This window comes from Burkholderia stagnalis (assembly GCF_039848545.1).
GTDB lineage: Bacteria > Pseudomonadota > Gammaproteobacteria > Burkholderiales > Burkholderiaceae > Burkholderia > Burkholderia stagnalis.
Genome location: NZ_CP156685.1, coordinates 789427 through 1012527, shown reverse-complemented (window position 1 = coordinate 1012527; position 223101 = coordinate 789427). Strand labels below are relative to the sequence as shown.

The following is a 223101-nucleotide window of genomic DNA, read 5'->3' as shown; positions in this document are numbered from 1 at the left end:
CGGGCGCGCTGATGAAGTTCCTGTCGTCGATGGCGCCGGACTGGAACATCAGCCTGTTCCATTACCGCAACCAGGGCGCGGACTACAGCTCGATCCTCGTCGGCCTGCAGGTGCCGCAAGCCGACCGCGCGGAGTTCGAACGCTTCCTCGCGGCGCTCGGCTATCCGTATGTCGAGGAGAGCGGCAATCCGGCCTACCGTCTGTTCCTGTCGTAACCGTCACGCACCATGAATCCCGAACATTCCCCGCTCGGCAAGGCGACCGTCTACAACAACCCGTACGACGCGTCGCTGCTGTTCCCGATCCCGCGCGCCGGCGCGCGCGAGCAGATCGGCATCACGTCGTCGCTGCCGTTCTTCGGCACCGACATCTGGAACGCCTACGAGCTGTCGTGGCTGAACGCGCGCGGCAAGCCGCAGGTCGCGGTCGCGACGTTCTTCGTGCCGGCCGAATCGCCGAACATCGTCGAATCGAAATCGTTCAAGCTGTATCTCGGCTCGTTCGCGCAGACCGTGTTCGAATCCGTGGAGGCCGTGCGCGACACGCTGAAGCGCGACGTGTCGGCCGCGTGCGGCGCGAGCGTCGCCGTGCAGCTCGTGTCGCCGCACGACTTCCGCAAGCTCGAGATGGACGAGCTCGACGGGCTGTCGCTCGACCGGCTCGACCTCGACACCGACATCTACGAGCCCGATCCGTCACTGCTCACCGCCGCGCACGACGAAGCGCCGGTGGAAGAGACGCTCGTGTCCGACCTGCTGAAATCGAACTGCCCCGTGACCGGCCAGCCGGACTGGGGCAGCGTGCAGATCCACTACGTCGGGCCGCAGATCGACCACGCGGGCCTGCTGCGCTACATCATCTCGTTCCGCAATCACACGGGCTTTCACGAGCAGTGCGTCGAGCGCATCTTCCTCGACATCCTGCATGCGTGCAAACCGGTGAAGCTTGCGGTGTATGCGCGTTATACGCGCCGCGGCGGGCTCGACATCAACCCGTTCCGCACGAACTACAACCAGCCGATGCCGGATAACGCGCGGACGGCGCGGCAGTAAGCGGGCGCCCCGCGCAATCGGGCGGCAGATGATAAAACGGGCCCGGCGCACCTGAATGCGCCGGGCCCGTTGCGTATCGGCTCGCCGTGGCGGGCGTTACTTCACCGGCGCCTTGTAAGCGATGCAATCGACCTCGACCTTGCAGTCGATCACCATGCTCGACTGCACGCACGCGCGCGCCGGCGGGTGCTCGCCGAAGTACGACACGAACACCTTGTTGAACGACGCGAAATCGCGCGCGTCGTCGAGCCACACGCCGCAGCGCACGACGTGCTCGAGGCCGTAGCCGGCTTCCTTCAGGATCGCGATCACGTTCTCGATCGTCTGCTTCGACTGCGTGACGATCCCGCCTTCGACCACCTCGCCGTTCACCATCGGCGTCTGGCCCGACACGTACAGCCAGCCGTCGGCTTCGACCGCACGCGCAAACGGCATCACCTGGCCGCCCGTGCCCTTCGCTTCGCCTACGCCATATCGCTTCATCGTTTCACTCCTGTGTCGACCAGAGTTGGCGCTTCAACGCTTACTCTGGCCCCATGCAACGCTGGGTTGCGGATGCGCGCGCCGTGCGCGGCACGCGCGGAAGTTGTGCCGGGCGCCGCGCGTCAGAACGCCGCGCCGGCGCTCGCCGGCGCACGCGCGCCGCGCGCGACGAAGCCGCCCGCGCGTTCGCCGGTCGGCTGGCCGTCGCGGTAGGTCAGCACGCCGTTGACCCACACCGCGTCGATGCCGTGCGCGGGCTGCTGCGGCCGGTCGAAGGTCGCCGCGTCGATCACGCTGTCCGGATCGAACAGCACGAGATCCGCGTGGAAGCCGACATGCACCTCGCCGCGCCCGACGAGCCCGAAGCGGCGCGCGGACAGCGACGTCATCTTGCGGATCGCCTCCTCGAGCGGCAGCAGGCCCGTCTCGCGCGCGTAATGGCCGAGCACGCGCGGAAATGCGCCCCACAGCCGCGGATGCGGCAGCGGATCGTTCGGCAGGCCGTCGGAGCCGACCATCGTCGCCGGATGCGACAGGATCCGCCGCACGTCGTCCTCGGACATGTTGTGGTACACGGCGCCCGCCGGCCGGATCCGCTGCGCGGCCTCCTGCTCGGTCACGCCCCACTCGGCCGCGATCGTCTTCAGCAGCTTGCCCGCGACTTCCGGATGCGGCTCGGACCAGGTGATCGTGATGTCGATGTCGCCCGTCACCTGCTTCAGGTCGAGCGTCGACGAGCTGCGGCTGTACGGATAGCAGTCGCAGCCGACCGGCTGATAGCGGCGCGCGCTTTCGAGCGATGCGAGCACCTCGGTGCTGCGGCCCCAGTTCGACGGGCCCGCGCATTTCAGGTGGGAGATCACGACCGGCACCTGCGCGTGGCGGCCGACGCGATACGCCTCGTCCATCGCATCGAGGATCGCGTCGAATTCGGTACGCATGTGCGTGGTGTACAGCGCGCCCGCGTTCGCGAGCGGCTCGGCGAGCGCCATCACCTCCTCGGGCGGCGCCGCGAACGCGGAACCGTACGCGAGGCCCGACGACAGCCCGAGCGCGCCATGCGCGAGCGCTTCCTCGAGCTGTGCGCGCATGCCGGCGATCTCGCGCTCGGTGGCCGCGCGATCGAGGCGGTCCATCTGGTTGTTGCGCAGCGCGGTATGGCCGACCAGCGCCGCGACGTTGACGGCCGGCCGCGCCTCGTTCACCGCCGCGACGTAGTCGGCGAAGGTCGGATACAGGAACGCGGCGCGCTCGCCGAGCAGGTTCATCGGGTCGGGCGGGTCGCCCGCGAGCGTCACCGGCGACGCGCTGATCCCGCAGTTGCCGACGATCACCGTCGTCACGCCCTGCGTGATCTTCGGCAGCATCTGCGGCGAGCGGATCACGTGCGTGTCGTCGTGCGTGTGCACGTCGACGAAGCCCGGCGCGAGCGCGCGGCCGTTCGCCTCGACGACCGTCTCGGCCAGCCAGTTCGACAGGTTGCCGATCGCCGCGATCATGCCGTTGCGGATCGCGACGTCGCGCGGGACGGGCGGCGCGCCGGTGCCGTCGTACAGCTGCGCGCCGACGATCAGCGTATCGGCGGCTTCGGGATGCGAATGCATGGTCAGTCTCCTAGCGGTTGACGGTCGCCGCCGCCACGGTGCGCGTCGAGCGCGTGCTTGACGCGGCGCAGCGATTCTCGGCACGCGTCGCCGAGCCGCAGCGCGACCCCGGTGACGAGCACGTCGATGGCCATCATCATCGCGTAGCGCGATGTCGACGGTTTGAAAATGAAATCGGTCTCGAACGCGACGACCGGAATCAGGTGGTCGGCGAGCTGCGCGAGCGGCGATGCGGGCGCGGTGACCGCGATCAGCGTCGCGCCGTAGCGCTTGGCGAGCGCGCAGCTCTCGAGCAGCTCCGGCACGCGCCCGCTCACCGACAGCGCGACCATGACCGAGTCGCGTGTCGCGGTGGCCGCGACCATCCGCTGCAGCACGCTGTCCTGGTAGCTCGCGACCGGCCGGCCGAAACGCACGAGCCGGAAGCGCAGCTCGTCGGCGAGCGCGGTGGAGCCGCCGCCCTGCCCGTACACGTAGATCATCTTCGCGCCGGCGAGCCGGTCGGCCGCCGCGTCGAACGACGTGTGGCGCAGCAGCTGGTGGTTGTGCGCGAGTGCGACCTGGATCTCGTCGTAGACGACCGACGCCGGGTTCGCGTCGCCGGCGCCCGCGCCGTCCGACGGCGCGAGAAAGCGCTGGCCGACGGCCGCCGCCTGCGCGACGAGCAGCTTCAGCTCGCGCACGTCGCGGCAGCCGACCGCCTTCGCGAAGCGCGTGACCGTCGCGACGCTCACTTCCGCGTCGCGCGCGAGCGTGCTGATGCTCGCATGCGCGGCGCGCCCGAGATCCGCGAGGATGAACGCCGCGACCTTGCGCTCGGCATCGCGCAGCTCCGGCGCGCACTCGGCGATCCGCGCAATGATGTCGACGGCCGGCTGGACGGCCGGTTGCGCGGCGGGCGGAACGGAGGACGAAGTGGCGGACGAATTCATCTGCTGAAAAAGTTGCGGCGCATCATGTTACTAAATAACATCACCGCGCCGATGCTACTTTCTGTACCATCGGCATGTCAACTTCAGTGCAATGCATATCAATGATGGAGCGGGATGACATGAAAGTTACAAACTATCAGGAAGCGACGATCGATCCGTTCGGCAAGGGCCTCGGCAATCTGCCGAGCGCGAGCGTGCCGCTCGCCGACGCGGGCCGCCTCGAGTGGAACCTGCTCGCGGAAGACGTCAGCCTGCCGGCCGCGGTGCTGTACGAGGATCGCATCGAGCACAACCTGAAGTGGATGCAGGCGTTCGTCCAGGAGTACGGCGTCAAGTTCGCGCCGCACGGCAAGACGACGATGGCGCCGCAGCTGTTCCGCCGCCAGCTCGACGCCGGCGCATGGGGCATCACGCTCGCCACGGCGCACCAGACCCAGGCCGCGTATCACGGCGGCGTGCGGCGCGTGCTGCTCGCGAACCAGCTGGTCGGCCGCCGCAACATGACGATCATCGCGGGGCTGCTGTCGGATCCCGATTTCGAGTTCTTCTGCCTCGTCGATTCGGCCGACGGCGTCGACCAGCTCGGCCGCTTCTTCGGCGAAGCGAAGAAGTCGATCAACGTGCTGCTCGAGCTCGGCGTGCCGGGCGGCCGCACCGGCGCGCGCGACGCCGCGCAGCGCGACGCGGTGCTCGCCGCGCTGGCCCGCTACCCGGACACGCTGAAGCTGGCCGGGATCGAACTCTACGAAGGCGTGCTGAAGGAGGAGGACGAGATCCGCACGTTCCTGCAGGGCGCGGTCGCGCTGACGCGCGAGCTCGCCGCGGCCGGCCGCTTTGCGCGCACGCCGGCGATCCTGTCGGGCGCGGGCTCGGCATGGTACGACGTGGTCGCGGAGGAATTCGCGAAGGCGTCCGACGCAGGCTTCGCGGAAGTGGTGCTGCGCCCGGGCTGCTACCTGACGCACGACGTCGGCATCTACAAGAAGGCGCAGACCGACGTGTTCAAGCGCAACCCGACCGCGCGCAAGATGGGCGAGGGCCTGCTGCCCGCGCTGCAGTTGTGGGCGTACGTGCAGTCGGTGCCGGAGCCGGACCGCGCGATCATCGCGCTCGGCAAGCGCGACTCGGCGTTCGACGCGGGCCTGCCCGAGCCGGCGCGCCATTTCCGGCCGGGCCGCGACACCGCGCCGCGCGACGTGGCCGCGGGCGAAGGCTGGGCGATCACCGGCCTGATGGACCAGCACGCGTACCTGCAGTTCCCGCCCGGCGCGGACGTGAAGGTCGGCGACATGGTCGCGTTCGACATCTCGCACCCGTGCCTGACGTTCGACAAGTGGCGCCAGCTGCTCGTGCTCGATCCGCAATTCCGCGTGAAGGAAGTGATCGAGACGTTCTTCTGAGATCCGCCGCGCGGCGGCCGCCCGGCCGCCCGAGCGGGCCGCCCCGCAACGGGGCGGCCGTCATGCCGGATTCGACCTGCCGGAGTACACTGCGCTTTCGTTCCGACCGTCCCCTCTTTCGCAGGAGAAAGCCATGGCAGCGAAGAAGATCCTGTTCCTGACCGGCGATTTCGCCGAAGACTACGAAACGATGGTGCCGTTCCAGGCGCTGCAGGCCGTCGGCCATCGCGTCGACGCGGTCTGCCCCGGCAAGCGGGCAGGCGACAAGATCAAGACCGCGATCCACGACTTCGAGGGCGACCAGACCTACACCGAGAAGCCCGGCCACCAGTTCACGCTGAACGCGACGTTCGACGATGTCGATGCGGCCCGCTACGACGCGCTCGCGATCGCGGGCGGCCGCGCGCCGGAATACCTGCGGCTCGATCCGAAAGTGATCGCGATCGTGCGCGCGTTCGCCGATGCGGGCAAGCCGATCGCCGCGATCTGCCATGCGGCGCAGCTGCTCGCCGCCGCGGACGTGATCCGCGGCAAGCGCATCTCGGCCTATCCGGCCTGCGCGCCCGAAGTGAAGCTCGCCGGCGGCGAGTATGCGGACATTCCGGTCGACGCGGCCGTCACCGATGCGCCGTTCGTCACCGCGCCCGCGTGGCCCGCGCACCCGGCGTGGCTCGCGCAGTTCCTCGCATTGCTCGGCACGCGCATCGAGCTGTAACGCCGTTCCCGCGGCGGCGGCGCGCTCAGCGCCCCGCCGGCGGCGGGCCGGCTTCCGCGATCCGCGCCTCCAGCATCGCGAGCGCGCCCGACAGCCCGTTCAGCACGTCGTCCGGGAGCTGCGCCACTGTCTTGTCGAGGAATGCCTTGCGGCGCGGCAGGCTCGCGTCGAATGCCGCGCGCCCGTCGTCGGTCAGCTTCACGTTCGTCACGCGGTTGTCGCGCGCGTCGGATTCGCGCTCGATCCAGCCGAGCGCCTCGAGCGCCTTCAGTTGGCGCGTGAGCGCGCCCGGGTCGATCCGCAGCACTTCGACGAGCCGCTTCTGCGACGCGTGGCCGTCCATCGTATTGAGCGCGACCATGATGCGCCAGCGCGGCATCGGCTGGCCGACGTGCGCCTCGAACGCGCTCATGAACGCGCGATAGGTTCGTCCGAACTGCTGCAAGATCGCGACGCGGTCCTGTTCTTCCATGCGCTGAATCTGTTCCTTCAATCGGCCAACGGGCCGGGTTCGATCTTGCGCCGCAGCGTAATCGGCGGCACGCGTCTGCATTGCCACACCGAAAACACCGCGACCGCCGCCGCCACCGCGACGCCCAGGTGAATCGCGCCGACCAGCGATTCGCGGGCCGCCTCGAGCAGCAGCGCGCCATTATGCCCGGCACGCGTCAGTTCGCTCACGAGACCGCCCTGCGCCGCGCGGTCGATCAGGATCTGCGGATCGGCGAGCCGCGCGTGCCACTGCAGCGCATGATCGGCCGCGAGCGCGTCGCGCACGCCGCCCGCGTACATCTGGTTGACGAGCGTGCCCGTCAGCGCGGTGCCGACCATCCCGCCCACCATCCGCAGCGACTGCAGCAGCGCGGTCGCGATGCCGAGGTGCTCGCGCCCGGCCGTCTGCTGCGCGAACACGGTGAGGTTCGGCAGCACGAAGCCGAGGCCGACGCCGCCCGCGACCATCAGCGCCATCAGCACCCAGCGCGGCGTGGCGTGCGTCGCCGCGACGACGCCGACGCAGGTGATCGCGAACAGCGCGAAGCCGACGTGCAGCATCGCGTTCGGATGGCGGATGCGGGTGACGACGCGGCCGTTCATGATGCTGCCGATCGTGATGAACACGACGAGCGGCGTGATCACGAGCCCGGCTTCCTTCGGCGACATGCCGAAGCCGCCCTGGAACAGCAGCGGCGCGTAGAACAGCAGCGAGAACATCGAGAAGCCGGCGAGGATCGCGAGCACGAACAGCGCGGACAGTGCGCGGTTGCCGAACATGTCGAACGGCAAAATCGGCTGCGCGCAGCGCTTCTCCCAGCGCCACAAACCGACGCCCGCGACGAGCGCGACGCCGAGCAGCAGCGTCGGCCAGCCGGCGATCCCGTATTTCGGCAGCCATTCGACGAACAATTGCAGCGCGCCGAGCGACAGCGCGATCAGGATCGCGCCCGGCCAGTCGAGCCGCATCTTCTCGTCGTGCTCGATATGGCGCAGGTGCGGCAGGTAGCGCCACACGAACAGCAGCGACAGGATCCCGACCGGCAGGTTCACGTAGAACACCGAGCGCCAGCCGAACGACTGGGTCAGCACGCCGCCGAGCGACGGCCCGATCGCGTTCGCGATGCCGAACGCGGAGCTCATCATCACCTGCCAGCGCAGCCGCACGACCGAATCGGGGAACAGGTCGGGAATGCACGCGAACGCGGTGCCGACCAGCATCCCGCCGCCGATGCCCTGCAGCCCGCGCGCGAGCACGAGCGACAGCATGTCGTTGGCCATCCCGCACAGCACCGACGCGGTGGTGAACAGCACGATCGACGCGATCACGAACGGCTTGCGCCCGTAATAGTCGCCGAGCCGGCCGAAGATCGGCACGGTGATCACCGAACTGAGCAGGTATGACGTCGCGACCCATGCATACAGGTCGAACCCTTTCAGCTCGGCGACGATCGTCGGCAGCGCGGTGCCGACCACGGTCTGGTCGAGTGCGACGAGCATCGTCACGAACGAGATCCCGATCATCGCCAGCAGCGACTCGCGGAACGGCAGGACTTGCCCGCTCGAATGGTGGGCGGCGGTATGGACGGCCATTTTTTGCTGAAACAACTTTTGACGAGTCAACAATTTGAAAATTCTAGCACGGCTGGAGTAACCTAGCTGACGGCCGACGGCTCGGCCCTGGCTGCAAGGGAGGAAGATGGAACCGATTTCAACCGGCGTCGCGACGACGCTGTCGGACGACGACCGCGACGTGCTGCGGCGCGCGAAGCAGGTGCTGGAAAGCCCGTCGCTGACGATGAAGCTGACGGGCCTGATCGGCGCGCCGGTGGAGAAGATGATCGGCCGGCTGCCGGATTTCGCGACCGGCAAGATCAACAACGCGACCCAGCTCGCGCTGCGCAAGTGCCTGAACCTCGCGCTGCGCACGCTCGGCAAGCCGCCGGCGCCGGACGTGGACACGCCCGACAAGCCGAGCAACCTGCTGCACAAGCTCGCGGTCGCGACGACGGGCGCGGCGGGCGGCGCGTTCGGCTTCCTCGCGCTGCCGGTCGAGCTGCCGGTGACGACGACGCTGATCTTCCGCTCGGTGTGCGACATCGCGCGCAGCGAGGGCGAGGACCTGTCGTCGGTGGATACGCAGCTGCAGTGCCTCGCCGTGCTCGGCATGGGCGGCAACCCGGACCGCAGCGAAGAGGATGCCGATCTCGGCTACTTCGTGCTGCGCGGCGCGCTCGCGCAGGCGATCTCGAAGGCATCGTCGGACATCACGTCGAAAGGCATCGCCGCGCACGGCTCGGCCGCCGTGTTCAAGCTCGTGCAGACCGTCGCGTCGCGCTTCTCGGTGCAGGTGACCGAACAGATGGCGGCCAAGTCGATTCCGGCGATCGGCGCGGTGCTCGGCGCGACCGTCAACACGCTGTTCATCGACCACTTCCAGCAGATGGCGCACGGCCACTTCGCCGTGCGCCGGCTCGAGCGCAAGTACGGCACGGCCGCCGTGAAGGCCGCCTATCAGGCGATCGACACCTCGCCCGCGCGCTGAACCGCGCGCTCGACCGCGACCCGGCGCAGGAACGCGGCCGCCCGATCGAGCGCCTGCCGCGATTCCGGCACCATCGGCGCATACAACTGCCAGACGTGCGGCATCTGCGGCCAGATCTCGATCTCGACCTGCACGCCGGCGGCCCTCGCCTTGTCGGCGACGCGGCGCGAATCGTCGAGCAGCACCTCGGTGCTGCCGACCTGGATGAACAGCGGCGGCAGCCCCGTGAAATCCGCATAGAGCGGCGACGCGTACGGGTGGGCGGCCGGCGTGTCGCCGAGATACAGCTTCGCCGCCTTGCCGAGCGCCGGGCCGGCGAACATCGGATCGATGCCGTCGTGCGTGCGCAGCGTCTCGCCGGTCGCCGCGAGATCGGTCCACGGCGAGAACAGGATCGCGCCGGCCGGCAGCGGCTCGCCGCGATCGCGCAGCGCGACGAGCGTCGCGAGCGCGAGGCCCCCGCCCGCCGAATCGCCGCCGAGCACGATCGACTCGGGCGGCGTGCCCGTCGCGAGCAGCCGGCGGTAGGCGGCGAGCGCATCGTCGAGCGCGGCCGGGAAGCGGTGCTCCGGCGCGAGGCGGTAGTCGAGCGAGAACGCGCGCACGCCCGCGCGTTTGGTCAGGCCGAACACGAGCGGGCGATGGGTCTTGGTCGAGCAGAAGTAGTAGCCGCCGCCGTGGAAGTACAGCAGCATGCGCCCCTGCGCGGTCCCCTGCCCGGACCCCTGCCCGGTCCGCCCGTCGACACGCTCGAGCCATTCGCCGCGCAGCGGCGCGTCGTCCGGGCCGTAGCATTCGCGCAGCCGATAGCCGGACGGCGCGCGGCGCGGCACGATCATCCGCCGGTCGGTAAAGCGCCGCGCGCGCGCCGGGTCGAGCACGGGACGCGTGGTCTCGGGGCGGAACTGCCAACGCAGCAGCCAGCAGGCGAGCTTGCTTTGCCAACTCATCGGACGCACTCCGTATCGGAAATGTGTCGATGGTACGTGCGGTCGCGCCCCGGACGCTCGACAGGTGCCTCTATATCAAACGCCGGCGCTCAGCCGGCCGGCAGCACCTGCCCGCGGATCTCGCCGGACGGATGCTCCTTCGTGTGCACGTTGAAATACCACTTGCCGGCCATCAGCTCGGTCACCTGGGTGTCGGTCAGTTCCTTCGAGCCCTTGATCGGGCTGGCGAGGCCGTCCTTCGGAATCGGCACCTGCACGCCCGCGTTCTGCCCGACCGGCGCCGGCCCGTGGAAATGCGCGGCGGTGGCCGGGCCGGTCAGGTTCTCGTAGGTCGCCGTCCATTGCAGCGTATGGGTGAGCGTGTCGTAAGTGGCGTCGACCGCGCCCGAACCCTTGCTCGTGGTCGGCGGCACCTCGCTCGACGGCTGCAGGTTGGCGGACAGGCGAACCGTTTCGGCCGCCGCGCTGCCGGCGGCCAGCACGCCCGCGAGTAACGCGACCTGAAGGATGCGCAGCTTCGTCATGGAATCTCCTTGTACGACCGTGTGCGCCATCCGGCGGATGGCGTCTCGCCCATGTTAGTCGATCGCCGCCCGCCGGTGCGACGTGCGGCCAGCCTGACGCGGCCAGGAACAGACCTTTGCAGGCGGACGCCTGAATCCGCGCGCGCCGTTTCGCTACACTTCTTCTCACAGTTGCTTGTTTCCTTCGTCCGAAGGAGTCTGCGAGTATTTACGCGGCCGCCCGGCCGCGTTTTTTTTGCCTGCCGGCCGACCGCCGCATCGTCACATCGCGCAATACGATCCTGTGGAAATCCGCATCGACACGCCGCCATTCGCGCGCGAAGATGGGGCCTTGTCGTCCCCCAGAGATGCATCGTGCCGACCCCTCGCTTGCCATCGAGAACGCGTCCCGTTCGCTTCCGCCCGGTGCTCGCGAGCGTCTGCACGCTCGCGGCACTTCATGCCGGGCCCGCGGCCGCCCAGGAATTCGGGCTGTTCGCCGGTTCGCTATGGGGCGGCGGCGGCCGCTCGTATGCGTGGGCCTTCGATTACCAGGAAGGATTGAGCCCGCACACCGCGATCGGCTTCACCTGGTACAACGAAGGGCATATCCCCAATCACCATCGCGACGGCCAGGCGATTCAATTCTGGGGGCGCTGGCCGCTCGAAAACCGCCGCTTCGTGCTGTCGGCGGGCGCAGGGCCATACCGCTACTTCGACACGGCCCCCGCCGGCGATGGCCGTGACTACTCGAATTCGCACGGCTGGGGCGTGCTGATGAGCGTACGCGCCGCGTACTACACGTCGGACCGCTGGGTCGCGCAGTTGCAGCTCAATCGCACGCAGGTGTTCCGCGGGCCGAACACCACGTCGGTGATGTTCGGCATCGGCTACCAGCTCGACGCGCCGGGCACGCCCGGCCCGCGCGACACGCCGCTGCCGCGCGCCGGCAAGGTCACGAACAACGAGGTGACCGCGATGCTCGGCGAAACGATCCTCAACAGCCGCTCGTCGCCGTCGACGCTCGGCGGCAGCATCGAATACCGGCGCGGCCTCACCCGCACGGTCGACTGGACCGCGACGTGGATGTATGAAGGCGCGAAGCAGGCCGTGCGCCGCAACGGCGTCGCATCGCAGCTCTGGCTCACGCGCGCGTTCCTGAACGACGCGCTCACGCTGTCGGCCGGCGCGGGCGCCTACTTCACGGTGAACCAGCGCAACTTCAGCGGCCAGCCGGGCCCCGGCGACGGCACCGTGTCGGGGATCGTGTCGATCTCGGCCAGCTACCGGCTCTCCGAGCGCTGGCTCACGCGCGTCACGTGGAACCGGGTCGTCACGCGCTACAACCGCGACACCGACGTGATCCAGGCCGGCCTCGGCTACCGCTTCTGAACGCGCACGGCGCGTCAGCTCCGGTATCCCGGATCGATGCGATCGACGATGCGCTGCAGTGCGTCGAACGCATCCTGCCCCGCGCCGTGCTTCGGGTCGAAGTTCAGCGAATCGCGCACGCAGGCTTCGAGCACCGGCGGCGCGATCGGCAGCGCGTCGTCGATCGCGTGCGTCGCGACCTGCACCTCGCACGCGCGATTGAGCAGCCACATCAGCGAGAACGTCTGCGCGAGCGTGTGCCCGATCGTCACCGGCCCGTGGTTCCTCAGCAGCAGCACCGGCCGCCCGCCCGCGCTCGCGACGATGCGCCGGCCCTCGTCGAGATGCACGGTGATCCCCTCGAAGTCGTGGTACGCGACCTTGCCGTACAGCTGCGCCGCGTAGAAATTCGAGAACGACAGGCCGCCGCGCGAACAGCACACGGCCATCGCGGGCGTCGTGTGCACGTGCATCACGCAATGCGCGTCCGGCAGCGCCGCGTGGATCGCACTGTGGAACGTGAAGCCCGCCGGGTTGATCGGCCAGTCGGAATGGCCGATCACGTTGCCGTCGAGATCGACCTTGACCAGGTTCGACGCGCAAACCTCGCGGTAGTGCAGCCCGAACGGATTGACCAGGAAGTGCCCGTCGGCGTCCGGCACGCGCAGCGAGATGTGGTTGTAGATCAGCTCGGTCCAGCCGAGATGGTCGAAGATGCGGTAGGCAGCCGCCAGCTGCACGCGCGCCTGCCATTCGGCGTCGGAGAAGCGGGCGGGACGGGAAAACGGCTGGTTCGGTACGCGTTGCATGCGGGGGCTCCGGTTGAGCAGGCGCGCGCAGCCGGGCGAACGCGGCGTCACACGTCGTCTCCTGGCGCCGGACGCGGCGAGCGCCGGCGCATGTTCGTCTCGCCGCCCGGCCGCCGCGCGCATCGCGCGCGCGGCATCCGGCGGCACCGCCACGATCGCCAGATCGTTGCGCGCACAACCATATCACCTTTCCGGGCGCGCCGGAACCGGCCCTATAACTGATCGTCGACCGGCAGCAGCATGAACATGCCGGTCAGCACGTTGCGCAGCAGCCCCGCGTCCGGATCGACGTGATAGGTGTGCGGCGCGCCGTTGTCGGTCGCGGTCCAGACCAGCTCGGAAGCGCCGGGCCCCGACGGCGCGGCGAGCTGCACGCGATAGCTCTCGTCCGGCTGCGTCACCCGCGCGAAAATCGTCGCGACCTGCTGCGCGAGCGCCGGGCTGCGGATCACCAGCGCAAGCTCGGTGTTCAGATGCGCGGAACGCGGATCGAGGTTCAGCGAGCCGATCACGAGGGTGCGCCGGTCGATCACGTACGCCTTCGCGTGCAGGCTCGCCCGCGAGCGCGAACCGAACAGGCGCGCGGGCTGCTGGCGCGGCTGCGACTTGAATTCGTACAGCTCGACGCCGCGCTGCAGCAACGGCACGCGGTACGGGGCGTAGCCGGCCTGCACGGCCACCGCGTCGGTCGCGGCGAGCGAGTTGGTGAGGATCGCGACCCGCACGCCGCGCGCGGCCGTATCGCCGAGGATCTTCACACCCGCGTCGTGCGGCACGAAATACGGCGAGAACGCGAGCACCTCCTGCTGCGCGTCGCGCATCAGCTCGACGAGGCGCCGCATCGGCGGGCTCACGTAGCTGTCGGTGGGCCGCGCGACCTTGTCCGGCGCATCGGCCTTGAATTCGGCCGGCGCCCATACGAGCCCGAGCTCGTCGCGCGCGATCTGCCGCGCGAGCGGCGTCGCGTTCAGCGGCTTCGCGTTGTACGGCTCGGCGTAGGTGCGCCAGTGCGCTCGCAGCTCGTCGCGCATCGCGTCGACGTCCTTCGGATCGAAGGACTGATGATTCAGCACCCGCAGCGGATAGCTGCTCGCGCTCGCCCAGTACGCGTCGAAGCTCGCGGAGATGTCCCGCGTCACCGGGCCGGCCGCGAGCACGTCGAGGTCGCGGAACTGCAGCGTCGGGCTCGCGCTGAAATATTCGTCGCCGAGATTGCGGCCGCCGACGATCGCGAGCCGGTTGTCCGCGATCATCGCCTTGTTGTGCATCCGGCGCGTGAAGCTGTCGATCCGCGTGAAGAAATTCGCGGTGCGCCGCATCACGCCCTGCTGCGCGGCGCCGAACGGATTGAACACGCGGATCTCGATGTTCGCGTGCGTGTTCAGCGCGGCCATCACGCGGTCGATGTCGCGGAAGTTCAGGTCGTCGATCAGCATCCGCACCCGCACGCCGCGATCGGCCGCGTACAGCGCGGCGGCGAGCAGCAGCTTGCCGGTCGTGTCCTCGGTCGCGATGTAGTACTGCATGTCGAGCGTCTTCGTCGCCGCGCGCGCAAGCGCGATGCGCATCTGCAGCGCCTCGGCGCCGCCCGCCAGCAGGCGGAACCCCGACTGGCCCGGATGCGCGGCCTCGGCCGCGGCGAGCGCGTCGCGCAACGGCGTCGCGACGTCGGCGGACAGCGCGGACGAAACGGGCCGGTCGAGCGTGGTGGCGGGGGGATGGGTCGCGCAGGCGGACACGAGCGGCAGCAGTGCGGAGACGGCCAGCGCGCGGGCCGCCTGTCGGCATGCGGCGTGCCATGACCGGACGAACGGCTCGCGCCGGATGAGGGACGTAGACACAGGGCTTCCTGGGCAGGGCGGATCAACGCAGCCGCGCCTGCCGCGGCGCGCGGCCGACGGGCGCTTCCAGTCGATTCTAAGTGGCGCCGGACAGCACGGTCAATCGCGCCGGCCGGCGTGGTCCGACCAATTTCAGCCGGCGTGGCCGCGCCGCTCGAAATGGCTGCGCACGTAGTCGATATGGGTCTGCATCGCCGTGCGCGCCTCCTCGGGCCGATGCGCGCAGATCGCGTCGCAGACGGTCCGGTGCTGCCGCAACAATTGGTCCGACGCGCCCGCATCCTCCTGCGTCATGCCGGCCGCGTTGACCGTGATGTGCTCGCGCAGCATGCCGATCACGCTGGTATGCAGGTGCAGGAACATCGTGTTGTGCGACGCGCGCGCGATCGCCTCGTGCAGCTTCGAGTCGGTCGCCACTTCCACGGCCCGGTCGTCGTTCGCGTGGGCGGTTTCCAGCTCGCGCAGCAGCGCGCGGATCCGCCGGCGGTCGCTCGCGTCGGCGCGCAGCGCGGCGAAATACGCGGTCGCGCCCTCCAGCACGCGGCGGAACTCGAGGATGTCGTCGCGCAGCGCCGGATGGTCGGCCACGAGCTGCCCCCACGGCGACGCGATGCCCGCGCGCAGCTGATCCGTCACGTACACGCCCGCGCCGCGCCGGCTCTGCAGCAGCCCCCGCGCGGCGAGCCGCTGGATCGCCTCGCGGATCGTGTTGCGCGCAACACCGTACTGCTCGGCGAGCACCCGCTCGGCCGGCAGGCGCGTGCCGGCCGGCCACGTGCCGTCGAGCAGCGCCGTCTCGAGCTTGCGCATCACCACTTCGGTGCGGCCGCGCGCCGTCATGCCTGCTGCCATCGTCGGGTCTCCGGAATGCCTCGGCGCACGATTGGCCCAACCAATTTGAGCTGCGGCGCCGTCGCGGGAATTATGCAGCGAAACCGCCGTCCCGCGTGCCGGGCCGCCGTCCACCTGGAGCGAGACATGCACCCGAGGCAATACCCCACGGCCGCGCCCGCGGACGCCTATCTGTTCGCGACCTGCCTGGTCGACCTGTTCGTGCCTGACGCGGGCCTTGACGCGGTGCGGCTGCTCGAGCGCGAGGGCCTGACCGTCCATTATCCGCGCGGCCAGAGCTGCTGCGGGCAGCCCGCGTACAGCAGCGGCAATCCCGATGAAGCCCGCCGCGTCGCCGCCGCGCAGCTCGACCTGTTCGCGCAGCCGTGGCCGGTGATCGTGCCGTCCGGTTCGTGCGCCGGCATGATGCGGCACCACTGGCCGGCGCTGTTCGCCGACGATCCCGTGAACGGCCCGAAGGCCCGCGCGATCGCCGAACGCGTGTACGAACTCGCCGAATTCCTCGTGCACGTACTCGGCGTGCGGCTCGATGGCGCCACCGCTGCCGATGCAGCCGCCGCGCAGCCGGACGAGCGCGTGGTGCTGCACACGTCGTGCGCGGCGCGCCGCGAAATGGGCACGCGCACACACGGCGTCGCGCTCGTCGACGCGCTGCCCGGCGTGACCCGCATCGAGCACGAACGCGAATCCGAATGCTGCGGCTTCGGCGGCACGTTCTCCCTCAAGCATCCCGACATCTCCGGCGCGATGGTGCGCGACAAGGTCGCGTCGGCCTGCGCGACCGGCTGCGACCGGCTCGTGTCCGCCGACTGCGGCTGCCTGCTGAACATCGGCCATGCGGCCGCGAAGGCCGGCGCGCCGCTGCCGGTCGAGCACCTCGCGAGCTTCCTGTGGCGCCGCACGGCCGGCGCCGCGTCGCTGCGCGGAGACGACCGATGAGCGCCCGCGACGCGATCCTCGCGCGGCTGCGCGCCGCCGCGCCGGGCGCCGATGCCTCCGCCGCAGCCAGCCTCGACACGCGCATCGACACCCATTACGCGGCGCGGCGCACGGCGGCCGCCGCCGATCCGCACACGCTCGCGCACGCGATGCAAACCGCGCTCGCCGCGTCGCACGCGGACGTCTGGTGCGCGGATGCCGCAGCGTGGCCCGCGCAGCTCGCCGGGCGCCTCGCCGCGGCCGGCGTGCGCCGGCTGCTGCTCGACCCGGCGCGCGCCGAATCGGCCGCCCTCGCCCGCGCGCTGCCCGATGCGGTCGCGGCCGTGCCGTTCGACCGGCCGATCGACGCGTGGAAGGCCGAGCTGTTCGACACGATCGACGCCGGCTTCACGGTCGCGCGCTCGGGCATCGCGGCAACCGGCACCGTCGTGCTCGCGCCCGACGCCGGCACGCCGCGCACCGTGTCGCTGGTGCCGCCGCTGCACGTCGCGCTCGTCCATGCGCACACGCTGCATGCGGACCTGCACGCGGCCGCGCACGCGGAGCGATGGCACGAAGGCATGCCGACGAACCTGGTGCTGGTGTCCGGCCCGTCGAAGACCTCCGACATCCAGCAGACGCTCGCCTATGGTGCGCACGGCCCGCGCCGGCTGTGGGTCGTGATCGTCGCCGGGCCCGACACCGCCGACCGGCCCGCTTCGCAAGGAACCGCGCGATGAGCGACCAGCCCCTGCATTTCGTCGCCCCCGGCGACTTCAAGGCGCGTGCGCGCGCCGCGCTCGACGATCCGAAGCTGCGCGCCAGCTTCCGCGGCGCGATGGATTTCCTGCAAGGCAAGCGCGCGGCCCAGTTCCCCGACGACACCGAGCTGCAGCCGTTGCGCGATCTCGGCGAAGCGGTGCGGCAGCACGCGCTCGCGCGGCTGCCGGCGCTGCTCGAGCAGCTCGAGGCGAAGCTGACCGCAGCCGGCGTGCATGTGCACTGGGCCGCGAACGCCGACGACGCGAACGCGATCATCCTCGGCATCGCGCAGGCGAAGAAGGCGCGCCGCGTGATCAAGGGCAAGTCGATGGCGAGCGAGGAGATCGAGCTGAACCATTACCTTGCCGGGCACGGCGTCGACTGCATCGAATCCGACATGGGCGAATACATCGTCCAGCTCGCCGGCGAGAAGCCGTCGCACATCGTGATGCCCGCGATCCACAAGACGCGCGGCGACATCGCCGAACTGTTCGAGCAGCACATCCCGGGCGCGCAGTACACGGAAGACGTCGACACCCTGATCCAGACCGGCCGCCGCGCGCTGCGCCAGGCGTTCGTCGACGCGGACATCGGCCTGTCCGGCGTGAACTTCGCGGCCGCCGACACCGGCACGCTGTGGCTCGTGGAGAACGAAGGCAACGGCCGCCTGTCGACGACGGTGCCCGACACGCACATCGCGATCATGGGCATCGAGAAGGTCGTCGCGAAGCTCGAGCACATCGTGCCGCTGTCGAGCCTGCTCACGCGCTCGGCCACCGGCCAGGCGATCACGACCTACTTCAACCTGATTTCCGGCCCGCGCCGCGACGGCGAACGCGACGGCCCGCGCGAGCTGCACGTCGTGCTGCTCGACAACGGCCGCACGCAGGCGTACGCGGACGAGCAGCTGCGCGCGACGCTGCAATGCATCCGCTGCGGCGCGTGCATGAACCACTGCCCCGTCTACACGCGGATCGGCGGCCATGCGTACGGCACGACCTACCCGGGCCCGATCGGCAAGATCATCTCGCCGCACCTGCTCGGCCTCGACGCCACCGCCGACCTGCCGAGCGCGTCGACGCTGTGCGGCGCGTGCGGCGAGGTCTGCCCCGTGCGGATTCCGATCCCGCAGCTGCTGGTGCGGCTGCGCACCGAGGCGAACCGCAAGCCGGACGAGCCGGTCGCGCACCCGCTGCGCGGCCAGGGCGCGAACTACAGCCGCGCGGAAGACCTCGTTTGGCGCTTCTGGTCCGGCGCGTTCGCGCATCCGCGCGCGTACCGCGCGTTCCGCTGGGCGGCGACGCGGCTGCGCGCGCTCGCGCCCGCGAAGCAGCTGGGCTGGACGCAGCACCGCACGCCGCTCGAACCCGCGCCGCGCAGCCTCGCCGACCTGCTGCGCGCGCGCGGCCAGCCCGAGTAGCCCCGTTTTCGACCCGACCCATACCACTAGAGATACATGGAGGAGACAACCATGCAGGCCTGGCACCAGATCTACACGCCGCTCGGCAGCCTCGGGCTGTCGGCGTTCGCCGCCGCGATCCCGATCATCTTCTTTTTCATCGCGCTCGCCGCGTTGCGCCTGAAAGGGCACGTCGCCGCCGCGATCACGCTGCTGCTGTCGCTCGGCGTCGCGATCGTCGCGTACCGGATGCCGGTGCCGCAGGCGCTCGCGGCGGCCGGCTTCGGTTTCGCGTACGGCCTCTGGCCGATCGCGTGGATCATCGTCGCGGCGGTGTTCCTGTACAAGATCGTCGTGAAGACCGGCCAGTTCGACATCATCCGCGCGTCGGTGCTGTCGATCACCGACGACCAGCGGCTGCAGATGCTGCTGATCGGCTTCTCGTTCGGCGCGTTCCTCGAGGGCGCGGCCGGCTTCGGCGCGCCCGTCGCGATCACGGCCGCGCTGCTCGTCGGCCTCGGCTTCCGCCCGCTGCACGCGGCCGGGCTGTGCCTGATCGCGAACACCGCGCCGGTCGCGTTCGGCGCGATGGGCATTCCGATCATCGTCGCCGGGCAGGTCACCGGCATCGACGCGTTCCACATCGGCGCGATGGCCGGCCGGCAACTGCCGCTGCTGTCGCTCGCGGTGCCGTTCTGGCTGGTGTTCATGATGGACGGGCTGCGCGGCGTGCGGCAGACCTGGCCGGCCGCGCTGGTCGCGGGCGGCAGCTTCGCGATCACGCAGTACTTCACGTCGAACCACATCGGGCCCGAGCTGCCGGACATCACGTCGTCGCTGGTCAGCCTCGTCGCGCTCGCCGCGTTCCTGAAGGTCTGGCAGCCGAGCAGCGCGAAGCAGGCGGCATGCGGCGCGGCCGCAGCGGGCGGAGCGGTCGCGCTCGCGGGCTTTGGCGGCGGCGTCGGCGGCAACCTCGGCAACAACTTCAGCAGCAACTTCGGCGCGCCGCAAAGCCGCCAGGCGTCGCCGTACACGCTCGCGCAGACGGTGCGCGCGTGGTCGCCGTTCCTGATCCTGACGGGTGTGGTCACCGTGTGGAGCCTCGCGCCGTTCAAGGCGCTGTTCGGCCCGCACGGCGCGCTCGCCGCGACGGTGCTGAAGTTCAAGGTGCCGGCGCTCGACCAGCTCGTGATCAAGGCCGCGCCGATCGTCGCGACGCCGAAGGCGCTCGACGCGGTGCTGAAGATCGACCTCGTGTCGGCCGTCGGCAGCGCAATCCTCGTGACCGCGCTGATCTCGATGGTGCTGCTGCGGATGAAGCCGCGCGACGCGCTCGTCACGTTCGGCGAGACGCTGCAGGAACTCACGCGCCCGATCCTGTCGATCGGCCTCGTGCTCGCCTTCGCGTTCGTCGCGAACTACTCGGGGATGTCATCGACGCTCGCGCTGATGCTCGCGGGCACCGGTGCCGCGTTCCCGTTCTTCTCGCCGTTCCTCGGCTGGCTCGGCGTGTTCCTGACCGGCTCGGACACCTCGTCGAACGCGCTGTTCTGCTCGCTGCAGCAGGCCACCGCGCACCAGCTCGGCCTGCCGGAGACGCTCGTGGTCGCCGCGAACACGACGGGCGGCGTGACCGCGAAGATGATCTCGCCGCAGTCGATCGCGGTCGCGTGCGCGGCGACGGGCCTCGTCGGCAAGGAGTCGGAGCTGTTCCGCTTCACGGTGCGGCACAGCCTGCTGTTCGCGGTGATCGTCGGGCTGATCACGCTCGCGCAGGCGTACGTGCTGCCGGGGATGGTGCCGTGATCGCCAAGGCCCGCGCCTGAAAAGACAAAACCCCACGCTCCGGAGAACGTGGGGTTTTGTCTTGCGGACGGATGCGCCGGCGTGGCCGGCGCATCGATCAGCCGCCCGATCAGTTGCCCTTCGCGATGCGGCTCTGGATGTGCTCCGCGCGGCTCGTCGACGACGGGTGCGAGCTCAGCATCGAGCTCTTGCCGCCGTCCAGCTTCGCAAGCTTCTGGAACGACGTGACGAGGCCCTTCTGGTTCATGCCCTTCTGCTTGAGCAGGTCGAACGAGTAGTCGTCCGCCGCGCTTTCCTGCGACTGCGAGAACTGCGCGTTGATGAACTTCTCGGTGATGTCGCCGAGCTGCGAGCTGCTCAGCGCCGCGACGCCGGGCGACGCCGCGCCGGCCGCGCTGCGCGCCGCGCTCACCGCGTACGCGGTCTGCATCGCCTTCTTCGAGTGGCCGAGCGCGACGTGGCCCATTTCATGGCCGATCACGCCGCGCAGCTCGTCGTCGTTCATCATGTCCATCAGGCCGCTGTAGACGCGCACGCAGCCGTTGCCCATCGCCCACGCGTTGACGTCCTTGGTCAGGTAGACCTTGTAGTTGATCTGCTGGCCGTTCAGCGTCATGTCGCCGAAGCCCTTCATCACCTTCGTCAGGCGCTTCGCGTAGGCGCTGTTCGCCGGCGCGATCTTCGATTCGGCGTCGCTCGACTTGCACGAGTCGTTCGACAGCGCGGCGATGTCCGCATCCGACAGCGTCGCCGCCTTCAACAGGTCCGAACCCGCCGACGTCAGGCTGTTCGCATCGAGGCCCTGCACACCGCCGCACGCGCTCAGCAGGAACGCCACGCCACACGCCGCAACCGCTTTCTTCAACTGCATCTGTCTACCCTCGGTGGTTGTAATTAGGAAGCGGCGATTTTGCATAAGTCGGCAGAAAATTACCAGCTGTTTACATCGGATGACAGGTCGATTACTTGCGCGGAACGCGTCAATCGACGCGTTCCGGCAGCCATTGCGTTGCAGAAATGATGAAAAGCGCGAAGCGGCGCCGCCTACTCCGCCGCCTGCAGGTCGGCGATCGCCGCCGCGAGAAAGCGCGCCGCCTCGCCGCCGGTCACGACGCGATGGTCGAAGGTCAGGCTGAGCGGCAGGATCCGGTGCACGGCGGCCGCGCCGGCGACCGGCACGACGCCGTCGTGGATGCGCCCCGCGCCGAGGATCGCGACCGTCGGCGGCACGACCACGGGCGCCGCGTACTTGCCGGCGATCATCCCGAAGTTCGACAGCGTGATCGTGTTGCCGCGCAGCTCCTCCGGCGGAATCTTGCGCGCGCGGATGTCGTCGCGCATCCGGTCGAGGCCGGCCCGCAGGTCGGCGGCGTCGCGATGCGCGACGTCGCGCAGCACCGGCACGAACAGGCCCTCGGGCAGGTCGACCGCGATGCCGACGTCGATCTTCGCGAGCACGTGCCGCCGCCCCGTATGCCCCTCGTACCACGCGTTGAGCACCGGCTCCGCGCGGCAGCCGGCCACCAGCGCGCGGATCAGCCGGATCGTCACGTCGGTGCGCGGCGCCCACGCGTGGATGTCGGCGTCGTCGATCACCGTGGCCGCCGCGACCTCGCTCTGCGCGCGCGCCATGTTCTGCGCCATCGCGCGCCGCACGCCGCGCAGCACCTCCGCCGGCCCGACCTCGGCGAGCACCTTCGCGACCCGCTGCACGTCGGCCGCGGTGATCACGCCGTCCGCGCCCGACGGCGTGACCATCGCGAGATCGACGTCGAGCTTGCGCGCGAGCGCGCGCACCGCGGGCATCGCCTTGATCGCCCCCGCGCCGCCGGGGCCCGCGCCGAGCGCCGCCGGCGCGTCGTGCACGACCTGCGCGCCCACCTCGACCTTGCCGACCACGGTGCCGGCATCCGCGTCGTCGCCGTCGCCCTCGAATGCGACGAGCGGCGCGCCGAGATGCACGATGTCGCCGGCCAGCCCGAACAGCTTCGCGATGCGGCCCGCCTGCGGCGACGGGATGTCGACGATCGCCTTCGCGGTCTCGACCGACAGCAGCGGCTGGTCGGTGTCGATCGTGTCGCCCGCCTTCACGTGCCATTCGACGATTTCCGCTTCCTGCAGCCCTTCGCCGAGGTCCGGCAGCTTGAAGATCTTCATGGTCAGGAAGCCTCCAGCGTCTTGCGCGCGGCGTCGAGAATCCGCTCGACGCTCGGCAGGTATTGGTTTTCGAGGCGGAACAGCGGCACGACCACGTCGTAGCCCGTCACGCGCTGCACCGGCGCGAGCAGCGAATACAGCCCGCGCTCGGCGATCAGCGCGGCGATCTCCGCGCCGAGGCCCGCGGTGCGCGGCGCCTCGTGCACGATCACGCAGCGGCCCGTTTTCGCGACCGACGCGAGGATCGTGTCGGCATCGAGCGGCTTGAGCGTCGCGACGTCGATCACCTCGGCCATCACGCCGTCCTGCGCGAGCCGGTCGGCGGCCGCCTGCACTTCCTGCAGCGCCGCGCCCCAGCTCACCAGCGTGAGATCGGCGCCGTCGCGCAGCGTGAAGCAGGTGTCGAGCGGCAGCGCCTCGCCGTCGTCCTCCACCGGCTGCCGGAACAGCCGGTACAGGCGCGTCGGCTCGAGGAAGATCACCGGGTCCGGATCGCGGATCGCGGCGAGCAGCAGCCCGTATGCGCGCGCGGGCGACGACGGCATCACGACGCGCAGCCCCGGGATGTGCGCGAACAGCGCCTCGGGGCTTTCGGAGTGATGCTCGGGCGCATGGATGCCGCCGCCGCACGGCGAGCGGATCACGAGCGGGCACGACAGCCGGCCGCGCGTGCGGTGCCGCAGCCGCGCCGCGTGGTTGAGCACCTGGTCGACGACGGGGTAGATGAACCCCGTGAACTGGATCTCGGCGACCGGCCGCAGCCCCATCGCGGCCATCCCCACCGCGGTGCCCGCGATCGCCGTTTCCGCGAGCGGCGTGTCGATCACGCGCTCGGCGCCGAAGCGCAACTGCAGGTCGACGGTCGCGCGGAACACGCCGCCGTTCACGCCGATGTCCTCGCCGAGCAGCACCACCGACGGATCGTTCGCGAGCTCGAACGCGAGCGCGCGATTGACCGCTTCGACCAGGTTCAGGTCAGCCATGATGGTTCCCCGTGGCCGGCGCGAACGCGAGCGCCGTGTCGAGTTGTTCGCGCAGCGCGCGCGGCAGCGTCGCGTACAGGTGATCGAACATCGCCGACGCGCCGGGCGGCGCGACGGCCAGGTATTCCTGCACGGCCGCCTCGACCTGCGCGTAGCAGGCCTTGCCGAGCTCGGTGTCCTGCGCCTTGTCCCACACGTTCATCCGCGTCAGGTACGTGCGCAGCCGCACGAGCGGTTCGCGCTCCCATTGCCGCGCGACCGTGTCGGCGTCGCGATAGCGCGTCGCGTCGTCGGCGGTCGTGTGATCGCCGAGCCGGTAGCTGAGCGCCTCGACGAGCGTCGGGCCGCCGCCGCGGCGCGCCTTGTCGATGGCCTCGGCCACGACCTGCCGCACCGCGATCACGTCGTTGCCGTCGACCTGCCGGCCGTCGATGCCGGCCGCGATCGCCTTCTGCGCGAGCGTCTGCGCGGCGGTCTGCCGCGTGCGCGGCACCGAGATCGCCCACTGGTTGTCGTTGACGACGAGCACGAGCGGCGCCTGCCACACGCCCGCCATGTTCATCGCTTCGTAGAAATCGCCCTTGGAGGTGCCGCCGTCGCCGCAGATCGACACCGCGACGCGTGGCTCGCGGCGCAGCATGAACGCATACGCGGCGCCGGCCGCGTGGCACACCTGGGTGCCGATCGGCACGCAGTTCGGGAAATCGTGGCGCGCCGCGCGAAAATCGCTGCCGCGTTCGTCGCCGCCCCAGTACAGCAGGCTCTCGGCCATCGTGACGCCGCGCAGCAATTGCGCGGCATGGTCGCGGTACGACGGGAACAGCACGTCGTCGGTCTGCATCGCGCTCGCGAGGCCCACGCCGACCGCCTCCTGCCCGACCGACGACGCGAACGTGCCGAGCTTGCCGGTGCGCTGCAGCGCGATCGCCTTTGCGTCGAACGCGCGGGTCAGCACCATCGCGCGATAGAGCGGCAGCAGCGCCGCGGGATCCTGCGCGAACGCGGGAAACGGCTGCACCGGCTCGCCGTCGGGCCCCAGATACTGCGTGTAGTCGACATGAAAACGCGCGACCGTGCTCATGACTCGCCTCCGTGCGGGTGCGAAGCCTGACGGCGCGTCCGTCGATGCGGCGCGGCTCGGTGAAGTGCTGCCGCCGAGGCGCGCGCGCGACGCGGGCTGGCTCCCCTTCCGGCCCTTTGACCGTCCTTCAACCTTAGTCACTAATCGGGTGAAAGCAAGTCGGGACTGTACGCACGGCGGGGTGTGACGCGGTGCGGCATGCGTGGCCGTCCGGCATGCCAAAGAAAGCGCACACGCCGCGAATCCGCCTGCCGCGTCGATCGACGCGTGCCCCGGTCAGCGGAACCGGCATGCGCGCACGAGTGCTGCCTGCGTGTGCTACATCTTCGCGAGGATGTCGCCGACCTCGGCGCTCGTGAACGCGCGCAGCGTCTGCGTGCGGACGTTGCCCGCCGAGCCGAGCGCGAAGCCGAATGCGGTGAGGCTCTGCTCGTCCGGCGCTTCGATGATCGTGACGATGTCGAACGCGCCCAGCGTCCAGAACACTTCCTTCATTTCGCAGCCGAAACTCCGGGCCATCTCCGCCACCTGTCCGGCGCGCTGGCGCGTGTTCTTGATGGTGCGGATGCCCTGATCCGTGAAGTTTGCGAGAACTACATAAGTCGCCATGACGATTCCCCCTACGATTGAACCGAGTCGGAACTGCCTGCGCGCGAGCGGTAACGCACACGCCCTGGCGACGGCGTCAGCGGCGCCGCGTCGCGCGTATCTGGATTCTAGGCACCGGGATCGCCGGTGAAAGACGATCTGGATCAATCGCCGAGAAAGTTCGGGGGGTGAGGTCTGTTCACGCTAATGACGGGCTTGCGCTGGCCGCCGGAAGGGCCGGGCGCAACGAACGTGACGCAGCGAATACCGGGCGTATTCGCAACGAGCATCACGCGGCGCTCGGCCCTTCCGGCGGCCAGCCCCACGAATGAATTTAAAGTCAGGGGGACGTGCGTTGCCGGCCGCATTGCGGCGTCGCGCGTCGCTTGTTTGGCTCGGCCAGACGGCGCTCCTTGCGCCTTGCATGCGCCCCGAAGGAAGTCCCCTGGTGGGACAGCCGGCAAGGCACGTTCGCAAGCCCGTTCTTAGCGTGAACAGACCCTAGGCCGTTTGCCGGCCGCGCCGCATCAGGCGCCGCGCGATCAGCAGCGGCAGCCGCGGCACGAAGCCCGCGAGGAGCCGCAGGTGCATCCACGTGAGCAGCAGGTTGTCGCGCCCGTAATGGAAATGCGACACCCCGCCCTCGTGCGCGCGGAAGTAGCGCACCGGCGCATCGATGCGGATCGGCCGCACGCCGGCCCAGCACATCCGCACCGCGGCTTCCGGGTCGAAATCGAAGCCGCGCATCCACGGCTGGCGATGCATGATCGCCGCGAGCGGCGCGACCGGATACACGCGAAACCCGTACAGCGAATCGCCGATGCCGGCCCACAGCGTCTCGACGTCCGCCCATACGTTCGACAGCCGCCGCCCCTGCACGCGCAGCTGCGGCGCGCTCGCGTCGAAGCGCGGCATGCCGAGCACCATCGCGTCGGGCGCGGCCTGCGACGCGGCCATGAAGCGCGGGATCAGGTCGGCCGGATGCTGGCCGTCGGAATCCATCGTCAGCACGTGCGTGAAACCGCTCGCGGCAGCCGCGTCGAGCCCCGCGAGCACCGCCGCGCCCTTGCCGCGGTTCTGCGGCAGCACGATCACGCGCAGCCCCGGATCGCGCGCCGCCATCGCCTGCAGGCGCTCGGCGCTGCCGTCCGTGCTGCCGTCGACGACGACCCATACCGGATTCCACTGCGCACGCGCGCTGCGCACGGTCGCGTCGACCTTGACGCCCGGGTTGAAGCTCGGGATCAGCACGAGATGGGTGGATGAAGCGCACGGCGTGGACATGGCAGCGGCCGAAGGCGAAGGCAAAGGCAAAGGCGAAGACACGGATCCTGTCGAAATTCTATGACCTGCCGATGGCCGGCGGCAGGTGTCGTCGATGCTCGCCGTCATGCGAGACCGCCATTGACGGACAGCACCTGCCCCGTCACGTAGGCCGCCGCATCGGACACGAGATACGCGACCATGCCCGCGACTTCGTCGGGCCGCCCGGCGCGCTGCGCGGGCACGAGCTGCTTGATGCGTTCGGCCGGAAACGCGTGCTCGGCCATCGGCGATTCGATGATGCCGGGCGCGACCGCGTTCACGGTGATGCCGCGCGACGCGAGCTCCATCGACAGCGATTTCGTCGCACCGATCAGCCCGGCCTTCGCGGCCGCGTAGTTCGCCTGCCCGCGGTTGCCGGTCACGCCCGCGACCGACGCGATGTTGACGATCCGCCCGCGGCGCGTGCGGATCATCGGCAGCAGCAGCGGCTGCGTGACGTTGAAGAAGCCGTTGAGCGACACGTCGATCACGCTGCGCCATTGCTGCCGCGTCATGCCGGCCAGCGGCGCGTCGGCATGGATGCCCGCGTTGTTGACGAGGATCTGCACCGGCGCGTCGGCGAGCACGCGCGCGAGCGCGGCGTCGGTCGCGTCGGGGTCGGTCACGTCGAACGCGATCGCATGCGCGGCGCCGCCCGCCGCGACGATCCGCTGCGCGACCGCTTCGGCCTGCGCGAGATGGCGGTTCGCGTGCACCCACACTTCATGGCCGGCCGCGGCGAGCGCTTCGCTGATCGCCTGGCCGAGTGCGCCGCTGCCGCCCGTCACGAGCGCCCGCATCGACTGCCTCCTCCCATTCGGATTCCACCTTGATCGACGCGGCGGCGCAGCGAACGCTGCGCACGCCGCCGCGTGCCGTTGTCATCGATTGCGCGCAGCGCCGGCGTCACTTCGCGCGGTGCGCCGCGACGTACGCGGCGAGCGCGCCGAGCGTCGCGAAGATCCGTTCGTTATCCGGATTGTCCGAGCGCAGCTCGAAGCCGTACTTCTTCGAGATCAGCAGCGCGATTTCCAGGATGTCGATGGAGTCGAGCCCGAATCCTTCCCCATACAGCGGGGTATCGGCGTTCACCGTATCGAGCGGCACGTCTTCGAGATTCAGTTCGCCGACGATCAGCGTGGCGAGCTCTTGTTCCAGTGCGTTCATCATGCTTGCAAGACAGGCAGCACCCGGCAGCGGAAGGCGCATGGAAACGGCGACGCGCGTGCATGCGGCGCGCGCCCGTGGCCGTCCCGTCGGCGTCTGCCGGCTACCCCGCCCGCGTAATTTGGGGATCGTTAGGTAAAAGTACGGCGGATTCTAGTCGATGGGTATAGGGACGTATACGGCGAAAGGGTTACAGACGTGCGGGGCGCGCCGCACGGCATTTCGGGACGCGAACGCAGCGAATGCCTGAGCCGCTTTGGGCGCACCTGCATCGGGCGCGCGGCGTGGCGCGCGCGACGCCATACATTCGGTTACAAAACCTGCCTGCGCAGGGCAGGAAGACACCGTGCCGGGGCCCTAGAATGTGCATGCCACGATAGCCGGCCGGACCCGCGTTCCGGCCGCCATTCATATGACGATTAACGGCCCGACGACCGCCCTTCGCCCCCGCTCCGCCTCGACGCATTCCGCCCTGCCGCGCCTGCCCGCCCGCCGCGTTCCCGCCGCTGTCGCGGCGCGCGGCCGTGCCGTGGCCGCGCGCCGTTCGCCCGGAGCCGTGCGATGAGCGCGGCGCGGCGCATCGCGCACGGCGTCCTGGCGGTGGGCGCGGTGATCGCCTACCAGGCCGGCGCGCACTACGCGGCCGCGACGCCCGGCGCGCACGCGCTGGGGCTCGCGATGGCGCTCGTGCCGCCGCTGCTGCTCGCGCTCGGCGCCGCGTGGCGCTCGCCCCGGCGCGCGTGGCTCGTGCCGGCCTGGACGCTCGCCGCCGCGGCGCTGTGGGCCGCGCGCGAGCCGCTCGCACGGCATTTCGGCTGGGGGCTCTATCTGGAGCACCTGAGCTTCAACGTCGCGATGGCGCTGCTGTTCGGCCGTACGCTGGCGGCCGGGCACGTGCCGCTGTGCACGCAGTTCGCGACGCTGATCCACGGCACGGCGACGCCGGCCGTCGCGCGCTATACGCGGCAGATCACGGTGGCGTGGACGCTGTTCTTCGTCGCGACCGCCGCCGTGTCGACGCTGCTGTTCGCGACCGCGTCGATCGTCGCGTGGTCGACGTTCGCGAACTACCTGTCGCTGCCGCTCGTCGCCGTGATGTTCGCGGCCGAGCATGCGTGCCGGCGCTTCGCGCTGCCGCACGAGCCGCGGCCGCGCATGCTCGACGCGGTGCGCGCGTACCGGCAGGCGACGCAGGCCGGCGCGGGCCCCGCACGATGAATTCACGGCCCGCGCGGCGTTGTGCGCCGCGTGGGCCCCGCTTGTGTTTCCGAACCTGTTATGCCGAGTTACCCGCTGGTATTTCATTCGTCCCCGGACCAGACGATCGCCTGGCGCGACGGCACGCCCGTCACCGTGCGCGCGTTCGTCGCCGACGTCGCCCGCGTGGCCGCCGCGCTGCCCGCGGGCGGCCACGTGCTCAACGTGTGCCGCGACCGCTACCGCTTCACGGTCGGCCTGTGCGCGGCGCTCGTCGCGCGCAAGGTCAGCCTGCTGCCGCCGTCGCTCGCGCCGGATGCGGTTCGCCAGCTCGCGGCGTTCGCGCCCGACGCATTCTGCCTGCACGACGCGCCCGACTGCGGGATCGACCTGCCGCGCTTCGCGTATCCGGATGCTGCGGCGGCCGATGCCGCGCTGGCCGATTCCGTGCCGCCCGACGCCGTGCCGGTCGATACCGTGCCGCCCGATGCCGCTCCGGCCGACGCCGCGCCGGTCGATACCGTGCCGCCCGATGCCGCGCTGGCCGATTCCGTGGCCGCCGACGACGCACCGCTCGACATCCCCCGGATCGATGCCACGCAGGTCGTCGCCTGCCTGTTCACCTCCGGCTCGACCGGCGCGCCGGTGCCGCACCGCAAGACCTGGGGCACGATGGTCGGCTGCGCGCGCGCGGCGGCCGAGCGTCTCGGGCTGCTCGACGGCCGCGCGTACACGCTGGTCGGCACGGTGCCCGCGCAGCACATGTACGGCTTCGAATCGACGGTGCTGCTCGCGCTGGCCGGCGGGCTCGCATTCAGCAACCGCCTGCCGTTCTACCCGGTCGACATCCGCCACGCGCTCGACGCGGTGCCGCAGCCGCGCGTGCTCGTCACGTCGCCGATCCACCTGCGCGCGCTGCTGGCGTCCGGGCGCGCGCTGCCGCACGCCGCGCGCGTGCTGTCGGCCACCGCGCCGCTCGCGCAAGCGCTCGCGCGCGACGCCGAGGCCGCGCTCGGCGCGCCGCTCGTCGAGATCTACGGCAGCACCGAGACCGGCCAGATCGCGACGCGCCGTACCGCGCAGGGCGCGGCATGGGAGCCGATGCCCGGCATCCGGCTTGAGGCGCGCACCGCCGAGGGCGACGACAACGGCCCGACCGTCTGGGTATCCGGCGCCCACGTCGAACCGCCGGTGCCGATGGGCGACACGCTCGCGCTGCTCGACGACGGCCGCTTCCTGCTGCAAGGCCGCAAGGCGGACCTGATCAACATCGCCGGCAAACGCACGTCGCTCGCCTGCCTGAATCACCAGTTGAACGCGATCCCGGGCGTCGTCGACGGCGTGTTCTTCATGCCGGACGACGCGCCATCCGCTGCACCCACCGCAGGCGCGGCGGGCGCCGAGCCCGTCACGCGCGTCGTCGCACTGGTGGTCGCGCCGACGCTCTCGGCCGCCGGCCTGCAGCGCGCGCTGCGCGAGCGGATCGACCCTGCGTTCATGCCGCGCCCGCTGGTGTTCGTCGACGCGCTGCCGCGCAACGAGACGGGCAAGCTGCCGCGCGACGTGCTCGCGGCGCTCGTCGCGCGGCACGCGCGCGCCGCCGCGACTGCTGCGCCCGCCGCCGCACCCGCTTGCTCCACCACGGATGCCCGCGCCGCCACCTTCACGATCCCCGCCGACCATCCGGCGCTGCCCGGCCACTTCCCCGGCCACCCGATCGTGCCGGGCGTCGTGCTGCTCGATCATGCGATCACCGCGATCCGCGCGGCGCTGAACCGGCCGCTGCACGCGTGGCGGCTCGGCTCGGCGAAATTCCCGAGCCCGGCCGCGCCCGGCGAGCCGCTCGATCTCGCGTTCGACGCGGCCGCGAGCGGCGCGATCCGCTTCACGGTGCGCGCCGGGCGCCGCGACGTCGCGACGGGCGTGCTGTCCGCGCCGCCGGCCGCGCGCGAGGAGGCACCCGCATGAAGCGCACCGTGAAGCGCACCGCATGGGCCGAGCGCCAGGAACGCAGCAACACGCTGCTGCTGCGCGCGATGACGTGGATCTCGCTGCGCTTCGGCCGGCGCGCCGCACGCGTCGTGCTGCATCTGGTCGCCGCGTATTTCGTGCTGTTCTCGCCGGCCGCGTCCGCGGCGTCGCGCGACTACCTGCGCCGCGTGCTCGGCCGGCCCGCGCGCTGGCTCGACGTGTACCGGCACGTGTTCACGTTCGCGGCGACGATCCACGACCGCATCTACCTGATGAACGCGCGCTTCGACCTGTTCGACGTCCGGCTGCACGGCGAGGCGCTCGTCGAAGCCGCGCTCGCGGACGGGCGCGGCGCGTTCCTGATCGGCGCGCACCTCGGCAGCTTCGAGGTCGTGCGTGCGCTCGGCCGCACGCGGCCGGGCCTGCGCGTCGCCGTCACGATGTACGAGGAAAACGCGCGCAAGATCAACGCGACGCTAGCCGCGGTGAATCCCGCCGCGAAGCCGGACGTGATCAGCCTCGGGCAGGTCGACTCGATGCTGAAGGTGCGCGAGCGCCTCGACGCGAACTGCCTGGTCGGCATGCTCGCCGACCGCACGCTGCACGACGACGCCGCGGCATCGGTGCGGCGGCTGGACCTGCTCGGCGCGCCGGCCGCGTTCCCGCTCGGCCCGCTGTACATGGCCGCGATGCTCGGGCGCCCGGTGATCTTCATGACCGGCCTCTATCGCGACGGCAACCGCTACGACGTGCACTTCGAGCGGCTCGCCGATTTCTCCGACGTGCGCCGCGACACGCGCGCGGCCGCCGTCGACGCCGCGCTCGCGCGCTATGTCGCGCTGCTCGAGCGCTACTGCCGCGCGGCGCCGTACAACTGGTTCAACTACTTCGACTTCTGGCAGGACGGCGGCGGCGCCGCGCGTCGCGACGACGCGCCCGCGCGAACCGGCCTGCCCGCCGTGAGGAATCGCTGACGCATGACCGCCCTTCTGCCCACCCCGCGCGCGCTGCGCCGCGCCGCCCGAGCGCTTGCCGTCGCCGCCGCCGCGCTGGCCATCGTCGTCCCGGCCCATGCGGCCGACGCCGACGTGCCGTGGACGCTCGACCGGCTGATGTCGACGCTCGCGCAGCGCAAGGCCGGGCGTGCGACGTTCACCGAGACCAAGTACCTGTCGATCGCCGCGCAGCCGGTCGAATCGTCCGGCGAGCTGGTGTTCGTCGCGCCCGACCATCTCGAGAAGCACACGCTGAGCCCGAAGCCCGAACACCTCGTCGTCGACGGCGACATGCTGAGCGTCGAGCGCAACAACCGCAAATACACGCTCGCGCTCGCGCGCTATCCGGAGCTCGGCGCGTTCATCGACAGCATCCGCGCGACGCTCGCCGGCAACCGCTTCGCGCTCGAGCAGGTGTACAAGGTCGCGCTGTCGGGGCGCGGCGACGACTGGACGCTCACGCTCACGCCGCTCGATGCGCGGATGCTGAAGGTCGTGAGCACGATCACGCTCGACGGCACACGCGACGCATTGCGCCGCGTCGCGATCCGCCAGGCCGACGGCGATCGTTCGCTGATGCGGCTGCAACCGCTGCCGGCGACGCCGAACTGATGAACCCACGCACCCGGCCCGCCCCCGTCGCCCGAGGCTTGCGCGCGCTGCGGCAGCGCGCGGTGCTCGCGTGGCTGCTGGGCCTGCTCGCGTGCGGGTTCGCGATCGGCCGCGCGAGCTTCACGGCCGACCTGTCCGCGTTCCTGCCGCGCGCGCCGAGCGCCGGGCAGCGCGTGCTCGTCGACCAGTTGCGCGACGGCGTCGTGTCGCGGCTGATCCTCGTCGCGATCGACGGCGGCAACGCGGCGACGCGCGCCGCGCTGTCGCGCCGCATGGCCGCGCAGCTGCGCGTCGACCCGCAGTTCGCGACGGTCAACAACGGCGAGGCGGCCGACGACACGCGCGACCAGCAGTTCGTGCTTGACCACCGCTACCTGCTGAGCCCGGCCGTGACGCCGCAGCGCTTCTCGGCCGACGGCCTGCACCGGGCGCTCGGCGACAGCCTCGATCTGCTGGGCTCGTCCGCGGGCCTCGTGACGAAGGCGCTGCTGCCGCGCGATCCGACCGGCGAAGTCGCCGCGCTCGTCGGCCAGCTCGACAGCGGCGCGCAGCCCGCGCTGCGCGACGGCGTCTGGGCGTCGCGCGACGGCACGCGCGCGGTGCTCATCGCGCAGACGGCCGCCGCCGGCGCCGACACCGACGCGCAGGCGCGCGCGATCGATGCGGTGCGGCGCGCGTTCGCCGCCGCGCGGCCGGCGACGCCGGACGCGGCCGCCTATACGCTCGCGATGACGGGCCCGGGCGTGTTCTCGGTCGACGCGCGCGACACGATCCGGCGCGACGTCGAGCGCCTGTCGACGCTGAGCGCGCTGCTGATCGTCGCGCTGCTGCTGACGCTGTACCGCTCGCTGCGCACGCTCGCGCTCGGGCTGCTGCCGGTGCTGTCGGGCATCGCGGCCGGCATCGCGGCGGTCAGCGTCGCGTTCGGCACCGTCCACGGGCTGACGCTCGGCTTCGGCAGCACGCTGATCGGCGAAGCGGTCGACTACTCGATCTACCTGTTCGTGCAATCCGCGCAGGCGGCCCCGCGCGGTTCGGCACACCCGGCGGCACGCCCGGCCGATGCGACGCGCGCGTGGCTCGCCGCGTACTGGCCGACGATCCGGCTCGGCGTGCTGACGTCCGTATGCGGCTTCGCGTCGATGCTGTTCTCGGGGTTCCCGGGGCTCGTGCAGATCGGTCTGTTTTCGATCGCCGGCCTGACGGCCGCCGCGCTCGTCACGCGCTTCGTGCTGCCGCATCTGTACGACGGGGATGTCGCGATGCGCGACGTGTCGCGCGCCGGCGCGCGGCTCGCGCGCGCGGCGGCGGCGGCCCCGCGCCTGCGCTGGCCGCTCGCGGCGCTGGTGCTGGCCGCGTGCGCCGTGCTCGCACTGCATCGCGACGGGCTGTGGAGCCGCGAACTCGCCGCGCTGAGCCCGGTGCCCGCGCGCGCGCAGGCGCTCGACGCTCGGCTGCGCGCCGATGTCGGCGCGCCCGACGTGCGCTACCTCGTCGTGATCCCGGCCGCGACCGAGCAGGCCGCGCTCGAAGGCGCGGAGAAGGTGGCCGCGCAGTTGCAGCCGCTCGTCGACGGCGGCACGCTCGCGGGCTTCGACACCCCCGCGCGCTTCCTGCCGAGCGACGCCGCGCAGCGCGCGCGGCAGGCGAGCCTGCCGCAGCCCGACGTGCTCGCCGCGCGCATGCACGACGCGGTCGCGAACCAGCCGATCGCGGTGAAGCCGGACCTGTTCGCGCCGTTCGTCGCCGATGTCGCCGCCGCGCGCCACGCGCCGCTGCTCACGCGCGCGGACCTGCAGGGCACGTCGATGGCGCTGGCCGTCGACGCGCTGCTGACCGAACGCGCCGGCCGCTGGAGCGCGATGCTGCCGCTGCGGGCACCCGACGTCGCACATGCGGCGCCCGCCGCGCCGAGCCTCGACGCCGCGCCGATCCGCGCCGCCGTCATGCGCGCAGGCGTTCCCGGCGCGCTGTTCGTCGACCTGAAGGCGGAAGCCGACAGCCTGTACGTGAACTACGTGCGCGAGGATCTGCGGCTGTCGCTCGCGGGCTTCGCCGCGATCGCCGTGCTGCTGCTGGCCGCGCTGCGCTCGCCGCGGCGCGCCGCGCGCGCGCTCGCGCCGCTCGTCGCGGCGGTGCTGGTGGTGACCGCGGGCTTCGCGCTCGCCGGCGTGCCGCTGACGATCCTGCACCTGGTCGGGATGCTGCTGATCGTCGCGGTCGGCTCGAACTACGCGCTGTTCTTCTGCAAGCGCGGCGACGCGCAGCCGGTCACGCCCCACACGCTGGTGTCGCTGCTGGTCGCCAATCTCGCGACGGTCGCCGGCTTCGGCCTGCTCGCGCTGTCGCACGTGCCGATGCTCGAAACCTTCGGCCTCACCGTCGGCCCCGGCGCGATGCTCGCGCTGGCGTTTGCCGCGATCCTCGCGCCGCGGCCGGCCGCCTCGCCTCCATCGGAACGCAACACATGAACGTACCCGCCTCCGTATCGCCGCCGCCCGGCGCCGCACGCCGCTGGAAGCCGACGCCGCTGATCGCGGGCGCCGCCGCGCTGCATGCGGGCGCGGCGGCGGCCGTCGTCGCGCAGCCGGCCGCGTGGCCGTGGGCGGCCGGCGGCGTCGTTGCGTCGCACCTCGCGCTGACGGCCGCCGGCCTGTGGCCGCGCAGCACGCTGCTCGGCCCGAACTGGACGCGTCTGCCGGAGCATGCCGGCCGCACGATCGCATTGACGATCGACGACGGCCCCGATCCCGACGTCACGCCGCGCGTGCTCGACCTGCTCGACCAGTACGGTGCGCGCGCGACGTTCTTCTGCATCGGCGATCGAGCGCGCCGCTACCCGCGATGGATCGAGGCGATCGTCGCGCGCGGCCATGCGCTGGAGAACCACAGCCAGCGGCACCGGCACACGTTCTCGCTGTCGGGGCCGGCCGCGCTGCGGCGCGAGATCGACGCCGCGCAGCGCACGCTGACCGAGCTGGGCGGCACGCGCCCGCTGTTCTTCCGCGCGCCCGCGGGCCTGCGCAATCCGTTTCTCGAACCGGTGCTGTGCGAACTCGGCCTGCAGCTCGCGAGCTGGACCCGGCGCGGCTTCGACACGCGCGCGCACGACGCGGGCACGATCACGCGCCGCCTGCTGCACGGGCTCGCGCCGCGCGACATCCTGCTGGTGCACGACGGCCACGCGGCGCGCGACGCGCGCGGCGAACCGGTCGTGCTCGACGTGCTGCCGGCCGTGCTGCGCGCGGCGGCCGACGCGCAGTTACGCTGGACCACGCTGCGCGCCGCGCTTGCGCCGCAGCCGCCGTCGGCGCCCGGCCCGACACCCCCCGTTTGATAAAATTGAAGCGCACTCGGCGCGCCGCCCGGCCTCACCACGGCGCCCCGACCGGCCATCGGATTCGACCCTCGTGAAACCTCTCCTGCTCTCGCATTTCACCGCCACCAGCTGCATCGGCCGCGGCCTCGACGCGACCGTCGCCGCGCTGCGCAGCGCCCGCGGCGGCCTCACGCGATGCGACTTCGAGCACGCGGACCTCGACACCTGGATCGGCGCGGTGGAAGGCGTCGACACGCAGCCGGTGCGCGCCGACCTCGCCGCCTTCGACTGCCGCAACCACCGCCTCGCGCAGCTCGGCCTCGTGCAGGACGGCTTCGCCGAGCGCGTCGCGGCGGCCGTCGCGCGCTACGGCGCCGAACGCGTCGGCGTGTTCGTCGGCACGAGCACGGCCGGCATCCTCGAGACGGAGCACGCGTACCGGCACCGCGACCCGCAAAGCGGCGCGCTGCCGGCCGACTTCCGCTACGCGCAGACCCACAGCCCGTATTCGCCCGCCGCGTTCGTGCGCGCGTATTTCGCGCTGCGCGGCCCGGCGGCGGCGATCTCGTCCGCGTGCTCGTCCGGCGCGAAGGTGTTCGGCTCCGCGCGCCGCATGCTCGACGCGGGGCTGATCGATGCGGCGATCGTCGGCGGCGTCGATTCGCTGTGCCTGACGACGCTGTACGGCTTCAACTCGCTCGAACTGCTGTCGCGCCGCCCGTGCCGGCCGTTCGACGTCGCGCGCGACGGGATCTCGATCGGCGAGGCGGCCGCGTTCGCGCTCGTCGAGCGTGCGCCCGACGCGCCCGACCGGCTTGCTGACGACGCGGTCCTGCTGCTCGGCATCGGCGAATCGAGCGACGCGCATCACATGTCGTCGCCGCACCCGGAAGGGCTCGGCGCGCGCGCCGCGATCGAGCAGGCGCTCGCGTCGGCGGGCTGCCGCGCGGACGACGTCGACTACCTCAACCTGCACGGCACCGCGACGCCGAGCAACGACGCGGCCGAAAGCCGTGCGGTCGGCGCGCTGTTCGCGCGCACGCCGTGCAGCTCGACGAAGGGTGCGACCGGCCATACGCTCGGCGCGGCCGGCGCGCTCGAGGCGGTCGTCGCGGCGCTCGCGCTACGCGACCAGTTCGTGCCGGCCGGCGTCAACACGACGCACCCCGACCCCGCGCTCGCGCCCGGCTACCTGCTCGCGAGCCGCGACGCGCGCGTGCGTGCCGTCCTCAGCAATTCGTTCGGCTTCGGCGGCACGAACTGCAGCCTGCTGCTCGGCCGCGCGGACCGCGCACGCCGCTGACCACCGTCATGACACTGAGCGCCTTCATCGACAGCATCGGCCTGATCGGGCCGGGATTGACCGACTGGCCGCACGCAGCCGACGTGCTCGCCGGACGCGCCGCCTACACGCACGCGCGCACCGTGCTGCCGCCGCCGGCCGGCCTGCCGCCGGCCGAGCGGCGGCGCACCGGGCCGGCCGTGCGGGTCGCGCTCGCGGCCGGCCACGCGGCGGTCGCGGCGAGCGGCCGCGACGCGGCGACACTCGCGACCGTGTTCAGCGCATCGGGCGGCGACGGCCAGAACTGCCACGCGATCTGCGAGACGCTCGCGAGCGACGACCGCCACCTGTCGCCGACGCGCTTCCACAATTCCGTGCACAACGCGCCGGCCGGCTACTGGAGCATCGCGACCGGCGCGATGGCCACGTCGAACGTGCTGTGCGCGTACGACGGCAGCTTCGCCGCGGGGCTGCTCGAAAGCGTCTGCCAGGTGACGGTCGACCACGTGCCGAGCCTGCTGATCGCGTACGACACCGACTATCCGGAACCGCTGCGCGCGGTGCGGCCGATCGTCGACGCGTTCGGCGTCGCGCTCGTGCTCGCGCCGCAGGCGAGCGCCGGGACCCTCGCGCGCATCGACCTGCGGCTCACCGACGCGCCCGCGACGACGCTCGCGTCGCCCGGCCTCGAAGCGCTGCGCACCGGCAATCCGGCCGCGCGCGCGCTGCCGCTGCTCGACGCGCTGGCCGCGCGGCGCACGACGCGCGTCGTGCTCGACTATCTCGACGACACGCGCGTGCAGGTCGACATCGCGATGCCCGATGCGTTCGCGGAGGGCGCGCGATGACGCTCGCTGCCGGCACGACGCTCGACCACGCGTGGATCGCCGCGCACATTCCGCACGACGGCGCGATGTGCGTGCTCGACACGGTCGATGCATGGGACGACACGCGAATCCGCTGCAGCGCGACGAGCCACCGCGACCCGCGCAATCCGCTGCGCGCGCACGGCCGCCTCGCGTCGGTGTGCGGGATCGAGTACGCGGCGCAGGCGATGGCCGTGCACGGCGCGCTCGTCGGCGCGCCGCACGCGCGCCCGCGCGCCGGCTTTCTCGCGAGCGTGCGCGGCGTCGACGCGTTCGTCGAGCGCCTCGACACCTGCGACGCGCCGCTGACCGTCGAGGCCGAGCGGATCGGCGGCGACGCCGTCACCGTGCTCTACGGCTTCACGCTTCGCTGCGGCGAACGCGTGCTGCTGACCGGCCGCGCCACGGTGATGCTCGATGCATCGGCGGCCGCCACGCTGCGCCCGCCGGCTGCCGGCGGCGCGGACATTCGATGACAACGTTGATGGGAACCCGATCGTGAAAGGTCGTCAATTCATTTGCACCGCGCTCGTTCTGGCGCTGATCAGCCCGATCGCGCACGCGGATCTGTCCGAGGTGAAACAGGACATCAAGCGGGATTCGAAAGAAGCCGCGCACAAGACCGGCGAGGCCGCGCGCAGCTTCGGGCACGCGACGGCGAGCGCCGCGAAGGCCGTCGGCCACGGCGTCGCGCATGCGTCGCGCGAAGGCTGGGATGCGACGAAGCATGCGTCGCGCGAAGGCTGGGACGCCACCAAGCGCACGACGAAGCGGGTCTTCCACAAGGACGGCAGCGACTGAGCCGTGCGTCGCGACGCAGCGCCAGGCTGCGCCGCGACGCTGCCGTTCAGGCCGCCCTGCCGCCGGTCCGGCGCGCGCGCCGGGCCGGGCCGCACGCGGGACGCCCGCCATACGCCGCGCGCCAGCAATCGCGATGATCGAGCTCGCGCAGCAGGCGCGCGCGGCGCCGCTCGAGCCAGTAGAGCACGACCATCATCGTCAGCGCGACGGCGAGCGCCGCACCGCCGATCACGAACCCCATCCAGGTGTCACCCATGCGTACTCCGGAACGTGAAGCCGTGGCTGCGCACGCGCCTGCGATCGCAGACGGCCGCGGCGGACGCGCCTCGTCGGCGCGTCCGTCATCGTCATCGCGTACACGTGCGCTGCCCCGGCGCTGGATCCAGCGGGAGCACGGCCCGGGCGCGCAAGTGCGCGCCCCGGGCCGCCGCGCGTCAATGCATGTGCTGGCCGCCGTTGATCGCGATGTTGGAGCCGGTCACGAAGGCCGCCTCCTCGGAGCACAGATACGCGACCAGCCCCGCGACTTCCTCGGGCTTGCCGAGCCGGCCGGCAGGAATCTGCGGCAGGATCTTCGTGTCGAGGACATCCTGCGGAATCGCCGTCACCATCTTCGTCGCGAGATAACCGGGCGACACCGTGTTCACCGTCACGCCCTTGCGCGCGACCTCGAGCGCGAGCGACTTGGTGAACCCGTGCATGCCGGCCTTCGCGGCCGCGTAGTTGGTCTGGCCGACCGAGCCCTTCGAGCCGTTGACCGACGAGATGTTGACGATCCGGCCCCAGCCGCGCTCGACCATCCCTTCGCACACCGGCTTGGTCATGTTGAACACGGAATCGAGGTTGGTGCGGATCACCGCGTCCCAGTTGACCTTGTCGAGCTTGCGGAACGTCATGTCGCGCGTGATGCCCGCGTTGTTCACCAGCACGTCGATCGGGCCGAGCTCCTGCACGATCTTCGCCACGCATTGCTGGCACGAGTCGTGATCGGCCACGTCCACCGGATACGCGTGGAACTCGCGGCCGGCCGCATGCATCTCGGTCAACCAGCGGTCGGCGCCACTGTTGTTCGGCGAATACGTGACGACCACCCGGTAGCCCGCGTCGTGCAATCGGATGCTGATCGATTCGCCAAGGCCGCCCATTCCACCTGTCACAACTGCAATTCGCTTAGTCATCCTATAGTTTACCGACAAGAAAAGTGATCGATGATGTGGCGCGGCAACGTGGCACTCGCCGCCGCACACACCGCTTCGATGCGCCTGCACCACCCAGCGCATCGCAAAATCGCGCCGCTTGTTGTGAACTGCTCGTCCGGCGCGAATGCCGTATGGCACGCTCGCGGCGCGCGCATGCACCGCGAACGTGCCGTGTCTTCAGGCGATGCTCAGTCGCGCTCGACCGCGAGCGCGACGCCCATCCCGCCGCCGATGCACAGCGACGCCAGCCCGCGCTTCGCATCGCGCTTGACCATCTCGTGCAACAGCGTCACCAGGATCCGGCAGCCCGACGCCCCGATCGGATGACCGATCGCGATCGCTCCGCCGTTCACGTTCACCTTCGACGTGTCCCAGCCCATCTGCTTGTGCACCGCCAGCGCCTGCGCCGCGAACGCCTCGTTGATCTCCATCAGGTCCAGGTCGCCCGGCGTCCAGCCCGCGCGCTCCAGGCACCGCCGCGACGCCGGCACCGGGCCCATCCCCATCACGCTCGGATCCACGCCCGCGTTCGCGTACGCCTTGATCCGCGCGAGCGGCTTCAGGCCCAGCGCTTCCGCCTTCTTCGCCGACATCACCAGCACCGCCGCCGCGCCGTCGTTGATCCCCGACGCGCTCGCCGCCGTCACCGTGCCGTCCTTCGCGAACGCCGGCTTCAGCCCCGCCAGCGACTCCGCCGTCACGCCGTGGCGCACGAACTCGTCCGTCGCGAACTGCAGCGGCTCGCCCTTGCGCTGCGGAATCGCCACCGGCACGATCTCGTCGTCGAAGCGCCCGGCCTTCTGCGCCGCTTCCGCCTTGTTCTGCGACAGCGCCGCGAACGCATCCTGCTCTTCGCGCGTGATCCCGTATTCCTTCGCGACGTTCTCCGCCGTGATGCCCATGTGGTACTGGTTGTAGACGTCCCACAAGCCGTCGACGATCATCGTGTCGACCAGCTTCGCGTCGCCCATCCGGAACCCGTCGCGCGAGCCCGGCAGCACGTGCGGCGCCGCGCTCATGTTCTCCTGGCCGCCCGCGATCACGATGTCCGCGTCGCCGGCAATGATCGCGTTCGCCGCCAGCATCACCGCCTTCAGGCCCGAGCCGCACACCTTGTTGATCGTCATCCCCGGCACCGCGCTCGGCAGCCCCGCCTTGATCAGCGACTGGCGCGCCGGGTTCTGGCCCGAGCCCGCCGCCAGCACCTGGCCCAGGATCACTTCGCTGATCTGTTCCGGCTTCACGCCGCCGCGCTCCAGCACCGCGCGGATCACCGTTGCGCCCAGCTCCGGCGCCGCGATCTTCGCGAGAGCGCCGCCGAATTTGCCGACCGCGGTCCGCGCGGCCGATACGATCACTACGTCCGTCATGTTCGATTCCTGCATCAGAGTCACATTGCTGTTGCGCCGCCGGCTCGCGCCGGTCGGGCCTTGCTCGCCGCCGCAACGGCGTCCGGTGCCGGACGCGGTTGCGCGCGTGTCCGCCGTGGAGAACGGCGGCCGGCGAAGATCGCCGCCGGACCCCGCGCGGCACACGCGGCATCCGGCTGCGGATCGCGCCGGTCGGTGCGTTGCGCCGAAGCGCGACGCGGGGTTACGCCGCCGCTTCGCGCGGGGCTGCGTCCTTGCGGGCGGCGGCTGCCGGCTTGCCGGTGCGCGCCGCTGCGCCGACCGCGTCGAAGCCGCTCTGCGCGGCCTCGATCACCTGGCCCGTCGCCGCGCGCACCGTTTCTGCCGCGACGCTCGCCGCCGACAGCGCCGAATTCAGCGCGGCAACGACCGGCGCCGAACCGGCCGGCGCATGCTTCGTCAGCTCGCCGAGCAGGTCCTTCAGGCGCTTGTCGTTCTGCTCGTACTGCACCTGCGCGATCTTCGCGAATTCGGCCTGGGTAGTCGTCGCGATGTCGAACAGGTGGCGGCCATACGATGCGACCTTGGTGACCGCCTGCTGCGACGCGCCGAGCTGGCGCGTGAAGAATTCCGCCGGGTTCTGCCCGGTGAAGGCGTCCTTCAGGGTGTCTTCGTACTCCGTGAGCGCGGCCTTGGTCGCCTGCAGGTTGAGGTCGACCACCGCCTCGAAACCGCGGAGCGCCGGGTGCACGGCAGCGAACCAGGCAGCAACGCCGGCCTGGTAATCGGCAATGAGTTTTTCTTGGGCGAAAACGGACATCTGCACGCTCCTGGTAACAATGCGAGAGTTAATGGAGGAAAAAAGAAAATCGGACCATTCGCCCGATCCTTAATTTATCGCACATCCATCATTGAATGCGCTAAGTTTAGAGCGCCCATTCTAGAACGATAAATTGTCAATCCAATGGCATTAATGCCTAGGATAAACCCTAACACGCCAGATCCCACGCCAACCGGGTCGGGCGGTAATTTTTTTAGGGGACACGTGACAATCGCTTGCATTGAAACGATTTTTGACTTTCTTACCGCACGCCATGCCTACTGAAAGGGAACATTTACGTGTCGCTTATATTGATTATTCGCAATTGGTGCACGCTCATGCACAACATGTTTATGGGTGAAATCACACGAATGAAATCGATTTTCCAAATTGTTATTCGGAATCGTTTTCACATTCATTTTCAAAATTCGGGAAAAGACGAAATGCATCGACCCCGCAATGCGGGGTCATATCAAGCTCTGGGGGCGGGTCGCGATGCGCGGCCGCGAACGCGGCGTCAGCCGGCCAGTTCCTGGTGCAGCGCGCGGAATTCCTGCGCGAGCTTGTGGCCCGGCTCGAGATGAATGACGGGGGTCGCCTGCTGATGCGATTCGCGGATCTTCACCGACGACGACAGCCGCGACGCCAGCACCGGCAGCCCTTCGCCGACCAGCTCGTCGACGAGCCGCTGCGGCAGGCTCGCGCGCGGCTGGAACTGGTTGATCACGATCCCTTCCACTTCGAGCGCCGCGTTGTGGTCCTGCTGGATCTCCTTCACGTTCTCGAGCAGCGTATACAGCGCGCGGCGCGAGAAGTCGTCGCAGTCGAACGGGATCAGGCAGCGCTCGACCGCGATCAGCGCGGAGCGCGTATAGAAGTTCAGCGCGGGCGGCGTGTCGATGTACACCGCGTCGTACGCGTCGAGCTCGTTCAGCGCGTCGCGCAGCTTGTAGATCTTGTAGCGCGATTCGAGCTTGCCGTGCAGCGCGTCGAGATCGGGATGCGCGGGCATCACGTCGAGGTTCTCGAACGGGGTCGAATGGATGAACGATGCGACGTCGACCGGCCGGAAGTTGAACGTCAGCGCGGTCTCGAAGAAGTCGGCGACGGTCGGGGCCGTATCCGCGGCGCGCTCGCCGAGCAGGTACTGGGTCGAGTTCGCCTGCGCGTCGAGGTCGATGACGAGCGTGCGCAGCCCTTCGCTCGCGCTGATCGCGGCGAGGTTGCAGACGATCGTCGACTTGCCTACGCCACCCTTCTGGTTGAACACGACACGCCGCATGGTCCCCCCCTTGGTCGAAGCGCCAAAACATCAAGCATAGTCGAACAATAATGGCGGCCGCATGACGTCGCGCGACTTTTGCGCCGTTCACTGCCGCACGTCAATGCACCGGGAAAAAGTGCGCGATGCGCGCGGCCGGCCGGGGCCGCCGCGCGTCCCGCCCGGCTACACGTCGGTCCACGCGCCGCTGCCCTGCTGGTACTGGATCACGCCGCTGTTGAACCGCACCCGCAGGTTGCCGTCCGGCAACTGCACCCAGGTCGTCATGTCGAGGCTCCGCATCAGCCCGGCGAAGAAGTCCCGCAATGCGTGCGACTGGCTGGCCTGCCAGACGTCGATGCGCCCGAGGCACGCGCGCAGGTTGCCGCTCTGCTGCATGATCGTGTCGACCTGTCCGGCCACGTTCGACGCCGGATCGTAGACCGGCGTGCCGTCGCCGCTGACGATCGACAGGTGGATTCCGCGCACCGACATCGACTGGCCCGGCGTCTGCTCGACGAGCGCGATGCAGCTCGTCATCGCGCCGAAGTTGATTTCCGTCGCGTCTCCCCAGATACGCTCGCCAACCGCCAGCGGCGCAGGACCTTGCACGTTCTGAATAATGTAGGCCATGGGTTCTCGCATGACTCGATGGGACTGCCGATGCATGGCGGGGCGCGACGTGTCCGCGAAACGCGGACGGGCGCGGATCCCGCCGCTCGCATCCCGAACCCGGCCTGTCGGCCCGCTCGGGAACCCTCGACGCCGCCACGGGCCGCCCACGCGCGCACCGGTTCGCAACCTGCCGGCCGGCGCACGCGTGGCATTCGTCGATCACTTCTTCTTTGTGTCATCCCGATACAGCGAACTCGTATCGAGATCGACCACCGGGCCGCCGCCGATCGCGAATACCGCGTGATCCGCCGCGCCCGCGACGTCGGGCGTGGGGATCGTGCGATCGACGACGGTCCCGTATTGCAGCGGCGGCTCGTTCCCGTCCAGCGCGCGCCCGGCTCCGCTCAGCGCGAATGCATGGTGCGGCGGCGAATACAGGCCGGTGTCGCCGATCGGCTGCGCGGCCGAGATCTCGAATACGACGACGAGGATCCGCGGATCGTTGTTGCTGGCGTGATATCGCATCAGCGTTACGTTCGGAGCGGCGCCTGCCGCCGTATGGTGATACAGATCCCCGCTTGCGGAGATACATTTCTGCCAATACTCGTAGATGCGCGTCCCGCTTATCGCGCAGTTTCCCGGAAACTGGACTGCGGCCAGCAATTCGGTACGGCTGTCGGATTCGAATACGAGGTTCTTTTGCCTTGCGACCTGGGCCCAACGGTCGATCGGGCCGAATATCTGCTCCGCCAGCCAGCGGTGATCGGCCACATGCTGATATTCATGATTCTCGATGTGATCGAAGAACGACTTGACCGATGGAGCGGGCAGCAGATAGACGATGCCGCTGCTGTACTGCGTCGCATCGGGCAGGGGGTCGCTGAAACGGGCGGGGAACTGGCGCTTGAATTCGCGGCACAGCGTGAGCACCCGGTCGATCGGATAGGCTTTCGATTTCCAGCCGAGACGGACGTTGCCGTTGACGATGTACTGGTCGCCAGGTTTCGGCGGCAGCTCGATCCGCCATGAGAAATCGTGGTTGTGCACCGCGCCGACCGACGCGCGGTAGCCGCCATGGGCCCCGCCGATCGGCGTGATCGCCACGTCGTGCAACGGAATCGTCACGGGCGGCGCGGCGCCGAAGCGGGTCCTGCGCTGCAACGCGACGGTTCCCATGTAGCTCGGTTCGGTATATCCCAGATCGAAACCGGCGCCTGCGCTCTCGACGAATTGATCGGCAGGACTGCTATCGGTGTTGACAACGACGGGATCGTGAAAAATCAAAGGCATGATGAACTCCAGCGCCAGAAAGGCGATCGACATGCGTCACTTCAGGGAAATACGCCGGCGTAACGTTCGAATTCATTTTTTGCGCCGGGAGCATGGACGTCAATCGACCGGATTTCACTGGCGTCATTGCCCGGGACGTTCGTCATCCCGGTTCTCGCCGCCGTCACGCGCATGCAGCGCGGCGGCCTCGCCGGAAACTTCGGCAGGACCGCAGCAGGGACGTACCGTGCGATGGGTCTGTGAAGTCAGTCGCCGCCGCGCGCCGGCTGCGTATGTCGGGTCGGCGTTTGCTCCTCGTGGTAATGCGGCCGTGTCGTCGCGCCCTGCATCACATCCGCGTTGCCGAGGATCGTCTCGGTGAGCAACGCGTGCTCGCCGCCCAGCAATCGGCACGCCAGCGCCGAATTGCGGTTGCCATGCAAATTGACGACCGCCCGCCGCGCATCATGCTTCGAGGCACCGGCAGGAAGCGGCTCGGGAAAGCGTTGCGGCGGCAGGACCAGCGCATCGCCCGGTGCAAGCCACAAGTCGGCCAGACTGATCTCGTGTGCGTAAGGCCGCCAGCGGGCAACGCTGATCACCAGCGGCACGCTGCGATGACGCGAAAAGAACACGTGCGGAAAGTCGTGGTACTCGAGGTCCGTCGGGTTGTACGTCAGCAGCTCGCGTCGCCGCCCGGGCTCGAGATACGGCGACTGGTGGCCTGCCCATTGGCCATACGTGTACTGCCCGCATACGAGCCTGTCGTATTCGAAACGGATGCACTCGCCGGCGCGCAGCAAGGTCATGCCGAACGCCTGCGCCGTCGCCTGCGTGGCCCGGAGCGGCCGGTACTCGACCAGCTCGGCGCCGAAATCGAATGCCTTGATCAGGTAGCCGCCATCACGCGTCGGAATGCGCTTTTCGCGCCAGCTGATGCCGGTGTATCGCGTGCCCATGTCCTGCAGCGGGTCGTCGGGCGCGAGCGCGATCTCCGTGCCTCGCGGCTGCGCGTACTGCTCGCATCGGCCCTGATTGTTGTAGAGGTAGGGAAACCGCGCGCAGTCGAGCGGGTAGGCGTCGCCTTCGGCGATGAACAGCACGGGGTCGAGATAGGACGCGGCCATGGAACACCTCGGGACATGGATGGAAATGTGGCGAGGCTTCCAATGCCATCGCCTTTGTCCCGATCGCGAATATGCTCGGCAAATCGATGCAGGAAGACAACCTCACCGTGCGCTTCAACAAGAAGGGCGTCGTCACCGCCTTGGGCCGCGGGCAACACAGGATGTAACGCCAGCACGATAGAGAATCGCAAAGACCAAACAAAAAGCCCGTAACCGCGAAGGTTACAGGCTTTTTTTTACGCAAATCAACGGTAATCGTCAGAACGGAATATCGTCATCCATCTCATCGAACCCGCCGCCAGCCGGCGCGCTCGGACGGCTCGGTGCACCACCGCCGCCACCACCGCCACGCGCCGCGCCGCCGGCACGACCACCGCCGCCGCCACGTTCCATCTGCTCGCCACGGCCGCCACCGCCACCGCCGCCGTAGCCACCACCGTAGCCGCCTTCGTCACCGCCACCGCCGCCGCCCGAACCGCCGCGGCCGCCGAGCATCTGCATCTGGTCGGCGACGATTTCGGTCGAGTAACGGTCCTGGCCGTCCTGGCCTTGCCACTTGCGGGTGCGGATGCGGCCCTCGATGTACACCGACGAACCCTTCTTCAGGTATTCGCTGACGATTTCCGCGAGGCGGCCGAAGAACGCGACGCGATGCCACTCGGTCATTTCCTTGAATTCGCCGCTCGCCTTGTCCTTGTAGCGGTCGGTCGTCGCGAGACGGATGTTCGCAACCGCGTCGCCGCTCGGCAGGTAACGGACTTCAGGATCGGCGCCGAGATTGCCGACGAGGATGACCTTGTTGACGGATGCCATGTGTTTCTCCAATAGATTCGATGCCGGGCCGCTCGCGGATCACGTCGAGCCGGCCCGCCGGGCAGCCCGGCAAGCCCCGCCGATGCGAGCCCGGATAAGGGTCAGGCCTTGCGCGGCGGCGCTTTCATGCTGGCCGCGATTATAAGCCACGCGGCGACGAGGCCAGAGCAGGCAAAAAACACCGTGTTCGCCCCCCCGTGCTTCAGCAGCCAGCCGCCCACGACGCCGCCGAGCGCGAGCCCGATCGATTGCGTCGTGTTGTACACGCCCGTGGCCGCGCCCTTGCGCGAGCCCGGCGCGAGCTTCGACACCAGCGAAGGCTGCGAAGCTTCCAGGATGTTGAAGCCGAGAAAATAGATGAACAGGATCGCCGCCACCATCAGGATGGTATGCGGCGCGCTGCCCAGCAGCAATTGGCCGATCAGGATAGCCAGGATGCCGCCGAGCAGCACCGGCTTCATCTTGCCCCGTTTTTCCGCGACGATGATCGCCGGCACCATCATCACGAACGCGAGCCCCATCACCGGCAGGTAGACCTTCCAGTGCGACGCGACCGGCAGCCCGCCGTCGACGAGCAGGCGCGGCACGACGAGGAACAGCGCGGTCTGCGTCGCATGCAGCACGAGCACGCCGAAATTCAGGCGCAGCAGCTCGACGTTGTGCAGCACCTCGGCGAACGGCGCCGGCACGTGCACGGGCTTCGGCGCATTGGGCACGACCCACAGCACGACGCCGATCGCGAGCAGCGACAGCACGCCGACCAGCGCGAACAGCCCGTTCATCCCGACCCAATGGAATACGATCGGCGCGCCGACGATCGCGACCGCGAACGACACGCCGATCGACCCGCCGACCATCGCCATCGCCTTGGTGCGGTTCTGCTCGGAGGTCAGGTCGGCGATGAACGCGAGCACCGCGGACGACACGGCGCCCATCCCCTGGATCACGCGGCCGACGATGATCCACGTGATGTCGTGCGCGAACGCGGCGACGAAGCTGCCGATCGCGAAGATCACCAGGCCGGTGGCGATCACCGGCTTGCGGCCGAACTTGTCGGACGCCCAGCCGTAGAAGATGTAGAGCAGCGACTGCGTGACGCCGTAGGCCCCGAGCGCGATGCCGACGAGCAGCACATTGTCGCCGCCCGGGATGGTTTTCGCGTAGACCGAGAATACCGGCATGATCATGAACAGGCCGAGCATGCGCAGCGCGAAGATCGCCGCGAGCGACGTGGTCGCGCGCAACTCGGGCGCGCTCATGCGGGAAGACGTGGCGGACGGATTGGACATCGGGAATGAATTTCGAATGATCGGAATGGCCGCCCGGCGGCGGACGGCGGAAGATCAGCGCCGTGGCCCGGGCGATCGGCCGGGCGCGGCGCGAGCCGTCGGCAAGCCGTTGCGGCGCACGCAAGGCCGTGTGGCGCGGCGGCCATCCCGGCGTGCGCGGCCGCCTTGCTGACAGCTGCTGCAAAGGTCGGGAGCCCCGAACGACGGTCTCGAAAAGCCGTTATAGTAGCAGGTTTGGTTCCCCTCCTTTTTGCCAGGTTCATGGAACAAATCCGTATCCGTGGGGCGCGCACCCACAACCTGAAGAACGTCAATCTCGACCTGCCGCGCCACAAGCTGATCGTGATTACCGGGCTGTCCGGGTCGGGCAAATCGTCGCTCGCGTTCGACACCCTTTATGCCGAAGGCCAGCGCCGCTACGTGGAAAGCCTGTCCGCGTACGCCCGCCAGTTCCTGCAACTGATGGAGAAACCGGACGTCGACCTGATCGAGGGCCTGTCGCCCGCGATCTCGATCGAGCAGAAGGCGACGTCCCACAACCCGCGTTCGACCGTCGGCACGGTCACCGAGATCCACGACTACCTGCGACTTTTGTACGCACGGGTCGGCACGCCGTACTGCCCGGACCACGACATCCCGCTGGAAGCGCAGAGCGTGTCGCAGATGGTCGATGCCGCGCTCGCGCTGCCGGAGGAAACCAAGCTGATGATCCTCGCGCCGGTCGTCGCGGATCGCAAGGGCGAGCACGCCGAGCTGTTCGAGGACATGCAGGCGCAGGGCTTCGTGCGCTTTCGCGTGCGCTCGGGCGGCGGCGCCGCGAACGAAGGCGTCGCGAAGATCTACGAGGTCGATTCGCTGCCGAAGCTCAAGAAGAACGACAAGCACACGATCGACGTCGTCGTCGATCGTCTCAAGGTGCGCCCGGACATGAAGCAGCGCCTCGCCGAGTCGTTCGAGACGGCGCTGCGCCTCGCCGACGGCCGCGCGATCGCGCTCGAGATGGATACCGACAAGGAGCACCTGTTCAGCTCGAAGTTCGCGTGCCCGGTCTGCTCGTACTCGCTGCAGGAGCTCGAGCCGCGCCTGTTCTCGTTCAACAACCCGATGGGCGCGTGCCCGGAATGCGACGGCCTCGGCCAGATCACGTTCTTCGACCCGAAGCGGGTCGTCGCGCACCCGTCGCTGTCGCTCGCCGCGGGCGCGGTGAAGGGCTGGGACCGGCGCAACCAGTTCTACTTCCAGATGCTGCAGAGCCTCGCGGCGTTCTACGATTTCGACATCGACGCCGCGTTCGAGGATCTGCCCGAGAAGATCAGGAAGGTGCTGCTGTACGGCTCCGGCAAGCAGACGATCCCGTTCTCGTACATCAACGAGCGCGGCCGCACGACGATCCGCGAGCACGTGTTCGAGGGGATCATCCCGAACCTCGAGCGCCGCTATCGCGAGACCGATTCGGTCGCGGTGCGCGAGGAGCTGTCGAAATACCAGAACAACCAGCCGTGCCCGTCGTGCGACGGCACCCGCCTGCGCCGCGAGGCGCGCCACGTGCGGGTCGGCGCGGGCGACTACGCGCGCGCCATCTATGAAATCAGCGGCTGGCCGCTGCGCGACGCGCTCGGCTACTTCGACGGCCTGACGCTCGAAGGCGCAAAGGGCGAAATCGCCGAAAAGGTGATCAAGGAAATCGTCGCGCGCCTGACCTTCCTGAACAACGTCGGCCTCGACTACCTGTCGCTCGAGCGCAGCGCGGAAACGCTGTCGGGCGGCGAGGCGCAGCGCATCCGGCTCGCGTCGCAGATCGGCTCGGGCCTGACCGGCGTGATGTACGTGCTCGACGAGCCGTCGATCGGCCTGCACCAGCGCGACAACGACCGCCTGATCGCGACGCTCAAGCATCTGCGCGACCTCGGCAACTCGGTGATCGTCGTCGAGCACGACGAGGACATGATCCGCACCGCCGACTACGTGGTCGACATGGGCCCCGGCGCGGGCGAGCACGGCGGCGTGGTGGTCGCCGAGGGCACGCCGAAGCAAGTGCAGGCGAACGCGCAGTCGCTGACCGGCCAGTACCTCGTCGGCAAGCGCACGATCGAGTATCCGGACGAGCGGATCGGGCCCGATCCGGAGCGCATGCTGCGCATCGTCGACGCGCACGGCAACAACCTGAAGCACGTCGATCTCGAGCTGCCGGTCGGCCTGCTGACCTGCATCACCGGCGTGTCGGGCTCCGGCAAGTCGACGCTGATCAACGACACGCTGTACCACGCGGTCGCGCGCCACCTGTACGGCTCGTCGGCCGAGCCGGCGCCGCACGAGGCGATCGAGGGTCTCGAGCACTTCGACAAGGTGATCAACGTCGACCAGTCGCCGATCGGCCGCACGCCGCGCTCGAACCCGGCCACCTATACGGGCCTGTTCACGCCGATCCGCGAGCTGTTCTCCGGCGTGCCGACCTCGAAGGAGCGCGGCTACGATCCGGGCCGCTTCTCGTTCAACGTGAAGGGCGGCCGCTGCGAATCGTGCCAGGGCGACGGCGTGCTGAAGGTCGAGATGCACTTCCTGCCGGACGTCTACGTGCCGTGCGACGTCTGCCACGGCAAGCGCTACAACCGCGAGACGCTCGAAGTCCAGTACAAGGGCAAGAACATCAGCGAAGTGCTCGACATGACGGTCGAGCACGCGTACGAGTTCTTCAACGCGGTGCCGGTCGTCGCGCGCAAGCTGAAGACGCTGCTCGACGTCGGCCTCGGCTACATCCGCCTCGGCCAGTCGGCCACCACGCTGTCGGGCGGCGAGGCGCAGCGCGTGAAGCTGTCGCTCGAACTCTCGAAGCGCGACACGGGCCGCACGCTGTACATCCTCGACGAGCCGACCACCGGCCTGCACTTCCACGACATCGCGCTGCTGCTCGAGGTGATCCACCGGCTGCGCGACCAGGGCAACACGGTCGTGATCATCGAGCACAACCTCGACGTGATCAAGACGGCCGACTGGGTGATCGACCTCGGCCCGGAAGGCGGCGCGGGCGGCGGCCAGATCATCGCGCAGGGCACGCCCGAGCAGGTCGCGAAGACCAAGGCGAGCTTCACCGGCAAGTACCTCGCGCCGCTGCTCAAGCGCACCACCCGGAAAGTCGCGGCGGGCTGACCCCGCCCCGCATCGCGCGCGGCCGGTCGGCCGCGCGCCCCTCCCCTCTCCCGCGCCGGGCCGCAACTGCCCGCCGCGCGTCATCGTTTTCCCGTCCGTGCTTTCGCCAGCCGCCAACCGCCGGTTTTGCGCCCAAAATGGCAGCTATACTTTACGGTCGTAAGGTTCGCTCGCCCGCACCGACCGGGTGCGCACGAGGCGAACGCCGCCCGTCCGGCCGCGCCGCATGGGGCCGGAGCAAGCGACACAGGAAGAAACGATGGAAAAGCAACAAGAGACACCACGCGACGGGCAGAACAAGGAGCCGCACCTGCGCAGCGTCCGGCTGACGAGCGACTTCAGCCTGCCGAGGCTGTCGGCAATCGAGATCGGCAGCTACCTGCTGGCGATCGTCGCGATGGTGCTCATCCTCGAGCTGAAGCTGCTCGGCGGGCTCCTGGCCGGCCTGCTCGTCTACCAGCTCGTCCACATGATCGCGCCCGTGATCGAGCGCCACACGACGAGCCAGCGCGCGCGCTGGGTCGCGGTCGTGCTGCTGTCCGTCACGATCGTCGGCGCGCTCACGGGCCTGACGATCGGCATCATGGAGCACTTCGAGCACACGGTGCCGAACCTGCAGAGCCTGCTCGGCCAGTTGATGCAGATCGTCGAGCAGACCCGCGCCCGCACGCCGGCCTGGATCGCGAACCTGCTGCCGGTCGACGTCGAGCAGATGAAGGCAAAGGCCGCCGTCCTGATGAACACCCACATGGACCAGCTCCAGCAGAGCGGCAAGAACGTCGCGCGCGGCTTCGGCCATGTGCTGTTCGGGATGATCATCGGCGCGATGATCGCGATCGGCGTCGAGCACAACAAGCCGCGCATGCCGCTGTCGACCGCGCTCGTCACGCGCGTGTCGCGCTTCTCCGACGCGTTCCGCCGGATCGTGTTCGCGCAGATCAAGATCTCGGCGATCAACGCGTTCTTCACGGGCATCTACCTGCTCGTCGTGCTGCCGATCTTCCACGAGCGGCTGCCGCTGTCGAAGACGCTCGTGCTCATCACGTTCATCGTCGGCCTGCTGCCGGTGATCGGCAACCTGATCTCGAACACGCTGATCGTCGCCGTGTCGCTGTCGGTGAGCATGGGCACCGCGATCGGGTCGCTCGTCTTCCTGATCGTGATCCACAAGCTCGAGTACTTCCTGAACGCGAAAATCATCGGCAGCCAGATCGAGTCGCGCGCGTGGGAGCTGCTGCTCGCGATGCTCGTGATGGAGGCCGCGTTCGGGCTGCCGGGCGTGATCGCCGCGCCGATCTTCTATGCGTACCTGAAACGCGAGCTGCATGCGCTGCGGCTGATCTGAGCGCGCGCCGCCGCACGCGACGAAAAAACGCCGCGCCCGTTGCCGGGCGCGGCGTTGTCGTTTTCGGGCTGCGAGCGTCGGCTCAGCGGAACACGACGGTTTTCGTCCCGTTCAGCACGATGCGGTGCTCGACGTGCCACTTCACCGCACGCGCGAGCGTCACGCACTCGACGTCGCGGCCGATCGCGGTCAGCTGGTCCGGCGTCATGCTGTGGTCGACGCGCTCCACTTCCTGCTCGATGATCGGGCCTTCGTCGAGGTCGGTCGTCACGTAGTGCGCAGTCGCGCCGATCAGCTTCACGCCTCGGTCGAACGCCTGGTAGTACGGCTTCGCGCCCTTGAAGCTCGGCAGGAACGAATGGTGGATGTTGATCGCGCGCCCGGCGAGCTGCTTGCACAGGTTCGGCGACAGGATCTGCATGTAGCGCGCCAGCACGACGAGGTCGGCCTGGTGCTCGTCGATCACTTCCAGCACGCGCGCTTCCTGCGCGGCCTTCGCGGCGTCGGACGAGCCGCCGACGAGCGGGAAGTGATGGAACGGAATGTCGTAGCTCGCGGCGAGCTGGTAGAACTCCTTGTGATTCGACACGATCGCCGGAATCTCGATCGGCAGCTGGCCCGTGCGGTAGCGGAACAGCAGGTCGTTCAGGCAATGGCCGATCTTCGACACCATGATCACGACGCGCGGCTTTACCGCCGCGTCATGCAGCTCCCAGCGCATCGCGAACTGCTCGGCGAGCGGCGCGAACTGCGTGCGCAGCGCGTCGAGCGTCGTCGCGGCGTCCGCGCCGTTGCCGTCCTGGTCGAAATGCACGCGCATGAAGAATTCGCTGGTGCGGCTGTCGCCGAACTGCGCCGAATCGAGGATGTTGCTGCCGCGCTCGAACAGGAAGCCCGAGACCGCGTGGACGATGCCGTGCCGGTCGGGGCACGACAGTTTCAGGATAAAGCTGTGATCGGCCGACATGACCGTTACTCCCTTCGTTTCCGTATTCGTGAAATGGCCCGCGCCGGGCCGCCGGACAGCCGCTCAGGCCACCGGCGCGAACAGCGCGTCGATGCCCGCCGCGTCGCCGGCGGCGAGCCAGCGGTGGCGCAGCAGCGTGTCGAGCATCGCGAGGCTCGCGTCCATCGTCGCCTGGCCGCCCCGCAGCCAGCCGATCACCTCGGGCACGCCGGCCAGCAGGTGTTCGGCGACCTCGCCGTCCTGGTTGTGCGGCGCGAAGTCGCGCGGCAGCGGCAGGTCGTAGACGAAGATCAGTTCGGACTGCGTCCCTTCCGGCAGCGAGCAGAGCACCTGCACCGCGCGGCCCGCGATCGCGCGCGCCGCCAGTTCCGGCGGAATGCCCGCTTCCTCCCAGCACTCCTTGGCCAGCGTCTCGTGAACGCCGAGGCCCCAGCCGATGCCGCCCGCGACGACGTTGTCGAGCATGCCGGGGTCGGTCGCCTTGGTCGCGCTGCGGCGGCCGAGCCACATCCGCGGCGCGTCCGATGGAGCCGCATATTCTACGATGCCGTTCAGGTGCACCGCATAAGTCTGCGTGCCGAAGAAGCGCGACGCGGCCCGCTCGATGTACGCGAGCGGCGGATCGTCGAAGCGGTTGCGGATCGCGTAGATCTCGTCGCGCCAGCCGGGAATCGCGCCTTCGGCCGCGAGCGCGCCGATCGCGCTCGCGAGCGCCATGCTGCGCGCGTCGACCGTGTCGTAGCGCTCGGACAGCACGACGCGGTCGTCCGACAGCTCGAACACGTCGGGCCAGCGGGCGAGCCGCGCGACATCGGCACGGCGCACCCAGCCCACGGCCACGCCGGCGATCACGAAACGCAGGTGCGCGGCCGGGTCGAAGCGGCGCGCGGCGGCAATGCAGGGAAACGTCATCGGCCGCTCCGTCAGTCCTTCAGCGCGACGCGGATGCCGATCGCGATGAACGTCGCGCCGGCGATCCGGTCGAGCCACACGCCCGCCTTCGGCCGGCGCTTCAGCCACGTGCCGATCGCGCCGGCGCACACGCCGAACAGCGAGAAGACCACGGCCGTCTGCAGCATGAACAGCGCGCCGAGCTCGAACATCTGCAGCGTCACGGGCTGCGCGCCGTGCGGATCGACGAACTGCGGCAGGAACACGACGAAGAACAGCGTGACCTTCGGGTTCATCAGGTTGCCGATCACGCTCTGGCGGAAGATCGACCACAGCGGCTGCGGCGCGCGCTCGTGCGCGGTGGCGAGGCCCTGGCTGCGCAGCGCCTTGATGCCGATCCAGATCAGGTACGCGGCGCCCGCGAGCTTCAGGATCTGGAAGGCGACCGGCGACGAGCGCAGCACCGCCGCGACGCCGAGCGCCGCGAGCGTCGTGTGGAACGTCACGCCGGCGGCAAAGCCGAGCGCGGCGACGAGGCCGGCCGCGCGGCCTTGCGAGATGCCGCGCGCGAGCACCTGCAGGTTGTCCGGGCCGGGCGCGAACGTGATCGCGATCGACGTGGCGAGAAACAGCATGAAATTCGGCATCGTGGCCTCGCTGGGTGGGCCGGCGCTCAGTGGCCGGAGAACTCGGTAACCGTGTACACGGGCAGTCCTGCATCGCGCAGCAGCGCCGAGCCGCCGAGATCCGGCAGGTCGATGATCGCCGCGCCCTCGACGACGACCGCGCCGAGCCGCTGCAGCAGGTTGCGCCCCGCCATCATCGTGCCGCCGGTCGCGATCAGGTCGTCCATCACGATCACGCGGTCGCCGGGCCGGCACGCATCCTCATGGATCTCGACGGTCGCGCTGCCGTATTCGAGCTCGTACGACTCGGAGCGGGTCTTGTACGGCAGCTTGCCGACCTTGCGGATCGGCACGAAGCCGACGCTCAGCTCGTACGCGACGATCGGCGCGATGATGAAGCCGCGCGCGTCGAGGCCCGCGACGTAGTCGAGCTTCGCGTCCACATAGCGCTCGACGAACAGGTCGACCAGCACGCGCAGCGCCTTCGGGCTCTGCAGCAGCGTCGTGATGTCGCGGAACTGCACGCCCGGCTGCGGCCAGTCCGGCACCGTGCGGATCTGGCTGTGGATGAAGGCGGCGGGATCGAGCGGCGCGCCCGACGACGAATGCGGCATGGAATTCTCCGAAAAAAACGGTGCGCGATATTTCGGGCACCGTTCTGAAAATACGGGTCAGGTTATGAATCGCTGCTCACGCGGCGGCGGCCGGCGGGTCGCGCCGGTGGCGCGACAGGCGCTCCTCCGCGAGCGCCAGCGCTTCGGGCAGCCCGCGCAGCACGACGATGTCGCTCGCGCGCAGCTTGGTCTGCGGGTCCGGCTCGACGCCGCGGATGCCGTGCCGGCGGATCGCCGTGACCTCGAGCCCGAGCGCGAACAGCCCGATCTCCTCCAGCGAGCGCCCGACCGCGTCCGCGCGCGCATCGACCGGCACCGATTGTAGCCGCACCTGCTCGTGGTCGTCGTCGTCCGCGTCGTCGGCGCCGCGGAAGTAGCCGCGCAGCAGGCTGTACCGTTCGTCGCGCATCTCCTCGACGCGCCGCACGACCTTGCGCATCGGCACGCCCACCAGCACCAGCGTATGCGACGCGAGCATCAGGCTGCCCTCGACGATTTCCGGGATCACCTCGGTCGCGCCGGCGGCGAGCAGCTTCTCGAGATCGGCGTCGTCCACGGTGCGCACGATCGCCGGCAGCGTCGGCTCGAGCTCGTGCACGTGGTGCAGCACGCGCAGCGCGGACGGCGTGTTCGCATAGGTGATCGCCACCGCCGCCGCGCGGTGGATACCGGCCGCGAGCAGCGACTCGCGGCGCGCCGCGTCGCCGAACACGACCGATTCGCCGGCCGCCGCGGCCGCGCTCACGCGGTCGGGGTCGAGGTCGAGCGCGACGTACGGAATGCCTTCCTGCTCGAGCATCCGCGCGAGGTTCTGGCCCGCGCGGCCGTAGCCGCAGATGATCACGTGGCCGCGCTGCTTGAGGCTTTGCGTCGCGATCCGCGTCATCTGCAGCGACTGCTGCATCCATTCGGTCGACGACAGCCGCATCACGATCCGGTCGGCGTTCTGGATCAGGAACGGCGCGGCGAGCATCGACAGCAGCATCGACGCGAGGATCGCCTGCAGCAGCGTCGAATCGACGAGGTGCCGGTCGAGGATCAGGTTCAGCAGCACGAAGCCGAATTCGCCGGCCTGCGCGAGGCCGATGCCGGTGCGCATCGCGACGCCCGGCGTCGCGCCGAACAGCCGCGCGAGCCCCGCGATCATCGTCCCCTTGAACAGGATCTGCCCGATGAAGAAGCCGATCACGAGGAACGGATGCTCCCAGATCACGCGCGGATCGAGCAGCATCCCGGTCGTCACGAAGAACAGGCCGAGCAGCACGTCGCGGAACGGCTTGATGTCCTCCTCGACCTGATGGCGGAACGGCGTCTCGGAAATCAGCATCCCCGCGATGAACGCGCCGAGCGCGAGCGACAGGCCGAACTTGTCGGTGAAGAACGCGGCGCCGAGCGTGACGAGCAGCAGGTTCAGCACGAACAGCTCCTGCGAGCGGCGCCGCGCGACCACGTTGAGCCAGCGCGTCATGAAGCGCTGCCCGACGATCAGCAGCAGCGACAGCGCGATCACGATCTTGACGGCCGCGAAGCCGAGCGTCAGCGCGAGATCCTTCGACGATTCGGCGCCGAACGCGGCGATCACGATCAGCAGCGGCACGACCGCGAGATCCTGGAACAGCAGCACGCCGAAGATGTTGCGGCCGTGCTCGGTCTCGATCTCGAGGCGCTCGGCGAGCATCTTCGACACGATCGCCGTCGACGACATCGCGAGCGCGCCGCCGAGCGCGACGCTGCCCTGCCACGTGATGTGCACCCAGTGCTCGAACAGCATGCCGAGCAGCACCGCGAGCGCGAGCGTCGCGACCACCTGCAGCAGCCCGAGGCCGAACACGAGGCGCTGCATCGCCCGCAGCTTCGCGAGCGAAAACTCGAGGCCGATCGAGAACATCAGGAACACCACGCCGAATTCCGCGAGATGCTCGGCCCGCTCGAGATCGGCCGCCACGCCGAACGCGTGCGGGCCGACCACGATGCCGACGGTCAGGTAGCCGAGCATCGGCGGCAGGTTCAGCGAACGGAACACGACGACGCCCACCACTGAAGCAAGCAGCAGCAGGAGCGTCATTTCGAGGGGGGACATCACGGGCAAAGCGTCCTCGTTCGTCGGGGCCACGGCAAAGCGGGCGCGGCATGGTGGCGGGAGACAGGCGCATTCGGACGAGTCCGAAGGGCCGGCGCGGCGAACAAACGCCTTTGCTATACTCCGCGCATGATAGCGAAAATCAATGATGACCGGGCGCTCGCGCTCGCCCGCGACGTGCTCGACATCGAGGCGGACGCCGTGCGCGCGCTGCGCGACCAGCTCGACGGCGGCTTCGCCCAGGCCGTCGCGCTGCTGCTCGGCTGCCGCGGTCGCGTGGTGGTGTCCGGAATCGGCAAATCGGGGCATATCGCCCGCAAGATCGCGGCCACGCTGGCCAGCACCGGCACGCCGGCGTTCTTCGTGCACCCGGCCGAGGCCAGCCACGGCGACCTCGGGATGGTGACGGCGGACGACGTGTTCATCGGCATCTCCTACTCCGGCGAGTCGGAAGAACTCGTCGCGATCCTGCCGCTCGTGAAGCGGATCGGCGCGAAGCTGATCGCCATCACGGGCCGCGCGGAATCCAGCCTCGGCACGCTCGCCGACGTGAACCTGAACGCCGCGGTGTCGAAGGAAGCGTGCCCGCTGAACCTCGCGCCCACCGCGAGCACGACCGCCGCGCTCGCGCTCGGCGACGCGCTCGCCGTCGCGGTGCTCGACGCGCGCGGCTTCGGCTCCGAGGATTTCGCCCGCTCGCACCCGGGCGGCGCGCTCGGCCGGCGCCTGCTCACCTACGTGCGCGACGTGATGCGCACCGGCGACGAAGTCCCGCTCGTCGGGCTCGACGCGACGCTGTCGGACGCGCTGTTCCAGATCACCGCGAAGCGGATGGGCATGACGGCCGTGGTCGGCGCCGACGGCAAGGTCGCCGGCATCTTCACGGACGGCGACCTGCGCCGCGTGCTCGAACGCGACGGCGATTTCCGCAAGCTGCCGATCGCCGACGTGATGACGCGCCAGCCGCGCACGATCGGGCCGGACCATCTCGCGGTCGAGGCGGTGGAACTGATGGAGCGCCACCGGATCAACCAGATGCTGGTGGTCGATGCCGACGGCGCGCTGATCGGCGCGCTGAACATGCACGACCTGTTCTCGAAGAAGGTGATCTGATGACCGCTCCGCTGTCCGCGGCCGAACGCGCGAGCCGCGTGAAGCTGATGATTTTCGACGTCGACGGCGTGCTGACCGACGGCGGCCTGCTGTTTACGGCCGCCGGCGATGCAATGAAGTCGTTCAATTCGCTCGACGGCCACGGCGTGAAGCTGCTCGGCGAAGCCGGCATCGCGACCGCGATCATCACCGGCCGCCGGTCGGAGATCGTCGCCGCGCGCGCGAAGGAAATGAAGATCGCGCACCTGTTCCAGGGCGTCGAGAACAAACTGACCGTGTTCGCGGAACTGACCGCGTCGCTCGGCCTCGCGCCCGACGCGTGCGGCTACATGGGCGACGACTGGCCCGACCTGCCGGTGATGCTGCGCTGCGGCTTCGCCACCGCGCCGGCGAACGCGCACCCCGAGGTGATCGCGCGCGCGCACTGGGTGGCCGAGGCCCGCGGCGGCCACGGCGCGGTGCGCGAGGCCTGCGACGCGATCCTGCGCGCGCAGCGCCGCTACGACGCGCTGCTCGCGCAAGCCTGCGGAGCCTGACGGATGAACCCGCATTTCCGCTGGACCCAGTTGCTGCCGCTTGCCGCGGTTGCCGCGCTCGCGGCCATCACGTGGTGGCTGCTGCAGGCGACGCTGCCGCAGCCCGGCGACGGCGCCGCGCAGCCGAAGCGCCACACGCCCGACTACTTCGCCGACAACTTCTCGGTGACGGAACTCGACCAGTCCGGCACGACCCAGTACCGGCTGACGGCGGACAAGCTGATCCACTACGAAGACACCGAATCGAGCGACCTGACCGACCCGGCGATGCGCGCGTTCCAGCCCGGCAAGCCGGTCGTGACGACCACCGCGAAGCGCGGCACCGTCAACGGCGACGTGTCGATCGTCGACCTGTACGACAACGCGCGCATCCTGCGCGCCGCCGGCGGCGGCGATCCGCAGATGCAGGCGGATTCCCAGCATTTCCGGATCCTCGTCAATGATGATGTGATCCAGACCGAAAAGCCGGTTAAACTTCAGCGCGGCCTGTCGCTCGTCAACTCGACCGACGGCATGAAGTACAACAACGTCACCCGGGTCATCGAGCTCTACGGCAACGTGCGTGGCACGATCGCCGCGTCGGACGCGTCCGGCGGCTCGAAAGGTCAACCCAAGTAACTCATCCCACGCGTGACTGCATGAACGAATCGTTCCCGTGTCAGATTTACGGCGGCGCCCGGCGCGCTGCCCGCGCCGCGCTCGCCGCGACGCTCATCGCACTCCCGCTCGCCGGGCTGGCGCCGCTCGCCCATGCCGAAAAGGCCGACCAGGGCAAGCCGATCAACGTCGAAGCGGACAACCTGACCTACGACGACCTGAAGCAGGTCACCGTCGCGACCGGCAACGTCGTGATCACGAAGGGCACGATCGTCATCAAGGGCGATCGCGTCGAGGTGAAGCAGGATCCGGAAGGCTACCAGTACGCCACGTCGTACGGCAGCGGCAAGAAGCATGCGTCGTTCCGGCAGAAGCGCGAAGGCCTCGACGAATACATCGACGGCGATGCCGAGCGCATCGACTACGACGGCAAGCAGGACCTGACGACCCTCACGACCGCCGCGACCGTGCGCCGCCTGCAGGGCACGTCGACGATCGCCGACACCGTGCACGGCAGCGTGGTCACCTACGACGGCCAGCGCGACTTCTACACCGCGCGCGGCGGCAAGGACGTCGCGGCGCCGGGCAACCCGAACGGCCGCGTGCGCGCGATGCTGTCGCCGAAGAACGGCGGCCCCGGCGCGCTGAACGGCGCGCCGGCCAAGCTCGCGCCGTCGAACACGCTCCAGGGGGCGCCAGGCCAATGAACGCGCTACCGAACCGCCAGCCGGCCGGCACCAGCAGCTCGCTCGTCGTCCGCAACCTGAAGAAGCGTTACGGCTCGCGCACCGTCGTGAAGGACGTGTCGCTCGACGTGAAGAGCGGCGAAGTCGTCGGCCTGCTCGGCCCGAACGGCGCCGGCAAGACCACGTCGTTCTACATGATCGTCGGGCTCGTGCCGCTCGACGCCGGCGAAATCTCGCTGAACGGCAGCTCGATCAGCCTGCTGCCGATCCACAAGCGCGCGTCGCTCGGCCTGTCGTACCTGCCGCAGGAAGCATCGGTGTTCCGCAAGCTCACCGTCGAGGAGAACATCCGCGCGGTGCTCGAGCTGCAGCATGGCGACGACGGCAAGCGCCTGTCGAAGGACGCGATCGCGAGCCGCACCGAAGCGCTGCTCGACGAGCTGCAGATCAGCCACCTGCGCGAGAATCCGGCGCTGTCGCTGTCGGGCGGCGAACGCCGTCGCGTGGAAATTGCCCGCGCGCTGGCGACCAACCCGAGCTTCATCCTGCTCGACGAACCGTTCGCGGGCGTCGACCCGATCGCGGTGCTCGAGATCCAGAAGATCGTCAAGTTCCTGAAGCAGCGCAACATCGGCGTGCTGATCACCGATCACAACGTCCGCGAAACGCTCGGCATCTGCGACCACGCGTACATCATCAGCGACGGCTCGGTGCTCGCGGCCGGCGCGCCGAGCGAGATCATCGAGAACGAAAGCGTGCGCCGCGTGTATCTCGGCGAACACTTCCGCATGTAACCCGCCGTCACGGACGCGCCCTGCCCGGCCATGCCGCGCGGGGCCGCGCCCCGTTTCGCCGCCGGGCCGGCGCCGCGCGCGTAATCGCGGATGCCCAATGCGGCTGGGTCGTGGCACACTCCGGGTATGACTCCCTCTCTGCCATGAAAGCCAGCCTCCAACTCCGCCTGTCGCAACACCTGGCGCTGACACCGCAACTGCAGCAGTCGATCCGGCTCCTGCAGCTGTCCACGCTCGAGCTCCAGCAGGAAGTGGCGATGGCGGTCGCCCAGAATCCGCTGCTCGAGAACGACGACGAATGGATCGCGAGCCCGCTGCGTGTCGCAGCGGACGGTTCGCTGATCGCGCAGACGCCGCCCGCCCAGAACACCGAGCCGGCATCGAACGGCACCAGCCAGGCCGGCGAGCGCGCGGAGCGCGACGAGCCCGCCGCCGCCGATGAATACGACGGCTATGCCGCGGGCGACAGCGGCGACGGCCCGCAATGGAATCTCGATGAATTCGGCCGCGCGAGCGGCGCGTCGGACGACGACGATCTCCCGCCCCTGCAGGTGCAGGAAGCGTCGACGTCGTTGCGCGACCACCTGTCCGCGCAGCTGCGCGTCACGCAGGCGGGGCCGCGCGACCGTGCGCTCGTGATGTTCCTGATCGAGTCGCTCGACGACGACGGCTACCTGACCGCGACGCTCGACGAAGTGCTCGCCGACCTGCCGGCCGAACTCGAGGTCGACTGCGACGAACTGAACGCCGCGCTCGCGCTGCTGCACAGCTTCGACCCCGCCGGGGTCGGCGCGCGCACGGCATCCGAATGCCTGAAGCTGCAGCTGCTGCGGCTCGATCCGTCCCCGACGCGCACGCTGTCGCTCGAAATCGTGTCGCAATACCTCGAGCTGCTCGCCGCACGCGACTTCACGCGCCTGCGCAAGCACCTGAAGGCATCCGACGACGCGCTGCGCGACGCGCACGCGCTGATCCGCTCGCTGGAGCCGTTCCCCGGCGCCGCGTACGGCAAGGCCGAAGCGGACTACGTCGTGCCCGACATCATCGTGAAGAAGGTGGGCCAGGGCTGGCAGGCGGAACTGAATCCGGAGGTCGTGCCGCGCCTGCGGATCAACAACCTGTACGCGAACATCCTGCGCAACAGCCGCGGCGATCCGTCGGCCGGATCGCTCAAGCAGCAGCTTCAGGAAGCGCGCTGGCTGATCAAGAATATCCAGCAGCGGTTCGATACGATCCTGCGTGTCGCGCAGGCTATTGTCGAACGTCAGAAGAATTTCTTTGCGCACGGTGAAATCGCCATGCGCCCCTTGGTTTTGCGGGAAATAGCTGATACGCTGGGCCTACACGAGTCGACTGTCAGCCGTGTGACAACCGGCAAGTACATGCTGACCCCGTTCGGGACGCTTGAATTTAAGTACTTCTTCGGATCGCACGTTTCGACCGACACCGGTGGCGCCGCCTCGTCGACGGCCATCCGTGCCCTCATCAAGCAACTGATAGGAGCAGAAGACCCAAAAACGCCACTTTCGGACAGCCGCATCGCCGAGCTGCTGGCAGAACAAGGATTCGTGGTCGCGCGCCGCACGGTTGCGAAGTACCGCGAAGCCCTCAAGATCCCGGCAGTGAATCTGCGCAAGTCTCTTTAAGCCTGCTGCCTGCCCGGCGGCAGGCGTGTTCCGGCCGCCGCGCATCGGCGGACAAGCCGGGCGACCTGTCCGCAATCAGCCGCATCGCGCGGCACGGGCAAGTCGACCGGATGCCGCATCGAAGCGGACAGGTGGTCATTCGCTTGGAGAAGCACTATGAACCTGAAGATCAGTGGACATCATCTCGAAGTCACGCCTGCAATTCGCGAATACGTGATCACCAAGCTGGACCGGGTGCTACGGCATAGCGATCAGGTGATCGATGGCACTGTGATCCTCTCGGTCGACAACCACAAGGAAAAGGACAAGCAGCAACGCGCGGAAATCAATCTGCATCTGAAGGGCAAGGACATCTTCGTCGAAAGCGCAAACGGCAACCTGTATGCGGCAATCGACCTGCTGATCGACAAGCTGGACCGTCAGGTCGTCAAGCACATGGAGCGCCTGCAAACGCATGCGCACGATCCGATCAAGCTCCAGCCGGCAGTCGAGCAGTTCGAGCAGATCGAACTGCCGCCGCAATAAGCGCTTTACCGCACCGCACGCCGCCCGGTTCGCCGGGCGGTTTTTTTTGTGTCCGGCGCCCGCGCGCCGGCCGCCCGGACGGCGCCGTGCACGAGCCGCCACGTGCGCGCCATGCGCGCGGCTGTGTTCTATAATGCTCCGGTTATTGCCGGGGGGCGTTGGGTACGGTCGCCGTGCCTTGCAGGTCTCCATCGCCTAACGCCTTGATATCGCCAAACATGGAAAATCAGTCTGCCGCCGCGAGGAGACCCCAGGCCGCCCAATCGCCTGCCAACATGAATCGCCTAGCCAAAATCCTGCCCCTAGAGAACGTCGTCATCGACCTCTCCGTCACCAGCAAGAAGCGCGTCTTCGAACAAGCCGGGCTCATGTTCGAAAACCAGAACGGCATCGCCCGCAGCACCGTCACGGACAACCTGTTCGCACGCGAGCGCCTCGGGTCGACCGGGCTCGGCGAAGGCGTCGCGATTCCGCACGGGCGCATCAAGGGCCTCAAGCATCCGCTCGCCGCGTTCGTGCGGCTTGCCGAGCCGATTCCGTTCGAAGCGCCCGACGGCCAGCCGGTTTCGCTCCTGATCTTCCTGCTCGTCCCCGAGCAAGCCACCCAGCAGCATCTCGAGATCCTGTCGGAAATCGCGCAGCTGCTGTCCGACCGCGACGCGCGCGAGCGTCTGCACAACGAAACGGATCGCTCCGAGTTGCATAGCCTGCTCACTCAGTGGCAACCTTGAGTTGATCCGGGCGGTACATTTTCCCGAACCAGGCGGCCCAGGCCGCCGCCCCGGGCCGCCCGGCGCCGGCCCGGCATGGCGACGCCCGTCGCCGCGCGCATCGGCTCATTGACCGGCCCATTGGAGTGACGGAGTCATGGATACGTCCAGCATCAACGCCCAGAGCATCTTCGACGACAACGCCGCCACGCTTAAGCTCAGCTGGCTGACGGGGCATGAAGGCTGGGAGCGCGGTTTCTCCGCGGATACCGTCGCCAACGCGACGTCGAGCGCCGACCTCGTCGGCCACCTGAACCTCATTCACCCGAACCGGATCCAGGTGCTCGGCGAGGCCGAGATCGACTACTACCAGCGCCAGACCGACGAGGATCGCTCGCGCCACATGGCCGAGCTGATCGCCCTCGAGCCGCCGTTCCTCGTCGTCGCCGGCGGCGCCGCGGCCCCGCCCGAGCTGGTGCTGCGCTGCACGCGCTCGTCCACCCCGCTGTTCACGACGCCGATGTCGGCCGCCGCGGTGATCGACAGCCTGCGCCTTTACATGTCGCGCATCCTCGCGCCGCGCGCGACGCTGCACGGCGTGTTCCTCGACATCCTCGGGATGGGCGTGCTGCTCACGGGCGACTCGGGCCTCGGCAAGAGCGAACTCGGCCTCGAGCTGATCAGCCGCGGCCACGGCCTCGTCGCCGACGACGCGGTCGACTTCGTGCGTCTTGGCCCCGATTTCGTCGAAGGGCGCTGCCCGCCGCTGCTGCAGAACCTGCTCGAAGTGCGCGGCCTCGGCCTGCTCGACATCAAGACGATCTTCGGCGAAACCGCGGTGCGGCGGAAAATGAAGCTGAAGCTGATCGTGCAGCTGGTGCGGCGCCCCGACGGCGAATTCCAGCGCCTGCCGCTCGAAAGCCAGACCGTCGACGTGCTGGGTTTGCCGATCAGCAAGGTCACGATCCAGGTCGCGGCCGGCCGCAACCTCGCGGTGCTCGTCGAGGCGGCGGTGCGCAACACGATCCTGCAGCTGCGCGGCATCGACACGCTGCGCGACTTCATGGACCGTCAGCGGCTCGCGATGCAGGATCCGGACAGCCAGTTCCCCGGCAAGCTCGTGTAACCCTCACCGGCCGATCGCGCGGCGCGGGCGCGTCGTGCCGGTGCTATGATGAAACGTCAGGAATCTCTGCCCCCCATGCGCATAGTTCTCATCACCGGCATTTCCGGCTCCGGCAAGTCCGTTGCGTTGAACGCCCTGGAGGACGCGGGCTACTACTGCGTCGACAACCTGCCGCCGCACGTGCTGCCCGAGCTGGCCCGCTACCTGGCCGACGAAGGCCGGCAGCATCGGCTCGCGGTCGCGATCGACGCGCGCTCGAGCGCATCGCTCGACGAAATGCCCGGCCTGATCCGCGCGCTGTCGCGCGATCACGACGTGCGCGTGCTGTTCCTCAATGCAAGCACCCAGGCGCTGATCCAGCGCTTCTCCGAAACGCGCCGCCGCCATCCGCTGTCCGGCTCGCCGTCGCACGATGCCGACGTCGGCCTGCTGTCGTCGCTCGAGGAAGCGATCGAGCGCGAGCGCGAACTGGTCGCGCCGCTTGCCGAATTCGGCCACCAGATCGACACCAGCAACCTGCGCGCGAACGTGCTGCGCACCTGGGTCAAGCGCTTCATCGAGCAGAAGAACGACGCGTTGATGCTGATGTTCGAATCGTTCGGCTTCAAGCGCGGCGTGCCGCTCGACGCGGACCTGATGTTCGACGTGCGCGCGCTGCCGAACCCGTATTACGACCATGAGCTGCGCCCGCTCACCGGGCTCGACCAGCCGGTCATCGCGTTTCTCGACGCACTGCCGATCGTCCACCAGATGATCGACGACATCCATGCGTTTCTAACGAAATGGCTGCCGCACTTCCGCGAGGACAATCGCAGCTACCTGACCGTCGCCATCGGTTGCACCGGCGGCCAGCATCGCTCGGTCTTCATCGCGGAAACGCTCGCCTCGCGCCTCGCGAACCAGGCGAACGTGATCGTGCGGCATCGTGACGCGCCGGTGGATGTCGGCGCGTCGTCGCGGCTCGTGACCGAGGTCGAAAGACCGTAGCGACGCCGCTTCCCCGTCAGCGCGCCATGTCCTCTCTCTCTACCACCCTGCTCGACCTGCCGCTGTTTCCGCTGCATACGGTGCTGTTTCCGGGGGGCGTGCTGCCGCTCAAGGTGTTCGAGGCGCGCTATCTCGACATGTCGCGCGCGTGTCTGCGCGACAACGCGCCATTCGGCGTCTGCCTGCTGAAAAGCGGGCCGGAGGTCGCGCAGGAAGGTGCGGTGTCGGTGCCGGAAACGATCGGCTGCATGGCGCGCATCGTCGAATGCGACACCGGCGAATTCGGGATGCTGTTCCTGCAGGCCATCGGCACGCAGCGCTTCGAGCTGCTGTCGTATCGCGTCGAGGCGAACGGGCTGCTCGTCGGCATCGCGGAGCCGCTGCCCGACGACATCCCGCTCGAGGGCGAGCAGGCGCTCGCGCAGTTCGGCGCGTGCGCCGAGGTACTGGAGCGCATCATCGAAGCGCTGAAGCAGAAGAACGAGCCCGACAAGCTGCCGTTCTGCGAGCCGTTCCGGCTCGACGATCCGAGCTGGGTGTCGAACCGTCTCGCCGAACTGCTGCCGCTCGACCTGCGTGCGCGGCAGAAGCTGATGGAGTTTCCCGACGTCGGCGCGCGCATCGACGCCGTGCATCACGTGCTGAACCGGCACGGCTGGCTCTGAGCGCCGCACCGGCCGCGCGCGTTACAGCAGCGACCCGCTCAGCGCATCGAGCAGCTTGCGCACCGGCGCGGGCACGCCGTACGCGTCGAGTCCGCTCAGCGGCACCCATGCCGTCTGCGCATCCTGCGCGACGCATTCGCCGCCGCCGTTCCCCATCTCGCTCAAGCGCGGCTCAATCTCGAGCTTGAAATGCGTGAACGTGTGCGTCAGCGGCGCGAGCGGCACCGGGCCGCCGCCGCCGAAACCGCGCGCGCGATCGGCGAGCGCGGCATCGCCGTCGGCTTCCGGCAGACTCCACAGCCCGCCCCAGATGCCCGCCGGCGGGCGCCGCTCGAGCAGCACCGCATCGCCGTCGCGCAGCACGAGCATCCAGGTCTTGCGCGTCGGCACCTTCTTCTTCGGCCGCGCGGCCGGCAATTCGCGCTGCCGGCCGGTGGACTGCGCGACGCAATCCCCCGCGAACGGGCAACGCGCGCAATCCGGCTTGCCGCGCACGCACAGCGTCGCGCCGAGATCCATCAGCCCCTGCGTGTATGCGCTCACGTCGGCCGCGTTCGCCGCATCGGGCAGCAGCGATTCGGCCAGCGCCCACATGTCGTTCTCGACGCGCTTCTCGCCCGGAAAACCTTCGACGCCGAACACCCGCGCAAGCACGCGCTTCACGTTGCCGTCGAGGATCGTCGCGTGCGCGCCGAACGCGAACGACGCGATCGCCGCGGCGGTCGAGCGGCCGATGCCGGGCAGTTCGGCGAGCCCGTCCGGCGTCGACGGAAACGCGCCGCCGTGCTCGGCCGCCACGACCTGCGCGCAGCGGTGCAGGTTGCGCGCGCGCGAGTAGTAGCCGAGGCCCGCCCATAGCGCCATCACGTCGTCGATCGGCGCGGCCGCGAGCGCGGCGACGTCCGGAAAGCGTTCGAGAAAGCGCAGGTAATAAGGCACGACGGTCGATACCTGGGTTTGCTGCAGCATGATTTCCGACAGCCAGATGCGGTACGGGTCGCGCGTGTTCTGCCACGGCAGGTCGTGGCGCCCGTGCGTGCGCTGCCACGCGATCAGGCGCGTGGCGAACGTGCGGTGCAGCGGTGTGACGGGAAAGGGAGCGGGGGCGGTACGAGGCGGCTTCAAGATGGCAAGTGGGTGGCGAAAGGTTTCAACGCTGGCACGTCGGGCAATAGTAGGTCGAGCGCTGGCCCTGCACGATCTGCCGGATCGGCGTGCCGCATACGCGGCAAGGCTGGCCCGCGCGATCATAGACGAGGCAGTCGAGCTGGAAGTAACCGCTCTCGCCGTTGCTGCCGACGAAATCGCGCAGCGTGCTGCCGCCGCGCTCGATCGCGTCGGCGAGCGTCGCGCGCACCGCATCCGCAAGCCGCTCGTAGCGCGGCAGCGATACCTTGCCGGCGGCGGTGGTCGGCCGGATGCCGGCGCGGAACAGGCTCTCCGATGCATAGATGTTGCCGACGCCGACGACGATGTCGCCGGCCAGCAGCGCCTGCTTCACCGCCACCGTGCGCCCGCGCGTGCGCGCATGAAGCAGCGCGCCGGTGAACGCCGGCGAGAACGGCTCGACGCCGAGGCTCGCGAGCAGCGGGTGCGCATGCACGTCGCCGGCCTCGCGCGGATGCCACAGCACGGCGCCGAAGCGGCGCGGATCGCGAAAGCGCAGCACGAATTCGTCGAAGATCCAGTCGATGTGGTCATGCTTCGCCGCGGCGGGCGGCGTGCCTGCCGTCGGCAGCACGCGCAACGTGCCGGTCATGCCGAGATGCACGATGAACCAGCCGGCGTCGACTTCGAACAGCAGGTACTTGCCGCGCCGCTCGACACCGAGCACCTCGCGCGCGCGCAATTGCTCGGCGAGCCCGGCCGGCACCGGCCAGCGCAGCATCGCGGTGCGCACGTCGACACGCTCGACGCGGCGGCCGGCGACAAAGGGTTCGATACCCCGGCGGGTGACTTCGACTTCTGGCAACTCTGGCATGTTCTGCGGGTCTCAATGCGGACAGACACGATCGTGCGTGTATTGTAGCGAGCGCGTTACAATCGGCTGAAACATCGAACGGATTTCCATGACCCTGCCCTCGAAGCTGCTTCAGAAGCGCCCTGCCGCCGCACGCGGCTGGCGCGCGCTCCCGGTCCGCCGTGCGCTTGGCGCCGCGCTGATCGCCGCATGGACCCTCACCGCGCTGCCGGCCCATGCGCAGGATCCTGCGCCGGACGACGCCGCGCAGCAGGGTGCGTTCGATCATGTGCTGCCGGACGAGAAAAAGGATCTCCCGAACCTCGCGTTGACGAGCCAGATCGTCTACCAGGTGCTCGCCGCCGAGGTCGCGCTGCAACGCAACCAGCCCGCGCCGGCCTACCAGACCTATCTCGCGCTCGCGCGCGACACGCGCGATCCGCGCATGGCGCAGCGCGCGACCGAAATCGCGCTCGCCGCACAGAGCCCGGCCGACGCGCTGTCGGCCGCGAATTTGTGGCGGCAGTATGCGCCCGATTCGAACCGCGCGTCGCAGGTCGATGCCGCGCTGCTGGTGCTGGCCGGCAAGCCGGCCGACGCGCAGCCGATGCTCGCGCGCGAGCTTGCCCGCGCGACCGGCGAGACGCGGGGCCCCGCGATCCTCGCGCTGCAGGCGCTGCTCGCGCGCGGCCCCGATCGCGTCGGCGGCCTCGCGGTGCTGAAGGACATGCTGAAGAACGACATGGGCCGCCCCGAGGCGCAGCTCGCGGTCGCTCGCCAGCAGCTCGCCGTCGACGACAAGGACGGTGCCGCGCAGTCGCTCAAGCAGGCGCTGCAGATCCGCCCGGATTACCTGCCCGCGGCGCTGATGCTGTCGCAGATGGGGCCCGCTGAGCGCGCGGCCGGCATCGTGTCGTTCGAGAAATACGTTCAGCAGCATCCGAAGTCGCGCGACGCGCGGCTCGCGCTGTCGCAGCTCTATCTCGCCGACGACCGCCTCGACGACGCGCAGAAGCAGTTCGAGACGATGCGCAAGCTCGACGCGAAGGATCCGACGCCGCTGATGGCGCTTGCGCTGATCAAGATTCAGCAGAAGAAACTCGACGACGCGACGGGCTACCTGAAGCAGTACGTGCAGCTCGGCGAGAAGCAGCCGAATGCCGACGTCGGCCAGGGCTACATCTACCTCGCGCAGATCGCGATCGACCAGGGCAACGACGCGGTTGCGTCGCAATGGCTCGACAAGGTCGACCAGACGAGCCAGCACTACCTGCCCGCGCAGGTCACGCGCGCGCAGCTGCTGCAGAAACAGGGCAAGACCGACGAAGCGCGCAAGGTGCTCGACAACCTGCCGGTTTCCGACCCGCGCGATGCGGCCGTGATCGCGCGCACCGACGCGTCGATCCTGTTCACCGCGAAACGCTTCGGCGAAGCGGAGGCGCGCCTGTCGCGGGCGGTCGACGACTTCCCCGACGATCCGGACCTGCGCTACGACTACGCGATGGCGGCCGAGAAGACCGGCCACTACACGACGATGGAAAAGCAGCTGCGCGAACTGATCCGCACGCAGCCCGACAACCCGCAGGCATACAACGCGCTCGGCTATTCGCTCGCCGACCGCAACCAGCGCCTGCCGGAAGCCAGCAAGCTGATCGAGAAGGCGGTCGCGCTCGCGCCGAACGACGCGTACATCATGGATAGCCTCGGCTGGGTGAAATTCCGGATGGGCGACTCGGCCGGCGCGACGAAGGTCCTGCGGCGCGCGTACGACCTGCAGCCGAACGCCGAAATCGGCGCGCATCTCGGCGAGGTGCTGTGGAAGAGCGGCGCGCAGGACGAGGCACGCACCGCGTGGCGCGCCGCGCAGAAGCTCGAGCCGGACAACGAGACGCTCGTGCAGACGCTCAAGCGCCTCCAGATCAACGGCCTCTGATGCGCATGTCCCCGGCGTTTTCCCTGTCTTTCCGCGCGATGCGCGGCCTCACCACGGCCCTCGCGGCCGCCGCGGCGCTCGCGCTCGCCGGCTGCGCGAGCACCCCGCCGTCGGCAGGCGCGCCGTCGGGCGGCGTGCTGCAGACGAGTGCGGCGCACGCATATCACGGCCGCTTCGCGGTGCAGTACAGCGACCGCCTCGGCCGGCCGCAGAACGTGTATGGCAACTTCGACTGGCAAGAGCAAGGCGACGACGTGTCGCTCGAGCTGCGCAGCCCGCTCGGCCAGACGCTGGCGATCGTGAAGTCGTCGCCGCGGGCGGCCTCGCTCGAGCTGCCGAACCGCCAGCCGCAGTTTGCGCCGGACGTCGGCGAACTGATGCAGAACACGCTCGGCTTCGCGCTGCCGCTTGCCGGCCTGCGCTACTGGCTGCAGCCGACGCCCGCGCCCGCGACGCCGGCGCAGATGGTGCGCGACCCCGGCGACGGCACGCGCATCAAGCAGATTCGGCAGGACGGCTGGACGATCGATTACGTCGCCTACGCGGACGCGCCAGCCACCGGCGTCAAGCGCGTGAACCTCGTGCGCGCGACGCCGCCGCTCGACATCAAGCTCGTGCTCGACCAGTAAGCGCGCGCCTCCAACCCGATACGACACCAGCATGACCGATTCGACCCGCTCGCTGCGCAACTGCCTTGCGCCCGCGAAACTCAACCTGTTCCTGCACATCACCGGCCGCCGCCCGGACGGCTATCACGACCTGCAAAGCGTGTTCCAGCTGTTGAACTGGGGCGACACGCTGCACTTCACGCTGCGCGACGACGGCAAGGTCGCACGTGCGACCGACGTCCCGGGCGTGCCCGAGGAAAGCGATCTCGTCGTGCGTGCGGCCCGCCTCCTGAAAGCCCACTCGGGCACGGACGCAGGCGTCGACATCGAGATCGACAAGCAGCTGCCGATGGGCGCGGGCCTTGGCGGCGGCAGCTCCGACGCGGCGACGACGCTGCTCGCGCTGAACCGTCTGTGGGGGTTGAACCTGCCGCGCGCGGAATTGCAGACACTCGCCGTAAAACTCGGCGCCGACGTGCCTTTTTTTGTTTTTGGAAAAAATGCGTTCGCAGAGGGTATCGGAGAAGAATTAGCTGAGGTAGAATTGCCGACTCGCTGGTTCCTGGTTGTGACGCCGCGTGTTCATGTCCCGACTGCTGAAATTTTTTCAGATAAGTTGTTGACAAGAGATTCGAAGCCAGTCACAATTACGGACTTTCTTGCACAGCAAAGCAGCGACGCAGGATGGCCAGACAGCTTCGGCCGGAATGACATGCAGCAAGTTGTGACAAGTAAGTACGCGGAAGTTGCGCAGGTGGTCAAATGGTTGTATGATGTGACCCCCGCGAGGATGACCGGCTCTGGAGCAAGCGTGTTTGCAGCGTTTCGCAGCAAACAGGAAGCAGAAGCGGCGAAAGCCAAACTGCCCGCCGGTTGGAACGGCGCAGTTGCCGAGAGCCTGAACGAGCATCCGCTCTTCGCTTTCGCGTCATGAAGTTTTACTTTGCCGGACGTCCTACCGTCCGACAGAGTTGTCAGTTAAGTGTAGGGGAGTCGCCAAGTTGGTCAAGGCACCGGATTTTGATTCCGGCATGCGAGGGTTCGAGTCCTTCCTCCCCTGCCAAAAATTTTCCCGCATTTTCCCGCCCAAGCCCGAAGCAGGTGCATGATGAGCAGCCATGACGGCCTGATGGTTTTTACTGGCAACGCGAATCCCGCGCTTGCTCAGGAAGTCGTCAATATCCTTGGAATCCCCCTCGGCAAGGCAATGGTCAGCCGTTTCTCCGACGGCGAGATCCAGGTCGAGATCCAGGAAAACGTGCGCGGCAAGGACGTCTTCGTCCTGCAATCCACGTGCGCGCCGACCAACGACAACCTGATGGAACTGATGATCATGGTCGATGCGCTGAAGCGCGCATCCGCCGGCCGGATCACCGCAGCCATCCCCTACTTCGGTTACGCCCGCCAGGATCGCCGCCCGCGTTCGGCGCGCGTCGCAATCTCGGCGAAGATCGTCGCGAACATGCTGGAAATCGCCGGCGTCGAGCGGATCATCACGATGGATCTGCACGCCGACCAGATTCAGGGCTTCTTCGACATTCCGGTCGACAACATCTACGCAACGCCGATCCTGCTGGGCGACCTGCGCAAGCAGAACTACTCGGATCTGCTGGTCGTGTCGCCGGACGTCGGCGGCGTGGTCCGCGCCCGTGCACTGGCCAAGCAGCTCAACTGCGATCTCGCGATCATCGACAAGCGTCGCCCGAAGGCGAACGTCGCCGAAGTGATGAACATCATCGGTGAAGTCGAAGGCCGCACCTGCGTGATCATGGACGACATGGTCGACACCGCCGGCACGCTCTGCAAGGCAGCGCAAGTGCTGAAGGATCGCGGCGCAAAGCAGGTGTTCGCCTATGCGACGCACCCGGTGCTGTCGGGTGGCGCCGCCGAGCGCATCGCCGCGTCGGCGCTCGACGAACTCGTCGTCACCGACACGATCCCGCTGTCCGCCGAATCGCTCGGCTGCTCGAAGATCCGCTCGCTGACGAGCGCGAGCCTGCTGGCCGAGACGTTCTCGCGGATCCGCCGCGGCGATTCGGTGATGTCGCTGTTCGCGGAATCCTGACCGGATACCGTCAAGCAAAGCATGCGCGGAAAGCGAAGCGGCAACGCTTCGCTTTTTGCACAATCGGCCGGGACTCACGAAACCCCGGCCGTTCAATCGGGGGCCGCTCGACGGCCCCGTTTTACTGCCTGGTCGCGGGCAGCAAATGGAGAAACACATGAAAGTCGTCGCTTTCGAGCGCCAACTGCAAGGTACGGGTGCGAGCCGCCGCCTGCGTAACGCCGGTAAGACCACGGGTATCGTCTACGGTGGTGAAGCAGCTCCGCAAATGATCGAGCTCGATCACAACGCCCTGTGGCACGCGCTGAAGAAGGAAGCCTTCCACTCCTCGATCCTCGACCTCGAAGTGGCCGGCGCATCGCAGCAAGTCCTGCTGCGTGACGTTCAGTACCACCCGTTCAAGCAACTCGTGCTGCACGTGGACTTCCAGCGCGTCGACGCGAAGAAGAAGCTGCACACCAAGGTGCCGGTTCACTTCGTGAACGCGGAAACGAGCCCGGCAGTGAAGCTGTCGAGCGCCATCATCGCGCACGTCGTGACGGAAATCGAAGTCGAGTGCCTGCCGGCCGACCTGCCGGAATTCGTCGAAATCGATCTGGCGAAGATCGAAGCAGGCCAGTCGCTGCACGCGAAGGACGTCGTGCTGCCGAAGGGCGTTGCGCTGACGTCACACGTCGAAGCTGAAAACCCGGTCGTCGCGTCGGCAGCCCTGCCGGCTGGCGCCGTGGCGGACGCGGCAGAAGGCGAAACGCCGGCTGCCTAAGCGCCCTCTCGATCCGTTTTCCGAAACGGTCGACGCAACCCGCCGCGGCTTGCCCGGCGGGTTTTTCTTTTTCGCGCCCAGGCGGCCCGCCGCCGCCATCGAAACGTCATGATCAAACTGATCGTCGGCCTCGGCAATCCCGGGGCGGAATACACCGCGACGCGCCACAACGCCGGCTTCTGGCTGATCGACCAGCTGGCCCGCGAAGCAGGCGCCACGCTGCGCGACGAGCGCCGCTTCCACGGCTTCTACGCGAAAGCCCGCCTGCACGGCGAGGAAGTCCACCTGCTCGAGCCGCAGACGTATATGAACCGCTCCGGCCAGTCGGTCGTCGCGCTCGCGCAATTCTTCAAGATCCTGCCCGATCAGATCCTCGTCGCGCACGACGAGCTCGACCTGCCGCCCGGCACCGTCAAGCTGAAGCGCGGCGGTGGCAGCGGCGGCCACAACGGCCTGAAGGACATTTCCGCGCACCTGTCGTCGCAGCAATACTGGCGGCTGCGGATCGGCATCGGTCACCCGCGCGACCTGATCCCCGAAAGCGCGCGCGCCGGCGCGAAACCGGATGTCGCGAACTTCGTGCTGAAGCCGCCGCGCCGCGAGGAGCAGGACGTGATCGACGCATCGATCGAACGCGCACTCGCCGTGATGCCGATGGTCGTCAAGGGCGAGCTCGAACGCGCGACGATGCTGCTGCATCGCAACGGCTGACCCGCTTCCGGATGCGCGGCCGCACCGCGCCGCGCGTGACCGGGAACCCGCACCACGTGGCCCGCATGAGGTAATCTCGATGTTTTACCTGTCAGGAGCCACGCGGTGAGCCGTTACTGGAGCGACGTCGTTCAGCAACTCGTGCCTTACGTGGCGGGCGAACAGCCCGCGCTCGCGCACCCGCTCAAGCTGAACACCAACGAGAATCCCTATCCGCCGTCGCCGCGCGTCGTCGCGGCGATCGCGCACGAACTCGGCGAGGCCGGCGATTCGCTGCGCCGCTATCCGGATCCGCTCGCGCGCCAGCTGCGCGAGACGGTCGCCGCCCATCACGGGCTGTCGCCCGACCAGGTGTTCGTCGGCAACGGCTCCGACGAAGTGCTCGCCCACACGTTCCAGGCGCTGCTCAAGCACGACCGGCCGCTGCGCTTCCCCGACACCACGTACAGCTTCTACCCGACCTATGCGCGGCTGTACGGCGTCGCATACCAGGCGCTGCCGCTCGCCGACGATTTCTCGATCCGCGTCGACGACTATCTCGGCGATGCGGGCTGCGTGCTGTTTCCGAACCCGAACGCGCCGACCGGCCGCGCGCTGCCGCTCGCGGACGTCGAGCGGATCGCCGCCGCGAACCCGTCGTCGGCGGTCGTGATCGACGAGGCCTACGTGGATTTCGGCGCGCAGTCGGCCGTTTCGCTGATCGACCGCTACCCGAACCTGCTCGTCGTGCACACGACGTCGAAGGCCCGCTCGCTCGCCGGGATGCGGGTTGGCTTCGCGTTCGGCCATGTCGATCTGATCGACGCGCTGAACCGCGTGAAGGACAGCTTCAATTCGTATCCGCTCGACCGTCTCGCGCAGGTCGCCGCGCGCGCGGCCTACGAAGACGACGCCTATTTCGACGCGACCTGCCGGCGCGTGATCGACAGCCGCACGCGGCTCACGCGGGCGCTGGAAGAACTGGGGTTCGATGTCGTGCCGTCGGCCGCGAATTTCGTGTTCGCGCGCCATCCGGCGCATGACGCCGCCACGCTGTCGGCGCGGCTGAAGGAACGGGAGATTTTCGTGCGGCACTTCAAGCTGCCGCGGATCGACCAGCATCTGCGCATCACCGTCGGCACCGATGCCGAGTGCGACGCGTTCGTCGCGGCGCTGCGCGACCTGCTGGGCTGAACAGGCGGGAACGGCCCGGGCGGCTCGAGCCGCCCGGCCCTTTATGACGTCACGACGCGTCGTCGCCCTTTGCGGCGACCAACACGTGGTACTTCTCCATCAACTGCGCGTGCGTTTCCGCGTGCTGCGGATCGCGCGGAATGCATTCGACCGGGCACACCTGCTGGCACTGCGGTTCGTCGAAATGGCCGACGCATTCGGTGCACTTGCCGGGGTCGATCACATAGATTTCCGGGCCCATCGAAATTGCGCCGTTCGGGCACTCAGGCTCGCACACGTCGCAATTGATGCACTCGTCGGTAATCATCAAAGCCATACTGATCTCACTTCATCGGGCCCGTGGCCGGCTTCCCGGGGAAACCGGCCGGCACTGCATTACGCGACCGGGCCCGGGCCCATCGCGGCCACTTTTTCCGTCAGCCACTTCTCGACCGACGGGAATACGAATTTGCTCACATCTCCGCCCAACTGGGCGATTTCGCGCACGATCGTCCCGGAAATGAACTGGTACTGATCGGACGGCGTCATGAACATCGTCTCGACGTCCGGCAGCAGGTAGCGGTTCATCCCCGCCATCTGGAACTCGTATTCGAAATCGGACACCGCGCGCAGGCCACGCACGATCACCCGCGCGTTGTTGGTGCGGACGAAATCCTTCAAGAGGCCGGTGAAGCCCATCACCTTCACGTTCGGATAATGGCCGAGCACCTCGTTCGCAATCTCCAGACGTTCTTCGAGCGAGAAGAACGGCTTCTTCGCGCGGCTGTCGGCAACGCCGACCACCAGCGTATCAAAAATGCTCGACGCACGCCGCACGAGGTCTTCGTGGCCACGCGTCAGCGGATCGAACGTACCCGGATACACGGCGACTACCATGTCGCTCCTCCTGTCATCAAGCAAATGGGGGCGCAGCCGTGCGACACGCACGCCACTGCCGAGCTGGACGCGCGTCGCCATGCCGGCGCGGCGCCTCGTTGGGAACGCGCATTATTCATCATTTTCGCGTCGCAGCAAATGATAGTGGACCGCACCGGCCTTGCCATGCTTCACGACCTGCCAGCCGGCGAGTGCGTCGTGCGCGGCCGGGTCGAGCACGTCGCCCGTTTCGACGTAGAGCGCGCCGCCCGGCGCGACGAGCGGCGCGGTGAGCGCGATCGCGCGCGCCAGCACGGCCGCGTCGCCGAACGGGGGATCGAGGAACACGACGTCGAACGCGCCCGGCGTGAGGCCGGCCGCCAGCCGCAGCGCATCGGCCTCGGCGACTTCGACGGCGCGCGCGCCGAGCTTGTCCTTGATCGCGCGCAGCTGCTGCGCGGCGCGCGGATGGCGCTCGACCATCACGACGTTCGCCGCGCCGCGCGACGCGGCTTCGAAGCCGAGCGCGCCGGTGCCGGCGAACAGGTCGAGGCAGCGCTGCCCGTCGAGATCCTGGCCGAGCCAGTTGAACAGCGTCTCGCGCACGCGGTCGGGCGTCGGACGCAGGCCGTCGAGGTCGAGCACCGCGAGCGGCGTGCGTTTCCAGTCGCCGCCGATGATGCGGACGGCGTGCGGCTTGCCGCGGCTGGTGGAGGCCGCTGGGCGGCCGGAGGATGAACGGGACATACGGAAGGAATATCGACGACGGAGGATCGGGCGCGCACGGGGCGCGCCGCCGGACAGGCGCACGTTACCACAGCGGCGGCGCGTGCTGCCGCGAGCGCCGCGCTGCGCCTGATAAAATGCCCGGTTTCGGCTGTCGCGCGCGCGGCGGCCCGCACGCAGTCCACGCCGCCAGCGGCGACGGCCTGCCCTCTTCCCGACGCCAGATCATGTTCAGTTTCTTCAAACGATTCAAGAAAACGCAGGAGCCGACTCCCGCGGAATCGCCGTCGGCCGCCGAGCCGCTGCCGGATGCGCAGCCCGCGTCCGCGCCGGCCGATGTGCCTGCCGCGAGCACGCCGCAGCCGGTTGCGCAGCCGCCCGCCCCCGCGCAACCGGCCGCGCCGGCCGTCGTGATGACGGTCACGTCGGCCCAGAACGGCCGCGACGAAGTCGTCGAGACGGTCGAGATCGTCCCGCCGCCCGTGCAGGACGCCGGCGCGAAGAAATCGTGGCTCGCGCGCCTGAAGTCCGGGCTCGCGAAGACCGGCTCGAACATCACCGGCGTGTTCGTCAACACGAAAATCGACGAGGACCTCTACGAGGAGCTCGAAACCGCGCTGCTGATGTCCGACGCCGGCGTCGACGCGACCGAATACCTGCTCGGCGCGCTGCGCGAGAAGGTGCGCGCCGGCCGGCTCACCGACCCGCAGCAGGTCAAGGTCGCGCTGCGCGACCTGCTCGTCGAGCTGCTGCAGCCGCTCGAGAAATCGCTGATGCTCGGCCGCGCGCAGCCGCTCGTGATGATGATCGCGGGCGTCAACGGCGCCGGCAAGACGACCAGCATCGGCAAGCTGGCCAAGCACCTGCAGAGCTTCGACCAGTCGGTGCTGCTGGCCGCAGGCGACACGTTCCGCGCGGCCGCGCGCGAGCAGCTGACGATCTGGGGCGAGCGCAACAACGTGACGGTCGTGCAGCAGGAAAGCGGCGATCCGGCCGCGGTGATCTTCGACGCGGTCAGCGCCGCGCGGGCGCGCGGCATCGACGTGATGATGGCCGACACGGCCGGCCGCCTGCCGACGCAGCTGCACCTGATGGAAGAGCTGAAGAAGGTGAAGCGCGTGATCTCGAAGGCGCACGACGGCGCGCCGCACGAGGTGCTGCTCGTGATCGACGCGAACACGGGCCAGAACGCGCTCACGCAGGTGAAGGCGTTCGACGACGCGCTCGGCCTGACCGGCCTCATCGTCACGAAGCTCGACGGCACCGCGAAGGGCGGCATCCTGGCCGCGATCGCGCGGCAGCGCCCGGTGCCGGTCTACTTCATCGGCGTAGGCGAGAAGGTCGAGGACCTGCAGCCGTTCAGCGCGGAGGAATTCGCGGACGCGCTGCTCGGCTGAACGCCGCGCGACATCGTCCCGCACCGAGGGCGCCGCTCAGATGACGGCGCCCTTTTTCATGCGCGCGCGGCGCGCATCACTCCGCGTCGGGCTGCGCGCCCGGCGCGGCCGCCTTGAACGCGTCGAGCGTCGTCGCGTGGTCGTAGATGCGCTGGATCGTCGGAAAACCCGACGTGTCGATCGAGAAGCGGTTCGCGTTGAACACCTGCGGCACGAGGCAGATGTCGGCGAGCGTCGGCGTATCGCCCAAGCACAGCCGGCCGGTGCGCGGATCGTTCGCGAGGCGCGCCTCGAGCGTGCCGAAGCCCGTCTCGATCCAGTGCCGGTACCAGTCGTTCTTCGCCTCTTCCGGCACTTGCAGCATGTGCTTCAGGTATTTCAGCACGCGCAGGTTGTTCAGCGGGTGGATCTCGCACGCGATCTGCAGCGCGATCGCCCGCACGTAGGCGCGGTCGGCCGGCTGCTTCGGCAGCAGCGCCGGCTCGGGATGCGTTTCCTCGAGATACTCGATGATCGCGAGCGACTGCTGCAGCTCGACGTCGCCGTCGATCAGCGTCGGTACGAGCGCATCCGGATTCAGCGCACGATAGTCGTCCTTCAGTTGCTGGCCGCCGTCGCGCAGCAGGTGCACCGGCACGTAGTCGAACGGCAGCTGCTTCAGGTTCAGGGCGATCCGCACGCGGTACGACGCGGAACTGCGGAAATAGCTGTAAAGCTTCATCGGATGTCTCTCGTTGTCTCGTGATCGGCCGGCGAATGCGTGGCAGGCGTCGCGCGCCGGGCCGGCCGCCGGGGCCCGTGCGCGCATGGCCGGGCCCATGAGTGTAGCGCGCCGCGACGCATCCGCGCGCTTGCCAGAACCGCTCAAATGCGATACTCAAGGGGTTCCTCACATCACTTCCGCGCGGCCCCGACGCCGGCCGCCCCGACACGCTTCGATGACCCCTTCCCACGATCCCGCCGCCCACGCGACCGAACCGTTCCACTGCGCCCGCTTCATCAAGGAAATCGGGCGCGGCCCGCACGGCGCGCGCGCGCTGTCCGCCGAGGACACGTTCGAGCTGTATCGCGCGATGCTCGACGCGCGCGTGTCGGACCTCGAACTCGGCGCGATCCTGATCGCGTATCGCCTGAAGGGCGAGAGCGCCGACGAGCTGGCCGCGATGCTGGCCGCCGCGCACGCGTCGTTCGAGCCCGTGCACGTGCGCGACAGCGCGTTTCGCCCGGTGTCGATCCCGAGCTACAACGGCGCGCGCAAGCAGGCGAACCTCGTGCCGCTGCTCGCGCTCCTGCTCGCGCGCGAAGGCGTGCCGGTGCTCGTGCATGGCGTGACGCGCGACCCGGGCCGCGTGACGAGCGCCGAGATCTTCGCGGCGCTGTCGATCGCACCGTCGGCGTCGCACGACGCGATCGAGGACATGCTCGCCGAACGCCGCGTCGCGTTCGCGCCGATCGACGCGCTCGCGCCGCGGCTCGCGCGCCTGCTGGCGATGCGCGGCGTGCTCGGCGTGCGCAACTCGACGCATACGCTGGTGAAGATCCTGCAACCGTTCGCGGCCGCGGGCCTGCGGCTCGTCAACTACACGCATCCGCCGTACCGCGACAGCCTCGCGCAGCTGTTCCGCGACCATCCGGACGCGGCGCGCGGCGGCGCGCTGCTCGCGCGCGGCACCGAGGGCGAGGCCGTTGCCGACACGCGCCGGCAAGTGCAGGTCGACTGGCTGCACGACGGCGCATGCGACACGCTGATCGAGGCCGAGCGCGCGTCGGCCGACGCGCCGCCGGTCGCGCTGCCGGAATCTCGCGATGCGGCGACCACGGCCGCATGGACCGACGCGGTGCTGCGCGGCGAGATTCCCGTGCCGGAGACGGTCGCGCGACAGGTCGAGACGATCGTGCGCATCGTCCGCGTCGACGCGTGAGCCCGCGCCGGCGCGGCGTGCCATCGACACTGGCCACGTGCCGCCGGCCCGTCCGACACCCCGCATTTGACACGCGCACGCATCCTGGCATAGAGTTGTCGCCATGCGTTCCTTTCCGAACACCCTCCGAATTACCTCCGGCCGCCTAGCGCGGCCGCTATCGCTACGACTAGCCTAAGGCTGTCGTAGCGCCGTGTGCTGTCCGCACGGTCCCTCCCAGCAGTTCCTCGCAGTACCCCTCTCGCAGTTTTTACAACCGAAGTCGTCAGCATTCGTCCGTCTATCCGTCGGCCGATTCGCGAAGATCATCCGCATCCGCAGCGCGCTCAGGCGCCACGGTGCGAGGCAGCGTCAACCGTCGCGCATGCCGCCCGTCTTCGCTCGCGACTTGAGACCCGAGGTCAAGAAGATGAAGCGCAACCCGCAAGACAAGTACCGTCCGTTCGAGCCCGTCCGCATCAACGGCCGTCGCTGGCCGACCCGCACGATCGAGCGCGCGCCGGTCTGGATGAGCACCGACCTGCGCGACGGCAACCAGTCGCTGATCGAGCCGATGAGCATCGAGCAGAAGCTCGAGTTCTTCGAGATGCTCGTCGCGATCGGCTTCAAGGAGATCGAAGTCGGTTTTCCGTCGGGGTCGCAAACCGACTTCGATTTCGTCCGCAAGCTGATCGACGAGAAGCGCATTCCCGACGACGTGACGATCGAAGTGCTCGTGCAGTCGCGCGACGACCTGATCGCCCGCACGTTCGACGCGCTCGAAGGCGTGCCGCGCGCGATCGTGCACCTGTACAACGCGATCTGCCCGTCGTTCCGCCGCATCGTGTTCGGGATGTCGAAGGACGACGTGAAGGCGCTCGCGGTCGACGGCACGCGGCGCATCAAGGAACACGCGGCCGCGCGCCCGGACACGCACTGGACCTTCCAGTACTCGCCGGAAACCTTCAGCATGACCGAGCTGTCGTTCGCGCGCGAGGTGTGCGACGCGGTCGCGCAGACCTGGCGGCCGACCCGCGAGCACAAGATGATCGTCAACCTGCCGGCGACCGTCGAAGCGGCCACGCCGAACGTGTTCGCCGACCAGATCGAATGGATGGACCGCAACCTCGGCTATCGCGACAGCATCGTGCTGTCCGTGCATCCGCACAACGACCGCGGCACCGCGGTCGCCGCCGCCGAGCTCGCGCTGCTCGCGGGCGCCGACCGCATCGAAGGCTGCCTGTTCGGCAACGGCGAGCGCACCGGCAACGTCGACCTCGTCACGCTCGCGCTCAATCTCTACACGCAGGGTATCGACCCGGGCCTCGACTTCTCCGACATCGATGCGGTGCGCCGCGTCGTCGAGCGCTGCAACCAGATTCCCGTGCATCCGCGCCATCCGTACGCGGGCGACCTCGTGTTCACCGCGTTCTCGGGCTCGCACCAGGACGCGATCCGCAAGGGCTTCGCGCAGCAGCGCCCCGACGCGATCTGGGAAGTGCCGTACCTGCCGATCGATCCCGCCGATCTCGGCCGCAGCTACGACGCGGTGATCCGCGTGAACAGCCAGTCCGGCAAGGGCGGCGCGACGTACCTGCTCGAGCGCGGCATGGGTTTCACGCCGCCGCGCCGCGTGCAGATCGAGTTCAGCCACGCGGTGCAGACGCTCGCCGACGCGTCCGGCGAGGAAGTGACGGGCGACGCGATCTGCGCGCTGTTCTCCCGCGAATTCTTCGAGACCGACGGCCCCGCCGCGCGCAGCGGCAGCGGCGCGCGCTGGCAGAACCGCGAGATCGGCGGCGCGAGCGCGGCCGATGCGGCGCCGGAACACGCGGCACGGCATGCGGCAGCCGCCTTCGCGGCCGCGGCGCGCGTCGCGATCGAGGTCGGCTCGTGCGAACACGCACGCACGTCGGACGGGCGCATCGCGGTATCGGTCGGCTGCCGGGTCGGCGATGCGCCGCTGCGGCACGGCGTCGGCGTGCACGCGGATGCGGCGGCCGCCGCGCTCGACGCGGTGGTCAGCGCGATCAACCGCTCGGCATGGCATTGCGCCGACCGCCGCGCGGCGGCGTGACGGTGCGCGTCAAGGTTTGAAGAGGGGCAGGCAAAGGGTGCAGGACCACCCGCGCAGCAGGCGATCCGTGCTGCACGGGAAATGAAGAAGCGGCCCAGAAGGCCGCTTCGGACGAGACACGAAAAGGAGCGCCACGCGCGTTCATGTCTCGGTCGCGCACCGCGTCGCCTGCCACGCGAGCAGACGCCAGCGCCCCTGCTCCTGCGCCTGCACGGCGGTGTACGCAATCGGAAACACGAGCCCGCCGTTGTTCGTTTCCATCTCGATCAGCGCCCGCCCGGTGACGAGACAGGTCTCGTCGCCGACGGGCAGCACGTCCTGCGACTGGATTTCGATCTGACGATAGCGGCGGCGGCCGGCGGCGATCGCATCGATGAACTGCTGCTTGGTTTCCCGTTTGCCGTTGGTGTGCACGTAGAACACCTTGTCCGACAGCAGCGCGTCGAGCGCCTCGCCGTCGCCGTCCACCATCGCCCGGAACCGATCGCGCTCGAGCGCGCGGATCGCATCGACCACCTTCGCCATCGCCATACTCCTCGGCAACGCGCCCGCCGTGCGCGGGCGTACGGATCAGAAGTTGTACTGCAAGTAGAGCTGGTGGAAATTTATACCAGGATTCGGCTCTTTGATACCCGCGTTAGACACATGTTGAAAACGGTAGCCGACCTGATACTGTTGCCGTTGCCCGAACTGCAGGCCGACGCCGCCCATGGAGGCGAACTGGAATGCGGTCGACACCGAGAAATCCGTCGCTATGGTCGGATGCGACAGGAAGCGCACCCCCGCGCCGGCTTCCACGTACGGGCGGACCGCGCCGGCGCTCTTGATGAAGCGGATCACCGGCGTCGCGCCGACTTCCCAGATGCTCGTGTGAATGTTGCCGTTCGTATGCCAGTAGCCGACGTGGCCTTCCGCCACGAACGCAAAGTGCCAGCCGCCGATCTCCCACCACGTCCAGCCCGGATCCCAGACCACGCCGAGGTCGCCCTTGTCGATGCTGTGGCGATCCGAGAATCCGCCCCCTGCCTGGATCCCCCACCGATCCGCAAACGCTGCGCCGGAACCGCCCAGCAATGACGCTGCCAGGACCGTGTGCAACGCAAGCCGGCAAGCCCGCCGACCGTTGTCGTTCTTATTGTTCATCTGACACCCCAACTTTGTAGGTTGAATGGAGTCTGCCACCGGAGGGCCGGACTCGAGCGAACAGAATGGTATGGTAAAGGACTTTTTCGATCGGCATCACAAAGCGAAATGGTTTGCTTCCAAAACTACAAAAATCGGAATCGTCTGCTTAATCTCCTAAAAAACAACGGGTTACGGAACTTGCCCGGATTCGAGTGGTCGCACCTAAAGCTATCGATCTCGCAACTTTGATAGGAAAAGCGGGAACTCCAAAGCCCGCACCCCCTCTAAGGAATTAGCACTCAATTGGCTGGAGTGCTAAGATTGACCGCGGAATCATCCGAGACCGGGGTTCATCCCTGATTCCAAAGGAGTTTTCTTAAGTGAGCAACGCACTGACCCTTCCGAACACCCTGAGCCCGGCGTCTGCTAAGGCCGAATCGGCAGGCTCGCTGGCGCTCGCAACCTATTCGATGTTGCCGGGCCAGCTGGGCAACATCGACGCCTATATCCAGGCAGTCAATCGTATCCCGTTGCTGACGGCCGAGGAAGAACGCCAGTACGCAACCGAATTCCGCGAGCAGAACAACCTCGACTCGGCCCGCCGCCTCGTGCTGTCGCACCTGCGGCTCGTCGTGTCGATCGCGCGCAACTATCTCGGCTACGGCCTGCCGCACGGCGACCTGATCCAGGAAGGCAACATCGGCCTGATGAAGGCCGTGAAGCGCTTCGATCCGGCGCAGAACGTGCGTCTCGTGTCCTACGCGATCCACTGGATCAAGGCCGAGATCCACGAGTACATCCTGCGCAACTGGCGCATGGTGAAGGTCGCGACGACGAAGGCGCAGCGCAAGCTGTTCTTCAACCTGCGCAGCCACAAGAAGAGCATGCAGGCGATGACGCCCGAGGAGATCGACGGCCTCGCGCAGGAGCTCAACGTCAAGCGCGAAGACGTGACCGAGATGGAAACCCGCCTGTCGGGCGGCGACATCGCGCTCGAAGGGCAGGTCGAGGACGGCGAGGAAAGCTTCGCGCCGATCGCGTATCTCGCCGATTCGCACAACGAGCCGACCGCCGTGCTCGCCGCGCGTCAGCGCGACATGCTGCAGACGGACGGCATCGCGCAGGCGCTCGACGCGCTGGACGCGCGCAGCCGCCGCATCATCGAGGCGCGCTGGCTGCACGTCGACGACGACGGCTCGGGCGGCTCGACGCTGCACGACCTCGCCGCCGAATTCGGCGTGTCGGCGGAACGCATCCGCCAGATCGAAGCAAGCGCGATGAAGAAAATGCGCACGGCGCTCGCCGAATACGCGTAAATCCCGCCGATTCAAAATCGCTTCGTCAAAAACCGCTGCCCCTCCGGCAGCGGTTTTTTTTCGTCCATAAATTGACCAATTCAATCGGGTATTCACCAAAACGACGCCTGTTCCGCCGATGCTTGATCCAGCTCAAGTTTCGACGAACCCTTCGCGACGGTCCGCCGCAGTGTGGCACTCGGCACGCCGCGGGCGCCCTCTTAAAATTGATACGTCAGGCGCAACAGGATTAGATACTGCTTAATAGCCGTCACCAATCCGACGTAGAGTCGCCCCAAACCTGCTTCAAATCGTTTCAGGATAATGGCCTTGATCTCGATCAATAAAGAGCCAGCCACCAGCGCCACCGGCTGGCGCGGCCGCATCGTCGCGTGGGCACGGGGCCCCACGCTCGCGCGCGACATCACCATCGTGCTGGTCATCAAGCTGGTCCTGCTGATCGCACTCAAATACGCATTCTTCAATCATCCGCAGGCCAAGCACATGTCGCTGCCGCCTGCCGCCGTCGCCGAGAAGCTGCTCTCGGTGCCGGCGCCCGCCTCTACCGAGGGAGACCACCATGATAAGTAGCGAAGTCGTCGATCTGTCACGTCTGCAGTTCGGCATCACGGCGCTCTACCACTTCCTGTTCGTGCCGCTGACCCTCGGTCTGTCCTGGCTGCTCGTGATCATGGAAGCCGTGTACGTGATGACCGGCAAGCAGGTCTACAAGGACATGACCCAGTTCTGGGGCAAGCTGTTCGGCATCAACTTTGCAATGGGCGTGACCACCGGCATCACGCTCGAATTCCAGTTCGGCACGAACTGGTCGTACTACTCGCACTATGTGGGCGACATCTTCGGGGTGCCGCTCGCCGTCGAAGGCCTGATGGCGTTCTTCCTCGAATCGACGTTCGTCGGCCTGTTCTTCTTCGGCTGGAACCGCCTGTCGAAGGTCAAGCACCTGATGGTCACGTTCCTCGTCGCGCTCGGCTCGAACCTGTCCGCGTTGTGGATCCTCGTCGCGAACGGCTGGATGAACAACCCGGTCGGCGCCGAGTTCAACTACCAGACGATGCGCATGGAGTTGACGAACCTGTTCGACGTGCTGTTCAACCCGGTCGCCCAGGTGAAGTTCGTGCACACCGTGTCGGCCGGCTACGTGACGGCCGCGATGTTCGTGCTCGGCGTGTCGTCGTGGTACCTGCTGAAGAAGCGCGACACCGACTTCGCGCTGCGCTCGTTCGCGGTCGCGGCCGGCTTCGGTCTCGCGTCGACGCTCTGCGTGATCGTGCTCGGCGACGAATCGGGCTACACGACCGGCGAAGTGCAGAAGATGAAGCTCGCGGCGATCGAATCCGAATGGGAAACCCAGCCGGCGCCCGCGGCATTCACGCTGATCGGCATTCCGAACCAGAAGGAGGAGCGCACCGACTACGCGATCAAGATCCCGTACGCGCTCGGCCTGATCGCGACGCGCTCGATCGACGAGCCGGTGATCGGCCTGCGCGAACTCGCGAAGCACAGCGAGGAACACATCCAGAGCGGGATGGTCGCGTACGGCGCATTGCAGAAGATCAAGGAAGGCGACACGAGCGACGCAACCCGCGCACTGTTCGACCAGCACAAGCAGTATCTCGGCTACGGGTTGATGCTCAAGCAGTTCACGCCGAACGTGGTCGATGCGACGCCGGAGCAGATCAAGGCCGCCGCGAAGAAGACGATCCCGCCGGTCGCGCCCGTGTTCTTCTCGTTCCGGATCATGGTGTTCCTCGGCTTCCTGTTCCTCGCGACCTTCATCGCCGCGTTCTGGTTCTGCGCGCGCCGGCAGCTGCTGCAGGACAACCGCCGCTGGTTCCTGCGCTATGCGGTGTGGGCGATCCCGCTGCCGTGGCTCGCCGCGGAATTCGGCTGGGTCGTCGCCGAACTCGGCCGCCAGCCATGGACGATCGCGGGCATCCTGCCGACGCATCTGTCCGCGTCCAGCCTGACGTCGACGGACCTGTACCTGAGCCTCGCCGGCTTCATCCTGTTCTACACGGTGCTGTTCGTCATCGAGATCACGCTGATGTTCAAGTACGCGCGCCTCGGCCCGTCGTCGCTGCATACCGGCCGCTACCACCACGAGCTGGCCGCCGCCACCGAGCGCGCGTCGGCATGACGTCGCACGCGCAAACGAAACCGCACAAGGAATCGCTATGGACTATGCAACTCTCAAGCTGATCTGGTGGCTGCTCGTCGGCGTGCTGCTGATCGGCTTCGCCGTCACCGACGGCTTCGACATGGGCGCGACCGCGCTGCTGCCGTTCCTCGGCAAGACCGACGAGGAGCGCCGCATCATCGTCAACACGGTGGGCGCGACCTGGGAAGGCAACCAGGTGTGGCTGATCACCGCCGGCGGCGCGATGTTCGCCGCGTGGCCGCTCGTCTACGCGGCGTCGTTCTCCGGCTTCTACTTCGCGATGCTGCTGGTGCTGTTCGCGCTTTTCTTCCGGCCGGTCGGCTTCGACTACCGCAGCAAGCGGCCCGACCCGCGCTGGCGCGCGGGCTGGGACTGGGGCCTGTTCGTCGGCGGCTTCGTGCCGGCGCTCGTGTTCGGCGTCGCGTTCGGCAACCTGCTGCAGGGCGTGCCGTTCCAGTTCGACACGGACCTGCGCGTCAGCTATCACGGCAGCTTCTGGGCGCTGCTGAACCCGTTCGCGCTGCTGTGCGGCCTGGTCAGCCTGACGATGCTCGTCGCGCACGGCGCCGCGTTCATCAAGATGAAGACGGACGGCGTGATCGCACGCCGCGCGTCGGTCGCGCTGCGCGTGTCGGCGTTCCTCGCGGTCGTGCTGTTCGTGCTCGCCGGCGTGCTGATCGCGTCCTATATCGGCGGCTATCACATCACGCGCGCCGCGCCCACCGACACGGTCGCGAACCCGCTGCTGAAGGACGTCGCCGCCGGCTCGGGCCTGTGGCTCGCGAACTACGGCGAGTATCCGTGGATGGTCGCGGCGCCGATCGTCGGCATCGCGGGCGGCGTGCTCGCGCTGCTGCTCGCCGGCTCGCAGCGCGAGAAGACCGCGTTCTTCTGCACGGGCCTGATGGTCGTCGGCGTGATCCTGACCGCGGGCTTCTCGATGTTCCCGTTCATCATGCCGTCGTCGCTCGACCCGAAGAGCAGCCTGACGGTGTGGGATTCGACGTCGAGCCACATGACGCTGCAGGTGATGCTGTTCGCCGTGATCGTGTTCCTGCCGCTCATCCTGCTCTACACGAGCTGGGTGTACCGCGTGATGCGCGGCAAGGTCACGCGGCAGGCGCTCGAGGAAAACACGCACTCGATGTATTGAACCCGGCCGGGGCGCGCATGCGCCCTCGCCTCCCGTTTCGCAAGGAGTCGGATCATGTGGTACTTCAGCTGGATTCTCGGTATCGGCGTCGCGCTCGCGTTCGGCATCGTCAACGCGATGTGGCTCGAAGCGCAGCCCAAGGGCATCGCGTCGAACGGCGCGCGCGGCGAACGGACGTAGCGCCGCACGCCACGCCGTCGCACCGGACACAACCTCGCCTCGGCGAGGTTTTTTTTCGCCTGGGCGCACCGCCCCGGCACCGCGTTATCTCAAAATCCAATGCCAATCTGGAACCAAATTAATACCACTTGAATACCATTCAAAGGTTTCATATGATCTTTCTCGCGGCCGCGCACAGGCCGCGTCCACTTGGGTGGAGGAGACATGAAAGATCCCCGCTTGGCCCGCTCCGGCGCCTCGCCGAGCTATCGACGTCCATGGGCTGACGGCGCGCCGCTCGCCGCGCGCGGTTCATGAAGCCGTGCGCGCATGGCCGCCGGGCCGACCGGCACGCCTGTCCCGAACCCGATCCGTAGCGCCGGCCCCGCGCACGGCATCCGCACTTCCCGCTTCCCCCCGCCCGCGCGCGGCCAGCCTTCCCCAGCAGCTTCCTTGAAAGACCCGATCGCAGCGACGTCATCCCCCGGCGACGCACTGCCGAGCCTCGCCGAACTTTTTCCAAGGAATTCCCATGAATCGAATCCTGCCTTCCCTGTGCGCCGGCCTGCTGCTGGCGGCCACGCTGCCGCCGGGCGTGGCGCGCGCGCAGTCGCCCGCGGCGCCGGGCGCCGTGGCCGCGGCATCCGCGAACGCCGCCCGGCCCGCGCAGACGCCCGCGGCGCCCGGCGCCGTGGCCGCGGCCGCGGCATCCGCGAACGCCGCCCGGCCCGCGCAGACGCCCGCCGCGCTCGCGGCGCTGCTGTCGAACGGCCTCGCGCTGCGGGTCGCCGTCGACAACAATCACGCGGCGTCGGCCGGCGTGCCGTGCGCGGATCTCGGCGCCGACTGGGCCAGTTGCGCGACGGGCCGCCTGATCCTGCAGAACCGCGGCCACCAGCCGATCGCCGACGGCGGCTGGAAGCTCTACCTGCACAGCATCCGCCGCCTGCTGCGGATCGATCGCCCGGGCTTCGCGCTGCGCCGCCTGACGGGCGACCTGTACGAGCTGACGCTGCAGCCGGGCACGCTCAGGCTCGCGCCGGGCGAGCGCCTCGAGCTGCCGTTCGTCGCCGAATACTGGCTGCGCCGCTACAGCGACGTGATTCCGCGCCCGTACGTGGTCGTCGACGGTGCGGCGCCCGCGGTGCTCCGCTACAACGACACCGATGACGAGCTGCGCTACGTCGAATCGCTGCCCGCCGACGCGCAGAGCAATTCGCCCGGCAATGCGCCGCCGGTCGCCGCGCGGCCGGACGCCAGCCGCGCGCTGCCGAGCGTAAAGCGGCAGCGCGCGCTCGACGGCGCGCTCGAGCTGCGCGGCATCGACCTCGCGCTGCCGGAGCTGCCTGCCGCCCAGGTCGCGGCGCTGCGCGAGCGCGCGGGCACGCTCGGCCTCGACGGCGCGCGCGTGCCGGTGTGGGGCGTGGTCGCGCCGCGCCGGCTGCCGGCCGACATCGCGACGCCCGGCGGCTACCGGCTCGCGATCGGGCCGCGCGGCGCATTCATCGAAGGCTACGACCGCGCGGGCCTCTACTACGGCGTGCAGACGCTCTTCTCGCTCGCGCCGGCCGGCGGCGGCCCGATCCCGGCGATGCTCGTCGAGGACGCGCCGCGCTTCGTCCACCGCGGCATGCACGTCGACCTCGCGCGCAACTTCAAGCACCCGGCGACGCTGCGCCGCCTGATCGACCAGATGAGCGCGTACAAGCTCAACCGGCTGCACCTGCACCTGTCCGACGACGAAGGCTGGCGCATCGAGATTCCGGGCCTGCCCGAGCTGACCGACGTCGGCGCGCGGCGCTGCCACGATCCGTCCGAGACGCGCTGCCTGCTGCCGCAGCTCGGCTCGGGGCCCGACGACCGTTCGGGCGGCGGCTACCTGACGCGCGACGACTACATGGCGCTGCTGCGCTACGCGGCCGACCGCTTCGTCGAGGTGATTCCCGAGATCGACATGCCCGCGCACTCGCGCGCGGCCGTGGTGTCGATGGAGGCGCGCTATCGCCGCCTGCACGCGGCCGGCCGCGACCAGGAAGCGAACGCGTACCGGCTGCTCGATCCGCAGGACACGTCGAACCTGCTGACGGTGCAGTTCTACGACCGGCGCAGCGACCTGAACCCGTGCGTGCCCGGCGCGCTCAACTTCGCGACGAAGGTGATCCGCGAGATCGCGTTGATGCATGCGGACGCGCGCGTGCCGCTGCGCACCTGGCACTACGGCGGCGACGAGGCGAAGAACATCCTGCTCGGCACGGGCTTCCAGCCGCTGAACGGCGCCGATCCGGGCAAGGGCCGCATCGATCTGGCCGCGCAGGACAAGCCGTGGGCGCGCTCGCCCGCGTGCACGGCGCTGCTGCAGCGCGGCGAGGTCCGCTCGATCGACGAGCTGCCGACGCGCTTCGCGAAGCAGGTGAGCGCGGTGGTCGACGCGAACGGGATCGGCACGATGGCCGCGTGGCAGGACGGCATCAAGCACGCGAACGGTCCGCAGGACTTCAGCACGCGCAACGTGATGGTGTCGCTGTGGGACACCATCTTCTGGGGCGCGTCGGACAGCGCGCGCGACCTGAGCGTGAAGGGATACCGGACGGTGCTCGCGCTGCCCGACTACCTGTACTTCGACTTCCCGTACACGCGCAACCCGCGCGAGCGCGGCTACTACTGGGGCTCGCAGGCAACCGACGAGTACAAGGTGTTCTCGCTCGCGCCGGACAACCTGCCGCAGAACGCCGAGGTGATCGGCGACCGCGACGGCAATCCGTTCGAGGTGACGGGCACGGGTGCCGCACCGCGTCTCGAAGGGATCCAGGGGCAGGCGTGGGGCGAGGTGATGCGCAACGACCGGCTGCTCGAATACATGGCGTATCCGCGGCTGCTCGCGCTCGCCGAGCGCGCGTGGCACAAGGCCGACTGGGAGCTGCCGTACGCGGCGGGCGTGCGCTACAAGCTCGGCGACACGCATCACGTCGACATCGCCGCGCTCCAGCGCGACTGGGCGGGCTTCGCGACGCTGCTCGCGCAGCGCGAATTGCCGAAGCTCGAGCGCGCGGGCATCGGCTATCGCAAGCCGACGTTCACGCTGACGAACCCGTGAGCGGTGGCCGGGGCACGCATCGCGTGCGCCCCGGCCGCATCGGCGGCTCCGCGCCGCCATTCCCCTTCCCCACGCTCGTCAAACGAAAACGGCTTGCGAAGATCGCAAGCCGTTTGTCCTTCCCCACCCGCCGGCGCGAACCCGTCACGCGGATTCGCGCCGGCGCCTGCCGCATCAGGCCGGCTGGGCCGCCGCGCCGCCGCCTGTCGACGGCAGGCGCGCCGCGAGCTGCTCCGCATAGCGCGACGCCGCCGGACCGCAGACGATATGGAACGTGTCGAGCGCGACCCACGCGACGTCGAGCGCCCCGAGGCGCGCGCGATCGACCGACGACGGGTCGAGCACGACGACGCGCAGGCGCGTGGTCGCTACCGCATCGAGCGCCGCGATGTTGGTCGCGCCGCCGAACACCGCGAGCCAGCGCGCCGGATCGGGATCCAGCGGGCCGGCCGCACCGCCGGCATGCGCGACGGCCGGCGATGCCGCTGCGCCGCCCGCTGCCGCCGCGGCCGCGCCGCTGCCGATCGCGGCCCGCATTTCGTCGGCGATGATGTCGGCCTCCGGCCCGATGATCACCTGCACGCTGTTGCCGCCGCGCTTGAGCACGCCGCGCGCGCCGATCGCCTTCAGGTCCGCTTCCGACACCTTCTCGGGGTCGGCGACGGTCAGGCGCAGGCGCGTCGTGCATGCGTCGACGACCGACAGGTTGCCCGCCCCGCCCAGCGCGGCGATATAACGCTGCGCGCGCGGCGCGGCAGCCGCCGCTGCCGGTGCGACGAAACCGCCCGCCGCGGCCGGCTCGGTTGCCGCCGCGTCGGCCGTTGCCGGCTCGCGGCCCGGCGTCGCCATGTTGAACTTGCGGATGAAGAAGCGGAACAGCCCGTAGTACGCGGCGCCGTACGCGATGCCGAGCGGGATCGCGACCCAGCCCTTCGTCGACAGCCCGTAGTTCAGCACGTAGTCGATCCCGCCCGCCGAGAACGTGAAGCCGAGCTTCACGCCGAGCAGCTGGCAGATCGCGAGCGACAGGCCCGTGAGCACCGCATGGATCACGTACAGCACCGGCGCGAGGAACATGAAGCTGAATTCGATCGGCTCGGTGACGCCCGTCAGGAACGACGTGAGCGCCATCGAGAACAGCAGACCGCCGACCACCGCGCGGCGCTCCTTCGGCGCCTCGTGCAGCATCGCGAGACACGCGGCCGGCAGGCCGAACATCATGATCGGGAAGAAGCCGGCCATGAACACGCCCGCGCTCGGGTCGCCCGCGAAGAAGCGGTGCAGGTCGCCGTGCACGATCTCGCCGCCGGCGGCCGGCGTGAAGTTGCCGAACACGAACCATGCGAGCGAGTTGATGATGTGGTGCAGGCCCGTGACGAGCAGCAGGCGGTTCAGGAAGCCGAACACGAACGCGCCGATCGCGCCGGCGGTCGTGAGCCACTGGCCGGCCGCGTCGATCGCGTGCTGGACCGGCTGCCACACGTAGCCGAACACGATGCCGAGCACCACGCATGCGAGGCCCGTGATGATCGGCACGAAGCGCTTGCCGCCGAAGAACGCGAGGTAGTCGGGCAGCTTGATGTCCTTGTAGCGGTTGTACAGCAGCCCCGCGACGACGCCCGCGATGATCCCGGACAGCACGCCCATGTTCAGCTTCGGGTCGATGTCCTTCATGATCGCGGTTTCGATCAGGTAGCCGATCGCGCCCGCGAGCGCCGCGACGCCGTTGTTGTCCTTCGCGAAGCCGACCGCCACGCCGATCGCGAACAGCAGCGGCAGGTTCTCGAAGATCGCGCCGCCCGCGTCGGCGATCATCTTGATGTTGAACACGTCCGGCTGGCCGAGCCGCAACAGGATGCCGGCGACCGGCAGCACCGCGATCGGCAGCATCAGCGCGCGGCCCAGGCTTTGTATCTTCAGAAACGGATTCCCGTCCATTCAGTCCTCCAATCCTTGTCTCTTCGTTGACGTAATTGCTCTCGTAGTGGATGTGCGTTGCTGCTGAAACGGCACGCGAGTCCCCGTCGACGCTCAGTCGAGCGGCCAGATCTCGCGGCTTGCTGCTCTGACCGCCTGTGCCGAATCGAGCGCGAGCAGATCCTGCGCGCGCTGGCGGCACAACGCGTAATCGAGACGGCGCACGCGCGCCTTGATGCCCGGCACCGACACCGGATCGACCGACAGCTCGGTCACGCCGAGGCCGACGAGGATAGGCACCGCGAGCGGATCGCCGCCGAGCGCGCCGCACACGCCGACCCATTTGCCGTGCTGCTGCGCACCGCGCACCGCGATGTCGATCAGGCGCAGCACCGCGGGGTGCAGGCCGTCCGACTGCGCGGCCAGATCGGCCTGGCAGCGGTCCATCGCGAGCGTGTACTGGGTCAGGTCGTTGGTGCCGATCGACAGGAAATCCGCGTGCTGCGCGAGCTGGTCGGCGAGCAGCGCCGCCGACGGCACCTCGATCATCACGCCCACCTCGACCGGCTCGGTGCGGCCCATCGCGCGCGCGAACTCGTCGATGCGCTTTTTCAGCCGCACGAGCTCGCCCGCGTCGGTGACCATCGGCAGCAGGATCCGCACCGCGCCGAACGGCTTCACCGCGAGCAGGCCCTGCAGCTGGTCGTCGAGCAGGTCCGGGCGCACCTGCGCGAGCCGGATCCCGCGCAGGCCGAGCGCCGGGTTCGGCTCGGGCGGCAGCGTCAGGTAGTCGACCTCCTTGTCCGCGCCCACGTCGAGCGTGCGGATGATCGCGGTGCGGCCTTGCAGCGCGTCGACGATCGACTGGTAGCTCTGCTGGTGCTCGAGCGTGGTCGGCGCCACCTGGCGGTGGATGAACATCAGCTCGGTGCGCAGCAGGCCGACCGCATCGGCGCCGTTGTCGACCGCGGTGTTCGCGTCGTCGAGCGTCGCGATGTTCGCGGCCACCTCGATCGCGCGGCCGTCGGCCGTCGCCGCGGCTTCGCCCGCGGTGCGGCGGTTTGCCTCGCGCACGCCGGCCAGGCGCTCGCATTCGTGGCGCGCGCGTTCGACGTCGCGCGCGGTCGGTGCGTGCTCGAGCCGCCCGCCGCTCGCGTCGACGACCACCTGCGTGCCGTCCGGAATCGCATACAGCGCGTCGCCGACCGCGACGAGCGCCGGAATGCCGAGCTGGCGCGCGATGATCGCCGCGTGCGACGTCGCGCCGCCGCGCGCCATCACCAGCGCCGTCACGCGTGCGCGATCGAGCGACGCGAGATCCGACGGCGTGAATTCCTCGGCGGACAGCACCGCCTCGTCGGGCAGCGCGCGCGCCGTGCCGCTCGTGTGACCGAGCGCGCGCAGCACGCGCTTCTCGATGTCGCGCAGATCGGCCGCGCGTTCCGCGAGCAGTGCGTCGTCGAGCTTCGACAGCGTGTCGATCTGCGCGCGGATCGTCGCGCGCCACGCGTGGCCCGCGCTCTTGCCGAGGCTGATCAGGTCGCGTGCCGCGTCGATCAGCGTCGGATCCTCGAGCAGCACGCGATGCACCGCGAAAATCCCTGCCTCGCCGACCGCGCCGCGCTGCGACGCGCTGCGCACCGTGTCGTCCAGCTCCGCGTCGACGGCGGCGAGCGCCTTGTCGAGCGCGCGGCTTTCCGAAGCGGGCGTGCCGCTCGCCTGTTCGGGCGGCGTGATGTCGGCGTCGTCCCAGCGCACCAGCGCGCCGACGGCGATGCCCGGCGCCGCGCACACACCCGCGAGCGTGTTCGGGGCGAGCGGCGCACCGGCGCTGCGCGCGACCGGCTGCGGCGCGGGCGACAGCGTGCGCGCCGGCTTTTCCTCGACTTCACCGTGCGCTTCGCGCAGCAGCTCGTGCGCGACCGCATCGACCGCCTGCTGCGCGTGCGCGCCGCGGCCGACCAGCTCGATCGTCGCCAGTTCGCCGGCGCCGAGGCCCAGCAGCCCGACCACGCTTTCGATCGGCGCCTTGCGGCCGTCGAAGTGCACTTCGACATGCGCGTCGAGCCCGCGCGCCGCCTCGCGCGCCCGCGCGGCCGGCCGCGCATGCAGGCCGCCCGGCTGGGTCAGCTGAATCGCGCGGCGCGCCTCGTTCATCGCCGCGGCGCCCGCCTCGGCCGCCTGCACGGCCGCCTCGCCCTTGCCGCGCAGCGTGAGGAGCGGCGTCTCGCCCGCCGTCGCGACGCCGTGCGCACGCGCGACGATCTCGAATGCATCGGAGTTCGCGATCGCGATCACCGACACGAGGCTGTGCGCGCTGCGCGCGACCGCGTCCTGGTCGAACTCGATCAGCAGGTCGCCGGCCGCGACGTGCGCGCCGGCTTCGACGTGTGCGGTGAAGCCCTGCCCGTTCAGCTCGACGGTGTCGATGCCGATGTGCAGCAGCACTTCCGCGCCCTGCGGCGTGGTGATCGTCACCGCGTGGCCGGTGCGCGCGAGGTGCGACACGACGCCTGCGCACGGCGCGACGAGCTTGCCGGCGAGCGGGTCGATGCCGATGCCGTCGCCGAACATCCCGCCGGAGAACACCGGATCGGGCACGTCGGCCAGCGGAACGATCGGCCCCGTCAATGGGGCAAGCAGAACGATCTGATCGTGGGTGGGGCTCTTCAACTGGGACTCCTCGGCGCGTCTCATCGGCGTTCTCGGCTCATCAATGCGTTTCGGTGACTTTGTTCAGGTGGCGCGGCGTATCGGGGTTGCGGCCGCGCGCGACGGCGAGATCCGCCGCCATCACGTAGAACGACAGAATGGCGGCGATCGGGTCGAGCGCCGCGTGGGCGGACTGCGCAAGCGGCAGCGTCGCACCCGACAGGCCGGGCGTGCCGGCGGACGCGGCGAGCAGCACCGCGGCGCCGCGCGCGCGCATGTCGGCCGCCAGCTGCAGCAGGCCCGCCTGCTCCGGCCCCGGCGGCGCGAACACGAGCAGCGGGTAGTCGCGGTCGATCAGCTCCATCGGGCCGTGACGCACTTCGGCGCTCGAGAACGCCTCGGCCTGGATGCCGGAGGTTTCCTTCAGCTTCAGCGCGGCTTCCTGCGCGATCGCGAGGCCGAGGCCGCGGCCGATCACGATCATCCGTTCGACGCCGGCGAGCGCGGCGACGGCCGGCGACCAGTCGAGCGAACCCGCCTGCGCGAGCACGTCGGGCAGGCCGCGCAATGCGGCGACGAGCGCGGCGTCGCGCTGCCAGAATGCGACGATCTGCGCAGACAGCGACAGCATCGCGATATAGCTTTTGGTGGCGGCCACCGACAGCTCGGGGCCGGCCAGCAGCGGCAACTGGTGCTCGCAGGCGTCGGCGAGCGGCGACGGCAGCACGTTGACCGCCGCAACGGTGCGCGCGCCCGCTTCGCGCAGCGCGGCCATCGTGTTGACGAGATCGGGGCTCTGGCCCGACTGGGAGAACGCGATCGCAAGCTGGTCCTGCACCTTCAGCGGCGCCTGCTGCAGCGTCGCGACCGACATCGGCAGCGAGGCGACCGGCACGCCGAGGCGGCTCATCGTCAGGCTTGCGAAGTAACTGGCGGCGTGATCCGAGCTGCCGCGCGCGACCGTCAGCGCGACGGCCGGCGGATGCGCGAGCAACTGGGCGGCGAGCGCCTCGACGCGCGTGGTGTCGGCCAGCTGCGCGGCGACGACCTGCGCGGCCTCGCGCGCTTCGTTAAGCATATTCGACAATCGATTCTCCTTCGACGTAGGTCGCGGTGAGGTTCAGGTCGCGATCGAACACGACGAGGTCGGCCCATGCGCCGCGTGCGATGCGGCCGCGATCGGCGATGCCGAGGTAATCGGCCGCATAGCGCGACATGCGGTTCGACACGTCGGCGATCGGCAGGCCGAGCGACACGAGGTTGCGCAGCGCCTGGTCCATCGTCAGCGTGCTGCCGGCGAGCGTGCCGTCGGCGAGGCGCACGCCGCCGAGGCACTTGGTCACGTGCTGGCTGCCGAGCCGGTATTCGCCGTCGGGCATGCCGGTGGCCGACGTGCTGTCGGTCACGACGTACAGGCGCGGGATCGCGCGCAGCGCCGCGCGGATCGCGCCCGGATGCACGTGCAGCAGGTCGGGGATGATTTCCGCGTATTCGGCATGCGCGAGCGCCGCGCCGACGAGGCCCGGGTTGCGGTGATGCAGCGGCGACATCGCGTTGAACAGGTGCGTGAAGCCGCACGCGCCGTGCTTGAGCGCGGCGACGGCATCGTCGTAGGTCGCGAGCGAGTGGCCGAGCTGCACGCGCACGCCGCGCGCGGCCATCTCGCCGATGATCTCGATGTGGCCGGCGATTTCCGGCGCGAGCGTGACGACGCGGATCGGCGCGATCGACAGGTACTTCAGCACCTCGTCGAGCACCGCCGACACGGCCGCGTCCGGCTGCGCGCCGAGCTTGCCGGGGTTGATGTACGGCCCTTCGAGGTGCACGCCGAGCACGCGCGCGCCGCCCGGCGTGCGGGTGCGCGCGACGCTGCCGAGGTTGCCGACGACTTTCATCAGCTCGTCGCGCGGCGCGGTCATCGTCGTCGCGAGCAGGCTCGTCGTGCCGTATTGCGCGTGCGTGCGGGCGATCGTCTCGATCGCGTCGCCGCCTTCCATCACGTCGGCGCCGCCGCCGCCGTGCACGTGCAGGTCGATGAAGCCGGGCAGGATGTACGGCGCATCGTTCTTCGCGGGGTCGGCGGATGTGCCGTCGAGCGTGGTGATGCGGCCGTTCTCGCAGTCGAGCGAGCCGTGGAGCCAGCCGTCGGGGGTCAGTATGTTGCCAGTCAGCATGACGTTCTCTTGATGATCGGGTGACGCGGCGAACCGCGTCGCGAGTTCCGTAATCCGTTGCGTGCGTCGCGTGCCGCGCGCCGGCGCAGTGTCGCGCGTCAGCGTTTCAGCTCGGCGACGAAATCGTAGTAATCGTCGCGGCAGTAGGATTCGGTGACTTCGATCGCGCGCTCGTCGGCCCCGTAGCCGATGCGCGTGATCACGAGGAGCGCCGCGCCCGGCGCCACCGCCATCCACTTCGCGATTTCGCGCGTCGCGTTCACCGCGCGAAAGTGTTGCAATGCGCGCACCACGACCGTGCCGCGCGCTTCCAGATAGTCGTACAGCGACGCGCCGAGCGCCTGCGGATCGGGCACCACCGCGGCCGGCAGCGTCGAGTGCTCGACCGCCATCACGATGCCGTCCGCGCGGCGCAGCCGCTCGAGCCGCGCGACGGTCGCGCCGGGCGCGAGGCCGAGATGGATGATCTCGTCGCGGCTCGCGGCGCGCAGCGCGCGCGACAGCCACACCGAATCCGGCCGGAAGCCGCGCTGGCGCATCTTCGCGGTGAAGCCGACCAGATGCGACAGCGGATCGGCGACGCGCGGCGTGATGAAGCTGCCCGCGCCGCGCGCCCGCGTGATCAGGCCCTGCTCGACCAGCAGCGCCAGCGCGCGCCGGGCGGTGATCCGCGACACGCCGACCGACGCCGACAGCAGCCGCTCCGACGGCAGCGCTTCGCCGGCCTGCCACGCGCCGCCGTGGATCGCGTTCGCCAGGTTGCGGGCGAGCTGCAGATAAAGCGGGGCGTCGCGGCAAGGATCGGGCGCCAGTTCGGACCAGCCGGTTTCCATGAGCCTCCAGGGGGTCGGGCGACGGACGCGGGCCGTCGGAAAGTGAACGCATTATATAACCACAATAATACCAGTCAACGAACTGGTATTAGCGTCGTTAAAATCTCCGGAAGCCTTGCCCCGCAAGCGTTTTAGCTGCGCCAAAGCCTTTGTTTACAACGAAGTACGGGATAGGGATTTACCCGAGGTGGGTTGCAAAGGGCCAATTCCACGATGCGGCCGGGCTAACGGATTACGACGAAAATGAGACCGGAATAGAACCAATTACATGAACTGGTATGCACCGTGCACGTGCGTTTGCGTGTGTGTCAGTGGAATTCGCGGCTCGACGTGCGCAGGCCGCCGAGCAGCGGCGTCAGGTCCTCGAAATGCTGCGCGACGAGGTGCCGCACGTCGCTCTCGACCTGCCACACGCCCGACGCCGCGAGCAGCCGCGAATCGAGCGTCTCGCGGCGCTGCCGCGCGAGCAGCTCGGGCCGCACGATCACGTTCACGCAGCCCGTTTCGTCCTCGAGCGTCATGAACATCACGCCTTTCGCGGTGCCCGGCATCTGCCGCGCGATCACGAGCCCGCACGCGCGCGCGAGCCGGCCGTTGCGGCGGTCGCGCAGCTCGGCCGCGGACGACAGCCGCTGCGCGCGCAGCGCGGGCCGCAGCAGCGCGACGGGGTGACGGTTCAGCGTGAGGCCGGTCGTGTGGTAGTCGGACAGGATGTCGTCGGCCTCCGACGGCGCGCCGAGCGCGGGCCGCTCGGGCTCGTCGATCGGCGCGGCCGCGAGCAGGTCGCGCTCGGGCGCCGCGGCGACGGCCTGCCACAGCGCATCGCGGCGATGGCCGGCCAGCGTCGCGAGCGCGTTCGCGGCGGCCAGCGCCTCGAGGTCGCGGCGCTCGAGCTGCGCGCGGCGCGCGAGCGCATCGACGTTCTCGAACGGGCCGGCCGTGCGCGCGGCCTCGATCCGCCGCGCGGCCGCCTCGCCGAGGCCGCGCACGAGCGACAGGCCGAGCCGCACCGCGGGCCGGCCGTGCGGCGGCGCCTCGCCGGGCAGCGCTTCGAGCGACGCCTCCCAGCCGCTCACCGTCGCGTCGACCGGCAGGACCGTCACGCCGTGGCGCTTCGCGTCCTGCACGAGCTGCGCGGGCGCGTAGAAGCCCATCGGCTGGCTGTTCAGCAACGCGGCGAGGAAGATCGCGGGCTCGTGGCATTTGAGCCAGCTGCTCGCGTACACGAGATGCGCGAAGCTGGCCGCGTGGCTCTCCGGAAAACCGTAATCGCCGAAGCCCTTGATCTGCTCGAAAATCTGCTCGGCGAATTCGGGCGGATAGTCGCGCTCCCGCATCCCGTCGACGATCTTGCGGTGATATTGCTCGAGATTGCCCTTGCGCTTCCACGCCGCCATCGCGCGACGCAATTCGTCGGCCTCGCCGGGCGTGAAGCCGGCCGCGATCATCGCGATCTGCATCACCTGCTCCTGGAAGATCGGCACGCCTTTCGTGCGTTCGAGCGCGGGCTTCAGATCCTCCTTCGGATAACTGACTTTCTCGATTCCCTGCCGCCGCTTCAGGTACGGATGCACGGCGCCGCCCTGGATCGGCCCCGGCCGCACGATCGCGACCTCGATCACGAGATCGTAGTAGTCGCGCGGCCTCAGGCGCGGCAACATCGACATCTGAGCGCGCGATTCGATCTGGAACACGCCGACCGTGTCGGCTCGGCAGATCATGTCGTAGGTGTCGTCGTCATCCTGCACGATGTCGTCCATCCCGAACGGCCTGTCGTCGTCAGGCCGGCCGCCCCGCTTCGGCGGCCCGCGCCATGCGGTGACCATGTCGAATGCGCGATGCAGCGCCGACAGCATGCCGAGCGCGAGCACGTCGACCTTCATCAGCCCGAGCGCTTCGAGATCGTCCTTGTCCCACTGGATCACGCGCCGCCCGTCCATCGCCGCGTTCTCGACCGGCACGAGCCGCGTGAGCTTGCCGCGACTGATCACGAAGCCGCCCGAATGCTGCGACAGGTGGCGCGGGAAATTGAGCAGCCGCGCGGCAAGCTCGGCCCAGGCCTGGATCAGCGGCGTGCCGGGGTCGAGGCCGACGGACGCGAATTGCTGCAGCAGATCGCGGCTGCCGTCGAACCAGCGATGCCCCTTCGCGACGCGCTCGATCAGCATCGGATCGACGCCGAGCGCCTTGCCGGTCTCGCGCAGCGCGCCGCGCGGGCGGTAGGTCGATACGGCGGCGGCAAGCGCGGCACGGTTGTGGCCGTATTTCTCGTACAGGTACTGGATGACTTCCTCGCGCCGCTGATGCTCGAAGTCGACGTCGATATCGGGCGGCTCGCCGCGCTCGCGGCTGATGAAGCGCTCGAACAGCAAGGTGCTGCGCTCCGGATCCACCTCGGTCACGCCGAGGCAATAGCAGACGACCGAATTCGCGGCCGAGCCGCGCCCCTGGCACAGGATGTTCCGGCTGCGGGCATAGGTGACGACGTCGTACACCGTCAGGAAGAACGGCTCGTATTTCAGGTCATGGATCAATTCGAGTTCGTGCTTGATCAACCCCTCCACCTTCGCCGGCACGCCGTTCGGATAACGCCGGCGCGCGCCTGCCCAGGTTTCCTGCGCCAGATAGCTGGCCGGCGTGTGTCCGTCCGGCACGAGCTCGAGCGGATACTCGTAGCTCAGGTCGCCGAGCGAGAAGCTGCACGCATCGAGCATCGCGCACGTCTGCGCAATCTCGTCCAGCGAAAACAGCTTCGCGATCCGCCCGCGCGAACGCAAATGCTGTTCCGCGTTCGGCGCGAGCGCATACCCGCATTCCGAGACCGGCATCCCGACGCGAATCGCCGTCATCACGTCCTGCAGCGGCTTGCATGAGCGCAGGTGCATCGTCACATCGCCGAGCGCAACGATATGCACGCCGCGCCGCTCGCCCGCCGCACGAATCTCCTCGCGCTGCACACCATCCAGCGCGCGCTGCAACTGCACGAGCCCGAGCCGCGCGTGCTCGCCGAACGTCGCGCGAAACCACGCGACCTGCGCATCGAGCACATCCGTGCGCACCGGATACGCGGGCACGAGAATCGCAAAGCAGTCGGGCATGCCGCGCAGATGCGCGAACTCGGCGGGCGGCGCCGACAGCATCCGCGACGTCAGCCGGTAGGTGCCCTTCGGCGCGTTCATGCGCCGCCACGAGATCAGTTCGGACAGGTTGCCGTAGCCCTCGCGGTTCTGCGCGAGCAGCACGAGCCCGAACGCGCCGGGGCCCGGATCGTGGCCGGGCGGAACATCGTCCGGCGTCACCTCGAAGTACGCGCCGACGATCAGCGGCAGCCCTTTCGCCTTTGCCGCGACATGCATCCGCGGCGCGCCCGCGAGCGAGCATTCGTCGGTGATCGCGATGCCGCGATAGCCGAGCTCGACCGCGCGCTCGACCAGTTCCTCCGCATGCGACGCGCCATGCAGGAACGAGAAGTTCGAGCGGCAGAACAGTTCCGCGTAGTCGGGAAGCAACGTGAATTCCGCAACCATCGCCGTTCACCCGAACAGGCCGTGCAGGAACCAGCGCGGCTCGGCCTGGCTCCCCGAGCGTTCCCTGAACACCCAGTAGCACGCGCCCGCCTCGTCCTGCGCAACGAAGTAATCGCGCGCCGCCAGTTGGCCGTCGAACCAGCCCGCCTCGATCCGCTCCGGCGACGACATCGTCCTGAGCGGCGTGCGGAACACCGGCCTTTCGTTGCGCATCAGCAGCGGCTGCGGCTCGGCCAGCAGCCACGCAGGGCGCGGCGGCGCGGCCGGCGGGCCGGCGGACGGCTTGCCGGCCGGCGCATCGAGCGGCAGCCAGCGGTTCGCGGCCTCGGGCCGGTGATCGGCGACGGGCGCCGCGCGCAAGACGTTCTCCGCGCCGAGCCGCGCGACCAGCAGCTCGATGAGCCGCGCGCGCGTCTCGCGCGTGCCGCCCGGCTCGGGGAACAGATCCTCGGCCGGCGGCGCGACCGACTCGACACGCGTGGCCGTCACGCGCACCGCGATCACCGCGGCCGACAGCTCGACCCGCGCGAGCCGCTCGCCGAGCAGCCGCATGAAATGCCCCTCATCGCGCACGGGCGACGCGAACGCGAGCTCGAGCAGCGTCGGCGGCACGGCCTGGCGGCCCCGCTCGTGCTCGAGGCCGACCGTCATCGCGGCGAGCGACAGCTGCCGCGCGGCCAGCCAGCCGCACAGCTGCACGACGAGCCGCCGCGCGGCGAACAGCACGGCCTCCGCGTATTCGACGCGCTCCGGCAATTCGAGCCGCACGTCGAACACGGGCGGCACCGCCATCCACGCCAGCGGCTCGACCGCCTCGCCGTACGCGCGATCGAGCGCGGCCAGCAGCGCGGGACCGCAGCGGCGCTGCAGCCCCGCGCGCGGCAGCCCGCGCAGATCGGCGAGCGTGCGGCAGCCGAGGCCGTCGAACCAGCCCGCGTACGGACGCGCGTCGGGCAGCAGCACGCACGGCAGCCCATCGAGCGCGCGAACGAGCGACGCCTGGCGCGCGACGCGCCGGCGCGTGCGCCCGCGGCCCGCCGCGGCGCGCGCGAGCAGCCACGCGCCGCGCCCGGTCGGCGCGGCGGACAGGCGCGCCGCATAGCCGAGCGCCGCGAGCGTCGCCCGCACCTGGCGGCACAGCGACGGCAGCCCGCCGAACAGGCGCAGGCTCGGGCCGACGTCGACGACGAGCGTCGCTTCGTCGTCGAGCGCGACGCACGGCGAGAAGCGCAGCAGCGCGAGCGCGACCGCGCGCAGCGCGTCGGCCTCGCGCGCGGGATCGCGTTCGACGAGCTGCGTATCGGGCGCGAGCGTCAGCACGCCGCCGCGCTTCATGCCCGCGCGCACGCCCTGCCGGTGCGCGGCCGCGTCGGCGATCAGCACGACGCCCTGCTCGAGCACCGCGCAGCCGGCCGCACCGGCCTTTGCGTCAGACGGCGGCGGGGCGCACACGTCGAGCGGCAGGCGCGGCAGATGGATGCCGAGCAAGACGCGCATAGCGGCTCTCCACGATAGGCGATGGCAGGTCGAGCACGAGCGGCTCGCCGCGCGCGGGCCCGCGCCGCTTGACGATGTCGATCGACACGCCGCCCGGCGCCGGATGCAGCGCGACGCGCAGCACCGCGGGCGACGGCTGCCGCGCGGCCGGCAGCGGGCGCAGCATCACGAACAGCGTGTCGCCCGTGCGGGCGGCCGCGAGATGCAGGCGCCGCAGCGCATCGGGCCGCGCGTCCTGCCAGAGCAGCAAGGCACCGCAGCAGCCTGTCTTGAGCGCCTGCTCGGCGGCCCACAGCGCGTCCGTGCGGCTGCCGGCGCGCAGCCACAGCAGCGCGTCGGCCGGCACGCCGAGGCCGGCGAGCGCGCTCGCATGCGGCGACTGCGGCGGCGCGACGAGCGCGAGCGGCCGCCGGGCGCTGACGGTGCGCGCGAGCGCGGGCGCGAGCAGCCGCATCTCGCCGCAGCCCGGCTGCGCGGCCAGCAGCTCGACGAGCCCGCCGACCGGCCAGCCGCCGCCGGGCAGCTCGGCGGACAGCGCCGCGAAACCGGTCTCGATCGTGCGCGGGCCGCCGCGCGCCAGCTGCGAACCGCGCCAGAGCGTCGGATGCAGGGATTCGGGAGAAATGGAGGATGCGAGCATGACGCCACCCACAACTGTATGGATATACAGTATATGGCAATGCTCGCGCGCCGCACAGTGCCGGCGGAAAACCGGCCTTTCGTCAGAGGAGAGACGCGGCGAATGCCGGCCGGAGCGCGGCCCCGGCCGATCCGCGACGAGGCGCTAGCCGAGCAGCAGCGCGTCGTCGTCGAGCTGCTCGTGCCGCACCTTCTCGAACATCTGCAGCAGGTCCGGCACGTCGAGCCCGCGGCGCGCATCGCCCGACACGTCGAGCACGACCTGCCCCTGGTGCAGCATCACCGTGCGATCGCCGTAGTCGAGCGCCTGCCGCATGCTGTGCGTGACCATCATCGTCGTCAGCCTGCTTTCCGCGACGATGCGCGCGGTCAGCTCCAGCACGAACGCGGCCGTCTTCGGGTCGAGCGCGGCCGTATGCTCGTCGAGCAGCAGGATCCGCGACGGCCGCAGCGACGCCATCAGCAGGCTCACCGCCTGCCGCTGGCCGCCCGACAGCAGGCCGATCCGGTCGGTCAGCCGGTTCTCGAGGCCGAGGTTCAGCAGCCGCAGCTTGTCGCGGAACAGCTCGCGCGACGGCCGGTCGAGCGCGGCCCGCAAGCCGCGCCGCGCGCCGCGCGCCATCGCGAGCGCCATGTTCTCCTCGATCGTCAGCGCTTCGCAGGTGCCGGCCATCGGATCCTGGAACACGCGCGCGACGAGGTGCGCGCGATCCCACGCCGGCTGGCGCGTGACGTCCGCGCCGTCGATCGCGATGCGGCCCGCGTCGACCGCCTGGTCACCGCTGATCGCGTTGAGGAAGGTCGACTTGCCCGCGCCGTTCGAGCCGATCACCGCGACGAACTGGCCGTCGGGAATCTCGAGCGACAGGCCGCGCAGCGCGCGCGTCTCGATCGGCGTGCCGGGGTTGAAGGTGAGCTTCAGGTCTTGTGCGGACAGCATGTCATGCCCCTCCGTTCTTGCGCGCGAACAGCTTCTTGCGCGTCGCCGGCAGCACCAGCGCGATCGTGACGAGCGCGGCCGTCACGAGGTTCAGATCCTGCGCCTTCAGGCCGATGAATTCGCTGTTCAGCGCGAGCGCGATGAAGAAGCGGTAGACGATCGCGCCGAGCACCACCGCGAGCGTCGTCAGCACCAGCCGGCGCGCGGGCAGCAGCGTCTCGCCGATGATCACCGCGGCCAGCCCGATCACGATCGTGCCGATCCCCATCGAGATGTCCGAGCCGCCCTGCGTCTGCGCGAAGAGCGCCCCCGCGAGCGCGACGAGCGCGTTCGACAGCGCCATCCCGGCGAGCGTCGCGCGGCCGGTCGCGATGCCCTGCGCGCGCGCCATCCGCGGGTTCGCGCCGGTCGCGCGCATCGCGAGGCCGAGCTGCGACGAGAAGAACCAGTCGAGGCCGAGCTTCGCGACCACGACGACGATCGCGAGCAGCGCCGGGCGCAGCACGTAGTCGGGCAGCCAGTCGGGCTGCAGCACGGTGAACAGCGTCGGCTCGGTGATGAGCGGCACGTTCGGCCGGCCCATGATCCGCAGGTTCACCGAATACAGCGCGATCATCATCAGGATGCTGGCGAGCAGATCCATGATCTTCAGGCGCACGTTGAGCCAGCCCGTGACGAAGCCGGCCAGCGCGCCCGCGACGATCGCGAGCCCGGTCGCGGCGAACGGGTCGAAGCCGGCCGAGATCAGCGTCGCGGCCACCGCGCCGCCGAGCGGGAAGCTGCCGTCGACGGTCAGGTCGGGGAAATTGAGGATGCGGAACGAAATCAGCACCCCGAGGGCGACGAGGCTGAAGATCAGGCCGATCTCCAGTGCGCCCAGAAACGAGAACAGAGACATGGTGGGGAATCCTGTTGCTGCCCGGCCGGACGTGTACGGCCGGGTGAAGCGAACGGGCGGCCCCGGATGGGAGCCGCCCGTGCGGCGATGTCATCCAGGCCCGGATCGGGCCTGCCGGCGCGGCGCTCGGGCCGCGGCTTACTTGATGACCGTCTTCGCGTCCTTGACGAGATCCGGCGCGAGCGTCGCGCCCTGCTTCTCGGCCGCGCCCGTGTTCACGAACAGTTCGAGGTTGCTGCTCGTCTCCGATGCGATCGCACCCGGCTTCTCGCCCTTCAGGATCCGCGCGACGACCTTGCCGGTCTGGCGGCCGAGGTCGCCGTAGTTGATGCCGAGCGCCGCGATGCCGCCGCGCTTCACGCTGTCGGTGTCGCCCGCGACGAGCGGGATCTTCGCCTCGTTCGCGACCTTCACGAGCGCCTCGTACGCGGACACGACGTTGTTGTCGGTGTTCGTGTAGATCACGTCGACCTTGCCGATCAGGCTCTTCGCGGCCGGGCCGATGTCGACGGTGCGCGGCGCGGCCGCTTCCTTGAGCGTCATCCCCTGCTTCGCGAGGATCGCCTTGAGCTCCTTCACGACGACGACCGAGTTCGCCTCGCCCGGGTTGTAGACCATGCCGACCGTCTTCGCATTCGGCACGACGCGCTTGATCAGCGCGACCTGGCGGTCGAGCGGCAGCTTGTCGGACACGCCCGTCACGTTGGTGCCCGTCGGGCCCCAGCCCTTCACGAGCTGCGCGGCGACCGGATCGGTGACGCCCGAATAGACGACCGGCACGCTCTTCGTCGACGCAACCACCGCCTGCGCGGCCGGCGTCGCGATCGCGACGATCACGTCGGGCTTGTCGCCGATGAACTTGCGCGCGATCTGCGCGGCGGTGCCCGTGTTGCCCTGCGCGCTCTGGTATTCCCACTTGAGCTTGTCGTCGCCGTAGCCTTCGGCCTTCAGCTCGGCGCGCACGCCGTCGCGGATCGCGTCGAGCGCCGGGTGGTCGACGATCGACAGCACCTTGACGGTCTGCGCGTGCGCGGCGCCGGCCAGCGCGAGTGCGGCGACGCCGGCCGTGATCGAACGGATCGCGAAAGTCTTGAATCGCTTCATGGATGAGTCTCCCCCGTATTGTGTCGGTTCTGGATGATGGATTCCCGCCGCCGTCGGGCGGGCGCCGCCGCGCGTACGACACGCGGGCGATCGGCCCGCGCACGCTCCGGGAAAGCGTGCAGCGGCGAACGCACGAGGATACCATTTCCGCAGACCACCGCCTGACTTGATGCTTTCGCGCGGCACGCCGGATCGCGGCCCTCGCCGGGGCCCGAAAATGCGCGCGAAGCCCGGCCGGCGGCGGTGCCGGCCATGTCGGCCAACGCGTCAGCCTGGCTCGCGGCTTTACGCTATGCTGTCGCCGACCCAATCCACTCCATCGGAGGGCAGATGAAACGGGGGATCCGAGCCATCGCATGCGCAGCCGTCGCGCTGGCGCTGCCGGGCGCGGCGTTCGCGCTGACCGACGGCGGCGCGCAATACGACGCGTGCATGCTCAACGCGCTGCGCGAAAGCCGCAACGGCGCGGCGGCGCAGCTGATCCAGCGCTCGTGCGACGCGCTGTACCGCGACAACGCGATGCTGCTGCCGCGCGAGCGGCGCTTTCACGAGTGCGTCGTGCAGTCGCTGCCGGGCGTGCGCGACAACTATGCGATCCAGCAGATCATGTCGATCTGCTCGCGGCGCGGCGATATGTAAGCGCACACCAACCGCGCGAACGAAAAAGGGCCTGCACGATGCAGGCCCTTTTCGCTCAGCGGTCCGACCGGTGTGCGGCGTTCAGAACGACGCGACCATCGAGCCCTTGAACTGCTTCTTGATGAATTCCCGCACTTCCGTCGACTGATACGCCTTGACCAGCTTCTTCACCCACGGCTGATCCTTGTCCTTCGCGCGCACCGCGATCAGGTTCGCGTACGGGCTCGTCAGCGATTCGAGCGCGATCGCATCCTTGGTCGGCTGCAGGTTCGCGGCGAGTGCGTAGTTCGTGTTGATCACGGCCGCGTCGACGTCCGACAGCACGCGCGGCAGCTGCGCCGCGTCGAGCTCGGAGATCTTCAGCTTCTTCGGGTTGTCGGCGATGTCGAGCACCGTCGCGTTGTTGCCGCCCGTGCCGGCGCCCGCCTTCAGCTTGATCACGCCTTGCGCCTGCAGCAGCAGCAGCGCGCGGTTCTCGTTCGACGGATCGTTCGGCACCGCGACCTTCGCGCCCGGCTGCAGATCCTTCAGCGCCTTGATCTTCTTCGAGTACACGCCGATCGGGGAGATGTAGGTCAGGCCCGCGCTGACGAGCTTGTAGCCGCGCTGCTTGACCTGGCTGTCGAGGTAGGGCTGGTGCTGGAAGCTGTTCGCGTCGAGGTCGCCCGCGTCGAGCGCCGCGTTCGGCTGCACGTAGTCGTTGAACTCGATCACCTTCACGTTCAGGCCTTCCTTCTCCTTCGCGACCTTCTGCACGACTTGCCAGACTTCCGCGTCCGGGCCGGCCACCGTGCCGACCTTCACCACCTTGTCCTCGGCGTGCGCACCCGCCGACATCGTCAGCGCGGCGCCGGTAGCCAGCACGGAAAACACTTTCAGGAGACTGCGACGCTTCATCTGTTTCTCGCTTTCTTTCGATCTAAAAAGGGCGCGATGCGGGTATCCACCGACTCGCAGGAAAGGGGCAAATGGTGTCACAGGATCGGCGGGAAGTGAAATACATCCCGCTCATATGGGTATGCGCCGGATCGGGGCATGCCGCTCGCGGCTCTCTGCTCGCCCCTCGCCGCTCTCCGCTCTCCGCTCTCCGCTCTCCGCTCTTCGCTCGCCGCTCGCCGCTCGCCGCTCGCCGCGCGTCAGGCCGCGTCAGGCCGCGTCAGGCCGCGTCAGGCCGTCAGGCCATCAGGCCGCCTCGGCCGCGGCCAGCACCGGCTCGGCCGACGGGCGCGCAAACGCCGCGCCGCCGCCGACGCGGAACGACCCCACCGCATCGCGCAGCCGCGCCGCCTGCTCCTGCAGCGACGCGGCCGCCGCCGCGGCTTCCTCGACGAGCGCCGCGTTCTGCTGGGTCACCTGGTCCATCTGCGTGACCGCGCGGCCAACCTGCGTGATGCCGCTCGCCTGCTCCTCGGACGCCGCCGCGATCTCGCCCATGATGTCCGTCACCCGCGCGACCGCCTGCAGGATCTCGCCCATCGTCGTGCCCGCCTGGCCGACCAGCGTCGAGCCGTTGCGCACCCGCTCGACCGATTCGCCGATCAGCGCGCGGATCTCCTTCGCGGCCGTCGCGCTGCGCTGCGCGAGCGAGCGCACCTCGCCCGCGACCACCGCGAAGCCGCGGCCCTGCTCGCCCGCGCGCGCCGCCTCCACCGCGGCATTCAGCGCGAGGATGTTGGTCTGGAACGCGATGCCCTCGATCACGCCGATGATGTCGGCGATCTGGCGCGAGCTGTCGTCGATCTCGCCCATCGTGCCGATCACGCGGTTCACGACGTCGTGGCCGGCGCGCGCGATGTCCGACGCATTGTTCGCGAGCCCGCTCGCCTGCCGCGCGTTGTCGGCGTTCTGCTTCACGGTCGCGGTGAGCTGCTCCATGCTCGCCGCCGTCTCTTCGAGCGACGCGGCCTGCTCCTCGGTGCGCTGCGACAGGTCGTCGTTGCCCGACGCGATCTGGTGGCTCGCCGACGCGATCGATTCGGCCGACTGGCGAATCCCGCCGATGGTCGCCTGCAGGCGGGCCTGCATCGCGTGCATCGCCGCCATCATGCTCGTGCGGTCGCCCGCGCGCACCGGCACCGGCTGCGTGAGGTCGCCCTGCGCGATGCGCGCGGCCAGCGCGGCGGCTTCGTCCGGCTCGCCGCCGAGGCTGCCGCGCACGTTGCGGATGATCACTGACATCGCCGCGGTGATCACGAGGCCGATCACGAGCACCACCGCGAGATGGCCGAACAGCGTCTCGTAGTACACCGTGTCGATGTCCTTCACGAACACGCCGCTCGAGATGTTCCAGTCCCACGGCGCGAAGCGCGTGACGTAGCTGATTTTCGGCACCGCGGTCTCGCTGTGCGGCAGCCGCCCGCGATATTCGGCGAAGCCGTGGCCATTCGCCTTCGCGGCATTCAGGATCGTGACGAACAGCGGCTTGCCGTCCGGGTCGAGATAATCGCCGACCTGCGTGCCGACCAGCTTCGGCAGCGTCGGATGCATCAGCACGACCGGCTTCGAGTCCATCACGAACACGTAGCCGGATTCGCCGTAGCGCATCGCGGCGAGGCTCGCGAGCGCATCGCGCTTCGCGTCGGCCTCGGGCAGCGTGCCGGCCTGCGCGAGCGCGTGGTACGACTTCGCGATGCCGGCCGCCGCCTCGACGAGGTTCGCCATCCCTTCCTTGCGCTCCGCGAGCATCGTCGCGCGCGTCTCGATCGCGCTCCATGCGCCGACGCCCAGCAGGCCAATCCATACCAGCGCAAGCGCGAGCCACAGCTTGCGGTTCAAACTCATTCGGCTCATCGTGCGTCCCTTGTTGTCGATGTCGATGGGTAACGCAACGCGCGCGCGAACGGCCTGTCGCGCGCAAACGATTGCAGACGTAATGACGGCAGCCAGGCTTGCAACTTGAATACGGCACGGCGGCGGCGGCGCGACAGGCGGCGCGGGCTGTGCTACAAGATCGCCTTGCCGGCGCATCGCGTCCCGGCGATTTTCCGAGGCCCACCATGTACGTCATCGACATTCACTACACCGCGCCGCTCGATCGCATCGACGACGCGCTCGAGCGCCATCGCGCGTATCTGCAGCCGCTGCTGGATCAGGGGATCTTCATCGCGGCGGGGCCGAAGGTGCCGCGCGACGGCGGCATGATCCTCGCGGCGCGCATCGATCGCGACGCACTCGAGTCGATCCTGCAGACCGACCCGTTCGTGACCGAAGGGCTCGCGACCTACCGCGTGACCGAATTCCGGATGACCCGCGCGGCGCCGGGCGTCAACCTGCCGGCGCTGCCGTAACGCGCCGCGCGCGCGTGAGGGAAAGAGAAGGAAGAAGACGCGGGACGGCAGGCGCCGTCCCGGCATGCGCTGCTCAGTCGAGCAGCAGTTTCAGGTCGTGCACCCACGGGCCGGGGCCCTGGCCGTCGCGCACGAACAGGCGCAGCTTGCCGTTCGGGTCGAACACGTAGCTCGCGGCGGTGTGGTCCATCGTATAGCTGCCGGGCGCCTTGCCCTGCACCTTCGCGTAATACACGCGGAAATCCTTCGTCACCTTCTTCAGCTGCGCGTCGTCGGCCGGGCGCAGGCCGATGAACGACGGATCGAACGCCGGCACGTACTGGCCGAGCAGCGCGGGCGTGTCGCGCTCCGGATCGACGGTGACGAACAGCACCTGCACGCGCTTCGCGGCGTCGGGCCCGAGCTGCTTGAGCGCCTCGGACAGTTCGGCCATCGTCGTCGGGCAGACGTCCGGGCAGTGCGTGTAGCCGAAGAACATCACGACGGCCTTGCCCTTGAAGTCACCGAGCGTGCGCACCTTGCCCGCCGTGTCGGGCAGCGCGAAATCGCTGCCGAACTGGGTATTGCCGGTGATGTCGAGATTCTGGAATTTCGGCGCGTTGTCGCACGCCGCGAGCAGCAGAGCGCCCGCGAACGCGCAGGCAAGCAGCCAGCCTCGGCGCGCGCGGCGCCCGAACCAAGAATGAAGCATCGCGTTCAAACCGTAGGGTTAGGCGCCGAGCAGCGGGCGCGCATAGTGATCGACGAGCAGCGCCGCGAACAGCAGCGACAGGTAGACGATCGAGTAGCGGAAGGCCTTGCGGGCCAGGTCGTCGGAATAGTCGCGGTAGATCTTCCACGCGTACGCGAGGAACACCGCGCCGAGCAGCACCGCGCTCGTCAGGTAGACGGCCCCGCTCATGCCGGAGATGAACGGCATCAGCGTGACCGCGAACAGGATCACCGTGTAGAGCAGGATGTGCAGCCGCGTGAACTGCTCGCCGTGCGTGACGGGCAGCATCGGCAGGCCCGCGTTCTCGTAGTCCTTGCGGCGATACAGCGCAAGCACCCAGAAATGCGGCGGCGTCCATACGAAGATGATCAGCACGAGGATCCAAGCGTCGCCGGGCACCGCGCCCGTCACCGCGGCCCAGCCGAGCGCGGGCGGCATCGCGCCGGACGCGCCGCCGATCACGATGTTCTGCGGCGTCATCGGCTTGAGCAGCAGCGTGTAGATCACCGCATAGCCGACGAACGTCGCGATCGTCAGCCACATCGTCAGCGGGTTCGTGAACGTGTAGAGCGTCCACGCGCCGGCGCTGCCGAGCACACCCGAGAACAGCAGGATCTGCGCGGTGGTGATCTCGCCGCGCGCGGACGGGCGCCACGCGGTGCGGCGCATCATCGCGTCGATCTTCTGCTCGACGAGACAGTTGATCGCGAACGCCGCGCCCGCCAGCAGCCAGATGCCGACGGTGCCGCCGACCAGCACCCTCCACGGCACCATGCCCGGCGTCGCGAGGAACATGCCGATCACCGCGCAGAACACCGCAAGCTGCGTAACACGCGGCTTCGTCAGCGCCATGTACTGGGAGAACCGGCTACCGGGCGATCGGGAAAGGGTGCTTTGCATGGGAACGGTCACGCCGCGGCGGTATCGCGCGCAGGCAGCGCGACACGGCCGGGGCGGCTTGAAAGGATGCGAAAGTTTAACATGACGACGAGCAGCAGCAGGACCGCAGCGCCCCCGTTATGGGCCACGGCGACCGGCAAAGGCCACTGCAATACGATATTCGTCAAACCCGTCACGAACTGCAGCACGACCACCAGCAGCACGCCGTTCGCGGGCCGCCGCAGCGATTCGAAGCGGCGCATCTTCAGCGCGAACGCGACCAGGTAGGCGACGACGACGAACGCAAACGTGCGGTGCGTCCAGTGGATCGCGACGAGCGCATCCTGCGTGATCGCCTCGCCGTCCCGGTTCAGGCCGAGCGCGCGCCACAGATGGAAGCCGTGCTCGAAATCCATCGGCGGAATCCACTGGCCGTTGCAGGTCGGGAAGTCGGTGCATGCGAGCACCGCGTAGTTGGTGCTCACCCAGCCGCCGAGCGCGATCTGCACGACGAGCAGCACGAGCGCCGCGAGCGCCGCCGCGCGATAGCGCCCGGCCTCGGGATCATGCGACGGCAGCGGCGTCTGCCGCGCCGCGAGCCAGCCGAGCGTGCCGAGCAGCATCAGGCCGAGCAGCAGGTGGATCGTGACGATCACCGGCTGCAGCTTCATCGTCACCGTCCACGCGCCGAACGCGCCCTGCACGAGAATCAGCAGCAGCAGGCTGGTCGGCCACCACGGCGACACATGCAGCGGCCGGCGGCGCAGCCATGCGGCCCACGCGATCACCGTCTGCGCGATGATCAGCACGCCGATCGCCATCGCGAAATAGCGGTGGATCATCTCGATCCACGCCTTCGTCATGCTGACGGGGCCCGTCGGCATCGCCTGATGCGCGGCGGTGATGGCCGCGTGCGCGATGAACGGCGACGACGTGCCGTAGCAGCCGGGCCAGTCGGGGCAGCCGAGGCCCGAATCGGTCAGCCGCGTGAAACCGCCGAACATCACGAGATCGAGGGTCAGGAACGTGGTGATCCACACCAGCTTGCGGAACTTGTCGTCGTCGGCCTTCACCCACACGTACGACAGCGGCAGCAGCGCGATACAGAAGCCGATCAGGCCGAGTTGCAGTAGATACGACATCGGATTGCCTCGTTGTCTCGCCTTAGCCGATGCTCGACCACTTCAGCAGCTTCGTGACGTCCGCCTTGATCTTGCTGGGGTTCGGATCCTTCGGGAAACGCATCATCAGGTTGCCGTTCGGATCGACCAGGTAGAGGTGGTCGGACGCCTGCGTGCCCGCGTCGGCCGGCAGCCACGCGGCCACCGCCGCCGGATCGGCGACCAGCTCGCGCGTGTCCGGATACGCGGCGCGCACCTTCTCCGGAACCTGGCCCGCATCGCTGCGCAGCCACACCATCATGAGCCGGTGGCGCTCGCCGGCCTGCGTCACGCGCACCTGGCGCATGAAGTACAGCTTCTTCGCGCACGCGTCGTCGCACGCGCTGCGGTCGGTCATCACGAACAGCCACACGCCGCGCAGCGACGCGAGCGGCATCGTCTTGCCGGTTTCGTCGGTGACCATCAGGTCCGCCGGGATCGGCCGCTGCGGCTCGACCAGCGTGCCGTAGTTGGTCGAACCGCCCTTCGGCTTGATCACGTAATAGGTGAAGTACGACGCGATCATCGGCGCCGCGCAGACGAGCCCGAGCAGCACGAGCATCCAGCGGCCGCGCTTGCGGGCCGCCGGCGAGATCGGCTCAGCGGCCGGGCCCTGACGGGAAGATTGCATGGACAAATCAGACCTCTCGAAACAAACCCGCGGCGTCGCCGCGTACGGACATCGCGCCGCTCATGCGCCGGACGACTTCCTCGCCGCGCGCCGCGCCGCGTACAAGCCGAAACCGAGCGCGGCCGCCGCCATGCCCCACCACTGAAACATGTAACCGTAATTGCGCTCGACGCCGGTCGTCGGCGCCGGCCAGTCGCGCACCAGCTTGTCGCCGCCGTCGCTCGTCTGCTGGATCACGAACGGCTGCAGCGGCAGGCCGGTTTCCTTCGCGAACGCGGCGACGTCCAGGTTCTGGCGAATCTTCTGGTGCGCCGCCGAGCCGCCTTCGCCGAGCTCGAACGCGCGCGTCGCGTCGGCGCGCGCGATGCCCTCGATCTCGACGTCGCCCGCGGGCGTCGCGAACGGCTCGATCGCCGTGCGATCGGCAATGTTGCGCGGCAGCCAGCCGCGGTTGACGAGCACGTAGCCGCCGCCCGTGAGTTTAAACGGCATCACGACGTAAAAACCCGGCTGGTCGTTATACGGCCGATTGTCGAGAAACACCGCGAGCTCGGGCATGAACCGCCCCGTCGCACGCACCCGGTGGAACTCGATCGACGCGAGCGGGATCGGCTGCGCGCCGACCGTCACGGGCGCCGCGTGCTCGTAGCGCACGATGCTCGCCTCCAGCGCCTCCTTCTGGTGCGCGCGGTCACGCTGCCAGAAGCCGAGGCGGATCGTCACCGCGACGACCGCGAGAATCAACAGCGCGGGCAGCCAGCGGATCTTCATCGGGCCGCCCCCCAGGCACGCTCGCGCAAGCGAAGTGCGATAATTATCCCCTTCCTTTCGAATTGCCGTCGTCCGGTAAGCGTCATGCACATCCTCGTTCCCATCGCCTTCGTCCTGATCATCGCCAGCCTGGCTTCGGCGCTGTATTTCATGATGCACGACCGCGGCAACACGAAGCGCATGGCCTGGTCGCTTGCCACCCGCGTCGGGCTGTCTATCTCGCTGTTCGTGTTCATCCTGTTCGCGAACTGGATGGGCTGGATCCACTCGACCGGCATTCCGATCGGGCGCTGACGCTTTCGCCGATGTGACCGATGCGACCGATGTGACATTTCGCCGCACGGCCGCGCCACCAAGCAAAAGCGCCGCCTGACTGAGTCGCGGCGGCGCCTGGGTTCCCGGACGATGCGTTCGCGCCGCCCGGCATCCATCAAATCAAACGGCCCGCGCATCGCTGCGCGGGCCGTGTTTCATTTACAGCCAGTAGACGACGACGTACAGGCCGAGCCAGACGACGTCGACGAAGTGCCAGTACCACGCGGCGCCTTCGAATGCGAAGTGGTGTTCCGGCTTGAAGTGGCCGCGGATCATCCGCACCAGCACCACCGCGAGCATCGTGCCGCCGAGGAACACGTGGAAGCCGTGGAAGCCCGTCAGCAGGAAGAACGTCGAACCATAGATGCCCGAGCCGAGCGTCAGGTTCAGTTCGTTGTATGCGTGGAAGTATTCGAAGCCCTGCGTGAACAGGAAGCAGACGCCGAGCACGAGCGTCGCGGCCAGCCAGGCGATCGCCTTGTTGCGGTGATTGTCGCGCAGCGCGTGGTGCGACACCGTCAGCGTCGCGCCCGACGACAGCAGCAGCGCGGTGTTCAGCGTCGGGATCGGCCACGGGCCCATCGTCTTGAAGTGGCCGGCGAGCAGGGCCGGGCCTTCGTTCGGCCACACGGCGGAGAAATCCGGCCAGATCAGCTTGTAGTCGAGGCTGCCGAGCTGGTGCAGCGCGATTTCACGCGCATAGAACAGCGCGCCGAAGAATGCGCCGAAGAACATCACTTCGGAGAAGATGAACCAGCTCATGCTCCAGCGGTACGACACGTCGACGTTCTTGCCGTACATGCCGCCTTCCGACTCGGCGATCGAATCGCCGAACCAGTGATACAGCGTGAAGAGGAACCACAGCAGGCCGAGCAGCGCGGTATACGGCGCCCAGTCGTGACCGTTGAGCCACAGTGCGAACGATCCGAGCATGACCAGCAGGCCGCAGGCCGCGCTGATCGGATGCTGCGACGGATGCGGCACGAAATAGTACGGGGTCTGGTTTTGACCGCTCATGCTTGATTCTCCACTTCAGTCCAATTTGTGTACCGGAAACGGCTCCGGCTTTATTTCTCTTGCGGCGCGACGGCCACCGCTCTTTCCTTCACGAAACGCCTGGGCGTTCCGCATCACATTCCTTGCTTGCCGCAGGCCTCAGCCCACGACGGCGCGCACGATCAGGATCAGCACGCCGATGAATACGCCGGCCGCGATCAGCGCCACGATCAGCACGTGCAGCGGATTCAGCTGCGTCGCGTCCGCCTCCAGGTCGCGCCGCTTGCGCACGCCGAAGAACGACCACAACACCGCCTTCAGCGCCTGGCCGAACGAGCCGCTCCGCTTGACCTCCGTCATCGCCCCGCCTCCGTCATCATGCGCCCGGCTTCGTCGGGCCGGACTGCGTCGCCGTGCCGGCCGCTGCCTGCGCCGGCGTATTCAGCTCGAAGAACGTGTACGACAGCGTGATCGTCTTCACGTCCTTCGGCAGCTTCGGATCGATCACGAACACCACCGGCATCTTGCGCGACTCGTTCGCGGCCAGCGTCTGTTGCGTGAAGCAAAAGCACTCGATCTTCTTGAAAAACTCCGTCGCCTGCTTCGGCGCGTAGCTCGGGATCGCCTGTGCGACGACCGGACGGCTCTGGCCGTTCGTCACGTCGTACACGATCGTCGTCAGCTCGCCCGGGTGCACGTCGAGGCTGTTGTGCTCCGGCTTGAAACCCAGCGGGCCGCGCGCGTTCGCATCGAACTCGACCGACACGGTGCGGCTCGTGTCGATCTGCGTGTTCTTCGCCTCGCGCTCGCTCACGTCGCGCTGCAGCAGGTTGTTGATGCCGGTGATCTGGCAGATCGCACGGTACATCGGCACGAGCGCGAAACCGAAGCCGAACATCAGTCCGGCCACGACGATGAGCTTCACCAGCATCGAGCGGTTGAACGCGCGATCGACGGCTCCGGACTCCTGCTTCGACATACGACGACTTCCTCGCTACGGCGTCAGTGAGTGGACAGCCACCACTGCTTGATCACGACACCCACAAAAAAGACGGCGGCGATCACGAGCAGGGTCAGGCCGAGCCGCTTGTTGCCCGCGCGGATCTGCTCGGGCGTGCGTCTTTGTTGTGGATTCCGGTTCATCTGAATCGTGCTGTAGAACGCTCCGCCTCGCCTGCCTGCGAGGGCAGGCGAAGGCGGAACATCCGGTGAAACTTACTCGACGTGCGGCGGTTGCTCGAACGTATGGAAGGGCGCCGGGCTCGGCACCGTCCACTCGAGGCCCGTCGCGCCATCCCACGGCTTGTCGGCCGCCTTCTCCAGCTCGCCGCCGCCACGGTATGCCGGCAGCACGACCGCGAACAGGAAGTACACCTGCGCGAGACCGAAACCGAACGCGCCGATCGTCGCGACCTGGTTGAAGTCCGTGAACTGCGCCGGGTAGTCCGCATAGCGGCGCGGCATGCCCGCGAGACCGACGAAGTGCATCGGGAAGAACGTCAGGTTGAAGAAGATCATCGACGCCCAGAAGTGGATCTTGCCGCGCGTCTCGTTGTACATCCAGCCCGTCCACTTCGGCGCCCAGTAGTACCAGCCCGAGAACAGCGCGAACAGCGAGCCGGCCACCAGCACGTAGTGGAAGTGCGCCACCACGAAGTAGGTGCCGTGGTACTGGATGTCGAGCGGCGCCATCGCGAGCATCAGGCCCGTCAGGCCGCCGAACGTGAACACGAACAGGAAGCCGATCGCGAACAGCATCGGGGTTTCGAACGTCATCGAGCCGCGCCACATCGTCGCGAGCCAGTTGAACACCTTCACGCCCGTCGGCACCGCGATCAGCATCGTCGCGTACATGAAGAACAGCTGGCCGGTGACCGGCATGCCCGTCGCGAACATGTGGTGCGCCCAGACCATGAACGACAGGATCGCGATCGAAGCCGTCGCATACACCATCGAGCTGTAGCCGAACAGCGTCTTGCGCGCGAACGCCGGAATCACCTGCGACACGATCCCGAACGCCGGCAGAATCATGATGTACACCTCGGGGTGGCCGAAGAACCAGAAGATGTGCTGGTACATCACCGGGTCGCCGCCGCCTGCCGCGTTGAAGAACGACGTGCCGAAGTGGCGGTCGAACAGCACCATCGTGATCGCGCCTGCCAGAACCGGCATCACGGCGATCAGCAGGTACGCGGTGATCAGCCACGTCCACGCGAACATCGGCATCTTCATCAGCGTCATGCCCGGCGCGCGCATGTTCAGGATCGTCACGACGATGTTGATGCCGCCCATGATCGACGACGCGCCCATGATGTGCACCGCGAAGATCGCGAAGTCCATGCCCGGGCCCATCTGCGTCGACAGCGGCGCATACAGCGTCCAGCCGGCGGCCGTCGCGCCGCCCGGCGCGAAGAACGAGCCGACCAGCAGCACGGCCGCGACCGGCAGCAGCCAGAAGCTGAAGTTGTTCATCCGCGCGAACGCCATGTCGGACGCGCCGATCTGCAGCGGAATCATCCAGTTCGCGAAGCCGACGAACGCCGGCATGATCGCGCCGAACACCATGATCAGGCCGTGCATCGTCGTGAGTTCGTTGAAGAACTCCGGACGCATGATCTGCAGGCCGGGCGTGAACAGCTCGGCGCGGATCGCGAGCGCCATCACGCCGCCCGACAGGAACATGATGAACGAGAACAGCAGGTACAGCGTACCGATGTCCTTGTGGTTGGTGGCGAACAGCCAGCGCCGCCAGCCTTGCGGGGTTTCGTGCGCGTGATCGTCGTGCGCGTGGCCCGCGGCTACGTCGTGCCCGATGCTAGACATGAGAATCTCCTAATGCGAATACGTCGACAAACACAGCGACACGTCAGGCCGCCGGGCCGATCTCGACACGCCGGGCTTCCTTCGCGTCAGCCCCGCCCGTGATCGTTTCCGGCTTTTTCAGAATGATGTGGTCTTCCGCCACGCCCGCCGCCTTCAGCGCGTCGCGCACGGCTTGTGCACGGTGCTTGGCGAGATCGGCGTTTGCGTCGGCGGAGCCCGACTTGTCGGTGAAGCCCGACAGCGCAAGCTTCGCGTCCGGATGCGCCTTCGCATAGTCGGCCGCTGCCGCGATCGCCGACTGTGCGTCGGCCGGCAGCGTGCTCTTGCCCGTTTCGAAGTAGATCGTCGACAGCGCGGCCGATGCCTGGGCTGCGCCCGACGCGGCCGGCGCCGGCGCCGATGCCGAAGCCGCCTCGGCCGGTGCGGCGCCCGCGGTGTCTTCCGGCATCTTGCCGTTACGCGCGTCCGCCACCTGCTTCGGTTGCAGCAGGTCGTTCTTGTGGTTGCCCCACGAGTTGCGCTCGTAGGTGACGACCGATGCGATATCGAGGTCCGACAGCGACGCCCACGACGGCATCGCGCCCTTGCCGTGCAGCACGCGATCGAGGTGCGCCGAGATCGGGCCGTTCACGATCGGGCTGCCGTCCATCGCCGGGAACGCGCCGAGGCCCTTGCCGTTCACCTGGTGGCAGACCGCGCAGTTCGCCTTGTAGACTTCCTCGCCGTGCGTGACGAGTTCGGCCACCGTGTAGATGCGGTGCGGATCGACCGTGGCGCCGGCCGTCTTGGCCTTCTGCGCGGTGACCCACTTCGCGTAGTCCTCGTCCGACAGCACTTCGACGACGACCGGCATGTACGCGTGCTCCTTGCCGCACAGCTCGGTACAGAACCCGCGGAAGGTGCCGACCTTCTCGGCCTTGAACCACGTGTCGCGCACGAAGCCCGGGATCGCATCCTGCTTCACGCCGAACGCGGGCACGTACCACGAGTGGACGACGTCGTTCGCGGTCGTGATGATCCGGACTTTCTTGTTGACCGGCACGACGAGCGGGTTGTCGACTTCCTGCAGATAGGTGTCGGTGATGGCCTTCTTGCCCATCACTTCGTCGCGCGGGGTGGTCAGCGTCGACAGGAAGCTGATGCCCTCGCCCGGGCCCTTCACGTAGTCGTAGCCCCACTTCCACTGGTAGCCGGTGACCTTGACCGTGAGATCGGCGTTCGTCGTGTCCTTCATCGCGACGACGGCCTTCGTCGCCGGCAGCGCCATCAGCACGACGATGATGAACGGCACGATCGTCCAGATGATTTCGACGGTCGTGCTCTCATGGAAATTGGCGGCCTTGAAGCCTTTGGATTTGCGGTGCGCGAAGATCGAATAGAACATCACGCCGAACACGCCGATGAAGATCACCGTACAGAGGATCAGCATCATCGTGTGGAGATCGTAGAGCTCCTCGGCGATCTTCGTGACAGGCGGCTGAAAGTTGATCTCGTTGACACGGGGGCCGCCCGGGCTATCACCGACCGCCAGAGCGGCACCGGCAAAGAGCAGTCCGCTGCATGCCAGCACGCCCGCGAGGGCTCGCTTGATTGTTTTCATAGCATCCTTACCCAAAATTTCCATTCAAACCCTCCCCCGTCGCAAGCCGCCTGCGCCGCGCCGGCCGCTCCGCTCAGCCGCAGCGCCGGAGCGACACGCGCAGTTCGTCGGCGAACTGCGCGCGCTTGTGCTGCGCGAGATGCTGCCCGATCACAACGGTCTGCCCACGCGATACCAGCCGAATCGGATCGCGTGGCGTCGCGCCCGTCTCGACCCGCACCCAGCGCGGGTTGAATTCGATCTGCGTGAACCGCTCCGCATCCATCCGCTCGATCACGAGCCGGTGCGGAAACAGCCTGATGCGCTCGTAATCGACCGCATGGCGCGCATAGACCGCAAACGCGAACCCTACCGCCAGCAGCTCGATTCCGGTGAACGGCATGACGAGCCATGCCCCCTGCCACATCAGCATTGCCGCGATCGCCAGCGAGAAGCCCGCGAGCGACGCGTAAAACAGCACGAACTGGCGCGGCGACACGGAACAGTTGCGCTTCATGAGCCAGTCCTCGAGGACCGGCTCCGCATTCGCCGCTTCCGCCGAAACATTCGCTGCTTCCATCGCCGCCTCACGCGAATGGCATGCGATGCATGCCTGCATCGGACTCGCCACCCCGTATTGCGGGGACCCCGGGGCGACAAGCTGACGCATTATAGGCGGGTTCAATGGCATCCACAAGCAAACGACTATCGCCCCGCGAGCCAAGCGCGACAAGCTTTCCGGCCATTTCAGGGGCCTTTTCGACCCCGCTTTGCGCCGCTAATTTCAGACATAACAAAACCCCTCTTTACCGCTTCAGCGATTCTTCGGACGCCCCTTCCCGATGTCCTCGAGACGCACGATGCCATGCCCTTCCGCGGTCGTGCGCGGCACGGCCTTCCACGCATGCCCGTAGATCACCTCGAAGGTGAGCGGGATCGTGCCGTCCTCGCGCCGGCGCGCGTCGAGCGCGTCGCCGAGCGCCTGCCGGAAGCGCCGCGACACGCCCCGCGGCGCCACGCGCTCGAACGGATAGGTGCCCCAGCGGCGCACGTCGGCCAGCAGGGAATCGGGGGATTTGTAGGTGACGGTCAGCACTTCCTGATCCATCACGGGGATCTCGAAGCCGCTCTCGACGAGCATGTCACCGAGGTCGTGCATGTCGACGAAATCGATCACGCGGGCGGCGGCGGGCGCGAGGCCGAGCGCCGCCTCGGCATCCGCGCAGGCCGCGCGCAGCTCGCGCAGCGTGTCGGGGCCGAGCGTGCTGAACATCAGCAGGCCGTTCACGCGCAGCACCCGCTGCCACTCGGGCAGCACCGCGTCGGGGCGCGAATGCCAGTGCAGCGCGAGGTTCGACCAGATCAGGTCGAACGCGCCTGCCGCGAACGGCAGCGCGGAGAAGTCGGCCTGCGCGACGCGCGGGCCGCGCTGGCCGAGCGCCTTGCCGAGCGACGCGGGCAGCCAGCGGCGCCAGCTCGCCTGCTCGACCTCGCGCTGCCCCGCCCGCGCGAGCATCGCGCCGGACAGGTCGACGCCGAACACCGGCGCCTCGGGAAAGCGCGCGCGCAGCGCCGGCAGGTCGTCACCCGCGCCGCAGCCCGCGTCGAGCACCGCCGCCGGGCTCACCTTGATGTATTCGAGACGCTCGCACATCCGGTGGGCGATCTCGCGCGGCAGGAACGCGACCGCGTCGAACGCGGCTGCGCGGCGGTCGAAGATCCGCCGCAGGCGCCTGGCGTCATAGACCGGACGGCTGGATGAGGTCGAAGCTGGGGACATGTCGGGCAAACTCTCGAAGAGCCCGAAGTATACTCGCTCGCCCCGAAGCCTTCATTGAGACGGGGTCCGGGAGCTTTTTCGATGAATCGCCAGCCGTTTTCCCCGTCGATGCGCGTCGTTATGTCGCAGGCCCGCGCACTGGTCGCGCGGCTCGCGGCGATCGCGTTGCCGAACCGCTGCGCCTTGTGCGGCAATATGTCACATCCGGTGATCTGCGCCGATTGCGACGCCGCGTACTGGAATGAAGCGCGCCTGCGCTGCACCGTCTGCGCGGTGCCGCTCGCCGCCGGGTGGGCGCGCCGCGCGGCCGGCTACCGGTGCGACGCATGCCGCGCGACGCCGCCGCCGTTCGATGCGACACTCGCGCTCGCCGACTACCGGGCGCCGCTCGACGGCCTCGCGCGGCAGCTGAAATTCCACGCGCGGCTCGCGCTCGGCGCCGAATTCGCGGGCCGCCTCGCGCGGCTGATCGCCGATGCGCGTGACGCAGGCGGCACGAGTAGCGGCTTCGACGTGATCGCGCCGGTGCCGCTCGCGCGCGGCCGCCTCGCCTCGCGCGGCTACAACCAGGCGTGGGCGATCGCGCGGCCGCTCGCCCGCCGGCTCGGCGTGAGCGCCGATGCGGCGCTGCTCGCGCGCGTCGCCGATACCGCGCCGCAATCCCGGCTCGACCGGCGCGCGCGGCGCGACAACGTCGCGTCGGCCTTCGCGGTGGCCGGCAACGTGACGGGCCGCCATGTCGCGCTCGTCGACGACGTGATGACGTCGGGCGCGACGCTGTCCGCCGCGGCGCTCGCGCTCAAGGCGGCGGGCGCCGCGCGCGTGACGAATCTGGTTGCGCTGCGCACCGCGCGGGATTAATTAGAGAGAAACCGGCCGCCCGCACGCGGCCCCGAAGTTCAATCACCGAAGAATCATGTTCAACGTCGTCCTCGTCGCCCCCGAAATTCCGCCGAACACCGGCAACGTGATCCGCCTGTGCGCCAATACCGGCGCGCGGCTGCACCTGATCGAGCCGCTCGGCTTTCCGCTCGACGACGCGAAGATGCGCCGCGCGGGCCTCGACTATCACGAATACGCGGAAATGCGCGTGCACCCGGACTGGGACGCGTTCGTCGCGGCCGAAGCGCCCGATCTCGCGCGAATGTTCGCGTTCACGACGCGCGGCTCGGGCCACTTCCACGATCACGCGTTCCAGCCGGGCGACTGGTTCGTGTTCGGCTCCGAGACGCGCGGCCTGCCCGCGCCGCTCCTCGAGCGCTTTCCGAACGAACAGCGCGTGCGCCTGCCGATGCGGCCCGGCAACCGCAGCCTGAACCTGTCGAACACGGTCGCGGTGGTCGTGTTCGAGGCGTGGCGGCAGGCCGGCTTCGAAGGCGGCGCCTGACGGCCGGCACGAATGCGCTATCGGCGCGCGAGCCGCGCGCGATACAGATCGTAAATATCGGATGAAAAGCACGCGAACACGACGCGTGCGAGATTCGGCGCCTGCGGCAGCATCTCGACGACCGTATCGACCGCGATCTCGACCGCCTGCGCGGCCGGATAGCGGTAGATCCCGCAGCTGATCGCGGGAAACGCGAGCGACGTGCACGCGACCTCCTCGGCCAGCTCGATCGCGCGCCGGTAGCACGACGCGAGCATCTCGGCCTCGTTCTGCGTGCCGCCGTGCCATACCGGGCCGACCGCGTGAATCACGTATTTCGCCGGCAGCCCGTGGCCGCGCGTGAGTTTCGCGTCGCCGGTCTGGCAGCCGCCGAGCGTGCGGCATTCGGCGACGAGGCACGGGCCGGCCACGCGATGAATCGCGCCGTCGACGCCGCCCCCGCCGAGCAGCGAGCCGTTCGCCGCGTTGACGATCGCGTCGACCGCGAGCGTCGTGATGTCGACGACCTGCGCGTCGAGCGTGGTGGAACCGATCTGCAGCATGACGACCTCCTCGGACGCCGGAGATGGTTCAAGCGTAATCCGCTTTGCGCGGCAACGCGACCGCCGCGCTACTCCGCGCGCGCGTCCCGCCGCAGCAGGCCGCTCACCGCGTCGCGCGGCGCGACGCCGTCGAACAGCACGCCGCACACGGCTTCGGTGATCGGCATCTCGAGCGACTGCGCGCGCGCGATCGCGAGCACCGCCTGCGCGCAGCGCACGCCTTCGGCGACGTGCCCGAGCGCGCCGAGGATATCGCTCAGCGAGCGGCCGGCCGCCAGTTGCAGGCCGACCGTGCGGTTGCGCGACAGGTCGCCGGTCGCGGTGAGGATCAAATCGCCGAGGCCCGTGAGGCCGGTGAAGGTTTCCGCGCGGCCGCCGAGCGCGACGCCGAGCCGCGACATTTCCGCGAGGCCGCGCGTGATCAGCGCGGCGCGCGCGTTCAGGCCGAGGCCGAGGCCGTCGGCGATGCCGGTCGCGATCGCCAGCACGTTCTTCACCGCGCCGCCGACCTCGACGCCGACCACGTCGTCGCCTGTATAGATACGCATCGCGCCGTGATGGAACGCGGCGAGCGTGCGCTCGCGGCAGGCGGCCGACGCGCTCGCGACGGTCAGCGCAACCGGCAGCCCCTGGCCGACCTCGCGCGCGAAGCTCGGGCCCGACAGCACGCCGTTGCTGCGCTGCTCCGGCAGCTCGGCGGCGATCACCTGGTGCGGCAGCAGGTGCGTGTCCGCCTCGAAGCCCTTGCAGACCCACACCACATGCGCGGGCACGCAGCCTGCATCGCGCATCGCGCGGCACAGCGCGCGCAGCCCGGCTACGGGCGCGCCGATCACGCACAGCGCGTCGTCCGCGGCGCCGTGCGCGAGCGCCGCGGCGACATCCGCGTCGTAGCGCAGCGCGTCGGGCAGCACGATGCCGTCGAGATAGCGGGAATTTTCGTGCCGGGCCTGCAGCCCGGCGATGAGCGCGGCGTCGCGCGCCCACAGAAGCGTGTCGTGCCGCGCGGCCAGATGGCCCGCGAGCGCGGTGCCCCAGGCACCGGCGCCGAGAACGGCTACTTTCATACCCAGCACCGGTCCTTGCTCGTCCCTCAGTTCAGCGTCGAGCCGTTCGGCGCGCCGGCCGCACCAGCCTGTTGCTGCTGGAGCTGCGCGAGACGCTGCTCGTACAGCGCCTGGAAGTTGATCTCGGCGAGGTGGATCGGCGGGAAGCCTGCACGGGTGATCGCGTCGGCGATGTTCGAGCGCAGGTACGGGAACAGGATCGTCGGGCACGCGATGCCGACGAGCGGGTCGAGCTGTTCGTCGGGAATGTTGCGAATGTCGAAAATGCCGGCCTGCTTCGCCTCGATCAGGAACGCGACCTTGTCCTTCACCTTCGCGGTCACGGTGCCCGACACGACGACTTCGAACACGCTTTCCGCGAGCCGCTCGGCCTTCACGTCGACTTCGACTTCAACCGACGGCATGTCCTGCTCGAGGAAGATCGCCGGCGAATTCGGCTGCTCGAGCGACATATCCTTCAGGTAGACGCGCTGGATGTTGAAGAACGGTTGGTTTTCGACGTCGGACATGTTGTTTCCCTAAATGTGGTGACGAGGCAGCCGGCCTATGCCGGCCGCCCCGGTTGATCCTGCGCGCTTGGCCGCGCGACCGGCGGCCATTCTGCCCTAATCAGGCAGCTTGCAGAAGCGGCACGAGGCCGCCGGCACGGTCGAGCGTCGACAGATCGTCGTAGCCGCCGACGTGCGTGTCGCCGATGTAGATCTGCGGCACCGTGCGGCGGCCCGTGCGCGACATCATTTCCTCGCGGCGCGCGGGATCCTTGTCGATCAGCACCTTCTCGATCTGCTCGACGCCGCGCAGCTTCAGGAGCCGCTCGGCCTGGATGCAATACGGGCACACCTGGGTGCTGTACATGACCACTTTGTTCACTTCGCCACTCCTTGTTTGACGACCGGCATCCCGGCCTGCTGCCACGCGGCGACGCCGCCCTCGAGCACGTGCACCTCGGCATAGCCCGCCGCCTCGACCGCGCGCGCCGCCTTCTGCGACTGCTGGCCGTTCTGGCACACGAGCAGCACCGGGGTGCTCTTGTTCTTCGCGAGCTGCGCGATCTTCGCGCCGATCTCGCCGGCCTCGACCTGGCGCGCCGACGGCAGGTGGCCGGCAGCGAATTCGGTGGCCGGCCGCAGGTCGATCACGACCGCGTTGCGGCGATTGATGAGCTGGGTCGCCTCCGCGGCCGACAGGCCGCCGCGGCCGCGGCGCAGCGCGGGCCAAGCGAGAAGGCCGCCGGACACCAGCAGGATCGCGATGAGGGCCAGGTTCGTGTAATCGGTAAAGAACGTCACGGAATTCCGCCGGAAAAAGAGAAATCGGAAAAGGACAATCCGGCCATTATAAAATAACCGACTTGCGCGATGGCGAGCCCGCCCTCGGGCGCCGCGCGGCGCGCACCGCTTCCTTCACTACCGACCGCAAGCATCTATGTACAAGCTCGTTCTCATCCGCCACGGCGAATCGACGTGGAACAAGGAAAACCGCTTCACCGGCTGGGTCGACGTCGACCTGACCGAACAAGGCTGCAACGAGGCCTACCAGGCCGGCGAACTGCTCAAGGAAGCCGGCTACACGTTCGACATCGCGTATACGTCCGTGCTCAAGCGCGCGATCCGCACGCTGTGGCACGTGCAGGACCGCATGGACCTGATGTACCTGCCGGTCGTACACTCGTGGCGCCTCAACGAACGCCACTACGGCGCGCTGTCGGGCCTGAACAAGGCGGAAACGGCCGCGAAGTTCGGCGACGAGCAGGTGCTCGTCTGGCGCCGCAGCTACGACACGCCGCCGCCCGCGCTCGAGCCGACCGACGAGCGCGCGCCGTACGCCGACCCGCGCTACGCGAAGGTGCCGCGCGAGCAGCTGCCGCTCACCGAGTGCCTGAAGGACACGGTCGCGCGCGTGCTGCCGCTGTGGAACGAGTCGATCGCCCCGGCGATCAAGGCAGGCAAGCAGGTGCTGATCGCCGCGCACGGCAACTCGCTGCGCGCGCTGATCAAGTACCTCGACGGCATCTCGGACAGCGACATCGTCGGCCTGAACATCCCGAACGGCGTGCCGCTCGTCTATGAACTCGACGAGAACCTGAAGCCGATCCAGAGCTACTACCTGGGCGACCAGGACGCGATCGCGAAGGCGCAGGCCGCCGTCGCGAAGCAGGGCAAGGCGGGCTGATCCCGCCCCCTGGCCGCGCCGGCTTCACGCCGCGCGCGGCCGGCCCGCGCGAACCTCCCTGCCCGCGCGCGGTCGAAACGGTTTCGCGGAAGGTTTCATCCCGTTTCGGCCCGTTCCACTGGCAAGTCGGACGAACAGTTATACTTGTCCGCTCCATCCCCGCTACCGCCACGCGCTTCCCGACCGCACCAGACTCACTATGCGAATGAAATTGAAGAACATCGGCCTGATTGCCGCGGGCCTTGCCACGGGCGTGTTCGCCACGCTGCAAGTCTCGGCGTCGGCCGAGCAGACCGTCACGGCGCCGCTTCCCCTCGACCAGCTCCGCCTGTTCGCGGAAGTGTTCGGCCAGATCAAGCGCGAGTACGTCGAGCCGGTCGACGACAAGAAGCTGCTGACGGCGGCGATCAAGGGCATGGTGTCGAGCCTCGACCCGCACTCGTCGTTCCTCGACAAGACCGACTACGAGGAGCTGCAGGAGCAGACGAAGGGCCGCTTCGCCGGTCTCGGCATCGAGATCTCGCAGGAAGACGGCCTCGTCAAGGTGATCTCGCCGATCGAGGACACCCCCGCGTTCCGCGCCGGCATCCGTCCGGGCGACCTGATCACCCGCATCAACGACAAGCCGGTGCGCGGCATGACGCTCGACAAGGCCGTCAAGCAGATGCGCGGCGAGCCGGGCACCAAGGTCACGCTGACGATCTTCCGCAAGAGCGACGACCGCACGTTCCCGATCACGGTCACGCGCGCGGTGATCCGCGTGCAGAGCGTGAAGCTGAAGATGCTCGATCCGGGCTACGCGTACATCCGCATCACGAGCTTCCAGGAGCGCACGACGCCCGATCTCGCAGCAAGGCTGCAGGACATCGCGCGCCAGCAGCCGAACGTGAAGGGCCTGATTCTCGATCTGCGCAACAACGGCGGCGGCCTGCTGCAGAGCGCGGTCGGCGTCGCGGGCGCGTTCCTGCCGCCGGATTCCGTCGTCGTGTCGACCAACGGCCAGATCCCGGATTCGAAGCAGGTCTACCGCGACACCTACGACAACTACCGCCTGCCGTCGTTCGACGGCGATCCGCTGAAGGGCCTGCCGCCGGTCTTCAAGACCGTGCCGATCATCGTGCTGACGAATGCGTATTCGGCGTCCGCGTCGGAAATCGTCGCCGGCGCGCTGCAGGATGCGAAGCGCGCGACGATCATGGGCAAGACGACGTTCGGCAAGGGCTCGGTGCAGACGGTCCGCCCGATGACGGCCGACACCGCGCTGCGCCTGACCACCGCGTACTACTACACGCCGAGCGGCCGTTCGATCCAGAACAAGGGCATCACGCCGGACGTGCCGGTCGATCAATACGCGGACGGCGATCCGGACGACGTGCTCGTGACGCGCGAGGTCGACTACACGAACCACCTCGCGAACACGCAGGATCCGAACGAGAAGAAGGAGCAGGAAGAGCGCGAGCAGCGCCGGATGGACCAGCTGCGCGTCCTCGAAGAGCAGAACGACAAGAAGACGCCGGAACAGCGCCAGAAGGACCGCGAGCGCAAGCCGATCGAGTTCGGCAGCGCGGAAGACTTCATGATGAAGCAGGCGCTCGCGAAGCTCGAGGGCAAGCCGGTTCAGGAGTCGAAGTCGCTGCTGGCCGAAAGCACCAAGAGCGCGACCGGCAAGTCGGCCGCGAAGGCCGCGCCGGCATCGAAGGCAGCCGCACCGAAGCCCGCGTCGGCCACGCAGTAAGCGCCGGCCGGCATCCGACGGGCCATCGCGGGAAGACCGCGATGGCCCGTTTTTCATGCGCGCCTAAAATAGGCGGATACCGCTTCGCACCGCATCACGCCCGCTCCCAGCTCATGAACGACGATCAACTTCTCCGCTACTCCCGCCACATCCTCGTCGACGAGATCGGCATCGAAGCGCAGCAGCGCTTCCTCGACGCGCATGCGATCGTGGTCGGCGCGGGCGGCCTCGGCTCGCCCGCGGCGATGTATCTCGCGGCGTCGGGCGTCGGCACGATCACGCTCGTCGACGCGGACACGGTCGATCTCACGAACCTGCAGCGGCAGATCCTGCACGCGACGGCCTCGGTCGGGCGCAGGAAGGTGGAATCGGGGCGCGACACGCTCGCGCAGCTCAACCCCGAGGTGACCGTGCACGCGGTGGCCGAGCGCGTCGACGACGCGTGGCTCGACGCGCACGTGCCGCGGGCGAGCGTCGTGCTCGACTGCACCGACAACTTCGCGACCCGCCACGCGATCAACCGCGCGTGCGTCGCGCATCGCGTGCCGCTCGTGTCCGGCGCGGCGCTGCGCTTCGACGGCCAGATCAGCACTTTCGACTTCCGCGACCCGGCCGCGCCCTGCTATGCGTGCGTGTTTCCGGAAGACCAGCCGTTCGAGGAAGTCGCGTGCGCGACGATGGGCGTGTTCGCGCCGATCGTCGGCATCATCGGCGCCATGCAGGCGGCCGAGGCGCTGCGCGTGATCGGCGGCATCGGCACGACGCTGAACGGCCGGCTGATGATGCTCGATGCGCTGCGGATGGAATGGACGACGATGAAGATCGCGCGCCAGGCGGATTGCCCCGTGTGCGGCGGCCCGCACTGACGGGCGCGATGCACACGCCCGCACGGGCGTGTGCCTGATTCAAAACCTGCTTACGCGGCGGCGTCCGCACGCGGCTCGGCGGCCGACAGGCGCTTGAGCGCCGATTGCACGTCCTCGGGCTCGAACGCCGCGAGCACGTCGGCGGTCGGCTTCTCGAGCGCCTTCAGGTGCGCACGCAGGATCTCCTGCTTCACGACGAGCAGCTGGCTCGGATGCATCGAGAACTCGGTGAGCCCCATGCCGAGCAGCAGGCGCGTGAGCGCCGGATCGCCCGCCATTTCCCCGCACACCGACACGGGCACGCCCGCGCGCTTCGCCTCGCGCAGCGTGTATGCGATCAAGTGCAGCACCGCCGGATGCAGCGGATCGTACAGGTGCGCGACCGCGTTGTCCGCGCGGTCGATCGCGAGCGTGTACTGGATCAGGTCGTTGGTGCCGATCGACAGGAAATCGACGCGCCTCAGGAACAGCGGCAGCGCGATCGCCGCGGCCGGAATCTCGATCATCGCGCCGACCCGCACGTTCGGATCGTAGGCGAGCCCCGCGTCGTCGAGCTGGTGCTTCGCCTCGCGGATCAGGTCGAGGGTCTGGTCGATCTCCTGCGCGTGCGCGAGCATCGGGATCAGGATCTTCACCGGCCCGAACGCGGATGCGCGCAGGATCGCGCGCAGCTGCGTGAGGAACATCTGCGGCTCGGACAGGCTCCAGCGGATCGCGCGCAGCCCGAGCGCGGGGTTCGGCGCGGTTTCGTAGCCTTCGTCGAGCGCCTCGAGCGGCTTGTCCGCGCCGACGTCGATCGTGCGGATCGTCACCGGCATGCCCTTCATCCACTCGACCGCGCGCTTGTACGCGGCGAACTGCTCTTCCTCCTCCGGCATCTCCTTCTGATGCATGAACAGGAATTCGGAGCGGAACAGCCCGACGCCGACCGCGCCCGCCTCGACCGCCGCCTTCGCGTCGTCGGGCAGCTCGATGTTCGCGTACAGGTCGATCTTGGTGCCGCACAACGTTTGCGTCGGCGAGAACTTCAGGCGCTGCAGCTTGCGTTGCTCCAGCGCCTTCTCGGACTGCCGGTACGAATATTCCTCGAGGACGATCGGCGCCGGATCGACGATCACGATGCCCTGGTCGCCGTCGACGATGATCAGGTCGTCCTGGCGGATCAGCGCGCTCGCGTGCTGCACGCCGACCGCCGCCGGAATGCCGAGGCTGCGCGCGACGATCGCCGTATGCGAGGTGCGCCCGCCGAGATCGGTGACGAACGCCTGGAACGACTGGGTCTTGAACTGCATCATGTCGGCCGGCGCGATGTCGTGCGCGACGACGATCATCTCGTCGGTGCCCTTCGCGGCGCCGTTGAGCGCCTGCGCGGCGGACGGCGCACCGGCGAGCGCCTTCAGCACGCGCTCGACCACCTGCTCGATGTCGGCCTTGCGCTCGCGCAGGTATTCGTCCTCGATGTCGTCGAAATGGCGCGTGAGCAGGTCGAGCTGCTCGGTCAGCGCCCACTCGACGTTGTAGCGGCGCGTGCGGATCAGGTCGATGGTCTCCTGCACGAGCATCGCGTCGCTCAGGATCATCGCGTGCACGTCGATGAACGCGCCCACTTCGCTCGGGGTGTCGTCGGTGAGATCCGCGCGCAGCGCCTCGAGCTCGCGATGCACCGCCTCGAGCGCCGTGCGGAAGCGCTCGACCTCGGCATCGATCTGATGCGCGTCGATCAGGTAATGCGCGACGTCGAGCGCCGCGGGCGCGATCAGATACGCACGTCCGATTGCGATACCACGTGAGACGGGAATGCCATGCAGCGTGAAGGACACGCGCACCTCCTGTGTACATGAAAAGCCGCGGCACACCGCTGCGATGCGCTTATGACCCCGGATAGCGATTATAAATTCCACACCGCGCGGCTGACTGCATGCAGTGCAGCATTGCGCAGATCGCATCAATCCGGCGGGCGAAAAAAATGCCGCGGGATCCGCGGCATTTTCGCTGGAAACGGCAACGATTCCGTGTCGCGGGTCACTGCCCTTCGCCGAACTTGTCGGCGATCAGCTTCAGGAGCGCGTCCATCGCCTCCGTCTCGTCCGGCCCTTCGGTCTCGATCGTGACCGTGCTGCCGATGCCTGCCGCAAGCATCATCACGCCCATGATGCTTTTCGCGTTGATCTTGCGCCCGTTGCGCGTCATCCAGACTTCCGACTGGAAATTGCCGGCCAGTTGCGTGAGCTTGGCCGATGCGCGCGCATGCAGCCCCAATTTATTGACGATGGTGGTTTCTTGTTGAAGCATGGTTCTCGGTCGGTCGAGGCCGCCGGCGGCGCCCGCCGGCGAAGGGTCTAAAACGGGGAACGCAGTGCGCTCAATGCGGCTCGGTGCGCGGGCACGGCTCCGGCGGAATCGGCGCGCACTGGCCGCAGCCGACTTCGGACGGCGGCGGCGGCGTGCCCGCCGCGACTTCGTGGACGCCCTTCGCGCCACCGGACAGCGCCTTGTCGACGAGCTTGTCGAGCGGCATCGTGCGGTAGCAGACCGCGCGCACCAGCATCGGCAGGTTGACGCCCGCCAGCACCCGCACGTTCGCGACCTTCGCGAGCTGGCCGGCGATGTTCGCGGGCGTCGCGCCGTACATGTCGGTCAGCACGAGCGCGCCGTTCTCTTCCTTGAGCCGCGCGAGCTCGGCGTGCGCGAACGCCATCACCTGGGCCGGATCGTTTTCCGCGTGCACGTCGATGCAGCCGATGCGCGCGGGCACGCCGCCGTAGATGTGCGCGATGCAGTCCCGCAGCGCGGTGGCGAGCGGCGCGTGTGCAATGATCAGAATCCCTGCCATGTCAGCCTCCGCAAGGCCGCCCCGGGATGGCTGGCCGCCCGAGCCGGGCGCAGCGAACACAGCGAGCGTGGGGGTCGTTTCATTTCAACCTTGCAACAAGTTCGGCCCGGCCGCCAGGCCATCGGCGCGTCCAAACGCGGCGCCGGGCGAGCGGGCATTGTAGCAGGCCGGTCGACACTTCCCGGCGGCGGGGGGCCTGCGCGGCCGCCGCCGGGGTTGCGCGCATCACGCGGCCTGCGCGGCCGCGCGCTCCAGCGCGTCGATGAACATCGCGGCGACGTCGAAGCCGGTCTGCTCCATGATTTCGCGGAAGCAGGTCGGGCTCGTGACGTTCACCTCGGTCAGCCAGTCGCCGATCGCGTCGAGGCCGACCAGCAGCAGGCCGCGCGCCGCGAGCACCGGCGCGACCGTCTCGGCGATCTCGCGGTCGCGCGCGGTGAGCGGCTGCGCGACGCCGAGCCCGCCCGCGGCGAGATTGCCGCGCACCTCGTTGCCCTGCGGGATCCGCGCAAGCGAATACGGCACCGGCTCGCCGCCGATCAGCAGGATGCGCTTGTCGCCCGCCTTGATCTCGGGGATGAACTTCTGCGCCATCACCGTGCGCGCGCCGTCGTGGCTCAGCATCTCGATGATCGAACCCAGGTTCATGCCGTCCGGCTTCACGCGGAACACGCCCATCCCGCCCATCCCGTCGAGCGGCTTCAGGATCACGTCGCCGTGCTCGGCGTGGAACGCGCGCAGGCGCTGCGCGTCACGGGTGACGAGCGTCGGCGCAACGAACTGCGCAAACTCGCCGATCGCGAGCTTCTCCGAGTGATCGCGGATCGACTGCGCCCGGTTGAACACGCGCGCGCCCGCGCGCTCGGCCAGCTCGAGCAGCCACGTCGACGTCACGTACTCCATGTCGAACGGCGGATCCTTGCGCATCAGCACCGCGCCGAACGACGCGACGCGGCGCGACTCGACCGCGCCCGCCTCGTACCACGGCCCGCGATGCAGGTCGTCCGGATCGCCGACCAGCGTCACGCGCTGCACGTCGGCCTCGACGGCGGAACCCGTCCACGCGAGATGGCGCGGCTCGCACGCGTACACCGCGTGCCCGCGCCGCGCGGCTTCCGCCATCATCGCGTAGGTCGAATCCTTGTAGATCTTGAAGCGCTCGAGCGGGTCGGCGATAAAGAGAATGTCCATGCGGGTCCTGTCGTTGCGGTGCCGGCGCGGCGGCCATTACACCTGGATGGCTTCCGGATCGGTCTTTTCCAGCTCGATCGACGACGCGATCAGCGACAGCCGCGCGACGACGCCGTACATGTAGAACCGGTTCGGCGGCGCGGCGCCCGGCTTGGCGCCCGCATCCGGCAGCGCGGTGTGCTCGAAGCCGAGCGGCACGTAATGCATGCCCGGCGCGTTCAGGTTCTGGTCGCGTTCGCGGCCGCCGTGCGTGCGATAGAAGCCGCCGACCACGTAGCGGTCGATCATGTAGACGACCGGCTCCGCGACCTCGTCGCCGATCCGCTCGAACGTGTACACGCCTTCCTGCACGATCACGTCGCGCACCGCGAGCCCGGCCTTCGACTCGGCCATCTGCGCGCGCTCCGCCTTCGTCATCCGGCCGATCTCGGCCGCGTCGTGCACGGTCATCACGCCGCGCCCCGCGGTGCCGGCGTCGGCCTTCACGACGACGTACGGCTTCTCGCTGATTCCGTATTCGCGGTACTTGCGCGCGATCTTCTTCAGCACGCCGTCGATCGCGTCGGCGAGCGCCTGCTCGCCTTCATGCCCCTGCCAGTCGACGCCCTCGACGTGCGCGAAGTACGGATTCACCATCCACGGATCGACGCCGACCATCTTCGCGAACTTCTTCGCGACGTCGTCGTAGCACGAGAAATGCGTCGACTTGCGGCGCACGGCCCAGCCCGCGTGCAGCGGCGGCAGCAGGTACTGCTCGTGCAGGTTTTCCAGCACGGCCGGGATGCCGGCCGACAGGTCGTTGTTCAGCAGGATCGAGCACGGATCGAAATTCTTCAGGCCGAGGCGGCGCTGCGAGCGCTCGAGCGGCTCGAGCACGATCTTCTGGCCGTCGGCCAGCGTGATCGGCGTGATGTCGGAGATGCTCGGGTCGAGCGAGCCGAAGCGCACGTTCAGGCCGGCCTGGCGCATGATCGTCGCGAGGCGCGCGACGTTTTCCAGGTAGTACGCGTTGCGGGTCGGCAGCTCGGGAATCACGAGCAGGTTCTTCGCGTCCGGGCAGATCTTCTCGATCGCGGCCATCGCCGCCTGCACGGCAAGCGGCAGCACTTCGGGCGGCAGGTTGTTGAAGCCACCCGGGAACAGGTTGGCGTCGACGGGCGCCAGCTTGAAGCCGGCGTTACGCAGGTCGACCGAACAGTAGAACGGCGGCGTGTGCTCCTGCCATTCGAGCCTGAACCAGCGTTCGATCGCAGGCGTGGCGTCGAGGATCTTCTGCTCGAGTTCGAGCAGCGGACCGTTGAGCGCCGTAACGAGGTGGGGAACCATGAATCACTCGCGAGCGGGAGAATGAAGATTGTAGAGCAATTGCTTTGCCCATTTGGGGATTGTTCCCGCATTCACAAGGATTGGGAGGAAGTTTCTGGCTATTGACCTGATAGCGGGCAGGGTTATCCGCTGCCGTCCGCCGCCGCAGGAGAAAAAAAGCCCGCCGGGAAGGCGGGCCGAAGTCGCTGCGCTCATTCGTGGCGGGGGCGGCATCGCGGCCGCCCTCCGCAAATCGTCCGGATTTACTCCACGTGCTCGCCGTGCAGGATCACGTCGAGGCCTTCGCGCTCTTCCTCTTCCGACACGCGCAGGCCCATCGTCAGGTCGATCAGCTTCAGCAGCACGAAGCTCAGCACGCCGCTGTAGATCAGCGTGATCGCGACGCCCTTCGCCTGCAGCAGCAGGCTGCCGTCCATCCCGCCGATGTCCTTCACCGCGAACACGCCGGTCAGCAGCGCGCCCAGGACGCCGCCCACGCCGTGCACGCCGAACGCATCGAGCGAATCGTCGTAGCCGAGCTTCGACTTGAGCCACGTCGCCGACCAGAAGCAGATCACGCCCGCCGCGATGCCGATCACCAGCGCACCGGCGACGCCGACGAAGCCGGCAGCCGGCGTGATCGCCACGAGACCCGCAACCGCGCCCGACACGATGCCGAGCACCGACGGCTTGCCCTTCGCGATCCATTCCGCGAACATCCAGCCGAGCGCCGCGCAGGCCGTCGCGACCTGCGTCGTCAGCATCGCGAAGCCGGCACGGCCATCGGCCGCGACCGCCGAGCCGGCGTTGAAGCCGAACCAGCCCACCCACAGCATCGAGCCGCCGATCATCGTCAGCACCAGGTTGTGCGGCGCCATCGATTCGCGGCCGTAGCCGACCCGCTTGCCGAGCACGAGGCACGACATCAGGCCCGCGATGCCCGCGTTGATGTGCACCACGGTGCCGCCCGCGAAGTCGAGCACGCCGTCGGCCGACAGCCAGCCGGTCGGTTCCCAGACCATGTGCGCGACCGGCACGTAGACGATCAGCGACCAGAGCGTCATGAACACCAGCATCGCCGAGAACTTCATCCGGTCGGCGAACGCGCCGCAGATCAGCGCCGGCGTGATGATCGCGAACGTCATCTGGTAGACGAAGTAGACCGATTCCGGAATCGTCGTCGCGAGGTGGCTCACGGTCAGCGTGGTCGCCTTGTCGCCCTTCACGTAGTTCATCCCGTGGAGGAACACGCGCGACAGGCCGCCGATGAAGCCGTTGCCCGGCGTGAACGCGAGGCTGTAGCCGACGACCGTCCAGAGCACCGTGATCAGCGCGGTGATCGCGAAGCTCTGCATCACGGTGGCCAGCACGTTCTTCTTGCGGACCATGCCCGCGTAGAACAGCGCGAGGCCCGGGACCGTCATGAACAGCACGAGCGCGGTGGACGTGAGCATCCACGCGGTGTCGCCGGCGCTGATCTTCGACGAATCGACGGAGAACGGCGCGGTGGGCGCGGCAGGCGCGGCCGGGGCCGACGCGGCGGCGGCGGCCGATGCATCGGCGGCGCCCGATGCCGGGGCGGCTGCGGCGGAAGCCGCGGCCTCCGGCGCGGCCGGCGCCGAAGCGGCCGGGGCGGCGGCTGCCGACGCGTCGGCGGCCGTTGCGGCAGGCGCGGACGCAGCCGCGGCGGACGCCGCGTCATCCGCGAGCGCCGGGCCGACACCGGCCGCGATCAGCGAGCCGGCCATCAGCAGGGACATCAGAAGTTTGCGCATCTTGGGTTTCCTCTTGTCGCTCGTCTTGTGTGTTACAGCGCGTCTGCGCCTGTCTCCCCGGTGCGGATCCGGATCACCTGCTCGATCGGCGTGACGAAGATCTTGCCGTCGCCGATCTTGCCGGTGCGCGCGGCCCGTTCGATCGCCTCGACCGCCTGGTCGACGAGATCGTCGGACACGGCAGCCTCGATCTTCATCTTCGGCAGGAAATCGACCACGTATTCGGCGCCCCGGTACAGCTCGGTGTGCCCCTTCTGGCGGCCGAACCCTTTCACCTCCGTCACCGTGATGCCCGAGACGCCGAGCGCCGAGAGCGCCTCGCGCGTCTCATCGAGCTTGAACGGCTTGATGATTGCGGTAATGAGTTTCATGAAGTCCTCTCGCTGGGTTGTCCCGTCGAATTGGTTGGATGTGTGGCGGACTACTCTCCAGCAACTCGCATGCCAAGTCCGCTGCGGACACGCACGAAACCGCGCGGCGGGGCCCGCTTCGGCCGCGAAAAGACGCGAAAGCCCGGCCGAACGGCCAACGTGGGCCGTGTTCTCTGGCGCCGGGCGAGGATCGTTGCTAGAGTGCACGCACGCCCCGGAATGCGGGGACTTTCACCCGTGCGGGCGCCGTGCCCGGAAATCGCGCGCCGCGCGCACCATTTCCGGTCATACGTGCATCACGGGCACGTATGCAACTGAAGATGCACATTTTTTGTGCAATGAAGGGGAATCACATGAAGCAACCCAGCGACGTTTTCAACGACCTGCAGTCGCGCGTCAGCGATCTGCTGAAAAACTCGCCGGCCAAGGATGTCGAGCGCAACGTGAAGGCCATGCTGTCGCAAGGCTTCTCGAAGCTCGATCTCGTCACCCGCGAGGAATTCGACACGCAGGCGCAGGTGCTCGCCCGCACCCGCGTGCGTCTCGAGGAACTGGAAAAGCGCGTCGCGGAGCTCGAGCAGAAGCTCGCCGCTTCGCAAGCCTGACCTGCAAGCCAGACCTGCAGGCCTGACGTACAAGCCTGACCTGCAGGCCCGACCGGGCACAGGCGCGACCGGCGGGCCGCTTCCCGCGGCCCGGCGATGCCTGCGCCAGCCCACGTAGTTCCCGTCGTTCTTTCATCCGCGCCACGCCGGCAAGCGCGCACCGATCTCTCCCTTTTCCGCGACAGGCGGCCGCAAGGCATGCCCGTCCGCCCTACAGGAGCCTCGCCATGTCGCTTGCCGTGGTGCGCAGCCGCGCACCGGCGGCCGGCCGCGCGCCGGACGTCACCGTCGAAGTCCATCTCGCCAACGGCCTGCCGTCGTTCTCGATCGTCGGCCTGCCCGATCTCGAAGTCCGTGAAAGCCGCGAGCGCGTGCGCGCCGCGCTGCAGAACTGCGGCTTCGAATTCCCCGTGCGCCGCATCACCGTCAATCTCGCGCCCGCCGACCTGCCGAAGGAATCGGGCCGCTTCGACCTGCCGATCGCGCTCGGCATCCTCGCCGCGAACGGCCAGATTCCGGCCGACGCGCTGCTGGGCCGCGAATTCGCCGGCGAGTTGTCGCTCACCGGCGCGCTGCGGCCGATGCGCGGCGCGTTCGCGATGGCCTGCGGCGTCGCGCGCGACGGGTGCGCGGCCCCCGCCGATCGGGCGGCGCCTCCCCGTGAGCCGGAGCTGTACCTGCCGCTCGACAGCGCCGCCGAGGCGGCGCTCGTGCCGGGCGTGACCGTGTACGGCGCGGCCGACCTGCCCGCGCTGTGCGCGCACCTGGCCGGTGCGCCCGACGGCCGGCTCGCGCCCGTCGCCGCGCCGCCGCTCGATGGCCGGCCCGCGACGGCCGCGCCCGATCTCGCCGACGTGATCGGCCAGCGCGGCGCACGGCGCGCGCTCGAAGTCGCGGCGGCCGGCGGGCATCACATGCTGATGGTCGGGCCGCCCGGCGCGGGCAAGTCGATGCTGGCCGCGCGGCTGCCGGGGCTGCTGCCGCCGCTCACCGACGACGAGGCGCTGACGTCGGCCGCGCTGCTGTCCGCAAGCCGCATCGGCTTCTCGCCCGCGCAGTGGCGGCAGCGGCCGTTTCGCTCGCCGCATCATTCGTCGAGCGCGGCGGCGCTGGTCGGCGGCCGCAACCCGCCGCAGCCGGGCGAGATCACGCTCGCGCACCTGGGCGTGCTGTTCCTCGACGAGCTGCCGGAATTCGACCGGCACGTGCTGGAAATGCTGCGCGAGCCGCTCGAGGCCGGCCGCATCACGATCTCGCGCGCCGCCCAGCAGGCGGACTTCCCCGCCGCGTGCCAGCTGATCGCCGCGATGAACCCGTGCCCGTGCGGCTGGCACGGCGATCCGTCCGGCCGCTGCCGCTGCTCGCCGGACGTCGCCGCGCGCTACCTGCGCAAGCTGTCCGGGCCGCTGCTCGACCGCATCGACATCCAGATCGACCTGCCCGCGCTCACGCCGGCCGAGCTGGCGGCGCGCGCGCCGACACCCGGCGAGCCGAGCGCCGCGGTCGCCACGCGGGTCGCGCAGGCCCGCGCGCGGCAGCTCGAACGCCAGGGCAAGACGAATCACATGCTGAGCGGCCGCGAAACCGACGACCTCGGCCGGCCGACCGACGACGGCGAGCGCCTGCTGCGCGAGGCCGGCGAGCGCTTCGGCTGGTCGGCGCGCGCGTATTACCGGGTGCTGAAGGTCGCGCGGACGATCGCCGATCTCGCCGGCGACCCGCAGCCGAACGCCGCGCAGATCGCCGAGGCGATCCGCTACCGGCGCGCGCTGACCGCGCTCTGAGGACAAAATCCGGCTGTCAAGACTTGACTTATGCACAATTCCGCGCCTCCGGGCGCGGATTGCATCACCGCCGTGAATATTCGATGGCGATCTCGCATGCCGTTGTTTTTATTGATTTTTCTCAAGCGCCCCACGCACCGGTAATCCGTTCCGGCGGCCGTCCGGCGCGGCTTCGACGCGCATTCCGATCACTTTTCAACAAAGTTATCCACACGCGCTGTGGATAGCCCAAAAACTCCCGCAAAATCCGGCAATTAGCGAACAATGCTGCGAAGCAACTTGCGGTTTCGCGCCCCCTCGCCTCTTCAATCGAGTTTCAACGATCCGAAGAATTGATCGAGCTGCTCCTGCCCGAGCGGCGCGTCGGAGATCACGACCGCCTGGTATGCATGTTTGCCGCGCGCCGCGAGCCGGGCCACGATCGTCTTGCGGGCACGCTCCGGCCCCGCCGCCGCGCCGGCCAGCCGCAGCTCGAGCCCGTTCACCGCGCCGCCCGCCGCGAGCGGCACCGGCACCGAGGCCGTCTGCGGCGCGCCGTCGAGGTTGCGGGACAGCCCGCTGCGCAGGTAGTCGAGCGCCGCGCGCCGGGTCTCGTCGCGCTCGTCGGGCAGCATCACCGTGCCGACCGCGAACACCGCGCCGTCGACGTGCGCCGCCTGCATCCGCATCTTCATCGGCATGCCGCCGATCGCGACCGCATGCTCCTCGACGGTCGGCTTCGCGGGCAGGTCGATCGTGTAGCCGGCGTCGCTGTGCAGCGTGCGCCAGTCGAAGGCCGGCGAGCACGCGGCCAGCGCGGCGCTCGCGCACACGAGTGCGGCGAAGTGCCGCAGCGGACGGAAAAGGGGACGCAGCGAATCGGGGAAGACCTTCGGCATGACGCGGATCGACACGGGCAAAACGTGCATTATGCGTCGAACCGCAACGCCGGGATGCGTGGCGGCCCCCGGTGCGCGTGCCGCATTCGCGCTAAAATGAGCGCCGAATTTCGACGTGTCCGCCCTGTCCCGCGTCATCGACCGTCCTTCGAGAGCCCGCAGATGAACTCCACGCCTCCTTCTTCCAGCCGCCGCGCGAGCCCGATGCGCTACGTCGCGGCCGTCGTCGTTGCAGCCGCGATCGCCGTGGCCGGCTTCTTCGCGTTCAGCGGCAAGTCCAGCGCGCCGGACGCGACCTTCACGCTGCTGTCGGGCCAGAAGATCTCGACCACGGCCGACCTGAAGGGCAAGGTCTACCTCGTCAACTTCTGGGCGACGAGCTGCGCGACCTGCATGCAGGAAATGCCGCAGATGGTCGAGACCTACAACCGCTTCAAGGGACAGGGGCTGGAATTCGTCGCGGTCGCGATGAACTACGACCCGCCGATGTACGTGGCGAACTACGCGCAGACGCGCCAGCTGCCGTTCAAGGTCGCGCTCGACGACGGCAGCGTCGCGCAGCAGTTCGGCAACGTGCAATTGACGCCGACGACCTTCGTCGTCGACAAGGACGGCAAGATCCTGAAGCGCTATGTCGGCGCGCCGCAGTTCGCGGAGCTCGACGCGCTGCTCAAGAAGGCGCTCGGCAACGCCGCCTGAGCGTCCGCCCGATACCGGCCGACAGGCGCGCAACGCGCGCCTCGCCGCAAGCAGGGCCCCGACACGGACCGCATGACCGGACAACACCGGTTCCGCGGTCCGTTTCGTTTCAGCGGTCCTTTCAGCGGTCTGTATCGCCTTTCGCCGACAGCCCGTAGCGCTTCATCTTCTCGTAGAGCGTCGCCTTGCCGACGTGCAGCCGGTCGGCGGTGGCCGCGACCGCGCCGCCCGTCTGGTTCAGCGCCTCGGCGATCACCGCGCGCTCGAACTGCTCGATGCGCTCCTTCAGCGTCTGCTCGTTCGCGTCGTCGTCCGCCGCCGCGCCTGCGTCCTGCGGCATGTCGGCGACGCCGAGCACGAACCGGTCGGCCGCGTTGCGCAGCTCGCGCACGTTGCCGGGCCAGTCGCGCTGCATCAGGCTCGCGCGCTGCCGGTCGGTGAGCACCGGCGCCGGGCGGCCGTAGCGCACCGCCGCGTCGAGCATGAAGTGCTCGAACAGCGGCACGATGTCCTCGCGGCGCTCGGCGAGCGGCGGCAGCGCGATCGTCACGACGTTGAGGCGGTACAGCAGGTCGCGCCGGAACGTGCCGGCCGCGACCAGCTCGCTCATGTCGCCCTTCGCGGCCGCGACGACGCGGCAATTCACGCGGATCGGCTGGTTCGAGCCGAGCCGCTCGAGCACGCCGTCCTGCAGCACGCGCAGCAGCTTTACCTGCAGCGCGAGCGGCATGCTTTCAATCTCGTCGAGGAACAGCGTGCCGCCGGACGCGTATTCGAGCTTGCCGACCCGGCGCTTCGCGGCGCCCGTGAACGCGCCCGGCTCGTAGCCGAACATCTCCGATTCGAACATCGGCTCGGGCAGCGCGCCGCAGTTCACCGCGATGAACGGCTTGTCGCGGCGCGGCGACAGCTCGTGCAGGCTGCGTGCGATCAGCTCCTTGCCGGCGCCCGTGTCGCCGTTGATGAGCACCGACGCATCGGTCGGCGCGACGTTCGCGATCAGCCGCCGCACCTGCTCGATCGCCGGGCTGCGGCCGATGATGCGCGGCGCGACGACGTTCTGCCCGGCCAGCTCGCGGCGCAGCGCGTGGTTCTCGAGCACCAGCTCGCGGCGCTCGAGCGCGCGCCGCACGGTCTCGATCAGCCGCTCGGCCGCGAACGGCTTCTCGATGAAGTCGTACGCGCCGTCGCGCATCGCCTGCACGGCCATCGAGATGTCGCCGTGCCCGGTGACGAGGATCACCGGCACGTCGGGCACGCGCTCGCGGCACTGCGCGAGCAGGTCGAGCCCGCTCGCGCCGGGCAGGCGGATGTCGCTGACGATCACGCCGGCGGCGTCGCCGACGATCGCCTTCTCGGCGGCCTCGGCCGACTCGAAGCCGGTCACGTCGAACCCCGCCAGCTGGAGGCTCTGCACGCTCGCGCGGCGCACGAGCGCATCGTCTTCGATATAGATCACTTGCAGCCGGTTGGCCATCGTACTTGCTTGCTCCTGATGGGTGCCGCGGCGCTCGGCGCGCGCAACGGGCGCGCTCAGCGCGAGCCCGCCTGCTCGGACACGGAGTCCGGATGATGCGTGCGCGCGCGGCGCAACGTCAAGACGAACAGCGCGCCGCCGCCCGGCGCGTTGCGCGCGGTCAGCGAGCCGCCCGCGTCGCTCGCGATCGACGACGAGATCGCGAGCCCGAGGCCCAGCCCGCGCCCCATTTCCTTGGTCGTGAAGAACGGCTCGAACAGCCGCGGCAGCAGGTCGGGCGGGATGCCCGGGCCATTGTCGCGCACCCGGATCGCGAGCGTCGCGGCCGACGCGTCGATCGCGATCTCGATGCGCGGGGCCGCCGCGCGCGGCGCGGCGGACGACGCAACCGCGTCGAGCGCGTTGCCGAGCAGGTTGATCAGCACCTGTTCGAGACGCAGATCCTCGCAGCGCGCGACGAGTTCCGGATGGTCGTTCGCGAGATCGAGCGGCGCGGCGCGCGACGGCTCGCCGTCGCCGTCGCGCAGCGTCAGCACCAGCTCGACGCCGCGCAGCCGCTCGCCGAGCAGCGCGAGCACGCTGCGCAGCGCGCGCACGACGAGCGCCTGCTCGTTGCGCGGCCGCGCACGGCCGACGAACAGCTTCAGCTGGTTGGTGATCTTGCCCATCCGCTCGGTGAGCGCGGCGATCGCCTCGAGGTTCTCGCGCGCGGCCGCCTGCTCGCCGCGGTCGAGCAGCACGCGCGTGTTGTCGGAGAAGCTGCGCAGCGCGGCGAGCGGCTGGTTCAGCTCGTGCGTGATGCCGGCCGCCATCTGGCCGAGCGCGGCCAGCTTGCTCGCCTGGATCAGCTCGTCGTGCGCGGCGCGCAGCTCCTGTTCGGCGCGGATCCGGTCGCCGACCTCCTTCTGCAGCTGCCCGTTCGCCTGCGACAGATCGGCCGTGCGCTCCTCGACGCGCCGGTTCAGCTCCGCGTACGCCTGCTGCAGCAGCGCGCGGCCGCGCATCATCTCGCGCACGCGCGCGCGGCGCATGCGCCAGTAGAACGCGAGCAGCGCGATCGTCACGAAGCCGAAACCGGTGACGATCGTCGCGTTGCGCGCGTCGGCGTCGACAGGCGCGATCGGCGCGAGCGTGACGAGCTGCCAGTCGGGCTCGCCGATGCGGCGCTGCGTCGCGAGGTAGCGCGGCGCGCGGCGGCCCGGCCCGAGACGCACGATCTGCGCATCCGCGCCGAGCGCGCGCTCGACCCGCAGCGGCAGCGGCGTGACCGGCTGCTGCGCGTACTGGCGGGTTTCGTAGATCGACGCGTCGACGGGGCCCGGCAGCGGCTTCAGCGTGTGGTACTTCCACGCCGGCACCGACGACAGGAACACGACGCCGTGCTCGTCCGCGACGACGAGCGGCTCGGACGCGTCGGCGCCCTGGAACCATTCGAGATTGAGCTTCACGACGACGACGCCGACGATCCGGCCGTCGCGCCACACCGGCTGCGAGATGTAGTAGCCGGGGTCGCGCGAGATCGTGCCGATGCCGAAGAAGCGGCCGACGCGGCCGTTCATCGCGTCGATGAAATACGGGCGGAACCGGTATTCGATTCCGATGAAGCTGTCGGGCGCGCGCCAGTTGCTCGCGGCGACGCACAGGCCGTCCGCGCCGACGAGATAGGTGACGGTCGCGTGCGCGTGCTGGTTGAGGTCTTCGAGATAGCGGTTCGCGCGCGCCGCGTAGTCGGCGCGCTTCGGCTCGGCGAGCAGGTCCTGCACGAGCGGGTGGCTGCCGAGCAGGTACGGCAGCGACTCGTAGCGGTCGAGGGTGCTTTTCAGCGCATTGGTGGTGCGATCGACGCGCACCGCGGCATTGCGCTGCAGTTCGTCGATCCCGCGCTGCCAGGTGAAGGTCCACGTCAGCGTGCACGCCGCGACGAGCGCGACGGCGAGCGCGACGAGAACCAGCAGGCGGCGCTTCACGATGACGGCTTCCTGACGATGCGGATCGCCTATTGTGTCATAGCCGCCCGCACCGCCGCCGCTGCCGCGCGGCGCGCCGCCCGCGGGCGGCGCCCCCTGCTCCTTCATGGCGTCAGACGCCGGCCGTCTCGGTCGCGGCGACTTCGCCGCCGCCCTTCAGCGCCTGGCGCAGCTTGTTGCGGTCGAGCTCCTTCTCCCACGCGGACACGACGACCGTCGCCACGCCGTTGCCGACGATGTTGGTCAGCGCGCGGCACTCGCTCATGAAGCGGTCGATGCCGAGGATCAGCACCATGCCCGACAGCGGGATGGTCGGCACGACGGCGAGCGTCGCGGCCAACGTGATGAAGCCCGCGCCGGTCACGCCGCTTGCGCCCTTCGACGTCAGCATCGCGACCGCGAGCAGCGTGAGCTGCTGCATCCAGGTCAGTTCGATGTTGGTCGCCTGCGCGATGAACAGCACGGCCATCGTCATGTAGATGTTGGTGCCGTCGAGGTTGAACGAGTAGCCGGTCGGCACCACGAGGCCGACCACCGAGCGCGAGCAGCCCGCCTTCTCGAGCTTTTCCATCAGCTGCGGCAGCGCGGCTTCCGACGAGCTCGTGCCGAGCACGATCAGCAGCTCTTCCTTGATGTAGCCGATGAAGCGGATGATCGAGAAGCCGGTGAAGCGCGCGATCGCGCCGAGCACGACCAGCACGAACACGACCGAGGTCAGGTAGAACGTGCCGATCAGCTTGAGCAGCGGCACCAGCGAGCCGACGCCGTACTTGCCGATGGTGAACGCCATCGCGCCGAACGCGCCGATCGGCGCGAGCTTCGTGACGATGTGCACGATGCCGAACAGCACGCGCGTGATGCCGTCGATGAAATCCGTGACCACGCGGCCACGCTCGCCGAGGTGCGCGAGCACGCTGCCGAACAGCAGCGCGATCAGCAGGATCTGCAGGATCTCGCCCTGCGCGAACGCGTCGACCATCGTGTTCGGGATGATGTGCATCAGGAAGTCGACCGTCGACTGGCCGTGCGCCTTCGCCGCGTACGACGCGACTTCCTTGCCGTTCAGCGTCGCCGGATCGATGTTGAAGCCGACGCCCGGACGCAGGATGTGCGTCGCCGCGAGGCCCAGCAGCAGCGCGAAGGTCGACACGACCTCGAAGTACAGCAGCGCCTTGCCGCCCACGCGCCCGACCTTCTTCATGTCCTCCATGCCGGCGATGCCGGTCACGACCGTACAGAAGATGATCGGCCCGATCACCATCTTGATCAGCTTGATGAAGCCGTCGCCGAGCGGTTTCATCTCGGTGGCGAGCGACGGATAGTAATGACCGAGGATCACGCCGACGATGATGGCGAAGATCACCTGCACATAAAGCACTTTGTAGAAGGGTTTCTTCTTCACGATGATTCCTGATGAAGGGTAGATGAGCCGATAAGGCGGCGTCACGCGCGCGGGAAGGCGACGAGGAAGGAGGCAATGCCCCCTGAGTCAAACGCCCGCGCGGCTGCCGTGCCGCAACAAGCGATGCCTCAAGACATCCGGGGGAGGAAGAAGGCGTTGGTCATCGGTTGTCTCCTTGCTTGCTGTAGTAGTTCGGCCGGGGGTGGCCGTGCCTTTTATATTGCAAGGTCGATGCCAGCCGCGTGAAAGCATTCAGGCCGTTGTTTTCATTGTATTTCCCACAATGCGGCAGGCAAGGAAATCCGGGTTTCCGGAAATCCGGAATGCATCCGTCCGGCAATCCGGACGGATGCGGCCATTCATCTGACGATTCAGTGGTGCGCGGCCGGGCCGGCCAGCACGCCCGTCTGCGCGTAGAACTCCTGCCGCGCGAACGCGTCGCGCTCGCGGCGCGCGCGCTCGCCGCGGTCGGCCAGCGAGCCGACGACGATGCCCGCGAACGCGAGCGGCACCGACACGAGCGCCGGGTTGTCCAGGAACACCGGCGCGTGCGCGTGATGCAGCACGTCGACCCACACCGACTTCGACAGCACCGTGAGCGCGACCGCCGACGCGAGGCCGAGGCCGCCGCCCAGCACCGCGCCGCGCGTCGTCATTCCGCGCCAGAAGATCGACATCGCGAGCACCGGGAAATTCGCGCTCGCCGCGACCGCCGCGACGAGGCCGACCATGAACGCGACGTTCACGTGCTCGAACAGGATCGACAGCCCGATCGCGACCGCGGACAGCGCGATCGTCGCCGCGCGCGAGATGCGCATTTCCAGCCGCTCGTCCGGCTTGCCGCGCGCCCACATCTGCGCGTACAGGTCGTGCGAGATCGTCGTCGCGCCGGCGAGCGTGAGGCCCGCGACCACCGCGAGGATCGTCGCGAACGTGACGGCCGCGATGAAGCCGTAGAACCAGTTGCCGCCGACCGCCTGCGCGAGCTTCACCGCGACCATGTTCGAGCCGCCGAGCAGGTCGCGCGTGAGGTTGAACGTGCCGTTCGCGCCGAGCTTGAAGAACTCCGGATGCTGCGCGAGCAGCACGATCGCCGAGAAGCCGATCACGAACGTCAGCAGGTAGAAATAGCCGATGAAGCCGGTCGCGTAGAGCACCGACTTGCGCGCCTCCTTCGCGTTCGGCACCGTGAAGAAGCGCATCAGGATGTGCGGGAAGCCGGCGGTGCCGAACATCAGCGCAATGCCGAGCGACAGCGCGTTGGCCGGATCGCGGATCAGCTTGCCGGGCGCCATGATGCCGAGCGCGCCCGGATGCACGGCCACCGCGCGGCGGAACATCGCGTCGATGCTGAAGCCGAATTCGCCGAGCGCGAGCCACGCGAGCAGCGTCGCGCCGCACAGCAGCAGCACGGCCTTGATCACCTGCACCCAGGTGGTCGCCGTCATCCCGCCGAAGAACACGTACACCACCATCAGCACGCCGACGATCAGCTCGGCCGTGCCGTACGACAGCCCGAACAGCAGCTGGATCAGCTTGCCCGCGCCGACCATCTGCACGACGAGGTACAGCACGACGATCGTCAGCGAGTTGGCCGACGTCAGCAGCCGGATCGGCCGCTGCGCGAAGCGGTATGCGACTACGTCGACGAACGTGAACCGGCCGAGGTTGCGTAGCGGCTCGGCGATCAGGAACATCACGAACGGCCAGCCGACGAGGAAGCCGATCGAGTAGATGAGCCCGTCGAAGCCGAACATGAACACCATGCCGGACAGGCCGAGGAACGACGCGGCCGACATGTAGTCGCCGGCGATCGCGAGGCCGTTCTGCAGGCCGGTGATGCCGCCGCCCGCCGTGTAGAAGTCGCGCGTGGAGCGCGTGCGGCGCGCGGCCCAGCGGGTGAGCGCGAGCGTCGCGAACACGAACGCGAAGAACATGCCGATCGCAACGGGGTTCAGTTCGACCTTGTCGGGCATCGGCCCGGCGACGGACACCGCGTGCGCGGCGGCGGGAACGAGCGCCGTGCAGGCGGCGCAAAGCGAGGATAACGAACGATGCATCGCGGCCTCCGTCACGCACGTTCGAGGATCGCGTCGACCGCCCGGTCGAACGCACGGTTCGCGCGCAGCACGTAGCACGCGGTCAGGGCGATCGCGACCAGGATGATCGCGACACCCGCGGCGACGCCGGCGGTGATCGTCGCGCCCCGGTACAGCGGCGCCGCGAGCACGCGCGGCGCGAGCGCGACGAGCAGGATGAAGCCGTAATACGTGGCGATCATCAGCGCCGTCAGCACGAAGCTGAAGCGGCGCCGCGCGCGCACGAGCTGCTGGTAGTCGCGGCGCGCCGTGACCGATTCGATGACGGAAAGCTCCATGGTGTCTCCTTTGTCGACCGGAGTTGGCGCTTGAGCGCTTGCTCCGGTCCCATGCGATGCACGGCGTCGTCCTGCGACGGGTATCGTGTAATGGTCCGGCGCGCGATCCTGCCCGCCCGCGCCGCGGCGTCACCTTCGATTCAGACCACGCGATCCGCGCGCAGCCGCGCGACGTCGCCCGCCGACAGCCCGAGCCAGCCGCCGAGCACCTCGGCCGTATCCGCGCCGAGCCCGGGCGGCGCGCCGCGCACCGGCAGCCGCGCGCCGTCGAAGCGGTACGGCGGCGCGAGCACGTCGACGCCGCCCGCGACCGGATGCGGCTGGCGCGTGACGAGCCCCGCGCGGCGTGCGCGCTCGGACGTCAGCGCCTCGTGCAGGCCGAGCACTTCGCCGCACGGAATGCCGGCGCCGGCGAGCCCGGCCAGCAAGGTCGCGCGCGTACGGCTCGCGAGCTCGCGGCGAATCTCGGGCAGCAGCTCGGCCCGGTTCTGCGAGCGGCCGAGGTTGGTCGAGTAACGCGGGTCGGCCGCGAGATCGGGCCGCCCGATCACGTCGCAGAAGCGCGCGAACTGCGGGTTGGTGCCGACCGTGATCACGAGCGGGCCGTCGGCCGCGTCGAACACGCCGTACGGCACGATCGACGGATGCGCGTTGCCGTAGCGCGGCGGATCCTGCTCCATCAGCAGCGCGTCGAGCCCGTAGTACGCGGTGATCATCAGCCCGCAGTCGAACAGCGCCATCTCGATGCGCCGGCCGCGGCCCGTCGCGTGCCGCTCGTACAACGCCGCGAGGATCGCCTGCGCCGAATACATCCCGGTGAACAGGTCGACCGCCGCGACGCCGAACTTCAGCGGCGGCTGGTTTTCCTCGCCGTTCAGCGCCATCAGCCCCGCCTCGCCCTGCACGACGAGGTCGTAGCCGGGGCGGCCCGCTTCCGGGCCCGAACGGTCGTAGCCCGAAATCGCGCAATGCACGAGGCGCGGGTTCAGTTCGGCCAGCGCGTCGTAGCCGAGGCCGAGCTTCTCCGCGCCGCCGAACTTGAAGTTGTGGATCAGCACGTCGGCCTGCGCGGCCAGCTCGCGCGCGAGACGTTGGCCTTCCGCCGTCTGCAGGTCGAGGCAGATCGACCGCTTGCTGCGGTTCACGCTGTTGAAGTAGGTCGTCTCGGTATCGCCGATGCGCAGGCCCCAGTCGCGCGTATCGTCGCCGCGCGCCGGATGCTCGACCTTGATCACTTCCGCGCCGAAATCGGCCAGCACCATCGCGCTCCACGGCCCGGCCAGCACGCGCGAGAAATCGAGCACCTTGACGCCGGCGAGCGGCATCGCGGGTTGCGTCGCGTTGTCCATCGTCGTCTCCTCCCTCTTCTGCCTGCTTATTGTTTCGACTGCGGTTTAGACAGCGCGATATAGCGCGCGAGATGGTGGTCCTCGTCGCCGAGCTGGTGATCGATCATCACGAGGCGCTTCGCGTAGTGCGACAGCGGCAGCTCCCACGTCATGCCGATCCCGCCATGCAGCTGGATGCTCTCCTCGGCGACGAGCGTGCCGATCCGGCCGATGCTGTATTTCGCCGCGGCCAGCGCGCGCTCGCGCACGGCACGCGGCGCATCGAGCTGCGCGGCCGCGTTGATCACCGCCGAGCGCGCCTGCTCGACTTCGAGCAGCAGGTCGGCCATCCGGTGCTGCAGCGCCTGGAAGCTGCCGATCGGCATGCCGAACTGCTTGCGGGTGCGCAGGTACTCGAGCGTGTGCTCCTTCGCGACGTCCATCGCGCCGAGCGCCTCCGCCGACAGCGCGAGCAGCCCGTAGCCGAGCACGCGTTCGAGCAGCGCCGCGCCGTCGTGCGGATCGCCGAGCGCCGCGTCGGCCGGCAGCGCGACGCGCTCGAAGCGCACCTCCGCCGCACGGCCGCCGTCGATCTTCCGGTAATCGCGCAGCGACACGCCGTGCGCATCGGCCGGCACGACGAACAGGCGGATGCCGTGCGCATCGTCGTCGTTCCCCGCGGTGCGCGCGGATACGACGAAGAACGCGGCCTGCGCGCCCTGGTCGACCACGCCCTTCGCACCGCTCAGCACCCAGCCGTCGCCGCTCTTTTCCGCACGCGTGCGCACGGTGGTCAGCTCGTAGTGCGAGCCCGGCTCGTCGTGCGCGAACGCGGCGCTCGCGCTGCCGGCGATCAGCGCGGCGAGCCGCTCGCGCTGCGCGTCGCCGCCGGCGAGCGCGAGCGCGCGGCCCGCGAGCAGCGCGCCGAGGAACGGCTCGACGACGAGCCCGCGCCCGAGGCATTCGAACACGACCGCGATATCGAAGCCCGCGCCGCCGAAGCCGCCGTCGGCTTCGTCGAACAGCACGCCGATCGCGCCGAGCTCGGCGAAGCGTTCCCACATCGTCCGGTCGAAGCCCTGCGCCGATTGCGCGATGCGGTCGCGCACCGGGAACGCGTACTGCTCGGCGATGAAGCGGTTCAGCGTGTCCGCCAGCATCCGGCGGTCTTCGGTATGTCGAAAGTCCATGAGCGTTCCTTACAAGCCGAGCATCATCTTCGCGATGATGTTCTTCTGGATTTCGTTCGAGCCGCCGAAGATCGACAGCTTGCGGTTGTTGAAATACTGCAGCGCGGCGCTCGCGGCCTCTTCCGGCCCGACCGGCTCGCCGTCGTAGTCGGCATCGAGCGCCTCCTCGACGAACGGCTGCGCGTACGGCCCCATCGCGCGCCGCATCAGCGACGTGATTTCCTGGCGGATCTGCGTGCCGCGGATCTTCAGCATCGAGCTTTCCGCGCCCGGTGCGCCGCCGCCCGCGACCGCGGCGAGCACGCGCAGGTTGGTCGTCTTCATGTTCTCGAGCTCGATCTCGACGCGGGCGACGCGTGCCGCGAAATACGGATCGTCGGCGAGCGGCCGGCCGTTTTTCCTCACCTTCGCGGCGACCGCGCGCAGCCGGTCGAGCGCGGCCGTCGAGAAGCCGACGCCCGCGATGTTGGTGCGCTCGCAGGTGAGCAGGTATTTCGCGTAGGTCCAGCCGCGGTTCTCCTCGCCGACGAGGTTCGCGGCCGGCACGCGCACGTCGGTGAAGAACACTTCGTTCACCTCGTGCTCGCCGTCGAGCGTGACGATCGGGCGCACCTCGACGCCGGGCGTGTTCATGTCGATCAGCAGGAAGCTGATGCCCTCCTGCTTGCGCACGTCGGTCGCGGTGCGCACGAGGCAGAAGATCATGTTCGCGTAGTGGCCGAGCGTGGTCCACGTCTTCTGGCCGTTGACGATGTAGTGTTCGCCCTGCGCGTCGATGCCCCGCACGGCGCTCGTCTTCACCGCCGCGAGATCGGAGCCCGCGCCCGGCTCCGAGTAGCCCTGGCACCACCAGTCGGTGCCGTCGAGGATGCGCGGCAGCCAGTGGCGCTTTTGCGCGTCGCTGCCGTACTTGATCAGCACGGGCCCGAGCATGCTCACGCCGAACGGCACGATGCGCGGCGCGCCGGCGAGCGCGCATTCGTGATCGAACAGGAACTTCTGCGCGACGCTCCAGCCGGGGCCGCCGTACTCGCGCGGCCAGTGGTTCGCGAGCCAGCCGCGCGCATCGAGGATCGCGTGCCATTCGCGCATGTCGTCGCGCGTCAGGTGCAGGCCGCCCTTCACCTTGCGGGAAATGCGCTCCGGCAGCCGGTCTTTCAGGAAGCGCTGTACGTCGGCGCGAAACGCTTCTTCTTCGGGCGTGAAATCGAGATCCATGGGTTCTCCGTAACGAATTCGGGGCAACGTTCAGTCGACGCGGTTCAGGCTCGCGAAGGTCTCGCCGCTCTCGACCAGCGACACGATCAGCGGCGACGGCTTCCAGAACAGCGGATCCTCTTTCGCGAACGCGCGCAGGTCGGCGAGCACGTTCGCGAGGCCGACGGTATCCGCGTAGTGCATCGGGCCGCCGCGGTGGCGCGGGAAGCCGTAGCCGTGCAGGAACACCGCGTCGACGTCGAGCGGGCGCAGCGCGATCTTCTCGTGCACCACGTTCGCGCCTTCGTTGATCATCGCGGCGAGGTAGCGGCGCAGGATCTCGTCGTCGGTGAACGCGCGCGGCGCGATGCCCTTCTTCGCGCGTTCCTCCGCGACGATCGCATCGACCTCGGGGTCCGGCGTGCCGCTGCGCGCGCCGTCCGGATACAGGTAATAGCCGCGCCCCGTCTTCTGCCCGAACCAGCCGCGCTCGCACAGCCGGTCGGAAATCCCGACATAGCGCGCGCGCGGATCGCGCGTCGCCGCGCGGCGCTTGCGGGTCGCCCAGCCGATGTCGCCGCCCGCGAGGTCGACGACCTGGAACGGCCCCATCGGGAAGCCGAACGCGCGCACCGCGCGGTCGATCTGGTACGGCGACGCGCCGTCTTCCATCAGGTAGTCGGCCGCGGTGCGATAGACCGCGAGGATCCGGTTGCCGATGAAGCCGTCGCACACGCCCGCGCGCACCGGCGTCTTCTTCAGCAGCTTCGCCAGCGCGAACGCGGTCGCGACGACCTCCGGGCTCACGCGCGCGGGCACGACGATCTCGAGCAGCTTCATGATGTTGGCCGGCGAGAAGAAATGCAGGCCGATCACGTCGCCGGGCCGCTCGATGCTCGCGGCCAGCCGGTCGATGTCGAGATACGACGTGTTGGTCGCGAGCACCGCGCCCGGCTTGCACGCGCGCGCAAGCGCCGCGAATACCGCCTGCTTGACGTCCATGTCCTCGAACACGGCCTCGATCACGACGTCGACCTGCGCGAGCGCGTCGTACGACGTGCTGCCCTTCAGCCGCGCCAGCCGCGCCGCATGCGCGGCGGGCGTCATGCGGCCCTTCGCGACGAGCCCGTCGTAGACCTTCTCGACGTGCGCGCGGCCGCGCGCGAGCGACGCGTCGTCGCGCTCGATCATCGTCACCGGCAGCCCGGCGTCGAGCGCGGCCACCGCGATGCCCGCGCCCATCGTGCCGCCGCCCACCACGCCGATCCGCTCGACCGGCCGCGCGCTCGCGTGGCGCGCCTCGGGCGCCTTCGCGGCCTCGCGCTCCGCGAAGAACGCATGCACGAGGCCCGCGCGCTGCGGGCTGTCGATGCACTGCAGGAACAGGCTGCGTTCGAGCGCCATCCCCGCATCGAACGACTGCGTGAGCGCGGCCTCGACCGCGTAGACGATCTTCGCCGGCGAGAACAGCCCGCGCGACTTCTTCGCGAGTTCGTCGCGCGCCGCGTCGATCGCCGCTTGCGCGGCCGCGCGGTCCGCCAGCCCCTGCGCGTCGCGGCTGCGCCGCGCGGGCGCGCCGAGCGACAGCAATTCCTGCACGTACGCGAGCCCTTCGGCGAGCGTGTCGTCGCTGTGCGCGAGACGGTCGACGAGGCCGAGCGCGAGCGCCTCGTCCGCGCTCGCGTGGCGGCCGGACAGCATCAGGTCGAGCGCGGCCTTCGCGCCGATCAGGCGCGGCGCGCGCTGCGTGCCGCCCGCCCCGGGCAGCAGGCCGAGCGTCACTTCGGGCAGGCCGAGCTTCGCGCCCGGCACCGCGAGCCGGTAATGCGCGGCCAGCGCGACCTCGAGGCCGCCGCCGAGCGTCGCGCCGTGCAGCGCGACCACGACCGGCTTCGCGCTCGACTCGATCCGCTCGCACACGTCCGGCAGCGACGGCGGCACGGGCGGCTTGCCGAACTCGCGGATGTCGGCGCCCGCGATGAAGTTGCGCCCCGCGCCGACGATCAGCACCGCGTGGATCGCGGCGTCGGCCTGCGCGGCGTCGAGCGCGTCGGCGAGGCCGCGCCGGACGTCGGCCGACAGCGCGTTGACGGGCGGATGGTCGAGCGTGACGACCAGCACCTTGTCGCGCCGCTCGCGCGTGACCGGGCCGGTGCCGGGGGAGGGGGAGAGGTTCATCAATGCACCTGCGATGCGGGAAAGGTCACCGGCCGGACGCCGGGCGTGACTCGATTCTCGATTGATCGAGATTCATTGACAATTCCCTCGCTCTTTTACAAGCTGTCAAATCCGGCTTGACATTGAATGCGTGCAAACCGTTAAACGGGACAGATGAGGAGACCTCGGGCATGGACCTGAACGCGCTGACGCTGCTCGTCGAGATTCTCGACGCGGGCAATCTCAGCAAGGCTGCGCAGCGGCTCAAGATGAGCCGCGCGAACGTCAGCTACCGGCTGAACCAGCTCGAGCGCTCGATCGGCCAGCAGCTCGTGCGGCGCACGACGCGCCGCATCGAGCCGACCGAGATCGGGCTGAAGCTGTACGAGCATGGCCGGCGCATCCGCAACGAGCTGCTCGCCGCGCAGGAATCGGTGACGACGCTCGGCCAGGACCTGCAGGGCCGCGTGCGGCTGTCGGTGCCGAGCGGCTACGGGCAGCTCGTGATGTCGGACTGGCTGCTCGCGTTCAAGCGGCTGTATCCGGGCATCGTGCTCGACGTCGTGTTCGAGAACCGCGTCGAGGATCTCGTGCGCGACGAGGTCGACATCGCGATCCGCGTGATGTCCGAGCCGCCGCAGAACCTCGTCGCGCGCGACATGGGCGCGGTGCGCTACGTCGCGTGCGCGTCGCCCGCGTTCGCGGCCGCGCACGGCATGCCGGCCGGGCTCGACGCGCTGTCGGACGCGCCCGTGATCACCGCGACGGTGATGGGCCGCCAGTTGCGGATCGCCGCGTATCTCGGCGACGAGCGCCACGAGGTGCTGCTCGAGCCGACGCTGATCTCGGAGAACTTCCTGTTCCTGCGCCAGGCGATCCTCGCGGGGCTCGGCGTCGGCATCGTGCCGGACTACGTCGTGCACGACGACGTGCGGCGCGGCGCGGTGGTCACGTCGCTCGACGCATACCGGCTGTCGATCTTCGGCACGCACATGTACATGCTCTACATGCCGAACCGCCACCACACGCGCGCGACCGCAACGTTCATAGAGTTCATCCTCGAACAGGCCGGAAAGACCGGCCGGGGCGGGCCGGACGCGCTGCGTCAGGGTTTCCGGTCGGATGACAATGCGCTCGCGGCGCGGCGACAATAGCGCGCGTCGGCCGATGCCGGCGCGCCGCCGCTTCGTTTCAGGTTCCCGCATTCACACCTGCCGAGGGTTCAATGTCCGACCGGATTCGCCTGCGCCCGCCTTCATGGGCGATGCTCGCCGCCGCTGCCGCGCTCGTCGCGTTCAATGCCGCGTGCACGTCCCCCGCGCCGCCCGCCGGCGCGGCAGCCGCGCCCGCCACGGCCTCCGCCGCATCGGCCGCCGTCGCGCCGGTCGCGCATGCGCCCGAGCTGTCGTCCGGCTGGATCGACAAGCCGGGCTGGACCGCGCAGCGCTACATGGTGGCCGCCGCGAATCCGCTCGCGGCGCAGGCCGGCTACGAGATGCTGAAGGCGGGCGGCACCGCGATCGACGCGGCCATCGCGACGCAGATGGTGCTGGCGCTCGTCGAGCCGCAATCGTCGGGCATCGGCGGCGGCGCGTTCATGCTGTATTTCGACGGCAAGGCCGCGCAGGCGTACGACGGCCGCGAAACCGCGCCGGCCGCCGCGACCGAGCGCCTGTTCTACGGGCCGACCGGCCAGCCGATGAGCTTCTACGAGGGCGTGGTCGGCGGGCGCTCGGTCGGCACGCCGGGCGTGCTGCGCATGCTCGACGCCGCCCACCGCGCGCACGGCAGGCTGCCGTGGCGGCGCCTGTTCCAGCCGGCGATCCGGCTCGCCGAGCACGGCTTCACGATCAGCCCGCGGCTCGCGACGCTGATCGCGAACGACAGGTACCTGATGAAGGATCCGGCCGCGCGCGCGTATTTCTACAACCCGGACGGCACGCCGAAACCGGCCGGCACGATCCTGAAGAACCCGCCGCTCGCGGCCGTGCTGCGCCAGGTCGCGGACCACGGCGCGAACGCGTTCTACTCGGGCGCGATCGCGCGCGACATCGTCGCGAAGGTGCGCCGGCACCCGACCAACCCGGGCCTGCTGTCGCTGCAGGATCTCGCGCGCTACAAGGCGAAGGTGCGCGAGCCGCTGTGCACCGACTACCGCCGCTCGGTGGTGTGCGGGATGCCGCCGCCGTCGTCGGGCGGCCTCGCGATCGCGCAGATGCTCGGCATCCTCGAGGCGATGCCCGACTGGCAGCAGATCGGCGCGCAGAAGCCGGTGCGCAACGACGTCGGCTTCGAGCCGACGCCGTTCGCCGCACACCTGTTCAGCGAGGCCGGCCGCCTCGCGTACGCGGACCGCGCGCGCTACGTCGCGGATCCGGATTTCGCGCCGCTGCCGGGCGGCGGCTGGGCGAGCCTCGTCGACAAGCGCTATCTCGCGCAGCGCGCGCGCCTGATCGGCGACGGCAGCATGGGCGCCGCGCAGGCCGGCACGCCGCAGGGCGCGACGCTCGCGCTCGCCGACGACCGCAGCCCCGAGCTGCCGTCGACGTCCGACCTCGCGATCGTCGACCGTTACGGCCACGCGCTGTCGATGACGACGAGCGTCGAGGACGCGTTCGGCTCACGGATGATGGTGCGCGGCTTCATGCTGAACAACCAGCTCACCGATTTCTCGTTCGTGTCGAGCGAGAACGGCCGGCCGGTCGCGAACCGCGTGCAGCCCGGCAAGCGGCCGCGCTCGGCGATGTCGCCGGAACTCGTGTTCGACAAGAAGACGAAGCAGGTCACGCTGGCGGTCGGCTCCGCGGGCGGGCCGGCGATCATCAATCACGTCGCGAAGGCGCTGGTCGGCGTGCTCGACTGGGGGATGACGATGCAGCAGGCGATCGCGCTGCCGAACTTCGGGTCGATGAACGGGCCGACGCAGCTCGAGCGCGGCCGCGTGTCGGACGCGCTCGTCGACGGGCTGAAGGGGCGCGGGCACGACGTGCAGGTCGTCCAGATGAATTCGGGGCTGCAGGGCATCCAGCGGCTGAACGTCGAGGGGCGCACCGTCTGGTTCGGCGGCGCGGATCCACGGCGGGAAGGGATCGCGATGGGGGATTGAGAACCGGGCGATGCATTCATCGCTGCGTGCGGCGGCCTGCCGACGATCGTGTGCATGCGCATCCGAGCGGCCGCCGGCGCGATGGCGCGCGCGGGCCGCGCACGTCGCGTCGGGCCGCCAAGGTCACACGGCCTATCCCCTTCCCTTCCACGGCACGACCCGCCGCTCGACCCACCGCATCGCGAGATCGAACAGCCACGCGATCGCGCCGATGATCAGGATTCCCATCACGACGAGATCCGTGCGCAGGAAGCTCGACGCGTTGAGCACCATCTGCCCGAGCCCGGCCGTCGCGGCGACCATCTCGGCCGCGACGAGCGTCGTCCAGCCGAAGCCGATCGCGATCCGCAGCCCGGTGAGGATTTCCGGCAGCGCGGCCGGCAGCACCACGTGCCGCACGATCTGCGCGAAGCTGCCGCCGAGCGAATACGCGGCGTTGATCTGCTCGACCGTCGCGGCCCGCACGCCCGCGCGCGCCGCCATCGCGATCGGCGCGAAGCAGGCGAGGAAGATCACGACGAGCTTCGCGGTCTCGTCGATGCCGAACCAGATCACGACGAGCGGCAGGTAGGCAAGCGGCGGCAGCGGCCGGTAGAACTCCAGCAGCGGATCGAGCACGCCGCGCGCGACGCGGCTCACGCCCATCAGGATGCCGGCCGGCACGCCGAGCGCGGTCGCGAGCACGAACGCGCCGAACACGCGCGCGGCGCTCCACAACAGGTGCTCGGACAGCGGCAGGCCGCCCTGGATGCGCCCGTGCCACGCGTCGACGAACGCGGCCCACACCGCTTCCGGCGCGGGCAGGAACAGCGGCGGCAGCCATTGACGGTGCGTCGCGACCCACCACAGTACGGCCAGCGCAGCCACCGTCGCCGCGCTCAGCGCGCCCGTCTTCCCCTGCCCCGGCAACCGGTAGCGGCGCGACGCGCGCGCGGGCCGCGCGGCGGCGGCACGCTGCGGCGCGGCCGTGCGATCCTGCTCGAAACCTGCGGCCGTGCGATCGGCCGCCCACGAATCCTGCGTGCTCATGCTGTCCTGCCTGTGCAAAGTGCTGATCCGGCCATGTCCGACGGCCGCGCCCTGCCGCGCGAGCTCGCTCGTCACGCAGCCTCTCCGACCGTCTCGTCGCGATGCAGATACGCGATCAGCCGCTCGCGCCACGCGATGAAATCGGGCGACGACTTCACCGCGCGCGCATCGCGCGATTCGACGTAGCGGCGCGCGAACGGCAGCTCGAAGGTCTCGGCGATGCGGCCCGGCCCCGGCGTCATCACGACGAGCCGCGTCGCGAGAAACAGCGCCTCCTCGACGTCGTGCGTGATGAAGAACACCGTCTTGCCGGTGCGTGCCCACACGTCGAGCACGAGCGCCTGCATCGTGCCGCGCGTCATCGCGTCGAGCGCGCCCATCGGCTCGTCCATCAGCAGCACGCGCGGATCGCTGGCCAGCGCGCGCGCGATGCCGACGCGCTGCTGCATGCCGCCCGACAATTCATACACGCGCGCCTGCGCATGGCGTTCGAGCCCGACGAGCGCCAGCATCTCCTGCGCACGCCGCGTGCGCTCGGCCTTCGGCACGCGCGCGAAGCGCAGCCCGAGCGCGACGTTGTCGAGCACGTCGAGCCACGGCAGCAGCGCGTATTTCTGGAACACGACGCCGCGGTCCGCGCCGGGGCCCGTCACGGTCGCGCCGTCGACGCGGACTTCGCCGGTCGTCGGCGCGACGAAGCCGGCCATGCAGTTCAGCAACGTCGTCTTGCCGCAGCCCGACGCGCCGAGCGCGACGACGAACTCGCCCGACTCGAGCGTCAGGTCGACCTGCGCGAGCGCCTGCGTCGTCGGCCGCCCGCGCTCGCCCGGATAAGCCACCGACACCTGTCGGACTTCCAGCGTGCTCATGTCTGTCGCTCCGCGATGCGTCGCCGCGCGTTCAGCGCGCGGCCTTCTGCACGAACTGCGGATCGACGCCGACCGAGTAATCGGCGAGCACCGTCTGGATCGTGCCCTGCGTCTTCAGGAACGCGGCCGTCGCCGCGAGCGACTTCGCCGCGCCCGATTGCGCGCCGCCGCCGAGCCACGTCGGCGACGCCTGCTCGGCCGGCGTCGGGAATGCATAGAGCGCGAGGCTCGCGGGCACGTCCTGCGCGTTCGCGCCCGACACCTTCGCGACGGCCGCGACCTGCGGCGAGCCGAGCTTCCAGGCGGCGGCATGCGCGCGGTAATCGGCGTCGGCGGACGCGAGCACCTTCACGAAGCGCGCGACGAACTCGGGGTTGTCGCGCGCGAACTTGCGGCTCACGACGAAGCCGTCGAAGGTCGCCTTGCCGCTCTGCTTCGCGACCTGGCCGGACGTCGTCAGCACCGTCCCGGACTGCTTGACCTTCGCGAGCACCGGGTCCCAGATGTAGGTTGCGTCGATGTCGCCGCGCGTCCACGCCGCCGCGACTTCGGGCGGGCGCAGGTTGACGATCTTCACGTCGTTCGGGTTGACGCCCGCGGCCTGCAGCGCGACGAGCGTATGGAAGTGCGACGTCGACACGAACGGCACGCCGATCTTCCTGCCCTTGAGCGCGGCAACGTTGGTCACGCCCGAGCCGTTGCGCGCGACCAGCGCCTCGGCGTCGTTGATGTTGTCGAGGATCCAGAACAGCGAGATGTCGAGCCCCTGCGACAGGCCGGCCGCGATCGGGCTCGAGCCCGCCTCGCCGAGCTGCACCGAGCCCGACGCGAGCGCGCGGATCACGTCCGCGCCGCTGTCGAGCTTGCGGAACGTGACCTTGTAGCCGGTCGCCTTCTCGACTTCGCCGCTCGCCTGCGCGTAGCGCCACGGCACGACCATGTCCTGGTACGCGATCACGACCTCGCGCGATTCGGCGTGCGCCGCGCCGAGCGCGGCAAAGGCGGTCAGCGCGACGACGGCGCGGCGGACGAAGCTGAAACGGGACATGCGGCTCTCCTTCGGAATGCGGGCGTTGCTGCGGGAGAGCCGACTATAGGAGGTTTGCGCGGGGCCGGAGCGAACTTATCCTGCGAAGCTATCGACGCCGTTTCCGCTTTGCTTTCCACGCTGGATTGGATCACGCGTCCGGTCGGGTGGCGATTGTCGTGCGCGGGCGCGGGCCGCTGCCGGGCGACACAGACAAAAAAGCCCGCATCGCTGCGGGCTTTTCCGGGTTCGTCCGTGACGAAGCGAAGGCGCTTGTATCTTTAGACCACGCCCGCCCCATGCGCCTGCAGATCCGCGTGATAGCTCGACCGCACCATCGCGCCGACCGCCGCGTGCGTGAAGCCCATCTTGTACGCCTCTTCCTCGTACATCTTGAAGGTGTCCGGATGTACGTACGCGCGCACCGGCAGGTGGTGCTCGGACGGCTGCAGGTACTGGCCGATCGTCAGCATGTCGACGTCGTGCGCGCGCAGGTCGCGCATCACCTGCAGGATTTCCTCTTCGGTCTCGCCGAGGCCGACCATCAGGCCCGACTTCGTCGCGACGTCCGGATGCAGCGCCTTGAAGTCCTTCAGCAGCTTCAGCGAGTGCGCGTAGTCCGAACCGGGGCGCGCTTCCTTGTACAGGCGCGGCACCGTCTCGAGGTTGTGGTTCATCACGTCGGGCGGCGCGGCGTTCAGGATCGAGATCGCGCGGTCGAGACGGCCACGGAAATCCGGCGTGAGAATTTCGATGCGCGTGTCCGGCGACTGCGCGCGCGTTTCGCGGATGCACTCGACGAAGTGGGCGGCGCCGCCGTCGCGCAGGTCGTCGCGGTCGACGCTCGTGATCACCACGTACTTGAGCTTCAGCGCGGCGATCGTGCGGGCGAGGTTCTTCGGTTCGTCCGCGTCGAGCGGATCGGGGCGGCCGTGGCCGACGTCGCAGAACGGGCAGCGGCGCGTGCACTTGTCGCCCATGATCATGAACGTCGCGGTGCCCTTGCCGAAGCATTCGCCGATGTTCGGGCAGCTCGCTTCCTCGCACACGGTGTGCAGGTTGTGCTCGCGCAGGATCGTCTTGATCTCGTTGAAGCGCGAGCTGCCGGTGGCCGCCTTCACGCGGATCCACTCGGGCTTCTTCAGCTTCTCGATCGGAATGACCTTGATCGGGATGCGCGCCGTCTTCGCCTGCGCCTTCTGCTTGGCGGTCGGATCGTAGGCAGGGGTCGTCGCGGCCGAATCAGCCGGTGCGGGGGAAGCGGTAACGTCAGTCATTCGAATGTTCCAGTGCCTGCGGCTTGTCGGCGGCCGCGAGTTCGCCGTCGAGGTTGGCGATCAGACGGCGCACCAGCGTGTGCGCGACGTCGTTCCAGTCGGCGGCAACCTCGAGGCTCGCCATGTCGACGGTTTCCAGTCCGGCATAGCCGCACGGGTTGATCGCAAGAAACGGGCGCAGATCCATCTTCACGTTCAGGCACAGCCCGTGATAGCTGCAGCCGTTGCGGATCTTCAGGCCGAGGGCCGCGATCTTCGCGCCTTCGTGCACGCCGGATGCCACGTAGATGCCCGGCGCGCCCGCCTTGCGGACCGAAGCGAGATTATACGCCGCGAGGGTTTCGATCACGGCCTCCTCGATCTTCGTCACGAGCGTGCGCACCATCAGCTTGCGCCGGCGCAGGTCGAGCAGCAGGTAGACGACGATCTGGCCGGGGCCGTGGTAGGTGATCTGCCCGCCGCGGTCGACCTTGACGAGCGGCACGCCGCTGTCGGCCACCAGCAGGTGGGCCGGGTCGCCCGCCTGCCCGAGCGTGTAGACGGGCGGATGCTCGACGACCCAGATCTCGTCGCCGGTGTCGGCCGTGCGCGTATCGGTGAACGCGCGCATCGCGTCGAAGCTCGCCTCGTACGACTCGACGCCGCGCCAGCGAACCGTGACGGCCGGTTGGACGACCGGCTGGGCAGCCGGTAGAACGACCGGCTGGTCCGGCTGGGCCGGCTGGGCCGCAGCGGCGGCGGGTGAATCGGAAGCGGCGACAGGCGTGGACACGATGAAAACCGGCGAGACGGACATGGGCGGTAGTTTACCGAAAACCCATGGGTCTCGCCGGCAATGGAAAGGGACGGATCGTCGGCATCCGCCCCGGCAGGAAGGCTGCGCGTCAGACGGTGCGCCAGCCGTCGTGGAGCAGCGCGGCGACGCGCTCGCGCAGCTTTTCGAGGCCCTTGCGCGCGATCTCCTTCGGCGGCCGCGCCACGGAGAACGCGACATGGGCGCTCTGCCCGCCCTCGGCGCTCAGCCACAGCCGCTCGCCGCGGCGCAGCTTCAGCGTTTCGCCGTCCGCGAGGAAGTAGTCGTCGACGTCGTTGCTGCGCGTCGCCCACACCGGCCCGCACTGAATCGTCAGCCGCGTGCTGCGCTGCACCTTCAGCGGGACGGTTTCGCCAGGGGGGATTTCGAACGTGATGCTTGAAGAGATTTCTTGCATGATCGGCTCCACCAAAAAATGCTTCGATGGCTACAATCGTAGTCATCTACAGGCGTCCGACCAAACGACCAATTTTCACGTCAATGTGAGGAAAATTAGCAAATGGACCTGCGCCAGCTCCCCCCGCTGAACGCGATTCGCGCGTTCGAGGCGGCCGCCCGCCACGAAAACTTCTCGCGCGCCGCCGACGAGCTGTTCGTCACGCACGGCGCGGTCAGCCACCAGGTGCGCGCGCTCGAGGAGGAACTCGGCGTGCAGCTGTTCACCCGCAACGGCAAGCGCCTGTGCCTGACCGACGCGGGCAACCGCTATGCGCAACAGATCCGCACCGCGCTGATGATGCTCGCCGACGCCACCCGCGAAGTGCGCGCGAGCGACCGCGACCGGCGGCTCGTGATCTCGATGCTGTCGTCGTTCGCGGCGCGCTTCGTGACGCCGCGCATCGGCTCGTTCATCGAGCGGCATCCGGAAATCGACGTGGAGCTGCAGTCGACCAACGCCATCACCGATTTCGCGCGCGACGACGTCGATCTCGCGATCCGCTTCGGGTTCGGCAACTATCCGGGGCTGTACGTGGAGCCGCTGCTCGAGGAAGCGTTCTTCCCGGCCTGCGCGCCGACGCTGAACGGCGGCGTGCTGCCGAAGACGCCGGCCGATCTCGTGCGCTACAACCTGCTGCGCTCGGACGACGAGCTGTGGCGGCCATGGTTCGATGCGGCGGGCCTCGACACGCTGACCGAGCCGAAGCGGGGAATCCTGTACCAGGATTCGTCGAACCTGCTGCAGGCGGCGATCGACGGCCAGGGCATCGCGCTCGTGCGGCGCTCGCTCGCGGTGCACGAGCTGCTGCACGGGCGCCTCGTGCGGCTGTTCGACATCGACGGGCCGAGCCCGTGGCATTACTACTTCGTGTGCCCGCCGCCGCTGCTGAGCACGCCGCGCGTGCAGGCGTTCCGGACGTGGATACTGCAGGAAGTCGCCAGCTTCAAGCTGCTGAGCGACGAACTGGACGCGCGTCGCGCGGCGGCGAAATCCGCCGCCGCATGAGCGCAAGAGGGAGGGTCAGAGCACGACCTTGACCATCGGATGGCCGGTCAGCGCGCGGTAGATGTTGTCGAGCTGCTCCTGGCTCGTCGCGCGCACGGTGATCGTCAGGCCCGTGTAGTTGCCGCCGCTCGACGCGCGCTCCTCGATCTTCTCGAGGTCGATTTCATTGTCGTGGACACTCACGACCTTGAAGATCGTGTCCTTGAACTCCGGGTGCGCCTTGCCCATGATCTTGATCGGGAAATCGCACGGGAACTCCAGCAGCGATTCCTTCCGGGTATCGATCGCGCCGGTCAGCTCGACGGTTTTGGACGGTTCGCTCATCACTTTCTCCGGGTTAGGTCAAACTGTTCAAACTCGCGCGCCTTCGCGCGCTGGTACGCGTCGTACAACGCCGCGAATACCGGGCCGGGCTTGCCGCCCTGCACCGGCAGATCGTCGAGCGACGTGACGGGCAGCACCTCCTTCGTCGCCGACGTGATCATGATCTCGTCGGCCGCGCGCAGCTCCACTTCGCTGATCTCGCGCGCGACGAACCGGATCCCGCATTCGTCGGCCAATTCCTCGAGCAGCGCGTAGCGGATCCCCTCGAGGATCCTGTTGCTGCGCGGCGGCGCGATCAGCTCGCCGTTCTTCACGATCCACACGTTCGACGACGAGCCTTCGGTCAGGTTGCCGTCGCGCAGCTGCAGCGTCTCGAACGCGTCGTGCTCGGCCGCATGCTGCGCCATCAGCACGTTGCCGAGCAGCGAGGTCGACTTGATGTCGCAATGCAGCCAGCGGCGATCCTCGGCGGTCACGCAGCGCACGCCCTTCTCGCGCTCCGCCGCGGACGGCACGCGCAGCGGGCTCGTCATCACGAACACGGTCGGCACCGCATTCGCCGGGAACGCATGGCCGCGCTTCGCGACGCCGCGCGTCACCTGAATATAGACGAGCGCGTCGCCGGCGCCGAGGCCGTCGGCGTTCGCCGCGACGACGCGTTCGATCAGCGCGCGCCAGCCCGCCTCGTCGTGCGGGTTGTCGATGCCGATCTTCTTCAGGCTGCGTTCGAGCCGCGCGAGATGATGCGCGATCCGGAACGGTACGTGCGCGCCGTCGTGCGCGTAGACGGGCACGACTTCATACACGCCATCGCCGAAGATGAACCCGCGATCGAGCACCGGCACGCGGGCTTGCGACAGCGGCACCAGCTCTTCCTGCGACGAGACGCTCAGGTAGACGATCGATTCGAATTCGGTTTGGCTCATGGCAATACCAGATGGGGATGAAGTCGTCGAAACAAAGGCCGCGATCCGCTTACTTCTTCTTGCTGAACATCAGCAGGATCGAATCCCAGATACGCCCGAAGATACCCGCTTCCGGCACCGCCTGCAGCGCCACGACCGGGAACTGCGACAGCGTCTTGCCGTCGGCGACGATCTTCACGGTGCCGACCGGCTGGCCTTCCGCGAGCGGCGCGATCAGCGGCGCGTTCACCTCGACTTCGGTCTTGACCTTGTCGCCGAGGCCGCGCGGCACCGTCACCCACTGGTCGCCCTTCACGCCGACCTGCACGGTATTCTCCTTGCCCTTGTAGAGGCGCGGCGTCGAGATCGCCTGGCCGCCCTTGAACAGGCGCACCGCGTCGAACGCGCTGTAGCCGTAGCTCAGCATCTTCATGCTGTCCTGCGTGCGGTCGCTTTCCTTGCTCTCGCCCATCATCACCGCGACCAGGCGGCGCGACGCATCGGCCGCGCCCGGCATCGGGCGCTTCGCCGACGAGATCAGGCAGAAGCCCGCCGCCTGCGTGTGGCCGGTCTTCAGGCCATCGACCGTCGGGTCGAGCCACAGCAGCCGGTTGCGGTTGCCCTGGCGGATGTTGTTGTACTTGAATTCCTTCTCCGAGAAGATGCCGTAGTACTGCGGAAAATCACGGATCAGGTGGGCGGACAGCGTCGCGAGGTCGCCGGCCGTCGTGTAGTGGTTCGGGTCGGGCATGCCGTTCACGTCGGCGAAGTGCGTGCCCTTCATGCCGAGGCGCTTGACCTCGTCGTTCATCATGTTGATGAACTGCGCCTCGCTGCCGCCGACCAGCTCGGCCAGCGCGATCGCCGCATCGTTGCCGGACTGGATGATCATCCCGTACACGAGATCGTGCACCGACACCGGCTTGTTCGCCTCGATGAACATCCGCGACTCGTCGCGGCCGACGCGGCGCACGGCCTCGCTCGGCGTGACGATCTGCTCCATCGAGATCTTCTTCTTGTCGAGCGCCTCGAACACGAGGTACGCGGTCATCAGCTTCGTCAGCGACGCCGGCTCGACGCGCTCGTCCGCATTGCCCGATGCGAGCACGGTGTTGCTGGTCGCGTCGACGAGCACCCACGAGCGCGCGTTCACGCCCGGCGGCGGCACCGCGCCCGGCATGTAGGTCGCGGGTGCGCCGGTGGCTTCGGGCGCGGCGGCCGGCACGGCATGCGCAGCCTTGGCCTTGGCGGCCGGCTTTGCCTCGGCGGCGACGATCGTCGACGCGAGCGCGACGGGCAGCATCACGCCGAGCGCGACGTTGCGCACGGCCACGCTGAGGGTGGTGGAGGAAGCGAGGGACTTGAGGCCTTGGGAAGACAAACGCATGATCGATTCAGGCTGATGGCAGAAAGTGCGGCGCGCAACGCGCGCCGGTTGAATGGCATGGCGGCGGGCGTTTCGGCCTGCGCCTGAATCGTCAGGCGATGCGAAACGCGCCGGTTGGACTCGTGCGGGCGCATTCGGTTCGCGGCCGTCGGCGAGCGGGCGCGACGGCGGCGAAACGAGCGCCGCATGGGCCCGGCCGGGCCGCGGGCGACGCGAAATCCGGCCATTATACGTGGCTGCGGCAGGCGTTTTCGCGATTGCGGCGCGGTTCCAACGCATGCCGGCCGCACGGCGAGCACGCCGCCGGGATGCGCAGGACATCTATCGAAGGGAGATGAAAGGCACGCGCAGGCGGCGTGCAAGTCGCCACCGAGCGCGACTGGGAAGCGACTGGGAAGCGACTGGGAGACGACTGGGAGACGACTGGGAGGCGACCGGGAGACGACCGGAGGACGACCGGGGGACGACCGGGGGACGACCGGGGGACGACCGGGGGACGACCGGGGGACGACCGGAGGACGACCGGGGGACGACCAGGAAGCGACCAGGAAGCGACCGGGGGACGACCGGGAAGCGACGAGGACCGCGCCCCGAGCCACCCGCCCCCCGTGCCGCGGCGAAGCGCCGCTCAGCGCCACGCGTCGACGACGACGCGCTTCAGCACATGCAGCTTGCGATGGAAGAAATGCTCGGCGCCGGGAATCACGACGACCGGCAGCTCCTGCGGCCGCGCCCAGTCGTAGACGGATGCGATCGGCACCGTGTCGTCGGTCTCGCCGTGGATCACGAGCGTGTTCTCCGGCACGTCGGCGACCTGCCAGCGGCTCGCGGCCGTGCCGACGAACACCATCCGCTCGATCGCCTGGCCCGCGTCGCGCAGCCGCTTTGCGACGTGCGACAGCACGAAAGTGCCGAACGAGAAGCCGGCCAGCACCAGCGGCAGCTCCGCGAGGCCCGGCTGCGCACGCATGTGCGCGAGCACCGCGAGCAGGTCGTCGGCTTCGCCCGCGCCGTTGTCGTGCACGCCCTCGGTCGCGCCGACGCCGCGGAAATTCGACCGGTAGACGATGTAGTTGAGCTGGACGAGCGTGCGCGCGAGCGTCTGCGCGACCTTGTTGTCCATCGTGCCGCCGAACAGCGGATGCGGATGCGCGACGAGCGCGATGCCGCGCGGCGCGGCGCTGCCGTCGCGCACCGCGTCCGGCAGGTCGACGGCGATCTCGATCCGGCCGACCGGGCCGGCGATCAGCGATTTCTGCGTATGTACGTTCATGCGTCGGGCCGGCTCGCTCAGATCTTCAGGCGTTCGACGACCTGGCCGTCGCGCAGGTGCGATTCGACGATCTCGTCGATGTCGGCCTGGTCCACGTACGTGTACCAGGTGCCTTCCGGGTAGACGACCATCACGGGCCCCTCCTCGCAGCGGTCGAGGCAGCCCGCCTTGTTGATGCGGACCTTGCCGGGCCCCGCGAGGCCGAGCTCCTTCACGCGCTTTTTCGCGTATTCCTGCATGGCCTGCGCGTCGCACCGCGCGCAGCTCGGACGTTCGGCGCCGGGTTCGCGCTGGTTCAGGCAGAAGAAGACGTGGTGCTGGTAGTAGGAATCCATGATGGGTGAGGGCAAGCGGCCCGACGGCGAGGCCGGGCCGGCGGTGGCGGGTGAATGGTGCGGACGATTATAGCGAGCGGCGCGCGCGGCTGCCCGGCCCGTCAGCGGCGCCGCGCGGCCGGCAGCCACGCGCGTTCGACGCGCTGCCCGAGCCAGATCAGCGCCGCATAGGGCCAGATCCACGCGAGCCAGCGCGCGATGCTGTTGAAGTGCACGTAGCGGCCCTGGCGCCAGCCCGACAGCGTGTAGTCGAAGAACGGGTTGACGGGCAGCAGGTTCACGAGCGCGACGCCCGCGCACAGCGCGGCGGCCGCGAGCGCGGCCCGCCACGCGCCGGGCACGTACAGCGCGACGAGCGCCGCCGCGAAGCCGAGCTCGATGCCGAGCCGCGCGCCCGGCGTCGCCCACACCACGACGAGCCCGGTGGCCGACTGCATGTACGTCGCGGCGGACTTCAGCGCGAGCGTCGCGACGACGAACGCGATCAGCAGCCGCACGCGTGGCGCGCGCGGCCGCATCGCGAGCGACGCGACCGCGAGCGCCGGAAACAGCATCAGCCCGCCGAGCACGGCTTCCCACGCGGAATCGGACAGCCAGCCGTCGACGCGCTGCGGCCAGTCCGTCACCTGCCATGCGGCCGGCAGCCACGCGAGCAGCGCGTCCTGCATCGACACGTCGGCGCGCTCCCACAGCGCGGCCGGCCAGTCGCCGATGCCGAACAGGAACGGCGACGGAAAGAGGATCGCGAACGGCCACAGCGCGGCCAGCAGCAGCGGCGTCGCGCTGTCCGCCTCGAACCACGCGAAGCGCAGCCGCCTGAGCACGCCGCGCTCGAGCAGCGCGCCGGTGGCCGGCGCGACGAGCGCCGCGCCGAGCAGGGCGCCGAGCGCATTGGCCGCGAGATCGAGATTCGACGCGATGCGCGTCGGCAGGTAGGTCTGCAGCGCCTCCATCGACGCCGACAGCAGCGCGCCGAGCGCCGCGGCGATCAGCGTCGCGCCGACCCCGCGCCAGCGCGGGTGCAGCGCGAGCACCGCGAGCGCGCCGAACGGCAGGTAGCCGAGCACGTTCGTGACGACGTCGAACGCGGTCACATAGCGCTGCATCGGCGCGAACAGATAGTCGAACGGCCCGATGCCGAGCGCGAGCCAGCCGTCGAACGGATACAGCGACGCGTAGACGATGAGCACCGCATACGCGGCGCAGGCCTGCCGCGCCAGCGTCGACGCGCGATGCGAGCCGGGCCCGCTCATCGCGAACGCGGCCCGCGCGTCACGGCGTGCCCGCGTAGGCCCGCAGGCCGACCCACGCGGCGATCTGCGCCACCAGGTCGTCGCTCGCCGTCGCGAGCGCCCGCGCGCCGCCGGCGGCGTCGGGCGTGCTCGACGGCGCGCGCGCGACGAACGTGCGCTGGCCGAGCACCTTGCCGTCCAGCGTGAGCGTCGCGCGCGCGGCGACCGCGCCGTGGCTCTGCGTCTCGCCGTCGAACACCTGCTCGAACTCGTTCAGGTCGATCTTGAGAGTCGGCGCGCGCACGCCGTCGGAGCCTTCGAGCACCGCGCCGCGCGACGACAGCGCGCTGCGCAGCCGCTGCGTGAGCAGTTGCGCGGGCGGCGCGGTCCAGCGGCTGTCGCGGTACACGGCGGTGCGCTGCGCATCCGCGTACGCGAGCCGGTACACGAACTTGTCGGAATCGAGCGCGTCGGGCGCGGCGACGTCGAGCACCTTCAGCGCGGGGCCCGTGCCGGCGGTCGCGGTCGATGCGGCCGGGCCGAGGTCGTAGCGGATGTTCGACTGCGCCGCGCGTTCGCTCGCGCAGCCGGCGGCAAGCGTGAGCGCCAGCGCCGCCAGCGCGGCCGCGGCCGGGCGCAGCGCGCGGGCAAGGGTTCGGGACATGGCGTGTTCCTGCATGAAGGTTCTCGGTTCGATGTCAGTGGCCGGCCGTGGCGCCCGGCCAGGCGAAGCCCGCCTCGCCCGGCCCGGGCGCGGCGCCCGGGGCGCCGAACAGCAGGCTGCGCGGATTGCGGCCGAGCTCGCCCGCGACGTCCTTCAGCTGCCGCGACGCGTCGCCGACGCTCGCCGCCAGCGCGTTGAAGCGCGGCAGCGTGTCGTACTGCACGCGCGCGTTCAGCTCGTTCAGCGCGACACCGATCTGCTCGGCCGCCGTGCCGGCCTTGTTCAGGTTCGCGACGAGCGGGCCGTTCGGCTGCAGCATCGTGCTCGCCGACGCCATCGCGCGGTTCACCTCGCGCATCGTCGCCGGCAGCTCGGCCACCGCCGGCGCGAGCTGCTTCGACAGCGTCGTCGCGCCGTCGGCCGCGTGCTGCAGGCTTTCCGCCGTCGCGCGCAGCTGCTCGCGCATCTCGGGCGACATCAGCTCGTTCGCGCTCTGCGCCGCCAGTTCGAGCTGCCGCAGCAGCACGTCGCCGCGCTGCTGGATCTGGTCGAACAGGCTCGGGTGCATCGGGATCTGCGCGACCGCCTTCGACGACGACGGCAGCGGCGACAGGTCGCTGCCCGTGTCGTCGAGCTGCACGAACGCGATGCCCGTCACGCCCTGGAAGCCGAGGCTGCCGAACGTCGACTGCGTGATCGGCGCGGTCTTGTCGACCAGGATGCGGATCCGGATCTGCCCCGGATGCGTGCGGTCGAAGCCGATCGACTGCACCTTGCCGACGTCGAGGCCGCGAAAGCGCACCGCCGCGTCCGGGAACAGCCCGGTGACGTTGGTGCGCGCGATCAGGTCGTACGGGATGCGCACGGTGCGGTCGACGTTGAACCAGAACACGGCGCCCGCGATCGCGAGCGTCAGCGCGATCGTGAACAGGCCGGCCCAGAACGCATGTGATTTGTTTTCCATTCGCGGGTTCCGTTAGGGTCTGTTTACATATGGAACGCACATGCGTTGCCACGAGAACGGCCGCTCGCGAGGCGCGCGACGCAGCGAATACCGGGCGTATTCGCAAGGAGCGCAACGCGGCGTGCGGCCGTTCTCGTGGCAACCCCAATTAAAAAAACCATTCCACGGGAATGCCCGAAATCGCCCGCATGGCGGTGTCGCGCGTCGCTTGTCTGGCTCGGCCAAACGGCGCTCCTCCCTTCTTGCCCTGCGCGCGATTTCGGGCATTCGCATGTGCGTTCCATATGTCAACAGACCCTAAAGCTCGACGCTCGACGGCGCCGGTTCGAGGGCCGCCTTCGGCAGCTTCGCGCGCCGCTCGGGCGGCAGCGCCTGCAGCGCGCGGCGGCCGCGCAGCCCCAGAAAATATTCGTGGATGAACGGGTGATCGACGTTCGCGGCCTCCTCGACCGGCGCGGCGACCAGCACCTTGCGATCGGCGAGCACCGCGACGCGCGTCGACAACGCGACCATCGTGTCGAGATCGTGCGTGACCATCACGACCGTCAGCCCGAGCGTGCGGTGCAGCGTCGCGATCAGCTCGACGAATTCCTCCGACGCCTGCGGGTCGAGCCCGGCCGTCGGCTCGTCGAGGAACAGCAGCTCCGGCTCGAGCGCGATCGCGCGCGCGATGCCGACCCGCTTCACCATCCCGCCCGACAGCGCGGCCGGCATCTTCGACGCATGCTTGCACGGCAGCCCGACCATCTCCAGCTTCAGCATCACGATGTCGTTCAGCAGGTCGGGCGGCACACGGCCCAGCTCGCGCAGCGGCTGCGCGACGTTGTCGAACACCGTCATCGACGAGAACAGCGCGCCCTGCTGGAACAGCATCCCCGAGCGGGTGCGCATCGTGCGCGCGGTGGCCGCGTCGATCGTCGAGGTATCCGCGCCGAACACCTTGATCGTCCCGGACGTCGGCCGCTCGAGGCCGAGGATCTGCCGCACCAGCGTGGTCTTGCCCGAGCCCGAGCCGCCGACGATCGACACGATCTCGCCGCGCTTCACGTCGAAATCGAGCTTCTGGTGAACGATGTTGCGCCCGTAGCGCTTGGTCAGGTTGCGCACCTCGATCACGAACTCGTCGGAGGGCTGCGCGCCGGCCGTCGCGGCGCCGGCTGCCGGTTCGATCGGCGTGTTCATCCCAACCCCACGTTCTGGAACAGCATCGCGAACACCGCGTCGGCGAGGATCACGACCGTGATCGACGTGACGACCGACGTCGTCGTGCCTTCGCCGAGGCTCTGCGAATTCGCCTTGATGCGGAAGCCGAAATGGCACGCGACGAGCGCGATCAGCATCCCGAACACCACGCCCTTGCCGAGGCCGATGTACAGGTTCGCGATCGGCACGACGCCCGGCAGCGAACGCACGAAATAGTTGAAGTCGATGCCGAGCGCGAGCTTCGCGGCGAGCGCGCCGCCCGTGAGCGCGACGATGTTGGTCCACATCACGAGCAGCGGCATCGCGACGCCGAGCGCGAGCACCCGCGGCAGGATCAGCCGCAGCCCGTGCGGGATGCCCATCACGCGCATCGCGTCGAGCTCCTCCGTCACGCGCATCACGCCGATCTGCGCGGTGATCGCCGAGCCCGAGCGCCCGGCGACGAGGATCGCCGACAGCACCGGCCCGAGCTCGCGGATCACCGACAGGCCGAGGATGTTCACGATGTAGCGGTTTGCGCCGAACATCTGCAGCTGCTGCGCGGACAGGTAGCTCAGCACGATGCCGATCAGGAACGCGACCAGCGCGGTGATCGGCAGTGCCTGCGCGCCCGCGCTGTAGACGTTCGCCGAGGTTTCCTTCCACGGCATCGTCTTCGGCCGGCGCAGCACCGACAGCGCGTCGAGGATCACGCGGCCGAACATCGCGATGCCGCCCTGCAGGTGCTCGGCGAACGTGAAGAGCGCCTGGCCGAGGCGCGTGACGGGATCGAAGCGCACGACGCGCTCGGGCGACTCGCGCTGGCTGTCGAGCCGCTCGATGCGCTCGAAGATCGTGCGCTGCGTGTCGGTGAGCGCGATGCCGGACGGCAGGCGGCGGCCCCAGACGCGCCACAGCGCCTGGCCGCCGACGTGGTCGAGCCGTTCGATCGCGGACAGGTCCCATTCGCGCACGCGCTCGCTCGCCAGGCCGGCGACGCGGCGCGCGACGCCGCGATTGCGCGCCAGCGCCAGCGCGGTCCACTGCCCGGACAGGCGCACGGTCGGGCCCTGCCCGCCGGCATCGACCGACAGGCCGGGAGGGGTTTCGAAATCCAAGGCGGCTTGTTTGCAATAGGATGACAGCGGCCATTGTAGCGAACCGCCCGGCGCCGCGACGTGAGGATTTCCGCCGGGGCGCGCCGGCCGCCGGACGGCGCCCGCGGCGCCCCGCCACGGGGCCGCGGCCCGCCGCCTTCCGGCAAGCCATCGCGCCCTTTCATTCCTTCGTCACGAATCCTTTCGATACTCTCACGCGCCGCACCGCAGGCCGTCGGTGCACGCGTCGCTTTCCGCGGCGGACCACGACAACACAGAACATCAACCAGGACAACCGATGCGACTCCCCTCGCTTCTCCGCCATCGCGCGCCGGCAGCCGCCGCGCTCGCGAGCCTCGCCTTTCTTGCCGCCTGCAACGGCGACGACGTCACCGCCCCGCCCGCCTCGCAGGCGCCCGCCGGCACGAAGGCGACGCTGGCGCTGCTCGAGACGACCGACCTGCACACCAACGTGCTGTCGTATGACTATTTCAAGCTCGCGGCCGACAACTCGCTCGGTTTCGAGCGCGTCGCGACGCTGATCGCGCAGGCGCGCGCGCAGTATCCCAACACGCTGCTGCTCGACAACGGCGACACGATCCAGGGCACCGCGCTCGCCGACTACCAGGCGCTCGTGAACCCGGTCGGCTGCGACCAGACGCTCGCGATCTACAAGGTGATGAACGCCGCCAAGTTCGACGGCGGCGGGATCGGCAACCACGAATTCAACTACGGGCTGCCGTACCTGTCGCAGGTGACCGGCAACACGTTCGACGTCGACGGGCTGCCCGCGCCCGCGCAGCAGAAGAAGTGCGCGGGCCCGGCGTTCCCGCAGGTGCTCGCGAACGTGATCAGCGCGCGCACCAACGCGCCGCTGTTCACGCCGTACACGATCCTCACCCGCACGGTGAGCGCGACCGCGCCGGACGGCACGACGGTCAGCGCGCCGGTGAAGATCGGCATCATCGGCTTCACGCCGCCCGCGATCATGAACTGGGACAAGCGCTGGCTCGACGGCAAGGTCTACACGACCGGCCTGAAGGAAGCGGCCGAAAAATACGTGCCCGAGATGCGCGCGAAGGGCGCCGACCTCGTCGTCGCGATCTCGCACGGCGGGCTCGACAACTCGGCGTACTCGCCGACGATGGAGAACGGCAGCTGGTGGCTGTCGACCGTGCCGGGCATCGACGCGATGCTGATCGGCCACTCGCACCAGGTGTTCCCGGATGCCAACAGCACCGTGCCGCAGTTCAACCTGCCGGGCGTCGACAAGGTCAAGGGCACCGTCAACGGCGTGCCGACCGTGATGGCGAACTTCTGGGGCAAGCACCTCGGCGTGATCAAGCTCGGCCTCGCGTTCGACGGCAAGACCTGGAGCGTCGACAAGTCGCAGACCACCGTCGAGGCGCGCCCCATCCAGAACGCCGACAAGAGCTACGTCGCCGCCGATCCGTCGGTCGCGGCCGCGATCGCCGCCGAGCATCAGGCGACCATCAACTACGTGAAGACGCCGATCGGCACGACCGACTACCGGATGACCTCGTATTTCGCCGACGTCGGCGATCCGGGCGCGATCCAGATCGTCAACGAGGCGCAGGCCGACTACGTGAAGACCTACGTGCAGGCGAACCTGCCGCAATACGCGTCGCTGCCGGTGCTGTCGGTCAGCGCGCCGTTCAAGAGCGGCTTCGGCGGCGGCAACGACTTCACCGACGTCGCGCCGGGCTCAGTCGCGATCAACAACGCGGCCGACCTTTACCTGTACCCGAACACCGTGTATGCGGTGAAGGTGAGCGGCGCGGACGTGAAGAACTGGCTCGAGACGGCCGCGAAGCGCTTCAACCGGATCGATCCGACGCAGGCGAGCGTGCAGAAGCTCGTCAGCAGCTTCCCCGGCTACAACTTCGACATGTTCACGTCGCCCGACCTGACCTACGAGATCGACGTCACGCAGCCGGTCGGCAGCCGGATCAGAAACCTCGCGTACAAGGGCGCGCCGATCGACCCGAACGCGCAGCTGATCGTCGCGACCAACAACTATCGCGCGAGCGGCGGCGGCAACTTCCCGGGCCTCGACGGCAGCAAGACGATCTTCGCGTCGCCGGACGCGAACCGCGACGTGCTGATCGCGTTCATCAAGAAGCGCGGCGCGATCACCCGCGCGGCGGACGGCGCGCAGCGCAGCTGGCGCTTCACCAGGCTCGCGAGCTCGGTCGCGCACGTGCAGTTCGCGTCCGCGCCGAACCGCCTCGCCGACGCGACGGCAGCCGGCCTCGTCGGCATCACGCAGGTCGCGGCCGACGACGGCTCGGGCAAGAACCTCGCCACCTACGAGATCGACCTGACGCAATGAGGCACGCGATGCAACCGATCCGCACGATGCGGCCCACCGAGGCCGGCGTGGCCGGCGCCGCGCGGCGCCTGCTGCGCGTGAAACTGCCGCCGGCCGCGCTGCTCGCGGCGATGGCGGCGTTCGTGGCCGCCGCCGTCGCGGCCGGCGGCTGGCGCGGCGCCGGCCCCGCGCCGAGCGCCGCGCAGCTCGACGAATGGCAGGCGATGGTCACGCAGGCCGCCGAGCCGCATGCGCTCGCCCGGCTGCGCGACCTCGCGCGCGCGGGGTCGGGCGGCGCGCAGGCGGCGCTTGGCGTCGCGCTCGCCGAGGCCCGCGAGCCGGGCCTGCGCGACGAAGGGCGCGGCTGGCTCGAAACCGCCGCGCAAGGCGGCGACGCGGCGGCCGCGCGGCGCGCGCAATTCGCGCTCGGCAAGGCGCTGCTGCTCGGCAGCGGCGGCCAGCCGAAGGACTATGCGCGCGCCCGCGCGCTGCTCGGCGAGGCCGCCGCGCACGGCGATCCGGCGGCGGCCTACTACCTCGGCCTGATCTACCGCAGCGGCTACGGCACGGCCGCCGATCCGGCGCAGGCGGCGCGCTGGTTCGAGCAGGCGTCGCGCGCCGACATCCCGGCCGCCGACTTCATGCTCGCGAACGCGTATCGCGACGGCAGCGGCGTGCCGCGCGACGAATCGCGCGCGCTCGCGCTGTACCGGCGCGCGGCCGAGCACGAGCTGCCGGAAGCGGTGCAGACGCTCGCGATGGCGTACCGCAACGGCGAACTCGGGCTCAAGCCCGATGCGGACGCATTCCATGCGCAGTGGATCGAGACCGCGCATGCGTTGAAGCATCCGGTGGTTGCGCCTTGAGGGTTCTCGTGCACGCACGAACACGAACCGAGGCAAGGTCGGTGGCCTGACGCGCTTGACCGGACGCCCCGCGCGTCGATCGTCCGGAAACGGAATCGATCGCGGGGCGCGGGCGCGCGTGCCGGCCACGGTGCCGCCCTCCGATCGAGCGGCGCCGGTCGAGCGGCGCGCGGCGTTGCCTTAACATACCGCCTCACAATAAAACCTGAGAGGACCGTATCCATGCCGCATCGCCTGTCCGGGCTTCGCGCCGCCCTCGGCGCCATCGCCGCCGCCCCGTTCGTTGCGCTCGCCGCGCCGCCCGCCCATCCCGACATCTTCAACGCCGCGATCTGCAAGCCGCCGTTTACGTCGGATCTCATGAGCACGATCTACGACACCGTCAAGGCAACCGATCCGAAGCCGGACGAGTCGATGCTGGGCGCCGCGGTCTTCCGCCTGCCGGAGCCGATCCGCCGGGACGGCTTCACCACGCAGAACGTCGTGTTCACCAGCACCGGGATCGGCGTGCTCGTGGAAGGCGAAGTGGCCGACCGGCTCGCGCAGCGCTACCAGCTCGCCCCCGAGAAGGGCCACCTGCTGGGCGCGTCGTCCGTCGGCTATTCGCGCCGGCTGACGGTCCGCGGCCCGGGCGGCGCGCTGATCCTCGTGTCGGCCCGCCAGGGCCCGGCGCTCAAGGGCAAGACGCTGCTTGCGTGTGAAATGACGTCCGAGGAAGACATCAAGGCGCTGGAGCGGATGGAAAAGCATTGAGCCGGCCAAGCGCCGCCGTGACATCCCGTCAGGCGGCGCTGCTACGCGCGGGCCGTTCCAGACGCATGTACGCGTCGGACACGATCAGCCCGAAGACGACGTGATCGAGCGCGCTCACCCAGCCTCGCGCGTCGGCGAACCACGGGAACAATTGCGTCATGCCGTAGTAATTGACGACGTACAGCAGCACGCCGAATATGGCCCCTGCCGCGCTGGCCATCCCAACGCTCGAATCCAGGCTGAAACACGCGATGATCACAGCCAGGATCAGCGCGAATACGATCGACAACGCGAAGTGCACGCCCAGCGCCGCCAGCAGGGTTCCCACTTCGACCGTGGTCGACGGCACGAGCGCGTCGTCGCCGAAGTAGATGGCCGCGATCATGCGCAACGGCGCCCACGCGTCCCGTACGATGATTGCCGCCGCAACGACCTGAGTGACGAGGAAAACCGCGCCGGCCACGCAGCCGCCGATCACGGCGGCACGCCATACCGGAACGCGGCGCACGTAATGGTGCGAATGCATGTGGAGTTGCATCGCCATCTCCTTGAAAGCAGTCCGCCGCCGCGTCAATGCTGGTGCGTATGCGACGTACCCGAGCGCACGGCCGACCGTGCCGACACGAGCGACTCTGACAGCCGGTGACAGGCACGCGACATCGGCGGCCCGACGGCGTCGGAGATCCGGTTCGTCTTGCGGTGGAAGCGCTCGAACAGGCTGGACAGGCTCGAACACGAATGAAGCTTGCTCATCACCATTTCCCTCGACGGGCAGTGACGAGAACCGGTCGGCACTCGCCACATACGCCGCGAAAGCGGATATATCGAACGTAGTCTCGCCGGTCGGGAAGATCAAGATGACGACGGCCGCCGTCACGTCACGACGGTGGGTTCCGCAAACGAAGACCGTGACGCGGCAGTGGTAAATGCAGGACGCGGAACTGCAAGCGCTTGCGTGACCGCGCTAGCTGAGTCGTGGAAAAAATGGCCGCGCCTGATGCGCGGCCCTTGCCAAACCGACAAGTCCAAGCGCTGTGAAAATCGTGGCAAGCCTCTCCGCCTCACCGAACTTTTCGATCTGATACAAGGCAGCCGCAAAGGTGGCATGAATTGTCATGCTTTCCGCTTTTTTCTCACCCGGCTTCGTTCCCATACATACCCACGCCAGCCGCCGATCACCGAGCCCACAATCACGGACATAAACCAACCGGCAAAAAACAGGTTCGCAACTTGCGGGCTCGTATCGAACAGGCTTCCCTTCCCGTGAAGAATCAAAACTCCAAACAGATATAAGCCACCCCAACAAGCAAGCGTCACTATGACCGAGCCGGCAATTGCGCCGATGGCGGTTCTCAGTAATTTCATTTTATCGGGAAGAATATGATTGCTTTCGACTTACGAAAATCAGACCACAATCCGGGAATCACGACATTCCACCGGATTCGGAGTCCAGTACCGAATCCCGTGAGCTTTTCGCCGTTCCATAAATCAATGTGCCCGCCGCTGGCATTCCCCTCTGTTTCCCCTTCGCGAGTCCAGTAGCCATCGAACATGATAATCCCGGTCCGCCCCTCGACCTTATCCCTCCAATCTTCTCCGGTGACGTTTTCCACCCTCCCCAGGCCAGCAAACGGCTGCAACCTCAGCCACTCCCCAAGTTCGTTGGCGCGCGTGGCGGTTGCCTTTCCGTTCAGCAGGATTCGCCCGATGCTCGACTGACCTCCAAGGGGTTTGACCAGTTTCGACGAAAAAGACTTCATTTCAATGCCGACGCGATGAAAGGCGACGCTCATGCGAATGGCGCATTGATTGGTATAAGCCGGATTGTCATAGGGATTGCCCGACGGGTAGGCGTCCCATAGCTCCGCGAATGTTACCGCCCGCAATTGCACAACCTTGATGGAATCGGGCGTGGTGTTCGTTCTTACCGTTGTCGGGCTGTTTGGCATCACGTCCAGTCCTTGTGTACAAGAGCGTCTTCGCCCCAATAGATCATATAACTGTCGGCGATCTCGGAATGGATCCGCGGCAACTGGCCATTACTGTTGACATGTCCTGCGAAAGTCCGTCCGTCGCTTAGTTCGATCAGATATGGATAATTCTGCGGTAGCGTGGTGCGTATGCTGGCGCGCACCTGTTCGTCATACGTAGCGGAAACATCCGTCTGCACTACCATCGCGACCTCGGCCCCCCTGATGTTTGCGGCCGAGGCGCTGCTTCCTCCCGCCAGCGTCGCGGCTTCCTGCGACGTGACGATCATTTTCATGCCGCGCTCGGCATGGAAAATGGGTGGCGGATTGCATCCACAGACATTGATATCGCCACTCAACGCCCACGGCTTGCCATTTGGGCCTGTACCGGGCAGGCGTGGCCCCTTCGGCGCGATGAACCCGTCCTGTTTGCAGGCCGTGCAGTAGGTTCTCATGTAGAGCGTTGCAATTTGCACGGGCGGCGGCGGATTAGAACAAGTGACGTGTTCCAATCCTTCTGTAATCGTGGCGCTGCCACCTCGGTCGCCTCTGGCAAGAAAATAACGGATCATGTGGCCTCGCCTCAGCGTGTCGCTGCCGAAAGCTTCACAACCGTGAATGTGTCGGCGGAGATGAGACCTTCACGCTCGGGACTGTCCGTAATGGTGTCGCCGTTATCCAGTTCGCTACCGACGAAAGCCAGTGGTTCGAAGTTGCGGTTATCCGACAGCCCGAGCCCGCTGATGATTCGTGCAGTCGAGCCATCCGCATAGTGGATCAGATCGCCTACGATGCCGGCCTTGCCGAGCCGAATACCTGTATCCCACGTGCCAGTTGTTTCGCGCAACACGCCACCTCGTGCTGTCGTCGCGCCTCGCACCGCCAGCCGATAGCGCAGCGGCGCGGGCGGCGGCACATAGGTGGGGTCGAACAGTCCGTCGGCGGTTGTCCCGGCTGGCACATGAATTCCCCACGACCGCTGGGGCGTTTCGACAATATGGTCGCCGTTGCTCAAGCGACTACCCACGAGTGCAAACGGCTTGTCACCGCCAATCGCATACCTGCCTGCGCCGTCCGTAATGACGGCCTCGCTGCCGTCCTCGTAGGTCACGATATCGCCGACGCGGGCAACGGCAAGCCCGACGACCGTCAACTTGCTGCTGGCCTTGGTCACGCGACCGCCGCGCTGCGTGAGTGCTCCGATAGTGGCGAAAAGATGGGTCGGGGTCTTCTGCTCGTTGCTCATCCGGATCTCCCTTCTCGACAAATGGCTGAGGATTGCTACGCACAAAATTTGCGCGAACGAGAAAGGGGAATCAATCTGACAAATTCGAAATCCTCGCCAATAGGATTCGTTGAAGTTTGTTTGCGCAATAGATGAGCCAACGCAATCGCCATCCAACTTGGCAAGGTGTTGGCACTCATGTTCGTGCTTGACCAGACCAAGCGTCTGCACGACCAGAACGAGAAATCCATGTCTCAGCCTCACACACGCCGCGTCTCCGCTGCCGCCATACTTCCCGGCGCGATCTAGCCCCCTGTCGCTACAATAGGCGCCATGAACGCCCCCACCTCCTCCGACACGCCCGATTCCGGCGACGCGCACATCGCGCGCGGCCGCCTCGAGGCGCATCTGGACGCCACGCCGCGCGCGTGGCCGCTCGACATCGTCGCCGCGACCGGCTCGACCAACGCCGACCTCGCCGCGCGCCTGAAGGCGCTGCCGCGCGCCGCGAACGCGCTGCCCGCGCCGCTCGTGCGCGTCGCGTTCGAGCAGACGGCCGGCCGCGGCCGGCAGGGCCGCCCGTGGTTCGCGCAGCCCGGCAACGCGCTGCTCTGCTCGGTCGGCTGCATCGTGCCGCGCCCGGTCGACGCGCTCGGCGGGCTGAGCATCGCGATCGGCGTCGCGCTCGCCGAAGGGCTCGCCGCGCTGCCGCTCGACGGCCGCAGCGGCGTCGCGCTCAAATGGCCGAACGACCTGCTGCTCACCGCCACCGACGCCGGCACGCAGCGCATCGTCGGCAAGCTCGCCGGGATCCTGATCGAAACGGTGTGGACGACGGCCGACGCGACCGCCGTCGTGATCGGCTTCGGCGTCAACGTGCGCGGCGCGGAAACCGTCGCCGCCCAGGTCGATGCTCAGCGCGCGCGCGAAGCGTCGCTCGCGGGCGCGCTGCCGCCGGCCGCGCTGTCGTCCGCGTGGTCGTCCGCGAACCTCACCGATGCGCTCGCCGCGGCGCTGAACGCGCTCACGCCCGCGCTCGCGCAGTTCGCGACCGACGGGCTCGCGCCGTTCCTGCCGCGCTGGCACGCGCGGCACGCGTACGCGGGCCGCGAAGTGGTGCTGCTCGAGCAAGGCGTCGAGCGCGCGCGCGGCATCGCGACCGGCATCGACGCGGCCGGCCAGCTGCTGCTCGACACGCCGGCCGGCGTGCAGGCGATCGCGGCCGGCGACGTGTCGCTGCGCGAGGCGCAATGAGCGAACCGGTCCTGCTGATCGACGCCGGCAACAGCCGGATCAAGTGGGCGCTCGCCGACGCCCGGCGCGCGCTGGCCGAGACCGGCGCGTTCAGCCATGCGCGCGACGGCGGCGGCAATCCGGACTGGTCGCGCCTGCCGCGCCCGCGCGGCGCGTGGATCTCGAACGTCGCCGGCGCGGACGTGGCCGCGCGGCTCGACGCGCTGCTCGACGCGCGCTGGCCGGGCCTGCCGCGCACGACGATCCGCGCGTGCGCCGCGCAGTGCGGCGTGACGAACGGCTATACGACGCCCGACCAGCTCGGCAGCGACCGCTGGGCCGGGATGATCGGCGCGCACGCGGCATTTCCGGGCGAACATCTGCTGATCGCGACGTTCGGCACCGCGACGACGCTCGAGGCGCTGCGCGCGGACGGCCGCTTCACGGGCGGGCTGATCGCGCCGGGCTGGGCGCTGATGATGCGCGCGCTCGGCACGCACACGGCGCAGCTGCCGACGCTGACGACCGACATCGCGAGCGGCCTGCTGGCCGACGCGCAGGCGGCGCCGTTCCAGGTCGACACGCCGCGTTCGCTGTCGGCCGGCTGCCTGTATGCGCAGGCGGGCCTGATCGAGCGCGCGTGGCGCGACCTGAACGACGCGTGGCAGGCGCCGGTGCGGCTCGTGCTGGCGGGCGGCGCGGCGGACGAGGTCGCGCGCGCGCTGACGGTGCCGCATACGCGGCACGACACGCTGATTCTGTCCGGCCTCGCGCTGATTGCCGCGGAATCCGCCGCGAACGGTTAATGCCGGCCCTGCGCGCGTGCCGCGCGCCGACCGGCCGAACCCGCTGAATGGCCTGCCGAATGTGCCGAATGACCGGCCCCCGGATGGCCGGCCCAATGGAATGACGAAAGGAGTGTCGACGATGCTGCGCTGGCTGATCGCTGTTCTCTTTCTCGCCAACATGCTCGCGCTCGTGGTGATGCGCGGAGTGTTCGGGCCGCTGCCCGCGGCCGGCCCGCGCGAGCCGGAGATGCTGCTGCGGCAGGTGCGGCCCGACGCGCTGCGCGTCACGCCGCTCGCGCAAGCGTCCGACCAGGCCGTCGTCGGCGGCCCGATCGCGCCGCCGGCCGTGGCAGCAGAACCGCTCGCGGCATCGGCATCGGCATCGGCATCGACATCGACATCGACATCGACATCGACATCAGCATCGGCGCCGTAACGCCGGCCCGGCGCGGCCTGCTTACGGCTGCTGCGCGCGCACCTTCTTCAACAGCGCGGTGGTCGAGCGATCATGCTCGAACGGGATCGCGAGCGCGCGGCCGCCCCAGCCGCGCACCAGCGCGGATTCCGGCAGCACGTCCATGTCGTAGTCGCCGCCCTTCACGAGGATGTCCGGACGGACGGCCTCGATCAGCGAAACGGGCGTCTGTTCCTCGAACTTCACGACCCAGTCGACGCTTTCGAGCGCCGCGAGCAGCGCCATCCGGTCTTCCTCGCGGTTGATCGGCCGATCGTCGCCCTTGCCGAGCATGCGCACCGACGCGTCGCTGTTGACGCCGACGATCAGGCACGCGCCGAGCGCCTTCGCGTCGGCGAGATAGGTGACATGGCCGCGATGCAGGATGTCGAACACCCCGTTCGTGAACACGACGGGCGACGGCAGCGATGCGCGCAGCGCGACGAGGGCGTCGCGGGTGATCAGCTTGCGTTCGAAAGTGGCGGGCATGATGGGTGACTGACGGTAGTGAACGGCGTGCGCGGCGCGCACGCCCAAGAAAAAGCCCGCCGGACGGGCCGGGCGGGCTTCGTGTCGCAGGCGCCGCCGGCCGGGCCGGCAGGCGCGGCGGCGTCAGGCCGGCTGGGCGGCCGACGAACCGTTCTCGGCCTGCAGGCGGCCGGTGACTTCCTTGCGATACCGGTTGAGCTCCTGCGCGGTGGCGAACGTGCGCTCGAACAGGATCGACAGGTTGTGCAGGATACGCTCGACGACCTTCTTTTCCCACTCGCCGTCGAAGCGGATCTGCTCGTCGAGCCAGCGCTCGAGCCACTCCGGATCGGGCAGGCGCGACTGCACGGTGTCGCGCGGGAACAGCGCCTGGTTCACGTGCAGGTTGGTCGGGTGCAGCGGCTTCTCGGTGCGGCGCGCCGACGCCATCAGCACGCCGATCTTCGCGAACGCCGCGCGCGCGACGTCGCCGCAGTTCGACAGCGCCTTCTTCATGTAGCGCAGGTACGCGCCGCCGTGGCGGGCTTCGTCGCGCGAGATCGTTTCGTAGATGTGCTTGATGACCGGCTCGGTGTGCCAGTCGGCCGCGCAGCGGTACCAGTGGTTCAGGCGGATCTCGCCGCAGAAGTGCAGCATCAGCGTCTCGAGCGGCGGCGCCGGGTCGAACTGGAAGCGCACCGCGTGCAGCTCTTCCTCGGTCGGCACCATTTCCGGCTTGAAGCGGCGCAGGTATTCCATCAGCACGAGCGAGTGCTTCTGCTCCTCGAAGAACCACACGCTCATGAACGCGGAAAAGTCGCTGTCGTGCTGGTTGTCGCGCAGGAACATTTCGGTCGCGGGCAGCGCCGACCATTCCGTGATCGCGTTCATCTTGATCGTCTTCGCCTGCTCGTCGGTGAGCAGCGAGGCGTCGAACTTGTCCCACGGGATGTCCTTCTCCATGTCCCAGCGGACGGCTTCGAGCGACCTGTAAAGTTCCGGATAAAGCATGGTGTTCATGATGGTCCCACCCCTGTTCTGCGCAATGCGACTTCCCTAAACATGACCGGTGCAGCAAATGCGCATGGCGATGCGCTTTTCGCAACCAAGACTCTAATTTTACGCGCGAAACCGGCCCCCGGACGCATGTTGCGCACCGGCAGCCGCGCGGCCGCGTCAGCCGCACGTGGGCCAAGCTGCGTGCCGCGCTCCGCTCGAACGGAACCGGCCGCGCTTGCCTGAGTGGGGGCCGGCGCTGGCCGGCTTCGCTGGCGAGCCCGTCCGCGGCGCCCTTGCGGGGCGCCCGAGCGGCAGGCTGCTCGATATGGTTTATTCGGCGGCGGCCATGATATCACGCGTGCATGACGCTTCCGCGACGCGATTCCGGTCGATTCCCGTCAGCCGACATGCGGCAATCCGTCGCGCCCTTGCGGCGCAAATGCGGCGCAAAAAAAACGTAGCGAAACACATCAGACCCGCATTTCCCCGGCCGCCTGCCCGTCGGGCGACGGCGCGCCCGCGCCGTCCGCGCGCGCGATCCAGCCGGCCAGCGTGTCGCGCTGCGCGCAGCCGTCGCGATAGCCGAGCTCGATCAGCTCGCGCGCGAACGCCTCCTCGAACAGCAGGTAGCTCGCGAACGACGCGCCGGCGGGCTGGCTGCCGCCGACCGCGCCGAGCAGCCCGCGCACGCTGAGCGGCAGCTGCTTCAGGTGCTTCGCGGCGATCAGCTCGATGCGCTCGGACGGTGCGATCGCGAGCACGTCGACGTGCCGCCAGCCGCTGTCCACTTCGACCTGGTGCGGCAGGTGCGTGATCATCCGGTTGATGTGCTCGATGCGCTCGATGTCCGAGCCGATCGAGTCGAGGAACACGCTCGCGAGCACCTGCTGGCCGATCTGCGCGAGCGACGGGTAGCCGCGCACGAAGCCGCCGCCGTTCACCGGAATCTCCGGCCGCGGGTCAGCCGCGCCGACCACCACGATCCGGTCCGCGCCGAAGTGGATCGCCGGCGACAGCGGCGCGATCTGGCGGATCGAGCCGTCGCCGAAGTACTCGATCTGGCCGTCGAGCACGAGCGGCACAGCCGGAAACACGAACGGAATCGCCGACGACGCGAGCAGGTGCGACGCCGACAGGTCGACGAGCCGCGCGGTGCGCTGCGCGCGCCGCCACGCCTGAATCGGTTCGGCGGCCTGGTAGAAGGTCAGGTGGCGGCCGCTCGAATAGCTGAGCGCCGTGATCGCGAGCGCGTGCAGCGTGCGCGCTTCGAGCATCTGTTCGATCCGGTGGAAGCTCAGCTCGCGCTGCAGCAGGTGCGCGAGCGGCGCATTGTCGAGCAGGCCGCGCGGCGAGCGGCGGGCCGCCCAGCCGAAACTCATCGCCGCGAGCCAGCGCGCGCCCGCGGCGGCGATGCCGAGCCAGTCGGTGCGGTACACGTAGTCGGCGCGCAGGTGCTCCCAGAACTCGAGCAGGCGCCGCACGCCGTGCGGGAAATCGTCCGCGTGGCTCGCGACCGACGTCGCGTTGATCGCGCCGGCCGACGAGCCGCACACAACCGCGAACGGCAGCGTGCGCCGCTGCGGATCGGCGTCGAGCGCGATCTCGGCCAGCGCCTTCAATACGCCGACCTGATACGCGGCGCGCGCGCCGCCTCCCATCAGTACGAGCGCGAGCCGCATCGTTCGACCTGCTACACGGGCCGCCGCGCCGCTATGCCGAGCGCTTCGGCGGACGGCTCGCCGGCGTCGACGTGGCTGCCGCGCGCGCCGCCGCCGAGCCGGCGGGCTTCGCGCGCTTCGCGGCGGGCTTGCGCGGCGCAGCCGGCGGCTCGGCCGCATCGGGCGCCGCCGCGGCCGGCGGCTCGCCCGGCTGCGGCGCCATCGCCAGATTCGCGAGCTGGCTGAACTGCGCCTGCAGCAGGTTCCACCAGCCGGCCGGATCGAACGCCGGATTCTGCGCGGCGGCGTCGCCGTCGGACGGCGCCGCCGCGGCTTGCGCCCCGGCTGCCGGCGCATCGTCGGGCGACGCGGCGGCCGCCTTCGCCGCCGCGACCGCAGCCTCCTCGGCGGCCGACATCGAGCTTTGCGCGAACGCGCCGAACGCGCGCAGCGTCGCGAGCGTCGCGCGCTGCACCTCGAGCGCCTGGATCGCGGACTGCAGCATCCCGAGGTTCAGCTTCAGCCATTGCTCGACCGCGCGCAGGTCGGTGATGCGCTTGTCGAGCTCCTCGACGTTCGTGAGCGGCGCCATCATGTCGGACATGCTCGCGAGCGACGGCGGCAGCCCGGGCGTCGCGCCGGGGAATGCGGCCATGCCGCCGAACGGCGACAGGCGGACCATTTCCCACATCCGGTCGAGCATGTCGGCGGGCTGGAAGCCGGCAAAGCCGGAGAAAGGATTGGAGCCGGTGTTATCGGTCGTCATGCGGGCGTCCTGGTTGACTGGGGGAGCGCGGCGGCCGCCTCGCGCGGCCGCCTGGATCGATCATAGCGCGCGTCAGAACGGCGCGTCGCCGGGGAATGCGGGCGGGCGCCGTTCGCGCAGCGAGCGGATCCCCTCCTGCACGTCGGGCCCCGAGAAGCCCATGAATTCGAGTGCGAGCGACGCGTCGAAAGTCGGCCCGGCCGAGCGCAGCCAGTTGTTGAGCGCGTACTTGGTCCAGCGGATCGCCGTCTGCGAGCCGTGCGCGAGCCGCTCCGCGACCTCGTACGCCTTCGGCAGCAGGTCCGCGTCGTCGACCGCGAGCGACACGAGGCCGATCCGCTCGGCCTCCTCGCCGCTCACCGGCTCGCACAGCAGCAGGTAGTACTTGGCCTTCGCCATCCCGCACAGCAGCGGCCACACGATCGCCGCGTGGTCGCCGGCCGCGACGCCGAGCCGCGTATGGCCGTCGATGATGCGCGCGCTCTTCGACGCGATCGAGATGTCGGCGAGCAGCCCGGCGACGAGCCCCGCGCCCACCGCCGGGCCGTGCATCGCGGACACGATCGGCTTGCTGCAGTTGATCACGTTGTAGACGAGGTCGCGCGCTTCGCGCCAGACCCGCGCGCGCACGTCGAAGTCGTTCGCCATCTGCTCGACGAGCGCGAGGTCGCCGCCCGCCGAGAAGCCCTTGCCCTCGCCGCGGATCACCGCGACGCGCGTGTCGGGATCGCGCTCGACGTCGCGCCAGATGTCGGCCAGCTCGCGATGCATGCGTTCGTTCGCGGTCGCGAGGCCGCTCTTGTTCGCGCCCTCGCCGCTCATCACGATTTCGAGGATGCCGTGCGGCTGGCGCCGCACCTTCAGTGCTTCGTAACCGCCATACGCGGCAAGATCCGACATGCGCAGCTCCTTGCGGAAGACCATGAATCGAGTGTAGCGAAGCCCGTGCGGGCAAACATCGGGCGAAACCCGGCGCGCGGGACGCAACCGGGTTGCGCCCGCGCCCGCCCCGTCGCGTCAGGCGGCGCCGTCGGGCGGTGCGACCGACTGCTCGATCGCGCCGAACACCGACTTGCCGGCGTCGTCGAGCATCTCGATCTTCACGGTGTCGCCGTAGCGCATGAATTCGGTCTGCGGCTTGCCGTGCTCGATCGTCTCGAGGCAGCGCTTCTCGGCGATGCAGCAGTAGCCGCGCTTCGAATCCTTGTTCGACACCGTGCCCGAGCCGACGATCGAACCCGCGCGCAGGTTGCGCGTCTTCGCCGCGTGCGCGATCAGCTGGCCGAAGTGGAACACCATGTCGGTGCCCGCGTCGGGCTGGCCGACCTTCCTGCCGTTCCAGTGAACGATCATCGGCCGGTGCACGCGGCCGTCGCGCCAGTGCTCGCCGAGTTCGTCCGGCGTCACCGCGACCGGCGCGAACGCGGTCGCCGGCTTGCTCTGGAAGAAGCCGAAGCCCTTCGCGAGCTCGGCCGGGATCAGGTTGCGCAGCGACACGTCGTTCGCGAGCGTGACGAGCCGCACGGCCTTCAGCGCGTCATCGGGCGGCACGCCCATCGGCACGTCGCCGGTGATCACCGCGACTTCCGCCTCGAAATCGATGCCCCACTCCTCGGAACGGCAGATCACGTCGTCGCGCGGCCCGAGGAAATCGTCGCTGCCGCCCTGGTACATCAGCGGATCGGTCCAGAACTCCGGCGGCATCTCCGCGCCGCGCGCACGGCGCACGAGCTCGACGTGGTTCACGTACGCGGAGCCGTCCGCCCACTGGAACGCGCGCGGCAGCGGCGCCATGCAGTTGGCCGGATCGAACGGGAACGCATGGCGCGCGCGGCCGTGGTTCACCGCGTCGTACAGGTCGCGCAGCTGCGGCGCGTAGAACGCCCAGTCGTCGAGCGCGCGCTGCAGCGTCGGCGCGATCGCGTCGGCGATCGCCGCGGTATGCAGGTCGCGCGACACGACGATCAGCTGGCCGTCGCGCGTGCCGTCCTTCAGCGAAGCAAGTTTCATAAGGGGAATCTGCCGGTGTAGTGACGATGGAAGGAATCTATTTTACGATGGTGAATCCGTGCGGCGCGCCGGCCTTGCGCGCGCCGTTGCCGAATCGACCGTTGCCTCCTCATCGCGCGCCGCGCGCCGTTGCCCCATGCCCGCCAGCCAGCTCCCAGACGACGATCTCGCCGAACCCGACACCGCCGACGACGCCGCCGGCGAGAACGGCGAGAAGGTCCGTTCCGGCATCCAGTCGATCGAGGTCGGTTTCCGCCTGCTCGACGTGCTGACGAGCGAGCCGCGCGCGATGATGCTGCGCGATCTCGCGCAGCGCGCGGGCATGAGCCCCGCGAAGGCGCACCGCTACCTGGTCAGCTTCTCGCGGCTCGGCGTGGTGTCTCAGGATCCGGTGTCGGGCCGCTACGAGCTCGGCGGCTTCGCGCTGCAGATGGGCCTCGCGCGCCTCGCGCGGGTCGACGGCGTGAAGCTCGCGCGGATCGCGCTGACCGAGCTGCGCGACCGGCTCGACCAGACCGTCGGCATCGCGGTGTGGGGCAACCAGGGGCCGACGATCGTGCACTGGATGGAATCGAGCCATCCGGCGAAGGCGTCGCTGAAGCTCGGCGACGTGATGCCGCTGCTCGGCTCCGCGACGGGCCTCCTGTTCGCCGCGTACCTGCCGCCCGGCAAGACTGCCGCCATGATCGAACGCGAGCTCGCCGACACGCACCGTTCGCCGCATCACGGCGGGCCGCGCTCGCGCGCCGAGGTCGACGCGGTGCTCGCCGACGTGCGCGCGCACGCGGCCGCGCGCGTCGAAGGGATGCTGCTGCCGACGATCCACGCGTTCTGCATGCCGGTGTTCGATGCCGTGGGCGAGCTTGCGCTCGCGATCATCGCGCTCGGCCACGAAGGCACGTTCGACATCGCGTGGGGCGGCGAGATCGACACCGCGCTGCGCGCCTGCGCGCAGAAATTGTCGTACGAACTCGGCTATAGTCCGGACGCGCGCGACGCGTGACGCGCGCACGCCGTGCGAACGCGCGGCGCCTCCGACGGTCGGAATCCTGACGAGACCCGAAACCCGGCACGCACGTTGCGCGCCGGACGACCCACGACCGCCCCGACTTCTTCGCCGCCCGCCGATGCCGCACGCCGACGCCCGTCCCCGCCATGCCCCGCCCCGCCACTGGCTGCGCGCGTGCGTTGCGCTCGTCGTCGTGCTGGTGCTGCACGCGCTGGCCGCGCTGTGGTTCACGCGCCACCGCGAGCCGTTCACGCCGCCCGCGGCCGACGCGGTGCCGGTGCAGATCGAATTGCTGAAGCCGCAGCCGATCGAGCGGCAGCCCGAGCCGAGGCCCGTCGAGAAACCGGCTGCGAAGCCAGTTGCGCCATCCCCCGCGAAACCCGCCGCCTCGTCCCGCCCGGCGCGGCAGGAACCGGTGCTGACGTCGACGCAGAGCACCGCGCAGGGCGAGCCGCCGGCCGCGTCCGCGCCTGCGGCGTCCGGTGCAACCGGCGCGTCGGCAGCGGCAGCTGGCGGCGCAAGTGGCGCAAGTGGCGCGATGACGCCGGGCCCCGCGTCGAGCGGCGTGAAATTCGCCGCGCCGCCGTCGGGCGACCTCCAGTACGACAGCTTCTTCAACGGCGTGCAGAACTCGACCGGCACGATCCACTGGCGTACCGACGGTCAAACGTATGAATTGTCGGTATCGATGCCCGTGCCGTTCGTCGGCCCGTTCCGCTACCGGAGCCAGGGGCGCATCGACGCGTTCGGCATCGCGCCCGGCCGCTACGTCGAACAGCGCGGCACGCGCCCCGAGGACATCGCGATCTTCAACCGCGACATCCGGCAGGTGGTGTTTACGCGCACGCCGAACAACGTGCCGCTGCCCGACGGCACGCAGGACCGCTTCAGCATGCTGATGCAGCTCGCGGGCCTCCTGCGCGGCAATGCGGACGCGTACAAGCCGGGCGTCACGCAGCAGTTCTTCGTCGTCGACAACAACAGCGGCGAGACCTGGCCGATCACGGTAATCGGCGACGAACAGGTGCGGACCGCCACGGGCTTCGTCGCGACGCGGCACTTCATGCGCCTGCCGCGCCGCGAAGGCGACACGCGGCGCATCGACATGTGGCTCGCGCCGTCGCTCGGCTGGCTGCCCGCGCGGCTCGTGCAGACCGAACCGAACGGCTCGCAGATCGAGCTGCTGTGGCACGGGCAGCTCGCCGCGCCCGACCTGCCCGCGTCGACGGCGCACGATGCGGGCAACGCATCGCCCGCTGCGCCGGCACCGGCCGAACCGGCTGCATCGCCCGCGCCCGCATCGCCCGCATCGCCCGCGACGCCCTGACGCGCCGCCCCGCGAATCGGCAATTTCGACCGATGCCCCTATGGCCAAAGTCCCTATGCCTAAAGAGTCGCGGTCACGCGCCGTAAAATAGACATGACACTCTTTAACAACTATTTCGGTGCACCGCCCCACAATAGGAAACGTTTCTGAGGTATCGGCTTCTAACCGAGACATCCCGGGCAATGGGAACGGGGTGTGCAGCGCAAGCCCCTTGAAACCGGCGCAGCCTGCCCCACGTATGGGGACAACAAGGCCAGATGCCACTGCGAAGAGGAGTGCCGCCATGCAAATGATCTACAACAGCCCCAACTACTGCGTCGTCGAGTTCCCGCCGCAGGCCGGCCACCACGCAATGAATTCGGGTGGTTACGAAATCGTCGACAAGAACGCGCAGCGCGAGATCTTCATCGACGGCGAGCTCGCCGCCCGGTTTCGCGAGCATGTGAAGCAGCTGATCGAGGATGAACCGTCGCTCGACGAGGTCGACGAATTCCTCGGACAGTTCGACAGCCTGATGACGCAACCGGTCGTCCTGCACTGACGGCACCTGCCCGGCGCCGCACGCCGGGCTCACCGCACGCGGCACGCGGTTCACCAGCGCCGCCCCGAGCACTCCGATCCTGCCCCCGCCCGGCCCGCCGCGCGGGGGTTTTCATTGGGCGCGCGGGCGCGCCGCGCCACGCCGGGCGATGCGCGGCCGCACCGGCTACAATGGCGCTTTTCCCGATTCGCCGGTCACCCGCCATGTCTGCGACCCCATCCGTTCTCACCGCTTCGTACACGCGCGGCGCCCAGCTGCCGGCGCTGCTCAAGCAGCGCATCCTGATCCTCGACGGCGCGATGGGCACGATGATCCAGCGCTACAAGCTCGACGAGGCCGCGTATCGCGGCGAGCGCTTCAAGGATTTCGCGCGCGACGTGAAGGGCAACAACGAGCTGCTGTCGATCACGCAGCCGCAGATCATCCGGGAAATCCACGACCAGTACTTCGCGGCCGGCGCGGACATCGTGGAAACCAACACGTTCGGCGCGACGACCGTCGCGCAGGCCGACTACGGGATGGAGCGCCTCGTCGTCGAGATGAACATCGAATCGGCGCGGCTCGCGCGCGAATCGGCCGCGCAATACGCAACGCCGGACAAGCCGCGCTTCGTCGCGGGCGCGATCGGGCCGACGCCGAAGACGGCGAGCATCTCGCCGGACGTCAACGATCCGGGCGCGCGCAACGTCACGTTCGACGAGCTGCGCGATGCGTACTACCAACAGGCGAAGGCGCTGCTCGACGGCGGCGTCGACCTGTTCCTCGTCGAGACGATCTTCGACACGCTGAACGCGAAGGCCGCGCTGTTCGCGCTCGACCAGCTGTTCGAGGACACCGGCGAACGTCTGCCGATCATGATCTCGGGCACCGTCACCGACGCGTCGGGCCGCATCCTGTCCGGCCAGACGGTCGAGGCGTTCTGGAATTCGCTGCGCCACGCGAAGCCGCTCACGTTCGGCCTGAACTGCGCGCTCGGCGCGGCGCTGATGCGCCCGTACATCGCCGAGCTCGCGAAGCTGTGCGACACCTACGTGTCGTGCTACCCGAACGCGGGCCTGCCGAACCCGATGAGCGACACCGGCTTCGACGAGACACCCGACGTCACGTCGGGCCTGCTGAAGGAATTCGCGCAGGCCGGGCTCGTGAACCTCGCGGGCGGCTGCTGCGGCACGACGCCCGAGCACATCGCCGAGATCGCGAAGGCGCTCGCCGAAGTGAAGCCGCGCCGCTGGCCGAGCCAGTACAGCGACGCCGCGTAAATCCGCCCCGCATCCGCACGCACCCCGCAACCTGCTAAGCACCGCACCGCCATGACCGATCACATGATGCGCCTTGCCGGCCTCGAGCCGTTCAACGTCACGCCCGGAACGCTCTTCATCAACGTCGGCGAACGCACCAACGTCACCGGCTCGAAGGCGTTCGCGCGCATGATCCTCAACGGCCAGTTCGACGAGGCGCTCGCCGTCGCGCGCCAGCAGGTCGAGAACGGCGCGCAGGTGATCGACATCAACATGGACGAGGCGATGCTCGATTCGAAGGCGGCGATGGTGCGCTTCCTGAACCTGATCGCGTCGGAGCCGGACATCGCGCGCGTGCCGATCATGATCGACTCGTCGAAGTGGGACGTGATCGAGGCGGGCCTCAAGTGCGTGCAGGGCAAGGCGATCGTCAACTCGATCTCGCTGAAGGAAGGCGAGGACGCGTTCCGCCATCACGCGAACCTGATCCGCCGCTACGGCGCGGCGGCCGTCGTGATGGCGTTCGACGAGCAGGGCCAGGCCGACACGTTCGCGCGCAAGACCGAGATCTGCAAGCGCTCGTACGACTTCCTCGTGAACGAAGTCGGCTTCCCGCCGGAAGACATCATCTTCGACCCGAACATCTTCGCGGTCGCGACGGGCATCGAGGAGCACAACAACTACGCGGTCGACTTCATCGAGGCGACCCGCTGGATCAAGCAGCACCTGCCGCACGCGAAGGTGAGCGGCGGCGTGTCGAACGTGTCGTTCTCGTTCCGCGGCAACGACCCCGTGCGCGAGGCGATCCACACCGTGTTCCTGTACCACGCGATCCAGGCGGGGATGGACATGGGCATCGTCAACGCGGGCCAGCTCGGCGTGTATGCGGAGCTCGACGCGGAGCTGCGCGAGCGCGTCGAGGACGTGATCCTGAACCGCCGCGCGGATTCCACCGACCGCCTGCTCGAGATCGCCGACAAGTTCAAGGCCGGCGGCGCGAAGAAGGAAGAGAACCTCGAGTGGCGCAACCAGCCGGTCGAGAAACGGCTCTCGCATGCGCTCGTGCACGGCATCACGACCTTCATCGTCGAGGATACCGAAGAAGTGCGCGCGAAGATCGACGCGGCGGGCGGACGCCCGATCAACGTGATCGAAGGCCCGCTGATGGACGGGATGAACATCGTCGGCGACCTGTTCGGCCAGGGCAAGATGTTCCTGCCGCAGGTCGTGAAATCCGCGCGCGTGATGAAGCAGGCCGTCGCGCACCTGATCCCGTTCATCGAGGAAGAGAAGCGCCGGCTCGCGGAAGCGGGCGGCGACGTGCGCGCGAAGGGCAAGATCGTGATCGCGACCGTGAAGGGCGACGTGCACGACATCGGCAAGAACATCGTGTCGGTCGTGCTCCAGTGCAACAACTTCGAAGTGGTCAACATGGGCGTGATGGTCCCGTGCAACGAGATCCTCGCGAAGGCGAAGGTCGAGGGCGCGGACATCATCGGGCTGTCGGGCCTCATCACGCCGAGCCTCGAGGAAATGGCGTACGTCGCGTCGGAAATGCAGCGCGACGACTACTTCCGCGTGAAGAAGATCCCGCTGCTGATCGGCGGCGCGACCACGTCGCGCGTGCACACGGCCGTGAAGATCGCGCCGAACTACGAAGGCCCGGTGGTCTACGTGCCGGACGCGTCGCGCTCGGTGTCGGTCGCGTCGAGCCTGCTGTCCGACGAAGGCGCGGCGAAGTACCTCGACGAGCTGAAATCCGACTACGAGCGCATTCGCGACCAGCACGCGAACCGGAAGGCGCAGCCGATGGTCACGCTCGCCGAGGCGCGCGCGAACAAGACCAGGGTCGACTGGGCGAGCTACCAGCCGGTCAAGCCGAAGTTCATCGGCCGCCGCGTGTTCAAGAACTACGACCTGAACGAGCTCGCGAACTACATCGACTGGGGCCCGTTCTTCCAGACCTGGGACCTCGCGGGCCCGTACCCGGCGATCCTGAACGACGAGATCGTCGGCGAATCGGCGCGGCGCGTGTTCTCCGACGCGAAATCGATGCTCGCGCGCCTGATCCAGGGCCGCTGGCTGACCGCGAGCGGCGTGATCTCGCTGCTGCCGGCGAACACGGTCAACGACGACGACGTCGAAATCTACACCGACGAATCGCGCAGCGAGGTGCTGCTCACGTGGCGCAACCTGCGCCAGCAGAGCGTGCGGCCGGTGGTCGACGGCGTGATGCGCCCGAACCGCTCGCTCGCCGATTTCATCGCGCCGAAGGAATCGGGCGTCGCCGACTACATCGGCATGTTCGCGGTGACGGCCGGCCTCGGCGTCGACGTGAAGGAAAAGCAGTTCGAAGCCGACCACGACGACTACAGCGCGATCATGCTGAAGGCGCTCGCCGACCGCTTCGCGGAAGCGTTCGCCGAGGCGATGCACGCGCGCGTGCGCCGCGAGCTGTGGGGCTATGCGAGCGGCGAGGCGCTCGACAACGACGCGCTGATCGCGGAAAAGTACGTCGGCATCCGGCCGGCGCCCGGCTATCCGGCGTGCCCCGATCACCTCGTGAAGCGCGATATGTTCGAAGCGCTTCATGCGGACGAGATCGGCATGAGCGTCACCGAGTCGCTGGCGATGCTGCCGGCGGCGAGCGTGTCGGGCTTCTACCTCGCGCACCCGGACAGCACCTACTTCTCGGTCGGGAAAATCGGGCAGGACCAGCTCGAGGACTACGCGAAGCGCATGGCGCTGCCGCTCGACGACGCGCGCCGCGCGCTCGCGCCGCAGCTCTGATCCACGTCGGCGGGCGGCGCGCGCCGCCCTTTCACCCGACGAATGGCCAGCAAAAAGCCCGCTCGAGAGCGGGCTTTTTGTCGTGCCGGTGGCAGGCGGAGGTCAGAAACCCCAGTGCACGTCGGCCTGGCCGGCCTTCGCTTCGCGCAGCATCGACAGGAACGGCGCGACGCGCTGCGCGAGGCTCGGCGGCACTTCGTGATGCGCGTGGTCGTCCTCGTCCTCGTGGAAATGGCCCGCATGCTCGGCGCGCTCCTGCTTCGCCTGCGAGACGGCGTCTTCCAGCTTCGCGATCGCGTGATCCAGCTCGTCGTGCGTAATCACGCCGCGCTCGCCCAGCTGCTTGCCGACGAGACCCAGCACATATACGGCGAAATCCTTCAGCACGTCGAGATCCTGTGCCGCCTTGCTCTTGAACGTAATCATGACAATTCCCTTATATCTTGTTCTGCCCGCCGCGCGAGATCGGGGAACGCCGGCCGGCCGGCGCCCGGCCTCGCGGACACGGACCGCCTGAGCGGCATATTAGCACCTGTTAAAATTCCGCGATCCCTGAAACGCGCGCTCGAAAAGCGCGCCGGCGCGCCGCGGTTCCCGGCCGCCACCAACGAAGCCTTCTACCAGCATGCTGCCAGCTCAAAAACAGACCCTCGAAGCCCTGCTCGCGGATAGCGTCAAGCAGGTCGCACACGCCCTGAAAGGCGACGACGCCGCGTCCGTCGCGCCCGCGATCACGCTCGAGCGCCCGAAGGTCGCGGCGCACGGCGACGTCGCGTGCAACGTCGCGATGCAGCTCGCGAAGCCGCTCGGCGCGAACCCGCGCCAGCTCGCCGAGCAGATCGTCGCGGCGCTCACCGCCCAGCCGGGCGCGCAGGGCCTCGTCGAAGCCGCCGAGATCGCCGGCCCGGGCTTCATCAACCTGCGCCTGACGGCGGCCGCCAAGCAGGCCGTGATCGCCGCGGTGCTCGCCGAAGGCGGCCGGTTCGGCACGTCCGGGCGCGAGACGGGCAAGCGCGTGCTGCTCGAGTTCGTGTCGGCGAACCCGACCGGCCCGCTGCACGTCGGCCACGGCCGCCAGGCCGCGCTCGGCGACGCGCTCGCGAACGTGATCGCGAGCCAGGGCTACGCGGTGCACCGCGAGTTCTACTACAACGACGCCGGCGTGCAGATCGGCAACCTCGCGATCTCGACGCAGGCGCGCGCGCGCGGCCTGAAGCCGGGCGACGCGGGCTGGCCGGAAGCCGCGTACAACGGCGAGTACATCGCCGACATCGCGCGCGACTACCTGAACGGCGAGACGGTGGCCGCGAAGGACGGCGAGCCGGTCAAGGGCGCGGGCGACATCGAGGATCTCGAGGCGATCCGCAAGTTCGCGGTCGCGTACCTGCGCCACGAGCAGGACATGGACCTGCAGGCGTTCGGCGTGAAGTTCGACCAGTACTACCTCGAATCGTCGCTGTACAGCGAAGGCCGGGTCGAGAAAACGGTCGACGCGCTGATCAAGGCCGGCATGACCTACGAGCAGGAAGGCGCGCTGTGGCTGCGCACGACCGACGAGGGCGACGACAAGGATCGCGTGATGCGCAAGTCGGACGGCACCTACACGTATTTCGTGCCGGACGTCGCGTACCACGTGACGAAGTGGGAGCGCGGCTTCACGAAGGTGATCAACATCCAGGGCTCGGACCACCACGGCACGATCGCGCGCGTGCGCGCCGGCCTGCAGGGGCTGCACATCGGCATCCCGAAGGGCTATCCCGACTACGTGCTGCACAAGATGGTCACCGTGATGCGCGACGGCCAGGAAGTGAAGATCTCGAAGCGCGCGGGCAGCTACGTGACGGTGCGCGACCTGATCGAATGGTCGGGCGGCGCGGCGCCGGGCCAGGAGCAGGCGCCCGACCTGCTCGACGAGGCGACCATCACGCGCGGCCGCGATGCGGTGCGCTTCTTCCTGATCTCGCGCAAGGCCGACACCGAATTCGTGTTCGACATCGACCTCGCGCTGAAGCAGAACGACGAGAACCCGGTCTACTACGTGCAGTACGCGCATGCGCGGATCTGCTCGGTGCTCAACGAATGGAAGTCGCGCTACAACGGCGATGCCGCGCAACTGCCGGGCGCCGACCTGTCGCAGCTGTCGAGCAAGCAGGCCGCCGCGCTGATGCAGAAGCTCGCCGAGTATCCGGACATGCTCACGCACGCGGCCAACGAGCTGGCGCCGCACGCGGTCGCGTTCTACCTGCGCGACCTCGCTGGTGAATTCCACTCGTTCTACAATGCGGAGCGCGTGCTGGTCGACGACGAGGCGCCGCGCACCGCGCGCATCGCGCTGCTCGCCGCGACCCGGCAGGTGCTCGAGAACGGCCTGGCGATGCTCGGCGTGTCGGCTCCCGCCAAGATGTAAGCCCCGCCCGAGCGGGGCAAACAGGCCGCGGCCGCGCCCGCCGCAGGCGCGCCTGCCGCGGCCTTTTCACGATTCTTTTTGCAGGTGACTCAAGCAATGGCACAACCACGCCGCACTTCGAAACAATCGAAACAAGCCGGAGGGACATTTCTTGGAATCGTGCTGGGCCTGATCGTCGGCCTCGCGATCGCCGTGGTGGTGGCGCTCTACATCACGCGTTCGCCGTCGCCGTTCGTGTCGAAGGTCGCGCCGCCGCCTGCCGACACCGGCGCGAGCCAGCCGCAGCAGTTCGACCCGAACCGCGCGCTGCAGGGCAAGACGCCCGGCCAGCCGGTGCCGCAGGCCGCGCAGCCGGCGCCGCCGAACACCGCGCCCGGCCAGGCCGCGAACCAGACCCAGGGCGGCCTGCTGCCCGAACCGCAGATCGTCGAGGTGCCGCCGTCGGCCAACGGGTCGACTGGCTCGAACGGATCGGCGAGCTCGAATGCGTCGAACGGCGCGTCGAATGGCGCGTCGAACAACGGCGTCGCCATCGCACCGAAGCCGGCCGACGTGACCCCGCCGCCGAAGAAGCCGCAGCCGGTCGAGAAACCGCAGTCGAACGCGAATTCGAACTCGAATTCGAACGACGACGACCTCGGCCGCTTCGCCGCGCAGAAGCAGGCGCAGCAGGCCCAGAAGGCGCAGCAGCAGATGGCCGCGAACACGCCGAAGCCGACGTCGTCGGCCGCCGCCGCGAACAACGGCTCCGCCGCGAAGCCGCCGGCCGCGAACGACGCGAATACCGGCTACTTCCTGCAGGTCGGCGCCTACAAGACGGAAACGGACGCCGAGCAGCAGCGCGCGCGCCTCGGCTTCCAGGGTTTCGAGTCGAAGGTGTCGAAGCGCGACGTCAGCGGCGTCACGTATTTCCGCGTGCGCGTCGGCCCGTTCTCGAAATTCGAGGATATGAACTCGGCACGCCAGCGCCTGTCCGATGCAGGAGTCGATACGGCGGTGATTCGCTTCACCAAGCAGTAAGACCGGCCGGGCGGCGTAACGCCGCCCCGTTTCGTTTCGCTACCCGAGCAACTGATTCGACGTTCACAACATGAAAAAACTGCTAAGCACGCTTCTCCTGTCCCTCGGCCTCGTGGCCGGTTTCGCGCAGGCCGCGCCGGGTGCGCCGGTCGCGGGCAAGGATTACGAGGTCATGAAGTCGCCGCAGCCGGTGTCCGCGCCGGCCGGCAAGGTCGAGGTGATCGAGTTCTTCTGGTACGGCTGCCCGCACTGCTACGAGTTCGAGCCGACGGTCGAGGCCTGGGTGAAGAAACAGGGCGACAAGATCGAATTCAAGCGCATCCCGGTCGCGTTCCGCGACGATTTCGTCCCGCACTCGAAGCTGTTCTACACGGTGTCCGCGCTCGGCATCTCCGAGAAGGTCACGCCGGCGATCTTCAACGCGATCCACAAGCAGAAGAACTACCTGCTGACGCCGCAGGCGCAGGCCGACTTCCTCTCGACGCAGGGCGTCGACAAGAAGAAGTTCATGGACGCGTACAACTCGTTCAGCGTGCAGGGCCAGGTGAAGCAATCGGCCGAGCTGCTGAAGAGCTACAACATCGACGGCGTGCCGACGATCGTCGTGCAGGGCAAGTACAAGACGGGCCCGGCCTACACGAACAGCCTCGAAGGCACCGCGCAGGTGCTCGACTATCTCGTGAAGCAGGTTCAGGACAAGAAGCTCTGATCCCCGCCACGGCGCCGGCATGACTACTCCGCTGAAGGTCTTCATCACCGGCGCGTCGAGCGGCCTCGGCCTCGCGCTGGCCGAGGAATACGCCCGCCAGGGCGCGACGCTCGCGCTCGTCGCGCGGCGCACCGACCTGCTCGATGCGTTCGCGCGACGCTTCCCGTCGCTGTCCATCACCGTCTATTCGGCCGACGTGCGCGATGCCGACTCGCTCGCGGCCGCCGCCGCGGCGTTCATCGCCGCGCACGGCTGCCCGAACGTCGTCATCGCGAACGCGGGCATCAGCCAGGGCGCGGTGACGGGCCAGGGCGACCTCGACACGTTCCGCAACGTGATGGACATCAATTATTTCGGCATGGTCGCGACGTTCGAGCCGTTCGTCGGCCCGATGACGAACGCGCGGCACGGCACGCTGGTCGGCGTCGCGAGCGTCGCCGGCGTGCGCGGCCTGCCCGGCTCCGGCGCGTACAGCGCGTCGAAGTCGGCCGCGATCAAGTATCTCGAATCGCTGCGCGTCGAGCTGCGCCCCGCGGGCGTCGGCGTCGTGACGATCGCGCCCGGCTACATCCGCACGCCGATGACCGCGCACAATCCGTACCGGATGCCGTTCCTGATGGACGCCGACCGCTTCGCCGCGCGTGCGGCCGAAACGATCGCGCAGCAACGCCCGTTCCGGGTGATTCCGTGGCAGATGGGCGTCGTCGCGAAGGTGCTGCACGTGATGCCGCGCTGGCTCTACGACCGCCTGTTCGAAAAGGCGCCGCGCAAGCCGAAGGCAAGCGCGCACTGAGCAAACGGTCCGGCCCCGGCCGGACCGCGCTCGATCGCAGCGGCCGCAAACCCGCCGCCCTCCCCGTCCCCGCCATTCGGCGCACAAACGGCTATTCCGCCGTCATCGCAGCCGTTTTTCGCTCAACTCGCCGCGTTCCGGCGCCTTTTTCCACGCGGCGCGCGCTTTGACGGTATGCTATCCGCCGGCCGCGCCGCCTGCGGGCGGCGCATGCGCATTCCGTCATCCAGCAAAAAACACACGCCACGTGGGAGAACCTATGCACGTCAAGCTGTTCGCCGCGGTCGCCCTGGCCGCGGCTCCCGTCCTCGTCGCCGCCAAGCCGCTCACCGTCTGCACGGAATCGAGCCCGGACGGCTTCGACGTCGTGCAGTACAACTCGCTCGTCACGACCAACGCGTCGGCCGATGTGATCTTCAACACGCTGGTGTCGTACGACGAAGCCGCGAAGAAGGTCGCGCCCGCGCTCGCGGACAAATGGGAAGCGAGCGCCGACGGCCTCACCTACACGTTCCACCTGCGCCCGAACGTCGCGTTCCAGACCACCGACACTTTCAAGCCGACCCGCCCGCTCGACGCGGACGACGTCGTGTTCACGTTCAGCCGGATGCTCGACGACAGCAACCCGTGGCACAAGGTCGCGGGCGCGAGCGGCTTCCCGCATGCGCAGTCGATGGGCCTCACCAAGCTCGTGAAGTCGGTGTCGAAGGTCGACGACAGCACCGTGAAGTTCGTACTGAACGAGCCGAACGCGACCTTCGTGCCGATCCTGACGATGGGATTCGCGTCGATCTACTCGGCCGAATACGCGGACCAGCTGCTCAAGGCCGGCAAGCAGGCGGACCTGAACGCGAAGCCGGTCGGCACCGGCCCGTTCGTGCTGAAGAGCTACACGAAGGACGCGCTGATCCGCTACGACGCGAACCCGACCTACTGGGGCGCGAAGCCGAAGGTCGACCGGCTGATCTACGCGATCACGCCCGACCCGTCGGTGCGCCTGCAGAAGGTGAAGGCCGGCGAATGCCAGATCGCGCTGTCGCCGAAGCCGCAGGACGTGCTCGCCGCGAAGAGCGAAAGCGCGCTGAAGATCGTGCAGACGCCCGCGTTCATGACGGCGTTCGTCGCGCTGAACACGCAGAAGAAGCCGCTCGACAACGACAAGGTGCGCCAGGCGCTGAACCTCGCGTTCGATCGCGCGAGCTACCTGAAGGTCGTGTTCGACAACACCGCGACGCCCGCGAACAACCCGTATCCGCCGAACACGTGGAGCTACGCGAAGGACGTCGCGCCGTATGCGTACGATCCGGCGAAGGCGAAGCAGCTGCTGGCCGCGGCGGGCTTCCCGAACGGCTTCTCGACGACGATCTGGGTGCGGCCGACCGGCAGCGTGCTGAACCCGAACCCGAAGGCCGGCGCGGAACTGCTGCAGGCCGACCTCGCGAAGATCGGCGTGAAGGCCGAGGTCAAGGTGATCGAATGGGGCGAGCTGATCAAGCAGGCGAAGCTCGGCCAGCATGACCTGCTGTTCATGGGCTGGGCCGGCGACAACGGCGACCCGGACAACTATCTGACGCCGCAGTTCAGCTGCAACGCGGTGAAGTCCGGCATCAACTTCGCGCGCTACTGCGACCCGCAGCTCGACAAGCTGATCGCCGACGGCAAGGAAACCGCCGACCAGGCGAAACGCACGAAGCTGTACGAAGCCGCGCAGAAGCTGATCCACGACCAGGCGCTGTGGATCCCGCTCGGCTATCCGACCGCGGCGGCGCTCACGCGCGCGAACGTGAGCGGCTATCGCGTGAGTCCGTTCGGACGGCAGAATTTCGCGGCGGTGTCGGTGCAGTAAGCGCGCGTGGCACGCAAGCGACGTCGACGACGTCCGTCGCTTGCGGCCCGCGCACCCCGCTTGCTACACTCCGCGCATATTCCTCATACCGGACGCCAGCCAAAGTGAACAACTAAGCCTTCCCAAAATGTTTTCGCCGCCGTGCCACGCACGCCGCGCGAAGTTTTTCACGCATTTTCGGAGGTGCTTATGGCTGCAGCCACGCCCACCGGCGCGCTCGTCGCGCTTCATCACGTTTCCTTCCGCTTCGACGACGGCTTCACGCTGTTCGATTCGCTCGACCTCACCATCGATCGCACGCCGACCGGCATCGTCGGCCGCAACGGCATCGGCAAAAGCCTGCTCGCGCAACTGATCGCGGGCCGCCGTGCGCCGAACGCGGGCACGATCGACCGTCGCACGCACGTCGTCTACGTCGCGCAGCAGCACGACGATGCGCGCGGCGGCATGCAGACCGTCGCGCAACTCGCCGCGCTCGACGCGCCGCTCGCGGCACTCGCGCGTCTCGCGGACGGCCATGCGGAGCCGGACGACTTCGACCTGATCGGCGAGCGCTGGGATCTTGCCGACAGGCTGCGCGCGGCGCTCGACGCGGCGGGCCTGCACGACGTGCAGCCCGCGACGCCGGCGCAGGCGCTGAGCGGCGGCCAGCTCGCGCGCGTGGCGCTGATCGGCGCGCTGCTGTCGGACGCCGGCCTGCTCGTGCTCGACGAACCGACCAACCATCTCGACGCCCCGGGCCGCGCGTGGCTGCACGCGGCGCTCGACGGCTGGCGCGGCGGCCTCGTCGTCGTCAGCCACGACCGCGCGCTGCTCGCCGGCGTCGGGCGGATCGTCGAACTGTCGCCGCACGGCGTGCGCGCATACGGCGGCAACTACGCGTTCTATCGCGCGCAGCGCGACGCGGAGCACGACGCGGCGCAGGCCGCGCTCGATCATGCGCGCACCGAGCGCGGGCGCGTCAGGCGCCGCCTCGAACAGGAACACGACACGATCCAGCGCCACGCGGCCGGCTCGCTGCGCGAGGCGAAGACGGCCAACCTGTCGTCGATGGCGCGCCAGAGCCGCAAAGGTGCGGCGTGCAGCATCATGGGAACGGTCCGGCGTCATCAGAGCGAGTTCAAGGCGACGCTCGACGAACGCGTGCAGGAAGCGGCCGCGCGCGTCGAAGCCGATGCGCCGGTGCTCGTATCGCTGCCCGGCACCGAGGTCAGCGCGCGCCGCCAGTTGTTCACGCTCGATCGCGCGCAATTGCCGTGGCGAGCCGCCGGCCACGTGGATGCGATCACGTGGTCGGCGAGCGGCCCCGTGCGCATCGCGCTGACCGGCCCGAACGGCTGCGGAAAATCGACGCTGCTGCGAATGCTCGCGGGCGAACTCGCGCCGCGTTCAGGCGAATGCGCGACGCACGTGAGCGCCGCCTATCTCGACCAGCGGCTCGCGCTGCTCGACCCCGACCGCTCGATCGTCGAACAGCTCGGGCTGCTCGATACGCCGCTCGCCGAAGGCGACCTGCGCAGCCGGCTCGCGCTGCTGCAGCTCGACGCCAAGCGCGCGACGCAGCCGGCGCAGCAACTCAGCGGCGGCGAACGGCTGAAGGCCGCGCTCGCGTGCGCGTTGTGGCGCGGCACGCCCGCGCAGCTGCTGCTGCTCGACGAGCCGACCAATCATCTGGATCTCGAATCGGTGCGCGCGGTGGAAGCGGCGCTGGCCGGCTTCCCGGGCGCGCTGGTGGTCGCGTCGCACGACACCGCGTTTCTCGCGGCGCTCGCGCCGACGCACACGATGCAATGGCATCGCGACGGGTGGCGTTACGAGCCCGTCGCGTGACGACGACGAAGCCGCGTCAGCGTGCGGTGCGGAACCGCAGCACGCCGTCGTCGCCCTGCTCGCGCACGAGCTCGCCCGCAAGCCACAGCAGGTTCAAATGCGCGATCGCCTCGCCGAGCGCGAACGTCATCTGGTGGATGTCGAGCTCGCGGCGGCGGAACATGATCGGCACGATGTCGGCCGCGCTCGCCGGCCGCTCCGCGCACGCCGTGCGCACCTCGTCGAGGCGCGCATCGTGGTGCGCGCGCAGCTGCGCGATGCGCGTGCGCACGCCGCGGAACGGCTTGCCGTGCGACGGCAGCACGAGCGTGTCGGCGGCCATCGTCTCGTAGCGGCCGAGCGATTCGAGGTACAGCGCGAGCGGGTTCGCCTCCGGTTCGAGATCGAACACCGACACGTTCGTCGAGATGCGCGGCAGCACCATATCGCCGGAAATCAGCAGCCCGTCGGCCTCGCTGTGGAGCGCGCAATGTTCAGGCGAATGGCCGTAGCCCGTGACGACGCGCCACGTGCGGCCGCCGATCGTCACCGGATTGCCTTCGCGCAGGCGGCGATAGCGCGGCGGCACCGACGGCACGAGATCCGAGTAGTAGCTGCGGCGGTTGCGCAGCTTGTCGAGCGAGGCCGGATCGTTCAGGCCGTGGCGCGCGAAGTGATCGGCCGCCGCCGCGCCGCCCGCGTTCGAGCCGTTGCCGGCCGCCATCAGGCAGCCGAACATGTATTCGCCGAGCGTCATCCACAGCCGCACGTTCCAGCGGCGCTGGTCGCCGCCTTCGCACAGCCAGTTCGCGAGGCCGAAGTGGTCGGGGTGGCAATGCGTGACGATCACGCGCAGCACGGGCAGCCCGTCGAGGTGCGTGTCGAAGATCTGCTCCCAGTGTGCGCGGATCGCGTCCGACGCAATCCCGCAATCGACGATCGTCCAGCCGGCCTGCCCGTCGATCTCGTCGCGCAGCAGCCACAGGTTGATGTGGTCGAGCGAGAACGGCAGCGGCATGCGTAGCCAGCGCACGCCGGGCGCGACCTCGAACGTGTCGCCCGCGGCGGGCAGGGTATCGGCGAAGGGGTAGTCGAGTTGGTGTTCCAGTGCGTTCATCGGTGGGGGCGTCTCGTCGTTATCGGTGCGGGCCGGCGGGTGCGGCCGGCGTGCGGCGGGGGGCCGCCGCGGGCGTCCGGTCGATTCTATCGCTCAATCGCGGCAGGCGTGATTCCGCGGCCCCGCCCGTCAAAAAAAGTTCGTGCCACAATCCGTTCCGTACCCGTATCTTTACGCGAAGATGCCCCGAACGGCGCCGAACGCCGCGCAACACGCGGCCCGACGCGCTGCCCGCGCCCGGCCGCGGATGCGCTGGACACGCGTTCCGGACGCTAAAATGTCGGGTGCTTACAGCCCCCTGAGCGAGCCTGCACGCCATGAATCACTTCCCCAAACTGCTGTCGTCGCAGATCGGTTTCGACGTCGCGCAGACGATGCTCGAAAACTTCGACCGCCACTACCGGATCTTCCGCGAAGCGGCCGTCGGGGCGAAGACGCTGTTCGAGCACGCCGACTGGCACGCGCTGCAGCGGCTCGCGCGCGAGCGGATCACGTCGTACGACGATCGCGTGCAGGAGTGCGTCGAGGTGCTGGAGGACGAATACGATGCGGAGAACATCGACGACGAGGTGTGGCAGCAGATCAAGCTGCACTACATCGGTCTCCTGACGTCGCACCGCCAGCCGGAATGCGCGGAAACCTTCTTCAACTCGGTGTGCTGCAAGATCCTGCACCGCTCGTACTTCAACAACGATTTCATCTTCGTGCGCCCGGCGATCTCGACCGAATACCTCGAGAACGACGAGCCGGCCGCCAAGCCGACCTATCGCGCGTACTACCCGGGCACCGACGGCCTCGCGGTCACGCTCGAGCGCATCGTCACGAACTTCCAGCTCGAGCCGCCGTTCGAGGATCTCACGCGCGACATCGGCTGCGTGATGCAGGCGATCCACGACGAATTCGGCCGCTTCGACGAAGCGACGAATTTCCAGATCCACGCGCTGTCGTCGCTGTTCTTCCGCAACAAGACCGCGTACGTGATCGGCCGCATCATCAACGGCGACCGCATGCTGCCGTTCGCGCTGCCGATCCGCCACGTGCGCCCGGGCCTGCTCGCGCTCGACACGGTGCTGCTGCGCCGCTCGCAGCTGCAGATCATCTTCAGCTTCTCGCACTCGTACTTCCTCGTCGACATGAACGTGCCGTCCGCGTACGTCGACTTCCTGTGCACGATCATGCCGGGCAAGCCGAAGGCGGAGATCTACACGTCGGTCGGCCTGCAGAAGCAGGGCAAGAACCTGTTCTACCGCGACCTGCTGCATCACCTGTCGCATTCGAGCGACCGCTTCATCATCGCGCCGGGGATCAAGGGCCTCGTGATGCTCGTGTTCACGCTGCCGTCGTTCCCGTACGTGTTCAAGCTGATCCGCGACCAGTTCCCGCCGCCGAAGGAAACGACGCGCGCGCAGATCATGGAGAAGTACCAGCTCGTGAAGCGCCACGACCGCCTCGGGCGGATGGCCGACACGCTCGAGTATTCGAGCGTCGCGCTGCCGCTCGCGCGGCTCGACCACGCGCTGTTGCGCGAGCTGGAGAAGGAGGTGCCGTCGCTGCTCGAATACGAGGGCGACAACCTCGTGATCCGGCACCTGTACATCGAGCGCCGGATGGTCCCGCTCAACCTGTACCTGCAGAACGGCAGCGACGCCGAGGTCGAGCACGGCGTGAAGGAGTACGGCAACGCGGTGAAGGAGCTGATGAAGGCCAACATCTTCCCCGGCGACATGCTGTACAAGAACTTCGGCGTCACGCGCCACGGCCGCGTCGTGTTCTACGACTACGACGAGATCGAGTACCTGACCGACTGCAACGTGCGCCGCGTGCCGCCGCCGCGCAACGAGGAGGACGAGCTGTCCGGCGAGCCGTGGTATTCGGTCGGCCCGCACGACATCTTTCCCGAAACCTACGGGCCGTTCCTGCTCGGCGATCCGCGCGTGCGCGACGTATTCTTGAAGCATCACGCCGATTTCTTCGAGCCCGCGCTGTGGCAGGCGAGCAAGGACAAGCTGCTGCAGGGCGAATTGCCCGATTTCTTTCCGTACGACGCGTCGCTGCGCTTCTGCGTACGCTACCCCGAACGCTTCGACGCGACGGACGACGCCGAGGGCGACGCGCAGCGCGCCGCCTGAAGCGCCCCATGACCGAACGTTTTTTCCGCACCCGGAAACCCAACCCGATGAACACCCAAGACCACCCGCTCTCGCACCTGTTCGACAACAACGACGCCTGGGTCAAGCGCAAGCTCGCCGACGATCCGGAGTTCTTCACGCGCCTGGCCGACCAGCAGGCGCCGGAATACCTGTGGATCGGCTGCTCGGATTCGCGCGTGCCGGCGAACCAGATCATCGGCCTGCCGCCGGGCGAGGTGTTCGTCCACCGCAACATCGCGAACGTCGTCGTGCACACCGACCTGAACTGCCTGTCGGTGATCCAGTTCGCGGTCGACATCCTGCGCGTGAAGCACATCATGGTGGTCGGCCACTACGGCTGCTCGGGCGTGAACGCGGCGCTGCACAACCGCCGCGTCGGCCTTGCCGACAACTGGCTGCACCACGTGCAGGACGTGCGCGAACGGCACGCCGCGCTGCTCGACGAATGGCCGGTGGGCGAAGCGCGCTACCGCCGCCTGATCGAGCTGAACGCGATCGAGCAGGTCGTCAACGTATGCCGCACGACGATCGTCAACGACGCGTGGGCGCGCGGCCAGTCGCTCACCGTGCACGCGCTCGTGTACGGCGTGCACGACGGCCGCATGCGCGACCTCGGCATGGCCGTGTCGAATCCCGACACGCTGCACGACACCTACCGGCGCGCGGTGGCCGCGCTGACCGCGCGCGGCCAGCACTCGCCTGACAACGACATGGTCGCGGCCGATGCGGCGCGCCTGACCGAGGTCGCGCAGGCCGTCGCGAACACGCTGAAGCCCTGCGCGGACGCGGAGTAAGCCCTTCGCCGTGCCGGCGCCGGCCTCGGCCGCGGACGCCGCACGGGATCAGGAGACGCATCATGACCGCTGTTGATCACGACGATCCGATCGTCATCGTCGCCGCGGCGCGCACGCCGATCGGCGGTTTCCAGGGCGACTTCGCGTCGCTCGCCGCGCCGCAGCTCGGCAGCGTCGCGATCGGCGCGGCGCTCGCGCGCGCCGGCCTCGCGCCGGAGCAGGTCGACGAAGCGGTGATGGGCTGCGTGCTGCCCGCCGGCCAGGGCCAGGCGCCCGCGCGGCAGGCCGCGCTCGGCGCGGGCCTGCCGCTCGCCACCGGCTGCACGACGGTCAACAAGATGTGCGGCTCCGGGATGCGCGCGGCGATGTTCGCGCACGACATGCTGCGCGCCGGCTCGGCCGGCGTGATCGTCGCGGGCGGCATGGAAAGCATGACCAACGCGCCGTACCTGCTGCCGAAGGCGCGCGCCGGCTACCGGATGGGCCACGGCCAGGTGCTCGACCACATGTTCCTCGACGGCCTCGAGGATGCGTACGACAAGGGCCGCCTGATGGGCACCTTCGCCGACGAATGCGCGGCCGAGTACGCGTTCTCGCGCGAAGCGCAGGATGCGTTCGCGATCGAGTCGCTCGCCCGCGCGAAGCGCGCGAACGTGGACGGCTCGTTCGACTGGGAAATCGCGCCCGTGACGGTGGCCGGCCGGCACGGCGGGCAGGACGACAGGGTCGTATCGCGCGACGAGCAGCCGTTCAAGGCCGATCCGTCGAAGATCCCGCTGCTGAAGCCCGCGTTCGGCAAGCACGGCACCGTCACCGCCGCGAACGCGTCGTCGATCTCCGACGGCGCGGCCGCGCTCGTGATGATGCGCGCGTCCACCGCCGCGCGGCTCGGCGTCGCGCCGCTCGCGCGCGTGGCCGGCCATGCGACGTTCGCGCAGGCGCCCGCGAAGTTCACGACCGCGCCGGTCGGCGCGATCCGCCGCCTGTTCGAGCGCACCGGCTGGCGCGCGGCGGACGTCGACCTGTACGAGATCAACGAGGCGTTCGCGGTCGTCACGATGGCCGCGATGAAGGAGCACGGGCTGCCGCACGACACGGTCAACGTGAACGGCGGCGCGTGTGCGCTCGGCCACCCGATCGGCGCATCCGGCGCGCGCATCCTCGTCACGCTGATCGGCGCATTGCGCGCGCGTTCGGCGCGGCGCGGCGTCGCGAGCCTGTGCATCGGCGGCGGCGAGGCGACCGCGATGGCTATCGAACTCGTCTGACCAAACAGCCTTCCCGCAAGGAGCGGCGACCATGAAAACCGTACTGATCGTCGGCGCATCGCGCGGCCTCGGCCGCGAATTCGTCCGGCAATACCGGCGCGACGGCTGGAACGTGATCGCCACCGCGCGCGACGACGCGTCGCTCGCCGCGCTGCGCGAGCTCGGCGCGCACGCGCATGCGCTCGACATCGCGCAGCCCGAGCAGATCGCCGCGCTCGGCTGGAAGCTCGACGGCGAGCGGCTCGATGCCGCCGTGATCGTGTCGGGCGTCTACGGGCCGCAGACCGAAGGCGTCGAAACCGTCACCGCCGACGATTTCGACGCGGTGATGCACACCAACGTGCGCGGGCCGATGCAGCTGCTGCCGATCCTGCTGCCGCTCGTCGAGGACACACACGGCGTGCTCGCGGTCGTGTCGAGCCGGATGGGCAGCATCGGCGAGGCGACCGGCACCAGCGGCTGGCTGTATCGCGCGAGCAAGGCCGCGCTCAACGACGTGCTGCGCATCGCGTCGCTGCAGGCGCGCCACGCGGCCTGCGTGTCGCTGCATCCGGGCTGGGTGCGCACCGCGATGGGCGGCGCGCAGGCCGCGATCGATCCGCAGACGAGCGTGACCGGCATGCGCCGCGTGCTGGCCGAGGCGGCCGCCGACATCGCGCTCGCGAACGGGCGCTTCTTCCAGTACGACGGCGTCGAGCTCGCCTGGTAACAATCCTTCGTCGTTAATTCATCTTTCGCATGACTTTGTCCCGACCTGACGCGTGCCCGTGCGGCGGCGCGTCCCCCGCCCCTGCCGGCCGCGCGCCGGCGCCGCGCTATGCCGCGTGCTGCGGCCGTTTCATCGACGGCGGCGAAGCCGCCCCCACCGCGCTCGAGTTGATGCGCTCGCGGTACAGCGCGTACGTGCTCGGCGCGACCGATTACCTGCGCGCAACGTGGGACGCGCGCACCTGCCCCGCCGATCTGGATGCCGACCCCACGGCCCCCGACGCGCCGCGCTGGCTCGGCCTCGCGGTGAAACGCCACGCGCAGGCCGACGCGCGCCACGCGGAGGTCGAATTCGTGGCCCGCTACAAGCTCGGCGGGCGCGCCTACCGGCTTCACGAGACGAGCCGTTTCGAGCGCGACGAGCACGGGTTCTGGCGCTATGTCGACGGCGATGTAAGCGAGCGCTGATAAATACTTGCTGTGTCAGACGCCGGGTAATTCCTGCATTGCACAACCCAAAATTGTCAGGCTACGATGAGCCTCGGGTGAGTCATGCGCGGCAGGGCATACGAATGGCGTTCAGCAAGGTACTGGTGGGATGGGTGGCGGCCTGCACGCTGTCGGCCGCGCTGGCCGATACGCTGCCGCACGCCGGTACCCCGGGCGGGCCGCTCGCCCGTGCCGAGCGCTTCGACTACGGCGATTCGCGGCTGCCCCAGGTCGCCGCCGACCTGAACGAACAGATCGTCCGCATCCCGGCCGACGCGTCGGGCACCGTCACCCTCGAGGCCACGCTGTTCAAGCCGGACGGCCCCGGCCCGTTCCCGCTCGTCGTGTTCAACCACGGCAAGAACCCCGGCGATCTCCATCAGCAGCCGCGCAGCCGGCCGCTCGCATTCGCGCGCGAATTCGTGCGCCGCGGCTATGCAGTGATCGCGCCGAACCGCCAAGGCTTCGCCGGCTCCGGCGGCACCTATCGGCAGGAAGGCTGCGACGTCGCGAAGAACGGCCTCGCGCAGGCGGCCGACGTCGACGCTACCGTCCGCTACATGGCGCGCCAGCCGTACGTCGACGCATCGCGCGTCGTCGTGGCCGGCACGTCGCACGGCGGGCTCGCGTCGATCGCGTACGGCACCGAGGCGGCGCCCGGCGTGCGCGGCATCATCAATTTCTCCGGCGGGCTGCGCCAGGACCTGTGCGACGGCTGGCAGCGCAATCTCGTCGATGCGTTCGACCAGTACGGCGCGCGCACCGCGGTGCGGTCGCTGTGGCTGTACGGCGACAACGACTCGGTGTGGACGCCGGCGCTCGTCGCGCAGATGCACGACGCGTACGCGTCGCACGGCACCCAGGCGCAATTCGTCGATTTCGGCCGCTACAAGGACGACGCGCACCGGCTGATCGTCGATCGCGACGGCGTGCCCGTCTGGTGGCCGGCCGTCCATGCGTTCCTCGCCGAACTGAACCTGCCGACCTCGGTGCGCTACGCGGTCGCGAACCCGCACGAGCCGAAGGCGACGGGCTTCGCGTCGATCGACGCGGTCGACGCGGTGCCGTTCCTCGACGAAGCCGGCCGCGAAGGCTATCGCCGCTTCCTGCACCAGCATCCGAGCCGCGCGTTCGCGGTGTCCGAGGAAGGCGCATGGTCGTGGGCCGAAGGCGGCGACGACCCGATGGCTCTGGCGCTCGACAACTGCGCGAAGCAGGGCGCGGGCGCGTGCCGGCTGTATGCGGTGAACGACCACGTCGTGTGGAATACGCAGGCGTCGCAGACCGCGGACAGCGGCGTGCGCGACGACGATGCGCACGCCACGCGCGCCCTCGCGGCGCGCTGATCGCGCGTCGGGCCGATTCGCCCTTCTCCTCCCCCCATTCATCCCGTTTTGCGATCGCGCCGACGCGCGCGGCCGATCGCGTGATTCGTCGGACGTGAACGCGCAATGTCCGATCGAAAGCGACATGTCGGCCAGCGCATGTCGCTCCGCATTCGTCGCACATTTCCCGTTCGGTTGCCCGTCCGCATGCCGTTCGCCGCACCGATGCGCCCCTTCCTCCCCCGTTTTTCCCGGCGCTGCGCCGCGCCGAACCACGATTTTTTTCTGTTGGGGGGTGTCACTCGAACGTCGTCATCTGCATGCAATTCGGCCCTTCTCGCGAGTACCGCCCCGAGCCGCCCCGAACTGCGCCGAACTCCCGCCCAGCAAGGCTTTGCGGCGTTTGTAACCACTAGTGCATCGAAGCGCGGAACACGCTAATCTCACCGCGTTTTTCGTGTTTTGCATGCCGCCCGGACGGCCTGCATCGCCGTCATCCCCTGCGGCCGCGACGCATCCCCGGATGCCGCACGCCGCGCGTTTTGCCCCCGGAGCCGTTTTGAGTACGCAAGCGACCGACGCCTGGGTCGCGCGCAGCCTGCGCGCGGTCTGGCACCCCTGCACCCAGATGAAGCACCATGAGCGGCTGCCGCTCATCCCCGTCGCGCGCGGCGCGGGCGTGTGGCTGTACGACCGCGACGGCCGCCGCTATTTCGACGCGATCAGCTCGTGGTGGGTCAACCTGTTCGGCCATGCGAACCCGGACATCAACGCCGCGCTGAAGGACCAGCTCGACACGCTCGAGCACGCGATGCTCGCCGGCTGCACGCACGAACCGGCGATCGAGCTCGCCGAGCGGCTCGCCGCGCTCACGCAGCACACGCTCGGCCATGCGTTCTTCGCGTCGGACGGCGCGTCCGCGGTCGAGATCGCGCTGAAGATGAGCTTCCACGCGTGGCGCAATCGCGGCCACGCCGGCAAGCAGGAATTCGTCTGCGTCGCCAACAGCTATCACGGCGAGACGATCGGCGCGCTCGGCGTCACCGACGTCGCGCTGTTCAAGGATGCGTACGACCCGCTGATCCGCAACGCGCACGTGGTCGCGTCGCCTGACGCGCGCCTCGCGCAGCCGGGCGAGACGGCCGCCGACGTCGCGGGCCGCGCGCTCGCCGACGTGCGCCGCCTGTTCGTCGAACGCGGCGCGCACATCGCCGCGCTGATCGTCGAGCCGCTCGTGCAGTGCGCGGCCGGCATGGCGATGCACGATCCGTCGTACGTGCGCGGGCTGCGCGCGCTGTGCGACGAGTTCGGCGTGCACCTGATCGCCGACGAGATCGCGGTCGGCTGCGGGCGCACCGGCACCTTCTTCGCATGCGAGCAGGCCGGCGTCTGGCCCGATTTCCTGTGCCTGTCGAAGGGCATCAGCGGCGGCTACCTGCCGCTGTCGCTGGTGCTGTCGCGCGACGAGATCTTCGCGGCGTTCTACCACGACGACACGACGCGCGGCTTCCTGCACTCGCACTCGTACACCGGCAACCCGCTCGCGTGCCGCGCGGCGGTCGCGACGCTCGATTTGTTCGCGCGCGACGACGTGCTCGCCCGCAACGCCCGCAACACGGCCACGCTGCGCGACGCGCTCGCGCCGCTCGCCGCGCACCCGCAGGTTCGCCACCTGCGCGAGCGCGGCACGCTGTTCGCATTCGACGTCGCGCTCGACGGCGACGCCGCGCGCGGCTTCTCGCGGCGCTTCTTCGAGCGCGCGCTGGAGCGCGAGCTGCTGCTGCGCCCGATCGGCACGACCGTCTACCTGATGCCACCGTACGTGATCGACGACGCCGACATCGCGTGGCTCGCGCAACGCACGCGCGACACGCTCGACGCCACCCTCGCGGAGACCGCCCGATGAGCCTCATCGACACCCTGCAACACGGCCTCGCGGCACTCGACGCACAGGGCCTGCGCCGCACGCGCCGCACCGCGGACACCGCGTGCGACGCGCACATGCGCGTCGACGGCCGCGAGATCGTCGGCTTCGCGAGCAACGACTACCTCGGCCTCGCCGCGCACCCGGCGCTCGTCGCCGCGTTCGGCGACGGCGCGCAGCGCTACGGCTCGGGCAGCGGCGGCTCGCACCTGCTCGGCGGCCATTCGCGCGCGCACGCGCGGCTCGAGGACGAGCTCGCCGGCTTCTGCGGCGGCTTCTCCGATGCGCCGCGCGCGCTGTACTTCAGCACCGGCTACATGGCGAACCTCGCCGCGATCACCGCGCTGGCCGGCAAGGACGCGACGATCTTCTCCGATGCGCTGAACCATGCGTCGCTGATCGACGGCATCCGGCTGTCGCGCGCGAACGTGCAGGTCTACCCGCACGCGGACATGGCCGCGCTCGCCGCGCTGCTCGACGCGTCCGACGCGCAGGCCAAGCTGATCGTCAGCGACACCGTGTTCAGCATGGACGGCGACATCGCGCCGCTCGCCGAACTCGTCGCGCTGGCCGAGCGCCACGGCGCGTGGCTCGTCGTCGACGACGCGCACGGCTTCGGCGTGCTCGGCCCCCAGGGCCGCGGCGCGCTCGCGGCCCAGGCGCTTCGCTCGCCGCACCTCGTCTACGTCGGCACGCTCGGCAAGGCCGCCGGCGTCGCGGGCGCGTTCGTCGTCGCGCACGAAACCGTGATCGAGTGGATGATCCAGCGCGCGCGCAGCTACATCTTCACGACCGCCGCGCCGCCCGCGGTCGCGCACGCGGTGTCCGCCAGCCTGAAGGTGATCGCCGGCGACGAAGGCGACGCGCGGCGCGCGCACCTCGCCGCGCTGATCGAGCGCACCCGTGCGCTGCTGCGCAACACGCGCTGGCAGCCGGTCGATTCGCACACGGCCGTGCAGCCGCTCGTGATCGGCAGCAACGACGCGACGCTCGCCGCGATGCGCGCGCTCGACGCGCACGGCCTGTGGGTGCCCGCGATCCGGCCGCCGACCGTGCCGTCCGGCACGTCGCGGCTGCGCATCTCGCTGTCGGCCGCGCATTCGTTCGACGATCTCGCGCGGCTCGAAAACGCGCTGGTCGCCGCGAGCGAGGCGGCGGCATGACCCCCCCGCTTTCGCTGTTCGTCACCGGCACCGACACCGAGATCGGCAAGACCTTCGTGTCCGCCGCGATGCTGCACGGCTTCGCGCGGCGCGGCCTGCGCGCGGCCGCGCTGAAGCCCGTCGCGGCCGGCGCGTATGAGCGCGACGGCGTGTGGCGCAACGAGGACGCCGACCAGCTCGACGCGGCCGCAAACGTCGTGCTGCCGCCGGAACTGCGCACGCCGTTCCTGCTGAAGGCGCCCGCCGCCCCGCACATCGTCGCCGCGCGGGAAGGCGTGACGCTCGACATCGACACGATCGTCGCGTGCCATCGCGAGGCGCTGACGCGCGCGGACGTCGTCGTCGTCGAAGGCGCCGGCGGCTTTCGCGTGCCGCTCAGCGACACGCACGACATGGCCGACCTCGCGGTCGCGCTCGGCGTGCCGGTCGTGATGGTGGTCGGCGTGCGGCTCGGCTGCATCAACCACGCGCTTCTCACCGCCGATGCGATTCGCCGGCGCGGCCTCACGCTCGCCGGCTGGGTCGCGAACCACGTCGATCCGGCGATGTCGTTCCCGGACGAGAACGTCGCGACGATGCGCGACTGGCTCGCCCGCGAGCACGGCGCGCCGCTCGTCGGCCGCATTCCGCACATGACGCCGGCCACCCCCGAATCCGCTGCAGCGATGCTCGACGTCGCCGCGCTCATCGACACGCTGCGCGCTGCGCAGCATTGAACCCAACATTCCCCCACGCGAATCCAGGATGAACGATATGACCCAAGCCCAGACCGCTGCCGTGCAGCCCGATGCGATCCCCGTGGCCGCCCCGGCCGCACAGCGCTGGCGCGTCGCCGACGTCGTCGCGCTGTTCGAACTGCCGTTCAACGACCTGATGTTCCGCGCGCAGCAGGTGCACCGCGAGCACTTCGACGCGAACGCGGTGCAGCTGTCGACGCTGCTGTCGATCAAGACGGGCGGCTGCGAGGAGGATTGCGGCTACTGCTCGCAGTCGTCGCACCACGACACGGGCCTGAAGGCCGAGAAGCTGATGGACGTCGACGCGGTGCTCGACGCCGCGCGCGCCGCGAAGGAAAACGGCGCAAGCCGCTTCTGCATGGGCGCCGCGTGGCGCAACCCGAAGGAGCGCCACATGCCGGCGCTGACCGAGATGGTGCGCGGCGTGAAGGCGATGGGCCTCGAGACCTGCATGACGCTCGGCATGCTCGAGGACGAGCAGGCGAAGGAACTCGCCGACGCGGGCCTCGACTACTACAACCACAACCTCGACACGTCGCCGGAGTTCTACGGGCAGATCATCTCGACGCGCACCTACCAGGATCGCCTCGACACGCTCGACCGCGTGCGCGACGCGGGCATCAACGTGTGCTGCGGCGGCATCATCGGGATGGGCGAGTCGCGCCGCGAGCGCGCGGGCCTGATCACGCAGCTCGCGAACCTGAGCCCGTACCCGGATTCGGTGCCGATCAACAACCTGGTGGCGATCGAAGGCACGCCGCTCGAAGGCACCGCGGCGCTCGACCCGTTCGAGTTCGTCCGCACGATCGCGGTGGCGCGCATCACGATGCCGAAGGCCGTGGTGCGCCTGTCGGCCGGCCGCGAGCAGCTCGACGACGGGCTGCAGGCGATGTGCTTCCTTGCGGGCGCGAACTCGATGTTCTACGGCGACCAGCTGCTGACGACGAGCAACCCGCAGACGCAGCGCGATCGCGCGCTGTTCGAGCGCCTCGGGATTCGCGCGAGCGACGCCGAGCAGATGGCGGTCGACGCGGCGCCCCGGCAGGCGTGTACGCCGGCCGCGAATTGACGCGCGGTCCGGCACGCGGGCGCGGCGGCCGGATGCCGCACGCGCCCGCATGCCGGACGCCCGATCACTCCGGCTTTGCCGCTGGCTCAGCCGTTTCCGCCGATTCCGGCGCGCTTTGGGCCGCTGGCGCGGAAGCCTCCGCCGGCGGCGCCTCTTCCTTGATGACATAGGACGGGTCGCGCACCCAGCGGCCCAGGTCCTTGCTGATGAAAATGGCCGTGCGATCGAGAATCGAGCACGTTCCCTTGAATCCGCCCCAAATGCCGCCGATCGACCAGCGTTTGACCGTGGTGTGACGGACGACCTTGCCGCCTTCCAACAGGTCCGCGCTCACCGTCAGCGCCTTGGGGCCGCTCCACGCGCCGCCGCCCACGCCGAACACGTTCATGATCTGCAGTCGCAGCGTCGTTGCGTCGGCCGCGTCGGCCTCCGACGCGAGAAGGCCATTGCCCTTCCTGTTGTTCCTTCGAAGCACGTCGCCGACGCGGTGCGTCAGCAAGTCCTCGATGTGGCATTCGTCCCTGACCTGCTTGATGACACTGGCATCCGGCGCGTAGGTCACCGGGGTTTCGAGCAGGACCGGATTGGCGGCAAAGGCGGAGCTGGCTGACAGGGTCAGGCCGAGGAGCAGCAGACGTTTCATCGTGTGACGAGTCGAAGTTGAGCGGTGCCCTCCGTCAAGCGGCAACGGGCTGGGCGGCGCCGACCATAGCACGCCCGCGATTCGGCGCAAAGGTGATCTGACAGAGCCTCACAATCCGCGCGGACGTGCCGGACGGCGCCCTCGTCATCCCGCCGCATCGATCGCCGCGCGCACCTTCGCGACGAGCCGTTCGTCGACCGGCGCGAGCACCTCGCCGCGCGGCCGCACGCCCGAGCCGAAATGCACCGCGCGCACGCCGGTCGTGCGCACGAAATCACCGACCGCGTCGGCGGTCAGCCCCGAGCCGGCGAGCACCGTGCACGCCGTGCCCTCGGCGCGCCGCACCATCCGCGCGATCGTCGCGGCCGCATCGAGCACCGACGGATGGCCGCCCGAAGTCAGCACCGACGTGACCTGCGGCACGCCCAGCAGCGCGTCGAACGCGGCATTCAGGTCGCGCGCGACGTCGAACGCGCGATGGAACGTGAGCGCGCGGCCCTCGGCGGCGGCGGCGATGCGCGCGAGCGCGCCGAGATCGATGTCGCCGCGCGCGTCGAGCGCGCCGAACACCACGCCGTTCGCGCCGGCCGCGACCGCCGCGCGCACGTCGCGCTCGATCACCCGGAGATCGTCGGCGTCATAGACGAACGACCGGCTGTGCGGCCGCACGATCACGTTGACGGGAATCGGCACCGCGGCCACGACGGCCTCGACGAGGCCCACGCTCGGCGTCAGCCCGCCTTCGCTGATCGCGGTCACGAGTTCGAGACGGTCGGCGCCCGCGCGGGCGGCGGTTTTCGCATCGCCGACGGTCGTGGCGATCACTTCGAGCAGGACGGACGGGGCGGCGGTTCGGATCATCGGCGGCTCGCGAATCGTAGGAAGATTCGCGCATCCTAGCCGACCGGCACGGGCGACGCCAAGCCGCCCGCCGGACGACGCGCGCTAGCCCGCGCCCGCGTCCACCTCCTCATCCCCCCAGTCGAGATCCCCGCACAGCACGCGCAGCGCGTCGCCGACGCGGATCGCGACCGACAGCGTCACGCACGGCTGCGCCTCGTTGATCGACAGGTACGGCCGCGTCACCTGCACGCGGCCCGGCTCGGCGATCGCCGCGCGGAAATACGGCCGCCGCAGCCAGTTCGCGCCCTGCGCGTCCGCGAGCGGCAGGAAGCGCGCCTCGCGGGTCGCGCGATCGGCGCGCAGCACGACGTTGCGGCCCGCCTGCCGGCCCTGCCCGTCGAGCAGGAAGCAGCGCGCCGCGTCGTCGAGCGCGAGGAAGTTCCAGCACACCTCGTCGAGCGGCTCGCCGGCCGCGAGGCGCTCGGCCGCGCGCTCGAACGCGCGCAGGTACGGCGCGAGCCGCTGCGCGTCGCGCCGCTCGCGCGCGTCGGCCTGCTGGCGGTAGCGCTCGGTCAGCTCGCCGATGCACGCGGTCGCGGCCGCGCTGTCGGGCAGCCCCGGCGCCGGCCGGCCGAAGAAGTAGCCCTGCACGAAGTCGGCCTCGCACGACAGCGCGATCTGCGCCTCGTGCTCGGTCTCGATCCCTTCGACCAGCACCAGCTTGCCGGCCTCGTGCAGCAGCGTGACGAGGCCGTGCAGGATCGCGGTGAGCCCGGTGCGATGCGCGGCGTGCGACAGCATGATCCGGTCGAGCTTCACGATGTCCGGGTTGAGCTGCCAGATCCGCTCGAGGTTCGAATGGCCGGCGCCGAAATCGTCGAGCGCGATCAGGAAGCCGTGCGTGCGGAATTCGCGCACCGCATCGGCGAGCCGCTCGTGATCATCCGCGCGCTGCTCGAGCACCTCGAGCACGATGCGGCGCGGCGGCATGCCGAGGCGCTTCAGGTTCGCGAGCAGCGCCGCGGCCTGGAACGGATCGGTCAGCACGCCCGGGTGCACGTTCAGGAACAGCCATTCGCGCTCGGCGCCGAGCAGCGCGAAGTTCTCGAGATGCAGCGCCTGCGCGAGCCGGTCGAGTTGCAGCAGCTCGCCGTGGCGCGCCGCGTCGCCGAACACGTCGAGCGGGGACACCGGCCGGTCGAGCGTGTCGTGCGCGCGCAGCAGCGCTTCGTAGCCCACCGCGCGCTGGTGCGACAGGCTGAAAATCGGCTGGAACACGGTCGTGAGCGTCAGGTCGTGATGCTGCGTCGCCAGACGCTCGAAGCCGGACGTCACCTCCCGCTCGAAGCGGTACGGCGACGCCGCGGCCGGACGCTCCTGTTGCACGATCGTCATACCCTCCTCCTGATGCTGGCGAACGCGGCGGCTGACGGACGGGACGGCGCGCGATTGGTCATGATGAGTAAGCCCTCGGATTCCGGTTGTTGTCGCGGGTTGTCGTTGCTTGGCCGCAAGCATCAAGCAAGCTCCGTGCGCACCGGGCCCCGCCACGCCACGCCGCTTCGCGCGGCCGGCGCACCGATGTGGCGCATGCCGCGCGCACCGACAAGGTGCACGCGCACCGGCGCTCGAGCGCAGCCGCCACGTCGGCACGCTACACTCCGTACGGCCGTTTCATTCCCCGCTTTCGACGTATCGATGGAAATCGTCTTCACCGTCCTGATCCTGCTGCTCACCGTCGCGCTGTCCGGCGCGATCACCCGCGTGCTGCCGTTGCGGCTGCCGCTGCCGCTGATGCAGATCGCGTTCGGCGCGATCCTCGCGTGGCCGGCATTCAACCTGCACGTCGCGTTCGACCCGGAAATCTTCATGCTGCTGTTCATTCCGCCGCTGCTGTTCGCGGACGGCTGGCGGATTCCGAAGCGCGAGCTGTACCTGCAGCGCCGCGCGATCCTGATGCTCGCGTTCGGGCTCGTCTTCATGACGGTACTCGCGGTCGGCTATTTCGCGCATTGGCTGATTCCCGAGTTGCCGCTGCCGATCGCGTTCGCGCTCGCCGCGGTGCTGTCGCCGACCGACGCGGTCGCGCTGTCGGGCATCGCCGGAAAGGGCCGGATCCCGCCGCAGCTGATGCACATCCT

General features: G+C 69.0%; 212 protein-coding genes and 1 tRNA gene (2 of these 213 cut by a window edge). 92 read left to right on the top strand and 121 right to left on the bottom strand.

Annotated elements, in window-relative coordinates:
* On the top strand, window positions 1–215 hold the 3' portion of the coding sequence (ilvA, locus tag ABFO07_RS04815; protein ID WP_059566125.1) for a threonine ammonia-lyase, biosynthetic. It extends 1309 nt beyond the left edge of the window; only the last 215 of its 1524 coding nucleotides appear in the window; its start codon lies beyond the left edge, outside the window; the stop codon is at window positions 213–215.
* A gap of 12 nt (window positions 216–227) precedes the next feature.
* Window positions 228–1052 (top strand): NADPH-dependent 7-cyano-7-deazaguanine reductase QueF, encoded by an 825-nt coding sequence (queF, locus tag ABFO07_RS04810; protein ID WP_059804064.1) that lies wholly within the window; start codon window positions 228–230, stop codon window positions 1050–1052.
* 96 nt (window positions 1053–1148) lie between these two features.
* Here the strand turns inward: queF and ABFO07_RS04805 are convergent, their stop codons facing one another.
* The 3 genes from ABFO07_RS04805 to ABFO07_RS04795 all read right to left on the bottom strand — a co-directional run bounded on the left by ABFO07_RS04805 (window position 1149) and on the right by ABFO07_RS04795 (window position 4071).
* The gene (locus ABFO07_RS04805; RefSeq protein WP_014896068.1) at window positions 1149–1535 is read right to left on the bottom strand and encodes a RidA family protein; all 387 of its coding nucleotides are present in this window, start codon (window positions 1533–1535) and stop codon (window positions 1149–1151) included.
* 122 nt (window positions 1536–1657) lie between these two features.
* Entirely contained in the window at window positions 1658–3139 is a 1482-nt protein-coding gene (locus tag ABFO07_RS04800) for an N-acyl-D-amino-acid deacylase family protein (protein ID WP_059804069.1), read from the bottom strand.
* Between the two features lie 2 nt (window positions 3140–3141).
* Window positions 3142–4071 (bottom strand): MurR/RpiR family transcriptional regulator, encoded by a 930-nt coding sequence (locus tag ABFO07_RS04795; RefSeq protein WP_124480733.1) that lies wholly within the window; start codon window positions 4069–4071, stop codon window positions 3142–3144.
* Window positions 4072–4190: 119 nt separating this feature from the next.
* Between ABFO07_RS04795 and ABFO07_RS04790 the strand changes: the two genes are divergently transcribed.
* Together ABFO07_RS04790 and ABFO07_RS04785 are read left to right on the top strand one after the other, a co-directional pair.
* Complete coding sequence (locus ABFO07_RS04790; protein ID WP_060014587.1) at window positions 4191–5471, top strand: amino acid deaminase; 1281 nt, start codon at window positions 4191–4193, stop codon at window positions 5469–5471.
* A gap of 133 nt (window positions 5472–5604) precedes the next feature.
* Window positions 5605–6186, top strand: a complete 582-nt coding sequence (locus tag ABFO07_RS04785; protein ID WP_059804075.1) for a DJ-1/PfpI family protein — start codon at window positions 5605–5607, stop codon at window positions 6184–6186.
* Between the two features lie 25 nt (window positions 6187–6211).
* Here ABFO07_RS04785 and ABFO07_RS04780 read toward each other — a convergent pair whose 3' ends face one another.
* The gene (locus ABFO07_RS04780) at window positions 6212–6658 is read right to left on the bottom strand and encodes a MarR family winged helix-turn-helix transcriptional regulator (protein ID WP_059879987.1); all 447 of its coding nucleotides are present in this window, start codon (window positions 6656–6658) and stop codon (window positions 6212–6214) included.
* A gap of 17 nt (window positions 6659–6675) precedes the next feature.
* Window positions 6676–8271 carry an MDR family MFS transporter gene (locus tag ABFO07_RS04775; RefSeq protein ID WP_059566131.1) on the bottom strand — a complete coding sequence of 532 codons (1596 nt, stop codon included), beginning with the start codon at window positions 8269–8271 and terminating at the stop codon, window positions 6676–6678.
* A gap of 106 nt (window positions 8272–8377) precedes the next feature.
* Here ABFO07_RS04775 and ABFO07_RS04770 point away from each other — a divergent pair, with 106 nt between their 5' ends.
* On the top strand, window positions 8378–9223 hold the full coding sequence (locus ABFO07_RS04770) for an EcsC family protein (RefSeq protein ID WP_060014595.1): 846 nt from the start codon (window positions 8378–8380) through the stop codon (window positions 9221–9223).
* Here ABFO07_RS04770 and ABFO07_RS04765 read toward each other — a convergent pair.
* Both ABFO07_RS04765 and ABFO07_RS04760 read right to left on the bottom strand, forming a co-directional pair.
* Window positions 9193–10173 carry an alpha/beta hydrolase gene (locus tag ABFO07_RS04765; RefSeq protein ID WP_059958521.1) on the bottom strand — a complete coding sequence of 327 codons (981 nt, stop codon included), beginning with the start codon at window positions 10171–10173 and terminating at the stop codon, window positions 9193–9195. The genes ABFO07_RS04770 and ABFO07_RS04765 overlap by 31 nt on opposite strands.
* 89 nt (window positions 10174–10262) lie before the next feature.
* Window positions 10263–10697, bottom strand: a complete 435-nt coding sequence (locus ABFO07_RS04760) for a CHRD domain-containing protein (RefSeq protein WP_059566134.1) — start codon at window positions 10695–10697, stop codon at window positions 10263–10265.
* 405 nt (window positions 10698–11102) lie between these two features.
* Between ABFO07_RS04760 and ABFO07_RS04755 the strand changes: the two genes are divergently transcribed.
* Window positions 11103–12068 carry a hypothetical protein gene (locus ABFO07_RS04755; protein ID WP_059923395.1) on the top strand — a complete coding sequence of 322 codons (966 nt, stop codon included), beginning with the start codon at window positions 11103–11105 and terminating at the stop codon, window positions 12066–12068.
* A gap of 14 nt (window positions 12069–12082) precedes the next feature.
* Here ABFO07_RS04755 and ABFO07_RS04750 read toward each other — a convergent pair whose 3' ends face one another.
* The 3 genes from ABFO07_RS04750 to ABFO07_RS04740 form a co-directional block, all read right to left on the bottom strand.
* Window positions 12083–12856, bottom strand: a complete 774-nt coding sequence (locus tag ABFO07_RS04750; protein WP_347468451.1) for a class II aldolase/adducin family protein — start codon at window positions 12854–12856, stop codon at window positions 12083–12085.
* A 212-nt stretch (window positions 12857–13068) separates the two neighbouring features.
* Window positions 13069–14697 (bottom strand): phospholipase D family protein, encoded by a 1629-nt coding sequence (locus ABFO07_RS04745; protein ID WP_347468449.1) that lies wholly within the window; start codon window positions 14695–14697, stop codon window positions 13069–13071.
* Between the two features lie 132 nt (window positions 14698–14829).
* Window positions 14830–15549 carry a FadR/GntR family transcriptional regulator gene (locus tag ABFO07_RS04740; protein WP_059804095.1) on the bottom strand — a complete coding sequence of 240 codons (720 nt, stop codon included), beginning with the start codon at window positions 15547–15549 and terminating at the stop codon, window positions 14830–14832.
* A gap of 126 nt (window positions 15550–15675) precedes the next feature.
* On the opposite strand from ABFO07_RS04740, the gene ABFO07_RS04735 reads away from it, so the two are divergent.
* From ABFO07_RS04735 to ABFO07_RS04720, 4 genes are read left to right on the top strand one after another with little or no spacing between them, the layout of a single operon-like run.
* The gene (locus ABFO07_RS04735; RefSeq protein WP_059923393.1) at window positions 15676–16488 is read left to right on the top strand and encodes a (Fe-S)-binding protein; all 813 of its coding nucleotides are present in this window, start codon (window positions 15676–15678) and stop codon (window positions 16486–16488) included.
* Window positions 16485–17207 carry a LutC/YkgG family protein gene (locus ABFO07_RS04730; protein WP_347468446.1) on the top strand — a complete coding sequence of 241 codons (723 nt, stop codon included), beginning with the start codon at window positions 16485–16487 and terminating at the stop codon, window positions 17205–17207. The genes ABFO07_RS04735 and ABFO07_RS04730 overlap by 4 nt, the downstream gene beginning before the upstream one ends.
* Window positions 17204–18649 carry a LutB/LldF family L-lactate oxidation iron-sulfur protein gene (locus ABFO07_RS04725; protein ID WP_059879922.1) on the top strand — a complete coding sequence of 482 codons (1446 nt, stop codon included), beginning with the start codon at window positions 17204–17206 and terminating at the stop codon, window positions 18647–18649. The genes ABFO07_RS04730 and ABFO07_RS04725 overlap by 4 nt, the downstream gene beginning before the upstream one ends.
* Before the next feature lie 51 nt (window positions 18650–18700).
* Window positions 18701–20434, top strand: a complete 1734-nt coding sequence (locus tag ABFO07_RS04720) for a lactate permease LctP family transporter (RefSeq protein WP_347468444.1) — start codon at window positions 18701–18703, stop codon at window positions 20432–20434.
* A 109-nt stretch (window positions 20435–20543) separates the two neighbouring features.
* Here ABFO07_RS04720 and ABFO07_RS04715 read toward each other — a convergent pair whose 3' ends face one another.
* The 8 genes from ABFO07_RS04715 to ABFO07_RS04680 form a co-directional block, all read right to left on the bottom strand.
* Window positions 20544–21305 carry a M48 family metalloprotease gene (locus ABFO07_RS04715; protein ID WP_059566141.1) on the bottom strand — a complete coding sequence of 254 codons (762 nt, stop codon included), beginning with the start codon at window positions 21303–21305 and terminating at the stop codon, window positions 20544–20546.
* A gap of 173 nt (window positions 21306–21478) precedes the next feature.
* Window positions 21479–22591 (bottom strand): dihydrolipoamide acetyltransferase family protein, encoded by a 1113-nt coding sequence (locus ABFO07_RS04710; RefSeq protein ID WP_059566142.1) that lies wholly within the window; start codon window positions 22589–22591, stop codon window positions 21479–21481.
* Between the two features lie 2 nt (window positions 22592–22593).
* A complete protein-coding gene (locus tag ABFO07_RS04705) occupies window positions 22594–23574 on the bottom strand; it encodes an alpha-ketoacid dehydrogenase subunit beta (protein WP_059566143.1) in 981 nt (326 codons plus the stop codon).
* Entirely contained in the window at window positions 23567–24655 is a 1089-nt protein-coding gene (pdhA, locus tag ABFO07_RS04700; RefSeq protein ID WP_059906570.1) for a pyruvate dehydrogenase (acetyl-transferring) E1 component subunit alpha, read from the bottom strand. The genes ABFO07_RS04705 and pdhA overlap by 8 nt, the downstream gene beginning before the upstream one ends.
* Window positions 24656–24973: 318 nt before the next feature.
* Entirely contained in the window at window positions 24974–25264 is a 291-nt protein-coding gene (locus tag ABFO07_RS04695; protein ID WP_059566145.1) for a GYD domain-containing protein, read from the bottom strand.
* A 480-nt stretch (window positions 25265–25744) separates the two neighbouring features.
* Window positions 25745–26527 (bottom strand): glycosyltransferase family 2 protein, encoded by a 783-nt coding sequence (locus tag ABFO07_RS04690; protein WP_059906569.1) that lies wholly within the window; start codon window positions 26525–26527, stop codon window positions 25745–25747.
* Window positions 26528–26631: 104 nt separating this feature from the next.
* The gene (fabG, locus tag ABFO07_RS04685; protein ID WP_059566147.1) at window positions 26632–27348 is read right to left on the bottom strand and encodes a 3-oxoacyl-ACP reductase FabG; all 717 of its coding nucleotides are present in this window, start codon (window positions 27346–27348) and stop codon (window positions 26632–26634) included.
* A 106-nt stretch (window positions 27349–27454) separates the two neighbouring features.
* Window positions 27455–27718: a phosphopantetheine-binding protein gene (locus ABFO07_RS04680; protein ID WP_196481525.1), complete on the bottom strand. Its 264-nt coding sequence runs from the start codon at window positions 27716–27718 to the stop codon at window positions 27455–27457.
* A gap of 558 nt (window positions 27719–28276) precedes the next feature.
* Between ABFO07_RS04680 and ABFO07_RS04675 the strand changes: the two genes are divergently transcribed.
* From ABFO07_RS04675 to ABFO07_RS04630, 10 genes are all read left to right on the top strand, one after another.
* Window positions 28277–28933 carry a hypothetical protein gene (locus ABFO07_RS04675; protein WP_059566148.1) on the top strand — a complete coding sequence of 219 codons (657 nt, stop codon included), beginning with the start codon at window positions 28277–28279 and terminating at the stop codon, window positions 28931–28933.
* A gap of 60 nt (window positions 28934–28993) precedes the next feature.
* Window positions 28994–30880, top strand: a complete 1887-nt coding sequence (locus ABFO07_RS04670) for an AMP-binding protein (RefSeq protein WP_347468441.1) — start codon at window positions 28994–28996, stop codon at window positions 30878–30880.
* Window positions 30881–30888: 8 nt separating this feature from the next.
* Window positions 30889–31857: an acyl-CoA synthetase gene (locus ABFO07_RS04665; protein ID WP_347468641.1), complete on the top strand. Its 969-nt coding sequence runs from the start codon at window positions 30889–30891 to the stop codon at window positions 31855–31857.
* 3 nt (window positions 31858–31860) lie between these two features.
* Window positions 31861–32490, top strand: a complete 630-nt coding sequence (locus tag ABFO07_RS04660; RefSeq protein WP_059985206.1) for an outer membrane lipoprotein carrier protein LolA — start codon at window positions 31861–31863, stop codon at window positions 32488–32490.
* On the top strand, window positions 32490–34961 hold the full coding sequence (locus ABFO07_RS04655) for an MMPL family transporter (protein ID WP_347468440.1): 2472 nt from the start codon (window positions 32490–32492) through the stop codon (window positions 34959–34961). The genes ABFO07_RS04660 and ABFO07_RS04655 overlap by 1 nt, the downstream gene beginning before the upstream one ends.
* A complete protein-coding gene (locus ABFO07_RS04650; RefSeq protein ID WP_060026896.1) occupies window positions 34958–35827 on the top strand; it encodes a polysaccharide deacetylase family protein in 870 nt (289 codons plus the stop codon). Before ABFO07_RS04655 ends, ABFO07_RS04650 begins: the two co-directional genes overlap by 4 nt.
* A 73-nt stretch (window positions 35828–35900) precedes the next feature.
* A complete protein-coding gene (locus ABFO07_RS04645; protein WP_347468438.1) occupies window positions 35901–37112 on the top strand; it encodes a beta-ketoacyl-[acyl-carrier-protein] synthase family protein in 1212 nt (403 codons plus the stop codon).
* A gap of 8 nt (window positions 37113–37120) precedes the next feature.
* On the top strand, window positions 37121–37939 hold the full coding sequence (locus ABFO07_RS04640; protein ID WP_347468437.1) for a beta-ketoacyl synthase chain length factor: 819 nt from the start codon (window positions 37121–37123) through the stop codon (window positions 37937–37939).
* Complete coding sequence (locus ABFO07_RS04635) at window positions 37936–38433, top strand: hotdog family protein (protein WP_059566155.1); 498 nt, start codon at window positions 37936–37938, stop codon at window positions 38431–38433. The genes ABFO07_RS04640 and ABFO07_RS04635 overlap by 4 nt, the downstream gene beginning before the upstream one ends.
* A 22-nt stretch (window positions 38434–38455) precedes the next feature.
* On the top strand, window positions 38456–38758 hold the full coding sequence (locus tag ABFO07_RS04630) for a hypothetical protein (RefSeq protein WP_059566156.1): 303 nt from the start codon (window positions 38456–38458) through the stop codon (window positions 38756–38758).
* A gap of 46 nt (window positions 38759–38804) precedes the next feature.
* On the opposite strand, the gene ABFO07_RS04625 is transcribed toward ABFO07_RS04630, so the two are convergent.
* From ABFO07_RS04625 to ABFO07_RS04580, 10 genes are all read right to left on the bottom strand, one after another.
* Window positions 38805–39014, bottom strand: coding sequence for a hypothetical protein (locus ABFO07_RS04625; protein WP_059879960.1), 210 nt, complete (start codon window positions 39012–39014; stop codon window positions 38805–38807).
* Window positions 39015–39192: 178 nt separating this feature from the next.
* On the bottom strand, window positions 39193–39936 hold the full coding sequence (gene phbB, locus ABFO07_RS04620) for an acetoacetyl-CoA reductase (protein ID WP_059566158.1): 744 nt from the start codon (window positions 39934–39936) through the stop codon (window positions 39193–39195).
* Between the two features lie 209 nt (window positions 39937–40145).
* Entirely contained in the window at window positions 40146–41327 is a 1182-nt protein-coding gene (locus ABFO07_RS04615; RefSeq protein WP_059985311.1) for an acetyl-CoA C-acetyltransferase, read from the bottom strand.
* 223 nt (window positions 41328–41550) lie between these two features.
* Window positions 41551–42126, bottom strand: coding sequence for a TIGR01841 family phasin (phaP, locus tag ABFO07_RS04610; protein WP_124519333.1), 576 nt, complete (start codon window positions 42124–42126; stop codon window positions 41551–41553).
* Between the two features lie 517 nt (window positions 42127–42643).
* Complete coding sequence (locus ABFO07_RS04605; protein WP_059566571.1) at window positions 42644–43408, bottom strand: ParA family protein; 765 nt, start codon at window positions 43406–43408, stop codon at window positions 42644–42646.
* Window positions 43409–43573: 165 nt separating this feature from the next.
* Window positions 43574–44020 carry a hypothetical protein gene (locus tag ABFO07_RS04600; protein WP_347468431.1) on the bottom strand — a complete coding sequence of 149 codons (447 nt, stop codon included), beginning with the start codon at window positions 44018–44020 and terminating at the stop codon, window positions 43574–43576.
* 201 nt (window positions 44021–44221) lie between these two features.
* Window positions 44222–45325 carry a hypothetical protein gene (locus ABFO07_RS04595; RefSeq protein WP_060352099.1) on the bottom strand — a complete coding sequence of 368 codons (1104 nt, stop codon included), beginning with the start codon at window positions 45323–45325 and terminating at the stop codon, window positions 44222–44224.
* Between the two features lie 212 nt (window positions 45326–45537).
* Window positions 45538–46398 (bottom strand): hypothetical protein, encoded by an 861-nt coding sequence (locus ABFO07_RS04590; RefSeq protein WP_347468429.1) that lies wholly within the window; start codon window positions 46396–46398, stop codon window positions 45538–45540.
* A gap of 258 nt (window positions 46399–46656) precedes the next feature.
* Window positions 46657–47211 (bottom strand): single-stranded DNA-binding protein, encoded by a 555-nt coding sequence (locus ABFO07_RS04585; protein WP_060027722.1) that lies wholly within the window; start codon window positions 47209–47211, stop codon window positions 46657–46659.
* Between the two features lie 101 nt (window positions 47212–47312).
* On the bottom strand, window positions 47313–48500 hold the full coding sequence (locus ABFO07_RS04580) for an MFS transporter (protein WP_059885328.1): 1188 nt from the start codon (window positions 48498–48500) through the stop codon (window positions 47313–47315).
* Between the two features lie 261 nt (window positions 48501–48761).
* Here ABFO07_RS04580 and uvrA point away from each other — a divergent pair, with 261 nt between their 5' ends.
* Together uvrA and ABFO07_RS04570 are read left to right on the top strand one after the other, a co-directional pair.
* Window positions 48762–51647, top strand: coding sequence for an excinuclease ABC subunit UvrA (gene uvrA / locus ABFO07_RS04575; protein ID WP_059566563.1), 2886 nt, complete (start codon window positions 48762–48764; stop codon window positions 51645–51647).
* Between the two features lie 259 nt (window positions 51648–51906).
* Complete coding sequence (locus tag ABFO07_RS04570; protein WP_059911403.1) at window positions 51907–52992, top strand: AI-2E family transporter; 1086 nt, start codon at window positions 51907–51909, stop codon at window positions 52990–52992.
* Between the two features lie 82 nt (window positions 52993–53074).
* On the opposite strand, the gene purU is transcribed toward ABFO07_RS04570, so the two are convergent.
* The 5 genes from purU to ABFO07_RS04545 form a co-directional block, all read right to left on the bottom strand.
* The gene (gene purU / locus ABFO07_RS04565) at window positions 53075–53959 is read right to left on the bottom strand and encodes a formyltetrahydrofolate deformylase (RefSeq protein WP_059566561.1); all 885 of its coding nucleotides are present in this window, start codon (window positions 53957–53959) and stop codon (window positions 53075–53077) included.
* Window positions 53960–54022: 63 nt separating this feature from the next.
* Entirely contained in the window at window positions 54023–54871 is an 849-nt protein-coding gene (locus tag ABFO07_RS04560; RefSeq protein WP_059891265.1) for an NUDIX hydrolase, read from the bottom strand.
* Between the two features lie 11 nt (window positions 54872–54882).
* Window positions 54883–55497: a LysE family translocator gene (locus ABFO07_RS04555; protein WP_017334249.1), complete on the bottom strand. Its 615-nt coding sequence runs from the start codon at window positions 55495–55497 to the stop codon at window positions 54883–54885.
* Between the two features lie 26 nt (window positions 55498–55523).
* On the bottom strand, window positions 55524–56090 hold the full coding sequence (locus ABFO07_RS04550; protein WP_059891264.1) for an adenine phosphoribosyltransferase: 567 nt from the start codon (window positions 56088–56090) through the stop codon (window positions 55524–55526).
* 76 nt (window positions 56091–56166) lie between these two features.
* A complete protein-coding gene (locus tag ABFO07_RS04545) occupies window positions 56167–58173 on the bottom strand; it encodes a monovalent cation:proton antiporter family protein (RefSeq protein WP_059803460.1) in 2007 nt (668 codons plus the stop codon).
* Between the two features lie 126 nt (window positions 58174–58299).
* On the opposite strand from ABFO07_RS04545, the gene kdsD reads away from it, so the two are divergent.
* From kdsD to ABFO07_RS04490, 11 genes are all read left to right on the top strand, one after another.
* Window positions 58300–59283, top strand: a complete 984-nt coding sequence (gene kdsD, locus ABFO07_RS04540; RefSeq protein WP_059566558.1) for an arabinose 5-phosphate isomerase KdsD — start codon at window positions 58300–58302, stop codon at window positions 59281–59283.
* A complete protein-coding gene (locus ABFO07_RS04535) occupies window positions 59283–59819 on the top strand; it encodes a KdsC family phosphatase (RefSeq protein WP_059566557.1) in 537 nt (178 codons plus the stop codon). Before kdsD ends, ABFO07_RS04535 begins: the two co-directional genes overlap by 1 nt.
* A 3-nt stretch (window positions 59820–59822) precedes the next feature.
* On the top strand, window positions 59823–60437 hold the full coding sequence (gene lptC, locus ABFO07_RS04530) for an LPS export ABC transporter periplasmic protein LptC (RefSeq protein ID WP_059566556.1): 615 nt from the start codon (window positions 59823–59825) through the stop codon (window positions 60435–60437).
* 20 nt (window positions 60438–60457) lie between these two features.
* Window positions 60458–61123: a lipopolysaccharide transport periplasmic protein LptA gene (gene lptA / locus ABFO07_RS04525; RefSeq protein WP_059566555.1), complete on the top strand. Its 666-nt coding sequence runs from the start codon at window positions 60458–60460 to the stop codon at window positions 61121–61123.
* Window positions 61120–61896: an LPS export ABC transporter ATP-binding protein gene (gene lptB, locus ABFO07_RS04520; RefSeq protein WP_059566554.1), complete on the top strand. Its 777-nt coding sequence runs from the start codon at window positions 61120–61122 to the stop codon at window positions 61894–61896. The genes lptA and lptB overlap by 4 nt, the downstream gene beginning before the upstream one ends.
* Window positions 61897–62039: 143 nt before the next feature.
* Window positions 62040–63542 carry an RNA polymerase factor sigma-54 gene (locus ABFO07_RS04515; RefSeq protein WP_059885326.1) on the top strand — a complete coding sequence of 501 codons (1503 nt, stop codon included), beginning with the start codon at window positions 62040–62042 and terminating at the stop codon, window positions 63540–63542.
* A 156-nt stretch (window positions 63543–63698) separates the two neighbouring features.
* On the top strand, window positions 63699–64067 hold the full coding sequence (gene hpf / locus ABFO07_RS04510) for a ribosome hibernation-promoting factor, HPF/YfiA family (RefSeq protein ID WP_017334258.1): 369 nt from the start codon (window positions 63699–63701) through the stop codon (window positions 64065–64067).
* A gap of 218 nt (window positions 64068–64285) precedes the next feature.
* Window positions 64286–64798: a PTS sugar transporter subunit IIA gene (locus ABFO07_RS04505; protein WP_059566552.1), complete on the top strand. Its 513-nt coding sequence runs from the start codon at window positions 64286–64288 to the stop codon at window positions 64796–64798.
* Window positions 64799–64934: 136 nt separating this feature from the next.
* Window positions 64935–65903, top strand: coding sequence for an HPr(Ser) kinase/phosphatase (gene hprK / locus ABFO07_RS04500; RefSeq protein ID WP_010090664.1), 969 nt, complete (start codon window positions 64935–64937; stop codon window positions 65901–65903).
* Window positions 65904–65978: 75 nt separating this feature from the next.
* Window positions 65979–66890 (top strand): RNase adapter RapZ, encoded by a 912-nt coding sequence (gene rapZ / locus ABFO07_RS04495; RefSeq protein ID WP_059566551.1) that lies wholly within the window; start codon window positions 65979–65981, stop codon window positions 66888–66890.
* A gap of 26 nt (window positions 66891–66916) precedes the next feature.
* On the top strand, window positions 66917–67555 hold the full coding sequence (locus ABFO07_RS04490) for an LON peptidase substrate-binding domain-containing protein (RefSeq protein ID WP_059803140.1): 639 nt from the start codon (window positions 66917–66919) through the stop codon (window positions 67553–67555).
* 21 nt (window positions 67556–67576) lie between these two features.
* On the opposite strand, the gene mutY is transcribed toward ABFO07_RS04490, so the two are convergent.
* Both mutY and mutM read right to left on the bottom strand, forming a co-directional pair.
* Window positions 67577–68680: an A/G-specific adenine glycosylase gene (gene mutY, locus ABFO07_RS04485; RefSeq protein WP_059885324.1), complete on the bottom strand. Its 1104-nt coding sequence runs from the start codon at window positions 68678–68680 to the stop codon at window positions 67577–67579.
* A gap of 25 nt (window positions 68681–68705) precedes the next feature.
* Window positions 68706–69536, bottom strand: coding sequence for a bifunctional DNA-formamidopyrimidine glycosylase/DNA-(apurinic or apyrimidinic site) lyase (gene mutM, locus ABFO07_RS04480; RefSeq protein WP_059885322.1), 831 nt, complete (start codon window positions 69534–69536; stop codon window positions 68706–68708).
* 88 nt (window positions 69537–69624) lie between these two features.
* Here mutM and ABFO07_RS04475 point away from each other — a divergent pair, with 88 nt between their 5' ends.
* From ABFO07_RS04475 to hisC, 8 genes are all read left to right on the top strand, one after another.
* Window positions 69625–71448, top strand: coding sequence for a tetratricopeptide repeat protein (locus ABFO07_RS04475; protein WP_059566547.1), 1824 nt, complete (start codon window positions 69625–69627; stop codon window positions 71446–71448).
* Window positions 71448–72077, top strand: coding sequence for a lipoprotein insertase outer membrane protein LolB (lolB, locus tag ABFO07_RS04470; protein WP_060016127.1), 630 nt, complete (start codon window positions 71448–71450; stop codon window positions 72075–72077). The genes ABFO07_RS04475 and lolB overlap by 1 nt, the downstream gene beginning before the upstream one ends.
* A gap of 31 nt (window positions 72078–72108) precedes the next feature.
* Window positions 72109–72990, top strand: coding sequence for a 4-(cytidine 5'-diphospho)-2-C-methyl-D-erythritol kinase (gene ispE / locus ABFO07_RS04465; RefSeq protein WP_059803147.1), 882 nt, complete (start codon window positions 72109–72111; stop codon window positions 72988–72990).
* A 52-nt stretch (window positions 72991–73042) separates the two neighbouring features.
* Window positions 73043–73119, top strand: a tRNA-Gln gene (locus ABFO07_RS04460).
* A gap of 45 nt (window positions 73120–73164) precedes the next feature.
* Window positions 73165–74121 (top strand): ribose-phosphate pyrophosphokinase, encoded by a 957-nt coding sequence (locus ABFO07_RS04455; protein WP_059566595.1) that lies wholly within the window; start codon window positions 73165–73167, stop codon window positions 74119–74121.
* 157 nt (window positions 74122–74278) lie between these two features.
* Window positions 74279–74884, top strand: coding sequence for a 50S ribosomal protein L25/general stress protein Ctc (locus ABFO07_RS04450; protein WP_059566594.1), 606 nt, complete (start codon window positions 74279–74281; stop codon window positions 74882–74884).
* A 108-nt stretch (window positions 74885–74992) separates the two neighbouring features.
* Window positions 74993–75595, top strand: a complete 603-nt coding sequence (gene pth, locus ABFO07_RS04445; RefSeq protein WP_017334271.1) for an aminoacyl-tRNA hydrolase — start codon at window positions 74993–74995, stop codon at window positions 75593–75595.
* Window positions 75596–75700: 105 nt separating this feature from the next.
* Window positions 75701–76768 (top strand): histidinol-phosphate transaminase, encoded by a 1068-nt coding sequence (gene hisC, locus ABFO07_RS04440; protein WP_060149065.1) that lies wholly within the window; start codon window positions 75701–75703, stop codon window positions 76766–76768.
* 49 nt (window positions 76769–76817) lie between these two features.
* On the opposite strand, the gene ABFO07_RS04435 is transcribed toward hisC, so the two are convergent.
* The 3 genes from ABFO07_RS04435 to rsmD all read right to left on the bottom strand — a co-directional run bounded on the left by ABFO07_RS04435 (window position 76818) and on the right by rsmD (window position 78370).
* On the bottom strand, window positions 76818–77084 hold the full coding sequence (locus tag ABFO07_RS04435; protein WP_026045197.1) for a YfhL family 4Fe-4S dicluster ferredoxin: 267 nt from the start codon (window positions 77082–77084) through the stop codon (window positions 76818–76820).
* A 59-nt stretch (window positions 77085–77143) separates the two neighbouring features.
* The gene (gene coaD / locus ABFO07_RS04430) at window positions 77144–77644 is read right to left on the bottom strand and encodes a pantetheine-phosphate adenylyltransferase (protein WP_059566543.1); all 501 of its coding nucleotides are present in this window, start codon (window positions 77642–77644) and stop codon (window positions 77144–77146) included.
* Between the two features lie 111 nt (window positions 77645–77755).
* The gene (gene rsmD, locus ABFO07_RS04425; protein ID WP_059803152.1) at window positions 77756–78370 is read right to left on the bottom strand and encodes a 16S rRNA (guanine(966)-N(2))-methyltransferase RsmD; all 615 of its coding nucleotides are present in this window, start codon (window positions 78368–78370) and stop codon (window positions 77756–77758) included.
* Window positions 78371–78576: 206 nt separating this feature from the next.
* On the opposite strand from rsmD, the gene ftsY reads away from it, so the two are divergent.
* Window positions 78577–79746, top strand: a complete 1170-nt coding sequence (ftsY, locus tag ABFO07_RS04420; protein ID WP_059566541.1) for a signal recognition particle-docking protein FtsY — start codon at window positions 78577–78579, stop codon at window positions 79744–79746.
* A gap of 76 nt (window positions 79747–79822) precedes the next feature.
* On the opposite strand, the gene maiA is transcribed toward ftsY, so the two are convergent.
* Window positions 79823–80467 (bottom strand): maleylacetoacetate isomerase, encoded by a 645-nt coding sequence (maiA, locus tag ABFO07_RS04415; RefSeq protein ID WP_059885316.1) that lies wholly within the window; start codon window positions 80465–80467, stop codon window positions 79823–79825.
* A 217-nt stretch (window positions 80468–80684) separates the two neighbouring features.
* Between maiA and ybiB the strand changes: the two genes are divergently transcribed.
* Together ybiB and leuA are read left to right on the top strand one after the other, a co-directional pair.
* Window positions 80685–81668 carry a DNA-binding protein YbiB gene (ybiB, locus tag ABFO07_RS04410; protein WP_059922949.1) on the top strand — a complete coding sequence of 328 codons (984 nt, stop codon included), beginning with the start codon at window positions 80685–80687 and terminating at the stop codon, window positions 81666–81668.
* Window positions 81669–82077: 409 nt separating this feature from the next.
* A complete protein-coding gene (gene leuA / locus ABFO07_RS04405) occupies window positions 82078–83724 on the top strand; it encodes a 2-isopropylmalate synthase (protein ID WP_059803156.1) in 1647 nt (548 codons plus the stop codon).
* Between the two features lie 141 nt (window positions 83725–83865).
* Here the strand turns inward: leuA and ABFO07_RS04400 are convergent, their stop codons facing one another.
* Entirely contained in the window at window positions 83866–84249 is a 384-nt protein-coding gene (locus ABFO07_RS04400) for a nuclear transport factor 2 family protein (protein ID WP_059566537.1), read from the bottom strand.
* 45 nt (window positions 84250–84294) lie between these two features.
* Complete coding sequence (locus tag ABFO07_RS04395; RefSeq protein ID WP_059566536.1) at window positions 84295–84867, bottom strand: acyloxyacyl hydrolase; 573 nt, start codon at window positions 84865–84867, stop codon at window positions 84295–84297.
* Window positions 84868–85229: 362 nt separating this feature from the next.
* On the opposite strand from ABFO07_RS04395, the gene rpoH reads away from it, so the two are divergent.
* From rpoH to ABFO07_RS04365, 6 genes are all read left to right on the top strand, one after another.
* Window positions 85230–86165, top strand: coding sequence for an RNA polymerase sigma factor RpoH (rpoH, locus tag ABFO07_RS04390; protein WP_059566535.1), 936 nt, complete (start codon window positions 85230–85232; stop codon window positions 86163–86165).
* Between the two features lie 303 nt (window positions 86166–86468).
* The gene (cydP, locus tag ABFO07_RS04385; RefSeq protein WP_230942011.1) at window positions 86469–86735 is read left to right on the top strand and encodes a cytochrome oxidase putative small subunit CydP; all 267 of its coding nucleotides are present in this window, start codon (window positions 86469–86471) and stop codon (window positions 86733–86735) included.
* Window positions 86725–88305: a cytochrome ubiquinol oxidase subunit I gene (locus tag ABFO07_RS04380; protein ID WP_059803161.1), complete on the top strand. Its 1581-nt coding sequence runs from the start codon at window positions 86725–86727 to the stop codon at window positions 88303–88305. Before cydP ends, ABFO07_RS04380 begins: the two co-directional genes overlap by 11 nt.
* 37 nt (window positions 88306–88342) lie before the next feature.
* Window positions 88343–89479, top strand: coding sequence for a cytochrome d ubiquinol oxidase subunit II (cydB, locus tag ABFO07_RS04375; RefSeq protein ID WP_059891260.1), 1137 nt, complete (start codon window positions 88343–88345; stop codon window positions 89477–89479).
* Between the two features lie 54 nt (window positions 89480–89533).
* Window positions 89534–89659: a cytochrome bd-I oxidase subunit CydX gene (cydX, locus tag ABFO07_RS04370; protein WP_059803163.1), complete on the top strand. Its 126-nt coding sequence runs from the start codon at window positions 89534–89536 to the stop codon at window positions 89657–89659.
* 511 nt (window positions 89660–90170) lie between these two features.
* Window positions 90171–92732 carry a family 20 glycosylhydrolase gene (locus ABFO07_RS04365; protein ID WP_347468416.1) on the top strand — a complete coding sequence of 854 codons (2562 nt, stop codon included), beginning with the start codon at window positions 90171–90173 and terminating at the stop codon, window positions 92730–92732.
* A 174-nt stretch (window positions 92733–92906) separates the two neighbouring features.
* Here ABFO07_RS04365 and nagE read toward each other — a convergent pair whose 3' ends face one another.
* From nagE to ABFO07_RS04310, 11 genes are all read right to left on the bottom strand, one after another.
* Window positions 92907–94670 carry an N-acetylglucosamine-specific PTS transporter subunit IIBC gene (gene nagE / locus ABFO07_RS04360; protein WP_059922951.1) on the bottom strand — a complete coding sequence of 588 codons (1764 nt, stop codon included), beginning with the start codon at window positions 94668–94670 and terminating at the stop codon, window positions 92907–92909.
* Window positions 94671–94763: 93 nt separating this feature from the next.
* Window positions 94764–97346 (bottom strand): phosphoenolpyruvate--protein phosphotransferase, encoded by a 2583-nt coding sequence (gene ptsP / locus ABFO07_RS04355; protein WP_124490837.1) that lies wholly within the window; start codon window positions 97344–97346, stop codon window positions 94764–94766.
* A gap of 16 nt (window positions 97347–97362) precedes the next feature.
* Entirely contained in the window at window positions 97363–98379 is a 1017-nt protein-coding gene (locus ABFO07_RS04350) for an SIS domain-containing protein (protein WP_060149060.1), read from the bottom strand.
* The gene (nagA, locus tag ABFO07_RS04345; RefSeq protein WP_059566527.1) at window positions 98372–99475 is read right to left on the bottom strand and encodes an N-acetylglucosamine-6-phosphate deacetylase; all 1104 of its coding nucleotides are present in this window, start codon (window positions 99473–99475) and stop codon (window positions 98372–98374) included. Before nagA ends, ABFO07_RS04350 begins: the two co-directional genes overlap by 8 nt.
* 98 nt (window positions 99476–99573) lie before the next feature.
* Window positions 99574–100308: a GntR family transcriptional regulator gene (locus ABFO07_RS04340; protein WP_059885304.1), complete on the bottom strand. Its 735-nt coding sequence runs from the start codon at window positions 100306–100308 to the stop codon at window positions 99574–99576.
* Window positions 100309–100616: 308 nt separating this feature from the next.
* Window positions 100617–103835, bottom strand: coding sequence for an error-prone DNA polymerase (locus ABFO07_RS04335; protein WP_060149059.1), 3219 nt, complete (start codon window positions 103833–103835; stop codon window positions 100617–100619).
* Between the two features lie 6 nt (window positions 103836–103841).
* On the bottom strand, window positions 103842–105332 hold the full coding sequence (locus ABFO07_RS04330) for a Y-family DNA polymerase (protein WP_059960095.1): 1491 nt from the start codon (window positions 105330–105332) through the stop codon (window positions 103842–103844).
* Window positions 105265–105972: a translesion DNA synthesis-associated protein ImuA gene (imuA, locus tag ABFO07_RS04325; protein WP_059891255.1), complete on the bottom strand. Its 708-nt coding sequence runs from the start codon at window positions 105970–105972 to the stop codon at window positions 105265–105267. Before imuA ends, ABFO07_RS04330 begins: the two co-directional genes overlap by 68 nt.
* A 144-nt stretch (window positions 105973–106116) precedes the next feature.
* On the bottom strand, window positions 106117–106911 hold the full coding sequence (locus ABFO07_RS04320) for an ABC transporter ATP-binding protein (RefSeq protein WP_059566522.1): 795 nt from the start codon (window positions 106909–106911) through the stop codon (window positions 106117–106119).
* A gap of 1 nt (window position 106912) precedes the next feature.
* On the bottom strand, window positions 106913–107809 hold the full coding sequence (locus tag ABFO07_RS04315) for an ABC transporter permease (protein WP_059885297.1): 897 nt from the start codon (window positions 107807–107809) through the stop codon (window positions 106913–106915).
* Between the two features lie 138 nt (window positions 107810–107947).
* Window positions 107948–108913: an ABC transporter substrate-binding protein gene (locus ABFO07_RS04310; RefSeq protein WP_059885294.1), complete on the bottom strand. Its 966-nt coding sequence runs from the start codon at window positions 108911–108913 to the stop codon at window positions 107948–107950.
* Window positions 108914–109243: 330 nt separating this feature from the next.
* Between ABFO07_RS04310 and ABFO07_RS04305 the strand changes: the two genes are divergently transcribed.
* Entirely contained in the window at window positions 109244–109552 is a 309-nt protein-coding gene (locus tag ABFO07_RS04305; protein WP_059566519.1) for a VF_A0006 family four-cysteine protein, read from the top strand.
* 81 nt (window positions 109553–109633) lie between these two features.
* Here ABFO07_RS04305 and ABFO07_RS04300 read toward each other — a convergent pair whose 3' ends face one another.
* A complete protein-coding gene (locus ABFO07_RS04300) occupies window positions 109634–110449 on the bottom strand; it encodes a MetQ/NlpA family ABC transporter substrate-binding protein (protein WP_059566518.1) in 816 nt (271 codons plus the stop codon).
* Window positions 110450–110734: 285 nt separating this feature from the next.
* Complete coding sequence (locus ABFO07_RS04295) at window positions 110735–112342, bottom strand: methyl-accepting chemotaxis protein (protein WP_347468412.1); 1608 nt, start codon at window positions 112340–112342, stop codon at window positions 110735–110737.
* Between the two features lie 206 nt (window positions 112343–112548).
* On the opposite strand from ABFO07_RS04295, the gene ABFO07_RS04290 reads away from it, so the two are divergent.
* Complete coding sequence (locus ABFO07_RS04290) at window positions 112549–112839, top strand: YciI family protein (protein WP_059885290.1); 291 nt, start codon at window positions 112549–112551, stop codon at window positions 112837–112839.
* 73 nt (window positions 112840–112912) lie between these two features.
* On the opposite strand, the gene ABFO07_RS04285 is transcribed toward ABFO07_RS04290, so the two are convergent.
* The 5 genes from ABFO07_RS04285 to ABFO07_RS04265 are packed head-to-tail and all read right to left on the bottom strand — an operon-like array spanning window position 112913 to window position 116992.
* The gene (locus ABFO07_RS04285; RefSeq protein WP_059803193.1) at window positions 112913–113530 is read right to left on the bottom strand and encodes an SCO family protein; all 618 of its coding nucleotides are present in this window, start codon (window positions 113528–113530) and stop codon (window positions 112913–112915) included.
* Window positions 113531–113548: 18 nt separating this feature from the next.
* Window positions 113549–114451 carry a heme o synthase gene (gene cyoE, locus ABFO07_RS04280; protein ID WP_059566514.1) on the bottom strand — a complete coding sequence of 301 codons (903 nt, stop codon included), beginning with the start codon at window positions 114449–114451 and terminating at the stop codon, window positions 113549–113551.
* A gap of 8 nt (window positions 114452–114459) precedes the next feature.
* On the bottom strand, window positions 114460–115572 hold the full coding sequence (locus ABFO07_RS04275; RefSeq protein WP_059911353.1) for a COX15/CtaA family protein: 1113 nt from the start codon (window positions 115570–115572) through the stop codon (window positions 114460–114462).
* A 22-nt stretch (window positions 115573–115594) separates the two neighbouring features.
* Window positions 115595–116221: an SCO family protein gene (locus ABFO07_RS04270; RefSeq protein WP_124490841.1), complete on the bottom strand. Its 627-nt coding sequence runs from the start codon at window positions 116219–116221 to the stop codon at window positions 115595–115597.
* A 60-nt stretch (window positions 116222–116281) separates the two neighbouring features.
* Entirely contained in the window at window positions 116282–116992 is a 711-nt protein-coding gene (locus ABFO07_RS04265) for an SURF1 family protein (protein WP_059911350.1), read from the bottom strand.
* Between the two features lie 84 nt (window positions 116993–117076).
* Here ABFO07_RS04265 and ABFO07_RS04260 point away from each other — a divergent pair, with 84 nt between their 5' ends.
* Window positions 117077–117286 carry a twin transmembrane helix small protein gene (locus ABFO07_RS04260; protein WP_017334311.1) on the top strand — a complete coding sequence of 70 codons (210 nt, stop codon included), beginning with the start codon at window positions 117077–117079 and terminating at the stop codon, window positions 117284–117286.
* Between the two features lie 180 nt (window positions 117287–117466).
* Here the strand turns inward: ABFO07_RS04260 and ABFO07_RS04255 are convergent, their stop codons facing one another.
* The 8 genes from ABFO07_RS04255 to ABFO07_RS04220 form a co-directional block, all read right to left on the bottom strand.
* On the bottom strand, window positions 117467–118324 hold the full coding sequence (locus ABFO07_RS04255; RefSeq protein WP_059566510.1) for a cytochrome c oxidase subunit 3: 858 nt from the start codon (window positions 118322–118324) through the stop codon (window positions 117467–117469).
* Window positions 118325–118462: 138 nt separating this feature from the next.
* Entirely contained in the window at window positions 118463–118663 is a 201-nt protein-coding gene (locus ABFO07_RS04250; protein ID WP_010090605.1) for a DUF2970 domain-containing protein, read from the bottom strand.
* Window positions 118664–118679: 16 nt separating this feature from the next.
* Complete coding sequence (locus ABFO07_RS04245; protein ID WP_059566508.1) at window positions 118680–119282, bottom strand: cytochrome c oxidase assembly protein; 603 nt, start codon at window positions 119280–119282, stop codon at window positions 118680–118682.
* 23 nt (window positions 119283–119305) lie between these two features.
* Window positions 119306–119446, bottom strand: coding sequence for a cytochrome oxidase small assembly protein (locus ABFO07_RS04240; protein WP_017334314.1), 141 nt, complete (start codon window positions 119444–119446; stop codon window positions 119306–119308).
* Window positions 119447–119518: 72 nt separating this feature from the next.
* Window positions 119519–121126: a cytochrome c oxidase subunit I gene (ctaD, locus tag ABFO07_RS04235; RefSeq protein WP_017334315.1), complete on the bottom strand. Its 1608-nt coding sequence runs from the start codon at window positions 121124–121126 to the stop codon at window positions 119519–119521.
* Between the two features lie 43 nt (window positions 121127–121169).
* The gene (coxB, locus tag ABFO07_RS04230; RefSeq protein ID WP_124490842.1) at window positions 121170–122750 is read right to left on the bottom strand and encodes a cytochrome c oxidase subunit II; all 1581 of its coding nucleotides are present in this window, start codon (window positions 122748–122750) and stop codon (window positions 121170–121172) included.
* A 49-nt stretch (window positions 122751–122799) separates the two neighbouring features.
* Window positions 122800–123324, bottom strand: a complete 525-nt coding sequence (locus tag ABFO07_RS04225; protein ID WP_059566506.1) for a DUF2244 domain-containing protein — start codon at window positions 123322–123324, stop codon at window positions 122800–122802.
* Window positions 123325–123519: 195 nt separating this feature from the next.
* A complete protein-coding gene (locus tag ABFO07_RS04220) occupies window positions 123520–124485 on the bottom strand; it encodes a methyltransferase domain-containing protein (RefSeq protein ID WP_059566505.1) in 966 nt (321 codons plus the stop codon).
* Window positions 124486–124566: 81 nt separating this feature from the next.
* Between ABFO07_RS04220 and ABFO07_RS04215 the strand changes: the two genes are divergently transcribed.
* Complete coding sequence (locus tag ABFO07_RS04215) at window positions 124567–125346, top strand: ComF family protein (RefSeq protein WP_060149055.1); 780 nt, start codon at window positions 124567–124569, stop codon at window positions 125344–125346.
* Window positions 125347–125401: 55 nt separating this feature from the next.
* On the top strand, window positions 125402–125872 hold the full coding sequence (gene trmL / locus ABFO07_RS04210; RefSeq protein ID WP_347468404.1) for a tRNA (uridine(34)/cytosine(34)/5-carboxymethylaminomethyluridine(34)-2'-O)-methyltransferase TrmL: 471 nt from the start codon (window positions 125402–125404) through the stop codon (window positions 125870–125872).
* 17 nt (window positions 125873–125889) lie between these two features.
* Here trmL and ABFO07_RS04205 read toward each other — a convergent pair whose 3' ends face one another.
* From ABFO07_RS04205 to ABFO07_RS04185, 5 genes are all read right to left on the bottom strand, one after another.
* The gene (locus ABFO07_RS04205; RefSeq protein ID WP_060352109.1) at window positions 125890–126414 is read right to left on the bottom strand and encodes an O-acetyl-ADP-ribose deacetylase; all 525 of its coding nucleotides are present in this window, start codon (window positions 126412–126414) and stop codon (window positions 125890–125892) included.
* Window positions 126415–126482: 68 nt separating this feature from the next.
* Window positions 126483–127481 (bottom strand): NAD(P)H-dependent glycerol-3-phosphate dehydrogenase, encoded by a 999-nt coding sequence (locus tag ABFO07_RS04200; protein WP_060352110.1) that lies wholly within the window; start codon window positions 127479–127481, stop codon window positions 126483–126485.
* Window positions 127482–127507: 26 nt separating this feature from the next.
* The gene (gene secB, locus ABFO07_RS04195; protein ID WP_017334323.1) at window positions 127508–127990 is read right to left on the bottom strand and encodes a protein-export chaperone SecB; all 483 of its coding nucleotides are present in this window, start codon (window positions 127988–127990) and stop codon (window positions 127508–127510) included.
* A gap of 100 nt (window positions 127991–128090) precedes the next feature.
* Window positions 128091–128351, bottom strand: coding sequence for a glutaredoxin 3 (gene grxC / locus ABFO07_RS04190; protein ID WP_010090591.1), 261 nt, complete (start codon window positions 128349–128351; stop codon window positions 128091–128093).
* Window positions 128348–128770, bottom strand: coding sequence for a rhodanese-like domain-containing protein (locus ABFO07_RS04185; protein WP_059566500.1), 423 nt, complete (start codon window positions 128768–128770; stop codon window positions 128348–128350). Before ABFO07_RS04185 ends, grxC begins: the two co-directional genes overlap by 4 nt.
* A gap of 136 nt (window positions 128771–128906) precedes the next feature.
* Here ABFO07_RS04185 and gpmA point away from each other — a divergent pair, with 136 nt between their 5' ends.
* The 3 genes from gpmA (at window position 128907) to ABFO07_RS04170 (ending at window position 132254) form a co-directional block, all read left to right on the top strand.
* Window positions 128907–129653, top strand: coding sequence for a 2,3-diphosphoglycerate-dependent phosphoglycerate mutase (gene gpmA, locus ABFO07_RS04180; RefSeq protein ID WP_059566499.1), 747 nt, complete (start codon window positions 128907–128909; stop codon window positions 129651–129653).
* A 199-nt stretch (window positions 129654–129852) separates the two neighbouring features.
* On the top strand, window positions 129853–131388 hold the full coding sequence (locus ABFO07_RS04175) for a S41 family peptidase (RefSeq protein WP_059566498.1): 1536 nt from the start codon (window positions 129853–129855) through the stop codon (window positions 131386–131388).
* Between the two features lie 113 nt (window positions 131389–131501).
* A complete protein-coding gene (locus ABFO07_RS04170; RefSeq protein WP_059566497.1) occupies window positions 131502–132254 on the top strand; it encodes a HesA/MoeB/ThiF family protein in 753 nt (250 codons plus the stop codon).
* A 50-nt stretch (window positions 132255–132304) separates the two neighbouring features.
* Here ABFO07_RS04170 and ptsP (ABFO07_RS04165) read toward each other — a convergent pair whose 3' ends face one another.
* From ptsP (ABFO07_RS04165) to ABFO07_RS04135, 7 genes are all read right to left on the bottom strand, one after another.
* A complete protein-coding gene (ptsP, locus tag ABFO07_RS04165; protein ID WP_059803462.1) occupies window positions 132305–134074 on the bottom strand; it encodes a phosphoenolpyruvate--protein phosphotransferase in 1770 nt (589 codons plus the stop codon).
* Between the two features lie 202 nt (window positions 134075–134276).
* Complete coding sequence (locus ABFO07_RS04160) at window positions 134277–134546, bottom strand: HPr family phosphocarrier protein (RefSeq protein WP_059566496.1); 270 nt, start codon at window positions 134544–134546, stop codon at window positions 134277–134279.
* A gap of 70 nt (window positions 134547–134616) precedes the next feature.
* Window positions 134617–135087, bottom strand: a complete 471-nt coding sequence (locus ABFO07_RS04155; RefSeq protein WP_059566495.1) for a PTS sugar transporter subunit IIA — start codon at window positions 135085–135087, stop codon at window positions 134617–134619.
* A 225-nt stretch (window positions 135088–135312) separates the two neighbouring features.
* Window positions 135313–136278: a glutathione synthase gene (gene gshB, locus ABFO07_RS04150; RefSeq protein ID WP_059885276.1), complete on the bottom strand. Its 966-nt coding sequence runs from the start codon at window positions 136276–136278 to the stop codon at window positions 135313–135315.
* 36 nt (window positions 136279–136314) lie between these two features.
* Window positions 136315–137604 (bottom strand): glutamate--cysteine ligase, encoded by a 1290-nt coding sequence (gene gshA / locus ABFO07_RS04145; RefSeq protein ID WP_059566493.1) that lies wholly within the window; start codon window positions 137602–137604, stop codon window positions 136315–136317.
* A 242-nt stretch (window positions 137605–137846) separates the two neighbouring features.
* A complete protein-coding gene (locus ABFO07_RS04140) occupies window positions 137847–139358 on the bottom strand; it encodes an ammonium transporter (protein WP_059885272.1) in 1512 nt (503 codons plus the stop codon).
* Between the two features lie 32 nt (window positions 139359–139390).
* The gene (locus ABFO07_RS04135; protein WP_006398175.1) at window positions 139391–139729 is read right to left on the bottom strand and encodes a P-II family nitrogen regulator; all 339 of its coding nucleotides are present in this window, start codon (window positions 139727–139729) and stop codon (window positions 139391–139393) included.
* 353 nt (window positions 139730–140082) lie between these two features.
* Between ABFO07_RS04135 and ABFO07_RS04130 the strand changes: the two genes are divergently transcribed.
* Together ABFO07_RS04130 and ABFO07_RS04125 are read left to right on the top strand one after the other, a co-directional pair.
* Window positions 140083–140334, top strand: a complete 252-nt coding sequence (locus ABFO07_RS04130) for an accessory factor UbiK family protein (protein ID WP_006398174.1) — start codon at window positions 140083–140085, stop codon at window positions 140332–140334.
* Window positions 140335–140561: 227 nt separating this feature from the next.
* Window positions 140562–142118: a YifB family Mg chelatase-like AAA ATPase gene (locus tag ABFO07_RS04125; protein WP_347468396.1), complete on the top strand. Its 1557-nt coding sequence runs from the start codon at window positions 140562–140564 to the stop codon at window positions 142116–142118.
* 305 nt (window positions 142119–142423) lie between these two features.
* Here the strand turns inward: ABFO07_RS04125 and ABFO07_RS04120 are convergent, their stop codons facing one another.
* On the bottom strand, window positions 142424–142996 hold the full coding sequence (locus ABFO07_RS04120) for a hypothetical protein (RefSeq protein ID WP_059885361.1): 573 nt from the start codon (window positions 142994–142996) through the stop codon (window positions 142424–142426).
* Window positions 142997–143158: 162 nt separating this feature from the next.
* On the opposite strand from ABFO07_RS04120, the gene ABFO07_RS04115 reads away from it, so the two are divergent.
* Window positions 143159–143695, top strand: coding sequence for a TlpA disulfide reductase family protein (locus ABFO07_RS04115; RefSeq protein ID WP_059566490.1), 537 nt, complete (start codon window positions 143159–143161; stop codon window positions 143693–143695).
* A 121-nt stretch (window positions 143696–143816) separates the two neighbouring features.
* Here the strand turns inward: ABFO07_RS04115 and ABFO07_RS04110 are convergent, their stop codons facing one another.
* The 9 genes from ABFO07_RS04110 to ABFO07_RS04070 all read right to left on the bottom strand — a co-directional run bounded on the left by ABFO07_RS04110 (window position 143817) and on the right by ABFO07_RS04070 (window position 156811).
* Entirely contained in the window at window positions 143817–145172 is a 1356-nt protein-coding gene (locus ABFO07_RS04110; RefSeq protein WP_059566489.1) for a sigma-54-dependent transcriptional regulator, read from the bottom strand.
* A gap of 56 nt (window positions 145173–145228) precedes the next feature.
* Entirely contained in the window at window positions 145229–147247 is a 2019-nt protein-coding gene (locus ABFO07_RS04105; RefSeq protein ID WP_060362381.1) for a sensor histidine kinase, read from the bottom strand.
* 4 nt (window positions 147248–147251) lie between these two features.
* Window positions 147252–148541, bottom strand: a complete 1290-nt coding sequence (locus ABFO07_RS04100; protein WP_059566487.1) for a dicarboxylate/amino acid:cation symporter — start codon at window positions 148539–148541, stop codon at window positions 147252–147254.
* Window positions 148542–148912: 371 nt separating this feature from the next.
* A complete protein-coding gene (locus ABFO07_RS04095) occupies window positions 148913–150601 on the bottom strand; it encodes a cation acetate symporter (RefSeq protein ID WP_059885358.1) in 1689 nt (562 codons plus the stop codon).
* 11 nt (window positions 150602–150612) lie between these two features.
* Window positions 150613–150918: a DUF485 domain-containing protein gene (locus tag ABFO07_RS04090; protein WP_059566486.1), complete on the bottom strand. Its 306-nt coding sequence runs from the start codon at window positions 150916–150918 to the stop codon at window positions 150613–150615.
* A gap of 140 nt (window positions 150919–151058) precedes the next feature.
* Window positions 151059–152267, bottom strand: coding sequence for a CaiB/BaiF CoA transferase family protein (locus ABFO07_RS04085; RefSeq protein WP_347468393.1), 1209 nt, complete (start codon window positions 152265–152267; stop codon window positions 151059–151061).
* 26 nt (window positions 152268–152293) lie between these two features.
* Entirely contained in the window at window positions 152294–153436 is a 1143-nt protein-coding gene (locus ABFO07_RS04080) for an acyl-CoA dehydrogenase family protein (RefSeq protein WP_347468391.1), read from the bottom strand.
* A gap of 9 nt (window positions 153437–153445) precedes the next feature.
* Window positions 153446–154654, bottom strand: coding sequence for an acyl-CoA dehydrogenase family protein (locus ABFO07_RS04075; protein WP_347468390.1), 1209 nt, complete (start codon window positions 154652–154654; stop codon window positions 153446–153448).
* A 30-nt stretch (window positions 154655–154684) separates the two neighbouring features.
* Window positions 154685–156811, bottom strand: a complete 2127-nt coding sequence (locus ABFO07_RS04070; protein ID WP_347468388.1) for a 3-hydroxyacyl-CoA dehydrogenase NAD-binding domain-containing protein — start codon at window positions 156809–156811, stop codon at window positions 154685–154687.
* 170 nt (window positions 156812–156981) lie between these two features.
* On the opposite strand from ABFO07_RS04070, the gene ABFO07_RS04065 reads away from it, so the two are divergent.
* Together ABFO07_RS04065 and ggt are read left to right on the top strand one after the other, a co-directional pair.
* Window positions 156982–157944: a LysR family transcriptional regulator gene (locus tag ABFO07_RS04065; protein ID WP_059566481.1), complete on the top strand. Its 963-nt coding sequence runs from the start codon at window positions 156982–156984 to the stop codon at window positions 157942–157944.
* A gap of 71 nt (window positions 157945–158015) precedes the next feature.
* Window positions 158016–159896 carry a gamma-glutamyltransferase gene (ggt, locus tag ABFO07_RS04060; protein WP_059960085.1) on the top strand — a complete coding sequence of 627 codons (1881 nt, stop codon included), beginning with the start codon at window positions 158016–158018 and terminating at the stop codon, window positions 159894–159896.
* 132 nt (window positions 159897–160028) lie between these two features.
* Here the strand turns inward: ggt and ABFO07_RS04055 are convergent, their stop codons facing one another.
* The 6 genes from ABFO07_RS04055 to ABFO07_RS04030 all read right to left on the bottom strand — a co-directional run bounded on the left by ABFO07_RS04055 (window position 160029) and on the right by ABFO07_RS04030 (window position 165309).
* A complete protein-coding gene (locus ABFO07_RS04055; protein WP_059891239.1) occupies window positions 160029–161000 on the bottom strand; it encodes an ABC transporter permease subunit in 972 nt (323 codons plus the stop codon).
* The gene (locus ABFO07_RS04050; RefSeq protein ID WP_059566477.1) at window positions 160997–161794 is read right to left on the bottom strand and encodes a taurine ABC transporter ATP-binding protein; all 798 of its coding nucleotides are present in this window, start codon (window positions 161792–161794) and stop codon (window positions 160997–160999) included. The genes ABFO07_RS04055 and ABFO07_RS04050 overlap by 4 nt, the downstream gene beginning before the upstream one ends.
* A gap of 31 nt (window positions 161795–161825) precedes the next feature.
* Window positions 161826–162842 (bottom strand): taurine ABC transporter substrate-binding protein, encoded by a 1017-nt coding sequence (gene tauA, locus ABFO07_RS04045; RefSeq protein ID WP_059883251.1) that lies wholly within the window; start codon window positions 162840–162842, stop codon window positions 161826–161828.
* Window positions 162843–163102: 260 nt separating this feature from the next.
* Window positions 163103–164098, bottom strand: a complete 996-nt coding sequence (gene lipA / locus ABFO07_RS04040) for a lipoyl synthase (RefSeq protein WP_059566475.1) — start codon at window positions 164096–164098, stop codon at window positions 163103–163105.
* Window positions 164091–164894 carry a lipoyl(octanoyl) transferase LipB gene (lipB, locus tag ABFO07_RS04035; protein WP_059996352.1) on the bottom strand — a complete coding sequence of 268 codons (804 nt, stop codon included), beginning with the start codon at window positions 164892–164894 and terminating at the stop codon, window positions 164091–164093. Before lipB ends, lipA begins: the two co-directional genes overlap by 8 nt.
* 88 nt (window positions 164895–164982) lie before the next feature.
* Window positions 164983–165309, bottom strand: coding sequence for a DUF2917 domain-containing protein (locus ABFO07_RS04030; RefSeq protein ID WP_059566589.1), 327 nt, complete (start codon window positions 165307–165309; stop codon window positions 164983–164985).
* Between the two features lie 102 nt (window positions 165310–165411).
* Here ABFO07_RS04030 and ABFO07_RS04025 point away from each other — a divergent pair, with 102 nt between their 5' ends.
* Complete coding sequence (locus ABFO07_RS04025; protein WP_059803235.1) at window positions 165412–166356, top strand: transcriptional regulator GcvA; 945 nt, start codon at window positions 165412–165414, stop codon at window positions 166354–166356.
* 15 nt (window positions 166357–166371) lie between these two features.
* Here the strand turns inward: ABFO07_RS04025 and ABFO07_RS04020 are convergent, their stop codons facing one another.
* The 10 genes from ABFO07_RS04020 to ABFO07_RS03975 all read right to left on the bottom strand — a co-directional run bounded on the left by ABFO07_RS04020 (window position 166372) and on the right by ABFO07_RS03975 (window position 175740).
* Window positions 166372–166680: an HP0495 family protein gene (locus ABFO07_RS04020; protein WP_010090550.1), complete on the bottom strand. Its 309-nt coding sequence runs from the start codon at window positions 166678–166680 to the stop codon at window positions 166372–166374.
* Window positions 166680–167606 (bottom strand): D-amino acid aminotransferase, encoded by a 927-nt coding sequence (locus ABFO07_RS04015; protein ID WP_059883249.1) that lies wholly within the window; start codon window positions 167604–167606, stop codon window positions 166680–166682. Before ABFO07_RS04015 ends, ABFO07_RS04020 begins: the two co-directional genes overlap by 1 nt.
* Window positions 167607–167655: 49 nt before the next feature.
* Entirely contained in the window at window positions 167656–168972 is a 1317-nt protein-coding gene (locus tag ABFO07_RS04010; RefSeq protein WP_347468383.1) for a D-alanyl-D-alanine carboxypeptidase family protein, read from the bottom strand.
* Window positions 168973–169600: 628 nt separating this feature from the next.
* Window positions 169601–170245, bottom strand: a complete 645-nt coding sequence (locus tag ABFO07_RS04005; protein ID WP_059566470.1) for an alpha/beta hydrolase — start codon at window positions 170243–170245, stop codon at window positions 169601–169603.
* Between the two features lie 17 nt (window positions 170246–170262).
* Window positions 170263–170580, bottom strand: coding sequence for a (2Fe-2S) ferredoxin domain-containing protein (locus tag ABFO07_RS04000; protein ID WP_059566469.1), 318 nt, complete (start codon window positions 170578–170580; stop codon window positions 170263–170265).
* 101 nt (window positions 170581–170681) lie between these two features.
* The gene (locus ABFO07_RS03995) at window positions 170682–171833 is read right to left on the bottom strand and encodes a VanZ family protein (RefSeq protein ID WP_059803241.1); all 1152 of its coding nucleotides are present in this window, start codon (window positions 171831–171833) and stop codon (window positions 170682–170684) included.
* A gap of 19 nt (window positions 171834–171852) precedes the next feature.
* Window positions 171853–172491, bottom strand: coding sequence for an ABC-type transport auxiliary lipoprotein family protein (locus tag ABFO07_RS03990; RefSeq protein WP_407060560.1), 639 nt, complete (start codon window positions 172489–172491; stop codon window positions 171853–171855).
* 19 nt (window positions 172492–172510) lie between these two features.
* A complete protein-coding gene (locus ABFO07_RS03985) occupies window positions 172511–173440 on the bottom strand; it encodes an MlaD family protein (protein ID WP_059803243.1) in 930 nt (309 codons plus the stop codon).
* Between the two features lie 297 nt (window positions 173441–173737).
* Window positions 173738–174622, bottom strand: a complete 885-nt coding sequence (locus ABFO07_RS03980) for an ABC transporter ATP-binding protein (protein WP_059566466.1) — start codon at window positions 174620–174622, stop codon at window positions 173738–173740.
* A complete protein-coding gene (locus tag ABFO07_RS03975) occupies window positions 174619–175740 on the bottom strand; it encodes an MlaE family ABC transporter permease (RefSeq protein ID WP_059566465.1) in 1122 nt (373 codons plus the stop codon). Before ABFO07_RS03975 ends, ABFO07_RS03980 begins: the two co-directional genes overlap by 4 nt.
* A gap of 277 nt (window positions 175741–176017) precedes the next feature.
* Between ABFO07_RS03975 and ABFO07_RS03970 the strand changes: the two genes are divergently transcribed.
* The 3 genes from ABFO07_RS03970 (at window position 176018) to ABFO07_RS03960 (ending at window position 179670) form a co-directional block, all read left to right on the top strand.
* Window positions 176018–178072, top strand: a complete 2055-nt coding sequence (locus ABFO07_RS03970; RefSeq protein WP_060149042.1) for a bifunctional 2',3'-cyclic-nucleotide 2'-phosphodiesterase/3'-nucleotidase — start codon at window positions 176018–176020, stop codon at window positions 178070–178072.
* 8 nt (window positions 178073–178080) lie between these two features.
* A complete protein-coding gene (locus ABFO07_RS03965; protein ID WP_060149041.1) occupies window positions 178081–178917 on the top strand; it encodes a tetratricopeptide repeat protein in 837 nt (278 codons plus the stop codon).
* A 222-nt stretch (window positions 178918–179139) separates the two neighbouring features.
* Window positions 179140–179670 (top strand): hypothetical protein, encoded by a 531-nt coding sequence (locus ABFO07_RS03960; protein WP_059891232.1) that lies wholly within the window; start codon window positions 179140–179142, stop codon window positions 179668–179670.
* Between the two features lie 28 nt (window positions 179671–179698).
* Here ABFO07_RS03960 and ABFO07_RS03955 read toward each other — a convergent pair whose 3' ends face one another.
* The 5 genes from ABFO07_RS03955 to ABFO07_RS03935 all read right to left on the bottom strand — a co-directional run bounded on the left by ABFO07_RS03955 (window position 179699) and on the right by ABFO07_RS03935 (window position 183096).
* Window positions 179699–180547 (bottom strand): hypothetical protein, encoded by an 849-nt coding sequence (locus ABFO07_RS03955; RefSeq protein ID WP_311767915.1) that lies wholly within the window; start codon window positions 180545–180547, stop codon window positions 179699–179701.
* A gap of 236 nt (window positions 180548–180783) precedes the next feature.
* Window positions 180784–181035 carry a hypothetical protein gene (locus ABFO07_RS03950; RefSeq protein ID WP_124516563.1) on the bottom strand — a complete coding sequence of 84 codons (252 nt, stop codon included), beginning with the start codon at window positions 181033–181035 and terminating at the stop codon, window positions 180784–180786.
* Window positions 181032–181619, bottom strand: coding sequence for a type VI secretion system amidase effector protein Tae4 (locus ABFO07_RS03945; protein WP_347468378.1), 588 nt, complete (start codon window positions 181617–181619; stop codon window positions 181032–181034). Before ABFO07_RS03945 ends, ABFO07_RS03950 begins: the two co-directional genes overlap by 4 nt.
* A complete protein-coding gene (locus ABFO07_RS03940; protein WP_230975234.1) occupies window positions 181619–182212 on the bottom strand; it encodes a hypothetical protein in 594 nt (197 codons plus the stop codon). The genes ABFO07_RS03945 and ABFO07_RS03940 overlap by 1 nt, the downstream gene beginning before the upstream one ends.
* An 11-nt stretch (window positions 182213–182223) precedes the next feature.
* Window positions 182224–183096 carry a PAAR domain-containing protein gene (locus ABFO07_RS03935; protein WP_347468376.1) on the bottom strand — a complete coding sequence of 291 codons (873 nt, stop codon included), beginning with the start codon at window positions 183094–183096 and terminating at the stop codon, window positions 182224–182226.
* Window positions 183097–183198: 102 nt separating this feature from the next.
* Between ABFO07_RS03935 and ABFO07_RS03930 the strand changes: the two genes are divergently transcribed.
* From ABFO07_RS03930 to ABFO07_RS03920, 3 genes are read left to right on the top strand one after another with little or no spacing between them, the layout of a single operon-like run.
* Entirely contained in the window at window positions 183199–184119 is a 921-nt protein-coding gene (locus ABFO07_RS03930; RefSeq protein ID WP_059883239.1) for a biotin--[acetyl-CoA-carboxylase] ligase, read from the top strand.
* On the top strand, window positions 184116–184904 hold the full coding sequence (locus ABFO07_RS03925; protein WP_059922971.1) for a type III pantothenate kinase: 789 nt from the start codon (window positions 184116–184118) through the stop codon (window positions 184902–184904). The genes ABFO07_RS03930 and ABFO07_RS03925 overlap by 4 nt, the downstream gene beginning before the upstream one ends.
* A gap of 16 nt (window positions 184905–184920) precedes the next feature.
* A complete protein-coding gene (locus ABFO07_RS03920) occupies window positions 184921–185322 on the top strand; it encodes a hypothetical protein (protein WP_347468375.1) in 402 nt (133 codons plus the stop codon).
* Window positions 185323–185343: 21 nt separating this feature from the next.
* On the opposite strand, the gene rfaE2 is transcribed toward ABFO07_RS03920, so the two are convergent.
* The 6 genes from rfaE2 to ABFO07_RS03890 all read right to left on the bottom strand — a co-directional run bounded on the left by rfaE2 (window position 185344) and on the right by ABFO07_RS03890 (window position 191241).
* Window positions 185344–185829 (bottom strand): D-glycero-beta-D-manno-heptose 1-phosphate adenylyltransferase, encoded by a 486-nt coding sequence (gene rfaE2, locus ABFO07_RS03915; protein WP_059883234.1) that lies wholly within the window; start codon window positions 185827–185829, stop codon window positions 185344–185346.
* A 123-nt stretch (window positions 185830–185952) separates the two neighbouring features.
* The gene (locus tag ABFO07_RS03910) at window positions 185953–186828 is read right to left on the bottom strand and encodes a ferritin (protein WP_059566455.1); all 876 of its coding nucleotides are present in this window, start codon (window positions 186826–186828) and stop codon (window positions 185953–185955) included.
* A gap of 449 nt (window positions 186829–187277) precedes the next feature.
* The gene (locus ABFO07_RS03905) at window positions 187278–188486 is read right to left on the bottom strand and encodes a patatin-like phospholipase family protein (RefSeq protein WP_059566454.1); all 1209 of its coding nucleotides are present in this window, start codon (window positions 188484–188486) and stop codon (window positions 187278–187280) included.
* 31 nt (window positions 188487–188517) lie between these two features.
* Complete coding sequence (locus ABFO07_RS03900) at window positions 188518–189231, bottom strand: PhaM family polyhydroxyalkanoate granule multifunctional regulatory protein (RefSeq protein ID WP_059960079.1); 714 nt, start codon at window positions 189229–189231, stop codon at window positions 188518–188520.
* Window positions 189232–189303: 72 nt separating this feature from the next.
* Window positions 189304–190131 carry an enoyl-CoA hydratase/isomerase family protein gene (locus ABFO07_RS03895; RefSeq protein ID WP_059566584.1) on the bottom strand — a complete coding sequence of 276 codons (828 nt, stop codon included), beginning with the start codon at window positions 190129–190131 and terminating at the stop codon, window positions 189304–189306.
* Window positions 190132–190248: 117 nt separating this feature from the next.
* Entirely contained in the window at window positions 190249–191241 is a 993-nt protein-coding gene (locus ABFO07_RS03890) for a fumarylacetoacetate hydrolase family protein (RefSeq protein WP_060016071.1), read from the bottom strand.
* 136 nt (window positions 191242–191377) lie between these two features.
* On the opposite strand from ABFO07_RS03890, the gene ABFO07_RS03885 reads away from it, so the two are divergent.
* From ABFO07_RS03885 to metH, 5 genes are all read left to right on the top strand, one after another.
* The gene (locus ABFO07_RS03885) at window positions 191378–192244 is read left to right on the top strand and encodes an IclR family transcriptional regulator (RefSeq protein WP_060016069.1); all 867 of its coding nucleotides are present in this window, start codon (window positions 191378–191380) and stop codon (window positions 192242–192244) included.
* Window positions 192245–192368: 124 nt separating this feature from the next.
* A complete protein-coding gene (locus ABFO07_RS03880) occupies window positions 192369–193577 on the top strand; it encodes a DUF3108 domain-containing protein (protein ID WP_060016067.1) in 1209 nt (402 codons plus the stop codon).
* A 283-nt stretch (window positions 193578–193860) separates the two neighbouring features.
* Window positions 193861–194118 carry a BTH_I0359 family protein gene (locus tag ABFO07_RS03875; protein ID WP_059566449.1) on the top strand — a complete coding sequence of 86 codons (258 nt, stop codon included), beginning with the start codon at window positions 193861–193863 and terminating at the stop codon, window positions 194116–194118.
* Between the two features lie 203 nt (window positions 194119–194321).
* Window positions 194322–195377 carry a homocysteine S-methyltransferase family protein gene (locus ABFO07_RS03870; protein WP_060016065.1) on the top strand — a complete coding sequence of 352 codons (1056 nt, stop codon included), beginning with the start codon at window positions 194322–194324 and terminating at the stop codon, window positions 195375–195377.
* Between the two features lie 51 nt (window positions 195378–195428).
* Window positions 195429–198146: a methionine synthase gene (gene metH / locus ABFO07_RS03865; protein ID WP_347468371.1), complete on the top strand. Its 2718-nt coding sequence runs from the start codon at window positions 195429–195431 to the stop codon at window positions 198144–198146.
* Window positions 198147–198248: 102 nt separating this feature from the next.
* Here metH and ABFO07_RS03860 read toward each other — a convergent pair whose 3' ends face one another.
* A complete protein-coding gene (locus ABFO07_RS03860) occupies window positions 198249–198572 on the bottom strand; it encodes a DUF1840 domain-containing protein (RefSeq protein ID WP_059803260.1) in 324 nt (107 codons plus the stop codon).
* 199 nt (window positions 198573–198771) lie between these two features.
* Here ABFO07_RS03860 and argS point away from each other — a divergent pair, with 199 nt between their 5' ends.
* The 6 genes from argS to ABFO07_RS03830 all read left to right on the top strand — a co-directional run bounded on the left by argS (window position 198772) and on the right by ABFO07_RS03830 (window position 206751).
* The gene (argS, locus tag ABFO07_RS03855) at window positions 198772–200553 is read left to right on the top strand and encodes an arginine--tRNA ligase (protein WP_059566446.1); all 1782 of its coding nucleotides are present in this window, start codon (window positions 198772–198774) and stop codon (window positions 200551–200553) included.
* Between the two features lie 96 nt (window positions 200554–200649).
* A complete protein-coding gene (locus tag ABFO07_RS03850) occupies window positions 200650–201573 on the top strand; it encodes an SPOR domain-containing protein (RefSeq protein WP_059922976.1) in 924 nt (307 codons plus the stop codon).
* A 70-nt stretch (window positions 201574–201643) separates the two neighbouring features.
* Complete coding sequence (locus ABFO07_RS03845; RefSeq protein ID WP_060016060.1) at window positions 201644–202282, top strand: thiol:disulfide interchange protein DsbA/DsbL; 639 nt, start codon at window positions 201644–201646, stop codon at window positions 202280–202282.
* Window positions 202283–202301: 19 nt separating this feature from the next.
* Window positions 202302–203075, top strand: a complete 774-nt coding sequence (locus ABFO07_RS03840) for an SDR family oxidoreductase (RefSeq protein ID WP_060016057.1) — start codon at window positions 202302–202304, stop codon at window positions 203073–203075.
* A gap of 259 nt (window positions 203076–203334) precedes the next feature.
* Window positions 203335–204921 (top strand): ABC transporter substrate-binding protein, encoded by a 1587-nt coding sequence (locus tag ABFO07_RS03835; protein ID WP_059566442.1) that lies wholly within the window; start codon window positions 203335–203337, stop codon window positions 204919–204921.
* 189 nt (window positions 204922–205110) lie between these two features.
* Entirely contained in the window at window positions 205111–206751 is a 1641-nt protein-coding gene (locus tag ABFO07_RS03830) for an ABC-F family ATP-binding cassette domain-containing protein (protein WP_347468367.1), read from the top strand.
* A 16-nt stretch (window positions 206752–206767) separates the two neighbouring features.
* Here ABFO07_RS03830 and ABFO07_RS03825 read toward each other — a convergent pair whose 3' ends face one another.
* Window positions 206768–207847: an MBL fold metallo-hydrolase gene (locus ABFO07_RS03825; RefSeq protein ID WP_059883216.1), complete on the bottom strand. Its 1080-nt coding sequence runs from the start codon at window positions 207845–207847 to the stop codon at window positions 206768–206770.
* Window positions 207848–208164: 317 nt separating this feature from the next.
* Between ABFO07_RS03825 and aceK the strand changes: the two genes are divergently transcribed.
* The 10 genes from aceK (at window position 208165) to bioB (ending at window position 219474) form a co-directional block, all read left to right on the top strand.
* The gene (gene aceK / locus ABFO07_RS03820; protein ID WP_059566438.1) at window positions 208165–209976 is read left to right on the top strand and encodes a bifunctional isocitrate dehydrogenase kinase/phosphatase; all 1812 of its coding nucleotides are present in this window, start codon (window positions 208165–208167) and stop codon (window positions 209974–209976) included.
* Between the two features lie 47 nt (window positions 209977–210023).
* The gene (gene can, locus ABFO07_RS03815; protein ID WP_059566437.1) at window positions 210024–210791 is read left to right on the top strand and encodes a carbonate dehydratase; all 768 of its coding nucleotides are present in this window, start codon (window positions 210024–210026) and stop codon (window positions 210789–210791) included.
* Window positions 210792–210853: 62 nt separating this feature from the next.
* Window positions 210854–212059 (top strand): acetyl-CoA C-acetyltransferase, encoded by a 1206-nt coding sequence (locus tag ABFO07_RS03810; RefSeq protein WP_347468364.1) that lies wholly within the window; start codon window positions 210854–210856, stop codon window positions 212057–212059.
* A gap of 31 nt (window positions 212060–212090) precedes the next feature.
* Window positions 212091–212768 carry an SDR family oxidoreductase gene (locus ABFO07_RS03805; RefSeq protein WP_059566435.1) on the top strand — a complete coding sequence of 226 codons (678 nt, stop codon included), beginning with the start codon at window positions 212091–212093 and terminating at the stop codon, window positions 212766–212768.
* Between the two features lie 29 nt (window positions 212769–212797).
* Window positions 212798–213235, top strand: a complete 438-nt coding sequence (locus ABFO07_RS03800) for a YchJ family protein (protein WP_060149034.1) — start codon at window positions 212798–212800, stop codon at window positions 213233–213235.
* 104 nt (window positions 213236–213339) lie between these two features.
* Window positions 213340–214602, top strand: a complete 1263-nt coding sequence (locus tag ABFO07_RS03795; RefSeq protein WP_059911264.1) for a dienelactone hydrolase family protein — start codon at window positions 213340–213342, stop codon at window positions 214600–214602.
* A 538-nt stretch (window positions 214603–215140) separates the two neighbouring features.
* Window positions 215141–216487 (top strand): adenosylmethionine--8-amino-7-oxononanoate transaminase, encoded by a 1347-nt coding sequence (gene bioA, locus ABFO07_RS03790; RefSeq protein ID WP_059883206.1) that lies wholly within the window; start codon window positions 215141–215143, stop codon window positions 216485–216487.
* Window positions 216484–217668, top strand: coding sequence for an 8-amino-7-oxononanoate synthase (bioF, locus tag ABFO07_RS03785; RefSeq protein ID WP_347468360.1), 1185 nt, complete (start codon window positions 216484–216486; stop codon window positions 217666–217668). The genes bioA and bioF overlap by 4 nt, the downstream gene beginning before the upstream one ends.
* A complete protein-coding gene (gene bioD, locus ABFO07_RS03780; protein ID WP_347468358.1) occupies window positions 217665–218384 on the top strand; it encodes a dethiobiotin synthase in 720 nt (239 codons plus the stop codon). Before bioF ends, bioD begins: the two co-directional genes overlap by 4 nt.
* Before the next feature lie 37 nt (window positions 218385–218421).
* Window positions 218422–219474 carry a biotin synthase BioB gene (gene bioB, locus ABFO07_RS03775; protein WP_059566582.1) on the top strand — a complete coding sequence of 351 codons (1053 nt, stop codon included), beginning with the start codon at window positions 218422–218424 and terminating at the stop codon, window positions 219472–219474.
* 64 nt (window positions 219475–219538) lie between these two features.
* Here bioB and ABFO07_RS03770 read toward each other — a convergent pair whose 3' ends face one another.
* The 3 genes from ABFO07_RS03770 to ABFO07_RS03760 form a co-directional block, all read right to left on the bottom strand.
* Window positions 219539–220117, bottom strand: a complete 579-nt coding sequence (locus ABFO07_RS03770) for a hypothetical protein (protein ID WP_059566429.1) — start codon at window positions 220115–220117, stop codon at window positions 219539–219541.
* 144 nt (window positions 220118–220261) lie between these two features.
* The gene (locus ABFO07_RS03765; protein WP_059566428.1) at window positions 220262–220978 is read right to left on the bottom strand and encodes a copper homeostasis protein CutC; all 717 of its coding nucleotides are present in this window, start codon (window positions 220976–220978) and stop codon (window positions 220262–220264) included.
* Window positions 220979–221062: 84 nt separating this feature from the next.
* Window positions 221063–222355 (bottom strand): sensor domain-containing phosphodiesterase, encoded by a 1293-nt coding sequence (locus tag ABFO07_RS03760; RefSeq protein WP_059803350.1) that lies wholly within the window; start codon window positions 222353–222355, stop codon window positions 221063–221065.
* A gap of 303 nt (window positions 222356–222658) precedes the next feature.
* On the opposite strand from ABFO07_RS03760, the gene ABFO07_RS03755 reads away from it, so the two are divergent.
* Window positions 222659–223101, top strand: the start of a protein-coding gene (locus ABFO07_RS03755) for a Na+/H+ antiporter (protein ID WP_059922987.1). The gene runs 1225 nt beyond the window's last position; only the first 443 of its 1668 coding nucleotides appear in the window; the start codon lies at window positions 222659–222661; the stop codon falls past the right edge of the window.

What these genes read in the sequence shown, in the direction of transcription:
- queF (WP_059804064.1), top strand. Translation starts at nt 228, where the DNA reads ATGAATCCCGAACATTCCCCGCTCGGCAAGGCGACCGTCTACAACAAC.
- ABFO07_RS04805 (WP_014896068.1), bottom strand. Translation starts at nt 1,535, where the DNA reads ATGAAGCGATATGGCGTAGGCGAAGCGAAGGGCACGGGCGGCCAGGTG.
- ABFO07_RS04800 (WP_059804069.1), bottom strand. Translation starts at nt 3,139, where the DNA reads ATGCATTCGCATCCCGAAGCCGCCGATACGCTGATCGTCGGCGCGCAG.
- ABFO07_RS04795 (WP_124480733.1), bottom strand. Translation starts at nt 4,071, where the DNA reads ATGAATTCGTCCGCCACTTCGTCCTCCGTTCCGCCCGCCGCGCAACCG.
- ABFO07_RS04790 (WP_060014587.1), top strand. Translation starts at nt 4,191, where the DNA reads ATGAAAGTTACAAACTATCAGGAAGCGACGATCGATCCGTTCGGCAAG.
- ABFO07_RS04785 (WP_059804075.1), top strand. Translation starts at nt 5,605, where the DNA reads ATGGCAGCGAAGAAGATCCTGTTCCTGACCGGCGATTTCGCCGAAGAC.
- ABFO07_RS04780 (WP_059879987.1), bottom strand. Translation starts at nt 6,658, where the DNA reads ATGGAAGAACAGGACCGCGTCGCGATCTTGCAGCAGTTCGGACGAACC.
- ABFO07_RS04775 (WP_059566131.1), bottom strand. Translation starts at nt 8,271, where the DNA reads ATGGCCGTCCATACCGCCGCCCACCATTCGAGCGGGCAAGTCCTGCCG.
- ABFO07_RS04770 (WP_060014595.1), top strand. Translation starts at nt 8,378, where the DNA reads ATGGAACCGATTTCAACCGGCGTCGCGACGACGCTGTCGGACGACGAC.
- ABFO07_RS04765 (WP_059958521.1), bottom strand. Translation starts at nt 10,173, where the DNA reads ATGAGTTGGCAAAGCAAGCTCGCCTGCTGGCTGCTGCGTTGGCAGTTC.
- ABFO07_RS04760 (WP_059566134.1), bottom strand. Translation starts at nt 10,697, where the DNA reads ATGACGAAGCTGCGCATCCTTCAGGTCGCGTTACTCGCGGGCGTGCTG.
- ABFO07_RS04750 (WP_347468451.1), bottom strand. Translation starts at nt 12,856, where the DNA reads ATGCAACGCGTACCGAACCAGCCGTTTTCCCGTCCCGCCCGCTTCTCC.
- ABFO07_RS04740 (WP_059804095.1), bottom strand. Translation starts at nt 15,549, where the DNA reads ATGGCAGCAGGCATGACGGCGCGCGGCCGCACCGAAGTGGTGATGCGC.
- ABFO07_RS04735 (WP_059923393.1), top strand. Translation starts at nt 15,676, where the DNA reads ATGCACCCGAGGCAATACCCCACGGCCGCGCCCGCGGACGCCTATCTG.
- ABFO07_RS04730 (WP_347468446.1), top strand. Translation starts at nt 16,485, where the DNA reads ATGAGCGCCCGCGACGCGATCCTCGCGCGGCTGCGCGCCGCCGCGCCG.
- ABFO07_RS04725 (WP_059879922.1), top strand. Translation starts at nt 17,204, where the DNA reads ATGAGCGACCAGCCCCTGCATTTCGTCGCCCCCGGCGACTTCAAGGCG.
- ABFO07_RS04720 (WP_347468444.1), top strand. Translation starts at nt 18,701, where the DNA reads ATGCAGGCCTGGCACCAGATCTACACGCCGCTCGGCAGCCTCGGGCTG.
- ABFO07_RS04715 (WP_059566141.1), bottom strand. Translation starts at nt 21,305, where the DNA reads ATGCAGTTGAAGAAAGCGGTTGCGGCGTGTGGCGTGGCGTTCCTGCTG.
- ABFO07_RS04710 (WP_059566142.1), bottom strand. Translation starts at nt 22,591, where the DNA reads ATGAAGATCTTCAAGCTGCCGGACCTCGGCGAAGGGCTGCAGGAAGCG.
- ABFO07_RS04705 (WP_059566143.1), bottom strand. Translation starts at nt 23,574, where the DNA reads ATGGCTGACCTGAACCTGGTCGAAGCGGTCAATCGCGCGCTCGCGTTC.
- pdhA (WP_059906570.1), bottom strand. Translation starts at nt 24,655, where the DNA reads ATGAGCACGGTCGCGCGTTTTCATGTCGACTACACGCAGTATCTGGGG.
- ABFO07_RS04695 (WP_059566145.1), bottom strand. Translation starts at nt 25,264, where the DNA reads ATGGCGACTTATGTAGTTCTCGCAAACTTCACGGATCAGGGCATCCGC.
- ABFO07_RS04690 (WP_059906569.1), bottom strand. Translation starts at nt 26,527, where the DNA reads ATGTCCACGCCGTGCGCTTCATCCACCCATCTCGTGCTGATCCCGAGC.
- fabG (WP_059566147.1), bottom strand. Translation starts at nt 27,348, where the DNA reads ATGCGGGCGCTCGTGACGGGCGGCAGCGGCGCACTCGGCCAGGCGATC.
- ABFO07_RS04680 (WP_196481525.1), bottom strand. Translation starts at nt 27,718, where the DNA reads ATGATGAACGCACTGGAACAAGAGCTCGCCACGCTGATCGTCGGCGAA.
- ABFO07_RS04675 (WP_059566148.1), top strand. Translation starts at nt 28,277, where the DNA reads ATGAGCGCGGCGCGGCGCATCGCGCACGGCGTCCTGGCGGTGGGCGCG.
- ABFO07_RS04670 (WP_347468441.1), top strand. Translation starts at nt 28,994, where the DNA reads ATGCCGAGTTACCCGCTGGTATTTCATTCGTCCCCGGACCAGACGATC.
- ABFO07_RS04660 (WP_059985206.1), top strand. Translation starts at nt 31,861, where the DNA reads ATGACCGCCCTTCTGCCCACCCCGCGCGCGCTGCGCCGCGCCGCCCGA.
- ABFO07_RS04655 (WP_347468440.1), top strand. Translation starts at nt 32,490, where the DNA reads ATGAACCCACGCACCCGGCCCGCCCCCGTCGCCCGAGGCTTGCGCGCG.
- ABFO07_RS04650 (WP_060026896.1), top strand. Translation starts at nt 34,958, where the DNA reads ATGAACGTACCCGCCTCCGTATCGCCGCCGCCCGGCGCCGCACGCCGC.
- ABFO07_RS04640 (WP_347468437.1), top strand. Translation starts at nt 37,121, where the DNA reads ATGACACTGAGCGCCTTCATCGACAGCATCGGCCTGATCGGGCCGGGA.
- ABFO07_RS04635 (WP_059566155.1), top strand. Translation starts at nt 37,936, where the DNA reads ATGACGCTCGCTGCCGGCACGACGCTCGACCACGCGTGGATCGCCGCG.
- ABFO07_RS04625 (WP_059879960.1), bottom strand. Translation starts at nt 39,014, where the DNA reads ATGGGTGACACCTGGATGGGGTTCGTGATCGGCGGTGCGGCGCTCGCC.
- phbB (WP_059566158.1), bottom strand. Translation starts at nt 39,936, where the DNA reads ATGACTAAGCGAATTGCAGTTGTGACAGGTGGAATGGGCGGCCTTGGC.
- ABFO07_RS04615 (WP_059985311.1), bottom strand. Translation starts at nt 41,327, where the DNA reads ATGACGGACGTAGTGATCGTATCGGCCGCGCGGACCGCGGTCGGCAAA.
- phaP (WP_124519333.1), bottom strand. Translation starts at nt 42,126, where the DNA reads ATGTCCGTTTTCGCCCAAGAAAAACTCATTGCCGATTACCAGGCCGGC.
- ABFO07_RS04605 (WP_059566571.1), bottom strand. Translation starts at nt 43,408, where the DNA reads ATGCGGCGTGTCGTGTTCAACCAGAAGGGTGGCGTAGGCAAGTCGACG.
- ABFO07_RS04600 (WP_347468431.1), bottom strand. Translation starts at nt 44,020, where the DNA reads ATGGCCTACATTATTCAGAACGTGCAAGGTCCTGCGCCGCTGGCGGTT.
- ABFO07_RS04595 (WP_060352099.1), bottom strand. Translation starts at nt 45,325, where the DNA reads ATGTCGATCGCCTTTCTGGCGCTGGAGTTCATCATGCCTTTGATTTTT.
- ABFO07_RS04590 (WP_347468429.1), bottom strand. Translation starts at nt 46,398, where the DNA reads ATGGCCGCGTCCTATCTCGACCCCGTGCTGTTCATCGCCGAAGGCGAC.
- ABFO07_RS04585 (WP_060027722.1), bottom strand. Translation starts at nt 47,211, where the DNA reads ATGGCATCCGTCAACAAGGTCATCCTCGTCGGCAATCTCGGCGCCGAT.
- ABFO07_RS04580 (WP_059885328.1), bottom strand. Translation starts at nt 48,500, where the DNA reads ATGTCCAATCCGTCCGCCACGTCTTCCCGCATGAGCGCGCCCGAGTTG.
- uvrA (WP_059566563.1), top strand. Translation starts at nt 48,762, where the DNA reads ATGGAACAAATCCGTATCCGTGGGGCGCGCACCCACAACCTGAAGAAC.
- ABFO07_RS04570 (WP_059911403.1), top strand. Translation starts at nt 51,907, where the DNA reads ATGGAAAAGCAACAAGAGACACCACGCGACGGGCAGAACAAGGAGCCG.
- purU (WP_059566561.1), bottom strand. Translation starts at nt 53,959, where the DNA reads ATGTCGGCCGATCACAGCTTTATCCTGAAACTGTCGTGCCCCGACCGG.
- ABFO07_RS04560 (WP_059891265.1), bottom strand. Translation starts at nt 54,871, where the DNA reads ATGACGTTTCCCTGCATTGCCGCCGCGCGCCGCTTCGACCCGGCCGCG.
- ABFO07_RS04555 (WP_017334249.1), bottom strand. Translation starts at nt 55,497, where the DNA reads ATGCCGAATTTCATGCTGTTTCTCGCCACGTCGATCGCGATCACGTTC.
- ABFO07_RS04550 (WP_059891264.1), bottom strand. Translation starts at nt 56,090, where the DNA reads ATGCCGCATTCGTCGTCGGGCGCGCCGCTCGATCCCGCCGCCTTCATC.
- kdsD (WP_059566558.1), top strand. Translation starts at nt 58,300, where the DNA reads ATGATAGCGAAAATCAATGATGACCGGGCGCTCGCGCTCGCCCGCGAC.
- ABFO07_RS04535 (WP_059566557.1), top strand. Translation starts at nt 59,283, where the DNA reads ATGACCGCTCCGCTGTCCGCGGCCGAACGCGCGAGCCGCGTGAAGCTG.
- lptC (WP_059566556.1), top strand. Translation starts at nt 59,823, where the DNA reads ATGAACCCGCATTTCCGCTGGACCCAGTTGCTGCCGCTTGCCGCGGTT.
- lptA (WP_059566555.1), top strand. Translation starts at nt 60,458, where the DNA reads ATGAACGAATCGTTCCCGTGTCAGATTTACGGCGGCGCCCGGCGCGCT.
- lptB (WP_059566554.1), top strand. Translation starts at nt 61,120, where the DNA reads ATGAACGCGCTACCGAACCGCCAGCCGGCCGGCACCAGCAGCTCGCTC.
- ABFO07_RS04515 (WP_059885326.1), top strand. Translation starts at nt 62,040, where the DNA reads ATGAAAGCCAGCCTCCAACTCCGCCTGTCGCAACACCTGGCGCTGACA.
- hpf (WP_017334258.1), top strand. Translation starts at nt 63,699, where the DNA reads ATGAACCTGAAGATCAGTGGACATCATCTCGAAGTCACGCCTGCAATT.
- ABFO07_RS04505 (WP_059566552.1), top strand. Translation starts at nt 64,286, where the DNA reads ATGGAAAATCAGTCTGCCGCCGCGAGGAGACCCCAGGCCGCCCAATCG.
- hprK (WP_010090664.1), top strand. Translation starts at nt 64,935, where the DNA reads ATGGATACGTCCAGCATCAACGCCCAGAGCATCTTCGACGACAACGCC.
- rapZ (WP_059566551.1), top strand. Translation starts at nt 65,979, where the DNA reads ATGCGCATAGTTCTCATCACCGGCATTTCCGGCTCCGGCAAGTCCGTT.
- ABFO07_RS04490 (WP_059803140.1), top strand. Translation starts at nt 66,917, where the DNA reads ATGTCCTCTCTCTCTACCACCCTGCTCGACCTGCCGCTGTTTCCGCTG.
- mutM (WP_059885322.1), bottom strand. Translation starts at nt 69,536, where the DNA reads ATGCCAGAGTTGCCAGAAGTCGAAGTCACCCGCCGGGGTATCGAACCC.
- ABFO07_RS04475 (WP_059566547.1), top strand. Translation starts at nt 69,625, where the DNA reads ATGACCCTGCCCTCGAAGCTGCTTCAGAAGCGCCCTGCCGCCGCACGC.
- lolB (WP_060016127.1), top strand. Translation starts at nt 71,448, where the DNA reads ATGCGCATGTCCCCGGCGTTTTCCCTGTCTTTCCGCGCGATGCGCGGC.
- ispE (WP_059803147.1), top strand. Translation starts at nt 72,109, where the DNA reads ATGACCGATTCGACCCGCTCGCTGCGCAACTGCCTTGCGCCCGCGAAA.
- ABFO07_RS04455 (WP_059566595.1), top strand. Translation starts at nt 73,165, where the DNA reads ATGAGCAGCCATGACGGCCTGATGGTTTTTACTGGCAACGCGAATCCC.
- ABFO07_RS04450 (WP_059566594.1), top strand. Translation starts at nt 74,279, where the DNA reads ATGAAAGTCGTCGCTTTCGAGCGCCAACTGCAAGGTACGGGTGCGAGC.
- pth (WP_017334271.1), top strand. Translation starts at nt 74,993, where the DNA reads ATGATCAAACTGATCGTCGGCCTCGGCAATCCCGGGGCGGAATACACC.
- ABFO07_RS04435 (WP_026045197.1), bottom strand. Translation starts at nt 77,084, where the DNA reads ATGGCTTTGATGATTACCGACGAGTGCATCAATTGCGACGTGTGCGAG.
- coaD (WP_059566543.1), bottom strand. Translation starts at nt 77,644, where the DNA reads ATGGTAGTCGCCGTGTATCCGGGTACGTTCGATCCGCTGACGCGTGGC.
- rsmD (WP_059803152.1), bottom strand. Translation starts at nt 78,370, where the DNA reads ATGTCCCGTTCATCCTCCGGCCGCCCAGCGGCCTCCACCAGCCGCGGC.
- ftsY (WP_059566541.1), top strand. Translation starts at nt 78,577, where the DNA reads ATGTTCAGTTTCTTCAAACGATTCAAGAAAACGCAGGAGCCGACTCCC.
- maiA (WP_059885316.1), bottom strand. Translation starts at nt 80,467, where the DNA reads ATGAAGCTTTACAGCTATTTCCGCAGTTCCGCGTCGTACCGCGTGCGG.
- ybiB (WP_059922949.1), top strand. Translation starts at nt 80,685, where the DNA reads ATGACCCCTTCCCACGATCCCGCCGCCCACGCGACCGAACCGTTCCAC.
- leuA (WP_059803156.1), top strand. Translation starts at nt 82,078, where the DNA reads ATGAAGCGCAACCCGCAAGACAAGTACCGTCCGTTCGAGCCCGTCCGC.
- ABFO07_RS04400 (WP_059566537.1), bottom strand. Translation starts at nt 84,249, where the DNA reads ATGGCGAAGGTGGTCGATGCGATCCGCGCGCTCGAGCGCGATCGGTTC.
- ABFO07_RS04395 (WP_059566536.1), bottom strand. Translation starts at nt 84,867, where the DNA reads ATGAACAATAAGAACGACAACGGTCGGCGGGCTTGCCGGCTTGCGTTG.
- cydP (WP_230942011.1), top strand. Translation starts at nt 86,469, where the DNA reads ATGGCCTTGATCTCGATCAATAAAGAGCCAGCCACCAGCGCCACCGGC.
- ABFO07_RS04380 (WP_059803161.1), top strand. Translation starts at nt 86,725, where the DNA reads ATGATAAGTAGCGAAGTCGTCGATCTGTCACGTCTGCAGTTCGGCATC.
- cydB (WP_059891260.1), top strand. Translation starts at nt 88,343, where the DNA reads ATGGACTATGCAACTCTCAAGCTGATCTGGTGGCTGCTCGTCGGCGTG.
- cydX (WP_059803163.1), top strand. Translation starts at nt 89,534, where the DNA reads ATGTGGTACTTCAGCTGGATTCTCGGTATCGGCGTCGCGCTCGCGTTC.
- ABFO07_RS04365 (WP_347468416.1), top strand. Translation starts at nt 90,171, where the DNA reads ATGAATCGAATCCTGCCTTCCCTGTGCGCCGGCCTGCTGCTGGCGGCC.
- nagE (WP_059922951.1), bottom strand. Translation starts at nt 94,670, where the DNA reads ATGGACGGGAATCCGTTTCTGAAGATACAAAGCCTGGGCCGCGCGCTG.
- ptsP (WP_124490837.1), bottom strand. Translation starts at nt 97,346, where the DNA reads ATGAGACGCGCCGAGGAGTCCCAGTTGAAGAGCCCCACCCACGATCAG.
- ABFO07_RS04350 (WP_060149060.1), bottom strand. Translation starts at nt 98,379, where the DNA reads ATGCTTAACGAAGCGCGCGAGGCCGCGCAGGTCGTCGCCGCGCAGCTG.
- nagA (WP_059566527.1), bottom strand. Translation starts at nt 99,475, where the DNA reads ATGCTGACTGGCAACATACTGACCCCCGACGGCTGGCTCCACGGCTCG.
- ABFO07_RS04340 (WP_059885304.1), bottom strand. Translation starts at nt 100,308, where the DNA reads ATGGAAACCGGCTGGTCCGAACTGGCGCCCGATCCTTGCCGCGACGCC.
- ABFO07_RS04335 (WP_060149059.1), bottom strand. Translation starts at nt 103,835, where the DNA reads ATGGTTGCGGAATTCACGTTGCTTCCCGACTACGCGGAACTGTTCTGC.
- ABFO07_RS04330 (WP_059960095.1), bottom strand. Translation starts at nt 105,332, where the DNA reads ATGCGCGTCTTGCTCGGCATCCATCTGCCGCGCCTGCCGCTCGACGTG.
- imuA (WP_059891255.1), bottom strand. Translation starts at nt 105,972, where the DNA reads ATGCTCGCATCCTCCATTTCTCCCGAATCCCTGCATCCGACGCTCTGG.
- ABFO07_RS04320 (WP_059566522.1), bottom strand. Translation starts at nt 106,911, where the DNA reads ATGCTGTCCGCACAAGACCTGAAGCTCACCTTCAACCCCGGCACGCCG.
- ABFO07_RS04315 (WP_059885297.1), bottom strand. Translation starts at nt 107,809, where the DNA reads ATGTCTCTGTTCTCGTTTCTGGGCGCACTGGAGATCGGCCTGATCTTC.
- ABFO07_RS04310 (WP_059885294.1), bottom strand. Translation starts at nt 108,913, where the DNA reads ATGAAGCGATTCAAGACTTTCGCGATCCGTTCGATCACGGCCGGCGTC.
- ABFO07_RS04305 (WP_059566519.1), top strand. Translation starts at nt 109,244, where the DNA reads ATGAAACGGGGGATCCGAGCCATCGCATGCGCAGCCGTCGCGCTGGCG.
- ABFO07_RS04300 (WP_059566518.1), bottom strand. Translation starts at nt 110,449, where the DNA reads ATGAAGCGTCGCAGTCTCCTGAAAGTGTTTTCCGTGCTGGCTACCGGC.
- ABFO07_RS04295 (WP_347468412.1), bottom strand. Translation starts at nt 112,342, where the DNA reads ATGAGCCGAATGAGTTTGAACCGCAAGCTGTGGCTCGCGCTTGCGCTG.
- ABFO07_RS04290 (WP_059885290.1), top strand. Translation starts at nt 112,549, where the DNA reads ATGTACGTCATCGACATTCACTACACCGCGCCGCTCGATCGCATCGAC.
- ABFO07_RS04285 (WP_059803193.1), bottom strand. Translation starts at nt 113,530, where the DNA reads ATGCTTCATTCTTGGTTCGGGCGCCGCGCGCGCCGAGGCTGGCTGCTT.
- cyoE (WP_059566514.1), bottom strand. Translation starts at nt 114,451, where the DNA reads ATGCAAAGCACCCTTTCCCGATCGCCCGGTAGCCGGTTCTCCCAGTAC.
- ABFO07_RS04275 (WP_059911353.1), bottom strand. Translation starts at nt 115,572, where the DNA reads ATGTCGTATCTACTGCAACTCGGCCTGATCGGCTTCTGTATCGCGCTG.
- ABFO07_RS04270 (WP_124490841.1), bottom strand. Translation starts at nt 116,221, where the DNA reads ATGCAATCTTCCCGTCAGGGCCCGGCCGCTGAGCCGATCTCGCCGGCG.
- ABFO07_RS04265 (WP_059911350.1), bottom strand. Translation starts at nt 116,992, where the DNA reads ATGAAGATCCGCTGGCTGCCCGCGCTGTTGATTCTCGCGGTCGTCGCG.
- ABFO07_RS04260 (WP_017334311.1), top strand. Translation starts at nt 117,077, where the DNA reads ATGCACATCCTCGTTCCCATCGCCTTCGTCCTGATCATCGCCAGCCTG.
- ABFO07_RS04255 (WP_059566510.1), bottom strand. Translation starts at nt 118,324, where the DNA reads ATGAGCGGTCAAAACCAGACCCCGTACTATTTCGTGCCGCATCCGTCG.
- ABFO07_RS04250 (WP_010090605.1), bottom strand. Translation starts at nt 118,663, where the DNA reads ATGACGGAGGTCAAGCGGAGCGGCTCGTTCGGCCAGGCGCTGAAGGCG.
- ABFO07_RS04245 (WP_059566508.1), bottom strand. Translation starts at nt 119,282, where the DNA reads ATGTCGAAGCAGGAGTCCGGAGCCGTCGATCGCGCGTTCAACCGCTCG.
- ABFO07_RS04240 (WP_017334314.1), bottom strand. Translation starts at nt 119,446, where the DNA reads ATGAACCGGAATCCACAACAAAGACGCACGCCCGAGCAGATCCGCGCG.
- ctaD (WP_017334315.1), bottom strand. Translation starts at nt 121,126, where the DNA reads ATGTCTAGCATCGGGCACGACGTAGCCGCGGGCCACGCGCACGACGAT.
- coxB (WP_124490842.1), bottom strand. Translation starts at nt 122,750, where the DNA reads ATGGAAATTTTGGGTAAGGATGCTATGAAAACAATCAAGCGAGCCCTC.
- ABFO07_RS04225 (WP_059566506.1), bottom strand. Translation starts at nt 123,324, where the DNA reads ATGCAGGCATGCATCGCATGCCATTCGCGTGAGGCGGCGATGGAAGCA.
- ABFO07_RS04220 (WP_059566505.1), bottom strand. Translation starts at nt 124,485, where the DNA reads ATGTCCCCAGCTTCGACCTCATCCAGCCGTCCGGTCTATGACGCCAGG.
- ABFO07_RS04215 (WP_060149055.1), top strand. Translation starts at nt 124,567, where the DNA reads ATGAATCGCCAGCCGTTTTCCCCGTCGATGCGCGTCGTTATGTCGCAG.
- trmL (WP_347468404.1), top strand. Translation starts at nt 125,402, where the DNA reads ATGTTCAACGTCGTCCTCGTCGCCCCCGAAATTCCGCCGAACACCGGC.
- ABFO07_RS04205 (WP_060352109.1), bottom strand. Translation starts at nt 126,414, where the DNA reads ATGCTGCAGATCGGTTCCACCACGCTCGACGCGCAGGTCGTCGACATC.
- ABFO07_RS04200 (WP_060352110.1), bottom strand. Translation starts at nt 127,481, where the DNA reads ATGAAAGTAGCCGTTCTCGGCGCCGGTGCCTGGGGCACCGCGCTCGCG.
- secB (WP_017334323.1), bottom strand. Translation starts at nt 127,990, where the DNA reads ATGTCCGACGTCGAAAACCAACCGTTCTTCAACATCCAGCGCGTCTAC.
- gpmA (WP_059566499.1), top strand. Translation starts at nt 128,907, where the DNA reads ATGTACAAGCTCGTTCTCATCCGCCACGGCGAATCGACGTGGAACAAG.
- ABFO07_RS04175 (WP_059566498.1), top strand. Translation starts at nt 129,853, where the DNA reads ATGCGAATGAAATTGAAGAACATCGGCCTGATTGCCGCGGGCCTTGCC.
- ABFO07_RS04170 (WP_059566497.1), top strand. Translation starts at nt 131,502, where the DNA reads ATGAACGACGATCAACTTCTCCGCTACTCCCGCCACATCCTCGTCGAC.
- ABFO07_RS04160 (WP_059566496.1), bottom strand. Translation starts at nt 134,546, where the DNA reads ATGCTTCAACAAGAAACCACCATCGTCAATAAATTGGGGCTGCATGCG.
- ABFO07_RS04155 (WP_059566495.1), bottom strand. Translation starts at nt 135,087, where the DNA reads ATGGCAGGGATTCTGATCATTGCACACGCGCCGCTCGCCACCGCGCTG.
- gshB (WP_059885276.1), bottom strand. Translation starts at nt 136,278, where the DNA reads ATGGACATTCTCTTTATCGCCGACCCGCTCGAGCGCTTCAAGATCTAC.
- gshA (WP_059566493.1), bottom strand. Translation starts at nt 137,604, where the DNA reads ATGGTTCCCCACCTCGTTACGGCGCTCAACGGTCCGCTGCTCGAACTC.
- ABFO07_RS04140 (WP_059885272.1), bottom strand. Translation starts at nt 139,358, where the DNA reads ATGCGCAAACTTCTGATGTCCCTGCTGATGGCCGGCTCGCTGATCGCG.
- ABFO07_RS04135 (WP_006398175.1), bottom strand. Translation starts at nt 139,729, where the DNA reads ATGAAACTCATTACCGCAATCATCAAGCCGTTCAAGCTCGATGAGACG.
- ABFO07_RS04130 (WP_006398174.1), top strand. Translation starts at nt 140,083, where the DNA reads ATGAAGCAACCCAGCGACGTTTTCAACGACCTGCAGTCGCGCGTCAGC.
- ABFO07_RS04125 (WP_347468396.1), top strand. Translation starts at nt 140,562, where the DNA reads ATGTCGCTTGCCGTGGTGCGCAGCCGCGCACCGGCGGCCGGCCGCGCG.
- ABFO07_RS04120 (WP_059885361.1), bottom strand. Translation starts at nt 142,996, where the DNA reads ATGCCGAAGGTCTTCCCCGATTCGCTGCGTCCCCTTTTCCGTCCGCTG.
- ABFO07_RS04115 (WP_059566490.1), top strand. Translation starts at nt 143,159, where the DNA reads ATGAACTCCACGCCTCCTTCTTCCAGCCGCCGCGCGAGCCCGATGCGC.
- ABFO07_RS04110 (WP_059566489.1), bottom strand. Translation starts at nt 145,172, where the DNA reads ATGGCCAACCGGCTGCAAGTGATCTATATCGAAGACGATGCGCTCGTG.
- ABFO07_RS04105 (WP_060362381.1), bottom strand. Translation starts at nt 147,247, where the DNA reads ATGAAGGAGCAGGGGGCGCCGCCCGCGGGCGGCGCGCCGCGCGGCAGC.
- ABFO07_RS04095 (WP_059885358.1), bottom strand. Translation starts at nt 150,601, where the DNA reads ATGCATCGTTCGTTATCCTCGCTTTGCGCCGCCTGCACGGCGCTCGTT.
- ABFO07_RS04090 (WP_059566486.1), bottom strand. Translation starts at nt 150,918, where the DNA reads ATGGAGCTTTCCGTCATCGAATCGGTCACGGCGCGCCGCGACTACCAG.
- ABFO07_RS04085 (WP_347468393.1), bottom strand. Translation starts at nt 152,267, where the DNA reads ATGGACAACGCGACGCAACCCGCGATGCCGCTCGCCGGCGTCAAGGTG.
- ABFO07_RS04080 (WP_347468391.1), bottom strand. Translation starts at nt 153,436, where the DNA reads ATGGACTTTCGACATACCGAAGACCGCCGGATGCTGGCGGACACGCTG.
- ABFO07_RS04075 (WP_347468390.1), bottom strand. Translation starts at nt 154,654, where the DNA reads ATGGATCTCGATTTCACGCCCGAAGAAGAAGCGTTTCGCGCCGACGTA.
- ABFO07_RS04070 (WP_347468388.1), bottom strand. Translation starts at nt 156,811, where the DNA reads ATGAACCTCTCCCCCTCCCCCGGCACCGGCCCGGTCACGCGCGAGCGG.
- ABFO07_RS04065 (WP_059566481.1), top strand. Translation starts at nt 156,982, where the DNA reads ATGGACCTGAACGCGCTGACGCTGCTCGTCGAGATTCTCGACGCGGGC.
- ggt (WP_059960085.1), top strand. Translation starts at nt 158,016, where the DNA reads ATGTCCGACCGGATTCGCCTGCGCCCGCCTTCATGGGCGATGCTCGCC.
- ABFO07_RS04050 (WP_059566477.1), bottom strand. Translation starts at nt 161,794, where the DNA reads ATGAGCACGCTGGAAGTCCGACAGGTGTCGGTGGCTTATCCGGGCGAG.
- tauA (WP_059883251.1), bottom strand. Translation starts at nt 162,842, where the DNA reads ATGTCCCGTTTCAGCTTCGTCCGCCGCGCCGTCGTCGCGCTGACCGCC.
- lipA (WP_059566475.1), bottom strand. Translation starts at nt 164,098, where the DNA reads ATGACTGACGTTACCGCTTCCCCCGCACCGGCTGATTCGGCCGCGACG.
- lipB (WP_059996352.1), bottom strand. Translation starts at nt 164,894, where the DNA reads ATGTCCGTCTCGCCGGTTTTCATCGTGTCCACGCCTGTCGCCGCTTCC.
- ABFO07_RS04030 (WP_059566589.1), bottom strand. Translation starts at nt 165,309, where the DNA reads ATGCAAGAAATCTCTTCAAGCATCACGTTCGAAATCCCCCCTGGCGAA.
- ABFO07_RS04025 (WP_059803235.1), top strand. Translation starts at nt 165,412, where the DNA reads ATGGACCTGCGCCAGCTCCCCCCGCTGAACGCGATTCGCGCGTTCGAG.
- ABFO07_RS04020 (WP_010090550.1), bottom strand. Translation starts at nt 166,680, where the DNA reads ATGAGCGAACCGTCCAAAACCGTCGAGCTGACCGGCGCGATCGATACC.
- ABFO07_RS04015 (WP_059883249.1), bottom strand. Translation starts at nt 167,606, where the DNA reads ATGAGCCAAACCGAATTCGAATCGATCGTCTACCTGAGCGTCTCGTCG.
- ABFO07_RS04010 (WP_347468383.1), bottom strand. Translation starts at nt 168,972, where the DNA reads ATGCGTTTGTCTTCCCAAGGCCTCAAGTCCCTCGCTTCCTCCACCACC.
- ABFO07_RS04005 (WP_059566470.1), bottom strand. Translation starts at nt 170,245, where the DNA reads ATGAACGTACATACGCAGAAATCGCTGATCGCCGGCCCGGTCGGCCGG.
- ABFO07_RS04000 (WP_059566469.1), bottom strand. Translation starts at nt 170,580, where the DNA reads ATGGATTCCTACTACCAGCACCACGTCTTCTTCTGCCTGAACCAGCGC.
- ABFO07_RS03995 (WP_059803241.1), bottom strand. Translation starts at nt 171,833, where the DNA reads ATGAGCGGGCCCGGCTCGCATCGCGCGTCGACGCTGGCGCGGCAGGCC.
- ABFO07_RS03990 (WP_407060560.1), bottom strand. Translation starts at nt 172,491, where the DNA reads ATGCAGGAACACGCCATGTCCCGAACCCTTGCCCGCGCGCTGCGCCCG.
- ABFO07_RS03985 (WP_059803243.1), bottom strand. Translation starts at nt 173,440, where the DNA reads ATGGAAAACAAATCACATGCGTTCTGGGCCGGCCTGTTCACGATCGCG.
- ABFO07_RS03980 (WP_059566466.1), bottom strand. Translation starts at nt 174,622, where the DNA reads ATGAACACGCCGATCGAACCGGCAGCCGGCGCCGCGACGGCCGGCGCG.
- ABFO07_RS03970 (WP_060149042.1), top strand. Translation starts at nt 176,018, where the DNA reads ATGCGACTCCCCTCGCTTCTCCGCCATCGCGCGCCGGCAGCCGCCGCG.
- ABFO07_RS03965 (WP_060149041.1), top strand. Translation starts at nt 178,081, where the DNA reads ATGCAACCGATCCGCACGATGCGGCCCACCGAGGCCGGCGTGGCCGGC.
- ABFO07_RS03960 (WP_059891232.1), top strand. Translation starts at nt 179,140, where the DNA reads ATGCCGCATCGCCTGTCCGGGCTTCGCGCCGCCCTCGGCGCCATCGCC.
- ABFO07_RS03950 (WP_124516563.1), bottom strand. Translation starts at nt 181,035, where the DNA reads ATGAAATTACTGAGAACCGCCATCGGCGCAATTGCCGGCTCGGTCATA.
- ABFO07_RS03945 (WP_347468378.1), bottom strand. Translation starts at nt 181,619, where the DNA reads ATGCCAAACAGCCCGACAACGGTAAGAACGAACACCACGCCCGATTCC.
- ABFO07_RS03940 (WP_230975234.1), bottom strand. Translation starts at nt 182,212, where the DNA reads ATGATCCGTTATTTTCTTGCCAGAGGCGACCGAGGTGGCAGCGCCACG.
- ABFO07_RS03930 (WP_059883239.1), top strand. Translation starts at nt 183,199, where the DNA reads ATGAACGCCCCCACCTCCTCCGACACGCCCGATTCCGGCGACGCGCAC.
- ABFO07_RS03925 (WP_059922971.1), top strand. Translation starts at nt 184,116, where the DNA reads ATGAGCGAACCGGTCCTGCTGATCGACGCCGGCAACAGCCGGATCAAG.
- rfaE2 (WP_059883234.1), bottom strand. Translation starts at nt 185,829, where the DNA reads ATGCCCGCCACTTTCGAACGCAAGCTGATCACCCGCGACGCCCTCGTC.
- ABFO07_RS03910 (WP_059566455.1), bottom strand. Translation starts at nt 186,828, where the DNA reads ATGAACACCATGCTTTATCCGGAACTTTACAGGTCGCTCGAAGCCGTC.
- ABFO07_RS03905 (WP_059566454.1), bottom strand. Translation starts at nt 188,486, where the DNA reads ATGCGGCTCGCGCTCGTACTGATGGGAGGCGGCGCGCGCGCCGCGTAT.
- ABFO07_RS03900 (WP_059960079.1), bottom strand. Translation starts at nt 189,231, where the DNA reads ATGACGACCGATAACACCGGCTCCAATCCTTTCTCCGGCTTTGCCGGC.
- ABFO07_RS03895 (WP_059566584.1), bottom strand. Translation starts at nt 190,131, where the DNA reads ATGTCGGATCTTGCCGCGTATGGCGGTTACGAAGCACTGAAGGTGCGG.
- ABFO07_RS03890 (WP_060016071.1), bottom strand. Translation starts at nt 191,241, where the DNA reads ATGAAACTTGCTTCGCTGAAGGACGGCACGCGCGACGGCCAGCTGATC.
- ABFO07_RS03885 (WP_060016069.1), top strand. Translation starts at nt 191,378, where the DNA reads ATGCCCGCCAGCCAGCTCCCAGACGACGATCTCGCCGAACCCGACACC.
- ABFO07_RS03880 (WP_060016067.1), top strand. Translation starts at nt 192,369, where the DNA reads ATGCCGCACGCCGACGCCCGTCCCCGCCATGCCCCGCCCCGCCACTGG.
- ABFO07_RS03875 (WP_059566449.1), top strand. Translation starts at nt 193,861, where the DNA reads ATGCAAATGATCTACAACAGCCCCAACTACTGCGTCGTCGAGTTCCCG.
- ABFO07_RS03870 (WP_060016065.1), top strand. Translation starts at nt 194,322, where the DNA reads ATGTCTGCGACCCCATCCGTTCTCACCGCTTCGTACACGCGCGGCGCC.
- metH (WP_347468371.1), top strand. Translation starts at nt 195,429, where the DNA reads ATGACCGATCACATGATGCGCCTTGCCGGCCTCGAGCCGTTCAACGTC.
- ABFO07_RS03860 (WP_059803260.1), bottom strand. Translation starts at nt 198,572, where the DNA reads ATGATTACGTTCAAGAGCAAGGCGGCACAGGATCTCGACGTGCTGAAG.
- argS (WP_059566446.1), top strand. Translation starts at nt 198,772, where the DNA reads ATGCTGCCAGCTCAAAAACAGACCCTCGAAGCCCTGCTCGCGGATAGC.
- ABFO07_RS03850 (WP_059922976.1), top strand. Translation starts at nt 200,650, where the DNA reads ATGGCACAACCACGCCGCACTTCGAAACAATCGAAACAAGCCGGAGGG.
- ABFO07_RS03845 (WP_060016060.1), top strand. Translation starts at nt 201,644, where the DNA reads ATGAAAAAACTGCTAAGCACGCTTCTCCTGTCCCTCGGCCTCGTGGCC.
- ABFO07_RS03840 (WP_060016057.1), top strand. Translation starts at nt 202,302, where the DNA reads ATGACTACTCCGCTGAAGGTCTTCATCACCGGCGCGTCGAGCGGCCTC.
- ABFO07_RS03835 (WP_059566442.1), top strand. Translation starts at nt 203,335, where the DNA reads ATGCACGTCAAGCTGTTCGCCGCGGTCGCCCTGGCCGCGGCTCCCGTC.
- ABFO07_RS03830 (WP_347468367.1), top strand. Translation starts at nt 205,111, where the DNA reads ATGGCTGCAGCCACGCCCACCGGCGCGCTCGTCGCGCTTCATCACGTT.
- ABFO07_RS03825 (WP_059883216.1), bottom strand. Translation starts at nt 207,847, where the DNA reads ATGAACGCACTGGAACACCAACTCGACTACCCCTTCGCCGATACCCTG.
- aceK (WP_059566438.1), top strand. Translation starts at nt 208,165, where the DNA reads ATGAATCACTTCCCCAAACTGCTGTCGTCGCAGATCGGTTTCGACGTC.
- can (WP_059566437.1), top strand. Translation starts at nt 210,024, where the DNA reads ATGAACACCCAAGACCACCCGCTCTCGCACCTGTTCGACAACAACGAC.
- ABFO07_RS03810 (WP_347468364.1), top strand. Translation starts at nt 210,854, where the DNA reads ATGACCGCTGTTGATCACGACGATCCGATCGTCATCGTCGCCGCGGCG.
- ABFO07_RS03805 (WP_059566435.1), top strand. Translation starts at nt 212,091, where the DNA reads ATGAAAACCGTACTGATCGTCGGCGCATCGCGCGGCCTCGGCCGCGAA.
- ABFO07_RS03800 (WP_060149034.1), top strand. Translation starts at nt 212,798, where the DNA reads ATGACTTTGTCCCGACCTGACGCGTGCCCGTGCGGCGGCGCGTCCCCC.
- ABFO07_RS03795 (WP_059911264.1), top strand. Translation starts at nt 213,340, where the DNA reads ATGGCGTTCAGCAAGGTACTGGTGGGATGGGTGGCGGCCTGCACGCTG.
- bioF (WP_347468360.1), top strand. Translation starts at nt 216,484, where the DNA reads ATGAGCCTCATCGACACCCTGCAACACGGCCTCGCGGCACTCGACGCA.
- bioD (WP_347468358.1), top strand. Translation starts at nt 217,665, where the DNA reads ATGACCCCCCCGCTTTCGCTGTTCGTCACCGGCACCGACACCGAGATC.
- bioB (WP_059566582.1), top strand. Translation starts at nt 218,422, where the DNA reads ATGACCCAAGCCCAGACCGCTGCCGTGCAGCCCGATGCGATCCCCGTG.
- ABFO07_RS03770 (WP_059566429.1), bottom strand. Translation starts at nt 220,117, where the DNA reads ATGAAACGTCTGCTGCTCCTCGGCCTGACCCTGTCAGCCAGCTCCGCC.
- ABFO07_RS03765 (WP_059566428.1), bottom strand. Translation starts at nt 220,978, where the DNA reads ATGATCCGAACCGCCGCCCCGTCCGTCCTGCTCGAAGTGATCGCCACG.
- ABFO07_RS03760 (WP_059803350.1), bottom strand. Translation starts at nt 222,355, where the DNA reads ATGACGATCGTGCAACAGGAGCGTCCGGCCGCGGCGTCGCCGTACCGC.